The sequence below is a fragment of the Paraclostridium tenue genome (assembly GCF_039521565.1).
In the GTDB taxonomy this organism is placed as follows: domain Bacteria; phylum Bacillota; class Clostridia; order Peptostreptococcales; family Peptostreptococcaceae; genus Paraclostridium; species Paraclostridium tenue.
Window position 1 is genome coordinate 1 of the sequence record NZ_BAAACP010000001.1, and the last position, 230,686, is coordinate 230,686.

General features: G+C 27.3%; 232 protein-coding genes, 1 pseudogene, 1 riboswitch and 3 other annotated features (1 of these 237 cut by a window edge). Of the genes and pseudogenes, 221 read left to right on the plus strand and 12 right to left on the minus strand.

Translation table 11 applies throughout. The features are described from left to right. Positions 1–538: 538 nt before the first annotated feature. The gene (locus ABFX13_RS00005) at positions 539–730 is read right to left on the minus strand and encodes an oxidoreductase (RefSeq protein ID WP_346040860.1); all 192 of its coding nucleotides are present in this window, start codon (positions 728–730) and stop codon (positions 539–541) included. A 242-nt stretch (positions 731–972) separates the two neighbouring features. Between ABFX13_RS00005 and uppS the strand changes: the two genes are divergently transcribed. From uppS to ABFX13_RS00060, 11 genes and pseudogenes are all read left to right on the plus strand, one after another. Beyond that, positions 973–1,617, plus strand: coding sequence for a polyprenyl diphosphate synthase (gene uppS, locus ABFX13_RS00010; protein ID WP_346040862.1), 645 nt, complete (start codon positions 973–975; stop codon positions 1,615–1,617). Between the two features lie 72 nt (positions 1,618–1,689). Then, positions 1,690–2,469, plus strand: a complete 780-nt coding sequence (locus tag ABFX13_RS00015) for an N-acetylmuramoyl-L-alanine amidase family protein (protein WP_346040864.1) — start codon at positions 1,690–1,692, stop codon at positions 2,467–2,469. A 100-nt stretch (positions 2,470–2,569) separates the two neighbouring features. Beyond that, positions 2,570–3,478 (plus strand): patatin-like phospholipase family protein, encoded by a 909-nt coding sequence (locus tag ABFX13_RS00020; RefSeq protein WP_346040866.1) that lies wholly within the window; start codon positions 2,570–2,572, stop codon positions 3,476–3,478. 72 nt (positions 3,479–3,550) lie between these two features. Beyond that, positions 3,551–5,284, plus strand: coding sequence for an Eco57I restriction-modification methylase domain-containing protein (locus tag ABFX13_RS00025; protein WP_346040868.1), 1,734 nt, complete (start codon positions 3,551–3,553; stop codon positions 5,282–5,284). Positions 5,285–5,334: 50 nt separating this feature from the next. Beyond that, entirely contained in the window at positions 5,335–5,679 is a 345-nt protein-coding gene (locus ABFX13_RS00030; RefSeq protein ID WP_346040870.1) for a hypothetical protein, read from the plus strand. Between the two features lie 209 nt (positions 5,680–5,888). Then, a complete protein-coding gene (locus tag ABFX13_RS00035) occupies positions 5,889–7,100 on the plus strand; it encodes a patatin-like phospholipase family protein (protein WP_346040872.1) in 1,212 nt (403 codons plus the stop codon). A 51-nt stretch (positions 7,101–7,151) separates the two neighbouring features. Then, a complete protein-coding gene (locus tag ABFX13_RS00040; RefSeq protein WP_346040874.1) occupies positions 7,152–7,412 on the plus strand; it encodes an HPr family phosphocarrier protein in 261 nt (86 codons plus the stop codon). An 83-nt stretch (positions 7,413–7,495) separates the two neighbouring features. Beyond that, positions 7,496–9,208: pseudogene (gene ptsP / locus ABFX13_RS00045) on the plus strand (phosphoenolpyruvate--protein phosphotransferase). 337 nt (positions 9,209–9,545) lie between these two features. Next, positions 9,546–9,807, plus strand: a binding site (T-box leader). A gap of 142 nt (positions 9,808–9,949) precedes the next feature. Then, positions 9,950–10,954 (plus strand): aspartate--ammonia ligase, encoded by a 1,005-nt coding sequence (asnA, locus tag ABFX13_RS00050; RefSeq protein ID WP_346040876.1) that lies wholly within the window; start codon positions 9,950–9,952, stop codon positions 10,952–10,954. 71 nt (positions 10,955–11,025) lie between these two features. Beyond that, the gene (locus tag ABFX13_RS00055) at positions 11,026–11,412 is read left to right on the plus strand and encodes a YkvA family protein (RefSeq protein ID WP_346040878.1); all 387 of its coding nucleotides are present in this window, start codon (positions 11,026–11,028) and stop codon (positions 11,410–11,412) included. 88 nt (positions 11,413–11,500) lie between these two features. Next, the gene (locus ABFX13_RS00060; protein ID WP_346040880.1) at positions 11,501–13,273 is read left to right on the plus strand and encodes an S-layer homology domain-containing protein; all 1,773 of its coding nucleotides are present in this window, start codon (positions 11,501–11,503) and stop codon (positions 13,271–13,273) included. 52 nt (positions 13,274–13,325) lie between these two features. Here ABFX13_RS00060 and ABFX13_RS00065 read toward each other — a convergent pair whose 3' ends face one another. Then, positions 13,326–14,399, minus strand: coding sequence for a pyridoxal phosphate-dependent aminotransferase (locus ABFX13_RS00065; RefSeq protein ID WP_346040882.1), 1,074 nt, complete (start codon positions 14,397–14,399; stop codon positions 13,326–13,328). Positions 14,400–14,620: 221 nt separating this feature from the next. On the opposite strand from ABFX13_RS00065, the gene hpt reads away from it, so the two are divergent. The 10 genes from hpt (at position 14,621) to ABFX13_RS00115 (ending at position 21,735) form a co-directional block, all read left to right on the plus strand. Then, entirely contained in the window at positions 14,621–15,142 is a 522-nt protein-coding gene (hpt, locus tag ABFX13_RS00070) for a hypoxanthine phosphoribosyltransferase (RefSeq protein ID WP_346040884.1), read from the plus strand. A 99-nt stretch (positions 15,143–15,241) separates the two neighbouring features. Then, positions 15,242–16,180, plus strand: a complete 939-nt coding sequence (locus tag ABFX13_RS00075) for an ROK family protein (RefSeq protein WP_346040886.1) — start codon at positions 15,242–15,244, stop codon at positions 16,178–16,180. Positions 16,181–16,347: 167 nt separating this feature from the next. Then, a complete protein-coding gene (agaB, locus tag ABFX13_RS00080; RefSeq protein ID WP_147543108.1) occupies positions 16,348–16,824 on the plus strand; it encodes a PTS galactosamine transporter subunit IIB in 477 nt (158 codons plus the stop codon). 14 nt (positions 16,825–16,838) lie between these two features. Further along, positions 16,839–17,606 carry a PTS mannose/fructose/sorbose/N-acetylgalactosamine transporter subunit IIC gene (locus ABFX13_RS00085; protein ID WP_346040889.1) on the plus strand — a complete coding sequence of 256 codons (768 nt, stop codon included), beginning with the start codon at positions 16,839–16,841 and terminating at the stop codon, positions 17,604–17,606. Then, entirely contained in the window at positions 17,596–18,435 is an 840-nt protein-coding gene (locus ABFX13_RS00090) for a PTS system mannose/fructose/sorbose family transporter subunit IID (RefSeq protein WP_346040891.1), read from the plus strand. Before ABFX13_RS00085 ends, ABFX13_RS00090 begins: the two co-directional genes overlap by 11 nt. A gap of 13 nt (positions 18,436–18,448) precedes the next feature. Beyond that, positions 18,449–18,850 carry a PTS sugar transporter subunit IIA gene (locus ABFX13_RS00095; RefSeq protein WP_187527058.1) on the plus strand — a complete coding sequence of 134 codons (402 nt, stop codon included), beginning with the start codon at positions 18,449–18,451 and terminating at the stop codon, positions 18,848–18,850. Between the two features lie 121 nt (positions 18,851–18,971). After that, complete coding sequence (locus ABFX13_RS00100; RefSeq protein WP_346040894.1) at positions 18,972–19,817, plus strand: phosphatase PAP2 family protein; 846 nt, start codon at positions 18,972–18,974, stop codon at positions 19,815–19,817. 5 nt (positions 19,818–19,822) lie between these two features. Beyond that, a complete protein-coding gene (locus ABFX13_RS00105) occupies positions 19,823–21,046 on the plus strand; it encodes a BaiN/RdsA family NAD(P)/FAD-dependent oxidoreductase (RefSeq protein WP_346040896.1) in 1,224 nt (407 codons plus the stop codon). Between the two features lie 194 nt (positions 21,047–21,240). Continuing rightward, the gene (locus tag ABFX13_RS00110; protein ID WP_021123091.1) at positions 21,241–21,459 is read left to right on the plus strand and encodes an alpha/beta-type small acid-soluble spore protein; all 219 of its coding nucleotides are present in this window, start codon (positions 21,241–21,243) and stop codon (positions 21,457–21,459) included. Between the two features lie 108 nt (positions 21,460–21,567). Continuing rightward, entirely contained in the window at positions 21,568–21,735 is a 168-nt protein-coding gene (locus tag ABFX13_RS00115; RefSeq protein ID WP_147543113.1) for a hypothetical protein, read from the plus strand. 28 nt (positions 21,736–21,763) lie between these two features. Here ABFX13_RS00115 and ABFX13_RS00120 read toward each other — a convergent pair whose 3' ends face one another. Beyond that, entirely contained in the window at positions 21,764–22,222 is a 459-nt protein-coding gene (locus ABFX13_RS00120; RefSeq protein WP_346040898.1) for a hypothetical protein, read from the minus strand. Positions 22,223–22,327: 105 nt separating this feature from the next. On the opposite strand from ABFX13_RS00120, the gene ABFX13_RS00125 reads away from it, so the two are divergent. The 7 genes from ABFX13_RS00125 to pduL all read left to right on the plus strand — a co-directional run bounded on the left by ABFX13_RS00125 (position 22,328) and on the right by pduL (position 29,368). Then, positions 22,328–22,816: a hypothetical protein gene (locus tag ABFX13_RS00125; RefSeq protein WP_346040900.1), complete on the plus strand. Its 489-nt coding sequence runs from the start codon at positions 22,328–22,330 to the stop codon at positions 22,814–22,816. 33 nt (positions 22,817–22,849) lie between these two features. Beyond that, a complete protein-coding gene (locus ABFX13_RS00130; protein WP_346040902.1) occupies positions 22,850–24,613 on the plus strand; it encodes a SpoIIE family protein phosphatase in 1,764 nt (587 codons plus the stop codon). Positions 24,614–24,623: 10 nt separating this feature from the next. Next, positions 24,624–25,226 carry a flavodoxin family protein gene (locus tag ABFX13_RS00135; RefSeq protein ID WP_346040904.1) on the plus strand — a complete coding sequence of 201 codons (603 nt, stop codon included), beginning with the start codon at positions 24,624–24,626 and terminating at the stop codon, positions 25,224–25,226. Between the two features lie 49 nt (positions 25,227–25,275). Beyond that, positions 25,276–26,448: a chorismate synthase gene (aroC, locus tag ABFX13_RS00140; protein WP_346040906.1), complete on the plus strand. Its 1,173-nt coding sequence runs from the start codon at positions 25,276–25,278 to the stop codon at positions 26,446–26,448. Next, the gene (gene aroB, locus ABFX13_RS00145) at positions 26,433–27,461 is read left to right on the plus strand and encodes a 3-dehydroquinate synthase (protein WP_346040908.1); all 1,029 of its coding nucleotides are present in this window, start codon (positions 26,433–26,435) and stop codon (positions 27,459–27,461) included. The genes aroC and aroB overlap by 16 nt, the downstream gene beginning before the upstream one ends. Next, positions 27,454–28,716, plus strand: coding sequence for a 3-phosphoshikimate 1-carboxyvinyltransferase (gene aroA / locus ABFX13_RS00150; protein WP_346040910.1), 1,263 nt, complete (start codon positions 27,454–27,456; stop codon positions 28,714–28,716). The genes aroB and aroA overlap by 8 nt, the downstream gene beginning before the upstream one ends. An 82-nt stretch (positions 28,717–28,798) precedes the next feature. After that, positions 28,799–29,368 carry a phosphate propanoyltransferase gene (gene pduL / locus ABFX13_RS00155; protein WP_346040912.1) on the plus strand — a complete coding sequence of 190 codons (570 nt, stop codon included), beginning with the start codon at positions 28,799–28,801 and terminating at the stop codon, positions 29,366–29,368. Positions 29,369–29,448: 80 nt separating this feature from the next. On the opposite strand, the gene ABFX13_RS00160 is transcribed toward pduL, so the two are convergent. Continuing rightward, on the minus strand, positions 29,449–29,829 hold the full coding sequence (locus ABFX13_RS00160; protein WP_428833813.1) for a winged helix-turn-helix transcriptional regulator: 381 nt from the start codon (positions 29,827–29,829) through the stop codon (positions 29,449–29,451). 249 nt (positions 29,830–30,078) lie between these two features. Between ABFX13_RS00160 and deoC the strand changes: the two genes are divergently transcribed. The 3 genes from deoC (at position 30,079) to ABFX13_RS00175 (ending at position 36,132) form a co-directional block, all read left to right on the plus strand. Next, positions 30,079–30,750 (plus strand): deoxyribose-phosphate aldolase, encoded by a 672-nt coding sequence (deoC, locus tag ABFX13_RS00165; RefSeq protein ID WP_346040913.1) that lies wholly within the window; start codon positions 30,079–30,081, stop codon positions 30,748–30,750. Positions 30,751–30,986: 236 nt separating this feature from the next. Continuing rightward, the gene (nifJ, locus tag ABFX13_RS00170) at positions 30,987–34,523 is read left to right on the plus strand and encodes a pyruvate:ferredoxin (flavodoxin) oxidoreductase (RefSeq protein ID WP_346040915.1); all 3,537 of its coding nucleotides are present in this window, start codon (positions 30,987–30,989) and stop codon (positions 34,521–34,523) included. A gap of 154 nt (positions 34,524–34,677) precedes the next feature. After that, on the plus strand, positions 34,678–36,132 hold the full coding sequence (locus ABFX13_RS00175; RefSeq protein WP_346040917.1) for a UDP-N-acetylmuramoyl-L-alanyl-D-glutamate--2,6-diaminopimelate ligase: 1,455 nt from the start codon (positions 34,678–34,680) through the stop codon (positions 36,130–36,132). Between the two features lie 48 nt (positions 36,133–36,180). Here ABFX13_RS00175 and ychF read toward each other — a convergent pair whose 3' ends face one another. Beyond that, entirely contained in the window at positions 36,181–37,278 is a 1,098-nt protein-coding gene (gene ychF / locus ABFX13_RS00180; RefSeq protein ID WP_195925044.1) for a redox-regulated ATPase YchF, read from the minus strand. A gap of 113 nt (positions 37,279–37,391) precedes the next feature. Here ychF and ABFX13_RS00185 point away from each other — a divergent pair, with 113 nt between their 5' ends. From ABFX13_RS00185 to ABFX13_RS00445, 53 genes are all read left to right on the plus strand, one after another. Continuing rightward, on the plus strand, positions 37,392–38,498 hold the full coding sequence (locus tag ABFX13_RS00185; RefSeq protein ID WP_346040920.1) for a CbiX/SirB N-terminal domain-containing protein: 1,107 nt from the start codon (positions 37,392–37,394) through the stop codon (positions 38,496–38,498). 9 nt (positions 38,499–38,507) lie between these two features. Next, on the plus strand, positions 38,508–39,770 hold the full coding sequence (gene yfmF / locus ABFX13_RS00190) for an EF-P 5-aminopentanol modification-associated protein YfmF (RefSeq protein WP_346040922.1): 1,263 nt from the start codon (positions 38,508–38,510) through the stop codon (positions 39,768–39,770). Positions 39,771–39,779: 9 nt separating this feature from the next. Then, the gene (yfmH, locus tag ABFX13_RS00195) at positions 39,780–41,066 is read left to right on the plus strand and encodes an EF-P 5-aminopentanol modification-associated protein YfmH (RefSeq protein WP_346040924.1); all 1,287 of its coding nucleotides are present in this window, start codon (positions 39,780–39,782) and stop codon (positions 41,064–41,066) included. A 110-nt stretch (positions 41,067–41,176) separates the two neighbouring features. Next, positions 41,177–41,956, plus strand: a complete 780-nt coding sequence (locus ABFX13_RS00200; RefSeq protein ID WP_346040926.1) for a tyrosine-protein phosphatase — start codon at positions 41,177–41,179, stop codon at positions 41,954–41,956. 9 nt (positions 41,957–41,965) lie between these two features. Then, positions 41,966–42,700, plus strand: a complete 735-nt coding sequence (gene lgt / locus ABFX13_RS00205) for a prolipoprotein diacylglyceryl transferase (RefSeq protein ID WP_346040928.1) — start codon at positions 41,966–41,968, stop codon at positions 42,698–42,700. A gap of 23 nt (positions 42,701–42,723) precedes the next feature. After that, positions 42,724–43,659 carry a 16S rRNA (cytosine(1402)-N(4))-methyltransferase RsmH gene (gene rsmH / locus ABFX13_RS00210; protein WP_346040930.1) on the plus strand — a complete coding sequence of 312 codons (936 nt, stop codon included), beginning with the start codon at positions 42,724–42,726 and terminating at the stop codon, positions 43,657–43,659. A gap of 136 nt (positions 43,660–43,795) precedes the next feature. After that, positions 43,796–44,152 (plus strand): septum formation initiator family protein, encoded by a 357-nt coding sequence (locus tag ABFX13_RS00215; protein WP_346040932.1) that lies wholly within the window; start codon positions 43,796–43,798, stop codon positions 44,150–44,152. Between the two features lie 12 nt (positions 44,153–44,164). Further along, positions 44,165–46,144, plus strand: a complete 1,980-nt coding sequence (locus ABFX13_RS00220) for a stage V sporulation protein D (RefSeq protein WP_346040934.1) — start codon at positions 44,165–44,167, stop codon at positions 46,142–46,144. A gap of 252 nt (positions 46,145–46,396) precedes the next feature. After that, positions 46,397–47,770, plus strand: coding sequence for a UDP-N-acetylmuramoyl-tripeptide--D-alanyl-D-alanine ligase (locus ABFX13_RS00225; RefSeq protein WP_346040936.1), 1,374 nt, complete (start codon positions 46,397–46,399; stop codon positions 47,768–47,770). 42 nt (positions 47,771–47,812) lie between these two features. Continuing rightward, positions 47,813–48,778 (plus strand): phospho-N-acetylmuramoyl-pentapeptide-transferase, encoded by a 966-nt coding sequence (gene mraY / locus ABFX13_RS00230; protein WP_346041463.1) that lies wholly within the window; start codon positions 47,813–47,815, stop codon positions 48,776–48,778. 18 nt (positions 48,779–48,796) lie between these two features. After that, on the plus strand, positions 48,797–50,155 hold the full coding sequence (gene murD / locus ABFX13_RS00235) for a UDP-N-acetylmuramoyl-L-alanine--D-glutamate ligase (RefSeq protein ID WP_346040938.1): 1,359 nt from the start codon (positions 48,797–48,799) through the stop codon (positions 50,153–50,155). 31 nt (positions 50,156–50,186) lie between these two features. Next, positions 50,187–51,314 carry a stage V sporulation protein E gene (gene spoVE, locus ABFX13_RS00240; protein ID WP_187006236.1) on the plus strand — a complete coding sequence of 376 codons (1,128 nt, stop codon included), beginning with the start codon at positions 50,187–50,189 and terminating at the stop codon, positions 51,312–51,314. 15 nt (positions 51,315–51,329) lie between these two features. Further along, positions 51,330–52,538 carry an undecaprenyldiphospho-muramoylpentapeptide beta-N-acetylglucosaminyltransferase gene (gene murG / locus ABFX13_RS00245; RefSeq protein ID WP_346040941.1) on the plus strand — a complete coding sequence of 403 codons (1,209 nt, stop codon included), beginning with the start codon at positions 51,330–51,332 and terminating at the stop codon, positions 52,536–52,538. An 83-nt stretch (positions 52,539–52,621) separates the two neighbouring features. Then, on the plus strand, positions 52,622–53,875 hold the full coding sequence (murA, locus tag ABFX13_RS00250) for a UDP-N-acetylglucosamine 1-carboxyvinyltransferase (RefSeq protein WP_346040943.1): 1,254 nt from the start codon (positions 52,622–52,624) through the stop codon (positions 53,873–53,875). A 165-nt stretch (positions 53,876–54,040) separates the two neighbouring features. Beyond that, positions 54,041–54,775, plus strand: a complete 735-nt coding sequence (locus tag ABFX13_RS00255; RefSeq protein WP_346040945.1) for a cell division protein FtsQ/DivIB — start codon at positions 54,041–54,043, stop codon at positions 54,773–54,775. Between the two features lie 612 nt (positions 54,776–55,387). Further along, positions 55,388–56,560, plus strand: coding sequence for a cell division protein FtsZ (gene ftsZ, locus ABFX13_RS00260; protein WP_346040947.1), 1,173 nt, complete (start codon positions 55,388–55,390; stop codon positions 56,558–56,560). Positions 56,561–56,693: 133 nt separating this feature from the next. Further along, positions 56,694–57,530, plus strand: a complete 837-nt coding sequence (locus tag ABFX13_RS00265; protein ID WP_346040949.1) for a sigma-E processing peptidase SpoIIGA — start codon at positions 56,694–56,696, stop codon at positions 57,528–57,530. 32 nt (positions 57,531–57,562) lie between these two features. Continuing rightward, positions 57,563–58,282 carry an RNA polymerase sporulation sigma factor SigE gene (gene sigE, locus ABFX13_RS00270; RefSeq protein WP_428833830.1) on the plus strand — a complete coding sequence of 240 codons (720 nt, stop codon included), beginning with the start codon at positions 57,563–57,565 and terminating at the stop codon, positions 58,280–58,282. 90 nt (positions 58,283–58,372) lie between these two features. Continuing rightward, the gene (sigG, locus tag ABFX13_RS00275; protein WP_346040953.1) at positions 58,373–59,146 is read left to right on the plus strand and encodes an RNA polymerase sporulation sigma factor SigG; all 774 of its coding nucleotides are present in this window, start codon (positions 58,373–58,375) and stop codon (positions 59,144–59,146) included. Between the two features lie 128 nt (positions 59,147–59,274). Further along, positions 59,275–59,736, plus strand: a complete 462-nt coding sequence (locus ABFX13_RS00280) for a hypothetical protein (protein ID WP_346040955.1) — start codon at positions 59,275–59,277, stop codon at positions 59,734–59,736. Between the two features lie 28 nt (positions 59,737–59,764). Continuing rightward, positions 59,765–60,406, plus strand: a complete 642-nt coding sequence (locus ABFX13_RS00285) for an accessory gene regulator ArgB-like protein (protein ID WP_346040957.1) — start codon at positions 59,765–59,767, stop codon at positions 60,404–60,406. Positions 60,407–60,429: 23 nt separating this feature from the next. Beyond that, the gene (locus ABFX13_RS00290; RefSeq protein WP_346040959.1) at positions 60,430–60,549 is read left to right on the plus strand and encodes a cyclic lactone autoinducer peptide; all 120 of its coding nucleotides are present in this window, start codon (positions 60,430–60,432) and stop codon (positions 60,547–60,549) included. Between the two features lie 67 nt (positions 60,550–60,616). Then, on the plus strand, positions 60,617–62,302 hold the full coding sequence (locus ABFX13_RS00295) for a bifunctional diguanylate cyclase/phosphohydrolase (protein ID WP_346040961.1): 1,686 nt from the start codon (positions 60,617–60,619) through the stop codon (positions 62,300–62,302). 70 nt (positions 62,303–62,372) lie between these two features. Next, a complete protein-coding gene (locus ABFX13_RS00300) occupies positions 62,373–62,636 on the plus strand; it encodes a YlmC/YmxH family sporulation protein (protein ID WP_346040963.1) in 264 nt (87 codons plus the stop codon). A 26-nt stretch (positions 62,637–62,662) separates the two neighbouring features. Continuing rightward, a complete protein-coding gene (gene nrdR, locus ABFX13_RS00305; protein ID WP_147543150.1) occupies positions 62,663–63,118 on the plus strand; it encodes a transcriptional regulator NrdR in 456 nt (151 codons plus the stop codon). A gap of 4 nt (positions 63,119–63,122) precedes the next feature. Further along, on the plus strand, positions 63,123–63,833 hold the full coding sequence (pgeF, locus tag ABFX13_RS00310; RefSeq protein WP_346040965.1) for a peptidoglycan editing factor PgeF: 711 nt from the start codon (positions 63,123–63,125) through the stop codon (positions 63,831–63,833). A gap of 17 nt (positions 63,834–63,850) precedes the next feature. Next, positions 63,851–64,543: a winged helix-turn-helix domain-containing protein gene (locus ABFX13_RS00315; protein ID WP_346040967.1), complete on the plus strand. Its 693-nt coding sequence runs from the start codon at positions 63,851–63,853 to the stop codon at positions 64,541–64,543. Between the two features lie 12 nt (positions 64,544–64,555). Beyond that, positions 64,556–65,842: a HAMP domain-containing sensor histidine kinase gene (locus ABFX13_RS00320; RefSeq protein ID WP_346040969.1), complete on the plus strand. Its 1,287-nt coding sequence runs from the start codon at positions 64,556–64,558 to the stop codon at positions 65,840–65,842. A 60-nt stretch (positions 65,843–65,902) separates the two neighbouring features. After that, positions 65,903–66,835, plus strand: coding sequence for a YIEGIA domain-containing protein (locus ABFX13_RS00325; protein ID WP_346040971.1), 933 nt, complete (start codon positions 65,903–65,905; stop codon positions 66,833–66,835). Positions 66,836–66,847: 12 nt separating this feature from the next. Further along, positions 66,848–67,762 (plus strand): YIEGIA domain-containing protein, encoded by a 915-nt coding sequence (locus ABFX13_RS00330; protein WP_346040973.1) that lies wholly within the window; start codon positions 66,848–66,850, stop codon positions 67,760–67,762. Between the two features lie 15 nt (positions 67,763–67,777). Next, positions 67,778–67,969, plus strand: a complete 192-nt coding sequence (locus tag ABFX13_RS00335; RefSeq protein ID WP_147543156.1) for a capping complex subunit for YIEGIA — start codon at positions 67,778–67,780, stop codon at positions 67,967–67,969. A 91-nt stretch (positions 67,970–68,060) separates the two neighbouring features. Then, on the plus strand, positions 68,061–69,389 hold the full coding sequence (locus tag ABFX13_RS00340) for a DUF512 domain-containing protein (RefSeq protein WP_346040976.1): 1,329 nt from the start codon (positions 68,061–68,063) through the stop codon (positions 69,387–69,389). 14 nt (positions 69,390–69,403) lie between these two features. Beyond that, positions 69,404–70,726: a ribosome biogenesis GTPase Der gene (gene der / locus ABFX13_RS00345; RefSeq protein WP_346040978.1), complete on the plus strand. Its 1,323-nt coding sequence runs from the start codon at positions 69,404–69,406 to the stop codon at positions 70,724–70,726. An 11-nt stretch (positions 70,727–70,737) separates the two neighbouring features. Then, positions 70,738–71,349: a glycerol-3-phosphate 1-O-acyltransferase PlsY gene (gene plsY / locus ABFX13_RS00350; RefSeq protein WP_346040980.1), complete on the plus strand. Its 612-nt coding sequence runs from the start codon at positions 70,738–70,740 to the stop codon at positions 71,347–71,349. A 29-nt stretch (positions 71,350–71,378) separates the two neighbouring features. Continuing rightward, entirely contained in the window at positions 71,379–72,401 is a 1,023-nt protein-coding gene (locus ABFX13_RS00355; protein WP_346040982.1) for an NAD(P)H-dependent glycerol-3-phosphate dehydrogenase, read from the plus strand. Between the two features lie 83 nt (positions 72,402–72,484). Beyond that, positions 72,485–73,957 carry a stage IV sporulation protein A gene (gene spoIVA, locus ABFX13_RS00360; RefSeq protein ID WP_346040984.1) on the plus strand — a complete coding sequence of 491 codons (1,473 nt, stop codon included), beginning with the start codon at positions 72,485–72,487 and terminating at the stop codon, positions 73,955–73,957. A 122-nt stretch (positions 73,958–74,079) separates the two neighbouring features. After that, positions 74,080–75,297: a biotin/lipoyl attachment domain-containing protein gene (locus tag ABFX13_RS00365; RefSeq protein WP_346040986.1), complete on the plus strand. Its 1,218-nt coding sequence runs from the start codon at positions 74,080–74,082 to the stop codon at positions 75,295–75,297. Between the two features lie 8 nt (positions 75,298–75,305). Further along, complete coding sequence (locus ABFX13_RS00370) at positions 75,306–76,010, plus strand: YggS family pyridoxal phosphate-dependent enzyme (protein WP_346040988.1); 705 nt, start codon at positions 75,306–75,308, stop codon at positions 76,008–76,010. A gap of 28 nt (positions 76,011–76,038) precedes the next feature. Continuing rightward, the gene (locus ABFX13_RS00375; protein ID WP_346040990.1) at positions 76,039–76,509 is read left to right on the plus strand and encodes a cell division protein SepF; all 471 of its coding nucleotides are present in this window, start codon (positions 76,039–76,041) and stop codon (positions 76,507–76,509) included. A gap of 23 nt (positions 76,510–76,532) precedes the next feature. After that, entirely contained in the window at positions 76,533–76,784 is a 252-nt protein-coding gene (locus tag ABFX13_RS00380; RefSeq protein ID WP_346040992.1) for a YggT family protein, read from the plus strand. 21 nt (positions 76,785–76,805) lie between these two features. Next, complete coding sequence (locus ABFX13_RS00385) at positions 76,806–77,591, plus strand: YlmH family RNA-binding protein (protein WP_346040994.1); 786 nt, start codon at positions 76,806–76,808, stop codon at positions 77,589–77,591. Positions 77,592–77,603: 12 nt separating this feature from the next. Next, a complete protein-coding gene (locus ABFX13_RS00390; RefSeq protein ID WP_187006213.1) occupies positions 77,604–78,113 on the plus strand; it encodes a DivIVA domain-containing protein in 510 nt (169 codons plus the stop codon). Between the two features lie 65 nt (positions 78,114–78,178). Then, positions 78,179–78,411: a binding site (T-box leader), on the plus strand. Between the two features lie 56 nt (positions 78,412–78,467). After that, positions 78,468–81,575, plus strand: a complete 3,108-nt coding sequence (gene ileS, locus ABFX13_RS00395) for an isoleucine--tRNA ligase (RefSeq protein WP_346040996.1) — start codon at positions 78,468–78,470, stop codon at positions 81,573–81,575. A 280-nt stretch (positions 81,576–81,855) separates the two neighbouring features. Next, complete coding sequence (locus ABFX13_RS00400; protein WP_346040999.1) at positions 81,856–83,544, plus strand: AbgT family transporter; 1,689 nt, start codon at positions 81,856–81,858, stop codon at positions 83,542–83,544. Between the two features lie 118 nt (positions 83,545–83,662). Next, positions 83,663–83,904, plus strand: a binding site (T-box leader). 48 nt (positions 83,905–83,952) lie between these two features. After that, positions 83,953–84,651 carry a 5'-methylthioadenosine/adenosylhomocysteine nucleosidase gene (locus tag ABFX13_RS00405; RefSeq protein WP_346041001.1) on the plus strand — a complete coding sequence of 233 codons (699 nt, stop codon included), beginning with the start codon at positions 83,953–83,955 and terminating at the stop codon, positions 84,649–84,651. Positions 84,652–84,663: 12 nt separating this feature from the next. Further along, the gene (trpS, locus tag ABFX13_RS00410; RefSeq protein WP_346041003.1) at positions 84,664–85,668 is read left to right on the plus strand and encodes a tryptophan--tRNA ligase; all 1,005 of its coding nucleotides are present in this window, start codon (positions 84,664–84,666) and stop codon (positions 85,666–85,668) included. 109 nt (positions 85,669–85,777) lie between these two features. Then, positions 85,778–86,155 (plus strand): DUF5665 domain-containing protein, encoded by a 378-nt coding sequence (locus ABFX13_RS00415; RefSeq protein WP_346041005.1) that lies wholly within the window; start codon positions 85,778–85,780, stop codon positions 86,153–86,155. 11 nt (positions 86,156–86,166) lie between these two features. Next, positions 86,167–86,658, plus strand: a complete 492-nt coding sequence (locus ABFX13_RS00420) for a TraR/DksA C4-type zinc finger protein (RefSeq protein ID WP_346041007.1) — start codon at positions 86,167–86,169, stop codon at positions 86,656–86,658. A gap of 15 nt (positions 86,659–86,673) precedes the next feature. Further along, complete coding sequence (locus tag ABFX13_RS00425) at positions 86,674–87,408, plus strand: polysaccharide deacetylase family protein (RefSeq protein ID WP_346041009.1); 735 nt, start codon at positions 86,674–86,676, stop codon at positions 87,406–87,408. A gap of 121 nt (positions 87,409–87,529) precedes the next feature. Continuing rightward, positions 87,530–87,973: a signal peptidase II gene (gene lspA / locus ABFX13_RS00430; RefSeq protein ID WP_346041011.1), complete on the plus strand. Its 444-nt coding sequence runs from the start codon at positions 87,530–87,532 to the stop codon at positions 87,971–87,973. An 8-nt stretch (positions 87,974–87,981) separates the two neighbouring features. Then, positions 87,982–88,902 carry an RluA family pseudouridine synthase gene (locus ABFX13_RS00435; protein ID WP_346041013.1) on the plus strand — a complete coding sequence of 307 codons (921 nt, stop codon included), beginning with the start codon at positions 87,982–87,984 and terminating at the stop codon, positions 88,900–88,902. A 182-nt stretch (positions 88,903–89,084) separates the two neighbouring features. Next, entirely contained in the window at positions 89,085–89,618 is a 534-nt protein-coding gene (pyrR, locus tag ABFX13_RS00440; RefSeq protein WP_346041015.1) for a bifunctional pyr operon transcriptional regulator/uracil phosphoribosyltransferase PyrR, read from the plus strand. A gap of 101 nt (positions 89,619–89,719) precedes the next feature. Continuing rightward, entirely contained in the window at positions 89,720–90,967 is a 1,248-nt protein-coding gene (locus tag ABFX13_RS00445; RefSeq protein ID WP_346041016.1) for a uracil-xanthine permease family protein, read from the plus strand. A gap of 11 nt (positions 90,968–90,978) precedes the next feature. Here ABFX13_RS00445 and ABFX13_RS00450 read toward each other — a convergent pair whose 3' ends face one another. After that, entirely contained in the window at positions 90,979–92,748 is a 1,770-nt protein-coding gene (locus ABFX13_RS00450) for an Rqc2 family fibronectin-binding protein (protein ID WP_346041018.1), read from the minus strand. 179 nt (positions 92,749–92,927) lie between these two features. Between ABFX13_RS00450 and dapF the strand changes: the two genes are divergently transcribed. The 19 genes from dapF to ABFX13_RS00545 all read left to right on the plus strand — a co-directional run bounded on the left by dapF (position 92,928) and on the right by ABFX13_RS00545 (position 110,133). Continuing rightward, the gene (gene dapF, locus ABFX13_RS00455) at positions 92,928–93,758 is read left to right on the plus strand and encodes a diaminopimelate epimerase (RefSeq protein WP_346041020.1); all 831 of its coding nucleotides are present in this window, start codon (positions 92,928–92,930) and stop codon (positions 93,756–93,758) included. Positions 93,759–93,761: 3 nt separating this feature from the next. Further along, positions 93,762–94,643, plus strand: a complete 882-nt coding sequence (locus tag ABFX13_RS00460) for a YicC/YloC family endoribonuclease (RefSeq protein ID WP_346041022.1) — start codon at positions 93,762–93,764, stop codon at positions 94,641–94,643. 11 nt (positions 94,644–94,654) lie between these two features. Further along, entirely contained in the window at positions 94,655–94,918 is a 264-nt protein-coding gene (gene remA / locus ABFX13_RS00465) for an extracellular matrix/biofilm regulator RemA (RefSeq protein ID WP_187527104.1), read from the plus strand. Positions 94,919–94,932: 14 nt separating this feature from the next. Then, the gene (gene gmk, locus ABFX13_RS00470; RefSeq protein WP_346041025.1) at positions 94,933–95,547 is read left to right on the plus strand and encodes a guanylate kinase; all 615 of its coding nucleotides are present in this window, start codon (positions 94,933–94,935) and stop codon (positions 95,545–95,547) included. Position 95,548: 1 nt separating this feature from the next. Beyond that, positions 95,549–95,818, plus strand: coding sequence for a DNA-directed RNA polymerase subunit omega (rpoZ, locus tag ABFX13_RS00475; RefSeq protein ID WP_147543184.1), 270 nt, complete (start codon positions 95,549–95,551; stop codon positions 95,816–95,818). Positions 95,819–95,822: 4 nt separating this feature from the next. Beyond that, on the plus strand, positions 95,823–97,022 hold the full coding sequence (gene coaBC / locus ABFX13_RS00480) for a bifunctional phosphopantothenoylcysteine decarboxylase/phosphopantothenate--cysteine ligase CoaBC (RefSeq protein ID WP_346041027.1): 1,200 nt from the start codon (positions 95,823–95,825) through the stop codon (positions 97,020–97,022). A gap of 131 nt (positions 97,023–97,153) precedes the next feature. Then, positions 97,154–99,610 carry a primosomal protein N' gene (gene priA, locus ABFX13_RS00485; RefSeq protein ID WP_346041029.1) on the plus strand — a complete coding sequence of 819 codons (2,457 nt, stop codon included), beginning with the start codon at positions 97,154–97,156 and terminating at the stop codon, positions 99,608–99,610. Positions 99,611–99,629: 19 nt separating this feature from the next. Next, positions 99,630–100,070: a peptide deformylase gene (gene def / locus ABFX13_RS00490; protein WP_346041031.1), complete on the plus strand. Its 441-nt coding sequence runs from the start codon at positions 99,630–99,632 to the stop codon at positions 100,068–100,070. Between the two features lie 15 nt (positions 100,071–100,085). After that, the gene (gene fmt, locus ABFX13_RS00495; protein ID WP_346041033.1) at positions 100,086–101,018 is read left to right on the plus strand and encodes a methionyl-tRNA formyltransferase; all 933 of its coding nucleotides are present in this window, start codon (positions 100,086–100,088) and stop codon (positions 101,016–101,018) included. A 1-nt stretch (position 101,019) separates the two neighbouring features. After that, positions 101,020–101,757 carry a DUF116 domain-containing protein gene (locus ABFX13_RS00500; protein ID WP_346041035.1) on the plus strand — a complete coding sequence of 246 codons (738 nt, stop codon included), beginning with the start codon at positions 101,020–101,022 and terminating at the stop codon, positions 101,755–101,757. Between the two features lie 2 nt (positions 101,758–101,759). Next, on the plus strand, positions 101,760–102,464 hold the full coding sequence (locus ABFX13_RS00505) for a zinc metallopeptidase (protein ID WP_270646517.1): 705 nt from the start codon (positions 101,760–101,762) through the stop codon (positions 102,462–102,464). A 56-nt stretch (positions 102,465–102,520) separates the two neighbouring features. Continuing rightward, positions 102,521–103,846 (plus strand): 16S rRNA (cytosine(967)-C(5))-methyltransferase RsmB, encoded by a 1,326-nt coding sequence (gene rsmB / locus ABFX13_RS00510; RefSeq protein WP_346041038.1) that lies wholly within the window; start codon positions 102,521–102,523, stop codon positions 103,844–103,846. An 8-nt stretch (positions 103,847–103,854) separates the two neighbouring features. After that, the gene (rlmN, locus tag ABFX13_RS00515) at positions 103,855–104,889 is read left to right on the plus strand and encodes a dual-specificity RNA methyltransferase RlmN (RefSeq protein WP_346041040.1); all 1,035 of its coding nucleotides are present in this window, start codon (positions 103,855–103,857) and stop codon (positions 104,887–104,889) included. Positions 104,890–104,907: 18 nt separating this feature from the next. Then, on the plus strand, positions 104,908–105,657 hold the full coding sequence (locus tag ABFX13_RS00520) for a Stp1/IreP family PP2C-type Ser/Thr phosphatase (RefSeq protein WP_346041042.1): 750 nt from the start codon (positions 104,908–104,910) through the stop codon (positions 105,655–105,657). 12 nt (positions 105,658–105,669) lie between these two features. Next, positions 105,670–107,505, plus strand: coding sequence for a Stk1 family PASTA domain-containing Ser/Thr kinase (pknB, locus tag ABFX13_RS00525; protein WP_346041044.1), 1,836 nt, complete (start codon positions 105,670–105,672; stop codon positions 107,503–107,505). A gap of 146 nt (positions 107,506–107,651) precedes the next feature. Beyond that, positions 107,652–108,536, plus strand: coding sequence for a ribosome small subunit-dependent GTPase A (gene rsgA / locus ABFX13_RS00530; protein ID WP_346041046.1), 885 nt, complete (start codon positions 107,652–107,654; stop codon positions 108,534–108,536). A gap of 2 nt (positions 108,537–108,538) precedes the next feature. Then, complete coding sequence (gene rpe / locus ABFX13_RS00535) at positions 108,539–109,195, plus strand: ribulose-phosphate 3-epimerase (protein WP_346041048.1); 657 nt, start codon at positions 108,539–108,541, stop codon at positions 109,193–109,195. Positions 109,196–109,204: 9 nt separating this feature from the next. Further along, the gene (locus ABFX13_RS00540; protein ID WP_346041050.1) at positions 109,205–109,855 is read left to right on the plus strand and encodes a thiamine diphosphokinase; all 651 of its coding nucleotides are present in this window, start codon (positions 109,205–109,207) and stop codon (positions 109,853–109,855) included. Between the two features lie 131 nt (positions 109,856–109,986). After that, entirely contained in the window at positions 109,987–110,133 is a 147-nt protein-coding gene (locus ABFX13_RS00545) for a 2-oxoglutarate translocator (RefSeq protein ID WP_346041052.1), read from the plus strand. Between the two features lie 137 nt (positions 110,134–110,270). On the opposite strand, the gene rpmB is transcribed toward ABFX13_RS00545, so the two are convergent. Further along, positions 110,271–110,459 carry a 50S ribosomal protein L28 gene (rpmB, locus tag ABFX13_RS00550; RefSeq protein WP_021122933.1) on the minus strand — a complete coding sequence of 63 codons (189 nt, stop codon included), beginning with the start codon at positions 110,457–110,459 and terminating at the stop codon, positions 110,271–110,273. A gap of 208 nt (positions 110,460–110,667) precedes the next feature. Between rpmB and ABFX13_RS00555 the strand changes: the two genes are divergently transcribed. The 6 genes from ABFX13_RS00555 to ABFX13_RS00580 all read left to right on the plus strand — a co-directional run bounded on the left by ABFX13_RS00555 (position 110,668) and on the right by ABFX13_RS00580 (position 116,408). After that, entirely contained in the window at positions 110,668–111,018 is a 351-nt protein-coding gene (locus ABFX13_RS00555) for an Asp23/Gls24 family envelope stress response protein (protein WP_346041055.1), read from the plus strand. Positions 111,019–111,033: 15 nt separating this feature from the next. Next, positions 111,034–112,656: a DAK2 domain-containing protein gene (locus ABFX13_RS00560; protein ID WP_346041057.1), complete on the plus strand. Its 1,623-nt coding sequence runs from the start codon at positions 111,034–111,036 to the stop codon at positions 112,654–112,656. Between the two features lie 76 nt (positions 112,657–112,732). Next, entirely contained in the window at positions 112,733–114,793 is a 2,061-nt protein-coding gene (gene recG, locus ABFX13_RS00565; RefSeq protein WP_346041059.1) for an ATP-dependent DNA helicase RecG, read from the plus strand. A 40-nt stretch (positions 114,794–114,833) separates the two neighbouring features. Then, entirely contained in the window at positions 114,834–115,388 is a 555-nt protein-coding gene (gene rsmD, locus ABFX13_RS00570) for a 16S rRNA (guanine(966)-N(2))-methyltransferase RsmD (RefSeq protein ID WP_346041061.1), read from the plus strand. Between the two features lie 2 nt (positions 115,389–115,390). Continuing rightward, complete coding sequence (gene coaD, locus ABFX13_RS00575) at positions 115,391–115,888, plus strand: pantetheine-phosphate adenylyltransferase (protein WP_147543203.1); 498 nt, start codon at positions 115,391–115,393, stop codon at positions 115,886–115,888. Position 115,889: 1 nt separating this feature from the next. Continuing rightward, the gene (locus ABFX13_RS00580) at positions 115,890–116,408 is read left to right on the plus strand and encodes a hypothetical protein (protein WP_346041064.1); all 519 of its coding nucleotides are present in this window, start codon (positions 115,890–115,892) and stop codon (positions 116,406–116,408) included. Between the two features lie 37 nt (positions 116,409–116,445). Here the strand turns inward: ABFX13_RS00580 and ylbJ are convergent, their stop codons facing one another. Further along, complete coding sequence (ylbJ, locus tag ABFX13_RS00585; RefSeq protein ID WP_346041066.1) at positions 116,446–117,642, minus strand: sporulation integral membrane protein YlbJ; 1,197 nt, start codon at positions 117,640–117,642, stop codon at positions 116,446–116,448. Between the two features lie 90 nt (positions 117,643–117,732). Next, the gene (locus ABFX13_RS00590) at positions 117,733–118,998 is read right to left on the minus strand and encodes a nucleotidyltransferase (protein ID WP_346041068.1); all 1,266 of its coding nucleotides are present in this window, start codon (positions 118,996–118,998) and stop codon (positions 117,733–117,735) included. 322 nt (positions 118,999–119,320) lie between these two features. Here ABFX13_RS00590 and ABFX13_RS00595 point away from each other — a divergent pair, with 322 nt between their 5' ends. From ABFX13_RS00595 to buk, 86 genes are all read left to right on the plus strand, one after another. After that, positions 119,321–120,517, plus strand: a complete 1,197-nt coding sequence (locus tag ABFX13_RS00595) for an acetate/propionate family kinase (protein WP_147543207.1) — start codon at positions 119,321–119,323, stop codon at positions 120,515–120,517. Between the two features lie 144 nt (positions 120,518–120,661). Further along, positions 120,662–121,189 (plus strand): YceD family protein, encoded by a 528-nt coding sequence (locus ABFX13_RS00600; RefSeq protein ID WP_346041070.1) that lies wholly within the window; start codon positions 120,662–120,664, stop codon positions 121,187–121,189. Between the two features lie 13 nt (positions 121,190–121,202). Then, positions 121,203–121,379: a 50S ribosomal protein L32 gene (rpmF, locus tag ABFX13_RS00605; protein ID WP_021430121.1), complete on the plus strand. Its 177-nt coding sequence runs from the start codon at positions 121,203–121,205 to the stop codon at positions 121,377–121,379. Positions 121,380–121,568: 189 nt separating this feature from the next. Next, positions 121,569–122,126 carry a transcription factor FapR gene (gene fapR, locus ABFX13_RS00610; protein ID WP_346041071.1) on the plus strand — a complete coding sequence of 186 codons (558 nt, stop codon included), beginning with the start codon at positions 121,569–121,571 and terminating at the stop codon, positions 122,124–122,126. Positions 122,127–122,138: 12 nt separating this feature from the next. Further along, on the plus strand, positions 122,139–123,143 hold the full coding sequence (plsX, locus tag ABFX13_RS00615) for a phosphate acyltransferase PlsX (protein WP_187006184.1): 1,005 nt from the start codon (positions 122,139–122,141) through the stop codon (positions 123,141–123,143). 35 nt (positions 123,144–123,178) lie between these two features. Then, positions 123,179–124,165 carry a beta-ketoacyl-ACP synthase III gene (locus tag ABFX13_RS00620; protein ID WP_346041073.1) on the plus strand — a complete coding sequence of 329 codons (987 nt, stop codon included), beginning with the start codon at positions 123,179–123,181 and terminating at the stop codon, positions 124,163–124,165. Positions 124,166–124,175: 10 nt separating this feature from the next. Further along, positions 124,176–125,126, plus strand: coding sequence for an enoyl-[acyl-carrier-protein] reductase FabK (fabK, locus tag ABFX13_RS00625; protein ID WP_346041075.1), 951 nt, complete (start codon positions 124,176–124,178; stop codon positions 125,124–125,126). Beyond that, positions 125,119–126,069, plus strand: coding sequence for an ACP S-malonyltransferase (gene fabD, locus ABFX13_RS00630; protein WP_346041078.1), 951 nt, complete (start codon positions 125,119–125,121; stop codon positions 126,067–126,069). Before fabK ends, fabD begins: the two co-directional genes overlap by 8 nt. Continuing rightward, the gene (gene fabG / locus ABFX13_RS00635) at positions 126,069–126,818 is read left to right on the plus strand and encodes a 3-oxoacyl-[acyl-carrier-protein] reductase (protein ID WP_346041080.1); all 750 of its coding nucleotides are present in this window, start codon (positions 126,069–126,071) and stop codon (positions 126,816–126,818) included. The genes fabD and fabG overlap by 1 nt, the downstream gene beginning before the upstream one ends. A 45-nt stretch (positions 126,819–126,863) precedes the next feature. After that, positions 126,864–127,088, plus strand: coding sequence for an acyl carrier protein (gene acpP / locus ABFX13_RS00640; RefSeq protein ID WP_346041082.1), 225 nt, complete (start codon positions 126,864–126,866; stop codon positions 127,086–127,088). Between the two features lie 13 nt (positions 127,089–127,101). Further along, a complete protein-coding gene (gene fabF / locus ABFX13_RS00645; RefSeq protein WP_346041084.1) occupies positions 127,102–128,340 on the plus strand; it encodes a beta-ketoacyl-ACP synthase II in 1,239 nt (412 codons plus the stop codon). A gap of 151 nt (positions 128,341–128,491) precedes the next feature. Further along, complete coding sequence (gene spoIIIAA, locus ABFX13_RS00650; RefSeq protein ID WP_346041086.1) at positions 128,492–129,460, plus strand: stage III sporulation protein AA; 969 nt, start codon at positions 128,492–128,494, stop codon at positions 129,458–129,460. Beyond that, complete coding sequence (locus ABFX13_RS00655) at positions 129,450–129,971, plus strand: stage III sporulation protein AB (protein ID WP_270646497.1); 522 nt, start codon at positions 129,450–129,452, stop codon at positions 129,969–129,971. Before spoIIIAA ends, ABFX13_RS00655 begins: the two co-directional genes overlap by 11 nt. Before the next feature lie 10 nt (positions 129,972–129,981). Beyond that, positions 129,982–130,179, plus strand: coding sequence for a stage III sporulation protein AC (spoIIIAC, locus tag ABFX13_RS00660; protein ID WP_021122904.1), 198 nt, complete (start codon positions 129,982–129,984; stop codon positions 130,177–130,179). Between the two features lie 21 nt (positions 130,180–130,200). After that, positions 130,201–130,578, plus strand: coding sequence for a stage III sporulation protein AD (gene spoIIIAD, locus ABFX13_RS00665; protein WP_243207825.1), 378 nt, complete (start codon positions 130,201–130,203; stop codon positions 130,576–130,578). 14 nt (positions 130,579–130,592) lie between these two features. Then, positions 130,593–131,756: a stage III sporulation protein AE gene (spoIIIAE, locus tag ABFX13_RS00670; protein WP_346041089.1), complete on the plus strand. Its 1,164-nt coding sequence runs from the start codon at positions 130,593–130,595 to the stop codon at positions 131,754–131,756. Between the two features lie 12 nt (positions 131,757–131,768). After that, complete coding sequence (locus ABFX13_RS00675) at positions 131,769–132,332, plus strand: stage III sporulation protein AF (protein ID WP_346041091.1); 564 nt, start codon at positions 131,769–131,771, stop codon at positions 132,330–132,332. 16 nt (positions 132,333–132,348) lie between these two features. Then, complete coding sequence (locus tag ABFX13_RS00680; RefSeq protein WP_346041093.1) at positions 132,349–132,897, plus strand: stage III sporulation protein AG; 549 nt, start codon at positions 132,349–132,351, stop codon at positions 132,895–132,897. Between the two features lie 75 nt (positions 132,898–132,972). Continuing rightward, positions 132,973–133,608, plus strand: a complete 636-nt coding sequence (locus tag ABFX13_RS00685) for a SpoIIIAH-like family protein (protein WP_346041095.1) — start codon at positions 132,973–132,975, stop codon at positions 133,606–133,608. Positions 133,609–133,710: 102 nt separating this feature from the next. Beyond that, the gene (locus ABFX13_RS00690; protein ID WP_147545894.1) at positions 133,711–134,058 is read left to right on the plus strand and encodes an Asp23/Gls24 family envelope stress response protein; all 348 of its coding nucleotides are present in this window, start codon (positions 133,711–133,713) and stop codon (positions 134,056–134,058) included. A 93-nt stretch (positions 134,059–134,151) separates the two neighbouring features. Next, complete coding sequence (gene nusB / locus ABFX13_RS00695; RefSeq protein WP_346041097.1) at positions 134,152–134,658, plus strand: transcription antitermination factor NusB; 507 nt, start codon at positions 134,152–134,154, stop codon at positions 134,656–134,658. Then, positions 134,639–135,604: an O-sialoglycoprotein endopeptidase gene (locus tag ABFX13_RS00700; protein WP_346041099.1), complete on the plus strand. Its 966-nt coding sequence runs from the start codon at positions 134,639–134,641 to the stop codon at positions 135,602–135,604. The genes nusB and ABFX13_RS00700 overlap by 20 nt, the downstream gene beginning before the upstream one ends. 2 nt (positions 135,605–135,606) lie before the next feature. After that, on the plus strand, positions 135,607–136,812 hold the full coding sequence (xseA, locus tag ABFX13_RS00705) for an exodeoxyribonuclease VII large subunit (protein ID WP_346041101.1): 1,206 nt from the start codon (positions 135,607–135,609) through the stop codon (positions 136,810–136,812). 2 nt (positions 136,813–136,814) lie between these two features. Next, complete coding sequence (xseB, locus tag ABFX13_RS00710) at positions 136,815–137,030, plus strand: exodeoxyribonuclease VII small subunit (RefSeq protein ID WP_346041103.1); 216 nt, start codon at positions 136,815–136,817, stop codon at positions 137,028–137,030. 2 nt (positions 137,031–137,032) lie between these two features. Further along, positions 137,033–137,920, plus strand: a complete 888-nt coding sequence (locus ABFX13_RS00715; protein ID WP_346041105.1) for a polyprenyl synthetase family protein — start codon at positions 137,033–137,035, stop codon at positions 137,918–137,920. 9 nt (positions 137,921–137,929) lie between these two features. Beyond that, positions 137,930–138,367 (plus strand): divergent PAP2 family protein, encoded by a 438-nt coding sequence (locus ABFX13_RS00720; protein WP_346041107.1) that lies wholly within the window; start codon positions 137,930–137,932, stop codon positions 138,365–138,367. A gap of 42 nt (positions 138,368–138,409) precedes the next feature. Beyond that, a complete protein-coding gene (dxs, locus tag ABFX13_RS00725; RefSeq protein ID WP_346041109.1) occupies positions 138,410–140,272 on the plus strand; it encodes a 1-deoxy-D-xylulose-5-phosphate synthase in 1,863 nt (620 codons plus the stop codon). A 13-nt stretch (positions 140,273–140,285) separates the two neighbouring features. Continuing rightward, a complete protein-coding gene (locus tag ABFX13_RS00730; protein WP_346041111.1) occupies positions 140,286–141,095 on the plus strand; it encodes a TlyA family RNA methyltransferase in 810 nt (269 codons plus the stop codon). Positions 141,096–141,113: 18 nt separating this feature from the next. Continuing rightward, a complete protein-coding gene (gene recN / locus ABFX13_RS00735) occupies positions 141,114–142,799 on the plus strand; it encodes a DNA repair protein RecN (protein ID WP_346041113.1) in 1,686 nt (561 codons plus the stop codon). Positions 142,800–142,892: 93 nt separating this feature from the next. Continuing rightward, complete coding sequence (locus tag ABFX13_RS00740; RefSeq protein ID WP_346041115.1) at positions 142,893–143,861, plus strand: SpoIVB peptidase S55 domain-containing protein; 969 nt, start codon at positions 142,893–142,895, stop codon at positions 143,859–143,861. A 120-nt stretch (positions 143,862–143,981) separates the two neighbouring features. Beyond that, positions 143,982–144,794 carry a sporulation transcription factor Spo0A gene (spo0A, locus tag ABFX13_RS00745; RefSeq protein WP_346041117.1) on the plus strand — a complete coding sequence of 271 codons (813 nt, stop codon included), beginning with the start codon at positions 143,982–143,984 and terminating at the stop codon, positions 144,792–144,794. Positions 144,795–144,886: 92 nt separating this feature from the next. Beyond that, positions 144,887–146,089, plus strand: coding sequence for a CCA tRNA nucleotidyltransferase (locus ABFX13_RS00750; protein WP_346041119.1), 1,203 nt, complete (start codon positions 144,887–144,889; stop codon positions 146,087–146,089). A gap of 90 nt (positions 146,090–146,179) precedes the next feature. Then, positions 146,180–147,301 carry a putative cytokinetic ring protein SteA gene (steA, locus tag ABFX13_RS00755; protein ID WP_346041121.1) on the plus strand — a complete coding sequence of 374 codons (1,122 nt, stop codon included), beginning with the start codon at positions 146,180–146,182 and terminating at the stop codon, positions 147,299–147,301. Positions 147,302–147,320: 19 nt separating this feature from the next. Next, positions 147,321–148,190 carry a copper transporter gene (locus ABFX13_RS00760; protein WP_346041123.1) on the plus strand — a complete coding sequence of 290 codons (870 nt, stop codon included), beginning with the start codon at positions 147,321–147,323 and terminating at the stop codon, positions 148,188–148,190. A gap of 19 nt (positions 148,191–148,209) precedes the next feature. Next, positions 148,210–148,902 carry a glycosyltransferase family 2 protein gene (locus ABFX13_RS00765; RefSeq protein WP_346041125.1) on the plus strand — a complete coding sequence of 231 codons (693 nt, stop codon included), beginning with the start codon at positions 148,210–148,212 and terminating at the stop codon, positions 148,900–148,902. Between the two features lie 5 nt (positions 148,903–148,907). Further along, the gene (locus ABFX13_RS00770) at positions 148,908–149,732 is read left to right on the plus strand and encodes a glycosyl transferase (protein ID WP_346041127.1); all 825 of its coding nucleotides are present in this window, start codon (positions 148,908–148,910) and stop codon (positions 149,730–149,732) included. A 4-nt stretch (positions 149,733–149,736) separates the two neighbouring features. Beyond that, positions 149,737–150,834, plus strand: a complete 1,098-nt coding sequence (locus ABFX13_RS00775) for a DUF3866 family protein (protein ID WP_346041129.1) — start codon at positions 149,737–149,739, stop codon at positions 150,832–150,834. Further along, positions 150,806–151,336, plus strand: a complete 531-nt coding sequence (locus ABFX13_RS00780; RefSeq protein WP_346041131.1) for an NUDIX hydrolase — start codon at positions 150,806–150,808, stop codon at positions 151,334–151,336. Before ABFX13_RS00775 ends, ABFX13_RS00780 begins: the two co-directional genes overlap by 29 nt. Positions 151,337–151,401: 65 nt before the next feature. Further along, positions 151,402–152,001, plus strand: coding sequence for a hypothetical protein (locus ABFX13_RS00785; RefSeq protein WP_346041133.1), 600 nt, complete (start codon positions 151,402–151,404; stop codon positions 151,999–152,001). A 17-nt stretch (positions 152,002–152,018) separates the two neighbouring features. Then, positions 152,019–152,900 carry a tyrosine-type recombinase/integrase gene (locus ABFX13_RS00790; protein WP_346041135.1) on the plus strand — a complete coding sequence of 294 codons (882 nt, stop codon included), beginning with the start codon at positions 152,019–152,021 and terminating at the stop codon, positions 152,898–152,900. A gap of 21 nt (positions 152,901–152,921) precedes the next feature. Further along, positions 152,922–154,091 (plus strand): phosphopentomutase, encoded by a 1,170-nt coding sequence (locus ABFX13_RS00795; protein ID WP_346041137.1) that lies wholly within the window; start codon positions 152,922–152,924, stop codon positions 154,089–154,091. 23 nt (positions 154,092–154,114) lie between these two features. Continuing rightward, positions 154,115–154,936 (plus strand): purine-nucleoside phosphorylase, encoded by an 822-nt coding sequence (locus tag ABFX13_RS00800; protein WP_346041139.1) that lies wholly within the window; start codon positions 154,115–154,117, stop codon positions 154,934–154,936. A gap of 40 nt (positions 154,937–154,976) precedes the next feature. Then, complete coding sequence (locus ABFX13_RS00805; protein WP_346041140.1) at positions 154,977–156,302, plus strand: pyrimidine-nucleoside phosphorylase; 1,326 nt, start codon at positions 154,977–154,979, stop codon at positions 156,300–156,302. A gap of 137 nt (positions 156,303–156,439) precedes the next feature. Next, positions 156,440–157,495: an endolytic transglycosylase MltG gene (gene mltG / locus ABFX13_RS00810; RefSeq protein WP_346041142.1), complete on the plus strand. Its 1,056-nt coding sequence runs from the start codon at positions 156,440–156,442 to the stop codon at positions 157,493–157,495. A 108-nt stretch (positions 157,496–157,603) separates the two neighbouring features. Next, positions 157,604–158,272 (plus strand): O-methyltransferase, encoded by a 669-nt coding sequence (locus ABFX13_RS00815; protein WP_346041144.1) that lies wholly within the window; start codon positions 157,604–157,606, stop codon positions 158,270–158,272. Next, entirely contained in the window at positions 158,265–159,200 is a 936-nt protein-coding gene (locus tag ABFX13_RS00820; RefSeq protein WP_346041146.1) for a peptidase U32 family protein, read from the plus strand. Before ABFX13_RS00815 ends, ABFX13_RS00820 begins: the two co-directional genes overlap by 8 nt. 58 nt (positions 159,201–159,258) lie before the next feature. Beyond that, entirely contained in the window at positions 159,259–159,888 is a 630-nt protein-coding gene (gene udk / locus ABFX13_RS00825) for a uridine kinase (RefSeq protein WP_346041148.1), read from the plus strand. Between the two features lie 58 nt (positions 159,889–159,946). Further along, positions 159,947–161,638: a peptidoglycan D,D-transpeptidase FtsI family protein gene (locus tag ABFX13_RS00830; RefSeq protein ID WP_346041150.1), complete on the plus strand. Its 1,692-nt coding sequence runs from the start codon at positions 159,947–159,949 to the stop codon at positions 161,636–161,638. Between the two features lie 84 nt (positions 161,639–161,722). Beyond that, the gene (sigK, locus tag ABFX13_RS00835) at positions 161,723–162,367 is read left to right on the plus strand and encodes an RNA polymerase sporulation sigma factor SigK (RefSeq protein WP_346041466.1); all 645 of its coding nucleotides are present in this window, start codon (positions 161,723–161,725) and stop codon (positions 162,365–162,367) included. Positions 162,368–162,474: 107 nt separating this feature from the next. Next, positions 162,475–164,850, plus strand: a complete 2,376-nt coding sequence (locus ABFX13_RS00840) for a PAS domain-containing sensor histidine kinase (RefSeq protein ID WP_346041152.1) — start codon at positions 162,475–162,477, stop codon at positions 164,848–164,850. Positions 164,851–164,885: 35 nt separating this feature from the next. Then, the gene (locus tag ABFX13_RS00845) at positions 164,886–167,165 is read left to right on the plus strand and encodes a sensor histidine kinase (protein ID WP_346041154.1); all 2,280 of its coding nucleotides are present in this window, start codon (positions 164,886–164,888) and stop codon (positions 167,163–167,165) included. Positions 167,166–167,324: 159 nt separating this feature from the next. Continuing rightward, complete coding sequence (gene aroE / locus ABFX13_RS00850) at positions 167,325–168,173, plus strand: shikimate dehydrogenase (RefSeq protein ID WP_346041156.1); 849 nt, start codon at positions 167,325–167,327, stop codon at positions 168,171–168,173. A gap of 112 nt (positions 168,174–168,285) precedes the next feature. Next, positions 168,286–168,528: a hypothetical protein gene (locus ABFX13_RS00855; protein WP_346041158.1), complete on the plus strand. Its 243-nt coding sequence runs from the start codon at positions 168,286–168,288 to the stop codon at positions 168,526–168,528. Further along, the gene (locus ABFX13_RS00860; RefSeq protein WP_346041160.1) at positions 168,525–169,022 is read left to right on the plus strand and encodes a hypothetical protein; all 498 of its coding nucleotides are present in this window, start codon (positions 168,525–168,527) and stop codon (positions 169,020–169,022) included. The genes ABFX13_RS00855 and ABFX13_RS00860 overlap by 4 nt, the downstream gene beginning before the upstream one ends. A gap of 20 nt (positions 169,023–169,042) precedes the next feature. Further along, complete coding sequence (locus ABFX13_RS00865; protein ID WP_346041162.1) at positions 169,043–169,465, plus strand: hypothetical protein; 423 nt, start codon at positions 169,043–169,045, stop codon at positions 169,463–169,465. After that, the gene (locus tag ABFX13_RS00870; protein ID WP_346041163.1) at positions 169,455–169,988 is read left to right on the plus strand and encodes a hypothetical protein; all 534 of its coding nucleotides are present in this window, start codon (positions 169,455–169,457) and stop codon (positions 169,986–169,988) included. The genes ABFX13_RS00865 and ABFX13_RS00870 overlap by 11 nt, the downstream gene beginning before the upstream one ends. After that, on the plus strand, positions 169,985–170,491 hold the full coding sequence (locus tag ABFX13_RS00875) for a shikimate kinase (protein ID WP_346041165.1): 507 nt from the start codon (positions 169,985–169,987) through the stop codon (positions 170,489–170,491). Before ABFX13_RS00870 ends, ABFX13_RS00875 begins: the two co-directional genes overlap by 4 nt. A gap of 49 nt (positions 170,492–170,540) precedes the next feature. Next, positions 170,541–170,981, plus strand: a complete 441-nt coding sequence (gene aroQ, locus ABFX13_RS00880) for a type II 3-dehydroquinate dehydratase (RefSeq protein ID WP_346041167.1) — start codon at positions 170,541–170,543, stop codon at positions 170,979–170,981. Beyond that, a complete protein-coding gene (locus ABFX13_RS00885; RefSeq protein ID WP_346041168.1) occupies positions 170,982–172,049 on the plus strand; it encodes a M24 family metallopeptidase in 1,068 nt (355 codons plus the stop codon). Positions 172,050–172,076: 27 nt separating this feature from the next. Then, on the plus strand, positions 172,077–172,634 hold the full coding sequence (efp, locus tag ABFX13_RS00890; RefSeq protein ID WP_147543261.1) for an elongation factor P: 558 nt from the start codon (positions 172,077–172,079) through the stop codon (positions 172,632–172,634). A gap of 92 nt (positions 172,635–172,726) precedes the next feature. Beyond that, positions 172,727–173,131: a CD1247 N-terminal domain-containing protein gene (locus ABFX13_RS00895; protein ID WP_346041171.1), complete on the plus strand. Its 405-nt coding sequence runs from the start codon at positions 172,727–172,729 to the stop codon at positions 173,129–173,131. 134 nt (positions 173,132–173,265) lie between these two features. After that, positions 173,266–173,967, plus strand: a complete 702-nt coding sequence (gene rnc / locus ABFX13_RS00900) for a ribonuclease III (RefSeq protein WP_346041173.1) — start codon at positions 173,266–173,268, stop codon at positions 173,965–173,967. Between the two features lies 1 nt (position 173,968). Next, positions 173,969–175,039 (plus strand): elongator complex protein 3, encoded by a 1,071-nt coding sequence (locus ABFX13_RS00905; RefSeq protein WP_346041175.1) that lies wholly within the window; start codon positions 173,969–173,971, stop codon positions 175,037–175,039. A 27-nt stretch (positions 175,040–175,066) separates the two neighbouring features. Beyond that, the gene (smc, locus tag ABFX13_RS00910; RefSeq protein ID WP_346041177.1) at positions 175,067–178,624 is read left to right on the plus strand and encodes a chromosome segregation protein SMC; all 3,558 of its coding nucleotides are present in this window, start codon (positions 175,067–175,069) and stop codon (positions 178,622–178,624) included. An 11-nt stretch (positions 178,625–178,635) separates the two neighbouring features. Then, the gene (gene ftsY / locus ABFX13_RS00915; protein ID WP_346041179.1) at positions 178,636–179,877 is read left to right on the plus strand and encodes a signal recognition particle-docking protein FtsY; all 1,242 of its coding nucleotides are present in this window, start codon (positions 178,636–178,638) and stop codon (positions 179,875–179,877) included. Between the two features lie 101 nt (positions 179,878–179,978). Then, on the plus strand, positions 179,979–180,347 hold the full coding sequence (gene ylxM / locus ABFX13_RS00920; protein ID WP_147543267.1) for a YlxM family DNA-binding protein: 369 nt from the start codon (positions 179,979–179,981) through the stop codon (positions 180,345–180,347). After that, entirely contained in the window at positions 180,344–181,696 is a 1,353-nt protein-coding gene (gene ffh / locus ABFX13_RS00925) for a signal recognition particle protein (protein WP_346041182.1), read from the plus strand. The genes ylxM and ffh overlap by 4 nt, the downstream gene beginning before the upstream one ends. Positions 181,697–181,734: 38 nt before the next feature. Beyond that, positions 181,735–182,007, plus strand: a complete 273-nt coding sequence (gene rpsP, locus ABFX13_RS00930; RefSeq protein ID WP_147543269.1) for a 30S ribosomal protein S16 — start codon at positions 181,735–181,737, stop codon at positions 182,005–182,007. A gap of 21 nt (positions 182,008–182,028) precedes the next feature. Beyond that, positions 182,029–182,256 carry a KH domain-containing protein gene (locus tag ABFX13_RS00935; RefSeq protein ID WP_346041184.1) on the plus strand — a complete coding sequence of 76 codons (228 nt, stop codon included), beginning with the start codon at positions 182,029–182,031 and terminating at the stop codon, positions 182,254–182,256. 88 nt (positions 182,257–182,344) lie between these two features. Further along, on the plus strand, positions 182,345–182,860 hold the full coding sequence (gene rimM / locus ABFX13_RS00940; protein ID WP_346041186.1) for a ribosome maturation factor RimM: 516 nt from the start codon (positions 182,345–182,347) through the stop codon (positions 182,858–182,860). 15 nt (positions 182,861–182,875) lie between these two features. Next, on the plus strand, positions 182,876–183,568 hold the full coding sequence (trmD, locus tag ABFX13_RS00945) for a tRNA (guanosine(37)-N1)-methyltransferase TrmD (protein ID WP_346041188.1): 693 nt from the start codon (positions 182,876–182,878) through the stop codon (positions 183,566–183,568). Positions 183,569–183,674: 106 nt separating this feature from the next. Next, positions 183,675–184,019 carry a 50S ribosomal protein L19 gene (gene rplS / locus ABFX13_RS00950; RefSeq protein WP_147543272.1) on the plus strand — a complete coding sequence of 115 codons (345 nt, stop codon included), beginning with the start codon at positions 183,675–183,677 and terminating at the stop codon, positions 184,017–184,019. 167 nt (positions 184,020–184,186) lie between these two features. After that, positions 184,187–185,092: a ribosome biogenesis GTPase YlqF gene (gene ylqF / locus ABFX13_RS00955; protein ID WP_346041190.1), complete on the plus strand. Its 906-nt coding sequence runs from the start codon at positions 184,187–184,189 to the stop codon at positions 185,090–185,092. A 308-nt stretch (positions 185,093–185,400) separates the two neighbouring features. After that, a complete protein-coding gene (gene brnQ, locus ABFX13_RS00960) occupies positions 185,401–186,729 on the plus strand; it encodes a branched-chain amino acid transport system II carrier protein (RefSeq protein ID WP_346041192.1) in 1,329 nt (442 codons plus the stop codon). Positions 186,730–186,896: 167 nt separating this feature from the next. Next, the gene (locus ABFX13_RS00965; protein ID WP_346041194.1) at positions 186,897–189,017 is read left to right on the plus strand and encodes an adenosylcobalamin-dependent ribonucleoside-diphosphate reductase; all 2,121 of its coding nucleotides are present in this window, start codon (positions 186,897–186,899) and stop codon (positions 189,015–189,017) included. Positions 189,018–189,109: 92 nt separating this feature from the next. Next, on the plus strand, positions 189,110–189,877 hold the full coding sequence (locus tag ABFX13_RS00970; RefSeq protein ID WP_346041196.1) for a ribonuclease HII: 768 nt from the start codon (positions 189,110–189,112) through the stop codon (positions 189,875–189,877). A 56-nt stretch (positions 189,878–189,933) separates the two neighbouring features. After that, positions 189,934–190,956, plus strand: a complete 1,023-nt coding sequence (locus tag ABFX13_RS00975; RefSeq protein ID WP_346041198.1) for an alpha-hydroxy-acid oxidizing protein — start codon at positions 189,934–189,936, stop codon at positions 190,954–190,956. Between the two features lie 168 nt (positions 190,957–191,124). Further along, positions 191,125–191,469 carry a YraN family protein gene (locus ABFX13_RS00980; RefSeq protein ID WP_346041200.1) on the plus strand — a complete coding sequence of 115 codons (345 nt, stop codon included), beginning with the start codon at positions 191,125–191,127 and terminating at the stop codon, positions 191,467–191,469. Between the two features lie 26 nt (positions 191,470–191,495). Continuing rightward, positions 191,496–193,022: a YifB family Mg chelatase-like AAA ATPase gene (locus tag ABFX13_RS00985; protein ID WP_346041202.1), complete on the plus strand. Its 1,527-nt coding sequence runs from the start codon at positions 191,496–191,498 to the stop codon at positions 193,020–193,022. A 25-nt stretch (positions 193,023–193,047) separates the two neighbouring features. Continuing rightward, positions 193,048–194,136: a DNA-processing protein DprA gene (dprA, locus tag ABFX13_RS00990; RefSeq protein ID WP_346041204.1), complete on the plus strand. Its 1,089-nt coding sequence runs from the start codon at positions 193,048–193,050 to the stop codon at positions 194,134–194,136. A 28-nt stretch (positions 194,137–194,164) separates the two neighbouring features. Beyond that, positions 194,165–196,267 carry a type I DNA topoisomerase gene (topA, locus tag ABFX13_RS00995; RefSeq protein ID WP_346041206.1) on the plus strand — a complete coding sequence of 701 codons (2,103 nt, stop codon included), beginning with the start codon at positions 194,165–194,167 and terminating at the stop codon, positions 196,265–196,267. Between the two features lie 140 nt (positions 196,268–196,407). Then, a complete protein-coding gene (codY, locus tag ABFX13_RS01000) occupies positions 196,408–197,190 on the plus strand; it encodes a GTP-sensing pleiotropic transcriptional regulator CodY (protein ID WP_346041208.1) in 783 nt (260 codons plus the stop codon). 103 nt (positions 197,191–197,293) lie between these two features. Beyond that, positions 197,294–198,550 (plus strand): aminotransferase class I/II-fold pyridoxal phosphate-dependent enzyme, encoded by a 1,257-nt coding sequence (locus ABFX13_RS01005; protein WP_346041210.1) that lies wholly within the window; start codon positions 197,294–197,296, stop codon positions 198,548–198,550. Between the two features lie 63 nt (positions 198,551–198,613). After that, positions 198,614–200,398, plus strand: coding sequence for an indolepyruvate ferredoxin oxidoreductase subunit alpha (iorA, locus tag ABFX13_RS01010; RefSeq protein ID WP_346041212.1), 1,785 nt, complete (start codon positions 198,614–198,616; stop codon positions 200,396–200,398). 1 nt (position 200,399) lies between these two features. After that, entirely contained in the window at positions 200,400–200,978 is a 579-nt protein-coding gene (locus ABFX13_RS01015) for an indolepyruvate oxidoreductase subunit beta (RefSeq protein ID WP_346041214.1), read from the plus strand. 3 nt (positions 200,979–200,981) lie between these two features. Beyond that, complete coding sequence (gene buk / locus ABFX13_RS01020; RefSeq protein WP_346041216.1) at positions 200,982–202,079, plus strand: butyrate kinase; 1,098 nt, start codon at positions 200,982–200,984, stop codon at positions 202,077–202,079. 92 nt (positions 202,080–202,171) lie between these two features. On the opposite strand, the gene ABFX13_RS01025 is transcribed toward buk, so the two are convergent. Together ABFX13_RS01025 and ABFX13_RS01030 are read right to left on the minus strand one after the other, a co-directional pair. Then, complete coding sequence (locus ABFX13_RS01025; RefSeq protein ID WP_346041218.1) at positions 202,172–202,477, minus strand: DUF1540 domain-containing protein; 306 nt, start codon at positions 202,475–202,477, stop codon at positions 202,172–202,174. Between the two features lie 93 nt (positions 202,478–202,570). Next, positions 202,571–202,999: a hypothetical protein gene (locus tag ABFX13_RS01030; protein ID WP_346041220.1), complete on the minus strand. Its 429-nt coding sequence runs from the start codon at positions 202,997–202,999 to the stop codon at positions 202,571–202,573. Between the two features lie 178 nt (positions 203,000–203,177). On the opposite strand from ABFX13_RS01030, the gene ABFX13_RS01035 reads away from it, so the two are divergent. Further along, positions 203,178–204,179, plus strand: coding sequence for an ion channel (locus ABFX13_RS01035; protein ID WP_346041223.1), 1,002 nt, complete (start codon positions 203,178–203,180; stop codon positions 204,177–204,179). Positions 204,180–204,612: 433 nt separating this feature from the next. Then, positions 204,613–205,155, plus strand: a complete 543-nt coding sequence (locus ABFX13_RS01040) for a VanZ family protein (protein WP_346041225.1) — start codon at positions 204,613–204,615, stop codon at positions 205,153–205,155. Positions 205,156–205,195: 40 nt separating this feature from the next. On the opposite strand, the gene yidA is transcribed toward ABFX13_RS01040, so the two are convergent. After that, positions 205,196–206,005 (minus strand): sugar-phosphatase, encoded by an 810-nt coding sequence (gene yidA, locus ABFX13_RS01045; protein ID WP_346041227.1) that lies wholly within the window; start codon positions 206,003–206,005, stop codon positions 205,196–205,198. 258 nt (positions 206,006–206,263) lie between these two features. Between yidA and ABFX13_RS01050 the strand changes: the two genes are divergently transcribed. From ABFX13_RS01050 to ABFX13_RS01165, 24 genes are all read left to right on the plus strand, one after another. Beyond that, complete coding sequence (locus ABFX13_RS01050) at positions 206,264–207,958, plus strand: M3 family oligoendopeptidase (RefSeq protein ID WP_346041229.1); 1,695 nt, start codon at positions 206,264–206,266, stop codon at positions 207,956–207,958. Between the two features lie 341 nt (positions 207,959–208,299). Next, a riboswitch (glycine riboswitch) is annotated at positions 208,300–208,420 on the plus strand. Between the two features lie 95 nt (positions 208,421–208,515). Further along, positions 208,516–208,887, plus strand: a complete 372-nt coding sequence (locus tag ABFX13_RS01055; protein WP_346041231.1) for a GrdX family protein — start codon at positions 208,516–208,518, stop codon at positions 208,885–208,887. 43 nt (positions 208,888–208,930) lie between these two features. Beyond that, entirely contained in the window at positions 208,931–209,893 is a 963-nt protein-coding gene (gene trxB, locus ABFX13_RS01060) for a thioredoxin-disulfide reductase (RefSeq protein ID WP_346041233.1), read from the plus strand. Between the two features lie 145 nt (positions 209,894–210,038). Continuing rightward, positions 210,039–210,356: a thioredoxin TrxA gene (gene trxA, locus ABFX13_RS01065; protein ID WP_147543297.1), complete on the plus strand. Its 318-nt coding sequence runs from the start codon at positions 210,039–210,041 to the stop codon at positions 210,354–210,356. Between the two features lie 66 nt (positions 210,357–210,422). Further along, positions 210,423–211,709 carry a glycine/sarcosine/betaine reductase component B subunit gene (locus tag ABFX13_RS01070; protein WP_346041236.1) on the plus strand — a complete coding sequence of 429 codons (1,287 nt, stop codon included), beginning with the start codon at positions 210,423–210,425 and terminating at the stop codon, positions 211,707–211,709. Positions 211,710–211,775: 66 nt separating this feature from the next. Beyond that, positions 211,776–212,255, plus strand: a complete 480-nt coding sequence (gene grdA, locus ABFX13_RS01075) for a glycine/sarcosine/betaine reductase complex selenoprotein A (RefSeq protein ID WP_346041238.1) — start codon at positions 211,776–211,778, stop codon at positions 212,253–212,255. A gap of 25 nt (positions 212,256–212,280) precedes the next feature. Continuing rightward, on the plus strand, positions 212,281–213,624 hold the full coding sequence (gene grdB, locus ABFX13_RS01080; RefSeq protein ID WP_346041241.1) for a glycine reductase complex selenoprotein B: 1,344 nt from the start codon (positions 212,281–212,283) through the stop codon (positions 213,622–213,624). A gap of 180 nt (positions 213,625–213,804) precedes the next feature. Beyond that, entirely contained in the window at positions 213,805–215,340 is a 1,536-nt protein-coding gene (gene grdC, locus ABFX13_RS01085; protein WP_346041243.1) for a glycine/sarcosine/betaine reductase complex component C subunit beta, read from the plus strand. Positions 215,341–215,576: 236 nt separating this feature from the next. Next, complete coding sequence (grdD, locus tag ABFX13_RS01090; protein ID WP_346041245.1) at positions 215,577–216,725, plus strand: glycine/sarcosine/betaine reductase complex component C subunit alpha; 1,149 nt, start codon at positions 215,577–215,579, stop codon at positions 216,723–216,725. A 218-nt stretch (positions 216,726–216,943) separates the two neighbouring features. Beyond that, a complete protein-coding gene (locus ABFX13_RS01095; protein ID WP_346041247.1) occupies positions 216,944–217,858 on the plus strand; it encodes an LCP family protein in 915 nt (304 codons plus the stop codon). A gap of 366 nt (positions 217,859–218,224) precedes the next feature. Continuing rightward, positions 218,225–218,917: a YveK family protein gene (locus ABFX13_RS01100; RefSeq protein WP_346041249.1), complete on the plus strand. Its 693-nt coding sequence runs from the start codon at positions 218,225–218,227 to the stop codon at positions 218,915–218,917. Between the two features lie 2 nt (positions 218,918–218,919). Further along, on the plus strand, positions 218,920–219,639 hold the full coding sequence (locus tag ABFX13_RS01105; RefSeq protein ID WP_346041251.1) for a CpsD/CapB family tyrosine-protein kinase: 720 nt from the start codon (positions 218,920–218,922) through the stop codon (positions 219,637–219,639). An 81-nt stretch (positions 219,640–219,720) separates the two neighbouring features. After that, a complete protein-coding gene (locus ABFX13_RS01110) occupies positions 219,721–220,407 on the plus strand; it encodes a sugar transferase (protein WP_346041253.1) in 687 nt (228 codons plus the stop codon). A gap of 23 nt (positions 220,408–220,430) precedes the next feature. After that, the gene (gene pssD / locus ABFX13_RS01115) at positions 220,431–220,889 is read left to right on the plus strand and encodes a PssD/Cps14F family polysaccharide biosynthesis glycosyltransferase (protein WP_346041255.1); all 459 of its coding nucleotides are present in this window, start codon (positions 220,431–220,433) and stop codon (positions 220,887–220,889) included. Further along, positions 220,886–221,362 carry a PssE/Cps14G family polysaccharide biosynthesis glycosyltransferase gene (pssE, locus tag ABFX13_RS01120; protein WP_346041257.1) on the plus strand — a complete coding sequence of 159 codons (477 nt, stop codon included), beginning with the start codon at positions 220,886–220,888 and terminating at the stop codon, positions 221,360–221,362. Before pssD ends, pssE begins: the two co-directional genes overlap by 4 nt. Before the next feature lie 15 nt (positions 221,363–221,377). Continuing rightward, positions 221,378–222,220 carry an ATP-grasp fold amidoligase family protein gene (locus ABFX13_RS01125; RefSeq protein ID WP_346041259.1) on the plus strand — a complete coding sequence of 281 codons (843 nt, stop codon included), beginning with the start codon at positions 221,378–221,380 and terminating at the stop codon, positions 222,218–222,220. 17 nt (positions 222,221–222,237) lie between these two features. Further along, positions 222,238–223,296 carry a glycosyltransferase family 4 protein gene (locus ABFX13_RS01130; RefSeq protein ID WP_346041261.1) on the plus strand — a complete coding sequence of 353 codons (1,059 nt, stop codon included), beginning with the start codon at positions 222,238–222,240 and terminating at the stop codon, positions 223,294–223,296. Between the two features lie 2 nt (positions 223,297–223,298). After that, positions 223,299–224,507, plus strand: coding sequence for a hypothetical protein (locus tag ABFX13_RS01135; protein ID WP_346041263.1), 1,209 nt, complete (start codon positions 223,299–223,301; stop codon positions 224,505–224,507). Positions 224,508–224,521: 14 nt separating this feature from the next. Further along, entirely contained in the window at positions 224,522–224,962 is a 441-nt protein-coding gene (locus tag ABFX13_RS01140; RefSeq protein ID WP_346041265.1) for a hypothetical protein, read from the plus strand. Positions 224,963–225,243: 281 nt separating this feature from the next. Further along, on the plus strand, positions 225,244–226,410 hold the full coding sequence (locus tag ABFX13_RS01145; RefSeq protein WP_346041267.1) for a nucleotide sugar dehydrogenase: 1,167 nt from the start codon (positions 225,244–225,246) through the stop codon (positions 226,408–226,410). 25 nt (positions 226,411–226,435) lie between these two features. Continuing rightward, on the plus strand, positions 226,436–227,356 hold the full coding sequence (galU, locus tag ABFX13_RS01150) for a UTP--glucose-1-phosphate uridylyltransferase GalU (protein ID WP_346041269.1): 921 nt from the start codon (positions 226,436–226,438) through the stop codon (positions 227,354–227,356). A gap of 357 nt (positions 227,357–227,713) precedes the next feature. Continuing rightward, on the plus strand, positions 227,714–228,412 hold the full coding sequence (locus ABFX13_RS01155) for a YveK family protein (RefSeq protein ID WP_346041270.1): 699 nt from the start codon (positions 227,714–227,716) through the stop codon (positions 228,410–228,412). After that, complete coding sequence (locus ABFX13_RS01160) at positions 228,409–229,137, plus strand: CpsD/CapB family tyrosine-protein kinase (RefSeq protein WP_346041272.1); 729 nt, start codon at positions 228,409–228,411, stop codon at positions 229,135–229,137. The genes ABFX13_RS01155 and ABFX13_RS01160 overlap by 4 nt, the downstream gene beginning before the upstream one ends. A 22-nt stretch (positions 229,138–229,159) precedes the next feature. Beyond that, positions 229,160–230,686 carry the 5' portion of a polysaccharide biosynthesis protein gene (locus ABFX13_RS01165; RefSeq protein WP_346041274.1) on the plus strand. The gene runs 381 nt beyond the window's last position, so the window shows 1,527 of its 1,908 coding nt (coding positions 1–1,527); its start codon is at positions 229,160–229,162; its stop codon lies off the right edge, out of view.

Consider the following 230,686-nt stretch of genomic DNA (forward strand, 5'->3'; position numbering starts at 1 on the left):
GTCATATTTTAATCACTCCTCAGTTAATATTTTATAAAAAAAGATCCTACATAGATAGACACGCTTTTTCTCGTGTCCACTATATAGGATCCATTTTATATTAGACTCATCTTTTTAAATAAAATTTTAAATATAATGTTTCATGTATATCTATGGTTTATTTTAATTTACTATTTATGTAAAACACCATCTTATTATTTCTCATATATTTTAATTGCTTATATATTGAGAAATATTTAATATTAGTAGTATTTAGAATTTTAGTCATCGAATCTACTGTTCTATTTCCATCAACTAATATAATAGGACATTTAACAGAAGAAGTTAACTGACTGGAGTAATATTTAAAATATGATTTTCCTTTAAAATCTTTGAAATCTCCACCACATACTTCAACAGAATCTTTTCAAGTTTAGATAGTTCTTTTACAATATACTTACAATCATTAAATGTAGCTACATTTTCTCTTGTAGAATTATAGATTTCAAAAATTATTTTATATCTATTATCAATACATCCGTCATATTTAGCATTTTTTCTATTTATGATATGGATCTAAAAATTGACCAAGTAGGTAACCATGAGCCCCATGAATTTTAATATCATAAAATACCACTAAGTTACATTTATAAGCAACTTCAGAAAAAGAATTAATTATATATTCAATATCATATTTAGTCAGAACTTTTGGAGTTATATCTGATTTAATTGAGGAATAGAATATGGTCATAATATAACCTTATTTTGTATTATTAAGATGTTTCACCTCCACTATAAACTATTTGCATAATTATTTGACTTAAATAAAAATAAATGATTTCAATAAAATTAGAATATATTTATAGTTTACTATGCTCTTTATAGTAAAACGTAAATATTTTGCAAAAAAGATAAAGAAATTACTAATAACATGCTAAATATTGTGTAAAAACTTATCTAATGGAAATAATCATATGGGAAGAGGTGATTTTAATGAGAATACCAAAACATGTAGGAATAATTCCAGATGGTAATAGAAGATGGGCTCAATCTAAAGGTCTTACAAAAGACAAGGGTTATGATAGTGGGTTAGACCCAGGTCTTGAAGCTTATAGAGTTTGCAGAGACATAGGGGTGGAAGAAGTTACATTTTATGGATTCACTACAGACAATACTAAAAGACCATCATATCAAACTAAAGCATTTACTGATGCATGTGTAAATGCTGCTAAAATGTTATTAGATGAAGGGGCAGCATTGTTAGTAATAGGAAACACAAATTCGCCTATGTTTCCAGATGAATTAAGGCCATATACACAAAGAATAAAACCTAAAGAAGGGCAAATAAAAGCAAATCTATTAGTAAATTATGGATGGCACTGGGATTTGAATACTTTATCAAATGCTAAGGGTAATAATAAAAATAATATACATGAATACATACAATCTTTTGACATTTCAAGACTGGATCTAATAATAAGATGGGGTGGAAGAAGGAGATTAAGTGGATTTTTACCTGTGCAGTCTATATATGCAGATTTTTATGTTTTAGATGATTATTGGCCAGATTTTAAAAATAATCATATTCATGAGGCTATAAATTGGTACAATAAACAAGATATAACTTTAGGGGGATAACAATACAAATATTGAAAATATAGTAAAAAAATGCTAGAATTAAGCTGAATTATGATTTAGAAGGGTGAATCTATGTCTAAGAAAAGAAAAGTTATAAGAAAAAAGAGAATAAAAAAATCTAGATTATTTATTTTAGCACTTTTAGTATTAATATGTATATTTTCAATATCATTTATAGCTAAGAAGGTATTTAGCAATGCAAAAGACAACAAGGTTGATGATAATAATGTGAAAGAGAATACTCAAGCAAAGGTCGAAATTGAACACTTGAGTCTCGAAAATGAAAAATCAAATAAAAAAATTAAAATACTAATAGATCCAGGTCATGGAGGAAATGATACTGGTTCAAAAGGTTTTAGTGGAAGCTTAGAAAAAGATATCTCGTTAGAAATAGCTAAAAAAGTAGCAGGAAAGTTATCTCAATATAAAGATTTAGAAGTTATTTTAACTAGAAGTGAGGATACGAATGTATCACTAGAAGAAAGAACTAGCATGGCAAATTCACAGAATATAGATTTATTAGTTTCTATACATCAAAATGCACAAAGTGGTTCAAGTTCAGCTCATGGAACCGAAACTTATTATCCTCAAAGTGGTATTAATGATTCTGATAAATTAGCAAAATCAATACAAGATACAATATGTTTATATTTAAATACAAAAAATAGAGGTATATATCCTTCAAATGTTGGAATTTTAAAAGGTACAGATATGCCGTCTGCATTAGTTGAAGTTGGATTTTTAACTAATGAAAAAGATGAGAAAAATTTAAAAAGTCAAAGCTATCAAAATAAAATGGCGGAAGGTATAGCTCAAGGAATTTTAAGTTATATAGACTCTAAAAATAAATAGTAAAAAAGGAAGTATGTAAATTTTATATACTTCCTTTTTGTATTTTTACATATAAATTATATGAATAGATTTAGTATATAGTGATACTTGGAGGGAATTTATGTTTGAAGGAATTAATAGTTTTAATATAATGACTTTTGATGGAGGAGGAGTAAGGGGGGCATTAAGTATAAAATTGTTAAGCAGATTAAAAGATCATTATCCTATGATAATCGAAAAAACTAGTTTAATAGGAGGTACATCTACAGGAAGTTTTATTGCAATAGGCCTTGCATATGGATTATCTCCTATGGAAATAATGAATATATACACAGGAGAGGGGTTAGAGTATATATTTTCAAAATCTTATCCTGAAATTATAATGAGTAAGTACAATAATAAAAATTTAAAAGAGATATTATTAAATATATTTCCTGAAGACTTAACTTTAAAAGACTTATCTAAATTTGTTGTTATACCCACATTTTATTTAGGTGATAAAAAAAATACTTGGGAACCTATATTTTATAGTAATATACCTGGATCAAGTACAGAAAATAGTAGAGTAATTGATGTCATGTTATCTAGTAGTGCAGCACCTATATACTTTCCTATTTATAAAAATCATATAGATGGGTGTATTATTGCAAATGACCCAAGCTTAGCATGTTTAGTACACGCATTAGATGATGGATTAGCAAGGGAGTTAAAAAATATAAAATTATTATCTATAGGTACAGGGTATACCTATAACTACTTAGAGGTAGATAATCCAAATTGGGGAGCTATTAATTGGATATTAAACAAAGACCCATCACACCCAATAGTAGCATTAGCATTAGAAGGTAATTCTAAATTTAGTCAATCATGTACTAGTAAGCTATTAAATGAAAATTACATAAGGCTTAATCCTAAAATAGATATAAAAATAGGGTTAGATGATTACAAATTAGTAGATAAATTAGTAAATATAGGCGAAAATTGTGATATAGAGAGTATATTAAGTTGGATTGGCGAAAAATGGAGATAATATGGATTATATTACGTAATATTTGATATAATTAAACTTATGAAAAGGTATTCATTAGGGGGATTAATTGGTATGGAGATTTCAAGTAATAATTATTATTTATCTAGTTTGTATGAAAACAGCTTGACAGAAGAAAATAAAAAATCTTTAGGTATTTATTACACACCAAAAAATATTATAGATTATATAGTTAAAAAAACTTTATACAATCATGATTTTATAAAAAATCCATATCCTAAAATTTTAGATTTATCATGTGGATGTGGTAACTTTTTACTAGAAGTATATGACACTTTATATGAAATCTTTGAAAATTATAAATATGAATTGAATATTGAAAATATACATAATCATATAATTAGCAATTGTATATACGGAATAGATATAGATTCAAATGCAATAAAATTGTTAAAACATTCATTAATTAATAAAAGCTTAGATAAAAATATAGACAAATTAAATATATATTGCTTTGATAGTTTAAATAGTGAAGGAATAGATGCAAATATAAAAAAGTTATTTTGGGATAATAAATTTGATTATATAATAGGAAATCCTCCTTATATAGGACATAAAAATCTTAATACAAATTATAAAAAGTGGTTATTAAAAGAGTATTCACAAGTATATAGAGATAAATCCGATATCTATTTTTGTTTTTATAAAAGAATAATTGATTTGTTAAAAGAAGATGGTGTTGCAAGTATAATAACACCTAGATATTTTATAGAAAGTCAAAGTGGAAGATTACTGAGAAAATATATTTTAAAAAATGTAAGTATAGATGAAATAATAGATTTTAATGGAGTGAATGTATTTAAAAATGCAAGTATAGCAAGTTGTATATTTACTATGAAAAAAGAAATAAATGAAAATAATATAGTAGATATTTATAAATTAAATAACTACAGTATAGATTTTGATTTTATAGAAGATATTAATGTTAAACTCAAAGATGAAAATGAATTTACAAAAATAAATTTAAATCAAATAGATATGAAAGAAGATTGGATTATAGATAAAAAAGAAAATATTTATTTGTACAATAAAATAGAAGATTACGGTGAATTTAAATTAAAAGATATATGCGTAAGCTTTCAAGGAATTATAACTGGATGTGATAAAGCTTTCGTTATAGATAATGAATATGAACACAAATTATGCATAGAAAAAAATATTTTGAAAAATTGGATTAAGAGTAAAAATATCCAAAAATATTTTATAGAAAAGAATTCTTTAAAACTTATATATAGTGATGATATAGATAGTTGTCATAAATATTCAAACTCTATAAATTATATAAAAAATTATAAGCAAAAATTAGAAAACAGAAGAGAATGTAAAAAAAATATTAGAATGTGGTATCAATTGCAATGGGGAAGAAATAAGAATATGTTTGAAAGAAAAAAGATAATGTATCCCTATAAATCAAAAGAAAATAGATTTGCTATTGATAATAAAAATAGATTTTGTAGTGCAGATGTATATTCTTTTTATATAAAAGATGAATATATAAGAGAGTTTTCATATGAATATATAGTTGGACTATTAAACTCAAGTATATATGATACTTATTTTAAAACTTTTGCTAAAAAGATGGGTAAAGATTTATATGACTACTATCCTAATAAGGTAATGCAAATAAGTATTTTTAAAGATCATAACTATAAATCAATAGAAAATTTATCAAAAAAAATTATAAATATATTAGAAAGTGATAATAAAGCAAATAAAGAAGTAATTATTTTACAAGAGGAAATAAATGAGTTGATTAAAAATTCTTTAAATATAAATTCACTATTATAGAAAGATATTCATATATTCATATTAAAATAAGTTTAATAGGGGGATATGTTATGATAGATTTTCAAGTTGTAAATAGTGATAATAGTATTTATATAAATGTAAGTGGGTACTTAAACAGTAAAGATTTAAAAGTATTTGTAGATGATTATAAACAAAAAATAAAGGGAATAAAAACATCTAAGTATAATTTAATTATAGAAACAGATAGATTTGAATGTGAAAAATTTTCTGAAATAAAAAATATTTGTATGATGTTTTATAAAACTGGTTATAAAAATATATATTTAATAGATCCTAAAAATTATATAATGTCAAATATGAGATTAAGTTCTTTAGAAAAAAAGATATTTTTAAAGGCCGTAAAGATTATTAATTCTAAGTCAGAGATAAAATAATTTTAAACGAAAACATAAATTGAAAATATAAAAACTTTTAATATTTTATTTGAAATACTAAGTGTTAATAGTATATGTAGAATAAAGTATAAAATTAAAATTTAATAAATATTATAAAAAAATATAATTTTTACTTGAAATACCGTGAAACTTGTAATATATTTGTTTTGAGGAATGTATATCTTTATAACTTAATTAAGGTGATATTTATGAAAGGATTAGTACTTGAAGGTGGAGGTACAAAAGGTGCCTACCAGATAGGAGCATATAAAGCTTTAAGGGAATTAGGCATAGAATTTAAAGGCATAGCAGGAACATCTATAGGAGCTTTGAATGGGGCTTATATAGCTCAAGATAATATAGAAGTTTTAGAGGATATATGGACTAATTATGATTATACTCATTTTATGGATGTTGATGAAGAAACATATCATCGTATAAAAAATATTGATTTTACGCCTAAAAATATAAATATGGTAATCTCTTTGATAAATAAAGCTAGAAAAAATCAAGGTATAGATATAAGTCCATTTAGGAATCTTTTAGAAAAAACTATAGATGAAGACTTAATAAGAAGTTCAAATAAAGATTTTGGATTAGTTACAGTTATGTGGGATGGAAAGATAGTTCCAAATCCTATGTTTATAGAAAATATACCAAATGGAAAATTATTAGATTATCTTATAGCGAGTGCTAGTTTACCTATATTTAAACTAGATAAATTAGATGATAAGTTATTTCTAGATGGAGTATTTTATAACAATATACCTGTAAGTTTATTAAGGGAAAAAGGATATGAAGATATAGTTGTAGTAAGATTAATTGACGACTTATTTGGAAAAGTAAATTTAAATCATCATAAAGATATGAATATGAAAGTTATAGTCCCATCTGAGTATTTAGGTGGATGTTTAAATTTAGACCCAGATAATGTTCATAAAAACATTAAATTGGGATATATGGATACCATGAAAACCTTTAACAGATATGAAGGCATAAGATATTATTTCAATTTAGATTATAAATATGATGATGATTATTGTTTTAATAAACTTAGTAATTTGAGTAAAGAGTCTATAGAAGGTTTATGCAAATTACTAAATATAAAAAGAGATATAAATAAAAGAACTCTTTTAGAAGCTATAATACCAAAATTAGGAGATAGTTTAAATTTATCAAAAGAGTTTTCATATAAAGACCTATTTTATTGTATATATGAGAAAAAGCTTGAAGAAAATAATATAAATAGATTAAATTTGTATGATTTTAACAAGGTAGTAGAAGTAGTAAACACTAATATAAATTCTAATATGAATTGGGAGTCTAATTTTGAAGTTAGACCTATAATTTCTATTCATAGGAATAGGTTTACTAAACTTTTAACAAATATAATAATAAATGATATAAAAACACAAACTTAATAAGTGATAGTTATATTATTTATAACAAATGAAATTTATGGAGGTATTACAATGGAAAAAACAGTAACTATTAAAAATGCAAGTGGATTACATGCTAGACCAGCAGGAATGTTTGTAAAAAAAGCATCTGAATTTAAAGCTACAGTAGAAATAAAAGCAAAAGATAAAGTTGTTAATGCTAAATCTATAATGGGAATAATGAGTTTAGGATTAGCTCAAGGAGACGAAGTTGTTATATGTGCTAATGGAGAAGACCAAGAAGCAGCAGTAAATGCATTAGTTGAATTAATAGAAAGTGGATTTGGAGAATAATAAAAATTAAGAAACCTCGGTGAAAGCCGAGGTTTATTGAATATATATATATTGTATACATAAGACATTAGGAGGAAACATATATGTACAAAGGAACAGGGGCATCGCCTGGAATAGCTTTAGGAAAAGCTTTGGTTATAGAACACAGCGAACTTAATATAGAAAAAAAGAGCATAGAAAATACCGATTTTGAAGTAGAAAAATTACAAAAAGCAGTAGAAAAATCAAGAGTTGAGTTAGAACAAGTAAAAGAGAGAGTTAAAAAAGAATTAGGGGAACACGAAGCCGAAATATTTGAGGCACATTTACTAGTATTAGCAGATCCAGAATTAATAGATCAGACTATATCTAAAATAAAAGATGAAAAAGTAAATGCTGATTTTGCTTTAAATGAAGTTAAAGATATGTTTGTTAGCATATTTGAATCTATGGATAATGAGTATATGAGAGAAAGAGCAGCTGATATAAAAGATGTTACAAATAGAGTATTAAGACATATATTAGGTATAAAAGTTGTAGATTTATCAGCTTTATCTGAAGAAGTTATATTAATTGCTCATGACTTAACTCCATCAGATACAGCTACAATGAATAAGAATATGGTTTTAGGTTTTTTAACTGATATAGGTGGAAGAACATCTCATACAGCTATAATGGCTAGAACTTTAGAGATAGCTGCAGTAGTAGGTCTTAATGATGCTACAGAGAAAATTAAAGATGGAGATTTTGTAGTATTTAATGGAGAAACTGGAGAAGTTATAGTTAATCCAGATAAAGAAACTATAAATAAATATAGTCAACTAAAAGCTAAGTTCGATGAAGAAAAAGAGGCATTAAAGCAATTAATAGGAAAAGCTTCTACAACCCTTGATGAAAGACATGTAGAGCTTGCAGGGAATATATGAAGTCCTAATGACCTTGAAGGATTATTAAAAAATGATGCAGAAGGTGTAGGACTTTATAGAACTGAGTTTTTATATATGAATAAAGAAGATGACTTTCCAACTGAAGAAGAACAGTATGAAGCTTATAAAGCTGTCCTTGAAGGTATGAATGGAAAACCTATAGTTATAAGAACATTAGATATAGGTGGAGATAAAGAATTAAAGTACTTCAAAATGGATGAAGAAATGAATCCATTTTTAGGATATAGAGCAATAAGATTATGCCTAGATAGAACGGATATATTTAAAACTCAATTAAGAGCTTTATATAGAGCTAGTGTACATGGTAAATTAAGAATAATGTTTCCTATGATATCTTCTTTAGAAGAACTATTAAAAGCTAAAGAAATTATAAAAGAAGTATTATCTGAAATGGATGTAGAAGGGATTGAATACGCAAAAGATGTAGAAGTTGGTATGATGATAGAGATACCATCAGCAGCTGTTATATCAGATATATTAGCTAAGCATGTAGATTTCTTCTCTATAGGAACTAATGATTTAATACAATATACTTGTGCGGTTGACAGAATGAATCAAAAGATAAGTTATTTATACAATCAATTTAATCCAGCAGTACTTAGACTTATAAAGATGGTAATAGACAATGCACATAAAGAAGGAAAATGGGTAGGAATGTGCGGAGAAGCCGCAGGAGATCAAAGAATGATACCTATACTTTTAGGTATGGGTCTAGATGAATTTTCAATGTCCCCTATATCAATACTTCCAGCTAGAAAGTTCATAACTTCTGTTAAGTATGATGATATGAAAAACTTTGCTAATGAAGTATTAACTATGGGAACTGCAGAAGAAATAAAAGCATATGTAGATAAAACTTTTAATATGTAATAAAAAAGATCGCTAACTTTAGCGATCTTTTTTATTACATAGTTATTGTATTCAATTTAATATATCAGAACTTTTAGATGTATAAATTCTAATATAACTTTTTATTTATTAAGATGTTTATATATAAATCAGAAAAATTAAAACTTTTAAAAAATATAATTTAAATCATAAATCACTTTAATAAATAAAGCTATATATCTATAAATATAGATAAAATTTAAAAAAATATATATTGTTGATATAAAAAATAATTTTTAAAATAATTATTGTTTAAAAATTTTTATTGACATAATTCATATATTAAACTAAAATTACGTTAAATAATTTAAAAAATAGTTAAAAGACCTTGAAAGGAAGAGTAGGTATAGGAAGTAGTTATGAGCGAGTTGGTTATGGTGAGAGTCCAACACGAAGCCTATATTGAAGAACATCCTGGAGTTGCTAACCGAAATTGTAAAAAGAGTAGGCTTAGACGGAACCAAACCGTTATCAAGTTGGAACGCACTAAGATTAGTCTTGCTGCGTTATTGAGAGAACTTGATATTTTGGTCTAGTTAACCAGGGTGGTACCGCGGAAATTATAAACTTTCGTCCCTATATTTTATATAGAGATGAAAGTTTTTTTTATTGAAAAAAAGTATAATTGTGGCCACATATACTAAAATTAAAAAATGTATGACGTCATACTCTTTAATAAATCATTAAAATAAAATATCAAAATAAGAAGAGGAGAGTATAATTATGAGCTTAACAATACCAAAAGATTATAAACCGAGTTTAGGAGTTATAGAAACACAACAAGCTATAAAAGATTTAAAGGATTTCTTTGAAAATAGATTAGGAGAAATGTTAAACCTTACTAGAGTATCATCACCATTATTTGTTTTACCGGAAACTGGAACTAACGATAACTTAAATGGAACAGAAAAAGCAGTAAGTTTTGAAGTTACTGATATGAAAAAGAAAGCAGAGATAGTTCATTCACTAGCTAAGTGGAAAAGAATGGCGCTTAAAAAATATGGTTTCTCAGTAGGTAAAGGACTATATACTGATATGAATGCTATAAGAAAAGATGAAGAGCTAGATAATATTCATTCAATATATGTAGACCAATGGGATTGGGAACTTATAATAGAAAAAAATGATAGAAATATAGAGACTTTAAAAGCTAAAGTTAAAGAGATATATACCGTATTTAAAGAAACAGAAGAACATGTACACAAAATATATCCACAAATAAAAAAAGTTTTACCTGAAGAGATAACTTTTATAACTTCACAAGAATTATTAGATATGTATCCAGAATTAACTCCAAAAGAAAGAGAAAATAAAATAGTAAAAGATAAAGGTGCAGTATTTTTAATGCAAATAGGAAAAGTTCTTTCTTGTGGAGAAAAGCATGATGGAAGAAGTCCAGATTATGATGATTGGGAATTAAATGGAGATATACTATTTTATAACCCAGTTTTAGATAATGCTATTGAATTATCTTCTATGGGAATTAGGGTAGATGAAGAAAGTTTAAGAAAACAATTAAAGTTATCTGGTTGTGAGGATAGAAAAGAATTAGATTATCACAAAGCTTTATTAAATGGAGAGTTGCCATATACTATCGGCGGAGGAATTGGACAATCAAGAATATGTATGTACTTTTTAAATAAAGCTCACATAGGAGAAGTACAAGCAGGTATATGGCCAGAAGATATGATTAAAGAATGTGATAAGTCTGGTATACATTTATTATAAATTTAATATATTCATCTAAATACTCATATAAGTTATAATAATCTTAAGTTATAGCTTTAGGGGTGATATATATGAAAATTATATTAAGATTAATAGATATATTTTTAGATACTTTTAAGAAAACTTTGGTTAGATTTAAAAATAGCAAATTTGGAATTTTATTTATTGTCAATTTATTTAAACTTCCAGATTTCTATAAAGATAAAAGTGTAAATATAATAAGTAAATATAAAGTAACTTTTGCAATTTTAATAACCTTTGTATATCTATTATTAGGAATAGATTTTATACCAGAAGTGATAACAGGTATATTTGGATTTATAGATGATTTGTTTGTACTTTTTTGGAGTTTTGGAATAATTAATGAAGAACTTGAAATGTACAAAAAAATTAGAAAAGATACAATAAATCCTAATATCATAGAAGGTGTAACTTTTTCAATAAAGGATGAAGAGTAAAAATTACTCTTCATTTTTTATTGAAAATATTGGATATCTATTACTGTGTATAAGTGCTTAAATAAAAATATACAGAAAGGACAGTAAAATGAAGGATAGTAAAAAGTCATTAAGTAAAATATTATTAATAATTACAATGATAGTATGTATAGGATTACCAAATGGTATTTTTGCAGATAATAGATATACGCATGAAAATGACCCTTACGCCAAAGAATCGAAAAAATATAATTATAATTATGGTGATTCTTTAGAAATTAATAAAAGTAGTGATATATATAATTCTATATATCAATCACTTATAAATATGGAGGATTCAGTAGATCTTTCAAAATATGGAACACCTAAAAGTTCTGAAGTATTTGATATTAGGAAGAAAGTATTAGATGATCACCCTGAAATATTTTATTTTACACATGAAAATTCTTCTTATTGGAGTAATGGGAAATTAGAATTTAAATATATAGATTCTAAAGAATCAATAAAAAAAATGATAGGGGAATTAGATAAAAAAGTAAATCACGTTTTAAGTACATGTATATCAAATTCTATGTCTGAAATAGAAAAAGTTATAGCTATACATGACTATTTAGTTTTAAATACTGAATATAAAATATCAAATGACCATGATTTTGATGTATATGGTGTACTTGTAAAAGGTAGAGGTGTTTGTCAAGGTTATACGACAAGTATGAAATTACTTTTAAATAAAGTTGGCATCGATAGTACTTATGTAGCTAGTCCAGCTATGAATCATATTTGGAATATAGTTAACATAGATGGAGAGAACTATCAGCTAGATGTTACATGGGACGACCCTGTTCCAAATAGAGAAGGTGTAGTTAGATACTCTTATCTTGCATTAAGTGATGCAGAAATGGGTAAAGATCACACATGGGATAAAAGTAGTGTACCTAAATGTGATAGTGATAAGTATAAGTATATGAGAGAAATGGATTATGTTGTAAGTGATAAGGAATATAGATACTATACTAATGTTTCTAATGGATATAAAATATATAAGATAAAAAAAGATGGAAGTTGTAAAGAAAAAATTCTTAATTCTCCGGGGCATCCATTGTATATAAAAGATAGATATCTTTATTATAAGGATTTATATAATGGAAGTATTAAACGTATACTTATAAAGAATTCTGATGTAATTGAAAACAAAGATAATACTAAAAAACAAGATGTAATTGAAAATAAAGATAATACTAAAAAACAAGATGTAATTGAAAACAAAGATAATACTAAAAAACAAGATGTAATTGAAAACAAAGATAATACTAAAAAGCAAGATGTAATTGAAAACAAAGACAATGCTAAAAAACAAGATACAATTATTTTTAATGATGTATATAAGCACTGGGCTAAAAATGATATAGATTTATTTGTTAGAGAGGGATATATAAATGGTTACGGAGATAATACATTTAGACCAGATAACTCAATAACTAGAGCTGAATTTGTTAAAATTTTAAATAAATACTTTGGATTAAAAAAAGGTAGTGGAAAAGTATTTAATGATACAAAAAAACATTGGGCTAAAGATGAAATCGATATAGCTGTTACAAATGGTGTTTGTCAAGGTGTATCAAAAGAAGAATTTATGCCAGATGAACCAATTACAAGAGAACAAGCTAGTGTAATGATATCTAATTTTAGAAAAATATCAGATAATAATAATGATAAAATGAAAAAGTTTTCTGATTATAAAGATATATCTGTATGGGCAGTTAGTGGTGTTGAAGGTGTATTAGAAAATGGATATATGAATGGATACCCAGATAACACTTTTAAACCTAAATCTAATATGACTAGAGCAGAAGCTTTAGTTACATTAAGTAGGATTAAGTAATATAAAAAAGTGTAGATAAATAAGATTTAAAATTATTTATCTACACTTTTTATTAAAAGATAGATTTTAGAGATTCTATTAAAAACTTATTTTCTTTATGACTTAAAGTACAAACTCTAAAGAAATATTCATCTAGACCCTCAAATGATTTGCAATCTCGAATTATTATATGTTTTTCAATTAAAAGGTCTCTTAGCTCTGAGGCTTTTATTTTTTTTGATTTTATTTCACTTAATATAAAATTACCATCACTATGATAAACCATAAAATCATCAAAAGAAGAGAGTTCATTTAAAAGATATTCTCTTTCTTTAGTTAGAGTTTGCGAAGAATTTTTTATGAAATCTTCATCTTTAAACATTACTTCACCCATTATAGATGCTAATGTGTTTATATTCCATAAATCCAACTTATTATTCATTGATTCTTTTATTATATTATCAGATGTAAGTCCATATCCTAATCTTATTCCTGGAGTACCAAAAAATTTAGAAGTACCTCTAATAACAAAAAGTTTATTAAAATCATCAACTAATCTAGTTGAAGAATATTTACTTGTATTAGTAAATTCAATATACGTTTCATCAATCATAATAGAAGTATTAGTATTTTCAAGTATTTTTCTTATTTCTTCATTTGTAAATGCAAATCCAGTAGGATTATTAGGATTACAAATAACAACTATATCATGATTATCACTGTTTATATAATTTATGAAATCATTTACATCAACCTTAAACAGATTTTCTTTTTTTGAAAAATACTTATTAATATGACAGTTTACTTTTATTAACTCTTTCTCATACTCTGAATAAGATGGAGACAATAAAACTGCTTTTTTAGGATTAACTATATCTATAAATGAAGATATAAGTTCAGTTGCGCCACTTCCTAAAAGAATATTATCATTAGAACAATTACAATAATTTGAAATTGAAGTCTTTAAATTAAGATATGAAGGATCTGGATATATAGAGACCATATCTATATTATCTATAATAGCTTGTTTAGCTAATTTAGAAGAGCCTAAAGGATTTATATTAGAGCTAAAGTCCATTAACTCATTTTTATTTAAACCTAACTTACTAGATAAATCATATAAGTTAGCACCATGATTTGTACTCATTGGAATTTACCTCCTAAAAAAATTTTTATAATAATAATTATATATAAAAATTTGTATATAATATATAACTAATATGTAAAAATTAAAAATATATATAAATTATATTTTAAATAAAACATAAACACGAATTATAAATTAAAAAATTAAAAAAATATTCAAAAAAACAAAAAAGATATGTTATAATGGAATATATTAATATACGGCAAATTGGAGGTACAACTATGTACAAAGTTACAGGTGTAATGATAAGTGAAGAAGAAATAGCAAAAAAGGTTAAAGAAATAGCTAGCAAGATAGAAAAAGATTTTGAAGGCCAAGAACTTTTAGTAGTAGGTATACTTAAAGGTGCAAGTGTATTTGTTGCAGATTTAATAAGAAATATAAATTTAGATGTTAATATAGATTTTATGAGTGTTTCAAGTTATGGTAACTCAACTGAGTCATCAGGAACAGTTAAGATATTAAAAGATTTAGATGTAGATATAGAAGGGAAAAATGTTTTAATAGTTGAGGATATAATAGATAGTGGATTAACATTAAGTAATTTAGTAGCAGCATTAAAAACTAGAAATCCAAAGTCTTTAAAATTATGTACATTATTAGATAAACCTGAAAGAAGAAAAGTTGATATAAAAGTTGATTATAAAGGTTTTGTTATAGAAGATAAATTTATTGTTGGATATGGAATAGATTATGCAGAAAAATATAGAAATTTACCATATATAGGAGTAGTAGGAGAGTAATCTTCTACTATTATTTTTTTAAAATATATTTTAGATAATTAAGTTTGAATGTATAATAAAATTATAACTAAAACTTAATTAGTAATAGGGGGAACAAATATGTACTATATAGGTATAGATATAGGTGGTACAGGTATACAAGCAGGTATAGTAGATAAAGATGGAAAAATACTTTATAGAAAAGAATGTGCAACAGATGTAGAAAATGGATTTGATAAGGTAATGGAAGATATAAACATCTTAGTTAGAAGTCTTTTAGATGAAAATAATATACAGATGAAAGATGTAAAATCTATAGGTTGTGGAGTGCCTGGGTTTATAAATAAAAAAGGACAGGTTACATGCGTAAATTTAGGATGGAAATCACAAGATTTTATAAATACTTTGCAATCTAAGTTTGCAGATGTTAAGGTCTATGCTGAAAATGATGCTACTGTTGCAGCTTTAGCAGAAGCTAAAGTTGGAAGCATGAAAGGTTGCGATGTTGGAGTTATGTACACTTTAGGAACAGGTGTAGGTGGAGGAATAATAATAAATGGGAAAGTTTTTAGTGGAGCACATAATATGGGATCTGAGTTAGGACATGTAATTGTAGATTCAAACTATTATGATTGCAGTTGTGGAAACAATGGATGTCTAGAAACTTTCTGTTCTGCTACAGCTATAATAAAGTATGCTAGAAAACTAATCCAAGAAGGAAAAGATAGCAAAATTTTATCATTAGTTAATAATAGATTAGATGATATAACTGCTAAACATGTATTTGATGCATATAGAGAAAATGATGAGGTTGCAATTGAAACTATAAATAGATTTAAAGATTATTTAGCCAAGTCTATAGCGGCAATTATAAATACAATAGATCCAGAAGTTATATCTATAGGTGGAGGAGTCTCTAGATCAGGAGATATAATATTAGATGGATTAAATGATATAATTAAAAAATATATAGTTTTTAAGGATGAAGAATTTGCAGATATAGTTATAGCTACATTAAGTGCTGATGCAGGAATTGTTGGTGCTGCATTTTTAAGCTAAAGTAAGTTTAAAAAAAGAGAGGTTTAATAGACCTCTCTTTTTTTATGTTTCTAATTTGCAAAAAAGATGATAAAAACATCATAAGTTTAAATTTAAAAACATAAAATTAAGCATAAGCTATTAAAAATTATAAGGATATATAAAAAATATTAGTGGGGGGCGGTATTATGCCAAATATAGTATTAACAAGAATTGATAATAGACTAATACATGGTCAAGTAGCAACTATGTGGTCATCTAGTGTAGGAGCTAATTTATTATTGGTAGCAAATGATGAAGTAGCAACAAATGAATTTAGACAGGGCCTTATGGATATGGCTGCACCAAGCTTTGCACAAACTAGATATTTTACAATAGAGAAAACAATAAATATAATACACAAGGCTAGTGAATCTCAGCATATAGCTATAATTTGTGAAAATCCTCAAGATGTTTTAAAACTTGTGGAAGGTGGTGTTCCTATAAAGAAGGTTAATATAGGAAATATGCATATGGCACAAGGTAAAAGACAAGTTTCAAAAGCAGTTTGTGTAGATGATGATGATGTAGCTGCATTTAAAAAGCTTAAGGAGTTAGGTGTAGAGCTAGAAATCAGGAGAGTTCCAAGTGAATCTGCTGAAAGTATAGATGAATTATTTAAATAGAAAGGGGTAGCTTTATGGAAATAGGGTTTGTTCAAATTGCTCTAATTTTAATTGTTACATTTATAGCAGCTATTGATCAGTTTAACTTTTTAGAATCATTGTATAGACCTATAATAATGGGTCCTATAGTTGGGGCTATAATGGGAGATTTAAACACAGGACTTATAGTTGGTGGATCTTATGAACTTATGATGATAGGTGCAATGCCTGTAGGTGGAGCTCAACCTCCAAATGCTGTTATAGGAGGTATAATGGCAACTATATTTGCTATAACATCAGGTTTAGATACAAGTGCAGCACTACCACTTGCAATACCATTTGCATTATTAGGTCAATATGCAGTAACTGCATTATTTACAGTAATGTCTCCTTTAATGAGACTATGTGATAAAGCAGCGGAAGAATCTAATCCTAAGGGAATAGATAAAGTAAATTATATGGCTATGGGAATATTAGGAGTAGCTTTTGCATTAATAGTTTTAGCAGGTTTACTATCAGGGCAAGCGATAGGAGATACTTTAACTAAAGTATTACCTGAACAAGTTTGGACTGGATTAACTGCAGCAGGAAAGATGATGCCAGCTTTAGGATTTGCTATGTTACTTAAGGTTATGTTAAGTAAAGAGTATGCGATATTTATGGTATTAGGTTTTGTATTAGTTGCATACTTAAATTTACCACTTTTAGCTTTAGCTATGATAGGGTTAGTTGTAGCTATATACGATTTTAATGTGAGCATAAAAACTAAAAATGTTGGAGGAGGTATGAGTGATGGCATCTAATATAGAACAAAAAGCAATGATTCATACTGAATATATAGATAAAACAGAGGGTGAAACTCTAGATAAGAAAACTTTAAATAAAATGGCATGGAGATCTATGTTTTTACAAGCTTCATTTAACTATGAAAGAATGCAAGCTGGAGGTTGGTTGTATTCTATACTTCCAGGACTTAAAAAAATACACAAAAACAAACAAGACTTATCTACTTCTATGAAACATAACTTAGAGTTTTTTAATTGCCATCCATTTTTAATTACATTTGTTATGGGAATTGTTTTATCTTTAGAACAAAAGAAAGCAGATGTACAAACTATACGTTCATTAAGGGTTGCAGCGATGGGGCCATTAGGAGGTATAGGAGATGCAATATTTTGGTTTACTTTACTTCCAATAGCTGCTGGAGTTGGAGCTAACTTAGCGCTTGAAGGAAGTATAGCAGGACCTATAATATTTTTACTAATGTTTAATATAGTTCATTTAGGATTAAGATTTTGGTTAATGCATTGGTCATATAAGACTGGTATTGAAGGTATAACTAAAATAACAAAAAATGCAAAGGAATTTACTAGATCAGCTACTATATTAGGTATGATAGTTGTGGGGGCTTTAATAGCTTCATATGTAAGTATAGATATTGTTACTGAAATACCTATAGGAGAAACATCTTTAAAAGTTCAAGAAATACTAGATGGTATAATGCCAAAATTATTACCTCTTGGACTAACATTTGGTATGTATGGGCTAGTTAAGAAAAATGTAAGTCCTATGATAAATATATTAATAATGGTGTTAATAGGTATAGCAGGAGCATATATAGGATTATTCTAGGGGGAATTTACTAATGATTATAATAACAGGCCATGGAAACTTTGCTTCAGGATTAAAAAGTAGTTTAGATTTAATAGTTGGGAACTATGATTTTATAAAAGTGGTTGATTTTACAGAAAATAAAAATCCTGAAGAGTTAAAAAATGATATAAAATCTATAATAGACAAATGTAGTAATAATGAATTATATATATTTACAGATTTAGCAGGAGGTACTCCTTTTAAAGTTAGTAGTGAGTTAGCACTTAACAATAACATAAAAGTATTTTGCGGTACGAATTTGCCTATGCTTATTGAAGCAGGTATGATGGTATCTTTAGGGTGTGATATTGATGTTAACTTTATAAAAGAGACTGGTATAAATGCAATAAATCCACAAAAGAAAGTTGTAGAATTTAAAGATGAAGGAATATAATAAAGAGTAGCTTATGCTACTCTTTTTTTATATAATCATAAATAATAGAAATTTAATATTATATATTTAAAGAATTAAGTATTGAAAGTAGTTTTATTTGACGGGAGGTTTAAGTTAGTATATGAACATGCAAGTTGAAATACTAAAATTTATACAATCATTTAAAAATCCTATACTAAACATACTATTTTTGACTATAACTATTAGCACAGAAGTTCCAGTTGTACTAATAGTAGCATCTATTTTATATTGGTGTGTCAATAAAAAGTATGGGGAAAGATTATTATTTGCATTAATAGGAAATGTGGCTTTAAATACAGGCGTTAAAGAATTTTTTAAGGTTCAAAGACCTATTGGAGTAGATGGTATAGAGTCTATGAGGGTTTCAACAGCTACAGGATACTCATTTCCTAGTGGACATACTCAAATAGGAACTACATTTTGGGTTAGTATGATGAGTATTTTTAAAAATAAATATTTATACATATTTGGACCAATTATATTTTTAGTTATAGGTATATCTCGATTATATTTAGGTGTTCACTGGCCTATAGATGTTTTATTCGGATGGATATTTGGTATAATATTTACTCTTATTTGTAATTATATAATGTCAAAAGTTGAAAAAAATAAAAAGTATAGATATTTTAATCTTATAATAATACCTATGATATTATGGATGTTTATTGTAAACAGTACTAAATATGTTAAAATGTTAGGGTTATTAAGTGGATATATAATCGGATATATAATAGAAAAAGAATATATTAATTTTAATGTCAATGTAAATTTAAAATTAAAAATATTTAGATATATATTTGGATTAATAAGTTTAGGTGCAATTTATTTAATATTAAAATTAGTTATGCCATTAAATTGTATAGGTGGATTTTTAAGATATTTTTTATTGATGATATATGCAATGGATATAGCACCACTAATATTTGAGAAGATTTGGAAGGAATGATAAATTTGAAAAAAGTAGTTGTAATAGGTGGAGGAGCGGCTGGTATGGTTGCAGCATCAACTGCATCTAGTATGGGACATGATGTTACATTATTAGAAAAAAATGAAAGACTAGGTAGAAAATTACTTATAACAGGAAAAGGAAGATGTAATATAACTAATAATTGTGATATAGAGGAACTTATAGAAAATACTCCTACTAATGGGAAGTTTTTATATAGTGCATTTTATACTTTCACTAACGAACAGGTTATAGACATGTTTAATTCACTAGGAGTTAAAACAAAAACAGAAAGAGGAAAAAGAGTATTTCCAGAAAGCGATAAAGCTAAAGATGTTGTTGTAGCACTTGAAAAGCAAATGAAGCAAAATAAAGTAAATGTGGTGTTAAATGCTAATGTAAAAAAAATAGAACAAAAAAACGGTAAAATAGAAAGTGTTGTTCTAAGTAATAATAAAGTAATAAAGTGTGACAGTGTTATAATAGCAACTGGTGGAGTTAGTTATCCAAGGACTGGATCAACTGGTGATGGTTATAAGTTTGCTAAAAGCTTAGGACATACAATTATTAAGCCAAAGCCATCACTAATAGGGCTTGAAACTTTTGAAGATGTATATAGCTTAAACAAATTGTCACTTAGAAATATAGCCATAAAGGTGATAGACAAAAAAGGTAAAAGTATATATGAAGACTTTGGAGAAATGGAATTTAGTGACATTGGTATAGAGGGGCCTGTAATAAGGTCAGCAAGTTGTAGAATGAAATCTTTTGAAAATGAAACTTATAAAGTGCTAGTAGATTTAAAGCCAGCTTTAGATGAAGAAATGTTAGATAAAAGAATACAAAAAGATTTTAAAAAGTATACAAATAAAAAGTTTGAAAATAGTTTAGATGATTTATTACCTAAAAAATTAATACCTTATATAATAGATTTAAGTGGAATTGATAAAGATTTAGTAGTGCATCAAATTTCAAGAAAGCAAAGAAAGGATTTAGTAAATTTACTTAAAAATTTAGAATTTAATATAAGAAATTATAAGCCGATAGATGAAGCAATAATAACATCTGGTGGAATAAAAACTAGTGAGATAAATTCATCCACAATGGAGTCGAAATTAATAGAAGGATTGTTTTTTGCAGGAGAAGTAATAGATGTAGATGCATATACTGGAGGATTTAATCTTCAGATAGCATTTTCAACTGGATATTTAGCAGGTATAAGTTGTTAATTAGTCTTATAAAGTTTAGAGTTTTAAATTTTAAATCTTTTTATAAAATTTTTATAAATTTAAGTATATAAAAAGTACAATTTGGCATAATAAGAACATGAACAACAGCAAAGGAAAAATGGAGTAAAAGTTGTTCAAGGTAAATTTAAGACTCCATAAACCACTACAAAAACTAATAAAGTGAGGTAATCAACATGACAAACAATAACAACCAAAATTCAATATCAGTACCAGAAGCTAAAGCAGCATTAAAACAAATGAAATTAGAAATAGCTAATGAGTTAGGAATGTCAAACTATGACACTGCTGATAAAGGAAATATGACAGCAAGACAAAATGGATATGTTGGTGGATACATGACTAAAAAATTAGTTGAAATGGCTGAAAAACAAATGAGTGGTCAACAACAATAGTTGGTAGAAAAGGAAGGTTTTAAACCTTCCTTTTTTATTATTATTGAGTAAAAAAAATTAAGATGGACAAAATATAAGAGATAATACATATATAGGAGGTAAATTAAAATGGCTGTAAACTTTGAAGAAATAAAAACTAAATTTATAAATGCAGATTTAGATGGGAAAATAAATATATACACTACAACTGAAGGTCTTACTGTTGAGCAGTTTAAAGAATTACTTAAGTATTATCCTATACAACATTTATCAAAATTAGAAAAAGCATTAGGTTAATAAAAAGCACTAAGGTATATATTTAACCTTAGTGCTTTTTATTTTTTTTTATATAATTATAAATTCTTTCATTTCCTAAATCAATTTCTCCAGTAGATATATATTTTAATAAATTAGTGACATCACTAGAACTTAAATACTGAGGAGGTATAGTAAGTTCATGACCTGTTTCAATTAATAATTTTTTTAATTGAATTTGTTGAGTTATAGAAGATTTTACATTATTTTTTTTAAAATTGCTTATGTTTTCATTTTGGTTTTTTATTAATGTTTCTATATATTTTATGTATGAATTTTTAAAATCTAATTCGTCTATTATATTTTTATCAAGTATACTATTTATATCTTCATTTGATAATATATTTTCAGCAAATTTATCTGCGGTTATCTTACCAGTAACAATTCCTTTCTGATATTTTCTCAACACTTTTTTAGTGTATCCATAAATTTTACTTCTGGTTTCTAAATCTAATTGCTCTATAAGCATTTAATCACTCCTTGGTTTATGGTTATATATATAAGATTATTAACAAGTATAAAAAATATTATAATTGTAAACATTACAAATATATTTAAAATGGAGGTAATTTAAGTGATAAATGGAATAATTAAGCTTTTTTATTCAGAAGTAGTTAAGTCAAAGATGAAAAATATGCCTAGTAAGGATTATTGCTTTAGAAAAGAATTTGAAGACATAAGCAACATTGCAATGAAGATAGATAATTTTTTTATTATAGCGTTTAAAGTTATAATAATGACATCAATAATTTTAATATCATTAAGTATTAACTTAATGTTTGGATTGGGAAGTATATTAATTTTGATAGTTTATAGTATATATAAAATTTATATAGAAAAACAGATAAAAGATCAAGTTAAAGAAGGGTTTGGATATATAAAAAATAATATAGAACAAGGAAGTCAAAATTTAGTTACAGATAATATAAAACAAAAAATTAATGTATTAATAACATTACTGTTAATAGGTATATTTTCAAATTTTAACTATATAATAATAGGTTGCTTTATATTAGTTTTTATGTTTACTATAAAAGATATATATAGTAATATTAATAAATAGACTTAATATAAAGAGGGGAGATGAAATACCTATATGAGATACTATAATGAAAATGAAAGACTTAAATGCGTTGTAGAAATATCTACTTTAGTAACTGAGTCTAACAACTTCTTTGAGATAAAAGACAAAATTATAGAAAAAATGTTAGATGTAGTTCATCCAGCAAAAGCATGTGTAAACTTATTTTATAAAAATAATTATGAGCATGCTTATTTAGTATGTTCACAAACTTTAGATCATATATCAAAAGTTTTTCCTATTGATAAGCCTATAGGGGTAAAAATAGACTTTAATGAATATCCAAAATATATACACGAAGCAGTAAGGGAACAAAAGGTTGTATATATAGAAAATGTATTTACTGATGAAAGGGCTCTTGATGAAAGAGATTTAGCAATAAAAGAAGGTTATATAGGAAGAATAGTGTTTCCCCTTATAGTAAATGAAAAAGTAACAGGATTTATGACTTGCTTTTTAACAGAAAAAGACAAGATAAGTGATGATGATATGAATTTTATTTCATCAGTAGCATCGCTTATAAGTTTATCTATTGAAGTAACTAGTAAAAATAATGATATCCAAACGCTAATAAATAAATTAAGAGGCGCTATATCATCTATAAATGAAGCTACTAAAAAGCTTTATTTAAACAAAGATATAAATAGTTTCTTAAATCATTTAAGCAAGCAAGCTTGTAATATAACTAACAGTAGAGAATCTATTATTATTACAAATAACAATAAAAAGAAAAATAAGGTATTTAGTTTTTATAGTTTAGATGAAGATGAAGCTATAGATGTATACTCAATTTTAAATAAAGTAATAGATGATAAAACGATAGGTGCATATTCTAATGAAGTAAAAAGTGATGAATATTCAGGAATGGTAAATTCATATATATATCATAAATTAATGAATAAAAATAAGGTTATTGGATATATAGCTTGTACTAATAGTAAAAACTATACAAAAGATGATTTAAATATATTAAGTATACTTGCCAAGCAAGTATCAGTAGCAATGCAGTTATATGAATATAGTAAAAGTGAAGTAAAACATCATGTTCTAGAAAATGAACTTAAAGTTTTAAATCAACAACAAAAACTTATAATGAATAAAGGAAATAAGGAATTAGGAAATAATAGAGAGTTATTTTATTTTCACAAACCTGCTAAAGTTGTAGGAGGAGATTTCTATCATACTATAAAAAAAGATGAAAATACAATTGTAGCAATTTTAGCAGATGTAATGGGACATGGTATAGTATCAAACTATATGGTAGCTATGATAAAAGGTGCATTTAAAGTTTTAGCTAAACAATATGATAAACCAAGTGAAATAATGGAAAATTTAAACCAATTTTTATTTGATGAATTTGATAAAATGGGAGTTTTTGCAACTTGTATAATCGGAATTATAAAAAATGATGAACATAAAATGCTTTTATCTAATGCAGGTCATTATTATCCAATTGCAGTTGATAAAGATAATAATGCGAGTTTTATAAAATGTAATAAAGGAATACCTATTGGTATATTAGATGAAGTATCTTATTTAGATAAAGAAATAGATATATCTAAATATAAATCAATTTCTTTATATACTGATGGTGTATTAGAAATAAAAGATAGTAATAAAGAAGAGTTTGGAGTAGAAAGACTTAAAGAATTTTTAGAAGAGAATAGTCAATTAGATAAAACAAATATGATTACTAATTTAAAATCTAAGTTATGGCATTTCTCTAAGAAAAGTAATTTTGAAGATGATATATTAATTATAACTCTTAGGGAAAAATAAGGAGATTAATATGAATAAAATTAATCCTGAAATCTTAATAATAAATGGAAGTCCAAGGAAAAATAAAAACTGTGTTAGTATAATAAACAATATAATTGATAAATTAAAGAACAACGATATAACTTATAAAGTTTTTGACATATATAATATGAACATAGAGTACTGTACCGCTTGTGGTTTTTGTGAAAAAACAGGATATTGTAAATTTAAAGATGATATGAGTCCAATGTATGACCTATTTGATAAAGCCATTGGAACTATAGTTGTAAGTCCAGTTCATTTTGATTGCATTTCAGCAAAGGTTAAAACTGTTGTTGATAGAACTCAAGCGATATATGCAAGTAAATATATACTTAAAAAACCTTCTATAGATAGAAATAAAAAGCGTGTAGGTATGTATATTGCAGTTGGAGGAAGTGAACCGTATAAGTCACAATTTAAAGGTGGACAAATAGTAATGGACTTTTTCTTTAAAAGCATAAACACTAAGCTATTATATAATTGTTATATAGATAGTAGTGACAAGTTATGCTTTAATAAAAATGATTGTGCAAAAAATAAGATAAATAAATATATAAATCTTTACGTAGAAAGTATAAAAGAGCTTGGGTAAAAACAAGCTCTTTTTGTAACATAAAATATACTGGAAAGGAGTATAAATTATGCTTAGATATATAACTAGCGGAGAATCTCATGGTAAGTGCTTAACTTCTATATTAGAAGGAATTCCATCTAATGTATTAATAGATATAGATGAAATAAATCTAGAAATGAAAAAGCGTCAATCAGGATACGGACGTGGTGGACGTATGAAAATAGAAAGTGATAAAGTAGAAATACTAAGTGGAATAAGGGGAAAAGTTACTATAGGAAGTCCAATAGCGATACAAATAATGAATAAGGATTATGAAAATTGGACTAAGTATATGAATCCAGTTGATGATATAGATAGAGAAACTAAAAAAGTTAATAATGTAAGACCTGGACATGCTGATTTAGTAGGTACATTAAAATATGATTTTGATGATGCACGAAATGTTTTGGAAAGGTCTAGTGCGAGGGAAACAGCAAGTAGAGTAGCAGTTGGAGCATTGTGCAAACAAGTACTTAAACAATTTAATATAGAATTTGCATCACATATAGTAAAAATAGGTAATGCCAAAATAGACAAGATATATGACTTTAATTACATAAAAGATAATGTTGATTTAAGTGAAGTAAGATGTGTAGACAAGAATATAGAAAAGCTTATGATTAAAGAAATAGATTTTGCAAAAGAAAATAAAGATACTTTAGGTGGAATTATAGAAATTAGAGTTAAAAATGTTCCTCCTGGACTTGGATCATACATTCATTATGACAAAAAGATTGATGCACATATAGCTATGAATATTATGAGTATACAAGCTGTAAAAGGTGTAGAGATAGGCATTGGGTTTGAAGTTGCAAGTAATAAAGGCTCTGATGTTATGGATGAAATATTTTACAATAAAGAAAAAGGAATATATAGAGAAACTAATAGATTAGGGGGTATAGAAGGTGGAATGACCACTGGAGATGAAATATTAATAAGATGTGCCATGAAACCTATACCAACATTATATAAACCACTAAATTCAATAAATATAAATACACTTGAAAATTATAAAGCAACAGTTGAAAGGTCAGATACTTGTGCTGTGCCAGCATGTAGCATTGTATGTGAAAATGTAGTAGCATTTGTAATATTACAATTTTTCCTAGAAAAATTCGGTAAAGATAATATAGAAGATATAAAGAAAAGTTATACTTCATATATGAATAGGTTAGGTGATAGAGGATGGAGAAGTCTATAATAATTGATTACAATTACAATAATTTTAAATTAGAGAATAAATACGATAAAGTATTAATAATAACTGATAAAAATGTACATGAATATCAATTTTCTAATTTTATAAAAAATATAAATCACAGTTTTATAGAAGTATTTATAGTGGAAAGCGGAGAAGAATCTAAGTCATTATCTGTATATGAAAAAATAATGAAATTTTGTATAAAAACAAATATAACAAGAAAATCATTGGTAATTGCATTAGGTGGTGGAGTTATAGGAGATTTAGCTGGATTTGTTGCGTCTACATACATGAGAGGAATAGATTTAGTTCAAGTACCAACAACGCTACTAGCTCAAGTTGACTCGTCAGTAGGTGGTAAAACTGGTATAAACATAGGAAATATAAAAAATATAATAGGAACCTTTTATCAACCTAAATTTACATATATAAATGTAAATTCTCTTAAATCTCTAAATGATAAAGAATATTTAGGTGGATTAGGAGAGGTTTTAAAATATGCATTTATATATGATTATGACTTTCTTAAATATATAAAAAATAATTCGGAAAGTATTTTAAATAAAGATGAGGAAGTTTTATTTAATATTATAAAAAAATGTACGGACATAAAATGGGAAGTAGTAAGTAAAGATGAAAAAGAAAGTGGACTTAGAAAAATTTTAAATTTAGGACATACATTTGGGCATGGAATAGAAAAGTTATGTAATTTAAGTCATGGATTTGCTGTTAATATAGGAACTAATATGGCTTTTAATATAGCTTTAGATAAAGGATTTATAGAAAATGATTATTATGAAGAGTTTGTTAGTACTTCAAAATTATTAAATTTACCTACTAAACTTGATAGTGCTGATATTTATGAAATATTAGAAATAATGAAAAGTGATAAAAAAAATAGCTTTGGAAACATCAATTTAGTTATTCCTGTAGGAAGAGGAAAAGTTAAGGTATTTGATGATATAAAAGATGATGAAATATTAGATGTAATAAAGAGGTGCATGAATGCTTAAAGGAAGTTTTGAATTAATAGGAGATAAATCTATATCACATAGGGCTATAATGTTTTCTTCAATAGCAAAGGGAACTACAAGAATAAGTAATTTCCTTATGGGACAAGATTGTTTAAGTACAGTTGATTGTTTTAGAAAAATGGGAGTAGATATATCTGTAGATAGTAAAGAGGTTTTAGTAAAGGGAGTTGGACTTAGAGGTCTTAAAAAACCTATAGACATTTTAGATGTAGGTAACTCAGGAACAACAATAAGGCTTATGATGGGTATACTTGCAGGAAATGATTTTAATTCTACTATAATAGGTGATGAATCAATAGGAAAAAGACCTATGAAGAGGGTTACAGATCCATTAAGATTAATGGGATGTAGTATAGAGGGTAAAGATGATGCAAATTATATACCTATAAAAATACATGGTGGTAATTTAAATGGAATTAATTATAATATGCCAGTCGCATCTGCTCAAGTAAAATCATCTATAATATTAGCATCTTTATATGCAAATGAAGCTAGTACTATAATTGAAAAGTCAAAAAGTAGAAATCATACTGAGATAATGCTAAATTCTTTTGGAGCAAATATAAAAACTGATGGACTAAAAATAGATGTAAGTCCTATTGATGAGCTTTATTCAGTAGGAAAGATAAATGTAGCAGGAGATATTTCTTCAGCTGCATTTATTATAGTTGCTGCAAGTATAGTTAAAGGTTCAGAAGTTATAATTAAAAATGTAGGATTAAATGAAACAAGAACTGGTATATTAGATGTATTAAAATCAATGAATGGAAACTTTGAAATTGTAGATAAGAGATTAGTTGGAGGCGAAATAGTAGGGGATTTAATAATTAGGTATAGTGATAATTTAACAGCAACTACTATAGATTCAGATTTAATACCAAGATTGATAGATGAAATACCTGTAATAGCAGTTTTAGCAACTCAAGCAGAAGGAACAACTATAATAAAAGATGCAAAAGAATTAAAAGTCAAAGAAAGTAATAGAATAAAAGTTGTTGTAGATAATCTTAAAAATATGGGAGTTGATATTGAAGAGTTAGAAGATGGTATGGTAATAAATGGAAAAAGTGAATTGAAAGGAGCCGAAATAAAAACATTTAATGACCATAGAATAGCTATGGCATTTTCTGTCGCATCATTGATATCTAAAGGAAAAACATATATAGATAATACAACTTGTATCGACATATCTTTTCCTGGTTATTTTAATTTATTAAGTACATTATTAAAGTAAATTAGAATAAAATTTGATTTTATTAGGAATATTATGTATAATTGTATTGCAATATTTTAAAAAATTTAGGAGGACTTTGAAAATGAAATTACCAATAGCACTATCAAATAGACACGTTCATTTAAGTCAAGCTGACATAGATGTATTATTTGGAGCAGGTCATCAATTAGTAGAATTAAAGCCATTAAGTCAACCAGGACAATATGCTTGTGAAGAGAAAGTTGATTTAGTAGGACCTAAAGGAACTATAAAAGGAGTTAGAGTTTTAGGACCAGCTAGACCTAGTACACAAGTTGAAATATCTTTATCAGATGGATTTGCTTTAGGAGTAAAAGCTCCAATAAAGGAATCTGGAGATATAGAAGGAACTCCAGGAGTAAAATTAGTTGGACCAGCAGGAGAAGTTGAATTAACAGAAGGTGTTATAGTTGCTTCAAGACATATACACATGAGCCTTGATGATGCAGCTAAATTTGGAGTACAAGATAAGCAAATGGTAAAAGTTAGAACTTTTGGACCAAGAGCTGTAGTATTTGAAAATGTATTAGTAAGAGCTAATGCTAACTTTGCATTAGAAATGCACGTAGACGTTGAAGAAGGAAACGCAGCAGCTGTTAAAAACGGAGAAATGGTAGAATTAATAGCTGAATAATATAAATAAAAAAGTATGTGATTTTTCACATACTTTTTTTATTTATAAAATTAGTTATTTATTAGCTTTATAATAAGTATTTAAAAATCTAAATTGTTGTTTTTAAGATAATCAATCCCAAAGCTATACATAGATTCTAATATAGGTATTAGCTTTTCACCAGTTTTGGTTAAACCATATTCTACTTTTGGAGGTACAACAGGATATACCTTTCTATATACAATATTATGAGTCTCAAGGTTTCTTAATTGCTGTGTTAACATTTTCTGTGTAACATCAGGAAGCTTTCTTCTTAAATCACTAAATCTAAGTGGATTAGCAGATAAATACCAAAGAATCAATATCTTCCATTTCCCTGAAATTATTTTATGTACTAAATTTATAGGACATGTTTCATACTTACTACAACGCTCATTCATATGGCACTGAGAATGATCTTGAACTTCTAGTTGAATTTTCATTATAACCACCTTAAATCTATAATAGTATACTTTTAGATACTATAAAACGAAAAAGTACCTACTTGTTATAAATTTTTATAACTGATACTATTATACCATTAAATGAATGAGCTATCTATTAAATAGACCCTTTAAAAAGTTAAATAAAAATATATTTATTTATAAATTATTATTATAATAATGTATATACAAAAACGTATTCACATTTGATATAATTAAATAGCATTATAAAAAAAAGGAGAAAGATTTATGAATAATATAGCAAAAATGATTGATCACACAATTTTAAAAGCTTTTGCAACTAAAGAAGATGTAAAAGTACTATGTAAGGAAGCAAAAGAGTATAACTTCTTTTCAGTATGCATAAACCCAGCAAATATAGAACTTGCAAAAAAAGAATTAGAAGGTTCAGATGTTAAGGTATGTACTGTTATAGGATTCCCTTTAGGGGCTAATACATCAGAAGTTAAGGCTTTTGAAACAAAAGATGCTATAAAAAAGGGTGCAGATGAAGTAGATATGGTTATAAACATAGGAGCTCTAAAAGATAAAGATTATGACTATGTTTTAAATGATATCAAAGCAGTTGTAGATGCAGCTGATAAGAAAGCGTTAGTAAAGGTAATAATAGAAACTTGTTACTTAACTGATGAAGAAAAGAAAATAGCTTGTGAATTATCAGTTAAAGCTGGAGCTGACTTTGTAAAAACATCAACAGGATTTGGAACAGGTGGATCAACTCCTGAAGATATAAAACTTATGAGAGAAGTTGTAGGACCTAATATAGGAGTAAAAGCTTCAGGAGGAGTTAGAAATCAAGAAGATGCTAAAGCTGTTATAAAAGCTGGATGCTCAAGAATTGGAGCTAGTGCTTCTGTTGCAATTGCTAAAGGTGAAGACTCTCAAACAAGTGGATATTAAAAAATTTGTTAAAAAATGTTTTAAGTATACAAAAGTGGGTATACATATAAAGTAAGTATACGATGATATTGAATTTTTAGGTATACAAAAAACAAAAATATAAATAAAGTATAGAAGGATTTTAAAAGTTAAGCTTGAAGGTATTAACTTAGAAATCTTTACTATTCAAAATATTTACTCAATATAGTAGTTTTGTAAAGCTATTTTGGGAGGAATATACAAGGAGGATACATACTATGGCAAAGTTTATGAAAACAGTAGATGGTAACACTGCTGCTGCTCATGTTGCATATGCATTTACAGATGTAGCTGCAATATATCCTATAACTCCATCATCTACGATGGCAGAAGTTGTGGACGAATGGGCTGCACAAGGAAGAAAAAATATATTTGGACAAAAGGTTAGTGTTGTAGAAATGCAATCAGAAGCAGGTGCTGCTGGAGCATTCCACGGTTCATTACAAGCTGGAGCATTAACAACTACATTCACTGCATCTCAAGGTCTATTATTAATGATACCAAATATGTATAAAGTAGCTGGAGAATTATTACCTGGAGTATTCCACGTAAGTGCTCGTGCATTAGCATCACAAGCATTATCAATATTTGGTGACCACCAAGACGTTATGTCTGCAAGACAAACAGGATGTGTATTATTAGCTTCTGGATCAGTTCAAGAAGTTGCTGATATAGCACCAGTTGCACACTTAGCTGCAATAGAAGGTAGATTACCATTTATACATTTCTTTGATGGATTTAGAACATCTCACGAAATACAAAAAGTTGAATTATTAGAAAATGAAGATTATGCTAAATTATTAAATATGGAAGCTGTTCAAGAGTTCAGAAACAGAGCTTTATCTCCAAATCACCCTGTTACTCGTGGTACAGCACAAAACCCTGATATATACTTCCAAACAAGAGAAGCTTCAAATAAATATTATAATGATATAGTAGGAATAGTTGAAAAATACATGAATCAAATGTCTGAGTTAACTGGAAGAAAACATGGACTATTTGATTACTATGGAGCACAAGATGCTAAGTATGTAATAGTAGCTATGGGATCTGTAACAGAAGCTATAGAAGAAACTATAGATGCATTAAATTCTCAAGGTGAAAAATATGGTTTAGTTAAAGTTCACTTATACAGACCTTTCTCAATGAAGCATTTTGTAGATGCAATGCCTTCAACAGTTGAAAGAATATGTGTATTAGATAGAACTAAAGAACCAGGAGCAACTGGAGAGCCATTATACTTAGATGTTAAATCAGTATACTATGGAAATGAAAATGCTCCTATGATAATAGGTGGAAGATACGGATTAGGATCAAAAGATACTACTCCTACACATATAAAAACAGTTTATGAAAACTTAAAATCAGAAAATCCTAAAGATCAATTTACATTAGGTATAGTTGATGATGTTACTAATACTTCTTTAGATTTAGCAGATGAGTTAAAAATAGCCCAAAAAGGAACTGTAAGATGTAAGTTCTGGGGATTAGGTTCTGATGGTACAGTTGGAGCAAATAAACAAGCTATAAAAATAATAGGGGATAACACTGAGAAGTATGCTCAAGCTTACTTTGCATATGACTCTAAAAAATCTGGTGGTATAACAATGTCTCACTTAAGATTTGGAGATGCTCCTATAAGATCAACTTATTTAATAGATGAAGCAGATTACATTGCTTGTCATAACCAATCATATGTATATCAATATGATTTATTAAAAGGATTAAAAAAAGGTGGAGTATTCGTACTTAACACTATATGGAATGAAGCTGAGTTAAATGAACATTTACCAGCAGCTATGAAAAACTATATAGCTAAAAATGATATCCAATTCTATACAGTAAACGGTACTAAGTTAGGACAAGAAATAGGACTTGGAAACAGAATAAACATGATAATGCAATCTGCATTCTTCAAGTTAGCTCAAATAATACCAGAAGCTGATGCTGTAGAATACTTAAAAGATTCTATAAAGAAAGCTTACGGTAAAAAAGGTGAGAAAGTAGTTAACATGAACTACAAAGCTGTTGAAGCAGGTATGAATTCTTTAGTTAAAGTTAATGTACCAGCAGAATGGGCTGATGCTAAAGAAGAAAGCAAAACAGAAATAAACGAACCAGATTTCGTAAAAAATATAGTAAGACCTATGAATGCACAAGAAGGTGACAATTTACCAGTAAGTACATTCAATGGAGTAGAAGATGGTACATTCCCATGTGGATTAGCTGCATACGAAAAAAGAGGAGTAGCAGTAAATGTTCCAGAATGGATAGTTGATAACTGTATACAATGTAACCAATGTGCTTATATCTGTCCTCATGCATGTATAAGACCAGTATTAGTTAATGAAGAAGAAATGAAAAATGCTCCTGAAAAATTCGAAACTAAAAAAGCTATAGGTAAAGGATTTGAAGGATTACAATACAGAATGCAAGTAAGTCCAATGGACTGTACAGGGTGTGGAAACTGTGCTGACATATGTCCAGCTAAAGAAAAAGCTTTAGTTATGAAGCCTCTTGATACTCAAGAAGCAGAAGTTGAAAACTGGGCATTTGCAGTTGATACTAAGAAAGTTTCTGTAAAAGGAGATATAATGGCTCCAACTACAGTTAAAGGAAGTCAATTTAGACAACCACTTATGGAATTCTCAGGAGCTTGTGCTGGATGTGGAGAAACTCCATACATCAAGTTAGTAACTCAATTATTCGGAGATAGAATGATGATAGCAAATGCTACTGGATGTTCTTCTATATGGGGAGGATCAGCTCCATCAACTCCATACACTGTTAATCATGAAGGTAAAGGTCCATCTTGGGCAAACTCATTATTTGAGGATAATGCAGAATATGGATACGGAATGTTCTTAGGTGTTAAACAAATGAGAGCTAAATTAGCTGAAACTATGGAAACATTAGTATCTATGGATATATGTGATGCAGCTAGAGAAGCATTTACTAACTGGTTAGAAAATAGAGAAGATAGTGAAGCATCTGTTAAAGCAAGTGAAAAAGTACTTGAAGTATTAGCAAATGCTCATAATATAGAAAATGCTGAAATAAAAGCATTAGTTGCTGAAATAGAAGCTAGAAAAGATTACTTAATCAAGAGATCTCAATGGATACTTGGAGGAGACGGATGGGCTTATGACATCGGTTATGGTGGATTAGATCACGTTCTTGCTTCTGGTGAAAATGTAAATGTATTAGTATTCGATACTGAGATATATTCTAATACAGGTGGTCAAGCATCTAAATCTACTCCAATTGCAGCAATGGCTAAGTTCGCAGCAGCAGGTAAGAGATCTAGAAAGAAAGATTTAGGTATGATGGCTATGTCTTACGGAAATGTATACGTAGCACAAGTTGGTATGGGTGCTGATAAGAACCAATTAATTAAGGCTATAGTAGAAGCTGAAAAATATGATGGACCATCATTAATAATAGCTTATTCACCATGTATATCTCATGGATTAAAAGAAGGTATGGGAAGAGCTCAAGCTAACATAGAGCAAGCTGTTAAGTGTGGATACTGGCATTTATACAGATTCAACCCAACTTTAAAAGCTGAAGGTAAGAATCCATTTACATTAGATTCTAAAGAGCCAACTGAAAGCTTCAGAGACTTCTTAATGAAACAAGTAAGATATGCTGCTATAGCTAAACAATTCCCAGATGTAGCTGAGGAATTATTCGAAGCAGCAGAACAAAGTTCAAAAGATAGATACGAAAGCTATAAGAGATTAGCTCAATATTAATCTGATTAATAGAAATAGAGAGGATTATTCCTCTCTATTTTTTATTTTGCATTTTTTGCAATAAAAAATAGCACACAAGACAATTTATATTTTATTATTATTATTATATAATAGTATGAGTATAAATTTTTTTATTGAAAGAAGGTAAAATTTTATGTTACTAAGAGAAGTAATAGATGGCTTAGAAATATTAGATACTAAAGGTAGTTTAGATATACAAATAGATAACATTCAATATGATTCGAGAAAAGTAACAAATAATGGATTATTTATATGCGTTAAAGGTTTTACTGTTGATGGACATAAATTTATAGACAAGGCTATTGAAAATGGAGCTAAAGCATTCTTAGTAGAAGAAGATATAAATAGAGATGACGCAACTTTTATAAAAGTTAAAAATACAAGAGAAGACATGGCTAAAATAGCAGATAATTTTTACAATCATCCAAGTCAAAGATTTGATGTTATAGGGGCTACTGGAACAAACGGAAAAACTAGTATAACAACATTTTTAAATGAAATACTAACATCTGCTAAAAATAAAGTAGGATTAATAGGAACAATTAAAATTTTTGATGGAGATAATGAAGTAGAGTCAAACTCTACAACTCCAGAAAGCGTTGATTTACAAAATTACTTTAATCAAATGATAGATAATGGATGTAAATATTGTGCAATGGAAGTTTCATCTCATGCACTAGCATTAAATAGAGTTGCACAAACTAAATATAAAGTAGGAGTGTTTACTAACTTAACACCAGATCACTTAGATTTTCATAAAGATTTAGAGGACTATAGAAAAGCTAAAGAAAAATTATTCCATATGACAACAAATGCTAATATAATAAATATTGATGATAAAGGTGGACAAGATATTTATAAAAATATAAAAGATTTAGATGTAAAATGTTATTCATATGGAATAGAAAATAAAGCTGATTTTATGGCAAAAGATATAAAAATAGAAGCTAGAGGAGTTTCATATAAACTAATAACTCCAACATATGAAGAAGATGTGTTTGTACCTGTACCAGGTAAATTTACAGTTTACAATACATTAGCAGTTATAGCAACTTGCTATGCATTAGGAATAGATAAAGATGTTGTTATAAATGGATTAAAAAACACAGGTGGTGTAGCTGGTAGATTTGAAGCTATATCAAATGATACAGGTATAAGTGTAATAGTTGATTATGCTCATACTCCAGATGCGTTAGAAAATGTAATAAAAACAGCAAGAGAGTTTGCTAAAAATAGAATAATAACAGTATTTGGATGTGGTGGAGATAGAGATACTACAAAAAGACCTTTAATGGGAGATATAGTTCAAAAGTATTCAGATATATGTATAGTAACATCTGATAATCCTAGAACAGAAGACCCTAAACTTATAATAGATGATATATTAAAAGGTTTAGATAAATCAAAAGAAAATTATAAAGTTGTAGAAGATAGAAAAGAAGCCATAAAAACTGCTATAGAAATTGCAAAAAAGGATGATGTAATATTAATAGCTGGTAAGGGTCATGAAAATTATCAAATAATAGGTAAAGTTAAACATCATTTTGATGATAAAGAAATAGCAAATGAATTTTTAAATATGAAATAAAAAAAAATCAGTAAGGTGAATTTTCACTTTACTGATTTTTTATTTATATTAAACGTTAAATCTGAATAATATAACATCTCCATCTTTAACTATATATTCTTTACCTTCAAGTCTAACTAAACCTTTATCTTTAGCAGCAGTCATAGTTCCAACGTTAACTAAATCATCAAATGCTATAGTTTCCGCTCTTATGAATCCTCTTTCTATATCAGAGTGTATTTTACCACCAGCTTGAGGAGCTTTAGTACCAACTTTTATAGTCCAAGCTCTAACTTCTTGAGGACCAGCAGTTAAATATGATATAAGTCCAAGAAGTGCATAAGAAGATTTTATAAGCTTATCAAGTCCTGATTGTTCAAGTCCTAATGTCTCTAAAAATTCTTTCTTTTCTTCATCAGTGTCAAGTTCAGCTATTTCAGCTTCTATTTGAGCACATACAACAACAACTTCAGCATTTTCAGTTGCAGCGAACTCTCTAACTTTATTAACATATTCATTATTTTCAGCTTCATCAGCTAAATCATCTTCACTAACATTAGTAGCATAAATTACTGGTTTAGAAGTAAGTAAATTTAATGAATTAACAAATGTTTGTTGTTCTTCAGTAAATTCCATAGTTCTAACACATTTGCTATCTTCTAAAGTAGCCATTATTTCTTTTAAGAATTCAAGTTCAGAAGCTAAACTTTTATCAGCTTTAGCTGCTTTTTGAGTTTTTTGTATTCTTCTTTCTAATATTTCTATATCAGAGAAAATTAATTCTAAGTTTATAGTTTCTATATCTCTTAAAGGATCTACAGAACCATCAACATGTACAACGTTAGGATCTTCAAAACATCTAACAACGTGTACTATTGCATCAACCTCTCTTATGTGAGATAAGAATTTATTTCCAAGACCCTCACCTTTAGAAGCACCTCTAACTAAACCTGCTATATCACAAAATTCTATAGCAGTAGGTACAATCTTTTTAGAGTCATATAATTGTCTTAATTGCTCTAATCTTTCATCTGGAACAGCTACAACACCTACGTTAGGTTCTATTGTACAGAAAGGGTAGTTAGCAGACTCCGCACCTGCTTGAGTTATCGCATTAAATAGTGTACTTTTACCTACATTCGGTAAACCAACTATACCTAATTTCATATTATATCTTCCTCTCTTTTTAAGTCTCGTATTTATTTTAATTTAGACATACATTCTAATTATACATCATATATATTGGTGATGCAAACTATACTTTTGATGGAGATGATTTAATGGGAATCCCAATGTGTTTTGGTATATTATTAGGATTGAGTATTATATTTGATGGGTATATGGAAAATATATTTATTATAGCTGCGACAATTGTAATTTACACCTATTTTGTATATTACAAAAATAATTATAAAAAATTTTTATTTGGGATTTTGATATCTTTTTTTGCTGTTAATATATCTGTGATATTTTTTGTAAAAGATGATATAGATCCTAATATTACAGATATAGGAGATGCTCAAGAAGAAACTTTAGTCTTACTTTTATATGATGGAGAAGAAAGAAATTATAATTTAAGCGAAAGGACTAATGAGATTTATTTTGAGCAAAAGTATAAATCATATATAAATGTTTTATATAATTTATATAAATATAAAGGTTATTATGAAAGTTTGGGATCAAGCGACTTTAAAGATACAGCAAATGAAATATCAGTAGGATTAAGAGAAAAGTTAGGAAATAAATATAAAGTAGTTAACTCTTATATGTATACTAAACCATATTTTGAAAATATTTTAAAAGAAGTTATATCATTAGGCTATAAAGATATAGTATTGTGTCCGATGTTTATAACTGAAGGCAAGGACTTTGAAGTGTTTAAAAGCAGGTTGCAAGAGATGGAACTTAGTAAATATGGAATAAATGTAGAGTTAACAGATGTATTTTATAAATCAAATAATTTAGCAAAATCGTATAAAAATGAAATCTTAGGAAATATAGAAAATAAAGACTTAGATGCAGGTGTGTTACTAATAGGACTAGAAGATGAGAACAATTTAGAACAAGATATTATTTTTAGGGAAAAAATAAAATATTACATAGAAAAAGAAAAAAATACAAAAATTCAAATAAAATTACCTCTTTTAGAAAATAATAAAAACGATATAATAAAATCTGGAGAGCAACTTCTAGAATTTGGAATAGATGTATTACATGTAGTAATTCCTACCTGCACAATTGACAATATGTATAATAAAAACTTAGTTGAAAGTATACTACAAGAATTAGATACTTCTGAAGTTAGATTTCATTATATAGACCCAAAAGATAAAGTCAAAATATTGGTTGAAGAAATATATACTCAAATATCATTAATAAAAAAATAGGAGGACAATATGGATAGTATAAAGAAAATAAATTTGCATGATAATATAAATTTAACTTTAATACAGTCTAAAAAATTTAAAACAAATTTAGTTAGTGTTTACATACAAAGAATACTAGACAAAAATGAAGTTACAAAAAATGCATTGATACCAAATATGATAACAAATTCAAGTGAAAAATATCAAACATTAAGAGATATATCTAATAAGTTAGAAGATTTATATGGATCATCTATATTTGCAGATACAAGCAAAAGAGGAGAGCGACAAGTTCTTAATATAAAATTAGTAACAACTAATGAACAATACTTAGATGAACCTATATTTACAGATGCTGTAGAATTTTTAAATGAAATAATAAATAATCCATTAATAGAAGATGGTGGATTTAGTGAGAGATATCTTAAGTTAGAAAAGCAAAATTTAGCTGAAAGAATTAAAGCAAAAATAAATGATAAAGGAAGATTTGCCCTTGAGAGATGCTTTGAGGAAATGTGTAAAAATGAAAGATTTAGTATAAGTGAACAAGGATATATAGAAGATATAGAATCTATAACTGGAAAAGATTTATACAATCATTACAAACATATTTTAAAAACATCACCTATAGATATAGTTGTAGAAGGGGAATTTGACGAAAAAAAGGTTATAGACATTATTAAAGATAAATTCAAATTTGAAAGAGATACTATATTAACTATACCTAGAGAAGAGTATAAAAAACAAGTTGAATCAGTAAAGACTATAGTTGATAAGATGGATATAACTCAAGGCAAACTAGTTATGGGTTATAGAACAAATATAGATTTTGCAGATTATAAAAATTACTACTCATTAATAGTAGGGTGTAACATATTAGGTGGAGGGCCTCATTCTAAAATGTTTATGAACATAAGAGAAAAAGAAAGCCTATGTTACTATATATATTCATCTATAGAAAAATATAAGGGTATACTTTATATATCGTCAGGAATAGAGACTCAAAACTATGAAAAAACAACAGATTTAATAAGAAAACAGATAGAAAGCATAATAGAAGGAAATATAAGTGATGAAGAACTTGAAAATAGTAAAATATCACTTATAAGTTCTATGAGATCTTTAACAGATAGTATAGGCGGGTTATCTGATTTTAAATTTGCTCAAGATATAAGTAAAACAAATTTAAGTATAGAAGATATTATAAATTATATAGACAAAGTAACTAAAGAAGAAATAGTTAATAGTTTTAAAAATTTACAACTAGATACTATTTATTTCTTAAGAAACTAGGAGGACTATATGGAAAAGATAGTTAATGATATATTAAAGGAAGAAGTTTATTATGAAAAATTGCAAAATGGGCTTGATGTATACTTCATGCCTAAAAAAGGATTTACAAAAAAGTTTGCAGTATTAGCTACTAATTATGGATCTAATGATTTGGAATTTATTCCTATAAATGAAAAAGATAAGCTTAGAGTAAATGAAGGAATAGCTCATTTTTTAGAGCATAAAATGTTTGAACAACCAGGTGGAGGTAATGCATTTGACAAGTTTTCTAAATTAGGAGCTAGTGCAAATGCATACACAAATTTCACTATGACTGCTTATTTATTTTCATGTACTGACAATTTTTATGAAAGTTTAAATCATTTAATAGACTATGTACAGACTCCATACTTTACTGAAGAAAATGTTGAAAAAGAAAAAGGAATAATTGAACAAGAAATAAAGATGTATAATGATGATCCAGATTGGAATGTATATTTTAATTGTTTGAAAGCTATGTATGTAAATTACCCAGTTAGAGTTGATATAGCAGGAACTGTGGAAAGTATATATAAAATTACAAAAGATGAACTATATACATGTTATAATACTTTTTATAACCCGGGAAATATGACTTTATTTGTTGTAGGAGATGTTGAAGCAGATAAAGTTATGGAAATAGCAAGAAAAAGTAATAATTATGACGTAGAAAAACTTAAAACAGATATAAAAAGATTTTATCCTGAAGAACCAAGTACTATTAATCAAAAAGAAATAGTTGCAAAATTTCCAATATCTATGCCTATGTTTAATATAGGATTTAAAGATAGTAATGTAGGAATAAAAGGTAAAGAATTGTTAAGAAAAGAAGTTGTCACAGAAATATTATTAGATATGATATTAAAAAGAGGTAGTGAAGCCTTTGAAGATTTATATATGAAAGGTCTAATCAACGATAACTTTGGATGTGGATTTACATCTCAAATTGATTATGGATATACCATTATAGGAGGAGAATCTAATAATCCAAGAGAGGTAAAGGATATAATAATAAAATATATAAATAAATATCAAAAAGAAGGATTATCAAAATTAGATTTTAATAGAGTTAAAAAGAAAAAAATAGGACAGTTTTTAAAGTGCTTTGATTCAGTAAACTTTATTGCAAATAACTTCATAGCATATAAATTTAAAGATATAAATTTACTAGATTACTTAGAAGTTATAAAAGAAATTGAATTTAAAGAAGTTGAAGAAAGATTAAAAAATCATTTAAAAGAAGAAAGCTGTGTAATATCTATCGTAGAGCCTAAATAGATAAAAAGTGCTAAAAATTTAGCACTTTTTTTATATAAAAAATAAAGTAAATTGATGGTTAATGGGTAATATGGTATTATTTAGTTTATAATAAAGGAGGTAATAGCTAAATGATAGATATACATTGCCATATATTGCCGAATGTTGATGATGGCTCTAAAAGTTTAGAGGAATCAATAGAAATGGCTAAAATAGCAGAAAGTGAAGGAATAAAAAAGATAGTTAACACATCTCACTATCATCCTGATTTTAAATTTAAAAAGGGTAAAGAATTAATTGAAATTCTTAATAATTTTAATGAAACATTAAAAAGTCAAGGTATAGATGTGGAAGTTGTATTAGGGAATGAATTGTATTATACATATGATTTAATTGAAGATTTTGGGCAATTAGATTTTTATAGTTTAAACAATAGTAAATATATACTTATTGAGTTTTCACCAAATAATTTTCCAAATAATTTAGTTGATATAGTATATGAGATAAAATTAAGAAAATACATACCTATATTAGCTCATGTAGAAAGATATCCTAAAATACAAAATGATCCTAATATAATTTATGACTGTATAAGTGAAGGGGCTTTAATACAAATTAATTCATCTAGTGTAATAGGTAAAAATGGAGTTGAAGCTAAAAAAACTAGCAAAATACTTTTAGATAATGATATGGTTCATTTTATAGCTACAGATGCACATAGTAGTACAAAGAGAAGACCTTTAATAAAAGAAACTTATGATTACATAAAAAAATCATATGGAGAAGATATTTCTCAAAATCTGTTTTTTAAAAACCAAGAATATATTTTAGAAAATAAGGATTTAGATTTTATAAATCCTAAGAAGTATGTAGAGAAAAAGAGTTTATTTAAAAGATTATTTAAAAGGTAGGAATTAAATATGGATAGAGTTGCATTTACTATATTTGGAATAGATGTGATGTGGTATGGAATACTTATGGCCACAGGTATGATTTTAGGAACTCTAATAGCTATAAAAGAAGCTAAAAGAGTAGGTATAAAAGAAGATTATATATTAGATTTAGCTATAATTGCCATACCAGCTGGATTGATATGTGCGAGATTGTATTATGTTTTATTTAATTGGGGATATTATTCTAATAACCCATCACAGATATTAAACTTCAGAGGTGGAGGAATGGCTATACATGGAGCTTTAATAGGTGGAATACTAGCTGGATATATATTCTCAAGATATAAGAAGTTGGACTTTTTTAAGTTAGCAGATACTGTAATGCTAGGTATGCCTTTAGCTCAATCAATAGGAAGATGGGGAAACTTTATAAATCAAGAAGCTCATGGAGGGCCTACTAATTTACCTTGGGGAATAATGGTAAATGGAGTAAAAGTCCATCCAACTTTTTTATATGAATCTATATGGGATTTTGGTATATTTATATTTTTATGGATATTTAGAAAAAAGAAATCTTATGAAGGTCAGATTATAGTTTTATATGCTATACTATACTCTCTAGGTCGCTTTTTTATAGAAGGGCTTAGAACTGATAGCCTTATGATAGGACCACTTAGAATGGCTCAAGTTATAAGTTTAGTAGGAATAATAGGTGGTATAGTAGTTCATATGTATTTATCAAATAAAAATAAAAAGAAATAAGTGACACTAAGGAGCGATAAAATATGGAATTTCATCACGTATCAGTACTCTTAAACGAGTGTATTGATAATTTAAACATAAAACCAGATGGTGTATATGTAGATTGTACGATGGGTGGAGCTGGACACTCTAAGGAGATAGTAAAAAGATTATCTAAAGATGGATTATTTATTGGATTTGACCAAGATATAAATGCAATAAATACAGCTAAAGAAAGATTAAGTGAATATAGTGATAGAGTAAAATTTGTTCATAGTAATTTTCAAAACTTAAAAGAAGAGTTAGAAAAATTAGGTATATACAAAATAGATGGAGTACTTGCTGATTTAGGAGTTTCGTCACATCAATTAGATGAAGCAGATAGAGGATTTTCTTATATGCAAGATGCTCCATTAGATATGAGAATGGATATAAGATGTAATTTTTCAGCTTATGATGTAGTAAATACATATAGTGAAGAAGAATTATCTAAAATAATAAAAGATTATGGTGAAGATAACTGGGCAAAGCGTATAGCTAAATTTATAGTAGATGAAAGAAAAGAAAAGCCTATAGAAACTACAGGTGAATTAGTTGATATAATAAAAAAAGCTATACCAAAAAAAGCGAGAATAGATGGACCTCATCCAGCTAAAAGAACTTTCCAAGCTATAAGAATTGAAGTGAATAATGAATTAGGCGTTATAACTGATATGATAGAGGATGCAGCATCAATAATGAATGAGGGTGGTAGAATATGCATAATAACATTCCATTCATTAGAAGACAGAATTGTAAAAAATGAATTTAGAGATTTAGCTACAGATTGTATATGCCCATCTCATTTACCTATATGCCAATGTGATAAAGAAGCTTTAGTAAAAGTTATAACTAGAAAACCTATATTACCTACAGATAAAGAAATAGAAGAAAACCCAAGATCGAGAAGTGCAAAATTGAGGGTTGCTGAAAGAATATAAAAGTCTAAGCCAGAGCTTAGGCTTTTTTGTTTTTTATTGAATTAATTTTGTATTAATCCTTAAAAGGAAGCAGTATTTAAAAGTTAAATATAAATATTATATAACTATTTTTATAAAATTTTTAAGGAGATATATTATGAAAAGAAAAAAGAAAAAAAAAGATAAAAATGAATATAGAAAAAACAAAAAGAATAATTATAAGAGGATAGTATTGAAAAAGTTACTAAAGTGTACTTTCAAAATAAGTTGTATATCATTTATTTTTATTACAATTTTAGGGTGTATGTATGGTTACAGTGAAGTATCTAAACTTAAGTATGAAATAGGGGAATTAGAATCTAAATTACATAAAAAAACTATAGAAAGAGATAACATACAAGTTGAAGTAGATTTACTTACTAGAAGCAAAGATATAGAAAAAAAAGCCAATGAAGAATTGGGAATGGATTATCCAAAAGAAAATCAAATTAAGTATATAGAAGTGTCTAAGTAGGGGGGGAGTTAATTGAGTAATATAAAAAAACTAAGTAAAAAAAGATTAGTAGTTGTTTTAATTTTAGCATGTATAGTATTTTTTGTTTTAGTATTTAGAACGGGATATCTACAAATAGTAAAAGGAGATTGGTTAACAGAAAAAGCCCTAGATCAACAAACAAGAGATATACCTATAGAACCAAAAAGAGGAACTATATATGATAGAAATATGAAAGAATTAGCTGTAAGTGTTACAAAGTATACAGTTTGGGCAAAACCAGTAGAAGTAAAAGAAAAAGAAAAATCTGCTAAAGTAATTTCTGAGTTAATAAAAGAAGAATATGAAGATACATTAAAATTATTAAAAAGAAAAGATATGGCATTAGTTAAAATTAAAAGATGGATAGATGATGAAACAGCAGCTAAAATAAGAGATGCTAAATTACCTGGTATATGGGTTGCTGAAGATAATCAAAGGTATTATCCTTATGGAAATTTTGCTCCTTATGTATTAGGGCATACTTCAGATGATTCAACAGGAATAGCTGGTATAGAAATGGAATATGATAAGCATTTAAAAGGACAGCCAGGAAGACTTATTGTTAGTACTGATGCATCTGGAAGAGAAATCCCTCATGGTATGGAAAAGTATTATGAACCAGTTCAAGGAAATGGCTTGGTATTAACTATAGATGAAGTAATACAACATTATACAGAAAAAGCAGTTCAAAAGGCATATGAACTAAATAATGCAAAAAGAGTTACAGCTATAGCTATAGAGCCGAAAACTGGAGATATATTATCTATGGCATCTAAGCCAGACTATGATCCTAATCAGTCTAGAACTCCTATATATCCATACTACGAAGAAGAACTTGAAAAATATAAAGATAAAGATAAGATAAAAGGTTATTTCTCAATGTGGAGAAATCCAGCAGTAAGTGATACATATGAGCCTGGGTCTACTTTTAAACTTATAACATCGGCTACAGCTTTAGAAGAAGGGGTAATAAAAGAAGGTGAAAAATTTGTATGTACAGGAAGTGTTACAATAGGAGGTCAAAAAATAAAATGTTGGAGGCATTATAGACCGCATGGAGAGCAAGAATTTAAGCAAGGTGTTCAAAACTCTTGTAACCCAGTATTTGTTGAATTAGGTAAACGTTTGGGAGTTTCGAAGCTTTATGACTACATAGAATCCTTTGGGTTCATGGAAACTACTAAGTTAGATTTACCAGGGGAAGCTAAAGGTATATTATATAATGAGAAAAATGTTGGTCCTGTAGAATTAGCGACTATATCGTTTGGTCAATCTATATCTGTTACACCTATGCAATTAATAACAGCTATAGGAGCTATTGCAAATGACGGTAAACTTATGCAACCGAGAATTGTTAAAGAATTAGTTGATAATCAGGGTAATATAACTGAAACTATAAAACCTAAGGTTGTTAGACAGGTGATTTCAGAAGAAACTTCTAAAAAGATGATGGAAATCGCAGAATCTGTTGTTAGTGAAGGATCAGGTAATAAAGCATATATACCTGGATATAGAATAGGTGGTAAAACTGGAACAGCACAAAAGGTAATAGATGGAAAATATGCACAAGGTAAATATATATGTTCATTTGTCGGTATAGCACCAACAGATAATCCTCAAATTATAGTTTTAGCTATAGTAGATGAGCCTACAGGAGTTATGGCATTTGGTAGTAGTACAGCAGGACCTATAGTAAAAGAAATAATGAATGATTCGTTAAAATATTTAGGGGTTGAACCTAAATATACTGAAGAAGAAAAGAAAGAATTTGAAAAAGAAAAAGTTAAAGTCCCTAATATAATAGATTTAAGCATAGAAGATGCATTAAAAGTATTGGAAGAAAATAAATTAAAGCCTATACAAGATGTAGATACTGAATTAAAAGGAAGTGCCAAGGTTATAGATATATTTCCAAAACCTGGAGCAGATGTTCCTATAGATTCTGGAATAGTCTTATATACTGAGAATTAAAAGATGTTATTGTCAATAAAAATCTTCAAAAAAATTAATATATAGTATATAATTAATGAGTTAATAGTTTAAAAGAGCAATGTATATAATTTTATATACATTGCTCTTTATTAGGATTTTAAAAGGTTTACAAAAATGTAAAATATTTAATATTCTATAAAACTACATACTTAAATATTATAAATATAGATGAATAACTGACTAAAAAGATTTATAATGTTTTAGTAGACTTATTTAGAAGGAGGTTTGAGTATGGAATCTTTATCCATAAAAGAACTAGTAGAGGCATCTAATGGGACATTGGTGCAAGGAAATGAATTAGATACAATTAAAAACATAGTTATAGATAGTAGAAAAGCTACTGATGTAGATGCTTTTATAGCTATAATAGGTGAAAATTTAGATGGGCATAACTTTATGCAATCTGCACTTGAAAATGGATGTAAAACTTTTATAAAAAATAAAAGTAATGGCATAAAAATTATAAGTTCGGATATAAATTTAATAGAAGTAGAAGATACTACAAAAGCACTTGGAGATATAGCTAAGTATTATAAAGAAAAGTTTAAAATACCATATATAGGTGTTACAGGAAGTGTAGGAAAGACTACAACTAAAGACATGATATATGCAGCAATTTCAACTGAATTTAATACTCTTAAAAATGAAGGGAATTTCAATAATCATATAGGAGTTCCACTTACATTATTTAACTTAAATTCTGAACATGAATGTGCAATAATAGAGATGGGTATGTCTAATTTTAATGAAATAGAGTATCTAGCAAATATAGTAAATCCAAAAATTGGTGTTATATCAAATATAGGATTATCTCATATTGAAAATTTAGGATCTCAAGATGGGATTTTAAAAGCCAAATTAGAAATTACTTCAAATTTTGATAAATCAAATACATTAATTGTAAATGGAGATGATAAATATTTAAGTAAAATATGCAAAGATGAGCTTGAATATGACTTAAAAACATTTGGATTTGACAAAAACAATGATATATACTGTACTGAGTATAGTATAAGTGAAGATAGTTTAAACTTTAAGTGTGCAATAGATGGTAAAGAAGAAGAAATATTTATACCTACAGTTGGTAAACACAATATTTATAATGCTATGGCATCAATACTTGTAGGACTTAGTTTAGGCATGAATTTAGAAGATATAAAAACTGGATTAAGAAACTTTAAAGCAAGTAAAATGAGATTAGATATAATAAAAAAAGATAACATAACTATAATCAATGATGCATATAATGCAAGTCCTGATTCAATGAAAGCAGCTTTAGATATTTTAGGAAGATATAAAAATAGAAGAGTTGCTATACTTGGAGATATGTTTGAAATGGGAAAACATTCTGAGTATGGTCATAGACTTGTAGGAGAGTATACAATTAATAATGCAGATATTTTGATTACAATAGGAAAAGATTCTAAATATATAAGTGATGAATCTATAAATTTAGGTTTAAATAAAGGTAATGTATACCATTTTGATGATAAAGAAACAGCAATTGATCAATTAAGTGATATAATAAACGATGGTGATGTAGTTTTAGTAAAAGCTTCTAGAGGTATGCAACTAGAAAATATAGTACAATATTTAAACAATTAGATAAAAACATCTAAGAAACAGCCAACAAGGGAGAGGAGTTATATTATGTTAGGAATAACAGAACTTACGTACACGGCAATGATTTCATTTCTTATAGTAATTATACTAGGTCCGATATTTATACCAATGTTAACTAAATTTAAATTCGGGCAAACTGTAAGAGATGATGGGCCACAAACACATTTACAAAAAAACGGAACACCTACTATGGGTGGAATAATGATGATAGTAGCTATATTAGTTACAGTTTTGACTAGAACAAAAATAAGTTCAGACATGACTATGGGTATTTTATGTATAACAGGATTTGGACTTGTAGGATTTATAGATGATTTTTTAAAGATAAAATTTAAAAGATCATTAGGATTAAAAGCATATCAAAAATTATTATTACAAGTTGCATTAGCTACATTATTAGCATATTACCAATATACTAATTCACCAAGTGCTACTCAATTTATAATACCTTTTACAAATATTACATTTAACTTAGGACCATTATATGTTCCAGTAATGGTATTTATAATACTTGGTACAGTAAATGCAGTTAACTTAACTGATGGACTTGATGGTTTAGCATCAGGAATAACTGTTATAGTATCTATGTTTTTTATGTTAGTTGCAGTTAGTTTTGGATACACAGATATAGCTATATTAGCAGCAGCAACAATAGGAGCTTGTATAGGATTCTTAGGATTTAACTCTTATCCGGCAAGAGTATTTATGGGAGATACAGGTTCTATGGCCTTAGGAGGTGCTGTTATATCATTTGCAGTGCTGACAAATAATGTTCTTATAATACCTATAGTTGGAGGAATTTACTTTGCAGAGGCAATTTCAGTTATACTTCAAGTAGGATCTTATAAATTAAGAAAGAAAAGAATTTTTAAAATGGCACCAATACATCATCATTTTGAACAATGTGGTTGGCCTGAAACTAAAGTTATATTTGTATTTTGGATAACATCTATAGTATTAGCTTGGATAGGTATAATAGCAGTATTCTAATTTACGGGGGTAACAACGATGGACTTAAAAAATAAAAATGTCTTACTTGTAGGACTAGCAAAAACAGGAGTATCTACTATAAAGAAATTAGATAAATTAGGTGCAAATATTATAGTAAATGATATTAAGTCAGAGGATAAATTAAAAGATATTATCAAAGAATTAGAAAATTTAGATAGTGTAGAGTATATTTTAGGAAAACATCTTGAAGATATAAATAATATAGATTTAACTATAGTATCTCCAGGAGTTCCTCTTGATTTACCTTTTATAGAGAAACTAAAAGATGCTAATATCAAAATAATTGGAGAAGTAGAGTTAGCATATAAATTATCTAAAAATCCTACATTTATAGGGATAACAGGAACTAATGGAAAGACTACAACAACTAGTTTAGTTGGAGAGATATTTAAAAAGGCAAATAAAGATACATACATAGTTGGAAATATAGGAAACCCAGTTATAGATACTGTTGATTTTGCAGATAAAAATTCTTTTCTTGTAACAGAGTTAAGTAGTTTTCAATTAGAAAGTATAGAAGACTTTAAACCTAAAGTAAGTACTATTATAAACATAACAGAGGATCATTTAAATAGACATCATACTATGGAAAACTATATAAATGCAAAAGCAAGAATATTAGAAAATCAAGATAATAATGATTTTTGTGTTTTAAATTATGATGATTCTATCGTTAGAGAATTAGCTAAAAAGACAAATGCTAAAGTTTTATATTTCTCTCAAAATGAAAAAGTAGAACAAGGTGCATATTTAGACGATAAAAATAATATAGTTATAGAGGTTGATGGTGAAAAATTAGTTCTTTTAAATAAAAATGAATTAAGTTTACCTGGAAATCATAACTTAGAAAATGCTATGGCGGCTATTTTAATGTCATATGTATCAAATATAGATTTAGATATTATAAAAGATACATTAAAGACTTTTAAAGGCGTAGAGCACAGACTAGAATTTGTAACAAACAAAAATGGAATAATGTTTGTAAATGATTCTAAAGGAACTAATCCAGATTCTACTATAAAAGCTATAACTTCATATGAAAGACCTATAGTTTTAATAGCTGGAGGAATGGATAAACAAAGTGATTTTACAGAAATGATGAAATGCGCAACTAAAAATGTTAAATCATTAGTATTACTAGGAGAGACTGCAGATAAAATAGAATTAAGTGCAAAAGAACAAGGCATTACTAATATAGTGAAGGTTAGTGATATGAAAGAAGCTGTTAACAAAGCTTATGCACTAGCTGAATCAGGAGATGTAGTTTTATTATCACCAGCTTGTGCAAGTTGGGATATGTATCCAAACTTCGAGGCAAGAGGATTAGACTTCAAAGAAAATATATATAAATTATAGATATATAAGGGAATGGAGGTAGGTCTAATTAATGCCTAAAGAGATAAAAAAACGTGTTAGTAGGGGGATAAAAACAGATTTTGATAATGTTGTGTTTTATACAACTATGTTATTAGTATTTATAGGAATCATAATGGTGTTTAGTGCTAGTTTTATACAATCTACATTTAAACTAGATGATTCCTATTATTTTTTAAAAAGAAATTTAATTTATGCAACACTAGGATTTATTGCAATGATTTTTACATCTAAAATAGAATATAGGTTTTGGTATAAAAACGCTAAAAAGTTAGGGATAATTGTTATTATATTATTAATTTTAGTGCTTTCTCCATTAGGAACATCTTTAAACGGAGCTCAAAGATGGTTAGGATTTGGAGGATTAACTATTCAACCAGCGGAATTAGCTAAGTTTGCTACTATAATAATAACAGCTAAATTAATAGAATTAAAATATGATAAAATTAAGTCATTGACAAAAGGAGTTATACCACTTCTTATAATACCTGGGATTTTCTTTACGCTAATAATACTTCAACCAAATCTATCTACTGCTGGAACAGTAGTTTTAGTTGCATTTGTAATGATATTTGTAGCTGGAATGGATATGAAGATTGTATATAGCATGTTTGGAGCGGGAGTTGCACTATTTATTGTAATGGTTTTAGCGGCACCATATAGACTTGCTCGTGTTACATCTTTTTTAGACCCATTCAAAGATCCATTAGGAGCAGGATATCAAGTTATACAAGGATTATACGCATTAGGATCAGGTGGATTGTTTGGACTTGGGCTTGGAAAGAGTAGGCAGAAATATTTTTACATACCAGAACCACAAAATGACTTTATATTTGCAATAATAGGTGAAGAACTAGGGCTTATAGGATGTGCTATAGTTATAATGTTATTTGTATTTTTAGTTTATAGATGTATAAGAATTGCAATTAAATGTCCTGATGTATTTTCATGTATGCTAGTTGTGGGTATAGGAGGGCAAATTGGTATTCAAGCAGCACTAAATATTGCTGTTGCTACATCATCAATGCCTGTTACGGGAGTTGCATTACCTTTTATAAGTTATGGAGGTACCTCTCTTATAATATTCATGGCAGCAGTAGGGATAGTACTTAATGTCTCTAAGCATGTAAAAATGAATTAGACAGGAGATGAAATAATGAAAGTTTTATTATCTGGCGGAGGAACAGGAGGTCATGTTTATCCTGCAATAGCCATAGCAAATAGAATAAAAGAAGAAAATCCAGATGCTGAAATAGTTTTTGTTGGAACTGAAAAAGGAATAGAATCTGAAATAGTTCCTAAGTATGGGTATGAATTAAAGACAGTTACAGTACAAGGATTTAAAAGAAAAATAGATTTTGATAATGTAAAAAGAGTTTTTAAGTTATTTAAAGGATTAGAACAATCAAGAAAAATTGTTAAAACATTTAAACCAGATATAGTTATAGGAACAGGTGGATATGTTAGTGGTCCTGTATTATTTAATTCATCAATGAAAAAAGTTCCGACAATAATTCATGAGCAAAACTCTTTCCCTGGAGTAACTAATAAAATTTTGGCAAAGATGGTAACTAAAGTATTAACAAGTTTTGAAGATTCTCATGGTAGATTTCCTGAAGAAACTAGAAATAAGTTAGTGCTTACAGGTAATCCAGTTAGAAAAGAAATATTGATATCTAAAAAAGGTAATTCAAGAAGAAAATTGGGAATACAAGAAGATAAAAAAATGGTTTTATGTTATGGTGGAAGTGGAGGATCAAGAAAAATAAATGATTCGATGAAGCTAGTAATAAGAAACCTTGTTAATGAAGATGCTGCGTTTATATATGCAACAGGTAAAAATTTCTATGAAGGATTTATGAAAGATATAAGTGATTTAGATTTAAAACCATATCAAAAAGTTGTACCTTATCTTGAAGATATGGCAAGTGCATTAGCAGCATGTGATTTAGTTATAGGAAGTGCAGGAGCTATATCTTTAGCGGAAATAACAGCATTAGGAAAGCCTTCTATAATAATACCAAAGGCATATACAGCAGAAAATCACCAAGAATATAATGCTAAGAGTATAGAAGGTAAAGGCGCTGGAATTGCTATATTAGAAAAAAATCTTACTCCTGAATCGTTAAATGAAACAGTGTTTAAACTATTAGGAGATAGAGATTTATTAATAGACATGTCTAATGCAAGTAGAGAAATAGGAAAACCAGAGGCTATAGATTTAATATATAAAGAAGTTATGGAAGTTTATAACAGAAGTAACAAGAATAATAAAAAAGAAGAAAAATTACAAGAAAATAATGATAATAAAAAAGAAGATGAACCTAAAGAAGTTAAAACTATAGGAATAAAAAATAAAAAGTAACATATTTCCCCCCTAGGACATAGTATTAAAAATATAAGAAGTTATATTTTGCCTTAAATACTTGCTGCTAGGGGGGAATAATTTTGTCAAAGTATATAATTAATGGGGGCAATAAAGTAGAAGGTAGATTATCTATAAGAGGAGCTAAAAATTCTGTATTGCCTATAATGGCTGCCTCTATATTAAATGAATCTAAGAGTATAATAAATAACATTCCAAATATATCAGATGTTCATGTAATGATAGATATTTTAAAAAGTATAGGATGTGAAGCGAAGTATGAAGATTCAACTTTATACTTAGATAGCTCCAATATAAATATTAATAGTGTTAAAGAAGATTATATGAAGATGTTAAGGTCATCTATAATAGTTATGGGAGCTATGATTGGGAGATTTAATGATATAAGTATAAGTTATCCAGGAGGATGTTCTATAGGTGCTAGACCAATAGATTTACATTTAGAGGCATTAAAAAAATTAGGAGTAAAGATTACAGAAGAAGATGGATATATATATTGTCACAGAGATAATTTAATTGGAAATATTATAAACTTAAAGTTTCCTAGTGTTGGAGCAACAGAAAATGCAATACTTGCAGCTGTTAAAGCAAAAGGGACAACTATAATAAATAATGCTGCTAAAGAGCCTGAAATCGAGGACTTACAAGAATTTTTAAATTGTATGGGAGCTAAAGTTAATGGTGCTGGCACTAGTTGTATTCAAATTGAAGGAGTAGATAAGCTTCATTCAGTAAATCATACAATAATTCCTGATAGAATTGCTATAGGAACTTATATGGTAGCTAGTGCTATAACAGGTGGAAAATTAGAGGTAGATAAAGTTGTAAGAAGTCATATGGAACCTATAGTTAAAAAGTTAGAAGAAGCAGGTTGTATTATTAATTATAAAGATAAAGGTTTAATAATGAATCCACCTAAAAAGATACTACCAGTAGATATTGTAAAAACATCTCCGCATCCTGGATTTCCTACAGATATGCAATCTCAACTTATGACATTACTTTGTTTAGCAAAAGGGACTAGTATATTTCATGAAACTCTTTTTGAAAATAGGTTTATGCACTGTAGCGAGCTTATAAAAATGGGAGCTAATATAATTAATATAACTGAGAATATTTGTATGGTAAAAGGGGTTGATGTTTTTACTGGAGAAAAAGTAAAAGCAATGGATTTAAGAGGAGGAGCAGCTTTAGTGCTTGCAGGATTAGTAGCAGAAGGGACAACAGAAGTTTCTAGTATAAATTATATAGAAAGAGGATATGAAGATTTTGAATTTATATTAAGAAATCTAGGAGCAGATATTGAAAAAATATAGGTATATTAATAAAGAAGTCGAAGTAGTTAATACTATTACGATTTCTTTTTTTGCAAATTTTGCATTATATAAGATAAATTGAAAGGGAAAATTCGAATTTAGTAGTATGTTATATATTAAGAATTCAATATATAACAATTAAATTGTATAAAAGGTGGGGGACATATGAAAAAATGTAAATATAGAATAAATAAAAGAGGTAAGATAACTATATATAGTTTTATATTATTGATTATATTGTTAATATATATTTGTATAAGCAGCAGTATATTTAATTTAAGTAAGGTAACTTTAAAGGGGAATGATAAGATAGTTAAAAATGATATAATAAAGATGGCATCAATAGAATTGGGCAATAACTTATTTCAATATAATATAAATGAAATCGAAAAAAATATACTTAAAAACCCGTATATTAATTATGTAAAAGTAAGCAGAAAGATCCCAAATAAATTAATAATAGAAATAAAGGAAAATACGGAAGATGCTATAATAAAGACTGGTAAAAAATATATTTATATACAAGAAGGTGGATTAATTTTATCTGAAAAAAATGATATAACAAACAAAAACATACCTATAATAAAGGGAGTTAGTTTGAAGGAAAAAGATATAAATAGCTTTATAAAAATAAATGATGATAATCAGGATTTATTAATAAGAACTTTAAAGTCTTTAAAAGATAATAAGATGCTAAGAGAAATTAATATTATAGATATTAAAAAAAATTATATAAGTATCGAAAATATAGATAGTATAAAAATAACTATGAAGTTAGATGAAAATATATCATACAATGTAAAACGATTAAATGAGATATTAATAGATTTAAAATCAAATAATATTAAAAAAGGAACTATTAATTTGATTAGTAAAGAACAAGCTGTATATTCTCCTTGATATATGAACTTATATATAATATAAATTAAACATTAAAATATGCTAGTTTATATACTGATTTTTTTAGGATATCTTGTAGAATTTATATAAATATTGAAGAAAAAGATATGATATTTATAAATTATTATAAAAACATACATAAAAAACTTGAATAATGTAGGTATTTCAAAGTAAAATATAAAAGGTGAATATTTATGATATGGATAATTGGAAGCATTGCATAATTTAATAGTTACATACTAAATTCCAATTGAAATATTAGTTAAAGTATACTATTCTGTTGAAAATATAAAATCAAGTTTTAAGAGTAAGTATAACAATATTATTTTTATAATTGGATTATTGGAAATATATTACTTGCAATGTTTTATCTTATATAGGATAGAGATTAGAAAAATTTATGTATTATATAGTCGTATTAGTATTTTTAACAAGATTATTTGACAATTTATTAATTATAATTATATATATTATATCTAATTTATCAAATAAAAAAAGAGGAAAATAAACTTTTTTGTGGAATAAGTTAGTTAAATATTAACAAAATGCTAATATAAAATGATATAATTAATACATAGATTTACTTTGAATATTAAATAAGGAGGTTTATAGATGCTAAACTTTGACGTAGAAATGGATAACTTTGCAAAAATCAAAGTAATAGGCGTAGGTGGCGGTGGAAACAACGCTGTCAATAGAATGGTTGAAGCACAACTTAAAGGTGTTGAATTTATAGCTGTTAATACAGATAAACAAGCTTTATATACATCTAAAGCTGAGTACAAGATCCAAGTTGGTGAAAAACTTACAAGAGGTCTAGGAGCAGGAGCTAACCCAGAGGTTGGGAAGAAGTCTGCAGAAGAAAGTAAAGATGAAATAATAAAAGTCCTTGAAGGTGCGGATATGGTATTTGTAACTGCAGGAATGGGCGGAGGAACAGGAACAGGAGCTGCCCCAGTAGTTGCTCAATTAGCTAAAGAAATGGGTATACTTACTGTAGGAGTTGTAACTAAACCTTTTGCATTTGAAGGTAAAGTAAGAATGAAAAATGCAGAACAAGGTATAAAAGATTTAAAAACAAAAGTTGATACTTTAATAACTATACCTAATGATAGATTATTACAAATAGTTCAAAAAAATACATCTATGTTAGAAGCTTTCTCTATAGCAGATGATGTTTTAAAACAAGGTATAGAGTCAATATCAGATCTTATAGCTGCTCCTGGTTTAATAAACTTAGACTTTGCAGATGTTCAGTCTATAATGAAAGAAAAAGGGCTAGCTCACATGGGAATGGGAAAAGCACAAGGTGAAAATAGAGCTATAGAAGCAGCAACTCAAGCTATACAATCACCATTATTAGAAACATCTATAAAAGGAGCTAAAGGTGTTTTACTTAATATAACAGGTGGAGCTAATTTAGGATTATTTGAAATAAATGAAGCTTCAACTTTAGTTCAAGAGTCTTGTGATTCTGAAGCTAATATAATATTTGGAGCTACAATAAAAGAAGACTTAAAGGATGATCTTGTTATAACAGTAATAGCTACTGGATTTGAAGATGGACAAGATATGGAATTAGATTTTAATAGAAATAGTGGGATAAACCAAAATCAAGGTTTTCAACAACCTAATATAAACAATAATATAGCAAGAGAAGTTCAAAGACCAGTAATGCAAGAGCCAGAAAGGGAAGAAGAGCCTGTTGCTAAACAAAACACAAGTCCATCATACATAGAAAATGATGATATGGAAATACCAACATTCCTAAGAAGAAGAAGATAATACTATCTTCTTTTTTTTTGCGATTTTTTGTTTTTTTTAATAATAAATTAATTATAATTCGACTATCAATTATGACATAAAACTCATTTAACCTAAACTATAATATAGATAAATGCTTTAAGGGGGGATGATAGTGTATGTAGAATATTATGCAATTGAAAACTTATTAATAAATTACATTATAATAAGTTGTACATCAATATTAACTAAAAATTATAATTCTAATAAAAAAAAATGGACAGGGGCAATAGTTGGAATGATATACGCTATTGCTTATTTACTTCCAAATTTAGATTTGATTTTTACACTACCCATAAAAATTCTATTGATATTAACTGTTACAAAGATAAGTTTTGAGTATAAAGATTTAAAAAACTATATAAGAATTTTGATTGTATTTTATTTTGTTAATATATTTATAGCAGGAAGTTCATTTTTTATAATATATTTTACAGGAATTAGTCATATGAATATATCCTTAATAATTTTGATATCGTATATAAGTGGAATTATTCTTAAATATATTTATAAAGATATAAAGGAATTAAAATATTTAAATAGTATGAAAAAAGATATAAAAGTATGTATAGACAAAACCGAATTAGAACTTAAGGCTTTAATAGATACAGGAAACTTATTAAAAGACCCCATAACAAAGGATGAAGTAGTAATTATAAGTGCTAATAAATTATATGAAATTTTACCTAAAGGATTACAAAAAATAGATTTAAAAAATATAAGTATTAATACTGTCAATACTGTTATAGATGAGATTGATGAAGATTTATATTATAGAATTAGAATTATACCTGTGAGACAAATAAATGATGAGAATTTAGTAATAGGAATAAAATCAGATTACATAGAAGTAGATGGAAAAAAGATACCTAATGTTATTTTAGGGTTATCAAATTTTAAAGAGGATGGATATAGTGCTATTTTAAATCCACAACTATTAATGGGTATATAATTTTTAAGGGGGAGATCTTATTGAAAAAACTAATAAAATTAAAGACAAAATGTATAAGCTATTTTTTTAAAATTTTATCCAAAATTGGTTTATTAAAACCAAAAGGACTTTATTACTTAGGAGGTGCAAATATATTACCACCGCCTCTTTCAAGCAAAGAAGAAGCTGAATTGCTTAAAAACCTAGAAAGTGATGAGAGTATAAAAACTATTTTAATTGAAAGAAATCTTAGGTTGGTAGTTTATATATCTAGAAAATTTGAAAATACAGGAATTGATGTGGAGGATTTGATATCTATAGGGACTATTGGTTTAATAAAAGCTGTAAATACATTTAAACTAAATAAAAATATAAAATTAGCTACATATGCTTCTAGATGTATAGAAAATGAGATACTTATGTATTTAAGAAAAAATAACAAAAAAAAGTCAGAGGTATCATTTGATGAACCTTTAAACATAGATTTAGATGGAAATGAGCTATTATTATCTGATATATTAGGTACTGAAAATGATGAAATATATAAGTTAATAGAAGAAGAAATAGATAAAGATTTATTAGTTATGGCATTAGATAGACTGTCAGATAGAGAAAAACAAATTATGGAGTTAAGGTTTGGATTAGCTAGTAAGGGAGAAGAAAGAACTCAAAAAGAAGTAGCTACAATGTTAGGTATTTCTCAATCTTATATATCTAGATTAGAGAAAAAAATAATATCTAGATTGAAAAAAGAGATGAAAAAGTTTGTTTAGTATATAAATAATTCTACTTAAAAAGTATAAAAATATATGATATGTAAATAATTGTATAAGAAATACTTTTTAAGAGAGGACTGAGATAAAATGCAAATAAATAAAGTTGAAATCTGTGGAGTAAATACCTCTGAGTTGCCAGTTCTTAAAAATAATCAAATGAAAGAACTTCTTATTAAGATAAAAGATGGAGATGAAGTTGCAAGACAAGAATTTGTAAGAGGAAATTTGAGATTAGTTTTGAGTGTTATACAAAAATTTAATAACAGAGGGGAAAATATTGATGATTTATTTCAAATAGGTTGTATAGGACTTATAAAAGCAATTGATAACTTTGACTTAAGTCAAAATGTAAGATTTTCAACTTATGCAGTCCCTATGATTATAGGTGAAATAAGAAGGTACCTAAGAGATAATAATCCTATAAGAGTAAGTAGATCTTTAAAAGACATTGCATATAAGGCTCTTCAAGTAAGAGAAAAATTAGTAAGATCTAACTCTAAGGAACCAACTGTTTCAGAAATAGCAAAAGAGTTAGAGCTAGATGTAGAAGATGTAGTTATGGCTCTAGATGCTATACAAGATCCTATATCATTATTTGATCCTGTGTATCAAGATAATGGAGATGCAATATTTGTTATGGATCAAGTTCAAGATAAAAAAGATACAGATGAAAATTGGCTACAAGAAATAGCTCTTAAAGAAGCTATAAAAAAACTAAATGGTAGAGAAAGACTAGTATTAGACCTAAGATTTTACAAAGGTAGAACTCAGATTGAAGTAGCTGATGAAATAGGTATTTCTCAAGCACAAGTTTCAAGGATAGAAAAAAATGCATTAAAAAATATGAGAAAATATATATAAATTTTTATGCAAAGGCAAATTAGCTTTTGCATATTTTTTTTATCTATAGAAGACAGCATATCAATTGTAAAAAATTGTAAAACATGCTATACTTTATTGTGTATTATCTTAGAAAAAAGGAGAATTTAATGCTAAGTTCGTCATTATCATATATTTTGATTAGAAGTTTTCCAGAAAGTATACTTTTAATATTAGCTGGGTATATTTTATTTAATTTAGAAATTAATATAATAGATGTTTTAAAAGATTCTATATTGTATTTAACCATTCTAACATTTATTAGGATTATGCCTATAAGTTTTGGTATACATACAGTTTTAAGTATGTTTGTAATAGGTATAATTTTCTATAAATTAAAAAAACAGCCAATTATAACGACTATATTAAATATAGCTAACATTTATATATGTTTAGCAATTAGCGAGGGGATATATATTATTATGGCTAATTGTATTTTTAAAATACCAACAAAAGTTTTAACTGCTAATACAAGTGTACATAGTGCATTATTGGCACTTCCTTCTTTGTTGATATTTATTTTATTAATTACTTTAATGAAATTAATTACTAAAAAGTTAAATAGGGGTTAGGATTATATAATTAATTGGGAGAAAATATATGAGTATCATAGAAAACGTTTCAAATAGTATGGCTACAAAAATTGGACAAAAGACGAATAAGTCAAAAGATGAAATAGAAGTTATGAATTATGGATTGTTCATATGCTTACATACTATTGTTTCTTTTATTATTACTATAATTATAGGAATATTAATAGGAAGATTAAAAGAAATACTTATAATTACTTTAGTTTCATCGAGTTTAAAAAGATGTTCAGGAGGTGTACATGCAACTTCACCTAACAGATGTCTTATAATAGGATTAATATTTAGTGTAATTTTAACTTATATTTGTGGGATATTTAATATATATGGGGATAACCTTATTATGTATTTATCTAGCTTAACAATTATTGCTTTTTGCTATTATATATTTTATAAAAAAGCACCAGTTGGGACTAAAAATAAGCCTCTTAAAAAAGAATCTACTAGAAAAAAACTCAGAAAAAAATTATTTAAATTACTTAATTTATATATAGTTATTATAATTTTATGTATTTTAGTTATGCAAATTAAATTAATAAAATATAACTTAACTAGTTTTATATATTGCATAGAGTTAGGAATTTTATTACAAACAATATCATTAACTAAGCTAGGAGAAACAACTATATTAAAAATAGATTGTTTTCTTAAATAAAAAAATTTTAAGGGGGAGTAAAAATGGACTATTTAATGAATTTATTATCAGATTTTGCAAAATCTTTAGGTAATGGTGCATCTACAATGTGTACTATGGTTTTCTTTGAACCAGAAATGCCAAAATCACTAAGAGAAGAATAATTAATATAAACCATAAGGTATAATCCTTATGGTTTATTAATTAATAAAAGACATTTAGGAGAATATTATGGATGAATTTAATAATATAAGAGACCAGAAAGTATTTGAAATTTTAGCTATAATAAAAGTGATATACATGCTTTTAGGAATGGTAGCTATGATAAGTTCATATACCAATAAAGAAAACTTAAAATATACATTATTTCTTATGTACATAGTAGCAATAATACTTTTATTAATTGTATATTTTATATGGGTATCTAAAAAACAGTATAAAATTATAAATTGTATACCTAAAATAAGGGATAATATAGAGATTCTATTACTTATGTTAATTTCTACCATAATTATAATTTCAACAGGAAAAGAGCAAAGTCCTTATAAATTTTTATATATTTTTATAATAATAATTTCAGCTATACAATTTGGAAAAAATTATGCAATATGTGTTTCTATAATATGTTCTATATTGGTATGTGGAGTAGATATATTATCTATTAAACTTGGAAACTCATTAAATGCACCTGCACAAGAATTACTTATCAAGTACTTTCAAATTGATATAGTTATAGTTAGTGCTTTTTTAGTTACATCATGGATACTTGGGGTGTATGTAAATATAGAAAAAGAATACAGTAAGGAGTTACAAAAACTAGTAAACTTAGATGAATTAACAGGGCTTTATAATCATAGATATTTCCAAGAATCTTTAGAAAATAAAATGAAAATGGCTGATGAAGAAAATACATCTATATCATTATTATTTATGGATATAGATTATTTTAAAAATTATAATGATATAAATGGCCATCAAGCTGGAGATTTAGTTTTGAAAGAAGTGGGTTATATACTTAAAGCAAATATAAAAGAACCTGATGTTGTAGCTAGGTATGGTGGAGAAGAATTTGCAGTTATACTTCCAAATACAACTGAAGAGGAAGCAATAAAGGTAGGAGAAAAAATAAGAGCTAGTATAGAAGAAACTTATTTTTATGGTCAGGAAAATCAACCAAACAAAAATATAACAATGTCAATAGGAGTATCATCATACCCATTAAGGGCTAGCAATAAACATCAATTTATAAATACTGCAGATGATGCATTATACAGAGCTAAATCTTTAAATAAAAATAGAGTAGAAGTATATTACAGTGTTTTAGAAGAAATAGCTGATCATATATATATAGATGAAGAAACAACTAAATCTTTAAAAAGATTTATAAATATGATAAATAAAAAAGATAGATATACATATGGACACACTGAAAGAGTTGTAATATATCTAGGGTGGTTTGCAAGCTATTTAGGATTAAATGAAAAAGATAAATTAAACTTAAAACTAGCTGCGTATCTACATGATATGGGTAAGATTGAAATTCCAGAAGAAGTTTTAAATAAAAAGGAAAAACTTACTGATGCAGAATATGAGTTGTTAAAACAGCACCCAGTTTTAGGTGTGAATTTAATAAGTCATATAAAAGCTTTTGAAGAATTATTACCACTTATAAAGCATCATCATGAAAGGTATGATGGTAGAGGTTATCCAGATAAATTAAAAGGAGAAGAAATACCATACTTGTCAAGAGTTATAGCTATAGCTGATAGTTTTGATGCTATGACATCTCACAGACCTTACAATTTTAGAAAAGGACATGATGAGGCTATAAAAGAACTTAGAAGGTGTTCAGGATCTCAGTTTGATCCAGAGTTAGTAGAACAATTTATAAAAATGATAGAATTAAAAAATAATTAAAAAATGACCAACGAGGTCATTTTTTTTTATCCTTGTACATATTTATTTTTAAGAGGAGGTAGATTATAATATGATTAGAATTTCTGATATAATGGATAAAGAAGTAATAAATGTAAAAAATGGAAAAAGGATGGGATTCATAACAGATATAGATATGGATATAAATGAAGGAAAAATATTATCATTTACTATAATAGGTGATGGAAGTATGAACTTTTTTTCAAGGGCTTCAGAAGGCCAAGTTGTTTTTTGGAATGATATAATAAAAATAGGGTGTGATACTATAATAGTTAATCAAGGTCAAGATCATAGTTTAGATGAATTTAATATATAAAGACACGATGAAGAGGAGGGATAGGCTTGTTATGTCCTTACTGTAACTACAAAGAATCAAAAGTAATAGATTCAAGACATACAGATAGTCAATCAATTAGAAGACGAAGAGAGTGTGAATCTTGTAAAAAAAGATTTACTACATATGAAAAAATAGAGTTAACACCTATAATGGTTATAAAAAAAGATAATAGTAGAGAATATTTTGATAGAAATAAAATAAAAAATGGTATATTAAAATCATCAGAAAAAAGGCCTGTGTCTATAGAACAAATAGAAGATATAATACAATACATAGAAAATGATATAAATAAATGCTATATATCTGAAATTGACAGTAAAAAAATTGGCGAGATGGTTATGGATAAGTTAAAAGATGTAGATGAAGTTGCATATGTCAGATTTGCATCTGTATATAGACAATTTAAAGATATAAATACTTTTGTAAAAGAATTAAAAAACATAATAATGGAGAAAAGGTGATACTATGGAGAACTATATAAGATTTGAAGATGCAACTAAAAAGAGTGATTTTGCAAATTTAGCATTTACAACTATAAATGTAGATATGGCATCTAAAGAAGACAGAAAAAATATTTGTAAAGAACTAAATATGAATTATGATAATTTAACTAACAACAAACAAATACATTCAGATATAGTAAATGTAATAAAAGAAGAAGATATAGGTAAAGTAAAAGAAGGGGATGCTTTAATTACAAACTTAAAAGATACTCCATTATTGATATTTGTTGCTGATTGTGTTCCAATAGCAATTATGGATTCAAATAATAAAGTAGCTGCATTATGTCATGCTGGATGGAGAGGTACTTATTCTAAAATAACTGAAAATACTATAAAAAAAATGAAGAATTTATACAATACAAATCCAAAAGATTTAGTTTGTGTACTAGGTCCATCTATAGGACCATGTTGTTATGAAGTATCAAAAGATTTAATTGAAAAATTTAACACAATCATTACAAATAAAAATGAAAAATTCTATATAATTAAAGAAGACAAGTATTATCTAGATTTATGGAAAGTGAATGAATTAATATTAAAAAATTGTGGAGTTAAAGAAGAAAACATAATTAATTTAAATATATGTACTAGTTGTAATAGTGATAAGTTCCATTCCTATAGAAAACATAATCAAACAACTAAGAGATTAGGGATGATACTTGAAATAAATTAGAGAGGAGCTAACTTAAGATGAATACTAAAGTGCTCGTTATAGATGATGAAAAACATATTGTAGAACTTCTTAAATTCAATTTAGAAACCATGGATTATGATGTATATTCATCATACGATGGATTTGATGGATTTATTAAAGCTAAAGAAATAAATCCTGACTTAATTTTATTAGATTGGATGCTACCAAATATAAGTGGGATAGAACTTTTAAAGAAAATAAGAAGTGATAAGGATTTAAAAAATATACCTGTAATAATGTTAACAGCTAAAAATGTTGAAAGTGATAAAATAGATGGACTAAATGCAGGTGCAGATGATTATATAACTAAGCCTTTTAGTATAAAAGAATTATTAGCTAGAAGTAACTCGGTTTTAAGAAGATATAATGTAAATAATAACCTTCCTAAAGAAACTATATTAAGTGTTGGGAATCTAAAGTTAGATTTACAAAAACATGAAGTAATTAAGGGAAATGAAAAAGTTGATTTAACGTTTAAAGAATTCGAACTATTAAGATTGTTATTAGAAAATAAAGGGAAAGTTTTATCTCGAAATTATTTATTAGACAAAATATGGGGATATGAATATTATGGAGAAACTAGAACAGTAGATGTACATATACGATATTTAAGAAAGAAAATAGAAGGAAATAGTGAAGATGAAAAGTATATAGAAACTATTAGAGGAATTGGTTATAAAATAGATTAAGGAGCATTTATTATGGAAAATAGTAATATATATTTCTTTATTTTTTTAATATCAATAATAATTTCTATAATATCGATAAGATATGCTATGAATCTTAGAAATTACTTAAAGGAATTTCTAGCTGTTTCTAAAAAAATAAGTAACAAGGAATTTCATACAAAAATAAATATCTCTGCAAAAGGAGAATTAGGACAATTAATTGACAATTTTAATTATATGATAGATACTATAGATACAACAATTCAAGAAGTTCAATATAAAAACTTACAATTAAAATCTATAGTAAAAAGTATATCACATGGTATTTTAGCTATAGATATAAATGGAAATGTATTATTAATAAATAAAGAAGCTAAAAATATAATAAAAAGTTCAAATGATCAAGTTATAGAAGGCAAGAATATAAATCATGTAATAAAAGATAATAAAATATTATCTGAAATATCTAAATTCATAGGTTCTAAGAAAACAAAAATGAAGCAAATTACTAATGATGAAGATATAGTATACAATATAAAACTAGATCCAATTTATTTACAAAGTAGCAAAAATGTTATAATAGGTTCTATAATAAATATAGAAAACATTACTGAGAGAGTAAGATTAGAAAATATGAGAAGTGACTTTGTAGCAAACGTGACTCATGAATTAAAAACTCCTTTAACATCTATAAGTGGTTTTGTAGAGACTCTTAGAATAAATGAAAATATTGATAAAAACACTAGAGATAGATTTTTAGGAATAATTGAAACTGAATCTGATAGATTAAAGAGACTTATAGATGATATTTTACTTCTTTCATCTATTGAAAATAAAGATACTATATGCGCTGAAAAAGTAAATGTGCTGAGTGTGTTTAAAGAAGTATATGATTTAACTATTATTTTTGCAAAGTCAAAAAATATAGATTTAAAATATAAATTTGAAGATGAAGATATTATAATTAATTGTAATAAAGATTATATAAAACAAGTATTTTTAAATTTAATAGATAATGCTATAAAATACACTCCAAATGGAGGGTTTGTTGAAACAATTATTTGTAATAATGAAAAAGATATATGTATAAAAGTTAAAGATAATGGAATTGGAATATCAAAAGATGATAAGTGTAGAATTTTTGAAAGATTTTATAGAGTAGATAAAGCTAGGAGTAGGGCAGTTGGAGGAACTGGACTTGGACTAGCTATAGTGAAACATATAGTAAAATCTTTAAATGGTTCTATTGATATTAAAAGTGAATTAAACATAGGAACTGAATTTATAGTTACTATACCTAAAAAAAATTTCCTTAATTAAGGAAATTTTTTTTTGTTTTTGTACAAAATAAATGTAATGAAAACAAAAGGAGGAAATAATATGGATGATGCTACATTATTTAGGCGTGCATTTGGGGTGGCTTTAATATTAGGTGTTTTATCTAGGCTTATAGTGTTAAGACTGGTAAATAAACAACAACCTACACAACCTCAAGATTATATTGAACAATTAATTTTATCATTTATTGCATCAGCACTTGGGGCAGTAGCTTTTCCTGCACTATTAGATAAAGAATTTTCAGCTTTAACTTTTTTAGCTATAGGTATACAACAATTTCAAGAAGTAGCTAATGAAGAAGAAATTACACTATCAAATTTAGAAAATACAGAATTGATATCAAAAGGAACAACTTATATACATGAGATATCAAAAGAATATGAAGTAAGAAATTTTTTAAGTATTTTTTCATCATTAGCAGCATCTATTACATTTATTTTATGCAATAATAAGTTGAATTTTAATTTCATTATGTGTGTGATATCATCGGCTATAGCAACTATAATAGTAGGTTATATATTTAAAAAAATATTATCTAATAAAAGTTTAGAAGACATTGTTGATGTTGAGGTCGTACCTATAGAATTTAAAGGACCTTTAATGTTAGTAAATGGAGTAGGTATAACGAATATAGGTCTTGAAGATTCAAGAAAAAAATACCTAAAAAAAGGTATTGGATTTAAAGTTATACCTAAAGATATGGTATCTGCAGGTATAATTGGAGACCCTGCTCAACAACAAGCTATGATACATAATGTATATTTGCATATGGGAATAGACAGAGATGTAGATGAGCCTGAATTTATACCTATAGCAAGAACAAATCCAGAAGATGGATCCGTAAATTTTGGATTTATACCACTTGTTAAAGATATAGATTTAACTGTTGAAGCTATAAAAAGTACACCTATACTAGATAGTGCAAAAGGAAATAACAATGCATATAGTAAGAACAATAAAAATAAAAAATCCTAAGAGGTGGAATATATGAAAGGAATTTTTTTAATAGGTATATTAATAGGAATTATTTCAAGGATAATAACACTTAAAACAGATAGAAAGCAGTATCCAACAGAACCTAATATGTTAGTTTCACAAATTGTGTTAGCGGTAATAGGATCTGCATTAGGAGCTATGGTAGTTCCTGCATTAATGCAAAAATCATATACATCTGTAACTTTTTTATCTTTAGCAGCAAGTCAATTTAGACAAGTTAGACATACTAAGAGAAGTTCACTAATGGATATGGAAAAATCTCTTTTAGTAAAGCGTGGAGAAGGATATATAGAAGAGATAGCTTTAACTTATGAGGTTAGAAGTTATACTTGTATATTAACAGCACTTACTACATCTGCGGTTTATCATCTTGCAAAAACAGAATTATATTTAGATGAATTTCCAAGTATTATACTAGGTTCTATTGCAGGTATAGCATTGGCACTTATATTTAAAAAGCTATTTGTAAGAGAAAGTATAGGATCTATAGCAGAGGTGGTTCCAGCTAAAATATCTTTTGATGGACCATTATTAAAAGTTAATGATGTTGTTATTTCAAATATAGGATTAGAGTCATCGAGACAAAGATATTTAGATTATGGTCTAGCCGTAGAAATAATACCTAAAAAAGGAAGTTATATAAGCTCTGGTATAATATTAAACCCTGGACAAAGACAAACTTTAGCTAATATAGCATACTCAAGATTAGGGATAATGAGAACACCTGATGAGCCAGATTTTATACCGCTTTTAAGAAGAAACCCTAAAAATGAAAGCTTAGTAATGCCTTATATACCACTTGAAAAGGATATTGATAAATTAATAGCAGCAGTTAAGAGTACTCCTATAATAGAAAATGCAAGAGGAAACAACTGGGCTTTAAAAAGATTTACTATAAAACAATAAAAAGGAGTGTTATTAATGAATGTAGGTATAACTGATACAACGCTAGCTATTGTTACTATTGATAAAGATATGAAATCTTCAATTTTTCCTGTGTTTTATGCAGAAAATGAAAAAGAATTACAAGATAGAGCTTTAATAATATCTAAAACTATGGGTGGAATGGTACATGATGTACTCAAGGGAACTCTAATAATAGTAAGACATTAAAGGTACCGGTAATGGTACCTTTTTATTGACTATTTCAAATAAAACATGTTAATATAATGTGATGTACTTAAAAGGAAAAGTGGTGAAATTTATGGAAGTAAACGTAAAAAATGTAAATAATATAATAAGTAAAGTATATAAAGACAGTATTGCATACGAGTTAGGCATAGAAGTTGGAGATTTACTAATTTCTATAAATGATCAACCTATACATGACATAATAGAATATAAATTTTTATTAAGTGATGAGTACTTAGAAGTTGAAATAAAAAAGAAAAATAATGAAATATATATATATGAAATAGAAAAAGACTATGATGATGATTTAGGTATAGAATTTACAAATCCTATAATAGATAAAGCAAAAAGTTGTAGAAATAAATGTGTATTTTGTTTCATAGACCAGTTACCAAAAGGAATGAGAGAAACCCTTTATTTTAAAGATGATGATTCAAGATTATCATTTTTACAAGGTAATTTCGTAACTCTTACAAATATGAGTGAAGAAGATATAAATAATATAATTAAATATAGAATAAGTCCTATAAATATATCTGTTCATACTACAAATCCAGAACTAAGACAAACTATGATAAAAAATAAGTTTGCAGGTAGATTATATGAAATTATGAAAAGATTAGCTGATGCACAAATACAAATGAATTGCCAGATTGTTTTATGCCCAGGGTATAATGATAAAGAAGAGTTAGAAAGAACTATATCAGATTTAACAAAATTATATCCATATGTAAATAGTGCAGCTGCTGTTCCTGTAGGTATAACTAAACACAGAGAACATCTTCCTCATTTAGAAATATATAATGAGAAAACAGCAGGTGAAACAATTGAATTAGTTCATAAGTTACAAGAAAAGTATCTTAAAGAACTAGGAACTAGGTTTATATTCTTATCTGATGAGTTTTACATGATAGCTAATAAAAAACTTTTAGAATATGATGAGTATGAAGGGTTCATACAATTTGAAAATGGGGTTGGTATGATAAGGAAATTAGAAAGAGAAATAAAAGATTACTTAGAAACTATACCTCAAGAAAAAATGAATATAACTAAGAAAGTATCTATAGCTACAGGACATTCAGCATATGAGTTTATAAAAGACATGGCAAATTGTATAATGCAAAAGTGTAAAGGTGTAGAAATAAAGGTATATAAAATAATAAATAATTTCTTTGGTGATACAATAACTGTAGCAGGATTAATAACAGCAACAGATATAATAGATCAATTAAAAGAAAAAGATTTAGGACAAACTTTATATATACCAAGAAGTATGCTTAAGGCAGATGAAGAAATATTTTTAGATAATATAACTTTAGAAGAATTAAAAAACACAATGAATATTGAGATAGTTCCTTGTTTAAATGAAGGAAAAGATTTCGTTGATAAGATATTAAAATAAGAAGGGAGATTATTATGAGTGATAATAGACCAGTAGTTGCAGTAGTAGGAAGACCTAATGTTGGTAAATCAACATTATTTAACAAATTAGCAGGAAAAAGAATATCGATAGTAGAAGATACTCCAGGAGTAACAAGAGATAGAATATTTACAGAGGTTGAATGGTTAAATAAATACTTTACACTTGTTGATACTGGAGGTATAGAACCAGACAGTAATGATATAATATTATCTCAAATGAGAAATCAAGCAATGCTTGCTATGGATATGGCACATGTTATATTATTTGTCGTTGATGGAAAAGCTGGGCTTACAGCAGCAGATAAAGAAGTAGCTCAAATGTTAAGAAAAACTAATACACCAGTTATATTGGTTGTAAATAAAATTGATAGTCAAAGACAATTTGATAATGTATATGATTTTTATGAATTAGGATTAGGAGTTCCATTTGCGATATCTAGTGCAAATAGTATGGGACTTGGAGATTTACTTGATGAAGTTGTAGCTAACTTCCCAGAAGGATTAAATACAGAGTATGACGAAGATATAATAAGAGTAGCTATAACAGGTAAACCTAATGCTGGTAAATCATCTATATTAAACAATATATTAGGAGAAGAAAGAGTTATAGTAAGTCCTATAGCAGGAACAACTAGAGATGCAATTGATACTTATTTAGAAAAAGGAGATCATAAGTTCCTTTTAATAGATACTGCAGGACTTAGAAGAAAAAGCAAAATATACGAAAATGTAGAAAAATATAGTGTAATAAGATCTATGAGTGCTGTAGATAGAGCTGATGTAGTACTTATAGTTATAGATGCAGAACAAGGAGTAACAGAACAAGATACTAAAGTAGCAGGTATTGCTCACGATGAAGGTAAAGCTTGTTTATTTGTAATAAATAAATGGGATCTAATAGAGAAAAATGACAAAACTATGAGTCTATATACTAAAGAAATAAGAGAAAAATTCCCATTCATGGCGTATGCTCCAATAGTTTTTGTATCTGCAAAAACTAATCAAAGAATGAATAAAATTTTAGAAACAGTAGTATATATAGCTGAAGAACATGCTAAGAGAGTTCCAACATCAACTTTAAATGATGTAATAGGAGAAGCTGTACTTCTTAATCAACCACCTTCAGATAAAGGTAAGAGATTAAAGATTTACTATGGGTCTCAAACAGGAACACAACCACCTAAGTTTACTTTATTTATAAATGATAAGGAGCTTACTCACTTCTCATATCAAAGATATCTTGAAAATAAAATAAGAGAAAACTTTGGATTTGAAGGTACACCTGTTAGATTTGATTATAAAGAAAAGAGAAGATAAGAATTAGAGGGATGATTATGATAAATTACCTAATTATAATTATTATTTCATATTGTATAGGAAGTATATCTACTTCCTATATAATAGCTAAGAGAATGATGGGCGTTGATATAAGAACACAAGGCTCAGGAAATGCTGGGTCAACAAATGTTTTAAGAACTTTAGGAAAAAAAGCTGGAATAATGACTTTCGCAGGTGATTTACTAAAAGGTGTAATTGCTGTATTTATAGCTAAATTTATAGCATACCTTGCTCATATGGATGCAAGTAATGCAGCTTATATAGCAGTTGTAGCTGTTGTAATAGGACATAATTGGCCAGTTTTCTTAGGATTTAGAGGTGGAAAAGGAGTTGCTACGTCTTTAGGTGCTATGATAGCTGTAAATCCAATAATAGCTTTAAGTTGTTTTGCATTTTTTATACTTATAGTATATATAACTAAGTATGTTTCTTTAGGGTCTGTAGTTAGTATATGTACATCTCCTATAATAATGCTTTTTATAGGAAATTATAAAGGCTTAGCTGTTACACTATTTTTATCTATATCAGTAATATTTAAGCATAGAGAAAATATAAAAAGATTGTTAAATGGAACAGAAAGAAAAATAGGAGATAAAAAATAATACTTTGTTTGTACCTAGGGGGTGTTTCTATGGAAAAAATATGCGTATTAGGAGCTGGAAGCTGGGGAACTGCATTAGCTCTTGTAGTAGCTAAAAAAGGTTATAATGTTTCAATGTGGACTCTAAGCGAAGATCAGTGTCAAAAAGTAAATAATACTAGGGAAAATACAGATTATCTTCCTGGAGTTAATATACCACAAAATATACATATTACTACTGATTTAGAAGAAGCTATAAATGATAGCTCTGTAATAGTATTAGCAGTACCTTCACAAGCAATAAGAGATATATGTAAGAAAATAAAACCATATGTGAACAAAAACCAAATATTAGTTGATGTTGCTAAAGGTTTAGAAAAAGGAACTGGATTAAGACTTTCACAAGTGTGTGAAACAGAATTGCCTGAATGTAAATATGTTGTTCTTTCAGGTCCATCTCATGCAGAAGAAGTATCTAGAGATATACCTACTACTGTAGTTGTAGCATCGAAAGATTTAACTACTGTAGAAAAAATACAGGACATATTTATGAGTCCTAAGTTTAGAGTTTATACTAATCCAGATGTAGTTGGAGTTGAGCTTGGTGGAGCTTTAAAAAATATAATAGCATTTGGAGCAGGTATATGTGATGGATTAGGATATGGAGATAATGCTAAAGCAGCTCTTATGACTAGAGGTATAAGAGAGATAAGTAGACTTGGAGTAGCAATGGGAGCCAAAACATCTACTTTCTCAGGATTATCAGGTATAGGAGATTTAATAGTAACTTGTACTAGTATGCACAGTAGAAATAGAAGAGCCGGAATACTTATAGGACAAGGTAAAAGCTTGGATGAAACGCTAAAAGAAGTAAAAATGGTTGTAGAAGGAATTACAGCTACAGAAGTTGCTTATGAAGTTGCTAAAAATTTAAATATAGAAATGCCTATAACTAATGCTATTTATTCTGTGTTACATAAGGGTGCTAATCCAGATGAAGTAGTTGATGAGTTAATGATGAGAAATAGAACTCATGAAGTTGAAGAGGTAGTTGAAGAGAAACTAGACATTTAAGTCTAGTTTTTTTTTGTTTTTGTAATATTATTTTAAATACGAAAATATACTTTATTAAGAATTTGTATGCAGGAGGGTTATAGATGAATAATATATATGAGGACATAGCAAAAAGAACTCAGGGGGATATCTATATAGGTGTAGTTGGACCTGTTAGAACAGGAAAATCTACATTTATAAGAAAGTTCATGGAGTTATTAGTTTTACCTAATATAGAAAATGAATTTAAAAGAGAAAGAACAAAAGATGAAATACCTCAAAGTGGATCAGGAAAAACTATAATGACAGTTGAACCTAAATTTGTTCCAGCGGATGGAGTAGAAATAAAAATAAAAGAAAATGTGTCTATGAAAGTTAGAATGGTAGATTGCGTTGGGTACATAGTTGATGGAGTTTTAGGACATGAGGAAGATGGTAAGCAAAGATTAGTATCTACACCATGGTCTAATGAAGCTATGACTTTTGAAAAAGCTGCAGAAATAGGAACAAAAAAAGTTATAAGAGATCATTCTACTATAGGGATAGTGATGACTACAGATGGAACTGTTACAGGAATAGATAGAAAAGGATATGCTGAGCCAGAAGAAAGAGTTATAAAGGAGTTAAATGAACTTAAAAAACCATTTGTTATAGTTTTAAATACTTTAAACCCATATGCTGAGGAAACTTTAGAATTAAAAAGAGAATTAGAGGAGAAGTATGATAAACCAGTAATACCGTTAAATGTTTTAGCTATGGATGAAGATGATATAGAAGTAGTTATGGAAAATGTATTATATGATTTTCCAGTTAATGAAATAAATATAAACTTCCCTAAATGGATAGAAGGTTTAGAAAAAAATCATTGGATAAAAAATAATATAATATTTGCAATAAAGCAAAGTATAGATGATGTTGGAGTTATAAGAGATGTAAATAACATTATAAAAGGATTTGAAGAATTGGACTTTTTAGAAGAAACTCAAGTTGACAATGTTGAATTAGGAGAAGGTATAATAAGTATAAACTTAGGAACTAAGAAAGATTTATTCTATAACGTGTTAGAGGAAAAAAGTGGATTTAAGATAGATGGAGAATATGAGTTATTAAACTTAGTAACTAGGTTATCTAAAGTTAATACAGAATATGAAAAGGTAGAACAGGCATTAATGGATGTAAGAGAAAAAGGATACGGATTAGTTGCACCTACATTAGATGAACTTACACTAGATGTACCTGAAATAGTTAAACAAGGAAAACAATATGGTGTTAGATTAAGAGCTAAAGCTGGATCTATTCATATGATTAAAGCTGATATCTCAACTGAAATATCACCTGGTGTAGGTACTGAACAACAAGGAAAAGAAATGTTAGAAAGTCTTCTTAAAGGATTTGAAGAAAATCCAAATGAAATATGGGAATATAATATGTTTGGTAAGTCATTGCATGATTTGGTAAAAGATCAATTACAAAGTAAATTATATATGATGCCAGATGATGTGAGAGTAAAAATACAAAAGACTTTACAAAAAATAATTAATGATGGTTGCTCAAATATAATAACTATTATTTTATAAATTATAAAGGCACATACGAATTTCGTATGTGCCTTTATAATTGTTAATTTTAATATAAGAAGGAGTTGTATTTTAATTGAAGAAATAGATAATATACATTTTTTTGTATTGGGGGAGATATATTGAGGAAATTAAAACTAACTAAGATTATATTAGTTTTTATATTAATTTATATAGGTTCAAATATAATTAGTATAGCAATAAAAAAGAATATGGATACTTTGACTTTAAAGAATGAAACTATACAAGAGAGTTTTAAAAAAAGGGGGTTAATTATACGAGATGAGTATCTATTAAATTCAAGCATGTCTGGAAATATAAAATACTGTATTAAAGAAGGTGAAAGAGTAAAGCAAAATGATAATATAGCTTATATTTATAATGAAAATGTTAATAAAGAAGTTTTAAATAAATTAAGTGAATTACAAAAAGATATATCAAATATAAAAAAAGGAAATACAAATATAGTTAAATCAGATGTGAAAAATTTAAATAATCATATAAATAAAGCTTGTAATAGTATACAGAAAAAATTATTAAATGGTAATATAGATGTAAGAAAAGACATAGAAAATTTAAGTAAATTAATTGAAGATAAAAATTATATAATTGGAAGTGATTTAAATAGTAAATCATTAGAAAATAAAAAACTTGAAGAAAAAGAAGTCAATAGTATAATAAGTAAAAATTCAGAGTTATTTAAAGCTAAAAATTCAGGCATTGTATCCTATAAATTTGATGGCAATGAAGATAAATTTACAATTGATAAAATAAGTGAAATAAAAAAAGAGGATATAGAAAATACGCAAAGTAAGTATGAAAATATACAACAAAAAAATAAAGTTAAAAAGGATGAAACATTGGCAAGAGTTATAAAAAATTTAAAGCAGTATGTTGCTATAAGTTGTAGCGAAGAAGAAGTTAAAAAATTAGATGTAGGTCAGAAAATTATATTGTCTAGTGAGATTGAAAAAATAAATAGTAACGTATATGATATATATAAGGATGGAAAAGATTATATTGCAATATTTGAGATAAGTGAACAAAATGTGGAAATTTACGATACAAGAGTTAAAGAATTTGATATAATATATAAGTCAATGGAGGGGTTAAAGGTTCCTAAGAAGTCAATAATAAGTGTTGATGGTAAAAAAGGCGTATATGCTATATCAGAAACTGGGGACGCAAAATTTGTAGAGATAAAAGGAAATTTATATGATAGTGAAGAATATATAATCATTGACCATTATAAAAATGATATAAATGGAATAAATACTATAAGTATTTATGATGAAATAATATTAAATCCTAAATTAAAAAAATTTTTTGGGATAAAGTAGGTGATTAAATGGAGTGTATAAAATCTAATATAGAAAATATAAAAACGAAAATTAATAATTCTTGTAAAATATCAAATAGAGATAAAGAAGATGTTAAATTAATAGCAGTAACCAAAACAGTAGATATAGATGCTATTAATGAAGCAATTGAATGTGGGGCAACAGATGTTGGTGAAAATAAACCACAAGAATTATCTAGAAAATTTGAAGTTATAGGGGATAAAGTTAGATGGCACCTTATAGGAAGTTTACAAACCAACAAGGTAAAATATATAATTGATAAAGTATATATGATACATTCAATAGATAGATTATCTTTATGTGAAGAAATTCAAAAAAGAGCAGAAAAAATTGATAGAACAATAAACTGTTTAGTTCAAGTAAATATATCAAAAGAAGATAGTAAACATGGTATTTATGAGGAAGATGCTGTAAGTTTTATAAAAACTATAGCAAGTAATTATCCTAATATAAAAATTAAGGGTCTTATGACTATGGCTCCAAATACAGATGATAAAGAACTAATAAGATCTGTATTTAAAAAGTTAAAAAAATTATCTATTACTATAGATAATGAAAATATAGAAGGTGTATCTATGGACGAGCTATCTATGGGTATGAGTAACGATTTTGAAATAGCCGTTGAAGAAGGAGCTACTTTTGTTAGAGTAGGGACTTCGATATTTGGAAAAAGAAATTATAATAAAAAATAATTAATATATGTAATGGAGGATGTTAATAATGGGAAATGGTTTCATAAGTAAAATAAAAGATTGGATGACTGATGAAGTAGAAGAAGACTTTATGGATGATGAGATAGAAGAAATAGAAGAAGAAATAGAAATATCAGAAGATTTAAGTAGTGGAGTTGGAGCTATAACACAACCTAAAAGTAACAAAATAGTAAATATACATACAGCAGGACAAATGAAGGTTGTTATAGTAGAACCTAAAAAATACGAAGAAGTTACATCTATAGCAGATCAATTAAAGCAAAGAAGAGCTGTAATAGTTAATTTAGAGAATTTAGATGATGCGGTTACTCGTAAATCTATATTTGATTTTATGAATGGAGCTGTATATGTATTAGATGGAAGTATACAAAAAGTATCTAAAGCTATATTTATATTAGCACCTAATAATGTAGATATAGATGCAAATATGAAAAAAGAATTAGAAAGTAAAGCTTTTTTCCCATGGCAAAATAAATAATAAAAAAAGGAGTAAGGTATAATATGATAAAATACTCTTTGTTTGTTTTAACTGATATTATTCAATTTGCAATAGTAATAAGAGCACTTATGACGTGGATTCCAGGTGCTATAGAATCAAAAGCTTATAATATAATAGGAATGTTAACAGAGCCTATAGAAGGACCTATAAGAAATGTTATGAATAGATATTTTGAAGGGCCTATAGATTTCTCTCCTATAGTAGCTTTATTTGCATTACAACTTATAAATGCGTTAATAGGATATATATTGTAAATTAAAATTTAGGAATTATTTATGGATAAGATAACACTTACAAATCATATCAAAGATATTGATTTAAAAAATAAAATGTTTAAGGTCATAGATAAAGCATATTCCTGTATGAAAAATTATGATGTAAAATATACTGATTTTTTAAATCCTTATGAAATTAAAAATGCTATATCTATATTAAATAACTTCAATGACATTAAATATACTGTTGATGGTGGATTTAATGAAGCTGAAAGGATGTTAATATGTATATATCCATATTATATGGATTATGAAGATATAGAAGAATCAATTAAAGTATTGCAAATAGAAGGAAATTTTAAATTTAAAGAAGTAAAACATAAAGATTATTTAGGAGCTTTACTTAATTTAGGTATAAAAAGAGAGAAAGTTGGAGATATAAATATACATGACAACTTTTGTCAAGTAATAGTAAGTAAAGATATAGCTGATTTTATAATAATAAATTTAAATAAAGTTTCAAGAAATAATGTAACTATAAAGGAAATAAGTAAAAAAGATATAGTTTACATAAAACCTAAATTTAAAGAAATATCTTTTACAGTAACCTCTCAGAGGTTAGATTGTTTAATCAGTGGTATATATAATATTTCAAGACAAGAAAGTTTAAAACTTATAAATGCAGAAAAGGTATTTGTAGATTATGAAAAAATAACTTCTGCATCGAAAATATTAGAGCGGGAAAATCTTATATCTGTAAGAGGTAAAGGTAGAGCTATAATAGAAGATATAGGAGATATTACTAAAAAAGGCAAAATAAAGGTAAAAGTAAAACTAATAGTATAGGGAGGGGAACATATGCTGACTCCAGTAGAAATAGAAAATAAGGAATTTAAAAAAGGTATACGTGGATATAGAGAAGATGAAGTAGATGAATTTTTAGATATAGTAAAAGAAGATTTTGAGAATATATATAGAGAAAATTTGGACTTAAAAGAAAAAATTAGAATGTATAATGATCAAATAAACAAGTATGAAAATATAGAAGAAACATTAAAAGCTACACTTATAACTGCACAAACAGCAGCAGAGGATACATGTAGTGCAGCTAATAAAAAAGCTAAAATAATAGTAGAAGAAGCTGAGCTTAGATCAAGACAAATAATTGAACAAGCTAACAATAGAGTAATTGAAATTAGAAAAGAATATGACTCTCTTGTTAAAGAATTTAAGATATTTAGAAATAAGTTCAAATCACTACTAGAAGATGAAATAAGAAGTGTAGATGACATTTTCTCAGATATAGATGAAAGCAGTGTAGAAAAAATAGATGAACTTCAAAAAGAATTATCAGATGCATTAGAGTAAAAAGATATTGACTATTTGAAAAATTTATTATAAAATTTCATACATATACAATATTATATTTATAGATAAAAGCTATGATGGAGAGAGTAGTCTTTAGATAATTTTACAGAGAGTTGGAAAAAGCTGAGAACCAATAAATTTATAAAGGTGAAAATCACTCCTAAGCTGCAGGCTGAACGGTAAAACTATTAAGCTGTGCCGGTTAAAAACCGTTATATTGAAAGAGTGTTACATATGTGATATTTAATTTATATATGTAAAATTAGGGTGGTAACGCGAGTAATAACTCGTCCCTTTATTGGGGCGGGTTTTTTTATGTAAAATTTTAAAATAAAAAAAGGAAGGTGGATTAGAATGGCTAAATTTAAGTCACTAGTGGATTCTTCTGTAAAAGAAGCTGAAGCTAAAGTATCAAAGTACTGGAATGACATAAATATGCTAGAGAAAACTCTAGAAAAAGGTAAAGATGATCCAAGTTTTGTATTCTACGAAGGACCTCCTACAGCAAATGGAAATCCTGGAATACATCACGTTATAGCTAGAACACTTAAAGACTCTGTTTGTAGATATAAAACTATGAATGGATATCAAGTAAAAAGAAAAGCTGGATGGGATACACACGGATTACCAGTTGAAATACAAGTTGAAAAAGAATTAGGTTTATCAGATAAGCAACAAATAGAAGCTTATGGAATAGATAAATTTAATAAAAAATGTAGAGAGTCAGTTTTCACATTTGAAAAGCAATGGAGAGAAATGACTGAAAGAATGGCTTATGAAATAGACTTAGATAATCCATATATAACTCTAGATAACAATTATATAGAGTCTGTATGGTGGATATTAAATAAGTTTAATAAAGAAGGATTTGTATATGAAGGTCATAAGATACTTCCATATTGCCCAAGGTGTGGAACAGGTCTTGCATCTCATGAGGTTGCACAAGGATATAAGGAAATAAAAAATAATACAGTAATAGCTAAGTTCAAGAGAAAAGATGCTGATGAGTATTTCTTAGCATGGACAACAACACCTTGGACATTACCATCAAACGTAGCATTAACTGTAGGTCCTGAAATAGACTATATAAAAGTTAAACAAAATGATGAAGTTTACTATGTAGCTAAAGCTTTAGCTAATAAGGTTTTAGGAGAAGACTACGAAGTTATAGAAGAATTAAAAGGTAAAGATTTAGAGTACGTTGAGTACGAACAATTAATGCCATTTGTTGAAGCTGATAAAAAAGCATTCTTCGTAACATGTGGTGATTATGTAACAACTGAAGATGGTACAGGAATAGTTCACACAGCACCTGCATTTGGTGAAGATGACTACAACTTAGGTAGAAAGTATGATTTACCAGTATTACAACCAGTTTCAGAAGCAGGTAAATTTACAACTACTCCATGGGAAGGTAAATTCGTAATGGAAGATGGAGTAGACGTTGAGATAATAAAATGGTTACACGGAGAAAATAAATTATTCGGTAAAGAGAAGGTAGCTCATAACTATCCACACTGCTGGAGATGTCAAACTCCACTTTTATACTATGCTAAGCCAAGCTGGTATATAGAAATGACAAAGCTAAAAGATCAATTAATAGCTAATAACAAAACTGTTGAGTGGTATCCAAACTTTGTTGGAGAAGGAAGATTTGGTAACTGGTTAGAAAACTTAAATGACTGGGCGATATCTAGAAGTAGATATTGGGGAACTCCACTTAATATATGGAAGTGTGAATGTGGACATAAAGAATCTGTTGGATCAAGAAAAGAATTAGCAGAAAAAGCTATAGAAAATATAGATCCAGAAACTATAGAATTACACAGACCATACGTTGATGATATACACTTTAAGTGTGAAAAGTGTGGTGGTACTATGACGAGAGTAACAGACGTTATAGACTGTTGGTTCGATAGTGGATCAATGCCATTTGCACAACATCATTATCCATTTGAAAATAAGGAAAACTTTGATGAGTTATTCCCAGCAGATTTTATTTGTGAAGGAATAGACCAAACTAGAGGATGGTTCTACTCATTACTTGCTATATCTACTTTCGTTACAGGCAAGGCTCCATATAAGAGAGTTTTAGTTAACGATCTAGTATTAGATAAAGAAGGTAAAAAGATGAGTAAATCAAGAGGAAACACTGTAAATCCTTTTGAATTATTTGATAAATATGGAGCAGATGCATTAAGATGGTACTTATTATACGTATCTCCACCATGGACTCCAACAAGATTTGATGAAGATGGATTAAAAGAAGTTCAAAGTAAGTTCTTAGGAACTATGAAAAACGTATATAACTTCTTTACATTATATGCAAATACTGATGAAATCAATCCTTCTGAATTCTTTGTTGAATATAAAGATAGACCAGAACTTGACAGATGGATATTATCTAAGTTTAACAACTTAAAGAAAGAAGTTGAAGAAAACTTAGCAATATTTGAATTAAATAAAACTGTAAGAATGATACAAGAGTTTATAAATGAAGATTTATCTAACTGGTATATAAGACGTTCAAGAAGAAGATTCTGGGCTACAGAATTAACTGAGGATAAAAAATCAGTTTATAATACAACTTATGAAATATTAACAGAACTTTGCAAGTTAATAGCTCCATTTACACCATTTATAGCGGAAGAAATATATAGAAACTTAACTAATGAAGAATCAGTTCATTTATCTACTTATCCAAAAGCTAATATGGATTTAATAGATAATAGCTTAGAAGAAAAAATGGACTTAGTTAAAAACTTAGTTACATTAGGAAGAGCTTCAAGAGAAGCTACAAGAATAAAAGTTCGTCAACCAATACAAAAAGTATTAGTAGATGGAAAATATGAAGATACTATAAATGATGTTGTAGATTTAATAAAAGAAGAATTAAATGTTAAAGAAGTTGTATTTGCTAAAGATTTAGGAGAATACATGAACTTTACATTAAAGCCAAACTTTAAAGTATTAGGACCTGTACTTGGTGCTAAAATGAAATTCTTTGCAGGTGCATTAAATAAACTTGATGCAAGTGAAGTTGTAGCTAAATTAGAAGCTGGAGAATCTATAACTGTAGATATAGATGGTGAAGAATTTAACTTCAACAAAGAGCATGTTTTAATAAACATATCAGCAAAAGAAGGATTTAATGTTACTATGGAGAATAATTTATTCGTAATATTAGATACAACTTTAAATGAAGCTTTAATAAATGAAGGGTATGCAAGAGAATTCATATCTAAAGTACAACAATTAAGAAAATCTAATGATTTTGATGTTTTAGATAATATAGAAATAGATTATTGCTCAGATGATGAAATAGCTAATGCTATAAATGAATATTCTGAGTATATAAAATCAGAAACTTTAGCTATAGATATAAATAGAGTTGAAGATGAATCTATAGAAAAACATAACTTAAATGACCATATGACTGGTATAAAGGTTATAAAAAAATAATTTAAAATTCAAAAAGTCCCTAGAGAATTTATCTAGGGACTTTTTTATTTGCAAGAATCACAAAAAAATATGCAGGAAATGTAAAAAATATTGTATACAATTTAAAAATAATAAGTAATATTAAAACAAATCTAAATAAATTAATGCAAAAAATGACGAAAAATATAGAAAAAAATAAAAAATAAGAAATTTTCTAAAATTTATGAAAATGCTTGCCTGATATGATAAAATATAACAGTATTAAAAATTATATTTTAAAAGACAACAGGGAGGAAGTTTAATGAGTACAGCAAGTAAGAAAAAAACTAAAGTACAAGCTTTTATGGACTCTATAGAAAAGCTTGGTAACAAATTACCTCATCCAGTACTTATGTTTATGTACATAGCTGCATTTGTATTGGTATTATCGGCAGTGCTGGGATCGTTTGGGGTAGTGGCTCATACACCACTTGGAGATTTTCCAATAAATAACTTATTAGGGCAAGATCCAATTGAAGTATTAAAAGTAGGTGCAAATGGTACTACAGTAGCAGAAAGATATTCAAATGGATTATCTTATGTAATAGGTACTGCTATAGCCAACTTTATGAATATGTATGCAATAGGGACTATACTTATAATAATGTTAGCAATAGGACTTATGGACCAAAGTGGATATTTATCAATTGCAATGAAGAGTATAGTTGCAGCAACACCTTCTAAATTAGTAACACCAGTTGTTATATTCTTAGGGGTTATGTCTAATATGGCATCTGATGCAGGATATGTTGTATTAATACCTCTTGCAGCACTGATGTATTATACTTTAGGAAGACATCCATTAGTTGGACTTGCAGCAGGTTTTGCTGGGGTTTCAGGTGGATTTAGTGCAAACCTTTTTGTAAGTTCTACTGATGCATTATTATTACCATTTACTCAAGCGGCAGCAGAAACTGGAGATGCTATGGTAGGAACGAGTTTAGCAGGTGGACTTTCAGTAACAAGTAACTGGTTTTTCATGATGGGATCAACTCTTGTAATTATAATATTAGGAACATTAGTAATTGATAAATTCGTAGAACCAAGATTAGGGACTTATAACAAAAAAGAAGCTGATGTTGAAGAAGATCATGAAATAACTCAAAAAGAAAGAGAAGCTTATAAATTTACAAATAAAATATTATTATTAGTTATAGGACTTATAGTTTTAGCTGCATTACCAATAGATACAGGTAATAAAATACCATTAGTTGGAGACTTATCAACTAATGTTAAATTATGGGTAGTTAATTCAGATGGAACAGCAACTCTTAATACTGTAGATAGTTTCTTAGATTCTATATTCTTCAAAGGCGATATGGTAATCATGTTAATGTTTGTTATATTTGCTATAAGTGGACTAGTATATGGATTTAAATCTGGTAAATTTAAAAAGAGTTCAGATATAGTTCCAGCTATGTGTAAAGCAATGGCTGATATGGCTCCAATAATAGTTATATTATTCTTTGTTGCACAATTTATAAACTATTTTAATGATTCTCACCTAGGAGTATTAGTTGCGTCATTAGGGGCTAAGTTAGTTTCACTTATACCAGAAGGTAATATGTTTATGTCTATTGTATTAATGGTGGCATTTATATTCTTAACTGCATTTGTAAACTTATTTATGGGTGGAGCATCGTCAAAATGGGGGCTTTTAGCACCAATATTTGTTCCAATGTTAATGGTTGCAGGGTTTTCTCCAGCAGGTGTACAATTAATGTATCGTATAGGAGATTCATCTACTAACATAATATCACCATTAATGAACTATCTTGGGGTTATAGTAGTGTTTGGACAAAAGTATAAAAAAGATTTTGGGGTTGGAAACCTAATGAGTATGATGATGCCAATATCAATGGCATTTTTAATAGGATGGACTTTGTTTGCTATAATTTGGGCATTAACAGGAATACCAATAGGACCAGGAACTCAATTCTTTATAAATTAATTATATAAGAGCAAAGAATATATTCTTTGCTCTTTTTTTATTTTAAAAATTAAACAGTTGACTTTTTAACCATTAAAACATATTATATAAAATAAACAATAAAACTAAAATAAAATATATATATCCTATGAAAAGGATTAGTAATTAGGTAAATATTTAATACAGAGAGTTGAGGATGCTGAGAGCTCAATATAAATAAATCTAGTGAATGGACCTTGGAGGAATTAAGTGAAATTTAAAAATATTAAAGAGTAGCTGATATCGTGACTGCACGTTATAGCAGAGTATATAAAGAGATATACATATTATAATTATGTATATAATTTAGGTGGTACCGCGGAAACTATATCCGTCCTATTAATTTAGGACGGATTTTTTTATTTAAAAATACATAGGAGGAAAATAAAAATGAACAAAATAGGAATAATAGGTGCAATGGATGAAGAAGTAGATATATTAAAAGATATAATGGATATCCAAGAAACTGTGGAAAAAGCAAGTTTAAAATTTTTTGTAGGAAAATTAGAAGGAAAAGATGTTGTTTTAGTTAGATGTGGTATAGGAAAAGTTAATGCAGCATTATGTGCTCAAATATTAATAAGTGAATTTAAAGTTGATGCAGTAGTTAATACAGGAGTTGCAGGAGCATTAAATGAAGAATTAGATGTATATGATATAGTTATTTCAACAGATGCTATTCAACATGACTTTGACACAACAGTATTTGGAGATAAAAAAGGTATGATTCCTAGAATGGAAAATTCTATATTTGTGGCTGATGAAAAGTTAATAAATGCTGCATATGAATCATCAAAAGAAGAAGTAAAAACTCACAAGGTTTTAAAAGGAAGAGTTTTAAGTGGAGATATATTTATAAGCAGCAAAGAATTAAAAGATGAGTTAGTAAGAGAATTTAATGGATACTGTGGAGAAATGGAAGGAGCAGCTATAGCACATGTATGTCATGTAAACAATACTCCATTTGTAGTAATAAGAGCTATGTCTGATAAAGCAGATGGAAGTGCTGATGTAACTTATGAAGAATTTGTAAAACAAGCTGCTTATAATTCTAAGGATATAGTACTTAGAATGTTAAAAAATATATAGGAGGAGTTAAATATGAGTGAAAAGAAAATAATATTTAGTGGAGCTCAGCCATCAGGAAAATTAACATTAGGTAATTATTTAGGCGCTATAAAAAACTGGACTGAATTACAAGAAGAATATAACTGTTATTATAGTGTTGTTGATTTACATGCAATAACAGTACCTCAAGAAGCTAAAAACTTAAGAGCAAACACTATGCAATTATTAGCTCAATATTTAGCTAGTGGATTAGATCCAGAAAAAAATACTATATTTATTCAATCACATGTTAGTGCACATACAGAACTTATGTGGATATTAAATACAATGACTTACATGGGTGAATTAAGTAGAATGACACAATTTAAAGATAAATCTCAAAAAAATGAGGCAAATTTAAATGCAGGTTTATTTACTTATCCAGTATTAATGGCAGCTGATATATTATTATATCAAACTGATTTAGTTCCAGTTGGAGAAGATCAAAAACAACATTTAGAATTAGCAAGAGATTTAGCTAATAGATTTAATAATAGATATAGCCCTACATTTAAAGTACCAGAACCATATATACCAAAAGCTGGAGCTAGAGTAATGAGCTTACAAGAGCCTACTAAAAAGATGAGTAAATCAGATGAAAATGAAAATGGATATATATTATTAGTTGATGAACCAGATTCAATAAGAAGAAAAATAAAAAGAAGTGTTACAGATTCAATAGGTATAGTTCAATATAATGATGAACAACCAGGTATAAAAAATCTCTTAGATATATATTCAAAACTTAGTAATAAATCTATAGAAGAACTAGTAACTATGTATGAAGGTAAAGGATATGGAGATTTTAAAAATGATGTTTCTGAGGTTATTGTAGAAACTTTAAGACCTTTAAGAGAACAATATGAGTATTTATTATCTAATAAAGATTATTTAGAAGATGTATATGCTAAAGGAGCTCAAAAAGCAGAATATCAAGCAAGAAAAACACTTAGAAAAGTTTATAAGAAAGTTGGATTAATAGAAAAGAAGTTTCTATAATCTAAAAATTTAAAGTCCTATTTATTAGGACTTTTTTTGCATTTTAAACATAAAAATTGACATAATAAAAGTGTAGACAGTTTTTTATATAAAGAGGGCGTGTTAAAATTTGAAAAAGTATAGAACTGGTAATAAATTTTATAGTGATATAAGAAATATGAAAGAAATAGATATAAGAATTAATGGAAATGAAGATGATGGATACTATTTTAAGATGCTTCAAGTTGTTAATAACAAACTAGATAATCTAATGCATATAATTGAAAGAAGTAGAATAAGGGAGTTTATGATTTTAACAGATAGCAAAAGAAGATTATTTACAATTAATTTTATATCTGGAGTAGGAAAAGGATTTGGTCAAGCTATAGGATTTAGTGTACTAACAGCTATAGTTTTATACTTAATTTCTAAGTGGGTAAACCTACCTATAGTAGGAGCATATATAGCCAAGTTTTTAGATATTATAGACCAATTTAGGAAAAATTAGAGGAGGACATTATGGATAATAAAAAATATCAAAAAGCTTTATTAAAAGAAAAAAATAATTTAACTAAATTAGTTTCTCAAATGAAAGATAATACAGTTTTTGGAGATACAACAAATCATACTAGTGAAAAATATACATCAGGCGAATTGTCAAGCTATGATAATCATTTAGGAGATATAGGAACTGAAGTATATATGCAAGAAATGCAAGATAGTTTAACTAGACATGAAAAACTTAAATTAAATGAAATAAATGATGCTTTATATAAAATAGAAAATGGAATTTATGGTATATGTGAAAAGTGTAATAAGAGTATAGAAGAAGATAGATTAGAATTTATTCCTGAGGCAAGATTGTGTGCAAACTGTGCTAAAAAAGAAGATAGTCATCTTAACAATGTAGAAAGTGTAAGCATAAAAGATAATTTTAGTGGACCAAACTTATATAGAAGCCCTGTTGAAGACTTAGTAAATATGAATAGAGATATGAGAGGTAGACGTTAGAAAAGAGGGTAAAACATGAAAAGGTTAATAATATCAATTGGATTTGTATTTTTATTAGGTATTGCAATTTATAAAATTAATATTTTAGAAAATCAATCAGCAATGATTAATAATAAAAATATATTTAATCAGTACCAAGATATAGTAATAAAAAAAGGAAGTGAATCTAAAAAAACAATTGCATTAACTTTTGATGATGGTCCAGATGAGGATTTTTCACCTCAGATATTAGATATACTAAAAAAATATAATGTAAAAGCAACATTTTTTATGGTGGGTCAAAAGGTTTGTGGGAATCCTGAAATAGCTAAAAGAGCATTTGATGAAGGACATGATATAGGGAATCATACTTATTCACATATAAATATATGTAAAAGTACAGATGAACAAATAAACAATGAAATAAATAAAACACAAAAAATAATAAAAGAAGTAACAGGTAAGGAACCAATTTTATTTAGACCTCCATACAGAGCTATAAATGAGAATTTGTTTAATATAATAAAATCAAAAGATATGAAAGTTGTTTTATGGTCTGATTTAGATACAAAAGATTGGAGCAATCCAGGAGTTTATAATATTATAAAAACAATAGAAGACAATACAAAAAATGGAACTATAATTTTGCTTCATGATTATAATAAAGTTAGAAATAATAAATCTCAAACTATACAAGCATTAGAAAAGGTAATACCTAAGATGCAAAGTTTAGGATATGAATTTGTGACAATTTCTGATATGATAAAGTAAATTATAAATCAAAAGGAAGGTACTAATGTGTACTTTCCTTTTGATTTATAATCCATATTGCTCCTTGTAATATTAATATATATAATAATATGTATATCAATATTGCAAGGAGGAAAATTTATTGACATACATATTAATAATATTAGGATTAATTGGGTTAGATCAAATATCAAAATATATTGCTATAAAATATTTAGCAGGTATAGGAAGTATACCAATAATAAAAAACATATTTCATTTGACATATGTTGAAAATAGAGGTGCAGCATTTGGTATGTTTCAAAATAACCAAATAGTATTTGTAGTAGTAGCATCGATTGCATGTATATTTGGTTTATATTATTTATATAAAAAAGATCTCAACATATTAGGTAAAACAGCTATTATTTTTATAATATCTGGCGCTATAGGAAATCTTATAGATAGAATAAGATTGGGATTTGTTGTAGATTACTTCGATTTTAAAATAATTTGGGATTATGTATTTAATATAGCAGATGTTTTTGTAGTAGTAGGAACTATATTATTATGCATTTATATAATATTTTTTGAAAATAACAAGTAGGTGAAGATATGGAAGAGATAAGACAGTTTTTAGTTATAGATGAAGAAGAGGGCTCTAGATTAGATGTCTATTTGTCAGAACAATTAGGAGAGATGTCTAGAAGTTATATACAAAAACTAATAAAAGAAAAAAAGGTTAAGGTTAATGAAAAAATAGAGAAAGCTAAATATTTGGTAAAAGAAAATGATAATATATCTATAGAGATACCAAAACCGAAAACTCTTGAAATTATAGCTCAAGATATACCTATAGATATAGTATATGAAGATGATGATTTATTAATAGTAAACAAACCTCAAGATATGGTTGTACATCCAGCTCCAGGAAACTATGAAAATACATTAGTAAATGCAATATTATATCATTGTGAAGGTAATTTATCATCTATAAATGGAGTAATAAGACCAGGTATAGTACATAGAATAGATAAAGATACATCAGGACTTTTAATGATTGCTAAAAATAATAATTCCCATAATTATTTATCAGAGCAGTTAAAAGATCATTCAATAACTAGGGAGTACGAGTTTATATGCCATGGAGTTATAAAAGAAGATAAAATAACTGTAAATAAACCTATAGGAAGAAATCCTAAAGACAGGTTAAAAATGGCAGTAGTTAAAGATGGAAAACATGCAGTTACTCATTTTGAAGTTATTAATAGATATGAAAATTTTACACATGTAAAAGCTACTCTTGAAACAGGAAGAACCCATCAAATAAGAGTTCATGCATTATCTTTAAATCATCCTTTATTAGGAGATCCAATATATGGACCTAAAAATAATAAATTTGGAGTTAAAGGTCAAGTTTTACATGCTAAAAAACTTGGATTTATACATCCAACAACTAAAGAATATGTAGAATTTGATTCAGAATTACCAGAGCATTTTAAAAGTATAATTAAAAAATTAAATAAAAATAGTTGAGAAAATATAACTAGTATTATATAATTATAAAAAATGAAGATTACCTTTAAGTGATACAGAGATATCATAAGGCAAGATTAAAAGTACAAATATAATTATATTTGTATTGTTTATAGGATAATTATAGCTTCTTGCCAAAAGGTAAGAAGCTTTTTTATTTACCTAGCAAAAGGAGGATTTTAATGAAAGAAAAAGCTCAATTAATGGATGATAAGGCTATAACGAGAGCTATAACAAGAATTAGTCATGAGATTATAGAAAAAAATAAAGGTATAGAAAATGTAGTTTTAGTTGGAATAAAAACTAGAGGAGTACCTATTGCAAATAGAATTTCAAAAAAGATTGAAAGCATAGAAGGTGAATTAGTCAATACAGGAGAAGTTGATATAACTTTATACAGAGATGATTTAAAAGAAATTGATGTAGATCCGGTTATAAATGGTTCTAATATAGATTTTGATATAAATGATAAGGTAGTAATATTAGTTGATGATGTATTATATACTGGAAGAACAGTAAGAGCTGCATTAGATGCTATAATGGATATAGGAAGACCTAAGTCTATACAACTAGCAGTATTAGTAGATAGAGGACACAGAGAATTACCAGTAAGAGCAGACTATGTAGGTAAAAATGTTCCTACATCAAGACATGAAATAATATCAGTTATGTTAAGTGAAATTGACGAACAAGATTCAGTAACTATAAAAGAATAAAAACATAAAATTATATAAGGTTAATACCTTTTAATTCAGTACAGAGATGCTGAAAAAGGGAGAATTATTTCTCCCACATTAAAAAATAGGGAGGTTTTTTTATGAAAAAAACAATATTGTCATTACAACATCTACTAGCTATGTTTGGAGCTACAGTTTTAGTTCCAATATTAACAGGATTTGACCCAGCCGTAGCAATATTTTGTGCAGGAATAGGAACTTTAATATTTCACACATGTACAAAAGGCGTAGTACCAGCATTTTTAGGATCAAGTTTTGCTTTTATACCAGTAATATTAGCAGCTAAGGAAGCTCACAATGGAGATTTAGCTTATGCACAAGGAGGTATAATTGTAGCAGGGCTTATATATTTAGTAATGTCAGCTATAATAAAAAAAATCGGAGTAGATAAAATAAAAAAATACTTCCCAGCTCAAGTAGTTGGAGCTATGATAGCTGTTATAGGACTTAATTTAATACCTACAGCTTTGGATATGGCATCACATAATTTTATTATAGCAGTTGTAACATTAGGATCAGCAGTAGCTATAAATGTATTTTGTAAAGATTTTGTAAAGCAATTAAATATAATAATTGCTGTTGCTATAGGATATATAATATCTTTAATGTTAGGAAATGTAGATACATCTTTTATGAGCAGTAGTGCATCTTTTTTACAAATACCAGCATTTAGATTACCTAAATTTAGTTTAGAAGCAATAGTATTAATTGCACCTGTAGTTTTAGCGGTATTCATGGAACATATAGGAGATATGACTACTAATGGAACTGTAGTTGGAAAAAATTTCATAGAAGAACCAGGACTTCATAGAACATTAATGGGAGATGCATTAGCTACAATAGCAGCTGGTTTTTTAGGAGGACCAGCAAATACTACTTATGGAGAAAATACAGCGGTACTTGCAATAACTAAAAATTATGATCCATCAATATTAAGAAGAACAGCTATATGTGCAATATTACTTGCGTGTGTAAGTAAATTTGGTGGATTTTTACAAAGTATACCTACAGAAGTTATGGGAGGTATAAGTATAATGTTATTTTCTATGATTTCATATGTAGGATTAAAAACTATAAACGATAGCAAATGTATAAGTAATAAAAAGAATATAATAATAGTATTAACTATAATGATAATTGGATTAGGAACTACTTATTTAGGAAACAAAGGAATAGTTATAGGAATACCTATTACAAAAACAGTTACTATAACAGGACTTAGTTTAGCAGCTATAGTAGGAATAATCTTAAATAGAGTTTTAAATAGAAATGAATTCAAAGTTGAAAAGAAAGAAGAACAATCAGTTCTTAACTCTCAACTTGTATAAAAAAACAGGGATTAACCCTGTTTTTTTAATTTAACAACTAATTCTTCTGATGGTGTTACATAAATCGTACTATTAGTTTCGTATATAACCATACCAGGCTTAGAACCATTTGGTTTTTTTACATTTTTCTTTAAAGTGTAATCTACAGGAACTTGTGAAGACATTTTAGATTTACTGAAAAATGCAGCTAACATTGCACCTTCAAAAATTGTAGATTCTGGAATTTCTTTTCCCTCGGTTTTAATTATTACATGAGATCCAGGTATATTTTTAGTATGCATCCATAAGTCATCATTATTAGCAATTTTTAATGTTAAAAAGTCATTTTGTTTATTATTTTTACCAACTAATATTGTAAATCCATCTGAAGATAAAAACTCATTTGGTTTAGTTGTTAGATTGTTTTTATCTTTTTTTGATTTTACCTTACCACGCATATAACCAAGTTTTTGTAATTCTTCTTTTATATCGTCAAGTTCTGCTAAGTTATCACAGTTATCTATACTAAGTATTATATTTTCAAGATAATTTATTTCTTCTAAACTTAATTCTACTTGAGCTGTTATTTCTTTTTTAGCATGTTTTAGTTTATTATATCTTTTAAAATACTTTTGAGCATTTTCTGATGGAGTAAGGTTTTTATTAAGATCTATTTTAATTAAAGGACAGTCTTCTTCATAGAAATTTTGAACTTCTACAAAATCCATACCTTTTTCAATCATATATATATAGGCCGTTATAAGTTCACCTTTTATTTTATAGATATTAGCATTATCAGATTCTTTAAGTTCAATTTTTTGTTTTTTCAATTTGTTGTATAATCTATCTAGTTTAATTGATATACTCTTTTTAAAATCAGAAGCTCTTTGGTTTATTCTTTCTTTAGCATCTTTATTAGCATAAAAACTTTCTATTATAGATGAGATACTTTCATCATGGACAACTTTTAAGTTATCAAATAATGTTAAATCTATAGAACTAAAATCTATAAGTTTATCTATAGAAGAATCTATTGCTAAGCAAGGGTTATAATTGCTATCTTTAATATTTAAAATTACATTACTAAATTCTTTATATAAATTATCAAAATCTATACCATCAATACTTGAAGCTTGTTTAGAAATATCTAAATTTGATCTAAAACATATCTCTTTAGATACAATAGGACTTATACCTAAGAATTTAGAGTATATACATTTTGATATACTTCCATCAAAATCAGATATTGTTTCTTTAAATTTATCCCTAGATATTTTATCAAGAGGGTTTAACTTATCTTGAGCAGGTGGTAATACATAAGTCATACCAGGTAGTAGTTGTCTAACTCTACTTACACTAGGAGGAATTCTCTTTATAGAATCAACTATTTTATTTTCTTCGTGAGTAAGTATTATATTACTATGTCTTCCCATTATTTCTATTATTATATCTTTAGTAGTTTTAGCTTTTAGCTCATCAAGAGATTCAACAGTTATTTTTATAATTCTTTCAAATCCAACTTGAGACACACTAACTATATTTCCGCTTTGTATATATTTTCTAAGTAACATACAAAACATAGGGGCATTTATAGGGTTTTCTTTTTTATAATTTGTAGAAAGATAAACCCTAGGGTTAGATGCACTTGCACTAAGTACAAGTTTAAAATTTTCTTTATTATTTCTTATATGTAAAACTATTTCGTCATTTTCTGGTTGATATACTTTATCTATTTTACCGCCAACTAATTTAGATGATAGTTCATCTGAAATAGCGTGGACAACTAAACCATCAAAGGCCATAATATCATTCCTTTCAAAATTTATTGATAAGTAGATTATTACACAGATGTATAATAATGTGAATATAATATTTAGAATATAGTTTAAAATAATATATAGGTTATAATCAATATAATTTCCTTTTATGAACAAAATATTGTATAATAAGCTAAGAATTCAAATTTATAGGGGGGATATAAATGAACTTCTGGAAATTACATGGAGTCGGAAATGATTTTATAGCAATAGATGGTAGATTTGATAATATAGATCCTAATAATTACTCAGATTTGGCTAAAAAAGTTTGTCATAGACACTTTGGTATAGGTGCAGATGGATTATTAGTTGTCAAAAATTCAAATATATGTGATGCTGAAATGGTATATTACAATTCAGATGGATCTAGAGCTAATATGTGTGGAAATGGTCTAAGATGTTTTTGTAAATTTGTATATGACAATAATATAGTAAAAGAAAATGAATTTAGTGTATATACACTTGACGGTATAAAAAAAATATCTTTAAATATAAACAAAGAAAAAATTGATACTATAAAAGTAAATATGGGAAAACCAAACTTCAATCCTAATATAATTCCAGTAAAAACAAATAAAGAAGTCTTTATAAATGAAAAGTTAGTAATAGATAATAAAGAAATAGAAGTTAGTTCGATTCTTATGGGAGTTCCTCATACAATTGTGTTTGTAGATGAAATAATAAAAGAAGAAATATATAAGTATGGAGAATTAATAGAAAAAAATGAAATATTCCCACAAAATACTAATGTTAACTTTGTAAAGATAGATGATAAAAATAATATTCAGGTTTATACATGGGAAAGAGGTTGTGGTTATACATTAGGATGTGGAACAGGAATGACTGCATCTGTTATAGTAGCTAATTACTTAAATAAAGTTAATAAAAAAGTAAATGTTAAATCAGAAGGTGGAAGTGTAAAAATAGAAATACTAGATGATGTATACATGATAGGAAATGCAGTTAAAATATGTGAAGGAACTTTGGAGGTATAGTAAATGGCTATTAGTATGACAGGCTTTGGAAGAGGCGAATATAAAAATGATAACTATCATTTTACAGTAGAATGTAGAACTATTAATCATAAATATGTAGATATAAATATACGTCTTCCAAGAAAAATATCTTTTCTAGAGGATAAAATAAGAAATGTAGTTAAAGAATATGTAAAAAGAGGTAGAGTTGATTTATATATAAAACTTGACTTAATAGGTAGTGAAGATGTAAACTTAAAATTTGATGAGAAGTTAGCTAGTGAATATGTAAATATATTAAATAATATAAAATCAACATTTAACTTACAAGATGATATAACAGTTATGAATATAGCTAAATTTCCAGATATAATAAAAAGTGAAGAAAAAGAAGAAGATGAAGACTTATTATGGTCAATGCTAAAGGTAGCTTTAGACGATTGCCTTGCTAAGTTAAAAGATATGAGAAAAGAAGAAGGTATAAAACTTTCTAATGACATAGATATGAGATGTGATTTATTAAAAGATTATATTGAACAAATAGAAAACTATTCATATAATGTTGTTAATGAATACAAAGAAAAATTAAATAATAGAATAGCTGAAATACTAGACAATCCAAGTCTTGTTGATGAAAATAGACTAGCTCAAGAAGTTGCAATATATGCAGATAAGTGTAGTATAACAGAAGAAATAGTAAGATTTAAAAGTCATATCTTACAACTTAAAAAGACAATACATAAAGATGAATCTATAGGTAGAAAAATAGATTTCTTAATACAAGAAATGAATAGAGAAACAAACACTATAGGGTCAAAATCATCAGATCTTAATATAACTAACTTAGTAGTTGAAATAAAAAGCGAATTAGAAAAAATAAGAGAACAAATACAAAATGTAGAATAGGAGAGATTATTATGAGCATGAACCTTATAAATATAGGATATGGTAATGTAGTTATGGCGAATAAGGTAGTTGCTATAGTAAGTCCAGAGTCAGCTCCTATAAGAAGATTAATACAAGAAGGTAAAGAAAGTGGAAGATTAATTGATGCTACTTATGGTAGAAAAACTAGGGCAGTTATAATAACTGATAGTCAGTATATAATATTATCATCAGTTCAACCAGAAACTGTAGCACACAGATTCACAGATAAAGACGATCAGCAGATAGAGAATTAGAAAGGAAGATATAAATGAAAAGGAAAGGTTTATTACTAGTTGTTTCTGGACCATCTGGAGCAGGTAAAGGAACTATATGTAAAGAATTTTTACAAAATAATAAGGATGTTAAATTATCAATTTCTGCAACTACTAGAAATCCAAGAGAAGGAGAAGTAGATGGAGTTAACTATTTCTTTGTAACTAAAGAAAAGTTTAAAGACATGATAAATAACAATGAATTATTAGAACATGCTCAAATATATGATAATTTCTATGGGACACCAAAAGCTGCTATACTAGAAAACCTAGAAAATGGAAATGATGTTGTTTTAGAAATAGAAATGCAAGGTGCTAGACAAATAAAAGATGTGTATCCAGAAGGTGTATTTATATTTATACTTCCTCCATCTCTTAATGAGTTAAAAAATAGAATTGTTGGAAGAGGCACAGAAACAGAAGAACAAATAAATAAAAGATTTGGTTCAGCCGTTGATGAAATATGCCAAATAGAATACTATGATTATTTTATAGTAAATAATGATGTAAAAACTTCAGCTCAAGAATTAGAACACATAATATCAGCTGAAAAAAATAAAGTTTATAGATATAAAGAAAATATAATAAAAAAATTCAAGGAGGAATTATAAGATGATAAAGCCATCAATAAATGAAGTATTAAACCAAATCGATAACAGATATTATTTAGTAGTAACAGTAGCTAAAAGATCTAGAGAATTAATAGATGGAGCAACACCATATGTTCCTACAACTAAGCACCAACAAATAAAACCTGTTACATTAGCTACACAAGAAGTTGCAGATAGAAAAATAACTTTTAGAAAATTAACAGAAGAAGAAATAGAAATAGAAGAAGCTAAGCAACATTTAGCTCAAGTTCAAAACATAATAGAGGAGTAATAATATGTTAAAGGACAAAACAGTAGTTTTAGGTGTTTCTGGAGGAATTGCTGTATACAAAGCTTGTGATTTAGTGAGTAAGCTAAAAAAAGTTGGAGTAAATGTTCATGTAATAATGACTAAATCAGCAACTGAATTTGTAGCTCCACTTACGTTTCAAACATTAAGTCAAAATTATGTTGTAGAAGATATGTTTGAATCTCCAAAAACTTGGGATGTAGAGCATATTTCATTAGCAAAGAAAGCTGATTTATTTGCATTAGTTCCTGCTACTGCAAATCTAATTGGTAAAGTAGCAAATGGAATTGCAGATGACATGCTAACAACTACAGTTATGGCTACAAAAGCTAAAGTACTTATAGCACCTGCGATGAACACTAATATGTATGAAAACCCCGTAGTTCAAAGAAATATACAAACATTAAAAGATTTAAATTATGAGTTTGTAGAACCTGAAAGTGGAAGATTAGCTTGCGGAGATATTGGGTCAGGTAAATTGGCATCTGTAGATGTTATATTTGAAAGTATAATAAATCTTTTACAAGTAAAAAAAGATTTAAAAGGTACAAGTATAATAGTAACAGCAGGACCTACAGTTGAAAATATTGATCCTGTAAGATATATAACAAATAGATCAACAGGAAAAATGGGATACTCTATAGCTAAAAAAGCTATAGAAAGAGGAGCAGATGTAACTTTAATATCAGGACCTACTAACATAATACCGCCTCAAAATCTTAAAAAATTTATAAAAACTGAATCAGCAGAAGATATGTATAATGCTGTTTTAGAAAATATAGATGAAAACCAAGTAATAATAAAAAGTGCTGCAGTTGCAGATTATAAACCTAAAAACTATTCTGGTAAAAAAATTAAAAAATCAGATGATGATTTAAGCATTAAGCTAGATAGAACAAAAGATATAGCATTAGAAATAGGTAAAATAAAAAAAGATAAAATCTTAGTTGGATTTGCTGCAGAAACTAATGATTTATTAGAAAATGCTAAACGTAAAATAGATAAAAAGAACTTAGATTTTATAGTAGCAAATGATTTAACTCAAGAGGGTGCCGGATTTGGAGTGGACACTAATATAGTTAAAGTTATAGATAAAGATGGAATCATAAATGAGTACCCTAAAATGAAAAAAGAAGATGTAGCTGACGTTATCTTAGATAAGATAAAAACTCTATTAAATATATAAGCATCTATATTAAATATAGATGCTTAATTTTCATTTATAGATAAATAGTATATTATTAGGGTACTTATAAATAATATGTTTACTGTAAATGATAAGAATAAGTATATAAAAATATAAATAGAGGTTAAAATATGAAGCAATATGCAAAAGTTATAGTAAGAAATAATTCTATACATACTGACAATTTATTTACGTATGAGATACCACATTTTTTTAGTGAAAAAATATATATAGGACATAGGATATTAGTTCCTTTTGGAATGTATAATAAACCCGTCGAAGCATTTGTATTTGATATAGTTGATTTTATTGATGAAAATATAAAAACTAAAAAGATACTAGATTTATTAGATGAAGAACCTATTTTTAATAAAGATGATATAAATTTAATAATATGGATGAAAAATAAATATTTATGCACATATATTGATTGTATAAATTTATTGTATCCAAAAGGATATAAATTAAATAATTTTAAAGTAATTACGCTTAAAGATGAAAATTATAAAAGTGAATATAAAAATGAAAATATAATTTTAAAAATAGTAAAAAGTAATAAAGGTAAAATAAAATTTGACAAAATAAAGAAAATACCAAACGCAAATAATTTGCTGTATAAAATGCAAAAAAATAATATAGTAGAGTTAAAATGGGAATATAAAGACCATAAAAATGAAAAGAAAGTTTATTCAATATCATTAATTGAAGATATAGTAGATATTGATGATTATATAAATATAAATAAAATAAAATTAGGAAATAAGCAAAAAGAAATTATAGAATTTTTAAAAGAAAAAAAAGAAGTTGATTTAAATGAAGTACTAGAAAATTTAAAAATAACAAGACAAAGTATAAATAAGCTAAAAGAAAAAAATCTTATTAGAATAGAAGAAGTTGATTTTTATAGAAATCCAGAACAAATATACTCTATAGAACATAAAGAAATAAGTTTAAATGAGGAACAAAGTAAAGCAGTAAGTATAATAAATAGTGAAATGTTTGATGAAAATAAAAAACCATATATGATTCACGGAGTAACAGGAAGTGGTAAAACAGAAGTATATATGGCAATAATTGAAAATGCATTAAGTCAAGGATTAGATGGGTTAGTTTTAGTTCCTGAAATTTCTTTGACCCCTCAAACTATATCAAGATTTAAAAACGAATTTGGAGACATTGTAGGAGTTTTTCACAGTCAACTATCAGAAGGTGAAAAACATGATGTGTATAAACAAGTAAAAGAGGGGAAAATAAGAATATTAATTGGTGCTAGATCAGCTTTATTTACACCATTTACAAGTTTGGGTGTTATAATTATCGATGAATTTCATGAAAGTGCATATAAGTCAGATAAAAATCCTAAATTTAGTGCTATAGAAGTAGCTAAGTTTATAGCGAAAAAAAGAGATATTTCTTTAGTTTTAGGATCTGCAACACCATCTATAGAAGAATATTATAAAGCTGTTAATGGTGAATATAAGTTACTTGAAATAAATAAAAGAGCAAATAAAAAGCCTATGCCTAAAATTGAAGTTGTTGATATGAAAGAAGAACTTATGATAGGTAATAAAAGCATATTTAGTAATAAATTAAAATCGGAAATAGAACTTGCGATAAAAAATAATAGTCAAGTGATGCTATTTTTAAATCGAAGAGGGTATTCAAATTTTGTATCTTGCAGAAAATGTGGTTATGTATTTACTTGTGAGAATTGTGATATATCACTTACATATCACAAAAAAAGTAATACAGGAAAATGCCACTATTGTGGATATGAAAAAGAAATTCCTAGCGAGTGCCCAGAATGTAAAAGCAAATACATAAAACCATTTGGAATAGGGACTCAAAAAATCGAAGAAGAAATAAAAAATATATTACCTGATTTAAAGGTTTTAAGATTAGATAGGGATACAACATCTAAGAAAGGTTCATTTGATAGAATTTTAAATAGTTTTAAAAATAAAGAAGCTGATATTCTTATAGGAACACAAATGCTTAGTAAAGGCTTAGATTTTGATAATGTTACATTAGTAGGAATACTATCAGCAGATATGATACTTAAATTTCCAGATTTTAGGAGTTCAGAAATGGCTTTTCAACTAATTACTCAAGTTGCGGGCAGAGCTGGTAGAGCTGATAAAGATGGAAAAGTAATTTTACAAACTTATGATACTGATCACTATGCAATTAAACATGCTATAAATTATGACTTTAAAGGGTTTTATGAAGATGAAATAAAAATAAGAAAATTATTTGATTATGCTCCATTTAATAATATGGTCAGCGTTGTATTAAGTGGAAAAGATAATAAATTAGTAGAAAGTAACTCTAAAAAAATGTATGATTCATTAGCATATCTTTTAAAAGAGCGTGGTATAAATGATTTATCTTTTATATTAGGACCTAATCAATGTTCTATAGGAAAAATAAATCAAAATTATAGATGGCAAATATTATTTAAAGATGAGGATATTGAAATAAATCTATTAAAGGGTATAATAAAATATATATGTATAACTAAGCGCGAAATAGTTTTTGATAAGGATATAAATATATCTATAGATATAAATCCTTATAGTGTATTATAAAAATTAGGAGGAATATAAAATGGCGTTAAGACAAATAGTTCAAATAGGAGAACCTGTATTAAGAAAAAAGTGTAAAGTTGTAGAAAAAATAGATGAAAAAATAATACAATTATTAGAGGATATGGCTGATACTATGTATGAAGCTGATGGTGTAGGGCTTGCAGCTCCACAAGTTGGAATATTAAAAAGAATAGCAGTAATAGATGTTGGAGATGGAATAATAGAACTTATAAATCCAGAGATAATAGAAACTTCAGGAGAACAAACTGATGATGAAGGATGCTTAAGTGTTATAAATGAATCAGGACCAGTTACAAGACCGTATTATGTTAAAGTAAGAGCTATGAATAGAAAAGGACAAATGTTTGAAATGGAAGGAGAAGAACTTTTAGCTAGAGCATTTTGTCATGAAATAGACCACTTAGATGGAATATTATTTGTAGATAAAATTGAAAAGTAGTAGGAGTTGATATATATGAAAATAGTATTTATGGGTACGCCAGAATTTGCAGTTCCATGTTTACAAAAAATAATAGATGAAGGACATGAAGTACTAGCAGTTGTTACTCAACCAGATAAACCAAAAGGTAGAGGTAAAAAACTAGCTATGCCTCCAGTTAAAGAATTGGCTTTAAAATATAATATTGATGTATATCAACCAGTTAAGGCTAGAGAAGAGGCTTTTGTAGAAAAATTAAAAGAAATTAATCCAGAATTAATTGTAGTTGTGGCATTTGGTCAAATATTACCAAAGAGTATATTAGATATACCTAAGTTTGGATGTGTTAATGTACATGCATCATTATTACCAAAATACAGAGGAGCAGCACCTTTAAATTGGGTTATAATAAATGGTGAAGAAAAAACAGGTGTAACTACAATGTATATGGATGTTGGGTTAGATACAGGAGATATGATTTTAAAGAGTGAAATACCTTTAGATGACGAAATAACAGCAGGTGAACTTCATGATAAAATGATGATAGATGGAGCAAATGTATTAAAAGAAACAATAGACCTTATTGCCCAAGGAAAAGCTCCAAGAGAAAAACAAAATGACGATGAAACTTGTTATTCGCCTATAATGGATAAAACATTAGGAAATATAGATTGGAATAAATCTGCTAAAGATATACATAATCTTGTAAGAGGTGTAAATCCATGGCCTAGTGCATATACGACTTATGAGAATCAAACTATGAAAATATGGAAAACTAAAGTTGTAGATAAAAATAGTGATAAAGCTCCAGGAACTATATTAAAAGTTGATAAAGATGGTATAGAAGTTAATACAGGTAATGGGGTTATTCAAATAAGTGAAATCCAAATGTCTGGAAAGAAAAGAATGGTAGTATCTGAATATATAAAAGGAAATACTATAAGTACTGATATTATATTAGGAATATAAAATGATAAACTTTAAAAAATATATGACAACAATAGGTTTTTTCATATTAATATTAATTGTATTATTTTTAGGTATGAATATTTTTATGAAAAGCCTAGAAAATCTGTTTTCTATATTAGTAAATACATTAATAATAATATTATTAATTATAACTATATTTTCAAGTGTAGTTACTTATAGTGTCTTAAAAGGCAAAAAAGTAAATAAGAATATAATGAGAATTAACTTTAAAGTAATTAGTTTATTATATCCAATACTTATAGCATTAGGCAATACTTTAAATATACCTAAAGATGAAATAAGAAAAGTTTATGTTAAATTAAACAATGATTATATATATAGCAATAGGTATAAAATAAAACCAGAAGACATACTTATTCTTATACCACATTGTATTCAAAAAAGTAAGTGTAAACTAAAAATTACAACAGACGTAAGAAATTGTAAAAGTTGTGGTCTTTGTAATGTAGCTGACTTATTAAAATTACAAAATAAGTATGGTGTTAATGTATTTATAGCAACAGGTGGTACATTAGCAAGAAAAAAAATAAAAGAATTTAGGCCTAAAGCTGTAGTGGCTGTAGCTTGTGAAAGAGATTTAACAGCTGGAGTTCAAGATATAAATCAAATTCCAGTATTAGGCGTATTTAACAAAAGACCTAATGGTCCTTGTGTAGATACTGAAATTGATGCCAAAGAAGTTGAAAATGCAATAAAATTCTTTATAGGAGAGTGTTAGATATGATGCCATTTTATGGTGGGTATGGATATCATTTAGATCCTACGTTAATTATTTTAATACCAGCTATACTTTTTACTATGTATGCTCAATTTAAAGTTAATAACACAACTAGTAGATATTTTAAAGTTAGTAGTAGGTTGGGTTATACAGGAGAACAAACAGCGAGAAGAATATTAGATGCAAATGGACTTTATAATGTTAGAATAGAAATGGTCCCAGGAAGATTAAGTGATCATTATGATCCAAGAAGTAATGTAGTTAGATTATCTCAGGATATATATTATGGAACATCTATTACAGCTACTTCTGTTGCAGCACATGAGTGTGGTCATGCTATTCAACATGCTAAAGGGTATGCTCCACTTCAGATAAGAAGTAGTTTAGTTCCTGTAGTAAACTTTGCATCGAATATTTCATGGTTTTTAATATTTGCAGGACTTTTTATGTCAGGTCCTTTACTAAAAATAGGTATACTATTATTTTCAGCATCTGTATTATTCCAAATAATAACATTACCAGTAGAATTTAATGCATCTAGTAGAGCTTTAGTTCAACTTGGTAATGAGGGTATATTAGAAGGGAAAGAGATAAAGCAAGGAAGAGAAGTATTAACTGCAGCAGCATTAACGTATGTAGCAGCAGCATTAACATCAGTACTTCAATTACTAAGATTAATTGCAATAGCACAAAGACATGATGATTAATAGAGATTGTCCTAGGGGTTTCTAGGACTTTTTCTATTTAGAGATGGAGGTATTTAATGAACGCAAGAAGATTGGCATTTAAAACGCTATATGATATTGAAAGAAATAAAAATTATTCAAATATATCTATAAATAAGAATTTTAAAGATATAGATATTAGTGATCAAGAAAAAGGTCTTGCTACTGAACTTATTTACGGAGTTATAGAAAATAAATATTATTTAAACTATATAATAGACAAGCTATCTAAGATAAAATCGAAAAAAATGTCTACCTATGTTAAAATATCATTATGGTTAGGAATTTATCAAATACTATTTTTAGATAGTATAAAAGATCACGCAGCAGTAAATGAAAGTGTAGCACTTATAAAAAAATATGATAAAAAGTCATCAGGGTTTGTAAATGCCATATTAAGAAATGTAATAAGAAAAAAAGAAAATATAATGGAAATTGATAAAAAAGATATAGTTGAACATTTATCTATAAAATATTCATATAATCAATGGTTAATTAGAAAGTGGATAGAAGAATTTGGACAAGAATTTACAGAAGATTTATTAGAGGCAAACTCAGAAAAACCAAATTTATATATAAGAGTAAACACACTTAAAATAAATAGAGATGAGCTTATAAATAAATTAAGAGAACAAGGAATAGACTGTAATAAAGTAAACGGAATAGATGAAGCTATAATGGTTAAGAATCTAAAAAACATAGAAAATAATAAGTTGTTTAAAGAAGGATATTTTACGGTTCAAGACATAAGTTCTATGCTTGTTGGAAAAGTTGCAAATCCGAAAGAAGAGAAATTAGTTTTAGATGTATGTAGCGCACCTGGAGGTAAAACTACTCATTTAGGAACTATCATGAAAAATACTGGTCAAGTAATTTCAAGAGATATATTTGATCATAAATTAAAACTTATTAATAATACTGTAAAAAGACTAGGTCTTAAAAATATAAAAGTTGAAAATTTTGATGCTCTTAATATAGATGAAAATAGTATAGATAAATTTGACTACGTTATTTGTGATGTGCCATGTTCTGGTATGGGAATAATAAAAAGAAAACCAGAAATAAAGTTTAAAAAAGAAGAAGAAATAAAAGACTTACCTACAATACAAAAAAAGATTTTAAATAATGCTTCAAAATATGTTAAACTAGGTGGGAATTTAATATATAGTACTTGTACTATACATGATGAAGAAAATATAAATATAGTTAAAGAATTTTTAAATATTAATGATAACTTTGAGCTAGTACCGATTGATGAAGTTAATGTAGATTTAGATAATCAAGACAAAGGATATATAAAAATATATCCTAATATACACGGAATGGATGGATTTTTCATAGCTAAACTAAAAAGAGTAAGGTAGGAATTAATATGAACAATGACAATAAAGTGTGTTTAAAAAATTTAACTGAAGAAGAATTAAAAGAATTTATAAAAAGTATAGGAGAAAAAGCTTTTAGAGGAACTCAAATTTATGGGTGGATTTATAAAGGTGCTAAGACTTTCGATGATATGAATAATATACCAAAGTCTTTAAGAGAAAAGTTAGAAAAAGTTTCATATATTGGAAATTTAGATACAGAACTTAAATTAGAATCTAAGATAGATGGAACAAGAAAATATTTATTTTTATTAAATGATGGAAATATAATTGAAAGTGTAATGATGGAATATGAACATGGTGTAACAGTATGTATATCTAATCAAGTTGGATGTAGAATGGGGTGTAAATTCTGCGCATCTACTATTGATGGATTATTAAGAAATTTAGAGCCATGGGAAATATTAGATCAAATAATAAAAATACAAGAGGATATAGGTAAAAGAGTGTCAAATATTGTATTAATGGGAAGTGGAGAGCCTCTTGACAATTTTGACAATACTAAGAAGTTCTTACAATTAGTAAATGAAAAAAATGGACTTAATATAGGGTATAGACATATAACTTTATCTACTTGTGGAGTAGTTCCTAAAATGTATGAATTAGCAGATTTAAAAATACCTATAAACTTAGCATTATCGCTACATTCGCCTTATGATGAATCAAGAAAAGAAATAATGCCTATAGCTAATGCTTATTCAATAAAAGAAGTTATAGATGCATGTAAGAATTATATAAAAACTACCAATAGAAGAGTTACATTTGAATATTCGCTAATAAAAGGAGTTAATGACTCTAAAGAGGATGCAAAGGAATTATCAAGGATTTTAAAAGGGTTATTATGTCATGTAAATTTAATACCTATAAATAAAGTAGAAGAAAGAGATTATGAAAAACCAGATAAAACGTATGTATATAAGTTTAGAGATATGTTATTAAAAGAAAATATACCTGCTACTATAAGAAGAGAAATGGGAGCGGATATAAATGGTGCTTGTGGTCAATTAAGAAGAAAACATAAATAAAATAGAGGGGGAAAAATTATGATATATAACTGTGTTTCCCATATTGGAAAAGTTAGAAAAAATAATGAAGACTGTTGTAAGGGAGAGATCATCCCGACAAAATCTGGTGATATAGGTATATTTGCTATAGCTGATGGAATGGGTGGCCATAATAAAGGTGAAGTAGCAAGTGAACTAGCAGTAGATAATATAGTACGTTTTTTAAAAAATAACCTAATACAAAATGAACACGTTAAAATAAATTATATAGATGATATTCTTAAGCAAGCTTATAATGACGTAAACTCTATAATATATAAAAAATCTAAAATAGATAAAGAATGTAGTGGTATGGGAACTACATTAACTACAGTAATAATATATAAAGATAAGGCATATATTGCAAATGTAGGTGACAGTAGATGTTATATATTAAGATATAATGAATTAATAAAAATTACACGAGATCACTCTTTGGTAGAAGAACTTATTGCTCAAAATGCGATAACTGAAGAAGAAGCAAAAACTCATCCAAGAAGAAATGTTATAACTAGAGCATTAGGGACGGAGCAGATGATAATAGTTGATATTTATAAAGAAGATATAAATAAAGATGATAAAATATTATTAGCTACAGATGGGTTAACTGGTTTTGTCGATCAAAGAGATATATACGATATTATATGTAAAGATGAGAATCTAGATAATATAACTGACAGTTTAATAAATAGAGCTAACGAAGTTTCAGGTAAAGATAATGTATCAGTTATATTAATTAAATATAACTAGGATGGTGATAAAGTGGGAGAGACAGTTTTAGGAAATAGATATGAAATAATTAAAAAAATTGGCGATGGAGGAATGGCTTTTGTCTATGAAGCTAGAGATAGACTGTTAAATAGAACTGTAGCTATAAAGGTTTTAAGACCTGAGTTTGTAGATGATCAAGAATTTTTAACGAAGTTCAAAAGGGAAGCTGAAGCAGTTGCAAGTCTTTCACATCCTAATATAGTAAATGTATATGATGTTGGTGAAGATGGAAAAGTACATTATATAGTTATGGAACTTATAGAAGGACAAAACTTAAAAGATATAATAAAAAATGAAGGAACTTTAGATGAATATACAGCTTTAGATATAACTAAGCAAATAGCAAGAGCCTTAGGAGCTGCTCATAAAAAGGGGATTATACATAGGGATATAAAACCTCATAATATACTTATATCTAATGAAGGTAGAATTGTAAAAGTAGCTGATTTTGGTATAGCCAAAGCTGTTTCAAGTTCTACTATTACAAGCACTGGAAGTGTAATAGGTTCTGTTCATTATTTTTCACCAGAACAAGCTAAAGGCAAATTTGTAGGTAATACTACGGATTTATATTCCTTAGGTATAGTTTTATATGAAATGATAATAGGTAGAGTACCGTTTAGAGGAGACAGCCCTATATCTATAGCACTTCAGCATATAAATGATGAAATAGAATTTACTCAAGAAGAAAAAGTAGCTATACCTCAAAGTGTTAGAAATATAATAAAAAAGTTAACTTCTAAATCTAGTGCAGATAGATATCAAGGAGCAGATGAACTTATAGAAGATATTGAGTATATAGAAAAAAATATCGATTTAGATTTTATAAAAGAATATGATAACTATGCTACACAAAAGATAGATGAAAATGAATTAAATAAAGCGATAAAGATGGGAAATACTAATCCAAAAATTGATTATAATGAAGAAGACTTAGAAGAAGAGGATGAAAAAACACCTCCGAAAAAGAATTCTAATAGGAAAAAGAATAAGAAAGAAGACAATCCGAAAAGTAAAAAAAGATGGAAAATAGCAGCTGTAGTTTTATCTATAATACTTATAATCCAAGTACTAGTTGTGGGCAAAATAGCATCATCAATGTTTGGTAAAAATAAAACAGAAGAAGGAAAAGCACCAGACTTTATTAATATGGAATTAAGTGAAGCTCAAAAGGTTGCAGGTGACATGGGAATCAATATAAGTGTTAGAATAGAAGAATACAGTAGCAAAGTTAGTAAAAATCATATAATTGACCAAGCACCAAAGGCAGGTACACAAATAAATCCTGGAGATACTATAAGTGTAGTCGTAAGTAAAGGTGAAAAACAAACTTCAATACCAAACTTAGTAGGACTTACTATTGGAGAAGCTCAAAGTATAATAAGTGAAAATAAATTGACTTTAGGAACTGTAAATTATGAATACAATGATTCGCATGAAAAAGATGTGGTATTACATCAATCTCCTAGTTCAGGAAGCATACAAGCAGGAGATAAAATAAATTTAGTAGTTAGTAGAGGGCCTAAAGTTGTAGAACAAGAAAAACCAGTAGTACCTGAAACACCAAAAGAACCTAATACAGATAATAGTGATAAAAATCAATCACAAACAAATCCTTCAAATAGCAACAATGGAGATAATTCGAGTCATCAAAATAATAATAATGATGGATCTCATCAAAATCCAGGAACTTCAGGTAGTACTGAAGGAGGACAAATAGGAGCTCCAAGTGGTGATGGAGGACAATCAGAAAACCCAAACAATGGAGATACAAGTCAATCAGGACAAGGTACTGGAGAAAAACCAGAGACACAAGCACATCAATAATACTTATTATTTAAATATATAATTATTTATAAATTAAAATATTAAAGTCCAATGATTAATAATTATTGGACTTTTTTGTAATATTTATGTAAAGTTATATAAATAATAGTATTTAGTAATTTTATTAATCTATAAGGAGGATTTAAATGATAGAAGGAATTATTACAAAAGGTATTGGTGGGTTTTATTACATAGATACAAACCAAGGAATATATGAATGTAGAGCTAGAGGTATATTTAGAAAAAATAAGATAACTCCTTTAGTTGGAGATAACGTAAAAATAAGTATAGTTGATGAAGAAAATAAAAAAGGCGTATTAGAAGAAATAAAAGAAAGAGAAACAGAATTAGTAAGACCACCGATATCTAATGTAGATAAAGCTATAATTGTATTTGCAATAAAAAATCCTAATCCTAATTTATCTTTATTAGATAGATTTATTGTTTTAGCAGAAAGAGAATGTTTAGATATAGTTATAGTTTTAACTAAGGCTGATTTGGCTACAGATGAAGAACTAGAAAATTTAAAAAGAATATATGAAATGAGCGGATATAAAGTAATACCAGTTAGCAATAATGAAAACTTAAACATAGATAAAGTAAAAGAAGAATTAAAAGGGAATATAGTTGTTTTTGCAGGACCATCTGGAGTAGGGAAATCTACATTATTAAATCATATAGATAGTAAATTTCAACTGCAAACTGGTGAAGTTAGTGATAAAATAAAAAGAGGAAAGCATACAACAAGACATGCAGAACTTTTAAAGTTAGAATGTGGGGGTATGGTAGCTGATACACCTGGATTTAGTTCATTGACTTTAGATGATATAGAAGAAACTGAACTTAAAGATTACTTTATAGAATTTGATGAGTTTTCAGATGAGTGTAAGTTCGGTGGAAGATGTATGCATGAAAATGAACCATCATGTGGTATAAAAGAAGCAGTAAAGGATAATAAGATATCAAAAGAAAGATATGAAAGTTACCTACAATTATTAAATGAAAAGAGACAAGGGAAGAGGAGGTACTAAGTATGATAAAAATAGCACCATCAATTTTATCAGCAGATTTCGCAAGACTATTAGAAGATGTTAAGAAAGTAGAGAATGCAGGATGTGAATATTTACACATTGATGTTATGGATGGCCATTTTGTTCCTAATATAACATTAGGTCCAAATGTTGTTAAATCGTTAAGAAAAGATGTAAATATGGTATTTGATGCACATTTAATGATAGAAAATCCAGATAATTACATAAATGATTTTGTAGATGCGGGTTGTGATATAATAGTTGTCCATGAAGAAGCATGTACTCATTTACATAGAACTATACAAAATATAAAATCACATAATGTAAAAGCTGGGGTGGCATTAAATCCAGCAACTCCAATAGAAAATATAAAATATGTACTAAAGGATTTAGATATGGTTCTTATAATGACTGTAAATCCAGGTTTTGGAGGGCAGTCATTTATAGATGGTATGGTAGATAAAATAAAAGAATTAAAATCTTTAATAGATGAACAAGGTCTAAATGTAGATATACAAGTTGATGGAGGTATAAAACCTTCAAATGTAGATAAAGTAGTAAAAGCAGGAGCTAATGTAATCGTAGCAGGATCAGCGATATTTAACAGCGATGATATAGATGCTACAGTTAAAGAATTTAGACTAAATGCATCTAAATAAGGGGTAATTATGAAAGCTTGTATTTTATTAAATGGAGAAGTTAATAATATTGATTACATAAAAGATGTTATTGAAAATAATGATTACAGATACATAATATGTGCAGATGGAGGAGCGAAACATTTATATAAATTAAATATAGTACCTAATTATATAATAGGAGATTTAGACTCATTAGAAGAGTCGATAATTAATTATTATAAAAATAAATATGTTAATTTTAAAAAGTTTCCTCAAAGAAAAGATGAGACCGATGCTCAGCTATGTATACACTTAGCAAAAGATTTAAAAATATCAGAAATTCACCTTATAGGGGCTTTAGGAGGTCGTATTGATCATACTATTGCAAATATAAATCTTATGTATTATATAAAAGAGTTAGGGATAAATCCTATAATTAAGAGTAAATATGAAGATTTATATATGATTGAAAATGAAGGTATTAATGTAAAAGGTAAAAAGGGTGATATTATATCTATAATTCCGGCAAAAGGTGATGTAAGTGGAGTTACACTTGAAAATTTAGAGTATCCTCTTGAGAATGCGATTATAAAATATGGTAATCCAATAGGTATATCTAATGTAATGAAAAGTAATCAATGTAGTATAAAAGTTAAAAATGGATGTTTAATAATAGTTAAGAATAAAATACCAAAGTAGCATATGCTATTTTGGTATTTTTATTTTTATAAAAATAATCATAATAGCTTGGTCTATTTTTGTTAAATTGTATTAAAGGGATATAAATATGAATATTATATTTTATGAAGGTATTTATAGGAGGGAATAATTTGAAAAATCAATATAGAAATTTACTTGGAGTTTTATGTTTAGCTACAGGTATAACTGTTATTTTGGGATTGATACTTCCTAATTGGTTATGGATGATGCTATTATCTATAGTACTTATAGGGTGTGGGGTAATGTTATTTATGTAAAATATATATTAGAAATTTAAGGGGGATAAATTTATGAAAATAATAACTATTAAATGTCCTAAATTTTTATCTAAGATAATAATGTTTTTTATTAGAAAAAAATAAAAGCCTACAGGTTGTAGGCTTTTTTATTAAAACTAAGCTCTTTCAACTTTTCCAGAACGTAAACATCTAGTACAAACTTTTATTCTCTTTGGAGTACCATCTATTATCGCTCTAACGTTTCTTAAGTTAGCAGACCAAGTTCTTCTGCTATGTTTATTTGAGTGGCTCACTTGGTTTCCTGAAACTTTACCTTTACCACATACGTTACATACCTTTGCCATTTTTCGTACACCTCCTTAAATGATAACTATAACACTGAAAACACAGTTTATGTTAACATAAATCTCTAAAAAATGCAATAGAAATATATATTTGTCTTACATATATTGAAGAAATTCTTGTTATCATATAAAATTATATATATAATTCTATATAAAGTAAATATTAAAGTTAAAAATAAAACTAAAAATAATTTTAGGGGGTCAAACCATGAGCGCTAAAATAAACAATGAATTTGGAACTATAGAAATAGACAAGCAAGTAATAGCACAAATAGCATATAAATCTGCTATGGAAAGTTATGGACTAGTTGGTTTAGCACATAAAAGTAAAGGTATTGTTGAATTACTAAAAGGTGAAAATGCAACTAAAGGTGTTAGTGTACAAGAATTAGAAGATGGAACAATAGCTATAGAGCTTTACGTTATAATGCAATATGGAACAAATATATCAACTGTTGCAAATAACATAATAGATAAAGTAAAATATACACTTGAGAAAATGACAGCAATAAAAGTAAGTAGAATAGATGTTAATGTTCAAGGAATAAGAGTTAAGTAATTTAGGAGGAAAAATATGATTCAATATATTGATGGGAAAAATCTAAGAGATATGATGATCTCTGGAGCTAATAATCTCCAAAATAATAAAGATTTAGTAGATAAGCTAAATGTATTCCCAGTTCCAGATGGAGATACAGGTACGAATATGTCCCTTACTATATCTTATGCTATGAAGGAGTTATCAAAAGTTAATGATGATGATATAACTAATATAGGTAAGTCTTTAGCTAAGGGATCTTTAATGGGAGCAAGAGGTAACTCTGGAGTTATATTATCCCAAATTATAAGAGGATTTACAAAGTCTATAGAAGGAAAAGATAAATTAAGTTCTATGGATTTAGCTAATGCATTAAAAAGCGGATCAGATACAGCATACAAAGCTGTTATAAAGCCAATAGAAGGAACTATATTAACTGTAGTTAGAGAAAGTGGAGAATATGCTGTAAAAGCTGCAAAGAAAGAACAAGATATATTAAAGTTTCTAGAGTTAGTTATAAAAGAAGCTAATGCATCTTTAGATAGAACTCCAGATTTACTTAAAAATTTAAAAGATGCTGGAGTTGTAGATTCTGGAGGTAAGGGATTAGTACTTATATATGAAGGAATGTATGAAGCCCTAAAAGGAAATATAATAAAAGCGGACGGAAATAGTAAAATTAACACATCTTCATCAGAATCAGCTCAAAGTGAAATAAATACTGAAGATATAAAATTTGCTTACTGTACAGAGTTTATATTAGAAAGTGATAAAATAACTTATGACAAGATAAGAGATATAATGCTAGGTTATGGAGATAGCTTAGCTGTAGTAGGAGATGAAGGAGTAATAAAAGTTCATGTACATACAAATGAACCTGGTTCAGTGCTTCAAGAAGCTTTAAAATATGGACAATTAATAACTATAAAAATAGAAAATATGAAAGTACAACATGAAAATATATTAATTGAAAATCAAACAGCTGTATCACAAGAACCAATGAAGGAATATGGATTTATAGCAACATCAATGGGAAGTGGATTAGCTGATATATTTAAGGATTTTGGAGTTGACTATATTATAGAAGGTGGTCAAACAATGAATCCTAGTACTGAAGACTTTATGAAAGCAATAGATTCAATAAATGCAGAAAATATTATCATATTACCAAACAATAGCAATATAATAATGGCAGCAAATCAAGCTAAAGCTTTAAGTGATAAAAATATAATAGTTATACCAAGTAAAACTGTTCCTCAAGGATTTACATCTCTTGTAAGCTTTAATGCAGATGCATCAGTTGAAGAAAATGAAGCTACTATGTTAGAAGCTTTATCAATAGTTAAATCAGGACAAGTAACTTATGCAGTTAGAGATACAATTATGAATGATATAGAAGTAAAAGAAGGAAACTTCATAGGTATAGGTGAAGGTAAATTATTATCAGCTGGAGAAAGTAAGGACGATATAACTTTAGGACTAATAGAAAAGCTTGTTGATGAAGATAGTGCTATAATAACTTTATTTTATGGTGAAGATGTAAGTGAACATGAAGCTAATAATTTTAAAAACATGCTAGAAGAAAAGTATGAAGATATAGATGTAGAACTTTACTACGGAGGACAACCAATTTATTATTATTTAATATCTGTTGAATAATATTTTTAAAATCCTGTATAATCTTACTATTAGGTAAGTTAAATTATACGGGATTTTTTATTTTAAGGTGATAAATATGAGTGATTTAAATAAAGAGATTAAATATGTAAAAGGTATAGGACCAAAGAGGGCTAATAAACTAAACAAATTAGGAATATTTACTGTATCCGATTTAATATATTATTTTCCTAGACAATACGAAGATAGAAATAATTTAAAGAAAATATTTGAACTAGAAGATGAAGAAAAAGTAACTATAAGAGTGATTGTAAATAGTATAGAAACTTCTAATATTAGAAAAGGGTTAGTTATAACTAAAATAGGAGTAAGAGATGAAACTGGATTTGCAAGATTAGTATTTTTTAATCAAGAATATATAAGTAGTACTCTAAAAAAAGGAGATACTATATTAGTTTTTGGTAAGGTTAAAAAAAATTCTCATGGAATAGAATTAAACTCATGTGAAATAGAACAAATGACTAATAATCCTAAAAGTACATGTGGTATAATGCCCATATATTCATTAACTTATGGATTAACCAATAAAGAACTCATAAATATAATAAAGACAGTATTTAACAATGAACAAATTAAAATAAAAGAATATTTACCAAAACGAATTATAGAAAAATACAAATTATGTGGTATTGACTATGCGGTTAAAAATTTACATGCACCTTCAAGTAAAGAAAGTTTAAAAATAGCACTTTATAGAATGGTGTTTGAAGAATTTTTAATGCTTCAATTAGGTTTATTTTTATTTAAAAATGGAGTAACTGAAAAATCAGGAATATTTTTTGAAAAAAATCAAAATTTAAAACAAGTATTAAATTCTCTACCATTTAATTTAACTAATGCTCAAAATAGAGCATTAAATGAGATATTAAACGATATGAACTCTAATAAAGTTATGAATAGGCTAGTTCAAGGGGATGTAGGTAGTGGTAAAACAGTAGTTGCACTTTTATCATTAGCAAATTGCGTTTTAAATGGATATCAAGGAGCTTTAATGGCTCCAACTGAAATATTAGCCGAACAACATTACTTATCTCTAAATGAAACGCTATCACAGTTTGGTATAAAAATAGGTTTATTAGTTGGAAGCCTAACAAAAAAACAAAAGGAAGTTACATTAGCAAAAGTTAAGAATAATGATATAGATATATTAATAGGAACGCATGCATTAATAGAAGATAAGGTACAGTTTAATAACCTAGGTATTGTAATAACAGATGAACAACATAGATTTGGGGTTAGACAAAGAAATAAGTTATCAGAAAAAGGATATAATCCAGATATATTAGTAATGACAGCAACTCCTATACCTAGGACATTAGCATTGATTTTATATGGAGATTTAGATATATCAATAATTGATGAATTACCACCAGGAAGACAACCAATAGAGACTTTAGCTGTATATAAAGATAAAAGAGATAGAGCTTATAATAGTTTAGTTCGCTCTGAAGTTGAAAAAGGTAGACAAGTATATATCGTATGTCCTTTAGTTGAAGAAAGTGAATCTATAGAAGCAAAAGCTGCTGTAGACTTAGTAGAAGAATTAAAAAGTGAATATTTTGCCGACTTGAGATTAGGGCTTTTGCATGGTAAAATGAAACCTAGTGAAAAAGACGGTATAATGAAAAAGTTTAAAAATAGAGAATTGGATATATTAGTTTCAACTACTGTTATAGAAGTTGGAGTTAATGTTCCAAATGCAACACTTATGATAATTGAAAATGCAGAAAGATTTGGATTAGCTCAACTTCATCAGTTAAGAGGAAGGGTTGGAAGAGGAAGTCATAAATCTTATTGTATATTGATTTACTCATCAAAATCAGAAGTTTGTTCTCAGAGAATGGGAATAATGGAAGAAACTACAGATGGGTTTAAAATTTCTGAAAAGGATCTTGAGATAAGAGGACCGGGTGAGTTTTTTGGAACAAGACAACATGGTCTACCAGAACTTAAAGTAGCAAATATATTTAAACATATGAAAATATTAAAAATAGCTCAGCAAGAAGCTAGATATATAGTAGGGGAAGACCCAAAATTAGTAAATTATGAGAATAAAGATTTAAAAAAAGAAGTGTTAAAAAAGTTTGAAAATAGATTGAAAGAAATATCATTAAATTAAATGTAATTTATGGTAAAATAAAGTGGAAGGAGCAGTTATATTGAGAGTAATTTCAGGAAAAGCTAGAGGACTAAAATTAAATACGCCTAAAAATGAAGATGTGAGACCTACTACCGATAGGGTTAAGGAATCACTATTTAATATAATAAATGGATACATAATAGATGGAGATGTTCTAGACTTATTTGCAGGAACAGGTTCATTAGGTATAGAGTGTTTATCTAGAGGAGCTAATAAATGTGTATTTGTAGATGTAAATAAAACTAGCATAGATATAGTAAAAAGTAATATAAAAAAGGCTAGAGTAGAAGATAATGCTGAAATTTTAAATATAGATTATAAATCTGCAATAGACAAAGTTAAGAACAAAACTTATAAATTTGACATAATATTTATGGACCCTCCATATTATGAAAATATGTTTATAGATGCATTAAAAAAAATAGATGGATCTGATATATTAAAAGCTGATGGAATTATAGTTGTGGAACATGATACAAAGCAGGAATTCCCTGAAAGTATAGGGAAGCTAATAAAAGATAGAAGCAAAAAGTACGGGAATACTACGCTTACATTCTATTGTATGGAGGATTAATAATGGAAAGTACAGTTAGAAAAGCTATATTTGCAGGAAGTTTTGATCCTATAACTAATGGACATCTGGATATAATAGAAAGAGCTGCAAAATTATTTGATGAATTACAAATAGGAGTATTATATAATCCTAACAAAAAAGGACTTTTTACATTTGAAGAAAGAATAGATTTAATAAAAGTATGTACAAGCCATATTAAAAATATAAAAATAGTTAGTTTTGATGGATTATTAGTTAATTATTGCGAGAAACATGGTATTCAAACTTTAGTAAGAGGGATAAGAAGCGGAGCTGACGTAGAGTATGAACTTCAGATGGCTCATATGAATAAAGAATTAAACCCGAATATAGAAACTGTAATACTACCTACAACTACAAAGTATTCATATATAAGTTCATCGCTTATAAAAGAAGTATTACATTTTGATGTTAATATAGAGAATTTAGTTCCTAAGGTAATAATAGATGAATTAAAAAGAAAAACTAATAGGGGGAGATAATATGAATATAGACTTAGAAATAATGGAATTATTAGAGGAGTTAGAAAGCACTATAAATAATGCTAGTTCAATTCCTTTTTCTCATAAATCAGGGATAGATAAAGAAGAAGTATTAAATATAATAGCTGATATAAAAGCAATACTTCCTGAAGAAGTAAAACAAGCAGTTTGGATAAATAAAGAAAGACAAAAAATATTAAATAATGCTAATCAAGATGCAGAAATTTTAATAGAACAAGCTACTAAAGAAGCTGAGCAAATTATAGAAAAAGCTGTGAAAGAAACTGAAGATATGAAGAAAAATTCAGAAGATATAATAAAATCATATATTGATTCAGATGGGTTAGTAGTAGAAGCTGAAGAAAAAGCCAAAGCTATAATAGAAAAAGCTGATTATACAGCAAGAGAAATAAAGTTAGGTTCTATAAGATATGCAGATGATGTATTAGAAGGATTACAATATAATCTTCAAAACATAATGGATGAAATTTCAACAAATAGAAGAGAATTAAGTGAATAATAAAAATAGCTATCTATAAATTTATAGATAGCTATTTTTATTTAGTATGAGTATTTAATCGTTTTAATAAAAAGAAGGTAAATATTACATATATAAGTATTAACAAAGGTAAAATAAAATAGTAATTATCTATATAGTAGTTCCAAATAAAATTATTATATAATATATTAGATATACTTGTTAACTTTTCGAATAATGGATTTAGATTTATTAATGGATAAAATATGAATGTAAATATAAATGCAAATATACCATGTAAAAATTTAGAAAATATGTATGTGCTTATACTTATATCAGTTTGGGCTAAAAAGCTAGAACATTGAGCTAAAATAGATAAACCACTAAAAGCTATTATAAAACTGCATAAAGAAATTCTAAGAATTTCAGGAATATTTGAAATACTAGAAATGTGATTACAACCTATAGTTATTTCAAATAACCCGCTTATAAAAGCAGAGCATAACTCTTTAGAAAATCCAAAAAAAGATAAAGGCAAGTAAATAACAGCAGATACTAAGTCTATAAGATTAAATATTGATAATACTTTAAACACAACTGAGAATATTATTACAAATCCTCCTACCATAAGAATTGTGTTTATACCATTAAATACTGCATCTCCAAACAAAACAAAAAAACCTTTATTTTCTTTTTTTCTATTAGCTACAATAAGATTAACTTCTGATTTAAAGTCTATATTTTCACGTTTAATAGATTCTTTACCATAATTTTTAAATAGTAATCCTACTGTCAAAGAAGCTAAATAATGACATATAAGAATTAGGTATCCTAAAGAAGTATTATTAAACATTCCAATTGCGACAGCTCCAACTATAAATAATGGACCAGAAGTAGAGCAAAATGATACTAATCTTTGGGCTTCATATCTAGAAATTTCATTATTTTGTCTAAGCTCAGAAGCTAATTTTGCTCCAACGGGGTATCCAGATACTGTAGATATAGCAAAAACTAAAGAACTTTTCCCCGACACATTAAAAAGTTTTCTAGTTAATGGATTTACTAGCAAACCTAATATATCTACAAATTTTAATTTTACTATTAAGTTAGCTGCTATAATGAATGGAAGTAATGAAGGTATTAAGGTATCTACCCATATTGAAAACCCATTTTTAGCGGCATTTATAGATTCGGTTGGAAATAATATTATACCTATAATTATTATCATTACGATTAAAGATGGAATTAAAAATTTTATAAATTTACTTTTTTTCACTTCACCACCTACTTTTAATATAATCTACAATAATTATATTAAATTAAATTACAAACTATGATAAAAAACCTACCATGTAAATGGTAGGTTTTACTTTATGTATATAGGGGAAAGATAAAAATCCATAGGCCCTTTAAGCAAATTCATGTTGTTTTTATAGTATGGAATATTATACATATTTGTAGCTTTTATATCATATTTAATTAAAGTTTCAAAGACTCTATCATCTTCAAAGTTAACATTAGAAAATTTATTAATGATTTTTATTTCTGAGTTTAATTTTATCTGCTTTATAATTTCTCTACCCTTATCATTAAAAGCTAATATGCGTACATAAGGTAATTTCATTATATTTTTTACAGTGTTCATATCATCTTTAGTTATGCCTAAAAGTATATTATTTAGTATTCTTTTTACCTTTGTTAACGTATATCTTTTTGATTTTATTGATTGTTGAAGTTCAAATATATTTTTACACGAAAATACTGATTTATATATTTTATTCTCAATTCCTTCATTTATATCAAAATAAGAATCTAATATACTTAAATCCCTAATAACTAATTCCCTTATTGTATCGAAATAATATTCATCAAACATAGGATTAAAGTTATTATCTATACACTTAGATATTAATTCAAATGTCTTAATAGGAACAACATTAGATACACTATCTAAATTATTATATTCTTTAAGAGTTTTTCGTATTGCTGTGGCCGAACAAATATTACTTTCTATAGTTTCAGAATTATAATCTGCTTGAATTCTAGTTATTGAATATGGTTTTATAGTACTTTTATGCTTTAATAAACTTTTAATATATTCAATACCCAATATATTATTAGGGGTACTTAATATATCATTTAATTTATTTTCATCTATATTTAGATTTGTATCATTTAACATATACTCTGAAAGTGCTTTACTTCTTGCTAAAGCAAATAAAATACCTTCATCTAAATTTCTTTTTAAAAGAGTTTTAAATTTATTAGGTTCATTAATTAATATTTTTGAAATTTCAACTAATAAATCTATATCTCCATGCTCACTACCAAAGCAAAGTGAATCTATGCAGTTTAATGAGTTTAGTAAAGTTATAGCACCATGAGCAAATATCTCAGCACTTTGACAAGCATAAAGTGTTGGAAGTTCTACAACCAAATCAACTCCATTTGAAACTGCCATTTCAGCTCTTTTATATTTATCAAATAAAGCAGGTTCTCCTCTTTGTAAAAAGTTTCCGCTCATTACTGCTATACTATGAGTGGAATTAGTTATCTCTAAAGATTTTTTTAAGTGATATAAATGACCATTGTGGAATGGATTATATTCAACTATTAATCCTAATATTTTCATGAAAATCTCCTTTACGCTAAATTTCTTTAAAATATATCAAAATAACAGAAGGTCTGTTATTATATAAGTAGAATTAAAATATTATAAAAAATAAATTATATTTATTATAATATTAAACAAAAATGAGAACAATAATTCTTGAATTAAATGTACATATAACTTAAAAAATTAAAAAATCTTATAAAGTATGTACTTTTATCAAAAAAAATGATATAGTAATAATGAATAAATTTGTTTAATGTATACAAGTAATATTGTTCAATTTTTAATTGTAGATAAAATTATTACATAATTATTGGTAAAGATTTAAGGAGGTATACTAATGAAAGTATTAGTATTAAACTGTGGTAGTTCTTCATTAAAATATCAATTAATAGATATGTCAAATGAAGAAGTTTTATGTATAGGATTAGTTGAAAGAATAGGAATAGAAGGTTCTATATTAAAGCAAGAGAAAGATGGAGTAGAAGGTAAGCTTGTAGTTGAGCAACCAATGGAAAATCACCAAGATGCTATAAAATTAGTATTAGAAGGTGTTGTTCACCCAGAATTCGGTGGAGTTAAAGATATAAGTGAAGTTGAAGCTGTTGGACACAGAGTAGTTCACGGTGGAGAGAAATTCGCTAGCTCAGTTAAAATAAACGAAGAAGTTATGGCTGCAATAGAAGAATGTGTTGAATTAGCACCACTTCATAACCCAGCTAACATAATGGGAATAAAAGCTTGTGAAGCTATACTTCCAGGAGTACCAATGGTTGCTGTATTTGATACTGCATTCCATCAAACTATGCCTAAGAAGTCTTATTTATATGGATTACCTCATGAATTATATACTAAATATGGCGTAAGAAGATACGGATTCCACGGAACTTCTCACAAGTATGTATCTCAAAGAGCTGCAGATATGTTAGGAAAGAACATAGAAGATGTAAAAATAATAACTTGTCACTTAGGAAACGGAGCTTCTATAGCTGCTGTTGATGGTGGTAAATGTGTAGATACTTCTATGGGATTCACTCCATTAGAAGGTTTAATAATGGGAACTAGATGTGGAGATATAGATGCTGCTATATTACCATTCTTAATGGAAAAAGAAGGATTAAATGCTGCTGGTTTATCTGATTTAATGAACAAGCAATCTGGAGTATACGGAATGACTGGTATATCAAGTGACTTCAGAGATATAGAAGGAGCTGCTGCAAAAGGAGATGAAAAAGCTCAAGTTGCATTAGATGCTTATGTTCAAAGAGTTCAAAAATATATAGGAGCTTACGCTGCAGAAATGAACGGAGTAGATGCTGTAGTATTTACTGCTGGTGTTGGTGAAAATGGTATAGATATAAGAGAAACTATAGCTTCTAACATGGAATTCTTAGGAATGAAATTAGACAAAGAAGCTAACAAAGTTAGAGGTAAAGAAAGAGTAATATCTACAGAAGATTCTAAAACTAAGATATTATTAATACCAACTAACGAAGAATTAATGATAGCAAAAGATACTGTTGCATTAGTAAAATAATTGTAACTGGATATAATACTATTAAGGTAGGTTAAAACCTACCTTAATTTTTGCCAATAAAGGAATTAACTATCAAGTAAAAATACTTGACAAACATAGTTTATATTTGTATAATAAATTTGGCAATAAATTGAGGTGAACTTAATGAAAATTAGTTTAGATAAAATTATAAGAAGAGAAACTGATAATTTACACTTGAATTTTTGCGAAAAAATTGATAGTATTAATTATTGTGATAATACTTATAAATTAACTTCTCCTATAATTTTAAACGGGAAAATAAGTAAAACCAATAAAGGTTTATTTCTAGATTGCAATGTTGAATTTACTTTAATTGATAATTGCGCTAGATGTTTAGATGAAGTAGAAGTAAAATTAACTTATCCTATACAAGGATTTTTAATTAAAGAAGAAGTTGACGAAAATGAAGTAGAAGAATTTGATGTTTATACTTATATAAATGATGAAGTAGACTTTATTGATTTAATAGAACAAACATTGGATTTCAATTTACCTCAAAGAGTTCTTTGTAGTGAAGATTGCAAAGGTCTTTGTTCAACTTGTGGGACAAACTTAAATAAAAAAGTTTGTTCTTGTGATGAAGTCGCGAACGACGAGGATGTAATAGATCCCCGTTTTGCTAAATTAAAAGAAATGTTTAAAAATGACTAAGGAGGTGGCGTAAATGGCAGTACCAAAGCGTAAAACATCTAAATCAAATACAAAAATGAGAAGAGCAGCTAACTCAAAAATGGTAGCAACTGGATTCGTAAGTTGCCCACAATGTCATGAGCCAAAGTTACCACATAGAGTATGTCCAGACTGTGGATATTATAAAGGTAAAGAAGTTGTATCTAAGTAATACTTCTAAAAAACATGTAGAATACTCTACATGTTTTTTTTTGCTTAATTACGGCAAAACTTATGATAAAATTTAAATATATCTAAAATTATAAATAAAAGATAAATAATGGTTGATTATTTATAATTAATATTATATACTACTATTAGTAGTTGGTACTAATTCCAACTATAAAAACTTGGAGGTAATATGAAAAAGAAAAGCAAAGCAGAAAGACAACATGAACTTGTCGAGATGCTAAAGGATGATCCTTTTTATACAGATGAAGAATTGGCAAATGTATTTGATGTAAGTATACAAACTATAAGACTTGATAGACTTTCATTAAATATTCCAGAGCTTAGAGAAAGAGTTAAGCAGATAGCTGAAACTGAAACATCTAAAGTTAAGACTTTAGGTATAAAAGAGATAACAGGAGAGATAATTGACCTATCTGTTGGTCAATTAGGCATATCTATGTTAGATATTACCGAAGATATGATTTACTCCAAAACTGGAACTCTTAAAGATGAATATATATTTTCACTAGCAAATTCTTTAGCTATGGCTATAATAGATGCACCTCAAGTAATAATGAGATTTGCGAACATAAAAACGCTTAAGCATATACAACAAAAAGATAGACTTATAGCAAAAGCGGAAATATATAAAAATGTTGATAAAAAACATTATGTAAAAGTTGTAGTTAATAATAAAGCGCAAGAACAGATATTTAGAGGAAAATTTATATTTGAAGAGTTAGTTTAGGAGGAGAAATTTATGAAAATTGTAATTGATGGAATGGGCGGAGATAACGCACCAAAGTCTAATGTAGAAGGTGTAGTTAGCGCTATAAAAGAGTACGGTATAGATGTAATAATTACTGGAGATAAAAATATTTTAGAAGATGAATTTTCAAAATACGAATTTGATAGAGATAAGTTAGAAATAGTGCATACTACTGAAATTATAGAAAACGAAGATAAACCAGTAAAAGCAATAAGATCTAAAAAAGATTCATCTATGGTTGTTGCTTTGAAAATGGTCAAAGAAAATAAAGCTGATGCAATAGTGTCTGCAGGTAATACAGGAGCATTATTAGCAGGAGGGCTATTTGTAGTAGGAAGAATAAAAGGAATAGACAGACCTTGTTTATGTCCAGCAATACCAAATGTAAAAGGAGGAATGACTCTTATTGCAGATGGAGGAGCAAATGCAGACTGTAAGCCAATTAATTTAGTTGAATTTGCAGGTATGAGTAATATATATGCTAAAAAGGTACTGGGTCTTCAAAATCCAAGAGTTGCCCTTGCTAATGTTGGGACTGAAGAGGGTAAAGGAAATGATTTAGTAAAAAAATCATATGAAGAACTTAAGAAGTTAGATTTAAACTTTATCGGAAATATAGAAGCTAGAGAACTTATAAATTCATATACAGATATAGTTGTGTGTGATGGATTTACTGGAAATATATTACTAAAATCAGCAGAAGGAATTGCAATGTCTATACTAGGACTCCTAAAAGAAACATTTTTAGCAAGTACTAAAGGTAAATTAGGAGCCCTTCTTTTAAAAGATGACTTGAGAAAATTAAAAACTATGATGGACTACTCAGAATATGGAGGAGCACCTCTTTTAGGAGTTAATGGAGGAGTTATAAAGGCACATGGAAGTTCTGATGCAAAAGCTATAAAAAATGCTATAAATCAAGCTATTAAGTTTTCTAAAGGAAATGTAGTTGAAGATATAAAAGAATTTATAAAGACTATTGAAGAAGAAGATTAAGATAAATAGAAATAATCCAACTTGGAGGTTAATTTATGAATACAAAGGCTGGTATATTAGGAGTTGGAAGTTATTTACCTGAAAAAATAATTTCAAACTTTGACCTTGAAAAGATAATGGATACATCAGATGAATGGATAAGAACTAGAACAGGTATAAAAGAAAGAAGAGTTGCAGATGAAAATGAGGCAACTTCAGACCTTGCAACAAAAGCAGCTTTAAATGCTATAAAAGATGCAAATTTAACTCCAGAAGATATAGACTTAATAATTGTAGCTACAATAACTCCAGATATGATATTTCCCTCTACAGCATGTTTAGTTCAAGCTAATATAAAAGCAACAAAAGCAGCATGCTTTGATTTAGAAGCAGCATGTTCAGGATTTATATATGGTATGACAGTAGCTAAACAATTTATAGAAACTAATACATATAAATATGTCTTAGTCATAGGAGCAGAAGCTTTATCTAGAATATTAGATTATGAAGATAGATCTACAGCAATACTTTTTGGAGACGGAGCAGGTGCTGTGGTTATGGGATCTGTAAATGAAGGTGGAGTATTATCTACTAATTTAGGTTCTGATGGAAATGGAAAAGATTATCTTAATATACCAGCTGGAGGTTCAAAAAATCCAGCCAGTGAAGAAACTTTAAAAAATAGGTTGCACTATGTCAAGATGGCAGGAAATGATGTGTTTAAGTTTGCGGTTAGAATAATGCAAGATGCATCAATTAAGTGTGTTGAAAGTGCAAACCTTGATATACAAGATATAGATTACCTTATACCACACCAAGCTAATATAAGAATAATAGAAGCTTCAGCAAAAAGACTTAAATTAAATATGGATAAAGTTTATGTTAATTTAGATAGATATGGAAATATGTCGGCAGCATCAATTCCAGTAGCATTAGATGAAGCTTATAGAGAAGGTAAAATAAAAAAAGGCGATAATATAGTGTTAGTAGGATTTGGAGGCGGTTTAACTTGGGGAGCTTCTGTAATTAGATGGAGTATATAAGGAGGAAACAATGAATAAATTATGTGAGATTTTAAATATAAAGTATCCAATAATTCAAGGTGGAATGGCTTGGGTAGCAACTGCAGAGTTGGCAGCTGGAGTTTCAAATGCAGGTGGATTAGGAATTATAGCTGCAGGAAATGCTCCAAAGGATATTGTAAAAAAACAAATAATAAAATGTAGAGAGCTAACAGATAAGCCATTTGGAGTTAACGTAATGTTACTTTCTCCGTTTGTAGATGAAATAATTGATTTAGTAATAGAAGAGAAAATAGAAGTTATAACAACAGGAGCTGGAAATCCAGCAAAATACATGGATAGATTGAAAGAAGTAAATATTAAAGTTATACCTGTAGTACCAACAATAGCATTAGCAAAGAGAATGGAAAAGTATGGAGCAGATGCGATTATAGTTGAAGGTACAGAAGCAGGAGGTCACATAGGAGAATTAACAACTATGGTCTTAACTCCTCAAGTTGCAGATAACGTTAACATACCTGTTATTGCAGCTGGAGGAATAGCTAATGGTAAAGGACTAGCAGCAGCATTGTGTTTAGGAGCTAGTGGAGTTCAGGTAGGAACTAGATTTATATGTAGTGATGAATGTATAGTTCATGAAAATTATAAAAAATTTATTTTAAAATCTAAGGATAGGGATGCAATAGTAACTGGGAGAAGTACTGGTCATCCAGTAAGAACATTAAAAAATAAGTTAGCTAAAGATATATTAAATATGGAAAAAGAAGGGACTAATATTTTAGAAATAGATAAAAAAGGAATAGGGTCATTAAGAGCTGCAGCTATAGATGGTGATTTAGATTATGGGTCTTTTATGGCAGGTCAGATAGCATCATATATAAATGATATAAAACCTTGTAAACAAATAATTGAAGATATGATAAAAGATGCTAAATCTGTAATATCTAATATAAATATAGACTTGGAGGTATCACATGGGTAAAATTGCATTAGTTTTTCCAGGGCAAGGTGCTCAATATGTAGGAATGGCAAATGACATATACAATAGTGATGATATAGCGAGAAAAGTAATTGATGAGGCACAAGACTCAATAGGTATACAATTAAAGAAAATAATGTTTGAAGGTAGTGATGAAGAGTTATCTAAAACAGAAAATACTCAGCCTGCTATAGTAACACATAGTATAGCATTATTTGAAAGTCTAAAGAATAAAATCGACTTAAGATATGATGCATGCTTAGGACTTTCTTTAGGTGAATATAGTGCATTAGTAGCTGCAGATGCAATGGATTTTAAAGATGCTGTGTCCATAGTAAAAAAAAGGGGAAAGTATATGCAAGAAAGTGTGCCTATAGGAAAAGGAAGCATGGCAGCTATATTAGGGTTAGATAGGGATAAAGTAAATAAGGTTATAAATGAAATAAATAACGGAGTAATAGAAGTTGCAAATTACAACTCACCAGGTCAAATTGTCATATCTGGAGAAATTGATACAGTTAAAGATAGTATTAATTTATTTAAAGAAAATGGAGCTAAAAAAGCAATTTTATTAAATGTAAGTGCACCATTTCACTCATCTATGTTAAAGCTAGCAGGATATAAACTTAAAAAAGAGTTAGATAATATTAATTTAAGGAAATGTAAGGTTTCTGTAGTTTCAAATGTAAATGCAGACTACTATACAGAAAATTATAAAGAGTTATTGGTTAATCAGGTTAGTTCATCTGTTTTATGGGAAGATTCAATAGAAAAACTAATAGATGAAGGATTTGATACATTCATAGAGATAGGACCGGGGAAAACGTTAAAGGGATTTATAAAGAAAATATCTAGTAAGAAAAAAATTAATGTAAATGTTTACAATATAGAAGATTCAGAATCTATGAATATATTTATAGATTCTTACAAAAGAGGTGAAGTGTAATGGTTAACTTAGACGGTAAAGTTTGTTTGATAACTGGAGGTTCAAGGGGTATAGGTAAAGCTATAGCTAAAAAACTAGCATTACATAAGGCAAATATAATAATTAATTATACATCAAATGAAAATGATGCCCTAAAGGTTAAAGAAGAAATAAAAGAATATGGTGTTAAATGTGTACTTATTAAATGTGATGTATCTAAAAATAGTGATGTTGAAAATATGATTGAAACTGCAATTAATGAGTTTGGTAAAATTGATATATTAGTGAACAATGCAGGTGTAACTAAAGATGGGCTTTTAATCAGAATGAAAGAGGAAGACTTTGATAAAGTTATAGATATAAATTTAAAAGGAGTTTTCAATTGTACTAAATTAGTATGTAAGTATATGATGAAAAAAAGATATGGAAAGATAATAAATATATCATCTGTAGTAGGGATTACTGGAAATATAGGTCAAGTTAATTATTGTGCATCTAAAGCTGGGGTTATTGGGCTTACAAAATCAAGTGCAAGAGAACTTGCTTCGAGAAATATAAATGTAAATGCAATAGCTCCAGGCTTTATAGATACAGATATGACTAGTATTTTAAATGAAAATCTAAAAGAACAAATGCTAAAAAATATTCCGCAAAATAGATTTGGAGAAGCTGAAGATGTAGCTAATTTAGTTTTATTTTTAGCTAGTGATATGGCAAGTTATATAACAGGTCAGGTTATAAATGTAGATGGTGGAATGGTAATGCAGTAAACATTTTAAAATATAATAAAATAAAAAATTTAGGAGGATTTAATTATGTTTGAAAAAGTTGTAGAAATAATAAAGGATCAATTAGGGATAGATGATAAAGAGATAAATATGGAGACTTCATTAATGAAAGATTTAGAAGCAGACTCATTAGATGCAGTTGAAATAATGATGGCACTTGAAGATGAATTTTCAATAGAAATCCCAGATACAGAAGCAGAAAAATTTGTATGTATAGGAGATATAGTAAGATACATAGAAGCTAACAAATAGTGGAGGTTACGTTATGAGAAAGAGAGTTGTTATAACAGGCTTAGGATGTGTGACTCCAGTTGGTACAGGTAAAGATGAATTTTGGACCAACATAAAAAATGGTATTTGTGGCATAGATAAAATAACAAGATTTGATTCATCTTCATTTCAAACTCAAATAGCAGGAGAAGTTAAAGATTTTAATCCAGAAGATTATATGAATAAAAAAGAATCAAAGAGAATGGATAGATTTACTCATTTTGCTATAGCATCTGCATCTTTGGCAGTGAAAGATGCAAATCTTGATTTTGACTTGTTAGATAGAGAAAAAGTAGGTGTTATAATAGGATCTGGTATAGGTGGAGTTGAGACTATAGAAGAACAACACAAAATACTATTAGAAAAAGGGAATAAAAGGGTTAGTCCATTTTTTGTTCCTATGATGATATCTAATATGGCTACAGGTCAAGTATCTATTATGTTAGGAGCAAAAGGTCCAAATACTAATGTATCAACAGCTTGCGCATCTGGCTCGCACGCTATAGGAGATGCATTTAAAATAGTGCAAAGAGGAGATGCAACTATTATGGTTGCAGGAGGTAGTGAAGCTGGAATTACTCCACTTTCATTTGCGGGGTTTTGTAATATGAAAGCCATGTCTACTAGAAATGATAGTCCTGAAACTGCATCTAGACCATTTGACAAAGACAGAGATGGATTTGTAATGGGAGAAGGAGCAGGAATAGTTATATTAGAAGAATTAGAACATGCTTTAAAAAGAGGGGCTAAAATCTATGCTGAAGTAGTTGGATATGGCTTAACAGCAGATGCACACCATATGACAACTCCAGCAGAAAATGGTGAAGGTGCATCTAGAGCAATAAATATGGCAATAAAGGATGGAAATATACCTCTTAGTGAAGTGGATTATATAAATGCACATGGAACATCTACTTATTATAATGACAAGTTTGAGACTATGGCTATAAAAGATGTATTTAAAGCACACGCATATGACTTATGTGTATCATCTACAAAATCTATGACAGGGCACTTACTAGGAGCTGCAGGAGCGATAGAAGCTATTGTATGTGCAATGTCTATATATGATGGATATGCTCCACCTACTATAAATGTAGAAAATGTAGATGAAGAATTAGATTTAGATTATGTTATAAATAAAGGTAGAGAAAAAAATGTTAGGTATGCTTTATCAAATTCATTAGGATTTGGAGGACATAATGCAACGCTAGCATTTAAAAAATACGATTAATAAAAAACCTTAGCTAATGAAAGTTAGCTAAGGTTTTTTTAGTTTTAATAAATAAATTAAGATAAATATTTTTATAAATAAATTTTAAACATTTTGGCATATATAGCTTTGCGTGAAAATATAATTATATAAACAAAGGAGGACAAGGATTATGAAAAAACTTTCAGATGAAATTTTAAATTCAGTATCACCTAGTTTAAGAGAAAAGATAATTAATATACAAGATAATGATATAAATATAGAAGAAATAAGGCTTAGAGTACAAAAGCCACTAATAGTAAATTCCAATAGTAAAGATTATTTTTACAATAAATCAATTAAAAATTTAGATACTAGAAATTTAAATCCATACATAGTTACAAAGGAAGATATAGAACAGACTTTTCAACTTATGTGTAAATATTCAATACATTCTTTTATTGATGATATAAAAAAAGGGTTTATAACCTTAAAGGGAGGTCATAGAGTTGGAATAGTAGGAAAAGTAATTATAGAAGATGGTAATGTAAAAAATATTAAGCATATATCATCTTTAAATATAAGGGTTTCTAGAGAAGTAAAAAATTGTTCTGAGAAAATTTTAGGGCATATAATAAAAAATTTTAAGGAAGTAAACAATACCTTGATAATATCACCACCACAATGTGGTAAAACAACTTTACTTAGAGATATAGTTAGAAATTTAAGTAATGGGAATAAAGATAGAGGATTTGAAGGAATAAAAGTAGCATTAATAGATGAAAGAAATGAGATATCGGGATCTTATTTAGGAGTTCCTCAAATGGATGTAGGAATAAGAACTGATGTTATTGAAACTTGTCCTAAAGATATAGGGATTACGATGCTTCTAAGAGCAATGTCGCCAAACGTAATAGTTACAGATGAGATAGGTAGCGAAAAAGAGATAAAAGCTCTTTATACAGCATTAAATGGAGGGGTTAGTTTAATAACAACTGTACATGGTGATTCTATAGAGGATATAAAAGAAAGAAATGAATTGAGTAAGTTGTTGGATAAAGAATTATTTAAAAAAGTAATAATTTTATCCGCAAGAAATGGACCTGGCACTGTAGAAAAAGTATATGACCTAGAAGAGAAGAGGTGGTATTTTGCAAATTAAAATAGTTATGATTGGGATATTAGTAGCTTGTAGCTATTTGATAGGCGAATACATATATAAAGCATATGTAAAAAGACATAAGCAGATAAGTGAACTTATAAGGATTTTAGAAGTAATGAGAATGGACTTATCATTTGGATTATACACCTTGGAAGAAATATTTTTTAGAGTAGGAGAAAATAAAGAATTTACAACTAGTAAATTTTTTAAAAATATGAGCGAAGATTTAAAGTATGAAAATAATATCACACTAGAAAAGATACTAGAAAATAATTTTTGTTATATGGAAAAAGAAACGTATCTTCAAGAAAAGGAACTAGATGAATTAAAAAAATTAATATTGTCACTTGGAAGAGGAGATATATATTCTCAAGAAAGGATGATTGATTTATCTATTGAAAACCTTAAAAAGTTAACGTCAGAATGTAAAGAAGATATAAATAAAAAAGGAGTAGTATATAAAAAATTATCAACTATAATTGGGCTAGTTATAGGAATTTTTCTAATTTAGGAGGAGTAATATGGATATAACTTTGATATTTAAAGTAGCAGGTATTGGGTTGTTAATATCTGTACTTAATATGGTGCTTGAAAAAACAGATAGAAAAGATTGGACTACTTTAACTACACTTGCAGGGGTAATAATAGTCCTTACAATGGTTATAACAGAGATTAATGATTTATTTAATGCAGTAAGAACTATGTTTCAATTGTATTAAGGAGGAGATTTTTTGGATGTAATGAAATTAGTAGGTCTTGCCCTTATATCTACTATACTTTGTTTGATTATAAAAAAAGACAGGCCAGAAATGGCAATGTTTATAGGTATATTAACAGGAATAATGATTTTGTTGTCAGTAACATATAAGTTCAATTTTATAATTGAAAGTATAAATGAATTAGCTGATAAGGCAAATATACCTACTATGTATATATCTTTAATAATAAAGCTTATTGGAATAGCATATTTAATGGAATTTGCTATTCAAATATGCAAAGATTGTGGGGAAGGAAATATTGCAACCAAGCTTGAATTTGGAGGGAAAATTATAGTTATGACGATGTCATTCCCTATTTTGATATCTATTATAGATATGATTTTAAATATAATTCCATAGGAGAATGATTACTTATGAAAAAAATTTTGGCTAGTATAATAATTTGTATACTAATTGGAGTTACATTTGCCAATATATCATTTGCAAATGAAAAAGAAGCTAAAGAAAGTGTAGAATCATATATAAATGATCAGATAAGTAAAATAAATTTAGAAGATATACAAAAGCATATTAAAGAAGAAAGTTTAATAGAAGATGTAGATATAAAGACTTTTATAAAAGACTTAATATCGGGTAAAAAGACAATGTTAGATTTAATTGATAAAGAAGGAATCAAGTTAGTTTTATTTGATGAACTTCAATCAAGTTTAAAAGTAGCTTCAATAATATTTGTTTTAGCACTTTTATCATCTATATTAAAAAGTTTAGATAATTCATTTTCATCAGGATCAATAAGTCAGATCACAACATATATAGTGTTTATTGTCATGGTAACTTTAATGCTAATAGGATTTAAAGATGTTTTAAATATATGTAGCACAACTATTAATAGCATGATAAATTTAATGCAGATTGTAATGCCGATACTAATTACATTTTTAGTAGTTATGGGATTTCCAATGACATCTACAGTTATGACTCCTATATTTATGGGAGGTGTAACTTTTATAAATATTATATTTAAAAATTTTCTTTTTATATCTATAACTATAGGATTCTCAATATTAGTTATAAATAATATATCAAAAAGTATAAAATTAAAAAAATTATCATCTTTTATAAAGCAAATAAATTTAATAACTATAGGTGCGGTATTTACTATATATCTTGCTCTTGTTTCTATGCAAGGCATGTATGTAAAAAGTTTGGATGGATTTGCAGTAAAAAGTACTAAATTTGCGATAGGAAACTTTATACCTGTTGTGGGTGGATTTGTATCAGATTCATTTGATATAATTTTATCTTCATCTCAATTGATAAAAAATTTATTTGGAGGCGTAGGGTTAATTATATTAGTAGGAATATGCCTAATACCTATAATAAAGATAGTTTCTATAATTTTAGTTTATAAAACATCGGCTATGGTTGTAGAGCCAGTTGGAGAAGAGAGTATATCAAATTTTTTAAATGAAGTTTCTAATCTTATGGGGATAATGTTAGCATGTATAATCGCTATAACAATAATGTTTTTCGTTACAATTGCAATAGTAATATCTATTAGTGTTGTAGCTCAGTAAAAGGAGGGAAAAATGTTAGAAAGTGTTAAAACTTGGATAGTAAGTATTTTAATAGCTGCATTTATAGTAAATATAGTTAATATGGTTTTGCCTTCTTCAAAAATTAAATCATATATAAATTTAGTTTTAAATTTTATATTCATATTTATAGTTATAAGTCCTGTAATAGACTTTTTTTCAGAAAATATAAGTCTTGAAGAGAGACTATTAAAAACATATACAAAATATAATCAAGATTATATAGAGAGTATGAACAATTTATCAAAAAATATAGGTAATACAAGTATAAAATCAGGATATGAAGATGGATTAAAGAGCGTATTAAAGCTTAAACTAGAGGGATCTGGATATGAATTAGAAGATATACAATTTGATGGATCGGATATAAGTAAAATAAAAGTAAAAGATAATAGTAATAAAAATGAAAATAAAGACATAGAATTTAACAGAAGTGAAAAGGACAAGCAAGTATTTAAAGAAAATTCAGATTATAATTCAGATAGTAAAGATGAAAAAATAAAAAAAGATTTAGTAGATATACTTGATATATCAATTGAAAGCATAGAAATTGATTAATGGGAGTTGAGTAGATATGTTTAAAAATTTTAAAGAAGAAGATAAGAAAAAGATATATAGTTTAGCTGCTTTATCATTTGTATGTATTATGGGTTTAGTTATTTTTTCTAAGGGTTTTGAAGTAGAAAACAATAAAGGTAAGTTAATTGAAAGTGAAAATACAAAAATTAAGGAAACTCAAACTAAGGAAGATGATGATTTAGAAAGTAAGCTAGAAAATATATTATCTCAAATAGAAGGAGCAGGAGAAGTTAAAGCAATGATAACATTTAAATCAGGTGAACAAATAGAACCAGCATTTAACTCAAATTCTACAAAAGAAGAAACGACAGAAAAAGATTCTCAAGGTGGAGAAAGGACTGTTACAACATCAAGTGAAAATAAAACTATGATAACATCAAGTGAAAATAAACCAGTAGTATTAAAAACGTCAGAACCAGAGATAAAGGGAGTTTTAGTAGTTTCAAGTGGAGCAAATGATCCAGTTGTAAAAGAAAAATTATACTCTGCAGTACAAACAGCACTTCAAATTTCAGGTCATCAAGTACAAATTTACTCAAAATAAAAAAAATAATCATAATAGTAAAGCTCGTACATATAAATATTACAAGAAAATAAATTTTAATTAGGGGGAATACAAATGAAGTTTAATAAGAATGTATTTAGAAGCAGAGGGTTTGTTGTAATGACGTTAACATTAATGTTAGTAGTAGTTGGAACAGTAAACTATAATTTAAGTAAGAAGTCGGTTTTACAGGCATCTAAAGAAATGGAAATGTATGAAAACCAACAACTTGCAAAAAATAATGATAAAAAAGAAGCTAAAGTAGTAGATAGTAAAGAAACTGTAGTTAATGAAAAAGCAAAAGAAACTAGTAATAAAATAAAAACTCAAATAACTTCTGAGAAAAATATGAAAAAGGCATCATATGCAGTTGATATGAAAATGAATAGAGAAAAACAAAGAAATGAATTAACAGAAGATTTAAATGAAATAATAAATAATCCTTCTACAGCAGAAGAAACAAGAAAACAAGCATCAAATATGAAATTACAACTTGTTAAAGACCAAGAGATGGAACTTAAGATAGAAGATTTATTAGGGGCTAAAGGATTTTCAAATTCATTAGTTTACATAAGTAATGATACTGTTAATGTAGTTGTTAATGAAGAGAAATTAAATAAGCAAGATGCGACTAAAATATTTGATTTAGTAGTGAATGAATCAAACGTAAAGCATGAAAATATTAAACTTATGAATAATAAATTAAAATAAGTATAAAAGCCTCAGCTATACTGGGGCGTTTTTTGTTGCAAAGTAAATTACTATTTGGTATTATTATATAATAAAATAGTTAATATAGGGATGTGATATATGATGGAAAATAATAACTTTGGTCAAGTTAAGATATCAAATGATGTCATCGCGACTATAGCAGGACTTGCAGCTATAGAAGTAGAAGGAGTAGAAACTACATCGACTTTCACAGATAAATTACTAAAGAACAATGGAGTTAAGATACAAATAGAGGAAGATGAAGTTATCTTAGATGTAATGATAATAATTGATTATGGAATATCTATACCTGATATAGCTTTTAAAGTACAAGAAAATGTAAAAAACACAGTTGAAACAATGACTGGATTAAAAGTTTCTCAAGTTAATATACATGTTCAAGGAATCAACTTTAAAAAAGAAAAAGTTGAAAAGACAGAAACAAAGTAAGCATCTACTATAAGTTAATATGACCCTCTGAAAATCAGAGGGTTTTTTTATGACTAAATATGTATATAATAAATTCAAAGGAGGAAGCAGCAAATGAAAAAAGCAAAGATGATAACAACGAGAGAGTATATGATGAAATTTATATACCAAATAGACATAAATAAAGAGGATTTAGAAGATATAAACTCTAAATTAGATGATTTTTTAAATAATAACTTTGAATATATAAAGAACAGATATGAGGAATTAAAATTACAATTTTCAGATGAAGCTAATGTTGAATTAAGTGAAACTAAGTTAGATGAAATAATAGATATAAATTATGCCAATGAAGTAGCTCAAAATATAAAAGAACATAAAGAACATATAGATGAATTAATAAACAAATATGCTAAAAATTGGACTATAAATAGAATGGCTAAAGCAGATTTAGCTATACTTAGACTTGCAGTATGTGAAATACTATATGTTTCAAATGTACCTACTAAAGTTTCTATAAACGAAGCAATAGAGATATCTAAACTTTACTGTGATGATAAATCTCCTAAATTTATAAATGGTATATTAGGAAGTATAGCAAGTGAATCTTCACAAAAATAAAAATATAATAATAGGAATAGATACTAGCTGCTATACGACTTCTATAGCAGCTATATCTTTAGATAAGAATATAGTATTTAATAAAAAGATAATGCTAAAGGTAGGTAAAGAATGTAAGGGTCTTAGACAAAGTGAAATGGTATTTCAACATGTGAATAATTTAGGTAGTTTAAGTGAGAAAATAGAAAAATTAATGACTGAATATAATGTAGTTGCTATATGTGCATCAGAAAAACCACGACCAGTTAAAGAATCATATATGCCTGCATTTACAGTGGGATATAACTTTGCAAAGCTATTTAGTAGTATGAACAATATAAGTCTATACAAAACAACACATCAAGAAAATCATATATATGCTAGTTTACATACTAATGAGTTAAAGAATAATAAATTTATATCTGTTCATATGTCAGGAGGAACAACCGAAATACTATTAGTTGAAAATGTTAAAAATGATTTAAAAATAGAAATAGTAGGAGGTAGTAAAGATATAAGTTTTGGCCAGCTTATTGATAGACTTGGTGTTAAGTTAGGATATGATTTTCCATGTGGAAAAAATATAGATGAAAATGCTTTAGATTGTAAAGAAAATATAAAAGTAGGTCTTAAAACATCTGTAAAAGATGGATATATGAATTTATCTGGAATTGAAAATCAGGTAAATAAATATACAAAAGAGTATGATGAAATATATTTATCAAAGTTATTAATGGACTCAATAGTTAGAAATTTATATAAATCACTTAAATATGTATGTTATAAATATAATATAAATGAAGTAGTATTTGCAGGTGGTGTAGCATCTAGTAAATATATAAAAAAGAATCTAAATGAAAAGTTATATAAAGATAAAATAAAATGTTATTTTACAGAAAGTGAGTATAGTACTGATAATGCAGTTGGATGTGCTAAGATAGGATTAAATAAATTTATAGGAGAATAGAGATGAAATTAAGAGCTTTAGATGTCAGTGAAGTTAATTCATATATAAAAAGAATCTTAAGTAATGATGCTATTTTATTTAACCTAAAAGTAAAAGGTGAAATTTCAAACTTTAAAATTCATAGTAGTAAGAATGTATATTTAACGTTAAAAGATAGTTCATCTAAAATAAATTGTGTAATATTTAAAAATAATTACGATGAAAGTCTAGGATTAGAAGATGGAATTAAAGTAATTGCTAATGGATATATATCTGTTTATGAAAAAGATGGTTCATATCAATTATATATAGACTCCATAGAAATTGATGGATTAGGAAATTTATATTTAGAGTTTAATAAGTTAAAAGAAAAATTAAGCAAAGGAGGTTTATTTGATATTAAATATAAAAAGCCTATACCAAGCATTCCTAAAAATATAGGAGTAGTTACATCTGATACTGGAGCTGTAATTAAGGACATAATAAATGTAATAAAACGCAGATATCCTAAAGTTAATATAAAATTGTATCCTGTTGCTGTTCAAGGAAAAAAATCATCAATAGAGATATGTGAAGGAATTAAATTTTTTAATAATGCTAATAATGTAGATACAATAATAATTGGAAGAGGCGGAGGTTCTATAGAAGAATTGTGGTCTTTTAATGAAGAAATAGTAGCTAGGGAAATTTTCAACTCTAAGATACCTATAATTTCAGCAGTTGGACATGAAACTGACTTTACAATAGCTGATTTTGTTGCAGACATGAGAGCTCCAACACCATCTGCAGCAGCAGAAATAGCAACTCCAAAGTTAGATGAATTGCTATTTAAATTAGAAAATATAAAACATAGAATGGATAATTCGATTGTAAATCAATCAAAATTAGATAAAAATAAATTAAATAGTACTTTTGATAAGATAAATACAATTGTTGGTTCTTATATAATAAGAGATAAAATTATACAAATAGATATAATATATGATAAAATAACTAATAAGATTAAAGATACAATAAATTTAAGAAAAAAAGATTTAAATACTAATGCTACGGTACTTAATAGTTTAAGTCCATTATCAACTTTAGATAGAGGATATAGTATTTTACAAAAAAATGAAAGATTGATAAAGAGTGTAGGGGAATTAGACAAAAGAGATTTAATAGAAATAACTTTAAGAGACGGAAAAGTAGATTGTATTGTAGAAAAAATAAAATTTAAAGAGGTATAAAAATGAATTTATCTTATGAAGAGGCATATAAAAGTTTAGAAGATATTTTACTTAAGTTAGAATCAGGAAATACTAGTTTGGATGAATCACTTAGTTTATATGAAGAGGGAATAAAGCTTTATAGACATTGTAATAAATTGCTAGATGAGGCTACTCTAAAAATAAATAAATTCAATAAAGATGGTAAGGAGATACCCTTTAGCATAGAGGAGGAATAGCTATGAATTTTAAGGATGAGTTAAAAAATAGAGTTAACAATATAGAAATATTATTAAATGAGTATATGCCAAAAGAAGAAGGATATCAAAAAACTATATTTGAAGCTATGAATTATAGCTTAAGTGCAGGTGGAAAAAGATTAAGACCAATTCTTACATTAGAAGCTTGTAAATTAGTTGGGGGAAATGAAAAAGATGCTATTCCATTTGCGGCAGCGATAGAAATGATACATACATATTCGCTTATACATGATGATTTACCAGCGCTTGATAATGATGATTTAAGAAGAGGTAGAAAAACAAATCATAAAGTATATGGAGAAGCAATGGCTATACTTGCAGGAGATGGACTTTTAAATTATGCTTATGAAATAATGCTTAAGGAATCTATCGGAAAAGATGATTCAAATAAATATTTAAAAGCTATAAATGAAATTGCTAAAGCATCGGGTATATATGGAATGATAGGTGGACAAGTTGTTGATATTGAAAGTGAAGGAAAGTCAATAGATAAGGATAAGTTAGATTTTATACATATGAATAAGACAGCAGCTATAATAATTGGATGTATGAGAGCTGGAGCTATAATAGGTGGTGCTAGTGAAAATCAATTAGAGAATATAACTAAATATGCAAAAAATATAGGATTATCATTCCAAATAGTAGATGATATATTAGATGTAGTTGGAGATGAAGCTAAACTTGGTAAAAAAGTAGGTAGTGATATAGACAATGAAAAATCTACGTATCCATCACTAATAGGACTTGATAAATCAAAAGAAATTGCAAAAAATTTAATAGAAGAAGCTAAGTTAAGTATTAGTAATATTGATAAAGATAGGGAATTTTTAAATTCATTAGCAGATTATATAGTGGATAGAGAGTATTAAGGAGGAAAAATGAGCTTTATTTCAGAAATTTTTAGCAACAAAGTATTGGGGATAAGTATGTTTGCTTGTTTTTTAGCACAATTTTTCAAAGTGTTTACTGGAGATGAAAAAAGAATACAAATATCTAGAATTTTTACTTCAGGAGGCATGCCAAGTTCTCATAGTTCTTTTGTAACTTCACTATCTACATTAGTTGGTATAGATTTTGGATTTGATTCAATTGAATTTGCAGTAGTTGCTGTATTTTCTATGATAATAATGTATGATGCATCTGGAGTTAGACGTGCAGTTGGAAAACAAGCAGTTATATTAAATAAAATAGTAGATGACTTACATCATAAAAAACATATAGAACATAAAAGGTTAAAGGAATTAGTAGGTCATACTCCCATAGAAGTTTTCATTGGAGCTATTTTAGGAATTATTATAGCCTTAATATTTAATTAATATTTATTAAGGTAAAAACTAATTAGATAAAGGTGAGAAACGATGTATAATTATTTAGATAATATAAATTCTCCTAAAGATATAAAAAATTTGAACACTAAAGAGCTAGATTTATTAGCTAAAGATATAAGAAAGTTTTTAGTTAGATCAGTCTCAAATACAGGAGGACATTTAGCATCAAACTTAGGTGTTGTAGAACTTACACTAGCTTTACACAAAGTATTTGATAGTCCTAAAGATAAGTTTATATGGGATGTAGGACATCAAGCTTATGTTCATAAAATACTAACTGGAAGAAAAGATCAATTTAATACATTAAGACAATTTAATGGGTTAAGCGGATTTCCAAAAGAAAGTGAAAGTGAACATGATACATTTGATACAGGACATAGTAGTACATCAATTTCTGTGGGAACTGGGATTGCTTGTGCTAGGGATATAAAAGGTGAAGATTTCTCTGTTGTATCTATAATTGGAGATGGATCAATAACAGGAGGTATGGCTTTAGAAGCTCTTAATCACTTAGGATATATAAAGACTAATATGATAATTATTCTTAATGATAATGAAATGTCTATAGATGAAAATGTTGGAGGGATGTCTAAACATTTATCCTCTATAATTAAAAATTCTACTGTAAATAAAGTTAAAGATGAGGTAGAAAAAATATTAAATGTGACACCTGGAGGAAACATAATATCTAAAACAGCAAACAAAGTAAAAGATAGTATAAAAGGTAAATTCTCTTTACAAGAATGTGCTTTTTTTGATTCCTTGGGAATAAATTATTTAGGACCAATTGATGGGCATAATATAGATGAAATAATAAAAGCTTTAGAAAAAGCTAAAAATCAAAATGGGCCTATATTACTACATGTTATAACTAAAAAAGGTAAAGGTTATAAGTTTGCAGAGGATAAACCACATAAATATCATGGGGTTTCTAAGTTTGATATAAAAACAGGACTAAAACCATCAACAACAAAAAGCATATCAGCTGTTGTAGGTGATAAACTAGTTGATTTAGCAACTAAAGATGATAAAGTAGTAGCTATAACTGCTGCAATGCCATCAGGAACAGGACTTAATAAATTTAGTGAAGTATATCCTAATAGATATTATGATGTTGGTATAGCAGAACAGCATGCTGTAACTTTTAGTTGTGGTTTAGCTAAAGCTGGAATGAAACCATATTTTGCTGTATATTCGTCATTTTTACAAAGGGCTTATGATCAAATAATTCACGACATGGCTATAACCAAAAAAGATGTTAAGCTACTTATAGATAGAGCAGGACTTGTTGGAAATGATGGAGAAACTCATCATGGAATATTTGATTTAAGTTATTTAAATAGTATTCCTAACATGGTTGTTATGGCACCTAAAGATACTAAAGAACTTGAATTAATGATGGATTTATCTTTAGATATAAAAGGACCTATGGCAATTAGATATCCAAGAGGTAATAGTTATTTTGTTGATAAAGGAAGTTATAAGCCTATAAAGCTTGGAGAATATGAGATACTAAATCAAGGAAAGGATGTACTTATATTAGCGATAGGAAATATGGTTAAACAAGCCATAGAGGCTATAGATATATTAAATGAGAAAAATATAAATCCAACACTTGTAAATGCAAGATTTTTAAAACCAATAGATGAAAAATTAATAAGTGAATTATTAAAAGAGCATAAACATGTTTTAACCATAGAAGATAATGTTATTACAGGTGGATTTGGAAGTAGAATAAATAAATTTTTAATAGATAATAAATTTAACAATAATATTGTTAATATGGGTATAGATGATGAATTTATTCATCATGGAGATGTTAATACTTTATATAAACAATGTAAAATCTCATCTGAGTGTATTTCTGAAAAAGTTGAGAGTTTGTTAAGATAGAAAGGTAACTTATATGAAAAAAAGAATAGACATATTACTTGTAGAGCAAGGTTTTTTTGAAAGTAGAGAAAGAGCTAAAAAAGCTATTATGGCTGGATTAGTTTTTGTAGATAACCAAAGATGTGATAAGGCTGGATCTGAATTTAAGGAAGAGTGTAATATAGAGGTTAAAGGTAATCCTATACCTTATGTTAGTAGAGGTGGATTAAAGCTAGAAAAAGCTATGAAAAACTTTGATATAACTTTAGAAAATAAAGTGTGCTTAGATATAGGAGCATCAACAGGAGGATTTACTGATTGTATGCTTCAAAACGGAGCGAAAAAAGTATTTTCAATAGATGTTGGATATGGTCAATTAGCATGGAAACTTAGACAAGATGAAAGAGTTGTCTGCATGGAAAGAACTAATATAAGACACGTAACTATAGAAGATACTAAAGAATTTGGGCAATTTGCATCTATAGATGTATCTTTTATATCTTTAAAACTAGTTTTACCAAAAGCAAAGGAACTATTAGAGCTTAATGGACAAATTGTAGCTTTAATAAAGCCTCAATTTGAAGCAGGAAGAGAAAAAGTAGGAAAAAAAGGTGTTGTTAGAGAAAAGTCTACGCATATAGAAGTTATAGAAAAAATATCTAATTTTGCAGTAGAATCAGGATTTGAAATATTAGGATTAGATTACTCACCTATAAAAGGTCCAGAAGGTAATATTGAATATCTAATACATTTAAAAAATTCCAATGAAGGATATGAATACAACAAAGAAGAATTTAAGCTGACTATAGATAAGGTTGTGGACAATTCTCATAATTTAATGTAATAAAGAGGGGGATTTAGATTGATCCTTGAATTATATATGAAAAATTGTGCCTTAGTTGATGAATTAAGGTTACACATAGATAAAAATTTAAACATACTAACAGGAGAAACAGGTTCAGGAAAATCTATAATTATAGGTGCCCTGGGCCTATGTTTAGGTGGAAAATATGATAGATCTTTTTTAAGAAAAGGAACAGAAAAAGGATTAGTAGAAGCAATATTTGATATAAATAATAAGAAATTAAAAGAAAAGTTATTAGAAAATGGAATAGATATAGAAGAAGATAATCAAATAATAATAAGTAGAGAAATATTTGATGATGGAAAGAGTGTATCTAGAATAAATGGAAGAAGTGTAAAAGTATCTTTTTTAAGAGAGATATCTACATATTTAATAGATATACATGGACAACATCAAAATCAAGTTTTATTTGATAAAGATACACATATAGATTTTTTAGATTTATTTGGAGAAGAAAATTTATTTGAATGTAAAAATGAATATGAAAGCATATTTAATGAATATAATGAGCTTAAAAAAGCTTTAAATCTATTAACAGAAAATAAAGATGATATGCAAATTCAAAGAGAAATAGATTTGATTAAATTTCAAATAAATGAAATTGAATCAGCTAACTTAAATAGTAATGAATATGAAGATTTATTAAAACAAAGAGAAGTATATAGAAATAGTGAGAAAATATATACAAACTTAAATAATGCATATTCGAATTTATATGATGGAAGTATAAATTCTGTAGATCTTATATCTAAATCACTAGGAGATTTAAGTTCTATAGCTAAGTATGATGATAGATTAAATGAATATAATGAAACAATAGAAAGAATAATGTATGAACTTCAAGATATATCTAGAGATATTAGAAGTTATAAAGACAGTATAGATTTTTCTCCATATGAATTAGATCAAATAGAACAAAGAGTAGATGAAATAAACACATTAAGAAGAAAGTATGGAGATACTATAGATGAAATTTTAATGTACAAAAACAAGATTTCTACTAGATTAGATGAAATACTTAACAGAGATGAAAAGGTTGAAAAATTAAAATCAAAACTTCAGGATATCGAGGTAGTATTAAAATCTAAGGCAGACAAACTAACTGAAAAAAGAAAAGATGTAGCTAAAGACCTCCAAGAAAAATTACTATATGAACTTAAAAGTTTAAATATGAAAAATATCGTATTTGAAGTTGCTTTTAATAAAAGTAATTTTAATTTAAAAGGTCAAGATGATATAGAATTTATGATTTCTTTTAACTTAGGAGAAGACATTAAGCCTATATACAAAGTAGCTTCTGGAGGAGAAATGTCAAGATTTATGTTAGCTTTTAAAACTATACTAGCTGATATAGATGAGATAGACACTTTGGTATTTGATGAAATAGATACAGGTATAAGTGGAATAGCAGCACAAATTGTAGGAGAAAAATTATCTGTTATAGCGAAGAAGAAGCAAATACTTTGTATAACTCATCTTCCTCAAATTGCTGCCAATGCAGATACTCATTATTGTATAGAGAAAAAGACCTCTACAGATAGAACATTTACTTTAATAAGTAGATTAAATGATGAAGAACGAAAAAATGAAATAGCTAGACTTATAGCTGGAAGTAATATAACTGAAAAAACAATGGAACATGCTAGTGAAATAATAGAACTTGCTAAAAAGGTACCTAATTAGGTACCTTTTTTATTTTATGTTTATGATGGATAAAAAATAGAAAAATTGGAACTATATGTATATGAATATATGAGAAGGGACATGGAATAGAAAATGAAAAAAATTTATTTATTGTTAATTATATCTATGTTTATATTAGGGATAGCGAGAGTAAATAGTAGTGAAAAAAAAGAAGTTAAGCACTTAATTCCATTAGGTAATATTGTAGGTATAAGAGCTAACACAGATGGAATATTAGTTTTAGAAAATGAGGAAGATTATATAGATGGAATAAAATCAGGTGATAACATTGTTAGTATAGAAGGAAAACGGGTGTACAATAGCAAGGATGTGAAAAAAATTATAAATCACTGTAATAAAGATTTCGTAGATGTTTTAGTAGATAGAGATGGTGAGCACATACAAAAAGAAGTTAAGTTGAAGAAAAATGGCAATGGATATAAATTAGGATTATGGATTAGAGATAAAATTTCTGGAATAGGTACTATGACATTTTACAATCCTGAAGATAATACATTTTCAGCTATAGGACATGCGATAAAAGATATAGATACTAAAGAGCTGATAAAAGTTAAAAAAGGAAACATATATAATGCTAAAGATATAGAAATTATAAAGGGAGATGATGGATGTGTTGGGCAAATAAAGGCTAATTTTAATGTTGATAAATCTATAGGTAATTTTAATGATAATGATGATTTTGGTATAAATGGAAAATTAACGACATATGATAATGGTGGAAAACATAAAATATTAGAAGTAAGTGATAAGAAGGATGTGAGAGCTGGTCCAGCTAGTATATTATTTCAAAATAAAGATGGAATAATAGAAGAATATAAGGTAGTAATAAAAAAAATAAATAATAAAGACAGAAAATATGGTAAGGATATGATAGTTGAGGTAGTAGACGATAGACTAATAGATTATACTGGAGGAATAATCCAGGGTATGAGTGGAGCACCTATAATACAAAATAATAAAATAATCGGTGCACTAACACATGTTTTTCTAGATAACTCTAAAATAGGATATGGAATTTTTATAGATAAGATGATAATATAATTATATGTATAAAAATAAAATAAGTAGAAGGATTATAAATATTAAATGTCGAATAAGTTAATTAGTGAAAAATAAAGATAATATTTTTAATAAATTATAAATTCTATGGGGGGAAAAATAATGAACGAAAAAATAAAGATAGTTTTAGCTGATGATAATAGGGACTTTTGTCAAGTATTAAAAGAGTATTTATCTAATGAAGATGATATAGAAATATTAGGGATTGCAAAAGATGGGATTGAAGCATTAGATTTAGTTTCTAGAACACAACCAGATGTATTAGTTTTAGATGTTATAATGCCACATCTTGATGGATTAGGGGTAATAGAAAAATTAAATTCTATGAACTTAGACAAAATGCCTAAGATCATAGTTTTATCTGCAGTAGGTCAAGATAAAATAACTCAAAGTGCAATTAATTTAGGAGCAGATTATTATATAGTTAAACCTTTTGATTTTGTAATATTTATAAATAGAATAAGAGGTTTAGTTTCAAATAAAAATACAGTTGTAGAGTCTAAATCTAGAGGAAATATGGATATAAAAATGACTAAGGCTGATTTTGTAAAAAATGTAGGTAATATAGAAACTGAAATTACTAATATAATACATGAAATAGGGGTTCCAGCGCATATAAAGGGTTACTTATATTTAAGAGAAGCTATAAAGATGGTTATAGATAATGTAGAATTATTAGGAGCTGTTACAAAAGAGTTATACCCAAGTATTGCTAAAAAGTTTAATACTACTCCAAGTAGAGTTGAAAGAGCTATAAGACATGCTATAGAAGTTGCTTGGAGCAGAGGTAAGGTTGATACTATAAATCAATTATTTGGATATACAGTACACAATACTAAAGGAAAGCCAACTAATTCAGAGTTTATAGCTATGATAGCTGACAAATTAAGATTAGAACACAGTATGGTTAAGTAATAGATAAAATAAAGTCTTCAATAAAATGAAGGCTTTATTTTTTTATCTAAATGTATAAAATATATAATAGTTAATTTAGTAGAGGTGAGAATATGAAATTACAAATACCAAAAGATGTAGAATACATAATTAATAAAATATATGATAATGGATATGAGGCTTTTATTGTTGGAGGGTGTGTAAGAGATTCTATAATAGGATTAAAACCTAATGATTACGATATAACTACTAGTGCAAAGCCAAACGAAATTATGAGTATATTTAAAAATGAAAAAATAATTGAAACTGGAATTAAACATGGAACTATTACTTTAATAAAAAATGGTATTGAGTATGAAATTACAACGTACAGGATAGATGGAGAATATAATGATAATAGAAGACCAGATTTTGTAGAATTTACAAATGACATAAATAAAGATTTACAAAGAAGAGATTTCACAATAAATTCTATAGCATATAACCATAGAATTGGTATATTTGATACCTTTGATGGAATAGGTGATATTCGTAAAAAGTTAATAAAAACAGTTGGAAAAGCTGATGAGAGGTTTAATGAAGATGGATTAAGAATAATAAGAGCTGTTAGATTTAGTTGCAAATTAGGATTTGATATAGAAAAAGACACATTAAAAAGTATTTATAAAAATATAAAGTTGATAAAAAATGTAAGTATTGAAAGAATACAAAATGAATTTAATAAAATACTACTTAGTGATAGTCCTGAAAATTTAGATATACTTTACCAAGCAGGAATGTTTGAAATTTTAGGAATTAATAATGTGAAAATAAATAAAAATGAATTAAAATATATAAAAAAATCAAAAAAAGATTTAATTATAAGATTAGCTATATTCATGTACACAATAGGAGATGTTGAAGAAAGTAAAAATATACTTAATATATTTAGATATTCAAATAAAATTAAGAAACAATGTAGTATTTTAATAGATAATTTAGACAACAAAATAATAGCTGATAAAGTATGCATAAAATTATATTTAAATAAAATTGGTAAGGAAAATTTAAGTTATTTATTATATATTAAAAAAATTCTTAAAAAAGAATTTATTAATGAAGACTATGACAAGATTTATGAAATTATAAATGAAATAGAACAAAATAAAGAGTGTTACTCTCTAGATAAATTGGCTATAGATGGCAATGATTTAAGAGCTTTAGGGTATGGTGGAAAAGACATAGGGCAAAAACTTGACTACTTACTAAAAAATGTTATAGAAAATCCAAAAATTAACAACAAGATGGATTTAATTAGTATTGTTAGGGACGTATAAGTCTATTGACCAATTTTAATTATTTAAATTGTTATAAAATAATGCTATAATGTAATGTGATTTCAAAAACGAAAAGTGGAGGTTTTAAGTATGAGAGTCGAAGCCCCTATTAAGGTAGACAGAAAAACTAAAAGGCTTGCAAAGCGACTTACTGGCGGAGAAATAGCAGTTATAAATCATAAAGATATAGATGAAGTTGCTGCGAATTCATTAGTAGAAGGAAAGATAAAACTTGTTATAAATGCAGCCCAGTCTATAAGTGGAAGATATCCAAATAAAGGACCTGGTATACTTGTAGATAAAAATATACTTATTGTAGATAACGTAGGAGAAGAAGTATTCAACAATCTACAAGAAGGCCAAGTAATAGAGGTTATAGATGGAAAAATCTATAGAGATGGTGAATTATTAGGTCAAGGAGAAGTATTAGATAAAAATGAAGTTGATAACAAGATAAAATTAGCATATGAAAATTTATCTGTAGAATTAGATAGATTTATAGATAATACTATAGATTATGCTAAAAAAGAAAAAGGATTTATACTTGGTGAAGTTGAAATACCAAAAGTAAATACAAACTATAAGAATAGACATGTATTAATTGTTGTAAGAGGACAGGACTATAAGCAAGATTTAAGCACAATAATATCTTACATAGAAGAAATGAAGCCTATATTAGTAGGTGTAGATGGTGGTGCTGATGCTCTTTTAGAATTCGGCTACACTCCAGATGTAATAGTAGGAGATATGGATAGTGTAAGTGATGAAGCTTTAAAAAAGACAAAAGAAATAGTTGTGCATGCATATACAGATGGTAGGGCACCAGGACTTAAAAGAGTTCAAGATTTAGGATTAGACGCTATAGTTTTTCCTGCACCAGGAACTAGTGAAGATATAGCTATGCTTACAGCTTATGAATATAAAGCTGAACTAATAGTAGCTGTAGGGACTCATTCTAATATGATAGATTTCTTAGAAAAAGGAAGACCTGGTATGGCCAGTACATTTTTAGTTAGACTTAAGATAGGTTCTAAACTTATAGATGCAAAAGGTGTAAATTTATTATATAGAAGCAAATTAAAATTAAAGTATATATGGGCATTAATAGCTACAGCATTATTCCCAGTAATAATACTTGCTTCAATTTTACCAAGCGTTCAGCAGTTTATGCATTTGATGGAATTAAAAATTAAATTATTATTACAGATGTAATTAGTTGAGGAGGATTAATATGCACATAAATATGAAGTATTACATAGTTACAATAGGTGCTATATTTATTGCATTAGGCATAGGAATTTTAGTAGGTTTTAACTTAAATTATGACCAAGCACTTAGCAAGCAACAAACTTCGATAATAGGTGATTTAGATAACAAATTTGAGGAAATAAAAACAACAAACAAGGATTTAGAGAAAAAATTATCAAAAAATAAAAATGAATATAATAAGTTAGTTGAATATGTAAATGACAATTATGCCAAATTAATAAAAGATGAACTTCAAGACAAACATATAGGAATAATTTCAACTACAGAAAATTATGATTATACTGAAGATGTAGCTAATACAATAACAGATGCAAGTGGACAAGTATCATTTAATATAATATTAAAAGATGGTATAAATAATAAAGATAAGATAAAAGAACTTTCTAGTTCTCAAAACTTAGAATTAAAATCTAGTAAAGATGTAATAAACTATTTAGTTGACTCTTTAAAAGAATCAAATGCAATTGAGAAATTACAAGAACTTGAAAAATTAGATATGATAAAAATTAATTCTATAGCTGATAATTATGTAGATTATTCACAAGTAGTTATAGCTTCAGGAAATAATAGTGAAGATTCTAAAAAGTTTGTAGACATTGATAAAAACTTAATAAGCAAATTAAAATCAGAAGATAAGTACATAGTAGCTACTCAAAAAAGTGATGTAGGATTTTCATATATAGATATGTATAAAAAATCAAAAATACCTACTATAAATAATTCAGAAGAAGGATTAGGAAAATTATCTTTAGTTTATACACTTAAAAACTCTACAGAACAAGGTAATTTTGGTAGAGGAGAAAGTGCAGATTCTATAATACCATTTAAGTAAAAATAAAGGAGATTTAATTATGAATCCTTATGTTAGTATAATAGTACCAGCATATAATGAAGAACAAAAAATAAAAGATACACTTTTAGGAATAGTAAATATAGACGAAATAAATGAAATAATAGTTGTAGATGATGGATCAAGTGATAACACAGAAAAGATGGCTAAATCAGTAAATAATGATAAAGTAAAAGTTTTTAAATTAGATAAAAATAAAGGTAAAGGTTACGCATTAAACTATGGACTTGATATAGCCATGAAAAATGCAAATATAATAGGGTTTTTAGATGGTGATTTAGGTAGTTCATCTAGTGAAACTATAAAACTTATAAAACCTGTTATAAATAATGAAGTGGATGTAACGATAGCCAAATTCCCACCTGCTAAGAAAAAAGGAGGGATGGGTTTTGTAAAAAGATTAGCTAAAGAATCTGTTTTAGAAATGACAGGTGTTGAATTAGATGCTACAATATCAGGTCAGAGAATATTTAAAAGAGAAGTTTTAGAAAAATTTAAAGAGATACCTTATGGATATGGTGTTGAAGTAGGAATGACTATAGATATATTAAAATATGGATACTCTATAAAAGAAGTTCTAGTTAACATGACTCATAGTGAAACTGGAAGAGACCTAAAAGGATTTATACATAGAGGTAAGCAATTTTATCATATAAAAAAAATAGTTAATAAGAAAAAGAAAGAATGGAGGTAGTGTTATTGAATACTTCTATATTATATATAATAATGCTACTAGCAGGTATATTAGTAACATATATCGTTATACCATTTTTTAAAAATATGTTAATTTCAAGTGATGTAATAAGACCTAATTACAAAAAAGATATGATACCAGTAAGTATGGGATTAGTATTTTTACCTACAATAGTTATAAATGGAATTATATTAGCATATTTTACTAAAAATTATGAAAATATAGCTTATATATTTATGTATATGTTTGGATTAATGGCAATGTGTTTAGCAGGTATATTAGATGATATTGTTGGAAATAGAGATGTAAGTGGATTAAAGGGCCATTTTAAAAGTTTATTAAAAGGAAATCTAACAACTGGTGGATTTAAAGCATTATTTGGAGGATTTGTAGGACTTATTATATCTATTGCGATTTCTAAAGATTTAACTGATATAATTATAAATACATTAATAATAGCTTTATCTACAAATTTAATGAATTTATTAGATTTAAGGCCAGGAAGGGCTATAAAGGTATATTTACTTATAGCTATAATTTTATTTTTAACATTGGTAGGATATCCTAAAGGATTACTACTTATATTATTACCAAGTGTATGTGTATACTTTATAGATGATTTAAAAGCTAAAGCTATGATGGGTGATACTGGATCAAATGTTTTAGGAATATCTATAGGTATACTTATATCAATGGGGTATGATATGCCTATAAGAATATCATGGTTAGTATTTTTAATATTTATACATATACTAACTGAAAAATATTCTTTAACTAAAATAATAGAAAATAATAAAGTTTTAAACTTTATTGATAAACTAGGAAGGTAATCTTATGATAAGTAAAAAGATTGGGTTGGTAGAATCTATAATAAGTAAATCAGAAACTTTAGAAGAAATAACTGTAAATGTTAATGGAAATATAGCAAAAGCATATAATTATCCGAAAATGACAGGAAATGTAGATATAGGAAATGAAGTAGTATTAAATACTACTGCAGTTGAATTAAGTCTTGGAACAGGTGGATACCACTTTGTTATAGCAAACCTAAATAAACTAGAGTCTAATATGACTCCTGGTGGACATATAATGAAGTTAAGATATACACCTATGCAAGTGAAAGTAGATTCAGTTGAAGAACAAGATAGTAAATTACATGATAAAATAAATGAATTTAAAAGCTTAGAGAACCTTCCTGTAGTAGTAGGAACTCTACATAGTATGCTGACTCCATTTGTTGCTTCATATAAAAGACATAATCCAAATAAAAAGCTTGTGTATATAATGACAGATGGAGCTTCTTTACCTATATACCTAAGTAAAAATGTAGAGAATTTAAAAAATAAAAAATTAATAGATAATACTATAACAATAGGTAATGCATTTGGTGGAGACTATGAGTGTATAAATATTTACTCAGCGTTAATAACAGCTAAAGAAATTTTAAATGCTGATGTTGTATTTGTAAGTATGGGACCAGGAATAGCAGGTACAGGAACTAAATATGGATTTACAGGAATAGAACAAGGACCTATATTAGATGCAGTTAAGAAGTTAGGTGGAAATCCAATTGCTATACCTAGAATTAGCTTTGCTGACAAAAGAGATAGACATGTAGGAATTAGTCACCATAGTATTACTGTATTAAGTGAAATTGTAAATGTAAATGTTAATATACCAATAGGGATTGAAGATAAAGATAAACTTGAATATATAAACAAACAGATTGAAAAAAATAATTTACAGGAAAAACATAATATAGTATATATCAAACCAGGTAATACTTTTGATGATTTAAATTACTATGGATTAAAAGTTAAAAGCATGGGCAGAAATTACGAACAAGATAGTGAATTTTTTGATGCAGCAAGCAATGCGGCATATTACTTAATGGAGGTTTGTTATGATAATAGAGGAACAGACAGTAAGTAGTGATAGGATATATACTGGAAAAGTTATAAGTTTGAAGGTAGATACAGTAGAAGTTCCTAGAAAGGGATATCAAAAAAGGGAAATAATTGAACATCCTGGAGCAGTAGGTATAGTAGCTATAACTAATGAAAATAAAGTTGTATTAGTTAAACAATATAGAAAAGCTATAGAAAAAGCAATATGGGAAATACCTGCAGGAAAATTAGAGCAAGGTGAAAATCCAAGAGATTGTGCTATTAGAGAATTGAAAGAAGAAACAGGATATACTGCTAATAATATAAAGCTAATACATAAGTTTTATACTTCAGCTGGTTTTTCGAATCAAAAAATATATATTTATTTAGCTACAGATTTAGAAGCAGGAGAAGCTAGCTTAGAAGAAGATGAATTTTTAGATGTTCAAGAAGTAGATTTAAAAGAAATTTTTGAAATGATCAAAAAAAATGATATAGAAGATGCTAAGACATCTATAGGACTTTTGCTTGCAAAAGAACTTTTATAAATTGGAATAACCTCCTCTTATCTTGCATAAAAATTATGTAAGTACAAAAGAGGGGGTTGTAATTTTTGAGAAGATTAAACAAAAGAAATATGTTAGACAAAATTAATAAGGAGATAATACTTATATCTGGTTTATTTATGGTATTTGTAATTATAGGATCACTATTAAATAAATTTTTTCCTCAATATATTGATGACGTAAGCGAGAAAGTATCATATACTGCAAATTACTATAACTCAGATATAAACTTAAAAGAAATATTAATATCAAATCTTAAAATGGATTTAAGTTTTTTATTAATTATGACAATAGGTACAATATCTATAATACTATCTCCAATTGCTATTATAGTTTTTGCAATAAAAGGGCTATCTATAGGATATACTATAAATAGTTTTATAATAGCTATGAAATTAAGTTCATTTAAAATAGTACTGATAACACTTATTAAATTTGTTGTAGTATTACCAGGTATGTTGATTTTAGCATTGATATCCTTTAAATATTTACTTGAAGCAATACACGAAATTAAAAAGAAAAATAAAACAAATTGTGTATATTTAATGAAAAGATATTTAATAAATTCAACTTTGATAATAACGGGAACAATATTTGTACAAACTATTTTAAATGCTTTGTCTATATTAACTTTACAAATATTTTGAAAGTAAAGGGTTAAAAAATGCAACTATTAAACGAATATATAGAATATATAAAATCTATAAGAAATTTGAGTGACAATACTATTAACTCTTATTTTATAGATATAAAAAAGTACTTAAAATATATAAAAAATAAAAATATTGACTTATTTGATTCGACAGAAAATGATATAATAAGCTATATAATAGAATTAGAAAAGTTAGATTTATCTATATCCACTGTATCTAGAAGTATATCATCTATAAAGTCATTTTATGAATATTTATTTTTAAATAGATATATCAAAATTAATGTATCTAAAAATATAAAAAAACCCAAAATAGAAAAAAAGGAAATAAATATTTTAACAAAAGAAGAAATTGAGTCATTACTTAACTTTCAAAATCTAGATAATATAAAAGATATAAGAGATAAAGCTATATTTGAAGTATTATATGGAACAGGTATGAAAGTAACTGAATTAATAGAATTAGACTTAGATGATGTAAACATAGAGTTTGACTATATTTGCTGTAAGTCAGGCAAAAACCCGAGGGTGATACCTTTATCACAAATTACAAGCAAATATCTTAATAAATATTTAAATGAATCAAGAAATGAGATTTTAAAATTCAACTATGAGGAAAAGGCTTTATTTATAAGTTCTAATGGAACTAGGTTTACAAGACAAGGTCTTTGGAAACTTATAAAAAAACATGCAAAAAGAGCTAATATAAATAAAAGTATAAATCCAACTATATTAAGAAATTCATTTGCTATACATTTGATTAATGAAGGTGCAAATATAGCTGTAGTCAGCAAAATATTAGGTAATTCTAATTTATCTAGTTTACAATATTATTTAAATTGTATAGATAAAAATGTAAGAAAAGAATTAAAAGAAAAACATCCTAGAAAATAATACATTATAGGAGGAAATTTTATGAGCAGAGTTATATGGATGGTAATTGATAGTGTTGGAATAGGAGCCCTTCCTGATTCTGAAAAATTTGGAGATGTAAATGTAAATACTTTAGGAAACATAGTTAAAACATATAAGGATATAAAAATACCTAATATGATAAACTTAGGATTAAGTAATATAGAAGGTGTTGAAAGTTTAGAAAGTATAAGTAATCCTAAAGGCTCATTTGGACGAGCTAAGGAAGTGTCTAAAGGTAAAGATACAACAACAGGGCACTGGGAAATGACTGGAGTTTTAGTTGAAACACCTTTTAAAACTTACGAAAATGGATTCCCAAGAGAAATCATAGAGGAATTTGAAAGAAAAACAAATAGAAAAGTGATAGGTAATAAACCTGCATCAGGAACAGCTATATTAGATGAATTAGGTGAACAACAAATGAAAACTGGAGAAGTTATAGTTTATACTTCTGCAGATAGTGTATTCCAAATTGCAGCACATGAGGAAGTAATACCTTTAGATGAATTGTATAAAATGTGTGAAATTGCTAGAGAAATAATGATGGGTGAAAATGCTGTAGCTAGAATAATAGCTAGACCATTTATAGGAACTCCAGGAGCATTTGAAAGAACTTCAAATAGAAGAGATTATTCTTTAAGCCCATTTGAAGATACTGTATTAGATAATATAAAAAATTCTAACTTAGATGTTATAGGAGTTGGAAAAATAGAAGATATATTCAATAAGCAAGGAATCACTGAGGCTATACATACCAAGGATAACATGGATGGAGTAGACCAAACTATAAATTATATGAAAAAAGATAATAAAGGTCTTATATTTACTAACTTAGTAGATTTTGATTCTAAATATGGACATAGAAGAGATGTAGAGGGATATAAAAATGCATTAGAAGAATTTGATGCTAGAATACCTGAGATTTTAGAAAATATGAAAGATGATGATATATTAATCATAAACTCAGACCATGGTAATGACCCAACATACAAAGGGACAGACCATACAAGAGAATATATACCTATACTAGTTTATGGTAAAAATGTAGTTAATGGATACAATTTAGGAACTAGAAATAGTTTTGCAGATATAGGTGCAACTGTAGCAGATATATTAAATGTGGATGGTCCTAAAAATGGTAAGAGTTTTAAAAATGAAATTATTAAATAACTTAGTGTATAAAGGGGATTAGCATGAACAGTTTATATAATAAAATACAAGAGAGTAAAAACTATATACTATCTAAGATAGACAAATCTCCAGAAATAGGGCTTATATTAGGTTCAGGGTTAGGAGTTTTAGGTGATGAAATTGAAAATCCAGTAAAAATAAAATATGATGAGATCCCTAATTTTCCAGTTTCAACAGTAGAAGGGCATAATGGTCAATTAGTTATAGGTCAATTGCAAGGAAAGAGTGTAATTGCTATGCAAGGGCGTTTTCATTTTTATGAAGGATACTCAATGGAGTCAGTAACATTTCCAGTTAGAGTTATGAAAGAATTAGGTGTAAAAACAGTTATAGTTACTAATGCAGCCGGAGGAGCTAATAAAGATTTCAATCCAGGAGATTTAATGATAATAAAAGATCATATAAACTTTAGTGGACATCATCCATTAATAGGACCTAATGATAGTAGATTAGGAGTAAGATTTCCTGATATGTCAACGGCATATACTCCAAGATATATAGAATTAGCTAAAGAATGTGCTAAAGATTTAGGGATAGATGTAAAAGAAGGGGTATATACTTTCTTTAGTGGTCCAACATATGAAACACCAGCAGAAGTAAGATTAGCTCAAATCTTAGGGTCAGATGCAGTGGGCATGTCAACTGTGCCAGAGGTTATAGTGGCTAGACATTCGAACTTAGATGTTATAGGCATATCTTGTATAACAAATATGGCAGCAGGAATATTAAATCAGCCTTTAAATCATGAAGAAGTTATAGAAACAACACAAAAAGTAAAATCAGAGTTTTTAAGTTTAGTAAAATCAATAATAAATAAATTATAAATATTGTTAAAGTATATAACTAATAATAAGGAGATTAGCTATGAGAATTTATGACATTATAAAGAAAAAAAGAGATAATGAAGTTTTAAGCAAAGAAGAAATTAATTTTTTTGTAGAGAAATATTCTAAAGGAGAAATTCCAGATTATCAAGCATCAGCTCTTTTAATGGCTATATATTTAAATAAAATGAACAAAGAAGAAACTGCTTATTTAACAGAAGCCATGATGAATTCTGGAGAAGTTATAGATTTATCTGCTATAAATGGAATAAAAGTGGACAAGCATAGTACAGGTGGAGTAGGTGATAAAACAACTATAGCATTGGCACCTTTAGTAGCATCTTGTAATGCTCCAGTACCTAAAATGTCAGGAAGAGGGCTTGGTCATACAGGGGGAACATTAGATAAGTTAGAATCTATACCTGGTTTTTCAATTGAAATGGAACCAAGCAAATTTATAGATTCAGTAAATAAACACAAAATAGCAGTATGTGGACAAACAGCATCAATAGCAGTTGCAGATAAAAAAATGTATGCATTAAGAGATGTTACAGCTACAGTTGATAATATATCATTAATTGCAAGTAGTATAATGTGTAAAAAACTTGCTTCAGGTGCAGACGCTATAGTTTTAGATGTTAAAACTGGAGATGGAGCATTTATGAAGACTATAGATGATTCATTTGCACTTGCAAAAGAAATGGTTGATATTGGAGATAATATGAATAGAGAAACTATAGCTCTTATAACTGATATGGATGAACCTTTAGGATTTGCAGTAGGGAATTCTTTAGAAGTTATAGAAGCAATAGAAACTCTAAAAGGGAGAGGTCCGAAAGACTTTGTAATGTTATGTGAAACTTTAGGTGCATATATGTTGTTGTTAGCTAAAGTAGTTGAAAGTTTTGAAGAAGGTAAAGAAAAAATACAAGAAGCTATATCTAGTGGAAGAGCACTTGATAAATTAAGAGAATTTATAGATAATCAAGGTGGAAACAGCAAAGTAGTAGATGATTATTCATTACTTCCTCAAGCAAAAGAAATACTAGAAATAAAATCTCCTAAAAAAGGATATATAAAGAAAATAGAAGCTGAAGAAGTAGGAGTTTCAGCTATGATTTTAGGAGCAGGTAGAGAAACTAAAGAAGATGAACTAGATTTATCAGCTGGTATAGTTTTAACTAAAAAAGTTTCAGACTTTGTTGAAGAAGGAGAGACTATAGCTTATATGCATTATAATAAACTAGACAAAATAGAAGTAGCTAAAGAAAGATTTTTAAATGCATATACAATATCTGATGAAAAAGTAGATGAAGGTAAATTAGTTTATGGGGTTGTAACTAAAGATAAAATTTTAAAATTCTAAAGATATGATTAAAAAAAGCCTAACGTGTAAAAAATAACGTTAGGCTTTTTATTTTGTTTCGACAATTTTATTGAAAATTTTTATACTAAGATTTATAATATAAAGGATATAAATATGCATAAGGAGTAGATAAACCTATGAATTTTAGGAAGATAAACTTAAAAGTTATAAGTATTATAACGATAATTATACTAGGTTTAATAGCTGGATATATATATATTCAAATAGGTCCATATGATAAAAATAGCAAAAAAGAAATAATAGTAAAAATACCTAATGGATCAACTTTAACAGACGTATCAAATATTTTAAAAGAAAATAAAGTTATAAAAAATAAAGTTTTATTTAAAGCAGTTAGTAAATTTAAACCAAATGAACATGGTGTTAAAGCTGGCAAGTATTTATTACGTCAAAGCTATTCAAATTCTAAGGTACTAGATATACTTTTTAGTGGTAAAACTTATAATGATGGAATAAAGGTAACAATACCAGAGGGTTCGACTTATAAAGAAGTAATAAAATACTTAACATCTAAAGGAATCGGAAATAAGGAAGTTTATGAAAAATTAATAAATAATCCTAAAGAATTCTATAGTGAATTTAAATTCTTAGATGAAAAAGATATTATAAGTTTAGAAGGTTTTTTATATCCTGATACTTATCATTTTGATAAAAATGTTACTGAAAAAGAAGTTTTATCTACTATGTTAAAAAGATTTGAAAAAATGTATACAGATAAGTTTAAAAGAGAGCAAAAAGAAAGAGGTTTAACTCTTCAACAAGTAGTTAATTTAGCATCTATAATTGAAAAAGAAGCTGTTTTAGATGAAGATAGACCTATGATTGCGAGCGTGTTCTACAATAGATTGGATGTTGATATGCCTCTGCAATCAGATGCTACTATACAATATATATTTGATGAAAGAAAAGACAGAGTTATGTATAAAGATTTAAAGATAAAATCTCCGTATAACTCCTACATTAATAAAGGATTACCGCCTACACCTATATCTAATCCAGGTGTTAAATCTATACAAGCTGTATTGAATCCAGCAAATAGTGATTATTTATATTTTGTGGCAACTATAGATGGTAAAAATAATTATAGTAAAACTTATGAAGAACATTTAAAACATGTTGAAAGTTATAAAAAAGATAGAGATAAATTAAATCAAGAAAAATCAGAAAAGTAAATAAAATATTTGTCCACAAAGGCAAAGGATTATCGCTAAAAATTTAAATTAGTATTTTATTTAAAGCGAAACTTTTGCCTTTTTTAGGGCAATCAAGGAGCTGAAAATATGAGTAATATAGTTGATGATTTAGTAGAAGATTATATAAGAAACACATTAAAAGATAAAGAAGGATTATTAAAGGAATTAGAAGATTATGCAAATGAGTATAATGTACCGATAATACATAAAGAAGTGTCAGACTTTTTAAAAGTTTTATTAAAAATGCAAAAGCCAAAGAGAATCTTAGAAGTTGGATGTGCAATAGGATACTCATCTATTTTCTTTGCAACAGTACTAAATAAAAATGTTGAAATAATAACTGTTGAAAGAAATGAAAAAATGATAGAAAAAGCTAAAGAAAATATAAAAAGAGCAGGTATGGAAGATAATATAACTATATTAGAAGGTGATGCTGAAGAACTTTTAAAAGAAGTTGAAGGAGAATTTGATATGATTTTCATAGATGCAGCTAAAGGCCAGTATAAGTTATTTTATGATATGGTAATAGATAAGTTAAAAGTAGATGGATTACTTGTATCAGATAACATTCTTTATAAAGGTATGGTAGCTCACGATAGTTATGTTATAAGAAGAAAAAAAACTATAGTAAAGAGAATGAGAAATTACTTAGATTATATATGTAATTGTGACTACTTAGATACATCAATAATTCCTATAGGAGATGGAGTTACACTTAGTTATAAAAAGAAAGTAAGAGGTGATTTAGATGCATAAAATCGAACTTTTATCATATGCTAAAGATTTGAATAATTTAAAAATAGCGTTAGAAAGTGGTGCAGATGCTGTATATATAGGTGGAGATTCTTTTGGAATTGATGCAATTAATAAAAACTTTTCAAAAGAAGATTTAGAAAGTGGAATAAATTTTGCTCATGAAAAAGGAAAAAAAGTTTATATAGCTGTAAATGTTATGCCACATAATGAAGATTTTGATAAATTACAAGAATACTTATTAAATCTTGAAAAAATAAAAGTAGACGCTATAATAGTTTCAGACCCAGGTGTACTTGCTGTAGTAAAGGAAACTATACCTAAAGTTAAAGTTCATATGGGACAGCAAGCTAATGTCACTAATTACAATAGTGCAAACTTTTGGTATGACCAAGGTATAAAAAGAATAATCATAACTAGTGAATTATCTTTTGATGAGATAAATAAAATTAGAGCCAAGACTCCGCTAGATTTAGAAATAGAAGCTTTTGTACATGGTCCTATATGTATATCTTACTCAGGAAGACGCCTTATAAGTAGTTATTTAAATGGGAAAGATAATGCTAACTATGAAAAAGATAATAAAAGGTATAATTTATTAGAAGAAAAAAGACAAGGTGAGTATTACCCAGTATATGAAGATGAAAAAGGAACATTTTTCTTTAACTCAAAAGATTTATGTATGCTAAAATATCTACCAGAATTTATAAAAGCAGGTGTAACTAGTTTAAAAATTGATGGAAGGTTACAAAGCGATGAATATTTAGAAACAGTTATAAAAGTTTATAGAGAAGCTCTAGATAAGTTTTATAAAAATCCAAACGAATATGAGTTTAATCCTAAATGGTTAGAAAATATACAATCTAAAAGTCATAGACCATTGACAAATGGATTTTATACAGGCGATTCTATGCCAGATGATTATGAATAATCTATAACTAATTATAAAAACAAATCATATAAATAAAAACTTTTAAGGAGAGAGACATATGAAAAAAGAAAAAAAGACACTTATAATAGGTATAACAGGTGGAACAGGATCAGGAAAAAGTACAGTATGTAAATCTATTAAAGAAAGTATACCAGAAGAAAATATCGCTATAATAGAACAAGATGCATATTACAAAGATCAATCTCACTTATCATTTGAAGAAAGATTAAAAACAAACTATGACCATCCTCTAGCTTTTGATAATAAATTATTAATAAAGCACTTAGATATGTTATGCAATGGAGAAACTATAGAAAAACCAATATATGATTATGAACTTCATACTAGAAATCTAGAAGAAACTATAACTACAGAAGCAAAAGATATAATTATAGTAGAAGGTATAATGATACTAGAAGATGAAGAATTAAGAAATAAATTAGATATAAAGATATATGTAGATACAGAAGACGATTTAAGAATATTAAGAAGGATACAAAGAGATATAAAAGAAAGAGGAAGAACAGTTGATTCTGTTATAGATCAATATTTAACAACTGTAAAGCCTGCACATGATCAATTTATAGAGCCATATAAAAAATATGCAGATATAATTATACCAGAAGGTGGGCAAAATGAAGTTGCTATAGATATGGTAATAGCAAGAATAAAAACACAATTACATTAATAAATAGTATTAACCCCTTAGAAATTGTCAAGAATTACAATTACTAAGGGGTGATTTTATGTCTAGAAAAAAAAGTGTAATAAAGTATACTAGTAAAAATAGGATATATTTTATATTTATAATGTGTATATTAATTTATGTTTTTTTAATATATAGATTAGTAGATATACAAATAATAAAATCTAATTATTATGAGCAATGTGCAAAAAAGCAAAGTAATTCAACTTTAAATTTAAGTTCTGGAAGAGGAATTATATATGATAGAAACAATAAAAAATTAACTGATATAAAAACAGAAAATATAATAATAATTCAAAAAGATCAAATTAGCATAAATGATAGATATATGGAACTTATACAAATGGTTACTGGGTTAAGCAGCATGGAGATATATGAAAAAATTCAAGAAAATCCACTATCTCCTATTGTTGAACTTAAAATAAAGAATATAGATGAAAATTTAAAATCTAAGTTAAAAGAAGAAAATATATTAGTAGATAAAAAAACTTATCGATATTCAGAAGAAAGTATTTTAGCTCACACTATAGGGTATATAGATAGTGATAATCAAGCTATAAGTGGAATAGAAAAAAGTCAGGATAGTATTTTAAAAGATAAAAATTTAGAATATGTAGAAGTGTTTAAGGCTGGAAGTTCTGGAAACTCTGGTAAGTCTAAAAAAATTGGAGTTTTAAATGGAAGTGTTAAAAGCAATAAAAATAAAGATGATAGACATTTAAAGCTTACAGTTGATTATGATATACAAAAAAAATTAGAGGCTCTAGTTGATAAAGAAGAAAATCCAAGTGCAGTAGTTATATCAGATATAAAAACTGGAGAAATTTTAGCTATTTCATCAAGACCTAATTATAATCAAAATTCAATTGAAGATTTTTTAAATGCATCTAATGGAGAATTACAAAATAGAGCTATTAGATATATGTATGCTCCAGGATCTGTATTTAAGATTGTAGTTTTATATGCAGCATTAGAAAATAATATAATTGATGAAAACTATACTTATACATGTACAGGATCAAAAGAAGTAAATGGTAGAAAATTAAATTGTAACAATTTAGATGGACATGGCCATTTAACACTTAAACAAGCTTTTGCTAATTCTTGTAATCCTGCTTTTTTAGATATAGCTCTAAAAGTAGGCAAAGAAAATATATTAAAAGCAGCTAAGAAGCTACATTTGGATCAAGAAGTAGGAATTGATATATATGGAGAGAAAAGCGGAAGTATACAAGATGACATAGATATAGTGAATTTATCTATAGGACAAGGAAAAATGATGTTTACACCTCTTCAAGTTAATCAAATGACTCAAGTAATTGCTAATGGTGGACTATATAAGCAATTACATATTTATGATAGCATTATTGATAATAATAAAAATATACTAAAAACTTTTAAAACTACAAAGGAAGAAGAAGTAATATCTCCTTATATTATGACTAAGATAAAAGATATGATGAATTCAGTTTCTGAAGAAGGAACAGCTAAGGAATTATCTATTTTAGAAAAAAGAAGTGGAGTTAAAACAGGAACAACTCAGGCTAAAATTAATGTAAAGAATGCAGATAAAACAATCAAAAAACAAAATATTTCTCATGGGTGGATAACAGGGTTTTACCCCCAAGAAAGTGCTAAGTATGCAATAACAGTTATAATTGAAGGAACTAAAGATTCAAGTAAATCAGCAATACCTTTATTTAAAGACATATGTGAGAACATATTAAAATAATTTTTTTATACAAGCAATTTTATCAGGCCACTTTCATATAATTTAAAATGACATGGAAGGAAGAAAGGGGTGGCCTGATTGACTATGTTAAAATCTTTTGAAAAGCCCTTAACTCCTGAAGAAGAATATAATTATCTAACTAAATTTAAATTTGAAAAAGATGAATCAGCTAAGGAAGTTTTAATTGAAAGAAACATGAGATTAGTGGCACATATAGCGAAAAAGTATAATAATTCAAATGAAGATCAAGATGATCTTATATCTATAGGAACTATAGGTCTTATAAAAGCTATAGAGACTTACAATGTAGAAAAAGGTACAAGATTAGCAACTTATGCATCTAAATGTATAGAAAATGAAATACTAATGAATATAAGAACCAATAAAAAGAACAAAGTTCAAGTTTCCTTACAAGATCCAATTGGAACTGATAAGGAAGGAAATGAGATAAGTCTAATTGATATATTAGGTACTGACATAGATCATATTTTAGATCAAGTGGAACTTAAAGTACAGATAAGTAAGCTATATGAAAAATTAGAAAATATATTAACTCCTAGAGAACGTGAGATAGTCCAGTTAAGATATGGTTTAACTACCCTTGGATATAAAACTCAAAGAGAAATAGCACAAAAATTAGATATATCTAGGTCATATGTATCTAGGATAGAAAAAAGAGCATTAAAAAAATTGAGAAAAGAATTAAAATCAGAAAAAAGCCTTAATTAAGGCTTTTTTTTATTTTTTTTAACTTAATCAAGAAATGACAAAATATTTGAAAAGCATGTGCTAATATTATTGTAAATAGTAAATAAGTAGATAAAAGGTGGGAATATATGATTAATTATACAAGTAATTTAGAAAAAATCTTGGACATAAATTTAATCATTATAGTAGCTTTACTCATAAACGGTATATATATAGGGTTTATTGAAAAATTTAAGAATATCAAATACTTAAATGTTATGTACTTTGTAGAAACTTTAATATATGTAGTGTTAATTTACAATAATAAATATATATACATATATAAATTTATATTAATTTTATACACTTTGGGCAAAATTATATTTTTATATTTATCAAAAAGAAAATTAAAATTTAGAAATCTACAGTTAGCTTTAATATTTATGTTAACTATATTAAGTTTAGTTTGTATAAGATTAAATATAAGCATATATTTTTTAATCAATATAATTATTAATTTATTTATATGCAAATTTATTATATTAAATAAATTAAAGGCTAGTTATAATAGATTAGAATATAAGAAAAAGAAAGTAACTAAATTTAATGAAAATATAAATATTATAAACAATAAAATAGAAAAAGAGAAAATAATTCAAAGTGAATATAAAGAAGAGATATTAAATATAGAAGAAGATATAAACAAAGCTATAGAAGAATCTGACATGCCTATAGTTATATTAAATGAAGAAAATAATATAATTTATTGTAATAAACATTCTTGGAATACAAAAAGTATAAATTTAAATAAAGTAAATATTTTGAAATATTTAAGTGAAAGTTTTAAAAATGGAGAAGAATGTTTAAATATGATAAGTAGTTTACAATGTAATAAATATGATTCTATAAATTTATATAGCTATGAAGATAAAGTATATAGATTTATATGTACTAAAGAAAAAAGAGAAGATAAAGAATTAAAAATATGTATCTTTAATGATATAACTCAAAGTACTTTAATCCAAAAACAAATAAAAGAAAGTGAAGAAAAATATAGAAAACTTATGGATTTATTAATAGATGGTGTCATAATTCATGATATTGAAAACATAAGTTATATTAATGACTCTGCAATTAATATATTTAATATTGATAAAAAAAGTAAAAATATAAGCTTTCAAAATATAAAAGACAAAATAGATAAATCTAGTATTAGAAAATTAAATGAAAGTTTAAATATTGTAAATAAAGGTAGCATTAAAAAATCAGTTAATAAATTTAAAACTATAGATGGAATGCATATAGAGTTTATAACTACAAAAATTGAAGTAAAAGATTCTGATGCATTATTAAGTATAGTTGTAGATATAACTGATATGGAAACTGCATTAAAGCAATTAGAAGGAAGTAAAAAAACATATCAAGCATTGGCTCAAAATTTACCAGATGGAATAATTGTTATAGATAAAGAAAGCAAAGAATATGTATATCAAAATAAATCTATGATAAAAATTCTAAAAAAAGTTAAGATGGATTCTATAAATAAATTTATAAATGATTATATCTCTAATGAATATTATGGACAAACTAAAAGATATGATATTAATAAAAATAATAGTTATCCAATAGGTATGACTATAAAAGAGATTAAAGAAGAAAATCAATTAATGGTCATAATAAGACCTTTAGAATATGAAGATAGAATTTTAGAAGCTATTAAGGAACTAGACTTGGTAAATGTCCAACATCATGTGAAAAATGAATTTTTAATCAATACATCTAAATGTCTAAAAGATCCTATAGAAAATATAATAAATATAAATAAAACATTAGAAGCGAATAAATCTAGATATAAATCTAATCATGTGGATAATTATAATAATCTTGTTAAGCGAAATTGTTATAGATTAAAAAGGTTGATAAATAATATGAATGAAGTTGTAGAAGTTGAAAATGGTTCATGTTTAACTAATTTTGTATACTGTGACATAATTAAATTTACACAAAATTTAATTAGACATACAAATGATTATTTATTTGATAAAGGTATTAGTATAAATTTCGAAACAGATATAGATTCAACTATTTTAAAAGTTGACATAGATAAGATGGAGCGTATAATACTAAATTTAATATCTAATGCTATAAAATTTAGCAATTTTAAAAATTCTATAGATGTAGAAATAACAAAGGATAAAGATTATATAAATATAAGTATAAAAGATTATGGAGTAGGTATACCAAAAGATCGATTGAGTTTTATATTTACAAAGTTTGGACAAGTAGATAAAACTTTATCTAGAAATACCGAAGGTAGTGGGATTGGATTATCTTTAGTTAAGGCTTTTGTAAATCTACATGGAGGTAATATTAATGTGGAAAGTGAAGAAGGAAAAGGAAGTAAGTTTACGATATCTTTAAAAGAAATCTTAAATATAAATGACGAAAACTTAATAGAAGTAAATAACTACAATTTGCCGATATGGGAAAAAATGCATATAGAGTTTGCTGATATATACTTTTAAAAAGTATAATCATAAATTTATAGGGGGAAGAAGTTATGGCTGATAAGTTAATATATATAATAAATTTATCGCTTTTAATATCTAGTATATTTTGTATAACTGATAATAAAAATAAAAAAAATATAAGAATTAATTTAATTATAGTTTTAATATTTTTTCTAAACTTTTTTAATTTTAAAATGTTAAGTTATATATATATACTATCTTCATTTTTTAGTTTAAATTATATTTTGATTATAAGTGATTATGATTTAAAAAAAGATAAATATAAAAATGTAAAGTTAATTAATTTGGTATTAATTATTTCAAGTATTATTATATTAAAATATAAATTCAAGTATTTAAGTTTGATTAATATATTATTAAACTCATATATATTATTAAAAATATTTTATAAAAGAATATATGAAACTACTGAAAAAGATAAACATGTGTATAAGGATTTACAAATTTTAAAAGATAAAGCCAGTAGTGATATTAAGGTTTTAAAAGATAATGAAGATGTAACTAAAGAAATATACAATACATTAAATAATAAAAAAGAAATGCTAAATATTATATTAGAACAGAATAATAAATGTGTAATAGTTATAGATAAGTATGGGTATATATCCAATGAAGATAATAGCTTTTCAAATACATGGAAAGAATATGAATTCTGTAATTATAAAATTAAGTTTTCACACTTTTTAAGTAAAAGTGTAGAAAATAGCACTGAAGTTTTATTGGATGTTCAAAAAGTATATGATATAGGAATAGAGATAAATAGAGAAGTAATTAGTAAGGATAACAGATATTTTGATTGTAAGTACACACCTTTAAAAGTTAATAATGAAACTATTGGAGTAATATGCATAATGACAGATATAACTTATAAAAAGTACTCTCAAAAGATGTTAGATTTTAACAAGATTAAATACAAAAAAACTATAGAAACTATTCCTCATACTATTGTTGTAACAAAAGGTGAAGAGATTATTTATAATAACAATAAAAATTTAGACATAGATGTATATAACGAAGATTTAAAAGATTTTATAATAAATACAAAAGTTAAAGGAAACTTTGAAGGTAATGAAAAAAACATAGGTAAAAAGTATTTAAATATAAGTAAGACAAATTTTAAAGAAAATAATATAACTAAAGAAATAGCTATAGTAAGAGATGTAACACAATATAAAACATTATTAGATAATATAGAAAATAGTTCGAAAAAATATATATCATTAGTAGATTCAATACCACAAGGTATATATATATATGATTTTGAATCTAAAAAAACTATTTATGCAAATAATGTACTTCTTAATATGTCTGGATTTGAAAATGTAGAAGAATTCAACAAAAGCAATATAATAAAAGATATATCTTGGATTTTAAATAAGTTTGGACAAGATGTCAAATTTATAAGGCATAAGATACAAAATAGAGATGGAGAAAGTATAGATGTAGAATTAGGGGGAATTACCCTGGAAATAAATAATAAAATGAAATGTATTGGAATTATGAATGATATAACTGAAAAAATTAAGGCAGAAAATATAGAAAGAGAAATTACTAAGAAAAGATTAGAATATAAACAAAAAAATCATTTTTTTATAAATATGTCTCATGAATTGAAAACACCACTTAATTTAATAATGTCATCTAATCAATTGATGGAATCTATATTTAAAGATGAAATATTTAAAAATCCTAAAGGAGAAATAGCCAAGGCTACTAAAATAGTTAAGAAGCAAAGTTATATATCTTTAAGACTTATTGAAAATATAATAACTTTAGCTAAATTAGAATCAGATTTTTATAAACCAAAATTAGATTATTATGATATTGTAAATATAGTTGAAGATATAATAATTGAAGTTAATAAGTATTCTAAAGATGATGGGATAGAGTTTATATTTGATACAGATATAGAAGAAAAAATAATAAAAATAGATCCTTATGATATAGAAAGAGTAATCTTACTATTATTTAGTAAAATAGTAAAGCAATCTAAATCTAAGAGTATTATATATGTAGAGTTTTCGAATAAAAACAATAATGTAAATATATCTATAAAAAATAAAGGTGGATATAATAAATATTCATATTTAAATAATCAATCTAAAGAAAATATAAATATGAATATTGAAGTTGCTAAATCTATAATGAAAATTTATGAAGGTTGCATAGATATTTTTGAATATGAAAAAGACATAGAAATAGTTATAAATTTAAGATCAGGAAACAAAATAAATTATGAAAATAAAAAGGAATCAATCTTAAATAAGGAAGCCATTTATGCTGAATATTCTATGATGAATGCATTATAAACTAAAGGCTATATTAAAACTTAGTATAGTAGTGATTTAAAAATTGTTATTATACTTAATTATGTTTTAATATAGCTTATTTTGTATCTAATGAAAATTAAACTATAAAATTGTATAATAAATAAAGTAAATGGCAATAAAAGTTATTAGGAGGAAAATATGGATATAAATGCAAAAACTAAATTAATATGTTTAATAGGTCATCCAATTGAACATAGTTTATCACCAGATATACACAATTATCTTTTAAATAAATACAAATTAAATATGAATTATGTATGTTTTGATGTAGAAAGAGAAAATTTAAAAGAAGCTGTAAAAGGTTTAAAAGTATTAGGGATAAAAGGATGTAATGTTACAATTCCTCATAAAGTAGATATTATGAAATATTTAGATGAAGTAGATAATAATGCTAAATTAATAGGAGCTGTAAATACAGTAAAAAACGAAAATGGGAAACTTATAGGATATAATACAGATGGAGTAGGATTTGTTAAATCCATAATAGATAAAGGATATGAGTTGAAGGATAAAAAAATTTTAATTATAGGATCAGGTGGTGCTTGTAGAAGTATTGCTATAGAATTGGCATCTAATGGTGTAAAAGAAATACAAATAAGAAATAGAAGTATAGAAAATGCAGATATTATATGTAACATAATAAACAAACATTTTAACACTAAGAGTAAATGCTCAGTAAAACCTATAAATAAACATGATTTAGAAGACATAGATATAATTATAAATACTACACCTATTGGAATGGATAAAGATAAAGACAATTGTCCTATAGATGAAGATTTAGTTATAGATAAAAAAATGCTTTTATGTGATATAGTTTATAATCCTCATGAAACTAAATTTATAGCTTGGGGTAAGAAAAATAATTTTGATATTGTATATGGCATAGATATGCTTATAAATCAGGCTATACATGGATTTTACATATGGACTAACATAAAGGCTGATGAAGCAAAAAATTTAAAATATAAATTGAAAGGTATTTAAATTGAAAGTCAAACGAAATGGATTTCTTATTTTAGAAAATGTTATAGCTTTAAGCTTAATAGGACTAATGTCATCGCTAGTTGTATGTGTTTTTTCAACTAGCATTTTTTGTATGAATAAGTCTTATAAAAGTACGGAAATGCTAAATATAGCAAAAAAGGAGATGTGTGATATAGAATATTTTATAGATAATACAGATGTAGAAGAAGAATATGTTACAAAAACAATAAAAGATTATGGAATAGATTATAAAATAAAAAAGAGTGATAAATATTATAATTGCTATAAAGTTGATGTTACTGTAAGGCATAAAGATAAAGAAATAAATTTAAATAGTTATGTGGTGAAAAATTGAGGAAAAGATTAGGTTCTGTAATGATTACAACACTTTTTTGCTTTTCTATACTAAGTGTTATATGTTTAAGTTGTTTAGATATAATACGTTCCAATAATGATATAGTAAGTGTTTATGAAGATTCATTAAGCTTACAATATGAAGTAAAAGGAGGAGTTAATTTAGCATATAGTAAAATCTTAGAAGAGGTTAATAAAGCGATAGAAATAGTAAAAGAAGATGAATATCCTAAAGATAAATATAAGGATTATTTTCTAGGAAGTAATAAAATAAATTTTATAAAATCTATAGAGACTTTAGATTCTGAAAATATAAATTTAGATGTAATTAATAATAAAATTTACATAGAAGGTGACTACATAAGATTAGATATAAGTTGTTCTAAAAGTAATAAAGAAATAAAAAAAAGTGCTAAGTGTTCATTTAAAATAAATATGAATATAGAAGATACCAATAAAAATCAGGTATATAAATACAACTATAAGGAGATATAGAATATGAAAAGAGAAGGAATGTGACTTTAATAGAGTTAGTTATAGGTATAGGAATAGCATTAATAGCTATATGTATAAGTTTCCCAAAAGACAAAGCATATAAATATCAAATAGATTCTTTTGCAAGACAGCTTGTTTCAGATATAAGGTATGTAAGAAGCATGAATATAAATGGAAATATGGATTTATATTTAGAAAATATAAAGACTTTTGATAATCCAAGATATATAATAAAAGACAATTCTAGTATAATAAAAACTGTAAACCTTCCAAAGAATTCAAGCCTATTAGCTCCAACGTCTATAATTAAATTTAAATCAGATGGAACTTTAAATTCAAAGGGAGAAACTATAATTATTAATTCAGAAAATAGAAAAATCGAGATAACAATAGTACCTTTTAGTGGAAGAGTTTTATTGAAAGAGGATAAGTATGAAAACTAAAAATGGATATTTAATTATAGAAGCTTCACTATCTATATGTATATCACTAGTGATAACTATTGGACTATATGGTTTATTATTTTCAAGTTTAAAAATTTATAAAAAAATTCATAGTAGTATAGAGATACAACAACAAGGTATTGAAATACAAAAACATATAGAAAAAGAATTGAATGAGGGTATAGAAGTAGTAAGTATTAAAACTCAAAATAATCAAGTATTAACATCGAAAAATTTTGATTTTAAAAACGTAATATCAATTAAATATAAACCTATAGATAGATTATCTAGTATGGGATTAGATGAATTATTTTTAAATAAAAAAACACAAAAAATATTTATAAAAAGACGAAATTCTATGTCAGGGTATGAAATTGGGGATTATTTAGATAATATGTATATATCGAAAGAAAAAGATGGAGAATTAATAAGTATAAAGTTAGAATTATCAAAAAATAAACAGTTAAATATTATTGAATTTAAACTATATAATAAGTATATAAATATGGGAGAGAGTATATGAAAAATGTAATTTTAATTGGATTTATGGGTAGTGGAAAAACTACTATAGGAAAAATTATAGCAGATAAAAAAAATATGAAATTTATAGATATGGACTTAGAAATTGAGAAAATAGAAAATAAAAATATTAATCAGATTTTTAGTGAAAATGGAGAAAAATATTTTAGAGAGAAAGAATCAAATTTATTAAAAGAATTATGCTTAATGGAAAATACTGTTATATCCACAGGCGGTGGCATAATAGAAAGTGAATTTAATATAGAAATTTTAAAAAAACAACTATGTGTTATATGGCTTAATGCAAATGAAAATACAATAGAAAATAACGTTAAAAATGAAATAGATAAAAGACCAAAATTAAAAGAAGATGACAATTTAAAATTATCTATAAAAAATCTTTTAAATAAACGATATGATAAATATAAAGAAACTGCGAATATAAGAGTAAATGTTAATAATAAAAATGTAGACCAAGTGGTAAGTGAGATACTTGTTTATATTTAACAAAATATGTTATTATATTAATGTAAATAAGTTTTATGAAAAAGGTTAGGTGAATGTTATAAAGATATTAATAATAAATGGACCAAACCTAAATATGTTAGGAAAAAGAGAACCTAATGTATATGGAAAAAATACTCTAGAGGATTTAGAATGTAGTATAAGAAAAACATTTAAAGACAATATTGAATTTGAATTTTTTCAAAGTAATCATGAAGGTTTTATAATAGACAAATTACATGAAGCTAATTGCAAATTTGATGGAATTGTTTTAAATCCTGGAGCATTTACTCACTATAGCTATGCTATAGCAGATGCTATAAGATCTATAAGCACAAAGGTTGTAGAGGTGCATATTTCTAATATTCATAATAGAGAAGAATTTAGGACAAAAAGTGTTACTGCAAGTGCATGTATAGGTCAAATTTCAGGTTTTGGATTTTATAGTTATATTTTAGGTATAAATTCAATAATTAATTATGAGGTGGAGTAAGTGGAAAGAAGAGTTTTAAAATTAAGAGAAGAAATGGTTAGATTAAACTTAGATGCAGTTTTGATTGAAGATTCTAAAAATAAAAGATATATATCTAATTTTACAGGTACGGCTGGGTCTATAATAATAACTAAAGAAAAAAATATATTATTTACTGATTTTAGATATACGCAACAAGCTAAAAATCAAACTATTAATTTTGATATAGTTGAGATATCTAGAACTAATCCTATAACTAATTTCTTAAAGAAAATGAATATAAAAAGATTAGGGTTTGAAGATGATAAGATGAGTTTTGCTACATATTCAAATTATAATAAAAATTTATCTGATACAGAAATGGTTCCATTAAATGGATTAATGTTGGATTTAAGAGCTGTTAAGGATGAAAAAGAACTAGAAATCATAAGACAATCTTCTAAAATTGCAGATGATGGATTTATGCATATAATGAACTTTATAAAACCGGGAATGAAGGAAAGTGAAGTAGCTTTAGAACTAGAATTTTTTATGAGAAAAAAAGGTGCTACAGGAGTGTCATTTGATTTTATAGTAGCTTCTGGTAAAAGATCATCTATGCCTCATGGAGTTGCTAGTGATAAAGTAATTGAAATAGGAGATTTTGTTACAATAGATTTTGGATGCGTATATAATGGATATTGTTCAGATATGACTAGAACTATAGTTGTAGGAAAAGCAACTGATAAGCAAAAAGAAATATACAATATAGTACTAGAGGCACAACTTAAAGTCATAGAGCATGCTAAAGCTAATATGAGTGGAATAGAACTTGACAATATCGCAAGACAATATATAATTGAAAAAGGATATGGTGATAAATTTGGTCATGGCTTAGGACACGGAATAGGCCTTGATGTACATGAACTTCCAAATGTTAATACATTAGGAGAAAAGATATTAAAGCCTAATATGGTAATAAGTGATGAGCCAGGTATATACATAGAAGATTTTGGTGGTGTAAGAATTGAAGATTTACTTATAATAACAGAAGATGGATGTGAAGTAATCAATTCATCACCAAAGGAATTAATAGAATTAGAATTTTAAAAATCGTAAAATTATGGAGGGACAAATATGGTAACAGCAGGTGATTTTAGAAAAGGTGTAACATTTGAAAAGGATGGACAACCATGTTTAATAGTTGACTTCCAACATGTTAAGCCAGGTAAAGGTGCAGCATTTGTTAGAACTAAGTACAAAAACTTAAAAACAGGAGCTATAAGAGAAGAAGCTTTCAACCCAAGTGATAAGTTTCCTAAAGCTCATATAGATACTAGACAAATGCAATACTTATACAATGATGGAGAATTATACTACTTCATGGATAACGAAACATTTGAACAAATACCACTAGATTATGAAAAGGTTGAGGATGCAATCAAATTCTTAAAAGAAAATGAAACTGCAACAATAAGATTCTACCAAGGACAACCATTCCAAGTTGAAGCTCCAAACTTTGCAGAACTTGAAATAGTTGAAACAGAACCAGGAATAAAAGGAGATACTGCAAGTAACGTTACTAAATCAGCTACAGTTGAAACTGGTGCAGTAGTTCAAGTACCTTTATTCATAAATATAGGAGATAGAATAAAGATAGATACAAGAACTGGAGAATATTTATCAAGAGTTTAATAATAACATGTATATAAAAGCTTATATATCTAATAATAGATATATGGGCTTTTAAATTTATATAAACAAAATTATGAAAGTGAGGGGTACAAATGAAACATTTATATGAAGAAGTTGCATACTTAAAAGGTCTTGCTGAAGGTCTAGAGATAAGTGAAGATACAAAAGAAGGCAAAATAATACATAAAATAGTAGATGTTTTAGAAAGTTTTGCAGATGCTATAGTAGAATTAGAAGAAGAACAAATAGAACTTATTGATTATGTTGAATCTATAGATGAAGATTTAGCAGATATAGAAGATGACATATATGAAGACGATGAAGATGATGAATTCAATTATATAGAAATGGAATGCCCAAGTTGCAATGATTTTGTAGAAATAGATGAAGATTTATTATATGATGAAGATGTTGATATTGTATGTCCTAATTGTCAATCAATAATTTTATCAGCTGATGAATTAGATTCTGATTGTGATTGTTATGACGAAAAGTAAAATTTTATAGTGTAATAAAATATAAAGCCTATGAATTCATATAAGTTTCATAGGCCTTTATATTTTATCTTTTGCAATAATTTTAGAAAAATAGTACACTATAGTCTAGAGAGATTTAAGCTGGAGGTAGTTAAATGAAAATAAAATCAAGTATATTAAGCAATATATCTAATTTCGAAGATATAATAAAATATAAATTCAAAAATAAAGAATATATATTAGAAGCTTTAACACATAGTTCATACTCTAATGAAAATAAAGCATACTCGTTTAATGAGAGATTAGAATTTTTAGGTGATTCTGTATTAGGAATAGTAATAAGTGATTACTTATTTAAAAATGAGACAAAACTCCCAGAAGGTGAGTTAACAAAATTAAGAGCCAATATAGTTTGTGAAGAGTCTTTAAGTGATGTAGCTAAGGAGATAAAACTTGGTAGACATATTCTTTTAGGTAGAGGAGAAGAAGCCACAGGGGGAAGAGAACGTTCATCTATATTAGCAGATGCTTTTGAAGCTGTTATAGCAGCTATATACTTAGATGGTGGAATAGAAGAAGCTAAAGTATTTGTTTTGGACCATATGAAAGAAATAATACAAGACTCTATAAAAGGAAGAATCTTCAGAGACTATAAGACTCATTTACAAGAAGTTGTACAAAGCCAGGGAGAAAGCAATATAACTTATAATTTAGTTGAAGAAATTGGACCAGACCATAATAAAAGATTTGTAATGCAAGTTAAGTTAAATGATGAAGTATTAGGACGTGGAGAAGGAAAGAGTAAGAAAGAAGCAGAACAATCAGCTGCAAAACAAGCATTAAGAAGGATGATGTAATATGAAAAAAAGAATAATACCTATATTTGTTCCACATAGAGGTTGTCCACATGATTGTATATTTTGTAATCAAAAAAAGATAACTGGAGTAAGTACAGATATTACTAGCGATGATGTTAGAAGAATAATTGAAGAATATTTAACTACTATAGACAAAGATGCAAGTATTGAAATAGCATTTTTTGGAGGTAGTTTTACAGCTATAGATATGGATATACAAAGAAATTTACTTTCTGTAGCGAAAGAATATGTAGACAAAAATATAGTAAGTGATATAAGAATGTCTACAAGACCAGATTGTATAAATGATGAAATATTAACTATGTTAAAAGAATATAAAGTTAGTATAATAGAACTTGGAGTACAATCATTAGATGATAGAGTTTTAATTGATAGTGTAAGAGGTCATAGTGATAAAGATGTATTTGAAAGTGCTAATCTTATAAAAAAATATGGAATAAAACTAGGGCTTCAAATGATGATAGGACTTCCATCTGATACTGAAGAAAAATGTATATATACAGCTAAAGAATTTATAAAATTAAATCCAGATTGTGTAAGGGTGTACCCTACATTAGTAGTTAAAGAGACAGGACTTGAAAAATTATTAGAAGAAAATAAATATATACCATTTACATTAAATGAAAGTATAGAAATTGTCAAAAAAGTATTAGTACTGTTTTATACAAATAACATAAATGTTATAAGAGTTGGATTACAAGCTACAGAAGATATAGCTATAGGTAAAGAAGTATTGGCTGGTCCATACCATCCAGCATATAGAGAGTTAGTTGAAAGTAAAATGTATGGAGATTATATTGAATATTTAATAAATAAATATGAGGCTAAAGAAAATATTAAAGTGTTAGTTAATAAGAAAAATGTATCTAGAATATTAGGCAATAAAAAATCTAATGTTAAAGAATTAAAAGAAAAATACGGAATTTTATTAAAAACTAAGGAAGATGATTTGGATATAGATAAATTAGGTTTTATTATAGATGATAAAAAACTCATAGAGATTAATATTAATGAGATATATAGTGTTTTAAAACAAATATATAACCTTTAGTTTTATTATTGAAGGGAGAGACAGATATTGTATTTAAAAAGATTAGAACTTAAAGGATTTAAATCTTTTCCGGCTAAAACGGATGTACTTTTTAATGAAGGTATAACTGCTATAGTTGGACCAAATGGAAGTGGTAAAAGTAATATATCAGATGCTGTAAGATGGGTATTAGGAGAACAAAGTATAAAAAGTTTAAGAGGGGATAAATTAGAAGATGTAGTTTTTGCAGGAACAGATACTAAAAAAGCTATGAATTATTGTGAAGTTGCATTAACTATAGATAACAGTGATAAAAAGTTAGACTTAGAATATAGTGAAATAACTATAAAAAGAAGAGCTTATAGAAGTGGAGAAAGTGAATTTTTCTTAAATAATAAATCATGTAGATTAAAAGATATAAAAGAACTTTTACTTGATACAGGAATAGGTAAAGATGGATATTCTATAATAGAACAAGGTAAAGTAGATGAAATACTTAGCAATAATCCTGTAAATAGAAGAAAAGTGTTCGATGAAGCTTGTGGAATTTCTAAATATAGATATAAAAAACAAGAAGCAGAGAGAAATTTGAAAAATACAAAAGAAAACCTAAATAGAATTGAAGATATATATATTGAAATAGAAAATCAACTAAAACCTTTAGAGGTTCAGCAAAAAAAAGCTATTAAATATTTAGAAATAAAAGAAAAATTAAAAACTCTTGAAGTTAATAGTTATATAAAGGAAATAGAAGATGTAGACAATCAAGTTAATGAGTCGATAAATCATAATAATTTATTATTAAACCAAATTAAAGATGTTAAAATTAAAAAAGATAAATTAGAAAACTCATTAACTAAATCTAATGAAGAAATTGTAGATATAGATGATAAGATAAATAAGACTGTTGAATATATAAACACAATAAATGGAGTAATAAATAAAAAATATTCAGAATTAAGTGTTCTTAATGAAAAGATAAAAAATTGTAATAATGATATATTAAGAAATGATAATGAAATAACTACTATAAATGAGAAATTAAATAACAATAAGATAGAATTAAGTAATTTAAATCAAAATAAAGACGATGTTTTTAATAATTTAAATGATATAAAAAATCAAATAAATGATATAGAATTACAAAATAAAAATAAAAAAGATAATATAAGCAGTTTAATTCAAGAAGTTGAAAACTTAAAAGATGAAATAATAAGTTTATTAGATTCTAAACAAAACAGTGCAAATAAATTATCTACTTTAAATGCAAATATAGAAAATATTGAAAAAAGAACTGAGACTATAAATACAGAAATAAATTACATAGAAAAAAATATATGTAGTAAAAATGAAGAAATATTAAATTATAATAAAGTTAAAGAAGAGTTTTTAAACTTAATAGAAAAATTAAGACAAGATTGTAGTGAAGTTGATAAAAATATAAGCTCTTTAAAAGAAGGGTATAAGAAAGTTGAAAGAGATATTCAACACTCTAAGTTAAAGTTAAATGAATATAATTCTAAGTTAAATATATATATAGATATGGAAAAGCACTATGAAGGATTTAATAAAGGTGTAAAAGAAATTTTAAAAAATAAAAATTTAGATGGTATATATGGAGCACTAGGACAAGTTATATCATCTTCTAAAGAATATGAAAAAGCATTAGAAGCATCACTAGGTAGTTATATGCAAAATATAATAACTAAAGATGAGAACAGCGCAAAATTAGCTATAAATTATTTAAAGAAAAATAACTTAGGAAGAGTTACATTTTTACCTTTAAATATAATTAAATCTAATAAGATAGATAAAAACTCAATAAAAAGTACTACAAAATACATAGGAATAGCTAGTGAGTTAGTCAATTTTGATAATAAATATAAAAATATAATAGAAAATATATTAGGTCGAACTATAGTTATAAGTAATATGGATGAAGCTATAAAATTTGCTAGGGAAACTAATCACAGATATAAAGTTGTGACATTAGATGGAGAAATACTAAATCCAGGAGGAGCTTTAACTGGAGGAACAATAAGGACTAATGGGAATATACTTTCAAGAAAAAGACTTATTGAAGAATTTAAAGAAAAAATCGTAACAGAGAAAAAATCTTTAGATTTATTCGATGAAAATAAATTAAAACTAAGTAATGATATTAATTTAGAGTCAGAAAAAATAGAAAACATAAAGTTAGAGTTAAGCGAAAATGATAAAAAACTAGTATTTATAAATACTAGTATAAAAAATTCAAATGATGAATTAAAAAACTTAGAAGATAATTTATCAAAATTACAAAATGAAAAGAAAGGTCTATCAGAGAATTTAGAGTATATTTTAACAAAAACAAATTCTTTAAAAGATGAGATAAGTGATATAGATAAAAAGCATATATTTAATAAAGGTGAGATTGATAAATTAAATTTAAAACTTAAAGAATTTAATGATATATATGAAGTTGATAAAAATAAATTTGATGGTTTAAATATAGAATATACTAAATTAAATCAAATTTATGAAAGTATACTAAAAGATATAGAAAGAATTGATAAAGAAAACAAATATCAATTAAGTGTATTGGAATCAGCAAAGATACAACTTAAAAACAATAAAGAGAGTAAGATTAAGTTACAAGAACAAATAAAGATAGAAACATCTGAAAAAGAAAATTTAGAAAATCAAATTATAGATGAAAATAAAAAGTTAAATTTACAAAAAGAGCAAAAAGAATCTATAAAGAAAAATAGAGACAACTTATCTATAGAATTGAAAAATATAGATAGACAGTTTATGAAAATCCAAGAAAGCTTATTTAAAGTAGAAAATAAGATAGAAAGATTAAAAACATCTCAAGAAAATTATATAGAGAAGTTAATAGAAGAATATGAGATAACTCTTGAGGAAGCAATTAAATTAAAGGATGAATCTATAGTTATAGATAAAAAAGAATTAGAATCTTTAAAAAGAGATATGAAAAATCTAGGAAATGTAAATCTTGATTCTATAAAAGAGTATGAAGAAATAAAAGAAAGATATGACTTTTATAGTGAGCAAAAGAAAGATCTAGAAGAATCTATAGATGTAATATATAAACTTATAAGAGAACTTGAAGATAATATGAAAAAAGAATTTAAGGAAAAATTCACATTAATAAATGAGAATTTTAAGTTTGTATATAAAAAGTTATTTGGTGGAGGTAATGGTGAACTTAAAATAGTAGATAAAGAAAGTATACTAGAAAGTGATATAGAAATAGTTGCACAACCACCAGGAAAGAAAATGAAAAATCTAAATCTTTTATCAGGAGGAGAAAAAGCACTTACAGCAATAAGTATATTATTTGCAATACTTTTAGCTAAACCAACTCCATTTTGTATACTAGATGAGATAGAAGCTCCATTAGATGATGCTAATATATATCGATTTGGAGAATTTTTAAAAGAATTATCTAAGGACACACAATTTATATCAATAACACATAGAAGAGGAACTATGGAGGTTGCAGATTATATATATGGAGTTACAATGCAAGAAAAAGCAATATCCAAAGTTATAAGTCTTCAATTAAAAGAAGCTAAAGAATTAACAAAAGATATAGTATAAGGAGGAAAGCTATGTTTAAAAAGCTATTTAAATTTAACAAGAAAAAAGAGGAAGAAAACATAGTTGAAGAAAATAAAAAATCTGAAGAAGTAGTAGAACTTGAAGATGATAATAAAGAAAATATAAGTGAAGTTGTAGAAAATGAAGTAGCACCTGAAGAAGAAAAAATTAGTGAAGCTTCAGAATTTAATGTAGAATCTGTAGAAATTAAGGAAGAAACTATAGAAGTTGAAAAAAATGTTGATGAGATAGAAAATAAAGAAAATAATTCTTTAGAAGAAGAAGAAGAAGAAGAAGAAGAAGAAGAAGAAGAAGAAGAAGAAGAAGAAGAAGAAGAAAGTGGTGGATTGTTTGCTAGATTAAAACAAGGTTTAACAAAGGCAAAACAAGGAATAACTGACAAAATTGATGCTGTTTTAAATTCATATACAACTATAGATGAAGATCTTTTAGAAGAACTTGAAGAAATACTAATTACAGCAGACGTTGGTGTAAACACAACTATGGAAATGATAGATAGATTAAGAGATGCTATAAAATCTAAAGGTATAACAGATCCACTAGCTGTTAGAGATGAATTAAAAACTATAATTTCTGATATGTTAGGTGAGGAAGATTCAAAGTTAGATATGGAAAAAGGGCCAAATATAATCTTAATGGTAGGAGTAAATGGAGTTGGAAAAACTACTACTATAGGTAAATTAGCTAATAGATATACTAAACAAGGTAAAAAAGTAGTATTAGCAGCAGGAGATACATTTAGAGCAGCAGCTATAGAGCAATTAGAAGTATGGGCTAATAGAAGTAATGTTGATATAATAAAACATCAAGAGGGAGCTGACCCTGGAGCTGTAATATTTGATGCTGTCAAAGCAGCTAAAGCTAGAAAAGCAGATATATTAATATGTGATACAGCTGGAAGACTTCATAATAAAACTAACTTAATGAATGAACTAGGAAAAGTATTTAAAATAGTAGACAGAGAATATCCAGAAGCTAAAAAGGAAGTTTTATTAGTTGTGGACGCTACTACTGGACAAAATGCAGTTTCTCAAGCTAAAACATTTAAAGAAGTTGCAGATATTACTGGTATAGTTTTAACTAAGTTAGATGGTACTGCAAAAGGTGGAGTAGTTTTAGCTGTTAAATCAGAAGTTGATGTTCCTGTAAAACTTATAGGTGTTGGAGAACAAGTACAAGACTTACAAGATTTTGATTCAAAAGCATTTATAGATGCATTATTTGGGAACTAATTAGCTTTTTAAAATAACTGTTGACAACTTTATTAGTATGATATAAAATACAATGTGTAAAGGAAATCACCTTTACAGTATAGTAAGTGGGAAGTGTAATAATGAATCTAGAAAAATTAGTAGAGATTGGGTTATTGTTTGAACAATACAAAATGCTTCTAACTGATAAACAAAGAGAAATTGTATCCCTTTATTATAATGAAGATTATTCTCTTGGAGAAATCAGTGAAAATTTAAGTGTATCTAGACAAGGAGTTTATGATACATTAAAGCGTTCAGAAAAAATATTAAAAGATTATGAAGCCAAATTAGGTTTAGTAAAAAAGTCAAAAGAGCGTGAAAAGTTTACACAAGACATATATAATAAAGTTGTTGACATTAAACAAGATTTATTGCAAAATAGAGATTGTGCTAATTTAATCCCTAAGTTAGAAAATTTAGAAGATGTATGTAGGGAGATGTTAAAATGATATTTGAAGGATTAGCAGATAAACTACAGGGAGCTTTAGATAAATTAAAGTCTAAAGGAAAGCTTACTGAAAAAGATGTTAAAGATGCTATGAGAGAAGTTAAATTAGCTTTATTAGAAGCTGATGTTAACTTTAAGGTAGTTAAAGATTTTGTAAAGAAAGTTCAAGAAAGAGCTGTAGGTCAAGAGGTAATGGAAAGCTTGACACCAGCACAACATGTTATAAAAATAGTTAATGAAGAACTTACAAGTTTAATGGGTGATGTTCAAAGTAAAATAATGATATCACCAAAACCACCAACAGTTATAATGATGGTAGGATTACAAGGTGCAGGTAAAACAACTACATCTGGTAAACTTGGAGGATACTTTAAAAAGCAAGGTAAAAAGCCTTTATTAGTGGCTTGTGATATATATAGACCTGCAGCAATAAAGCAATTACAAGTTGTAGGAGAAAAATTAGATATACCAGTATTTAGTATGGGTGATAAAGAAAGCCCGGTAAATATTGCTAAAGCTGGATATAATCATGCATTAAAAAATAATCACGATTTAGTTATAATAGATACAGCTGGTAGACTTCATATAGATGAAACATTAATGGATGAATTAAAAAATATTAAGTCAGAAATTAAACCTCATGAGATACTATTAGTTGTTGACTCTATGACAGGGCAAGATGCAGTAAATGTTGCTGAGAGTTTTAATGATGCACTTGGAGTAGATGGTGTTATTTTAACTAAACTTGATGGTGACACTAGAGGTGGAGCAGCACTTTCAATAAGAGCTGTAACACAAAAACCTATAAAATTCATAGGTATGGGAGAAAAGCTAGATGACTTAGAGCCTTTCCATCCAGATAGAATGGCGTCTAGAATATTAGGTATGGGTGATATACTAAGCTTAATAGAAAAGGCTCAAGAAAATATAGATTTAGAAAAAGCTAAGGAATTAGAAAATAAAATCAAAAAGCAAGAACTTGATTTTGAAGATTTCTTAGAACAAATGGAACAAATTCAAAAGATGGGTCCTCTTAATAAGGTTTTAGAAATGATACCAGGAATGGGACAAGTAAAAGACCAACTTGGGGACATAGATATGAATAATAAAGAAATTGTTAGGACTAAGGCAATAGTACAGTCTATGACAATAGAAGAAAGAAGAAATCCTAGTATATTAAATGCTTCTAGAAAGAAAAGAATAGCAAGAGGTAGTGGTACTAGTGTTCAAGATGTAAACAGACTTATAAAGCAATTTGGTGAAATGAAAAAGATGATGAAGATGTTTACAGGAACTCAAAAAAGCATGAAGAAAAGGGGAGGCTTTGCCGGTTTACCTTTCTTTAAATAATAGAAAACAAAAAGATAAATTTTTTCGGAGGTGTCGATATGGCAGTTAAAATAAGATTAAAAAGAATGGGATCTAACAAAAAACCTTTCTACAGAATAGTAGTAGCAGATTCAAGATCTCCAAGAGATGGAAAGTTCATAGAAGAAATAGGATTCTACAACCCAGTTTCTCAACCAAAGCAAGTTAAAATAAACGATGAGAAAGCTGTTAAATGGTTAGGATGTGGAGCTCAACCAACTGATACAGTTAAAACTTTATTAGTTAACAACGGAGTAATGGAAAAGTTCGAAGCTTCTAAGCAAGCTAAGTAATTTTTATAGGAGCGAATTGATATGAAAGAGCTAGTACTAGATATAGCAAAAGCTCTTGTCGATAATCCAGAGGCAGTTGAAGTAGAGGAAACTTTTAATGGAGATGAAACAATTCTAAAATTAAAAGTTGCTCAAGATGACATGGGTAAGGTTATCGGTAAGCAGGGTAGAATAGCTAAAGCTATAAGAACTGTTATAAAATCTGCTTCAAATAGAGGCCATAAAAAGGTTACTCTTGAAATAATATAAAGGATTAGGTATTAACCTAATCCTTTTTGTATATACTTTGTATATATTACACAAAGATAAAGCATAATTTTTTGAAGAAGGTGAGATTATGGAAAATAAATTAACTCATTTTAAAATAGGACAAATCGTAAAGACACAAGGATTAAAAGGTGAAGTAAGAGTTTACTCTACGACTGATGATATATATAGATTTGATGACTTAAATACTTTTTATATAGGAAAAGACTTTAATACTGAATATAAAGTTGAAAGGGTTAGATATAAAGGTAATCTAGTTATAATGAAAATAAAAGGTATTGATACAGTTGAAATGGCTGAAAAATTAAGAGGTAAAAACGTATACGTATCAAGAGAAGAATCTAGAGATCTTGAAGAAGATGAATTCTTTATAGCTGATATGATAGGAATTAAAGTATATACAGTAAATGATGAATATGTAGGTACACTAGATGATGTATTACAATACTCAGCAAATGATGTATATGTTATAAAAGGTGAAGATGATAAAGAATATCTTATACCAGCAGTCATGAAATTTGTACCTGAAATAGATATAGAAGAAGGAAAAATGATAATAGACCCAATAAAGGGAATGTTAGAATAAATTTAAGGTGATATTATGAGATTTCATATAATGACTTTATTCCCAGAAATATTCAATTCATATATGAGTGAAAGTATAATGAAAAGAGCAGTAGAAAAAGGAATTATAGAAGTAAATATTTACAATATAAGAGACTTTTCAACTAACAAGCACAAAAAGGTAGATGATTATCCTTTTGGTGGAGGAGCAGGTATGGTTATGACTCCTCAACCTATATATGATACATATAAGCATATAGTCGATAAATTCAATATAAAAGAACCAAGGGTTATATACTTAACGCCTAAGGGCAAAGTACACAGTCAAAATATAGCTAGTGAAATGTCAACATTTAAAGATGTTATATTGTTATGTGGGCACTATGAAGGTATAGATCAAAGAATAATAGATTCTATAGTAACAGATGAAATATCTATAGGGGATTATGTATTAACAGGAGGAGAACTTCCTGCACTTATACTTATTGACTCTATATCAAGACTTATACCTGGAGTTTTAAATCAAAATGAATCTTTTGAAGAAGAATCATTTAAAGATAATTTATTAGAATACCCTCATTATACTAGACCTAGAGAATTTATGGGAATAGAAGTTCCAGAAGTTTTACTATCTGGAAATCATAAGAAGATAGATGAATGGAGACATGAGAAATCTATTGAAATAACTAAAGAAAGACGTCCTGATTTATACAAAAAAGCTTGTAAATAAATAGGACATATAGTATAATAAAATCTGTTGAAAAAATAAAACGGGCGTTCCTCTGTTTACAAATGGTCAAGTAATTAAGAGCGTCTATGATACCAGGAGGATTAAAATGAACGAAATATTAAGATCATTAGAGCAAGAACAATTAAAAAATGATGTTCCTAACTTTGGACCTGGGGACACAGTAAAAGTACACGTTAGAATAGTTGAAGGAAAAAGAGAAAGAATACAAGTATTCGAAGGTGTTGTATTAAAGAGACAAGGTGGAGGGGCTAGAGAAACTTTCACTGTAAGAAAAATATCTTTCAACGTTGGAGTAGAAAGAACATTCCCTGTTCATTCTCCAAAGATAGAGAAGATAGAAGTAACTAGAAAAGGTAAAGTAAGAAGAGCTAAGTTAACTTACTTAAGAGGTAGAGTAGGAAAAGCTGCTAAGATAAAAGAAGCTAGATAATTAAACTTTACTATACAGGGGACTGAAATTTCAGTCTCCTTTTTTAAATATAAGAATTTTATTGTGAATATAAACTTTAATTAATTTTAAAATATAAATAAATATAAATTATAAATTTAATATAAAAAATAATTTGTGTTTTTAATATTATAAAAAGGAGAAAAAATATGAAAATACAAAGAATGACAGATGAATATTTAAGGGATGAAAGTTTACACATAAACTGGTATCCGGGGCATATGAAAAAAACTAAAGAATTAGTTAAAAATAACTTAAAATTAGTTGATGTTGTCGTAGAGCTTTTAGATGCTAGAATTCCGTTTAGTAGTAGAAATCCAGATATTGATAGATTTGTTGGTGATAAGCCAAGAGTTGTGGTATTAAACAAGAGTGATATATCTGATCCAAATAAGTTAAATCAATGGGTTGACTATTATAAAAAAAGAGGAATTAAGGCTATACCTGTAGATACTTTAAAAGGTAAAGGTATTAATAAAATAATAGAAGAATGTAAGAATGAAACAAAAGAAAAGATGGAAGCCTTAGTTAAAAAAGGAAGAATAGAAAGACCTATAAGAATTATGATAGTAGGTATACCAAATGTAGGGAAATCTTCTCTTATAAATAAGCTTACAGGAAGAAAAAGTACTCAAACTGGAGATAAGCCAGGAGTAACTAAAGGAAAACAGTGGGTTAAGCTGAAAGGAAACTTAGAGTTATTAGATACACCAGGTATATTATGGCCTAAGTTTGAAGATGAAGAAGTTGCATTAAAATTAGCTTTTTGTAGAGCAATAAAAGATGAAGTTTTAGATGTTGATACATTAGGACTTAGATTAATTGAAAAGTTGATGGAAATAGAACCAGAAAAATTAAAAGAAAGATATAAATTAAATGAATTAGGACAAAAACCTTTAGAAACTATGGAAATGATAGGAGTAAAAAGAGGTCTTATATTAAGAAGAAATGAATTAGATTATACTAGAATAGCTACTACTGTATTAAATGAATTTAGAGATGGAAAGATAGGAAGAATAACTTTAGAAATACCTAAAGATATGATTACTGAATAAAAATATATGCAATATACAAAAGAGATTGAAAAATTAAATTGATTTAGTGATTTTGTATAAAAATTATTTTTGAAATTTAATTTATTTAATCTCTTATTTTTTTAGAAAAAAACACAAAAAATTATAAAATTAAAAATTATGTTTTTAATCAGAATAAGTTTAAAAAAAGTTAAATAATTCGATTTAGATAATAATCTGAAATTTTCAAAACATTGCATATATTTATAATATTATTGACAGTTAGGAATATATATCGTATAATATTTTCAGAATATTTAATTAAAAGAAACTTTAGAGGGGGATTTAATATGAAGGATACGAACAAAGATATAATAGTAGTAGGCTTTGCACTATTTGCTATGTTTTTTGGAGCAGGAAATCTTATATTCCCACCATTTTTAGGACTTATATCAGGTGAGAGTTGGATAACAGGGTTCTCAGGTTTTATATTAGCAGATGTAGGGTTAGCTTTAATTGCTATAGCAGCAGCAGCTAAGTGTGGAGGAGAAGTAAATAAGATATTATGTAGATCAGGAAAAACATTAGCATTAATAATAGGCGTGGCTATAATGGTATGTTTAGGACCTTTACTAGCAATACCTAGAACAGCAGCTACTACATTTGAGATGGGAATACAACCAATAATAGGAAATTCAGTATCTCCAATAATATTCTCTATAATATTCTTTGTTGTAGTATTATTACTTACAATCAGACCATCTAAGGTTGTGGATATAATAGGAAAAATATTAACGCCAGCGCTTCTTGTAGCACTAGCAGTTTTAATAATAAAAGGTATAGTTACTCCGTTAGGAGAAATAAATCCAGAAACTATGGTTCAGAATGTATTTTCAAATGGAGTTTCACAAGGATATCAAACTATGGATGCATTAGGAGCAGTTGCACTTTCAACTATAGTAATTGCATCTCTTCATAATAAAGGATATGAATCAAATTCAGAAAAAGTTAGCTTAACATTAAAAGCTGGTATAGTAGCTGGAATAGCTTTATGTTTTGTATATGGTGGACTTACATTCTTAGGTGCTACAATATCTAAAGGTTATGTGGGTCAAGATATAAGTACTATATCTCAAACATCATTAATAGTTGGAATAACAGAACAATTACTTGGATATCCTGGAAAAGTTATATTAGGTATCATAGTAGCATTAGCATGTTTAACAACTGCTATAGGATTAACTTCAGCAACAGGACAATATTTTACTAAGCTTACTAAGAATAAGTTAAAGTATGAAGTAGTAGTTACAGTAGTTTGTGTATTTAGTGCAATTGTATCAAACTTTGGAGTTGGAACTATAATAAAAGTATCAGCACCTATATTAGATATAGTTTATCCTGTAACTATATTATTAGTAGTTATGACTTTATTCTCAGATAAAATAAAAAATGATAATATATTTAAAGGTGCAGCTTATGTGACTTTAATAGTTAGTATTTTAGGAGTAGTAAACTCATTAGCTAAAACATATGGTTTACCTATAAATATACCATATTTATCTTCACTTCCATTTGCGCCTATAGGATTTAATTGGATAGTACCTGCAATAGTAGGAGGAATTTTAGGAAGTTTTATAAAGCCAAGTGAATGTGTAAGTATAGATGCAAATTGCGAATAAAGTAAGTTAATATAAGGAAATATAAAGTCGTTGATATAAATATCAGCGACTTTTTTTATTTATATTGAATGATTAATTAAACTTTAAAAATTTATTGTGTTTAACATCATACTCAAAAAGTGTATCTATATAAATAGTGTAAAAAGGGTATAACTTGGAGGTTTAATATGAAAAAAATTATAAAACGAGATGGAAGTATTGAAAAATTTAGTAAAACTAAAATAGCAGATGCCATTTACAAATCTACTATAAATAGTGAAAAAGGGATAGATGAAAAATTAGGAATAGATATATCTAATAAAGTAGAAGAAATTTTTAAAAATAGACGTAAATCATTTACTGTAGAAGAAATACAAGACTTAGTAGAAGTATTGCTTATGGAATCAAATAGAAAAGATGTAGCTAAACATTATATTCTTTATAGGGAAAAAAGAGCTAATATAAGAAAGAAACCTTGGGATATGGATGAACTTCAAAAATCTATATGGAAAAATAAATATAGATATAACGATGAAAAGTTTGATGATTGGATAAATAGAATATCTGCTAAAAATACTAGAATTGCAAAATTGATAAGACAGAAGAAATTTTTATTTGCAGGTAGGATTTTAGCAAATAGGGGTTTATATAAAGATAATTTAAAAGTTACATATTCAAATTGCTATGTACTAGAGCCACCAAAAGATAACTTAGAAGATATATTTGATACAGCAAAAAAACTTGCTAGAACTTTTAGTTATGGAGGTGGAGTAGGAATTGATATTTCAAAGTTAAGACCTAAAGGAGCTAAAGTTAATAATTCTGCTAAACATACAACTGGGTCAGTTTCTTTTATGGAGTTGTATAGTATGACTACAGGATTAATAGGCCAAAGGGGTAGAAGAGGTGCACTTATGATATCTATGGAAGTTAAGCATCCTGACATAGAAGATTTTATAGATATAAAAACTGATTTAAATAAAATAACTAAAGCAAATATATCTGTAAGAATAAATGATGAATTTATGAAAGCTGTTGAAAATAATGAAAAATACAAATGTGAATTTGCAGTTGATACAAATAAGGAACGTATAATAAAAGAAGTAGATGCAAGAAAGTTATTTATGAAGTTATGTAAAAATAATTGGGACTACGCAGAGCCTGGCATATTATTTTGGGACAATATAAAAAAATATCATCTTATGAGTGAAGATAATACTTTTTCTTTTGCTGGAGTTAATCCATGTGCAGAAGAACCACTTCCAAGTGGAGGGAGTTGTTTACTTGGCTCTATAAACTTATCAGAGTTTGTTATACAACCTTTTTATGAAGGTGCTACTTTTGATATTAATAAGTTTAAAGCATGTGTTAGAGAAGCTGTTATAGCTTTAAATGAAGTGTTAGATGAAGGTTTAAACTTACATCCTTTAGATGAGCAAAAAATAAGTGTTTCTAAATACAGACAAATAGGATTAGGGGTTATGGGTATAGGAGATATGCTTATTAAGATGAATATAAGATATGGATCAGAAAAATCTATAAACTTATGTAGTTTAATTGCAAAAACAATGTTAAATGAAGCAGTTAAACAATCGGCACTTCTTGCAAAAGAACATGGTCCATTTAAAGAATATAAAGAAGAATGTATATTTAAATCAGAATTTTTTAGAAGAAATATAGATGAAGATATAAAAGAATTAGTTAAGTTATATGGACTTAGAAATTCTCAATTACTTACAATACCACCTACGGGCTCTATATCTACAATGTTGGGAATAAGTGGAGGTATTGAGCCTATATTTAATTTATCTTATATAAGAAAAACTGAAAGTTTACATGATGAAGATGTATATTACAAAATTTATACTCCAATAGTAAAAGAATATATGGATTTAAAAAATGTAACAGATGAAAAAGATTTACCAGATATATTTGTAACAGCAATGAATTTGAATTTTAATGATAGAATAAAAATGCAACAAGCTTGGCAGCAATATATAGATGCATCAATTTCTTCTACAATTAATTTACAACATGAAGCTACTGTTGAAGATGTATATGAGATTTATATGAGTGCATGGAAAGCTAAACTTAAAGGTATAACAATATTTAGAGATGGTTGTAAAAGAAGTGGTGTACTTATAAATGAAAAACCTAAAAAAGAGAAAGAGGATACTCCTAAAAATGAGTTGTCAATAACAAAAGAAGAAAATGAAAAATTTATATGTCCAGAATGTGGAAATGAACAAATGGCAAATACAGGAGGATGCAGTATTTGCTTAAAATGTGGATATAGTGGATGTAATTAGATTGATTTTAATTAAAGTGCTTAAATTTATGTTAAGCACTTTAATTTTTTGATAAAATATAAGGATAACATAAAATTAAAGGAGATATTAAAATGAAAGATAAAAGTGTTAAGGAAATAAATGCAATTATAGAATCTATTAAACCAGATGAATATTTAAAATACATAGATATTTTAAAAAATGATGAAAGAAAATCAGTTAAAAATATAGCTATTAAGTTAGCTAAAAAACTTGATAAAATCAGAGCTGAAAATGAAAGATTAGAAATGATAAACGCCTTTGAAAATGAAGGTTATCAAAAAGGGTATACATATATAGGAGGTATAGATGAAGCTGGAAGAGGACCCTTAGCTGGACCTGTAGTTGCGGCTGTAGTAGTTTTTAAACCCGGAACTAAAATTGAAGGCATAAATGATTCTAAAAAGTTAAGTGAAGCTAAAAGAGATGAGCTATTTGACATAATAAAAGAACAAGCCCTAGATTATGGTATAGGAATTGTTCAAAAGGATGAAATAGATGAATATAATATATTAAATGCAACTTATATGGCTATGAAAAAAGCTATTAATTGCTTAAAGAAAACACCAGATTATTTATTAGTTGATGCAGCACATGTGCCTGATGTTAATATAGATCAAAAATCTATAATAAAAGGAGACTCAAAGTCTATATCTATAGCAGCAGCTAGTATATTAGCAAAAGTTACGAGAGATAGTTTAATGTATGAATATGATAAAATGTATCCTGAGTATGGATTTGCTTCTCATAAAGGATATGGAACAGATCAACATTACAAAGCTATTAGAGAACATGGGATAACTCCTATACATAGAAAGAGTTTTTTAAAGAACATATTATAAAAATAAATTGAAGTGGTATAATTAGGTTGTTAATTAAATTGAAGGGAGAGATTTAGATGCAATACAATGATATGTTAAAACATGCAAGGGAAAATTTAAATGGAAGTTGTAGAGTATGTAAAATTTGTAATGGAGTAGTTTGTGCAGGTGAAGTTCCTGGAATGGGTGGTAAAGGAAGTGGAAGTGCATTTATAGAAAACTATAAAAGTTTAGATGCAGTTAAACTAAATATGAGAGTAATACATAATGTAAAAAATCCTGATACAACTTTAGAGATGTTTGGAAAGAAAATGAAAGCTCCTATATTTGCAGCTCCTATAACTGGAACTACTTTAAATATGGGTGGAAAATTGACTGAAAGAGAGTATATAAAAAGTGTTGTAGATGGATGTGTAAAAAATGAAATATATCCTATGGTAGGAGATACTGCAGTAGATGAATTTTTAATAGAAAATTTAAGAGTTTTAAAAGAATTCGATGGTAATGGGATTGTATTTATAAAACCATGGGAAAACGCAGATATAAAAAGAAAAATAAAATTAGCTGAAGAAGCTGGAGCATTTGCTGTAGGTGTAGATATAGATGCTTGTGGATTGGTAACATTATCTATGCATGGAAAGACAGTTGAACCTAAATCAATTGATGATATAAAGGATTTAAAGGCATCTACAAACTTGCCTTTCATATTAAAAGGTATAATGACTAAAGAAGATGCTTTAATGGCAGTAGAAGCTGGAGTAGATGCTATAGTAGTATCAAATCATGGAGGGAGAGTATTAGATCACACTCCAGGAGTTTGTGATGTATTAGAAGATATAGCAAGTGCTGTTAAAGGAAAAGTTATAATACTTTCAGATGGTGGCGTTAGAACAGGAGTAGATGTGGTTAAAATGCTAGGCCTTGGAGCGGATGGGGTTTTAATAGGGAGACCATTTGTAACAGCTTCATTTGGAGGATTTAGTGAAGGTGTAGATATGTATGTTAAAAAGCTTATAAACGAATTAGAATCTACTATGATTTTAACAGGATGTCAAAGTGTAAAAGATATAGATAAGAAAGTTATATTTAAAAGACCATAAAAAGATATTATAAAGTAAGAAATAACAAAGGATAATGTGAAAATTCACATTATCCTTTGTTATTTCTTATTTAATTTTGCTAGATTTAAAAAAATTACATTTAAAAACTTGTATACAAATAAAAACTAATGCCAATACTTAAGAAAAAATTATAATGAGGAAAGTTTTATGAATAATATACAAAAAGGAGATTTAGGTGAAAGTTTAGCAACTAGATACTTACAATCTAAAGGTGCTTACATAATAGAAAATAAATTTAAAATAAAATCTGGAGAAATAGATATAATAGCAAAACTAAATGATGAAATATTATTTGTAGAAGTGAAGTCTAGAAGTAATATAAAGTATGGATATCCATCAGAATCTGTAAATTATAAAAAGAAAACAAAGATAATAAATGTAGCAAAATACTATATATTAAAACATAAATTAGAAGAAATGCCAGTAAGATTTGATGTTATAGAAGTTTATTTAAAAGATAATAAAATAAACCATATCGAAAATGCTTTTTAGAAATAATTAAAAAAAGAGGTAAATAAATGTTAAGTATCATAAAGTCTAGTACATTATTAGGTATTGAAGGAATAATAGTAAAAGTAGAGGTTGATATAACAAATGGGATACCCAGTTTTAATATAGTTGGGTTAGCAGGTACATCAATAAAGGAATCCAGAGAAAGAGTTAAATCTGCTATATTAAATAGTGGATATAAGTTTCCAAACTCACGAATAGTAGTAAATTTATCGCCAGCTGATATGAAAAAAGAAGGTGCATATTTTGATTTACCTATATCCATAGGAATACTGAGAAGTCTTATAAAAGAAGATGATAAATATATGGATGAAAGTGTATTTATAGGTGAACTATCACTAGATGGTAAACTAAGAAAAGTAAAAGGCGTTTTATCTTTAGTTATAAATGCCAAAAATAAGGGTATAAAAAGAATATTTTTGCCTAAAGAAAATGAAAGAGAAGCTTTATTTATAAAAGGTATAGATATAATACCTATAAATAACCTAAGTGAATGTATAAGCTTTATAAATAAGGAAATAGACATACTTTCAAGTAAAAGAGAAATTATTCACAATAAAGAAGAATATGATGAGGATTTTTCAGATATAAAAGGCAATTACTTTGTAAAAAGAGGTGCAGAGATAGCAGCAGCAGGAAATCACAATTTTTTAATGATAGGTCCTCCAGGTTCAGGAAAAACCATGATAGCAAAGAGAATAAGAACTATATTGCCTGAAATTAATGAAGAAGAAATTTTAGAAGTGAGCAAAATATATAGCGCTGCAGGACTTATAAAAGACAATGAAGGAATAGTAAAATCCCGACCTTTTAGATCTCCACATCATACTGCAACTAAGCAATCTATAATTGGTGGTGGAATTGATGCAAAACCTGGAGAAGTTGTACTTGCACATAAAGGTATATTGTTTTTAGATGAGATAGCAGAATTTGATAAAAAGATATTAGAAACATTAAGACAACCTATAGAAGATAAGTATATAAATGTATCTAGAGTAAAGATGAACTTAAGATATCCATGTAATACTATGTTTATAGGAGCGATGAATCCATGTCCTTGTGGGTTTTATATGTCAGATAAAGAATGTAAGTGTAGATCTTATGAGGTCAATAGATATTTAAATAAAATGTCAGGACCTTTATTAGATCGGTTTGATATGTTTATAGAAGTAAATTCAATACCTTATGATGAGTTTAATAGTAATAAAATTGAAGAAAAATCAATAGATATAAAAAAGAGAGTAGATAAAGCGAGAAATATACAAAAGCATAGATTTAAATATGAAAATATAGAATTTAATAATGAAATAAAATCTTCTAAAATTGATTTATATTGTGTATTGACTAATGAGGCAAGTGATATTTTAAAAACTATATTTAATAAATATAATTTAGGAAATAGAAGTTACATAAAATTAATTAAAATGGCTAGAACTATAGCTGATCTAGACGAAAAGGAATTTATAGAACAAAGTCATATACTAGAAGCTTTTTCTTTTAGAAAAGCTTACTACAACTATTTCATGGCAGAATAAAATAGTTTTAATTTAGAGGTGAATAATGGATAAAAAAGACATATATTTATGGTTGTTATCTATAGGTGGAATAGGAAATAAAACTATAGAAAAGATAGAAGAAAGTGTATCAAATATTGAAGAACTTATAGATTTTTCAGATAAAGATATATTAAAATTAGAAAATATAAATTTAAATATTAAGCAGAATATAGTAAAATATAAAAGTCGTACTTATATAGATTCTATAAAAGAGAAATTACAAAAGTACAATGTAAACTATATGAGTAAAAATGAAAGTATATATCCTTCTAAATTAAAGCATATTTATAATTGTCCAAGTATACTTTTTTACAAAGGAGATGTAAGTCAATTAAATAATTTATCCTTAGCTATGGTCGGATCAAGAAAACCTACACCATATGGAATATGGTGTGCTCAAAATATGAGTGAAAAACTATCTAATTATGGTATAAATATAATTAGTGGTATGGCTATAGGAATAGATGAACATTCACATAAAGGGTGTATAAAAGGAAAATCAAAAACTATAGCAGTATTAGGTTCGGGAGTTGAAAATCCTCTTCCTAAAAGCAATATAAATTTATCTGAAAAAATCCTAGAAGATGGAGGACTTTTAATATCAGAATATAATGTAGAACATCCTGTATCTGTAGGAAATTATCCTGCTAGAAATAGAATAATAAGTGGGATAAGTGAAGGAGTTATAGTAGTTGAGGCTGCTAAAAAGAGTGGAGCATTAATAACTGTTGACTTTGCACTTGAGCAAGGTAAAAACGTTTTTGCTATACCAGGTAATATTAATTCAGATATGAGCAAGGGTTGCCATAAAATAATAAAAGAAGGAGCAAAACTTGTTGATGATATAGAAGATATAATAAATGAATATAATTTAAATAATTTTAATAAAATACCCAATAACAGTGATAATAAGCCATTAAAGGGTGTTCAAAAAAGCATTTTTGATATTATAAAAATGAAAGGAAGCTTGCATATAGATAGAATTTGTGATTATACTAATATGAATATACAAGATATAAATTGCATTTTAAATATTCTTGAAATAGAAGGAATGGTTGTAGAAATGCGAAATAAGATATATAGTGTAAAATAGAATTAAAAAATTGTGGGGGTGTGGTTATATGGCAAAAAGCTTAGTCATCGTTGAGTCGCCTGCAAAAGCTAAAACCATAGAAAAATTTTTAGGAAAGAGTCATTATACAGTAAAAGCATCAGTAGGTCATGTAAGGGATTTACCTAAAAGCAAATTAGGAGTAGATATAGATAATAATTTCGAACCTCAATATATAAACATAAGAGGTAAAGGGGATGTAATAAAGGAATTAAAAAAAGAGGCAAAAAAATCAAAGAAAGTCTTTTTAGCAACCGACCCCGATAGAGAAGGTGAAGCTATATCTTGGCATCTAGCTCATATATTAGATCTAGATGATACAGAAAATTGTAGAATAGAATTTCATGAAATAACTAAAGATGCTATAAAAAAAGCGATAAAAGATCCTAGAAATATTGACTTAGATTTAGTAGATGCACAACAGGCAAGACGTGTTTTAGATAGATTATTAGGATACCAAATAAGTCCTATACTTTGGCAAAAGGTAAGAAAAGGTCTTAGTGCAGGTAGAGTACAATCTGTTACTACAAAACTAATATGCGATAGAGAAAAAGAAATAGAAGAGTTTATACCTAAGGAATATTGGACTATAGAATTAGAAGCTAAAACAAAAGAAGGAGAAAGTTTAAGCTTAAAATTCTATGGTGAAGATGATAAAAAAGTAGAACTTGAAAATAAGGAACAAGTAAACAATATATTAGAGAGAATAAAAGATAAAGATTTAATTGTAAAAAATATTGAATCTAAATCAAGAAGAAAATCAGCTCCAAAACCATTTACAACAAGTATGCTTCAACAAGAAGCGGCAAATAAACTTGGGTTTACAACTAAAAAAACTATGATGATTGCACAAGAGTTATATGAAGGTATAGATATCGAAGGTGAAGGAACTGTTGGTTTAATTTCATATATAAGAACAGATTCAAAAAGAATTTCAGAAGAAGCTAAGGAAAAAGCAAAAGAATTTATAATTGAAGAATTTAGTGATAAATACTATAAATTTGAAGATAAGAAAAAAGTAAAAGCTGAATCTAAAAAAGTTCAAGATGCACATGAGGCTATAAGACCAACATCTGTAGATAGAACTCCAAACAAAATAAGATCATCTTTAAGTAGAGATCAATATAAACTATATGATTTAATTTGGAGAAGGTTTGTAGCAAGTCAAATGGAAGATTCAGTATTTGACACTTTAAATTTAACTTGTAAAGTTGATAATATTGTATTTAAAGCAACAGGGTCAAAATTAAAATTTGATGGATATACTAAGGTATATAATTTTACAGATAGAGAAGATAAATTACTTCCTTTAGTATGTGAAGAAGATAAATTAATTACTGAAAATGTAGTACCTAATCAACACTTCACTCAACCGCCAGCAAGATATACAGAAGCTAGTTTAGTAAAAACTCTAGAAGAATTGGGAATAGGAAGACCATCTACATATGCTCCGACTATAGCTACTATACTTAATAGAGAATATGTTGAAAAAAATGGAGCAAGCTTGTGTCCAACTGAATTAGGAAAAATAGTTACTAATATATTAGAAGAAAATTTCCAAAAGTTTGTTGATGTAGACTTTACTGCAGATATGGAAAACATGCTAGATGATGTTGAAGAAGGAAATATATATTGGAAAGAAGTTGTAGCCGATGTATATGCACCTTTAAAAGAAGCAATAGAAGTAGCAATTAAAAATATTGAAAAAATAAATATGGATGAAGAAACTGATGAAATCTGTGAAACTTGTGGATCCAATATGGTTATAAAATATGGTAGATTTGGTAAATTTATAGCTTGTAAAAACTACCCTGAGTGCAAAACAACTAAACCACTTGTTAATAAAGTTGGAGTAAAGTGTCCAAAATGCAATAAAGGAGATATAATACTTAGAAAATCTAAAAAAGGTAAGGCTTTTTATGGATGTTCTAATTATCCTGAATGTGATTTTATATCATGGAACAAACCAACTGGGGAGCTATGCAGTGAATGTAATTCATATTTAATAGAGAAAGTAACTAAATCAGAGACAAAAGTAATTTGTTCTAATAAAGAATGCAAAAAAGTTAAAAATTTAGAAAATAATGATAAAAGCAGTGAAAATAGCAAATAATGTGCTGAAAAGCAATTAATGGTATTGAAAAAGATTTTAAATTATGATAAGATGACAATTGCTAAAGCAAGAACGTTATGCAATATAAATGTATTAAGGGTTATAAAAGTAGCCAAACTTCATGAGGAGATGATTAATAGATGGCGAGTCAAATGCTAGAGAAAACAAGAAAAATAAATAAAACATTACAAACTAGTGGTGGTAGTAGTGTATCTTTTAGTTTATTAGCTGAAGCATTAGGTGAAGTTTTAAACTCTAATGCGTATGTAGTAAGTACTAAAGGGAAAATATTAGGAGTATATCTTAATGTTGAAAAAGACAGCTCAGTTATAGAAGATCAAGAAACACATAAGAAAATGTTTCCAGAACCATATACAAAGAGCTTATTAAAAGTAGCTGAAACAAAAGAAAACTTAACTGGGGATGAAATGATTGAACTATTCCCTTATGAATCAGAAAGAAAGGATAAATACCTAACTATAGTTCCTATATTATCTAGTGGACAAAGATTAGGGACATTAATACTTTCTAGATATGATGAAAAGTTTACAGATGATGACTTAGTAATAGGGGAATACAGTGCTACAGTTATAGGTCTTGAAATATTAAGATCTATGGGAGAACAATTAGAAGAAGAAATGAGAAAAACAGCTGTAGTTAAAATGGCCATAGGGACATTATCTTACTCTGAATTAGAAGCTGTAGAACATATATTTGAAGAACTAAATGGAAAAGAAGGCTTACTTGTTGCTAGTAAAATAGCTGACAGAGTAGGTATAACAAGATCTGTAATAGTAAATGCATTAAGAAAATTCGAAAGTGCTGGAGTTATAGAATCAAGATCATTAGGTATGAAAGGTACGCATATAAAAGTACTTAATGATAAATTAATAGAAGAATTAGATAAAGTAAAATCTAATTAATGATAAAAAATAAGGTATCCATAATTATGGATACCTTATTTTTTATCATTAATTCCTAAAAATATTAATATGTATAAGTATACACATATTTAGGAGGGATTAAATGAATAAGTCAATGGTAGCCAAACATGCTATTTGGACTAAAGAAGAAGATATAATATTTAATTTATCAGAAAGAGCACAAGTTGATGAAAATATATTTGGAAAAGAAAATGTAATAAATTCTACTATAGGAGTACTTATAGATGATGAAGGAAAACTTGTAGCATTAGAATCTGTATATGATGAATATAAAAATTTAGATAATACTTTAATTGCATCATATGCACAGATAGCTGGACAAAAGGATTATATTGAAGCTGTAAAAAAAGCATGTTTTAAAAATCATATGCCCAAAGGACATATAAAAGTAGTAGCTTCTCCAGGTGGAACAGGTTCAATAAAATTGGCAATATTTAATTATACAAATGAAAATGAAAAAATATTAGTACCTAATTGGCATTGGGGACCATATAAGATTATTTCAGAAGAAATAAATAGAGAGCTTATAAATTATGATTTATTCAATGAAAAAGGAAATTTTAATTTTGATTCATTTAAAGATCAATTCTTAAACATATCATATAATCAAGAAAGAGTTTTTACTATATTTAATACACCAGCACATAATCCTACAGGATATACAATAGATGATGAAGAATGGGACAAAATATTAGACCTTTGCAAAAAAGTAGCATTAGAAGATAAAAAGAAAATAATACTATTTATAGATATAGCGTATATAGATTTTTCAGGAGAAGATGGTAAAGATACAAGGAAGTTTTTTGAAAAATTCTCAGATTTACCAGAAAATATATTAATAATTATAGGGTTTAGCATGTCAAAAGGTTATACTGCTTATGGTATGAGAAGTGGAGCTTGTATTTGTGTGTCATCAGATGAAGAAATAGCTGATGAATTTTATTATTCTTGTTCGCATTCAGCAAGAGCAAATTGGTCAAATTGCAATCGAGGGGCTATGGAACTTTTAACATCTATAATAAATGATAAAGAAAAGTTAAAAAAATATGAAGATGAAAAAAATAAATATAAAAATTTATTAAAAGAAAGAGCTAAAGTATTTGTAGACAAAGCTAAAGAGATAAATCTTGATATACTTCCATACAGGGATGGATTTTTTATAAGTATACCATGTGAAAATTCCATGAAAGTATGTGAAAAAGCTATAGAAAGTAAACTTTATACTATTCCGCTTAAAATGGGAATAAGATTTGCAATATGTGCTGTAAGTAAAGAGAAATGTGAAAAAGCACCTAAAATAATAAAAGAAGCAATAGATTTTGTAAGTAAAAAGAATTAATTTATATAAAACTTAAATTAAAAATTTAAATAGATTTAATAAATTACATATAGGGGGATGAATATGAAATTATTAATGACTGGGAATGAGGCTATAGCTAGAGGAGCTTATGAAGCAGGAGTTAAATATGCATCTGCATATCCAGGAACTCCAAGTACTGAAATATTAGAAAATATAGCTATGTATAAAGATAGTATACTAGCTGAATGGGCTCCTAACGAAAAGGTAGCACTAGAAGCTAGCATAGGTGGTTCTATAGCAGGAGCTAGAACACTTGCTTGCATGAAGCATGTTGGAGTAAATGTAGCAGCAGATCCATTATTTACATTTGCATATACAGGGGTTAATGGAGGTATGATACTAATTTCAGCAGATGAACCAGGAATGCACTCATCTCAGAATGAACAAGATAATAGAAATTATGCTAAATTTGCTAAAATAGGATTATTTGAGCCATCAACTAGTCAAGAAGCTAAGGATATGATAAAAGAGGCTTATAATGTTAGTGAAAAGTATGACACACCGATATTATATAGAGTAACCACTAGGTTATGTCATTCTAAAGGGATAGTTAATTGTGTTGATAGGGAAGAAGTAAAAATTAAAGATTATGTGAAAGATGTGAAAAAAAGAGTTACAGTTCCTGCACATGCAAGAAATTTAAGAATAGAAGTAGAAAAAAGATTAGATAAATTAAAAGAATATTCAAATACTACAGAACTTAATTTTATGGAAATAAATAATAATGAAATTGGTATAATATCAAGCGGTGTCTGTTATACATATGCAAAAGAAGTATTTAAAGATAATGCATCTTATTTGAAACTTGGATTTACAAATCCTATGCCAGATAAAAAAATAAAAGAATTTGCTAATAAGGTAAAAAAGATTTATGTCATAGAAGAAAATGATAAATTCATAGAAGATCAAGTAAAAGCAATGGGAATAGATGTAATAGGAAAAGATATATTTCCATATACAGGAGAAATTACTCCAGGTTTAATAAGAAAAGCTATTTTAAATGAAAATAAAGAAATTATAAAATACAATGAAGATTTAGTTGTAGGAAGACCACCAACACTATGTTCAGGATGTCCTCATAGAGGATTTTTCTATGAGATAGGTAAAAGAAAAAATGTAATGATATCAGGGGATATAGGGTGTTATTCATTAGGGTTTGCACCTCCTTATAATGCGTTAGATTCTATAGTATGTATGGGAGCTAGCTTAAGCGTAGGACATGGAGCACAACAAGTATTTAACATGAAGGAAAATAATAATATGAGAGTTGTTGGAGTTTTGGGAGATTCAACATTTTTTCATACAGGTATAAATTCACTTATAGACATAGCTTATAATAAGAGTAATACTATATCTGTAATATTAGATAATAGAATAACTGGAATGACAGGACATCAACAAAATCCAGGAACAGGATATACTTTACAGGGCAAAGAAGTTGAAGAAATTGATATAGAAAAATTAGTTTTAGCTTGTGGAATAAAAAATGTTAAAACTATAGATCCAAATAATTTAGAACAAGTTAATAAAACTTTAGATTGGGCATTAAAACTTAATGAACCTTCAGTTATTATAACTAGATGGCCTTGTGTACTTAAAAAATTATCTACAAAAGATAAAAAAGAATTTGAAGGAGTGTTCAAAGAAAAATGTGACGTAGATAAAAAGTTATGTATAGGATGTAAGTTGTGCATAAAATCGGGATGTCCATCTATATCTTTTGATAAAGAAATTAAAAAAGCTGTTATAGATAAAACTAGTTGTGTAGGTTGTGAAGTTTGTTCACAAATATGTCCCAAGCAAGCTATATATAAGGGGGATAAATAAAATGACAAATAGTATACTTTTAGTTGGAGTTGGAGGGCAAGGAACTATACTTGCTAGCAAGCTTTTAACAATAGGACTTATGGAAGCTGGATATGATGTTAAAATGAGTGAAATACATGGTATGAGTCAAAGAGGTGGTTCAGTATCTTCACAAGTTAGATATGGAGATAAAGTTTACTCTCCTGTTATAGAAATTGGAGGAGCTGATATATTAGTTTCGTTTGAAAAAATGGAAGCTTTAAGATGGTTAAAGTATCTTAAACCAGGTGGAAAAGTAATAGTTAACGATTATAAAATAAATTCTATGCCAATAATTACAGGAAAAGCTAATTATTTGGAAGATGAAATAAATGAAGAATTAAAAAGAGTTGGTGCAAGATTAGTAGATGCATCAAATGATGCAATAAAGCTAGGCAATCCTAAAACTATGAATATAATATTGCTTGGAAGTTTAGTTAAGTCTATGAATCTTGAAAATATTGACTGGAACAAAATTATAAGTGATAATGTAAAAAAGGAGTTTATAGACATAAATATAAAAGCATTTGAGGTGGGAATGAATTTAGTAAAAGGGGAGTAGTTTATGGGGTATAAAATATTAGCAATAAATCCAGGCTCAACATCTACTAAAATTGCAGTATATGAAGATGAGGGATTAGTTTTTTCAAAAAGTATAAATCATAGTGCAAATGAATTAGAAAGTTATAAAAATATAACCGATCAATTTGAAATGAGAAAAGAAAAAGTTTTAAATGTTCTCTGGGAAAATGATTTCAATATATGCGATTTAGATGCCATAGTAGGTAGAGGGGGAATATTGCCTCCAGTTAAATCAGGGGCTTATTTAATTAATGAAGTTATGGTAGATAGATTAAAAAATAGAGCTATTGTTGAACATGCATCTAACTTAGGAGCACTTATAGCTTATGAAATTTCAAAAGAATTAAATATAAATGCATATATATATGATAGTGTTTCAGTTGATGAATTAACTGATGTCGCTAGAGTATTAGGATTTCCAGAGATAGAAAGAACATGTTTAAGTCATGCACTTAATTCACGAGCTATGGCTATTAAATTTGCAAAAAATAATAAAAAAGATTACAAAGATATGAATTTAATAGTTGCACATTTAGGTGGAGGAATAACAATTGCTGCACATGAAAAAGGTAAAATGGTAGATGTAGTTTCTGATGATGAAGGGCCATTTTCTCCTGAAAGAAGTGGTAAAATACCTGTAAAAAAAGTTGTTGATATGTGTTATAGCGAAAAATATACACATAAAGAAATGCTAAGAAAAATTAGGGGAAAAGGTGGTATAGTAGGCCACTTAAATACTGTAGATATTAGAAAAGTAGAAAATATGATTGAAAATAATGATGAAAAAGCAAAATTAATATATAGTGCGCTTATTTATCAAATTGCTAAAGGAATAGGAGAATTAGCTACAGTTTTAGAAGGAAATGTAGATGCTATAATTTTGACAGGTGGAATAGCTTATTCTAAAAAGTTGACTAAAGAGTTATCTAATAAAATTAAATTTATAGCTCCTGTAAATATACTTGCAGGAGAAAATGAGTTAGAGGCACTTGCTTATGGAGCTCTTAGAATATTAAGAGGGGAAGAAAATTACAGACAATATGAAGAAAAAGAATTATTAGAAAGTTATAGTGTAAATTAATTTTAAAAAGGTATCTTAAATATATTAACAGATAGGAAAATAATATCTGATAGTATGATTTTAAGATACCTTTTTTGTAGATGTATAAGTTTCTATTTGCTTACAAAAGTTTCACAAGAAGCATCATTCATGTTTATATGAATAGCTTCAGCTTTACAAGCACCACTATGATTATGTTTACAATTAGTAGCTGCACATGATATAGAACTTGTTTGTGCAATACTAGATGATTGTTCACTATTAGTAAATGAACTAGATTCTCTATCTTGGTAAGTTGCACAAATTGTTTCACTAGTAGTATCAGCCTTACTTCCATCAACTTTTATTCCAGATGCATAACATCCTCCACTATTGTTATAAGTACAAGTTGTAGCTGAACAAGTTATAGGATTTGACATATTAAATACCTCCAAAATAATAAATTCATAGTCATTAATGACTATGAATTTATTATTTGATTATTTTAAAAAAATATTAGCAATATATAAAAATTAATTATTTAAACAATTTTCACAAAGTATATTAACATCATTATATGTTTCTCTTCCAAGATATTTATTTATATGATAAACATTTAAATTTTCACTACATCCACATTTTGAACACTGATTATTATGATATACTAAAGCTTTTTCTTTGAAAATTTGCCAATGTAAAGATTTTAAGTAAGAATCATAATCAGCTCTAAGATTAGACTCTAAAAATTTAATATAAATAGCATCTAAATCTGAAGTATTAAGATTTGTATTTTCAGGATCAAAATTTTCACACAAGTCTGCGTTTAAAGGTGTATCATTTGAAATTATACATTTTATATTATATGTGAAATCTTTATTAGGACCTTCTAGAGAAAGATGCTTGCAATATGAACAACATTTTTTCGGTAGTTTTTCTTCTAAATTTTTTATCTTAGTATTCATAAATATATCCTCCAATATTAATATGGTTATTTGTACAAGTATATTAATAAAATTAGGAGATTATGATAAAAACTTATTTGAATTAATTTATTTCAAAGGAATATTTAATATTAAAACTGAATAATTAATACATTAGCAAAATAAAATTAATTAAAAAAATATTTATTTGGAGAAGATTATGAAATCTATTGATTTTAACAAATTAAGAAAAAATATTAATGTTCATATTGATAAACAATTAGTAAATAAATCTAGAAGAGAAGAAAATAGTTTAAAAGCAATTAAAAGTTACATATCTTTTGACGTAGATAAGAATTTAAATGTAGTAAAAGATTTAAATCTTAATAATATAAAATTTAAAAATATTAACTTTGAAAGTATTGAATTTAAAAATTGCAGTTTTGAAAATAATATCTTTATAAATTGTAAATTTAATAAATTAAGTTTTATTAATTGCAATATGCAACATGCAATATTTAAAGATTTAAATATTGTAAAATTAACTACAGACTATAGTATTTTAAAAAAAAGTATAATATCAAAGTGCAATATAAATAAAATGATGGTTAAAGACTGTGATCTTAAATCTTTTAAATTTATTGAATCTAATATTAATTATTTTGAATTTGATGATAGTTTAGTAAGTCGATTTAATGAAGAAACTTTTTTTGATAAGTCAGGTTTCAAAAATCAAGAAAATAGTTATAAATTTTTTAGAGATATAGCTTACAAATTTCAGCAAAATAACTTATTAAATCATTATGGAGAGTATTTTTATATATACAAAAATATAGAACGAAATACTTTAAAAGGGCTAAGTAAATTTAAATCTATTGCTTTTTGGTTAATATGTGGTTATGGAGAAAGACCTACTTATGCTCTTATAACTTCATTAGAATTAATATTTATATTTACTATTTTATACTTGGCATTTGGGCTTAGTTTGGAAAATGAAATTATATCATATACACAAATATATTTAGAAAATAAGCCACTTACTTTAGCGATAAATGATTTTATAAGAGCATTTCATTTTAGTATAGTAACTTTTACTACAGTAGGGTATGGAGATGTAACGCCAATAGGACATAGTATATTATTATCTGGAGTAGAAATGTTTTTGGGGGTTACTATGGTTGGAATTTGGACAGCCACTTTAGCTAGAAAAATAAATAGGTAATAAATTTGCTGGATTTATAGATACATGACCTACATGGGATGCTAATAAAAAATAAGTGAGAAGCTAAGTTATATCAAGTATAAAAAGATTTTTCTTATATGAAAAATATAAAATTATAACAAAAGAAACTTTAATTATAAATAAAAGAAAAAATACAATAGACCGTCAGATGGAGTATCATAAGTTTTATAATATCAAGTCTACTACAAAATCTAATAAGTTCTCAAAAATTTCAATACAATAATTTTTATAGAGAGAAAGGTCCATGAAAAACATAATTATAAAAACAGTAATTAAATAAAATATTATATATATGAAAAAGTGGGTAATTATTGAAATATTACATTAAGTACCATTTTTATTACAATAAATTAACTACTACTATAGAAATATATAGTGTATACTTAGTCTAATAAAGAAAGGTGATGATAGAATGAAAAAGCTATTATGTTTAATGCTAGTAGTTTTAACTATGGGAACTATGTATTATTTTTCTAGCCAAAAAGGTGATGTATCTACGGTTCAATCAGATACAGCAGTTAGCGTCATAGATCAGATAAGAAATGAAGTTACACTAAAAGATCATAGATTAATAAGTATTAAAGAAAAAGTATTTAATGTACTTAAACAATATGGTAGTAAGGGGTACATAGTAAGAAAGTTAGCACATTTTAGTATATATGCTTGTATAGGAGCTTCTATAAGTTTATTTATATATGTTCTTAGTAAAAGAATATATATATCTAGTGTAGTGGCTATGATAGCAAGTATTTCATATGCATATTATGATGAGATGCGACAATTATCTGTAGCAGGAAGATCTGGAAACATGAAAGATGTCTTAATTGATTCTACTGGAGCTTTAACTGGAGTTTTGATATTACTTATTATAATAGTTGTTTTTAAAGGAATAAGAGGATTTTTAAATTTTTTATTTAAAAAGAACAAAGATGAGGAATATAAAGAAAATGTATAAAAAAGGACCTTTAAAGGGTCCTTTTTAATTACTTTTATCTTTATAATATAAAGTCAGTTATAACTTTGGCAACACCATGATTATTATTAGTCTCAGTAACATGATTTGCAATTTCTTTTATACTATCTCTAGCATTACCCATTGCAACACCGAGTCCTGCAAAATCTATCATATGTCTATCATTTTCTTCATCTCCAACAGCTATAACTTCTGATGGATTAATACCTAATTTATCGCATAAAGCTTTAAGACCTGAACCTTTATTAACTTTCTTATTTAAAAATTCTAAGAAAAATGGAGCAGAACGAACTATTGTATACTTATCATGAAACTCTTTTGGAATTTTTGGTATTATATCTTCTATAATCTCTGGCTCGTCAACAAGCATAATTTTACAGAAAGTTATATCAGAGTTTATTTCAGATTCATCCATAGAGATTACTGGTATATTATTAAGTTTAGATTCATGAACACTATACTTAGGGACTTCAGCATAAGGAATAACTAAAGAATCTGGAGTGTTTATATGAATTTTTATATCGTGTTTTTTAGCTAATTCATTATATATATAATCGAAATCTTCATGGCTCATTTCTATATTAGAAATAACATCTTGAGAAGTAATTTCTTGAACAAGACCTCCATTAAAAGTAACCACATAATTTTCTTCATCATTTAATTTTAATTCTTTTAATAAAGATTGAACTCCAGGAAGAGGTCTTCCTGTAGATAAAACAACCTTAACACCTTTTTCTTTAGCTTTTTGTATTGCATTAAATACTTCATCAGTAACTTTTTTCTCACTATTAAGCAAAGTACCGTCTATGTCTAAAGCGATTAGTTTATACATTAAATTCCTCCCAATATACTATTTTGATTTGCTAAATACAGTTTATATTATATAGAAAATTATATCAATAGTTATAAATGGAGATATTCATAAATTAAGGTTTATAGCTCAATTGACTTTGAATTACTACTATAGTAAAGTAGGGATTGAAAGATATATAGAAAAAATTTACAATAATGAAGCTATTATTTTATTAGAAATTACATAAGATAATAATTATTAATATATGTAATTAATTTTAAAGATAGGAGTGATAAAATGAAGTTCAGTGAATTTAAATATGAAAGACCTGATTATAGCAGGATAAGAATACAATTTGAAGATTTAGTAAAAGCCATGGAAAATAGTAAAAGCTATGAAGAATTAAAGAAAAATATTGATGAAATAAATAAATTAAGAAACCATATAGAGAGTATGGCTACTTTAGTATCTATAAGATACAGTATAAATACAGCAGATGAATTTTATGAAAAAGAAAAAGAATATTGGGATGAAAACGGACCTCACTATGAAGAATTAAATTCTTTATTTTATAAGCAGATAGTAAACTCTAAGTTTAAAGAGGAACTTACTAAAGATTTAGGGAAGCAATTTATGTCAATAGCAGATTATTCTCTACAAGCATTTTCAAAAGAAATAATAAGTGAGTTACAAGAAGAAAACAAGCTTGCATCTGAATATACTAAACTTTTAGCATCAGCTAAGATTCCTTTTGATGGAGAAGAAAGAAACCTTTCAGGACTTGGACCATATATGACATCTCAATTTAGAGATGAAAGAGAAAAAGCATCTAAAGCATATTATGGATATTTTGAAGAAAATGAAGAAAGATTTGATGAAATATTTGATAAATTAGTTAAGCTAAGACATAAGATGGCTAAAAAATTAGGTTTTGATAATTTTGTGCAATTAGGCTATATAAGAATGTTAAGAACTGATTACAATTCAGAAATGGTAGCTAAGTTTAGAAAACAAGTAAGTGATTACATAGTACCTGTTGCATCTAAGCTATATGATAGACAAAAACAAAGATTAGGACTTCAACAGCTTAGATACTTTGATGAAAACTTTGAGTTTAATAGTGGAAATGCAAAACCTAAGGGAGATTCTCAGTTTATAATGAATAATGGTAGATTAATGTATTCTGAGTTATCAAAAGAAACTGATGAGTTCTTTAAGTATATGCTTGAACATGAATTAATGGATTTAGAAACTAAAAAAGGTAAAGGTGCTGGAGGATATTGTACTTATATACCAGATTATAAAGCTCCATTTATATTTTCAAATTTCAACTCAACAGCAGATGATATAGATGTATTAACTCATGAAGCTGGACATGCTTTCCAAGTTTATATGTCTAGATGGATAGAAATACCTGATATAAATTTCCCAACATATGAAAGTTGTGAAATACATTCTATGAGTATGGAATTTATAACTTGGCCTTGGATGGAACTATTCTTTAAAGAAGATACTGATAAATACAAATTCACTCATTTAGGTAGTGCTATTAAGTTTATACCTTATGGAGTTTTAGTAGATGAATTCCAACATATAATATATGAAAATCCTAATATGACCAAAGAAGAAAGAAAGCTTGTATGGAGAGATTTAGAAAATAAATATCAACCACACAAAAACTATGAAGGTAATGATCTTCTTGAAAGAGGTGGATGGTGGTTTAAGCAAGGACATATATTTAAAAACCCATTCTATTATATAGATTATACTCTTGCTCAAATATGTGCTTTACAATTCTGGAAAAAGATGAGAGAAGATAGAAAGTCAGGTTGGCAAGATTATTTAAATATATGTAAAATTGGTGGAACTAAATCTTTCTTAGATATAGTAAAAGAAGCTAATTTAATATCTCCATTTGAAGAAGGCTGTGTAAGTAGTGTTATAGGAACTATAAATGAATATCTTGAATCTATAGATGATAAAAACTTATAAAAATATTCAAGAATTAAAAGACCTATATTTAGAACTTATGATATGGTATAAGAAAACAAATTTTAAATTAAAAATAAAAATTAGAAAAGTAGGAATATTTATAAAAATATAGAATAAATATAAGTCGTAAGGATGAATTAAATTGTATACAAAAAAACATGGATAATAGCTATTTCAAAGAATTGAGCAATATCAATACTTTGACAAAAAAAGGACAATTAAAACAAAAAAACTTAAAAAAATATTTAAAAAACTGTTGTATATATTTACCAACGTAGATATAATGTAATTAAGAAATACAAAGCAACAAAGGGGTTAGACAAAACTGAAAATCAAACCGTTTGAAGGTTAAGGGAGACAACTTCTAATATGGGGATATTAGAGGTGACCGAAGGGACAAACTTAAATTTATCCCAAAAAAATTTAAGTGAAATTCTCAGGTAAAAGGACTTTAACTGGACGGATCTCTGAAAAGTAATTTGACAGGGAACTAAGTGGGGACTTAGTTTCCTGTTTTTTAGTTTAACAAAAGAAACTTTGAAAGTGAGTGTAGACCTATGTTAATAATCACTAATAATCCTATGGTTGAGGAAAACGTTAAAGATGAAGAGGTTTTAATGTTAGATAAAGACTATATAGGAACACTAAAACATTGCAGAGATTTAGTTCATGAGGGGTATGAGCTATTATCACATCCGCTTTATGGGAGCGTAAAACCCAATGAGACACCATATCGTACAGTCATAATGAAAAAGGGGAAATCTTTAGACACAAATTCATTAACTTTAATTGAAGATGCAATAGAAACAGCACAAAAATTTAAAAACAACAAAGCTACTCCTTTATGGACTGAAAGAGTTTTAGACGATTTCAGAGTAATAGATTTTGATATAATGAGAAATACAATTCAAAGAATGCAATATGCATAAACTTTGATGTATATATATTAATAAAAACAGGGGGTCGTAGGTTATGGAAAATTTATATGACATAGTCATAATAGGTTGTGGACCTGCAGGTCTTGCAGCTGGCCTTTACGGTGCAAGAGCTAAAATGAAGACTTTAATACTTGAAAAAGGTAAAACAGGTGGTCAAATAGTTATAACTCATGAAGTTGCTAACTACCCAGGTTCTATAGAAAATGCTACTGGACCAAGTTTAATAGCAAGAATGGTAGAACAATGCAAAGAGTTTGGAGCTGAAATAGTTAGAGATGCTATAGTTGATACTGAATTAGATGGTGATATAAAAGTATTAAAAGGTGAAAAAGGTGAGTACAGAGCTAAGGCTGTTATAATAGCTACTGGAGCTACTCCTAAGAAATTAGGATGCCCTGGAGAAAAAGAGTTAACAGGTAAAGGAGTTTCTTACTGTGCTACATGTGATGCTGACTTCTTCGAAGACTTTGAAGTATTCGTAGTTGGTGGAGGAGACAGTGCAATAGAAGAAGCACTATACTTAACTAAATTTGCTAGAAAAGTTACTATAGTACATAGAAGACAAGGATTTAGATGTGCTAAATCTATAGAAGAAAAAGCTAGAGCTAATGATAAGATAGAATTCTTATTAGATACAGTAATAGAAGAAATAAAAGGTGATGGATTAGTTGAATCTGTAGTATTTAAAAATACTCAAACTGGTGAAACTAATGAATACTTCGCTGATGAAGAAGATGGAACAATGGGAATATTCATATTTGTAGGATTTGATTCTCAAACTGAACTATTCAAAGGTAAAGTAGACATGGATGAGCGTGGATACATAAAAACTGATGATAATATGCTTACAAATATACCAGGTGTATTTGCAGCAGGGGATTGTAGAGTAAAATCTTTAAGACAAGTTGTTACAGCTACTGCTGATGGGGCTATAGCTGCTGTTACAGCTGAAAAATATATAGAAGCAAATTTTGAAGAAGAAGTTACTAATTGCTAAGGTACTTTTACTAAGGTTATCGGGGGATGATGTTTAGGTAAAGCTTAGACATTACTTAGGACGGTACTTTAAAAAATTATAATAGCTAATAATATATTTAAAAAATATATTAAAATATATAAAATCCAATAAGGGGGATTTAGAAATGATAGCATTAGAAAAAAACACATTCGATCCAGAAGTTTTAGAAGCTGAAGGGTTAGTTTTAGTTGATTTCTGGAGTCAAGGTTGTGAACCTTGTAAAGCATTACTTCCTGATATAGAAAGATTTGCAGAAATGTATGGGGAAAATATAAAATTCTGTAAATTTGATACTACTAAAGCAAGAAGAGTTGCTATAAGAGAGAAGGTTTTAGGTCTTCCAACTATAGCTATATACAAAGATGGGGCTAAAATAGACGAAGTAACTAAGGATGATGCAACAGTTGCTAATATAGAAGCTATGATAAAGAAGTACTTATAAGAAATTAATGGGGGATATATTTCCCCGTTAAAATAAATTAAGTTCAAAAAATTAGGGGGTGCCAATATGCGTCTTGAGTTAGGGAAAATCTTTATAAAAGATGTACAATTTGGAGCAGTAACAGAAGTTAAAGATTCAGTATTATACATCAACAAAGAAGAGATGTTAAATGTAATTGGTGGAGATGAGCATATAAAATCAATAGATTTAGATATAGTTCGTCCAGGAGAAAGTGTTAGAATAATACCAGTTAAAGACGTTATAGAACCGAGAGTCAAAGTTGAAGGTAAGGGTGGAATATTCCCAGGTGTTATATCTAAAGTAGACACTGTTGGAGAAGGTAGAACTCACGCACTTAAAAATGTTGGAGTTGTTACAACTGGTAAAATAGTTGGTTTCCAAGAAGGTATAATAGATATGACTGGTCCTGGAGCTGAATATACTCCATTTTCTAAGTTAAACAACGTAGTTGTTATAGCTGAACCAGTAGATGGATTAAAGCAACATGAACATGAAAAGGCTGTTAGAATGATAGGATTTAAAGCTGCTACTTACTTAGGACAAGTTGCTAAAGATTTAACTCCAGATGAAGTAGTAACTTATGAAACTAAGCCACTACTTGAGTCAATAGCTGAGTATCCAGAACTTCCAAAAGTAGGATATGTATATATGCTTCAAACTCAAGGATTATTACATGATACATATGTATATGGAGTTGACGCTAAGCAAATAGTACCAACTTTATTATATCCAACTGAATTAATGGATGGAGCAATAGTAAGTGGTAACTGTGTTTCTGCTTGTGACAAAAACCCAAGTTATGTACACATGAATAACTCAGTAGTTGAAGACTTATATGCTCAACATGGAAAAGAAATAAACTTTGTAGGTGTTATTATAACTAATGAAAACGTATACTTAGCAGATAAAGAGAGATCTTCTAACTGGACTGCTAAATTATGTAAGCAATTAGGACTAGATGCTGTTATAGTATCTCAAGAAGGTTTCGGTAACCCAGATACTGACCTTATAATGAACTGCAAGAAAATTGAAGGTCAAGGTGTAAAAACTGTTATAGTTACTGATGAGTATGCTGGTAGAGATGGAGCTTCTCAATCATTAGCAGATGCAGATGCTAAAGCAGATGCTGTTGTAACAGGAGGAAACGCTAATCAAGTTGTTGTATTACCTAAGATGGATAGAGTAATAGGACATGTTGAGGTTGCTGATGTAATAGCTGGTGGATCTGCTGGATCTTTAAAAGAAGATGGATCTATAGTAGCTGAGATACAAGTTATAACTGGAGCTACTAATGAAACAGGATTTGGATTCTTAACTGCTAAAGGATATTAATTTAGGAATAACTTTAAAATTAAAGTTGAATATAAAATAAAAATATAAAGGAAAAGGAGAATTATTATGAGCGTATTAACTAATAAGAAAATCATAATAATAGGTGACCGTGATGGTATTCCGGGACCTGCTATAGAAGAGTGTGTAAACACTGTAGAAAATACTGAGATAGTTTTTGCTTCAACAGAATGTTTTGTCTGAACTGCTGCTGGGGCTATGGACTTAGAAAACCAAAACAGAGTTAAAGAAGCTACTGATAAATTCGGTGCTGAAAATGTTGTGGTTTTACTAGGTGCTGCTGAAGCCGAAGCTGCAGGTCTTGCAGCTGAAACAGTAACTGCTGGAGATCCAACTTTCGCTGGACCACTTGCTGGTGTTGAGTTAGGATTAGCTGTTTATCATGTTGTTGAACCAGAAGTAAAAGAATTATTTGATGAGTCAGTTTATGAAGATCAAATAAGTATGATGGAAATGGTTCTTGAAGTTGATGAAATAGTAGAAGAAATGAACAGTATAAGAGGTCAATTCTGTAAATATAATGCCTAATCAAATCAAAAGGGGTTGAGATAAGATGGAAAAGATAAGAGTAGTTCATTATGTAAACCAATTCTTTGCAGGAATTGGTGGAGAAGAAAAAGCTGATACAAAACCACATATAGCTGAAAAATTACCTCCAATAAGTGCACAATTAAACAAGTTATTAGGGGATGAAATCGAGATAGTTGGAACAGTAGTTTGTGGGGACAGCTACTTTGGAGAAAATATGGAGTCTGCTAGCCAAGAAGTTTTAGAAATGGTTAAAAGCTTCAATCCACAATTATTTATAGCTGGTCCAGCGTTCAATGCAGGTAGATACGGGGTTGCTGCAGGAACAATAACAAAGTTTGTAAAAGACGAGTTAAATATACCAGCTTTAACAGGAATGTATGTTGAAAACCCAGGAGCAGATATGTTCAAAAAAGAACTTTATATAATAGAGACTGCTGACTCTGCTGCTGGTATGAGAAAGGCTCTTCCAAAAATAGCAGCATTAGCTAAGAAGTTAGCTAAAGGTGAAGAAATAGGATCTCCAGCTGAAGAAGGTTATATACAAAGAGGAATAAGAGTTAACTACTTCGCTAAAGAAAGAGGTTCTAAGAGAGCTGTAGATATGTTATTAAAGAAAATAAAAGGTGAAGAGTTTGTAACTGAATATCCAATGCCTAACTTTGATAGAGTAGATCCAAACCCAGCTGTAAAAGATTTAGCTAATGCAAAGATAGCTTTAGTTACTTCTGGAGGTATAGTTCCTAAAGGAAACCCAGATAGAATAGAGTCATCTTCTGCTTCTAAGTACGGTGAGTACAGTATAGCAGGTGTTATGGACTTAACTGAAGACACTTATGAAACTGCTCATGGTGGATTCGACCCAGTTTATTGTAACCTAGATGCGGATAGAGTTTTACCAGTAGATGTTTTAAGAGACTTAGAAGCTGAAGGAGCTATAGGATCTTTACATGAGTTATTCTACTCAACTACAGGTAACGGAACTGCTGTTGCAAGTTCTAAGAAGTATGCTGCTGAGTTTGCTCAAAAATTAAAAGATGCAGGCGTAGATGCAGTAATATTAACTTCTACTTGAGGTACTTGTACTCGTTGCGGTGCAACGATGGTAAAAGAGATAGAAAGAGCAGGACTTCCTGTTGTTCATATCTGTACAGTAGTACCTATATCTTTAACAGTTGGAGCTAACAGAATAGTTCCTGCTATAGCTATACCTCATCCTCTTGGAAATCCTAAGTTAGATCCAGCTGAGGAAAAAGCTTTAAGAAGAAAATTAGTTGAAAAAGCTTTAGTTGCTTTAACTACTGAAGTTGACGGTCAAACAGTATTTGAAGAAGATATAACTTTAAAAGATATATCTGCAAAAGCTTAATTTAAACTTTTTATATAAGTAAATAAAAAATTAAATAGATGGGTATTTTTACCCATCTATTTTTTAGATATTATAAGTAAAATTAATAATGTAATGAATCTAATATTGTAGGTTTTAGCAACGAGGCTATTATTTAGTCCGTTGAAAAAATAATACATATATACATTGGGGGTAAATAATATGACATTTCCAGTTTTAAAAGGGGCAAGCTACATCTTAGTTCACACACCAGATATGATAGTTCAAAATGGTACTACTTGTGCTGTTGAAAGAGAAACACATCCAGATTCAGAATTTTTAAAAGAAGTAAAAAACCATATAAGAGGATATGAAGAAGTTGTAAACTATATACCAAACCAAGTTTACATAGGAAACAATAGACCAGAAGAATTAAGAGAAATAGCTCTTCCTTGGTGCGAACACAAAATGGAAGGTACTAGACAAGGAAAACTTGGGGAAATAATGCCTCAAGACGAATTTTTATTAATGATGCAAATATGTGATGCTTTTGACTTAGTTAAATTAAAAGAAGATTTTGTTAATAATATAAAACCTAATTTCGAAAATAATTACCCAGAACTAGCTCCATTCTTTGGAAAGGTTAAGGGAGATAATATAGATGATGCAAAAGAATTAATAGCTGATCACCATGCTGAAGGATTATACCATGATGGTGAATTAGTTGGATATGTAAAAAGAGCTCATGATGTTGATGTTAACTTAAATGCTCATACAATGTTTGAAAACTTAGTTGTTAAATCTTCAGGAGTTGTTGCAGCTATACAATTAATTAGAAAGAATAATATAAACCCATTAGATATAGATTATGTTATAGAATGTTCAGAAGAGGCTTGTGGAGATATGAACCAAAGAGGTGGAGGTAACTTTGCTAAGTCTATAGCTGAAATGGCTGGGCTTCAAAATGCTTCTGGTTCTGATACAAGAGGATTCTGTGCTGGACCTACTCATGCTTTAATAAATGCTGCTGCACTTGTTAAATCAGGAGTTTATAAAAATGTTATGGTAGTTGCAGGTGGAGCTAGTGCTAAACTTGGAATGAATGCTAAAGACCATGTTAAAAAAGGTCTTCCAGTTTTAGAAGACGTTGTTGGAGGATTCGCTATATTAGTTTCTGAAAACGATGGTATAAACCCAATAATAAGAACTGACTTAACAGGAAAACACAGTGTTGGAACAGGATCTTCTCCACAAGCTGTTATGACTGCTTTAATAACTACAGGTCTTGATAGAGCTAATTTAAAAATAACTGATGTTGATGTTTACTCAGTTGAAATGCAAAATCCAGATATAACTAAGCCAGCTGGAGCAGGAGATGTTCCAGAAGCTAACTACAAAATGATAGGTGCTCTTGCTGTTAAGCGTGGAGACTTAGAGAAAAAAGAATTAAAGAACTTCGTAAGTGAAAGAGGAATACCAGGATGGGCTCCAACTCAAGGTCATATACCATCAGGAGTTCCATATATAGGATTCTGTATAGATGATTTAACTAATGGTGATAAAAATAGAGCTATGATAGTAGGTAAAGGAAGTTTATTCTTAGGTAGAATGACTAACTTATTCGATGGTGTTTCTTTCATAGTAGAAAGAAACCAAGGTGTAGAAGAAGAAGCTGCTGCTATTTCTAAAGAGGAAATAAAGAAAATAATAGCAGAATCAATGAGAAAATTAGCTCAAGATATGTTAATAGAAGAATAATAAATTTGACTGAGTATAGATAAAAAGTAGAGCGTATCGCTTGCAAGGTGTGGGGTTGGTAATATAGACTTGAAATTTAAAGTACTGCAGGCTTTAAAAAAGTTAATATGACCAAAGCCAATCCTTACAAGCGATAAGGCCTTACGGTAAAAAATTATTTATGCTATCAGTTAATAATACTTCTTCTTTATTAAATTAGATTTATTTAAAAAATTCACTTTGAGAGGGGAATTGTTATGCCTAAGAAGATTATTGCTGATACTTTTCTTGATATAGCTAATGCTATTGAAAGCGGCGAATTCGGTAAAAAAGTAAGAGTTGGTTTGACTACTTTAGGTAGTGAACATGGAACTGAAAACTTAGTAAAAGGTGCTCATTTAGCTAAGTCAAATTTATTTGATATAGTGTTAATAGGGCCTAAGGTTGATACTGACTTAGATGTTGTTGAAGTTAATGATGAAAGTGAAATGCATTCTAAAATGGAAGAGTTATTAGACTCTGGTTACATTGATGCTTGTGTTACTATGCATTATAACTTCCCTATAGGAGTATCTACTGTTGGTAGAGTTTTAACTCCAGGTAGAGGTAAAGAAATGATTCTTGCTACTACTACTGGTACTAGTGCTACTCACAGAATAGAAGCTATGGTTAGAAATGCAGTTTATGGAATATCTACTGCTAAATCTATAGGAATAAAAAATCCTACTGTAGGTATATTAAATGTTGACGGTGCTAGACAAGTTGAAAAGGCACTAAAAGATTTACAAGCTAATGGATACGATATAAGTTTTGCTGAATCAGTTAGAGCTGACGGTGGTTGTGTAATGAGAGGTAATGATTTATTATGTGGGGCTCCGGATGTTATGGTTACTGATACTTTAAGCGGAAATATATTTATGAAAGTATTCTCTTCATTTACTACTGGTGGAGACTATGAAGCTAATGGATTTGGATATGGTCCTGGTGTAGGTGAAGATTACGATAGAAAGATATTAATATTATCAAGAGCATCTGGTTCTCCAGTTGTTGCTAATGCACTTAGATATGCTTATGATGTTGTTAAAGGTGACGTTACTAAAGTATCTAAGGAAGAATTTAAATCAGTTAAAAATGCAAAATACGATGATATAATAGCTGCGTTAACTAAGAAAGAAGTTAAAAAAGATGATGAGGAAGAAGTAAAAATACCAGAAAAAGAGGTAGTTACTCATCAAATATCTGGTATAGATATAATGGACTTAGAAGACGCTGTTAAAGTTTTATGGAAAAACGGTATATATGCAGAAAGTGGTATGGGATGTACGGGTCCTATAGTACTTGTTGCTGACGGAAAAGGTGAAGCGTGTGTTAAGATGCTTTTAGATGCAGGTTATACTGCAAAATAAGTAGAAATGAATCCTTGCCATGGAAAAAATAAAAGACTGGGTTGATGATGCTTTTGGTAATGGTAATATGTATATTTTAATTAATACGTATTATCATCACTTTCGGCTATCAATAACTCAGTCTTTTTTTAGGGATAATATTAAACTAAAATAAGTATCTAGCTATATTTATATGTGTTAAAATATAGTTAGTAAAAAATAAAAAATGGAGGGAATATATGAGTGCTTTAAAAAAGGTAGTTATTGGGTTAATAGTTTTTATAGTAGTAGTACCGCTTGTAGTTTTTGGATATTTCTATTTTAAACTTAACTCAATGTATGATAAAGATACTGCCAAAGACATAAAACAAAAAATCCAAAAAGTAGAAGAAAAGAATGGAATAACTAATATTTTATTAGCTGGAGTAGATGGTAACAACCTTGAAAAAGGAAATAGATCAGATTCTATGATGATACTTACTATAGATGATAAAAATAATGATATAAGAATTACATCATTAGCTAGAGATACATATGTAGATATTCCAGGTTATGGAGAGCAAAAATTAACTCATGCTTATGCTTATGGAGGACCTGCACTTTTACTTCAAACTATAGATAAAAATTTCAAAATAAAAATTGATAAATATGCAGCTGTTAGTTTTGATTCTTTTGAAAAAATAATAGATACTATAGGTGGTGTAGAAATAGATGTGCTACCGAAAGAAGTAAGCCACATACCAGGAATTGATGGACCAGGTAAACAAAATTTAAACGGAGCAGAAGCTCTAGCTTATAGCAGAATAAGATATGCAGATGATGCTTATCATAGAGATAATAGACAAAGAACTGTACTTCAAGCAGCTTATAATAAATTAGCAAAAACATCTAGTGGAGATTTAATTGAATTAGGAAACAATATAATTGGTTACACTAAAACAAATATGCCTCCAATGGAAATATTTAAGCTAGCAACTAAGGTATTAAAAATGAATAGTACTAATTTTGCTCAACTTGAATTCCCACTTGATGGCCATAGAGATGGAAAAACTATTAGTAAAGAAAAAGGTTGGGTGATTATTTGGGATAAAGAATATAATAACGAACAATTACATAAATTTATCTATGATTATAAGAGTTTTGAAAATAAATAGAAAATTCAAAAATTACCCATTTTGGGTAATTTTTTGTTTATAAAAATATAAAAATATCATTAACAGTATACAAAGACAGATTGATGATATATAGAGTATTATAGGATTTAGTTTAGTTAGAAGATTTGGAGATAATAAAAAACTATATAATTATTATAAAAATAATAATTATACGCAAAAATAGTAAAGAATACAAAGAAAATGTCGATAATGGAAATTGATATCTAAAAATATAATTATACAACACTACAAAATATTTTCTATGAGAATATCGTGGAGATTATAAGGAAAATTATGTGAATCTATAGTGAGAAGATAATAATTTACCTAAAAATAAAAAATGTAAAGAAAAAAATGGAGGATAAAATGGAAGAAAGTATTGATTTAAGAGAGTATTTTCAAATTATCAAAAAAAGGTCTTGGATAATTGTAGTAATAACTATAGTGGCAATGATATTAAGTGGAGCAATAAGTTTTTTTATATTAAGTCCAGTATATGAATCAAATACAACATTAATAGTTAATACAGAGCAAAATAAAAAGGCAGAATTTATAACAGGAGATCAACTTACAGTTACTCAAAAATTAACACTAACTTATGGAGAAATAATAAAATCTAGAGCAGTATTAGACTCTGTTATAGATAAGTTAGATTTAAATTTAGATTATGAAAATCTAAGCAAAATGATATCTGTATCTCCAGTTAAGGACACACAAATTATATCAATAACAGTTCAAGATAAAGATGCTGAACAAGCAATGGATATAGCTAATGCTATACCAAGGGTATTCACAAAAGAAGTAAAAAGAATAACTAAAGCAAATAGTGTTGAAGTGATAGATAAGGCTGTTGAACCAGAAAAACCAATAAAGCCTAGAAAAGCTTTAAACATAGTGATAGCAGCATTTTTAGGATTTATAATAGGGTTATTTGCAGCATTCATACTTGATTATATGGATAACAAAGTAAAAACTCCACAAGATATAGAAAAATATACAGGATTGCCAATACTTGGAGTTATACCTAATGAAAAGATGGAAAAGAAAGGTGGTAGATAATTATGTTAAGCAGACTAATAACAAAGAGAAATCCGAAATCACCTATCTCAGAAGCATATAGAACTGTAAGAACTAATATAGAGTTTTCAAATTTAGATAAAGAAATAAAGACAATTGTTGTAACAAGTTCTCAGCAAAACGAAGGTAAAAGTACAGTAATAGCAAACTTAGCTGTTAGTTTTGCAGGAATGGAAGATAAAAAGGTGTTAGTGGTAGAAGGAGACTTAAGAAATCCTACAGTACACAGAATGTTTAACGTAAGTAACTCTCATGGTATTGCAGAAATATTAACAGGTCAAAAAAGTTTTGATGAATGTGTAAATCAAACAGAAGTCTCAGGACTTAGTGTTATTACATGTGGTAAAATACCTCCAAATCCATCAGAGATGTTAGCTTCAAGAAAAATGAAATCATTTATAGAATCACTAAGAGATTACTATGATTATATATTTATAGATGCACCGCCAATAGGAATTATAACAGATGCAGGAATAATATCTACTTATGCAGATGGGACTATGTTAGTAGTTGCGTCAAATGAAGTAGACATTGAAATGTTAAAAATAGCAAAAGAAAGATTAGACAAAGTAAATGCAAATATATTAGGTGTTGTACTTAATAAATTTGAAGATTCCAATGGTTCACATGGATACTACAATTACTATTATGAAGGTGAATCATCTCAATGTAGATCGAAAAAAAAATCAAAAAGAAATAAATAACAAGACAAAATAAATAAACGTATATGTGCTAAGTATATTCACTTAGCACACATTATAAAACAGGTCAAAGGAGGTAATTTTATGCAAGATAGTAGCACTGATCTTAATTTTTGCGAGACTCTCGTTAGAGAAGAATTGATGGGACTAAGCAATAATGTGAGAAAAAGTTATTTAGTTGTCAAAAGAATTATAGACATTATAGGATCATCAATAGGAATAATACTTTTACTACCTGTATTTATAATAGTATCAATACTTATAAAATTAGAAGATCCAAAAGGTAAAATATTCTTTGGACAAGAAAGATGTGGTCAATATAGTAAAACATTTAAAATGCTAAAATTCAGATCTATGGTATACAATGCAGAAGAACTATTAAATGAACTTCAGCACTTAAACGAACAAACTGGACCGGTTTTTAAAATTAAAGATGATCCAAGGATAACAAAAATTGGGAAATTCATACGTAAAACAAGTATAGATGAGTTGCCACAATTATTTAATATACTTAAAGGAGAAATGAGTTTAGTTGGACCTAGACCACCTATTCCAAGAGAAGTAGCACAGTATAATGATTATCAATTACGAAGATTAGCTGTTAAACCTGGACTAACTTGTTATTGGCAAGTAGGAGGAAGAAATAGTATAGACTTTGATGAATGGGTAGAACTAGATTTAAAATATATACAAGAAAGAAGTACTTGGGTTGATATAAAGTTAATACTCAAGACATTTTTTGTATTATTTGGAGATGATAATGCATCATAAAAAATAAGAATTAAGGTGATTATATGAAAAAAGTATGCTTTATAGCATCAAGTGGAGGTCATTTTGAACAAATAATGATGCTAAAACCACTAATGCAAAAACATGATAGCTTTGTTGTGACAGAGAAAACTAATTACTCAGTATCAAACGAAGATATACCATTTTATTATTTAAAACAAGTCAATAGACACGAAATAAAATTTATATATTATATGATTATAAACAGTATAAAGACACTAAAGATATTTTTAAAAGAAAAACCAGATATAGTTATATCTACAGGAGCTTTAGCTACAATACCTATGTGCTTACTTGCAAAAATTTTTAAAAAGAAACTTATATTTATAGAATCTTTTGCAAAGATAACATCTCCAACACTTACTGGGAAACTAATATATAAATTTGCAGATCAATTTTATATTCAATGGGAAGAATTGAGAAAAATATACCCAGAAGCAATATATAAGGGGGGAATATATTGATATTTGTAACAGTAGGATCACAAAAGTTTCAATTTAACAGGTTATTAGAAGAACTAGACAACTTAGTTGAAAAAAAGATTATAACAAAAGAAGTATTTGCTCAAACAGGATATAGTGACTATAAACCTAAAAATTATAAATATAAAAATTTCTTAGATAGAGAAGAGTTTAGCAATATTATGGAAAGTTGTGATACAGTTATAACTCATGGTGGAACAGGAGCTATAATAGGAGCAGTAAAAAAAGGTAAAAAAACAATAGCAATACCTAGATTAAAAGAATTTCAAGAACATGTAGATGATCATCAGATACAAATAGTAGAACAATTTAATGATTTGAAATTTGTACAAGGTATATATGATATAAAAGAATTAAACGATGCAATAAAAAATGTTCAAAAAATAGAAGTAAAACAATATATTTCAAATACACAAACAATAATAGATAGTATTGAAGAGTTTTTACAAAAATAATTGAGAGGAAATCTTATGAAAAGTTTAAGAAAGTTAGGTATGTTTTTACCTACAAAAACAGTTTTATATATAGATTATGGTAGAAGTTATAAAAAAATATTAAATTTAAAAAATCCTAAGTATTTTGGTGAAAAAATCCAATGGGCAAAATTAAATGGAAATCTAGAAAGATTTGGGAAGTATGTTGACAAATATGAAGTAAGAAAATTTGTAGAAAAAATATTAGGACCTGGATATTTGCCTACATTACATGGAGTTTATGATAGTCCAAATGAAATAGATTTTAATAAGTTGCCACAACAATTTGTTTTAAAAATGACAAATGGAACAGGCGGAAATATAATATGCAAAGATAAAAACAAGTTGGATATAGAAAATACAATTAAAAAATTAACAGCTTGGCAAAAAGAAAAATTTTATAAGTATACAAAAGAAAATCAATATAAAAATATAAAATCAAGAATTATATGTGAAGAGTATTTAGAGGATGAAACTGGAAGTTTAAGAGATTATAAGTTTCATTGTTCAAAACAAAAAGTGCATATGATTGAAGTACATACAGATAGATTTACAAACCATAAAGAAAATTACTATGATCCAGATTGGAATGACCTAGATGTAATTTGTAAATTAGGAAGAGTAGACAATATAGATAAGCCAATAAACTTAGAAGAAATGAAAGAAGCTGCAATAAAATTATCTACAGGATTACCATATGTGAGAGTTGACTTTTATTCTGTTAACAACCAAATATACTTTGGAGAATTAACATTTACACCTGCAAATGGAACAGACCCTATGTACCCTCTAGAAGAAGATATTAAAATGGCAAAAATAATAGATCTTTCAGAATATTAAACAAAGGAGGCAATGCAATGAATATACTTATGGTTGGACCTCACAAAGACAAAGTTAATGGTGGGATGTCAACAGTTATAAAAGAGTATACAAATTCAAATTACTTAAAAGAATTTGACATAAAAAATATACATACTGTAGTGCCTGGATCAAAAGTAAAAAAAATATTATACGGATTAAACTCAATGGTTGTTATGAGTTATTATCTAGCTTTTAAAAAGATAGACTTAGTTCACATACATACAGCATCAGGGAAGAGTTTTTTTAGAAAAAGTATTTTTATAAAAATAGCTAATAAATTTAATAAAAAAATTATACTTCATATACATGGAGGAGCTTTTGAAGATGTATATTTAAGTGCTGATGATAGTACAAAATATAAAATAACTCAAAATCTGAATAAATGTGAAAAAATAGTTGTTTTAAGTAAAGCTTGGAAAAATAAAATAGAAAAAATGACTGACTCAGAAATAGTTGTTATAAACAACTCAGTAAATGTAAATGAAGACAATAGTTATAATGTAAATTCTAAAAAAATACTTTTTATCGGAAGAATAGAAAAAGATAAAGGTATTTTTGACTTTATAGAAATGGCAAGAGAGTTAGTACAAAATGATGATAGTATAAAATTTACTATTTGTGGAGATGGAGAATTAGAACAAACTAAACAATTAATAGAAAAATATAATCTTCAAGATAAATTTGAATTATTAGGTTGGGTAAGTAAGCAAGAAGTAGAAAGGGAATTAAAAGATACTATGATATTTATACTTCCATCATACAAAGAAGCTATGCCAATGGCTATACTTGAATCTATGAGTTGCGGAGTTCCTACAATAGCTACAAATGTAGGAAGCATACCAGAGGTTATAAAGGATATGGAAAATGGTAGAACTTTTGTACCAGGAGATATAAAAAATCTTGTTAACATAACGAAAGAAATGATTGAAAATCAAAAGCTAAGAGAAAATTACAGCAATAAAAGTTTTAAAGATATAAAAGAAAATTACAGCAATGAAGTTAATCACAAGAAGCTAAAAGACTTGTATCTTTTAACTGGTGGAAATAGGAGTTAAAAATGATACCTATATTTCAGATGATTTTGATAGCGATGATTTTTCAGGATTTATTACAAGTAAATATACATTTTTTCAGTTATGTGGATGAAGGACTAGCTATAGTTACAACATTATATGCATTGTTTTTATTAATGAACAAAAAAAAGCCTATAAAAATAACTAAGTATGAATTCACAGCATTTATAATTTTTATACTATACTTATTTATAGGATTTATATCAAATGCTACAAACAACATTATAGGTATTAAATTTGGATTCCTTAGTATGATTATGACGGCAAAAGGATACATACTTTACTTTGCTTGTAGAGTAATATTTCAATATTATGATGTTAAAGCAGATATATTAAAAAACATAAGCAAAGTATTAGAAATATCACTATATTTCTTAACTTTAATAGGCATAGTTAATATTCCTCTAAATTTTTTAGAAAATGAGGATGTAAGATTTGGACTGCATACAGTATCTATAGGGTTTTCACATCCTACAGAACTTGCTTTTTTTGCAATAATTTCAATGACTATAATACTTTTATATTACAACTACACAAATAAAACTAAAGGTGAACTTCCAATAATTATTGCAAGTAGTTTACTAGTATTACTTACAGGGAGAAGCAAGGCTATAGCATTTATGTGTGTTTATATAATATTATTCTATTTTATGAAATTAATTAAAAAGTTCAAATTAAAATACTTTATATTTTTAATCCCAATAATGGTATATATTTCACTACCAAGAATAATATCAGAGTTCTTTAATGGAGCAAGGGGGTACTTATACACAGCTGGATATCAAATAGCAAAAGATTTCTTTCCCTTAGGAACAGGATTTGGAACATTTGGATCATTTATATCTAGAGAATTTTACTCTCCTTTATATTATGAATATGGACTAAGCAATATATGGGGATTATCGCCAAGTACTCCGTATTATATAGCTGATACATATTGGGCGATGATAATGGGAGAAACCGGATTTTTAGGAGTTATACTATTAATCTTGGTTTTATATTTTATATTTATACAATTTTTAAAAGGATATCAAGACTATAAAAGTAAACTTATTGTTTTTGGATTAATTTGTTACACTGTAGTAACGAGTATAGCAGAACCTATATATTCAAGCAACAAGTGCGCTGCATTATTTATGATTTTAGCATTGTTTATGACAATTAGAAAAAGCTATTGTAAGAAAAATAACTAGGCAGAGAGGGATCAATGGAAAAATTATTAAAAATAATTTTAAAGTACAGAAAAAAAAATTCTAAAAGCAGAGTTGTGAGATTTTTATTACAACTTTTATATAAAATAGATTTACCTAGAGAAGTAATAATAGGAGATAATCTTATTTTAGCACATAATGCACCAGGGTTAGTGGTTCATCCACAAACTGAAATAGGTAACAATGTTAAGCTATATCAAGGAGTTACATTGGGAAGAGCAGATATACATAAAGAAGCTCATGAAAGTGAATTTGAAAAAATTAAAGTAGAAGATTGTGCAATAATATGTGCAGGAGCTAAAATACTTTGTAAAAAAGGAGAACTTAAGATCGCTAAAGGAAGTTTGGTAGGAGCAAATTCAGTTCTTACGTGTTCGACAGGAGAAAATGAAGTTTGGGCAGGAATTCCAGCTAAAAAAATTGGATATATCAAATAAAAAGCTTAGTATAACACTAAAATAAGAATAAAATACAGTGAAAACATACTAATAAACAAGTTATAGAGTTAGCAAATATAAAGAGAATATAAGACAAATAAAACAAAACAAAGAGTCAACATAGACGAAGTTATTATAATAAGTTTTGGATTTTTAGGTAGTTTAAAAGAAAGTGAATATAAAATATCATTAACGGTATAGACATATATATAATTAAAAAGAAAGATATGTTATTTTTGAAAAAGGATTTAACTATAAAACTTACAAAAGGAGAGATGACAATGAAAATTGCAATAGCAGGAACTGGATATGTAGGTTTATCTAATGCTATATTACTAGCACAAAACAATGAAGTAATAGCAGTAGATATAATTCAAGAAAAAGTAGATATGATAAACAACAAGAAATCTCCAATTGTAGATGAAGAAATTGAAGAATACTTAACTACTAAAAACTTAAATCTAGTAGCAACAACAGATGCCTATAAAGCATATAAAGATGCAGAATTTATAATAATATCAACACCAACAGATTATGACCCAGAAAAAAATTACTTTAATACAAGAACGGTAGAAGCTGTTATAGCAAATGTATTATCCATAAATCCACAAGCTACAATGGTAATAAAATCAACAGTACCAGTTGGATATACTGAAAGAATAAAAGCTATGTTTGATACAGATAATATAATATTTTCACCTGAATTTTTAAGAGAAGGAAAAGCATTATATGATAATTTACATCCTTCTAGAATAATAGTAGGAGAAAAATCAGAAAGAGCAAAGAAATTTGCAAACTTATTGTTAGAAGGTGCAGTGAAAAAGGATGTTCCAGTATTATTTACAAATTCAACAGAAGCCGAAGCAGTAAAATTATTTTCAAATACATATTTAGCACTTAGGGTAGCTTATTTTAATGAATTAGATACATATGCAGAACTTAGAGGATTAGATACAAAACAAATAATTGAAGGCGTAGGTTTAGACCCAAGAATAGGAAGTCATTATAATAACCCTTCATTTGGATACGGAGGATATTGTCTTCCAAAAGATACAAAACAATTAAAAGCAAATTATAAAGATGTACCTAATAACATAATAGGAGCAATAGTTGATTCAAACAGAACAAGAAAAGATCATATAGCAGATCAAATAATAAAAAGAAATCCTAAAAAAGTAGGAATTTATAGATTAACAATGAAAACTAACTCAGATAATTTCAGAGCATCTTCGGTTCAAGGAATAATGAAGAGAATAAAAGCAAAAGGAATAGAAGTTGTTGTATATGAGCCAGTATTAAAAGAAGATAGCTTTTTCAATTCTAAAGTTATAAGAGATCTAGATGAATTTAAGTCAATGTGTGATATTATAATATCGAATCGATTATCAAAAGAACTTTTTGACGTAGAAGAAAAAGTTTATACTAGAGATTTATTTAATAGAGATTAAAATTGAATTTGGAGATGAAAATCAAATGAAAAAGAAAGTGAGAAAGGCAATAATACCTGCAGCTGGATTAGGGACAAGATTTTTACCTGCGACTAAGTCTCAGCCAAAAGAGATGCTTCCTATAGTTGACAAGCCAACACTACAATATATAATCGAAGAAGCAGTAAACTCAGGAATAGAAGAAATATTAATAGTTACAGGGAGAAGTAAAAAATCTATAGAAGACCATTTTGACCGCAGTATAGAACTAGAACTTGAATTGGAGCAAAAAGGTAAAAATGAAATGTTAGAACTGGTAAGAAGTATATCTAACATGGTAGATATATACTTTATACGTCAAAAAGAACCAAAAGGACTTGGACATGCAATACACTGTGCTAAAAGTTTTGTAGGAGATGAACCATTTGCAGTACTTTTAGGAGATGACATAGTAGATAACGGTGAACCTTGCTTAAAACAATTACTAAATGCATACAATGAATACAACACATCTATATTAGGGGTACAAGAAGTAGCAAAAGAAGATACTAACAAATACGGAATATTAGATGTTAAATATATAGAAGATAGAGTATACAAAGTAAATGACATGGTTGAAAAACCAAAAGTTGAAGAAGCTCCATCAAATATGGCTATACTAGGAAGATATATAATAACTCCAGCTATATTTGATATACTTGAAAATCAAAAACCTGGAAAAGGTGGAGAAATACAATTAACTGATGCACTAAAAACATTAGGTGAACATGAAGCAATATATGCATATAACTTTGAAGGAAGAAGATACGATGTAGGTGATAAACTAGGATTTTTAGAAGCTACAGTAGACTTTGCACTAAAAAGACCAGAATTAAGAGAAGAATTTATGAAATTCTTAGAAGTAAAAGTTAATAATAGCAATAAATCTATTGAACCACCAGAAGAAGAAATAGACATAGAACAATAAAAAAATTCGTAGGATAAAACCTACGAATTTTTTTATTTAAAATTTAATTACTATTATCAAAAAGTAAAAAATTAGTTAGAAAAGATAAAAAATATTTAGAAAATTTTCGACAAATTTAATGATATTCGACAGGTTAATTTGTCGAAAAATAACACAAAATATAAAAAAAAGAAAAAGAATGCAAAAAAACACAGAACGAATTATTTTGAAGATGTAAAAATTTTTTACTATAATAAGAAAGAATAAAACAGAAAACTACAAATAAACAAAGTAAAATATAGTAAAATAGTAGGAATTAGATGAAAAATAGCTATAAAATGCTAAAAAAATATAAAATTGAAGTAAATGGAGGTAAAAATGGAAGAAACTATTGATTTAAAAGAATATTTTCAAATCATCAAAAAAAGAGCTTGGCTAATAGTTTTAATAACAACTATTGCAATGATTGTAAGTGGAATCATAAGTTTTTTTGTATTAAGTCCAGTTTATGAAACTAAAACAACATTAATAGTAAACAGTGATAAAGCACCAGGTACAGATGTAATAACAGGAGATCAGATAAATGTATCTCAAAAACTAACAGTAACTTATGGAGAAATAATAAAATCAAAAGTAGTACTTGATGAAGTAGCAAAACAGTTAAAAATTAAAGATGGATATTCAGAAATTGAAAAAAAATTAACTGTATCACCAGTGACAGATACACAAATATTAGAAATTTCTGTAGAAGATTATAATCCTAAAAGAGCAGCAGATATAGCAAATGCAATACCAAAAGTATTTACAAAAGAAGTAAAAAGAATAACAAAGGCTAGCAATGTAGAAGTAATAGATAAAGCTATGGTTCCTAAAATTCCAGTAAAGCCTAATAAAATTATGAATATAGCAATAGCAGGGGTTTTAGGAGTTATGATTTCATTATTTGTAATATTTTTACTTGAGTATATGGACAACAAAATAAAGTCACCACAAGATATACAAAAACATTTAGGGCTGCCTTTATTAGGAGTAGTTCCACATGAGAGCAAAGGTAAGAGAGGTGAAAATAAAAAATGATAAGCTTAATAACATTCAAAGAACCAAAATCACCAGTATCAGAAGCTTACAGAAGTATAAGAACTAATATACAATTTTCTAGCATAGACAAAAAAATAAAAACAATATTAGTTACTAGCAGTAAACAAGATGAAGGAAAATCAACAGTTATTTCAAACATGGCAGTAAGTTTTGCAGCGTTAGAAGAAAAAAAAGTTCTAATAATAGATGCAGATCTTAGAAACCCTAGTGTACACAGAAAGTTTAGCCTTACAAATACATATGGGTTAACAGAAATATTAATTGGAGAAAAGAATTTTAAACAAGTAGTACAAAATACAAAAATTAATAACTTACAGATACTAGCAGCTGGGAAGATGCCACCTAATCCATCAGAAATGCTAATATCTAAAAAAATGAAAGAATTTATAAAAACACTAGAAGAAATTTATGACTATATATTTATAGATACACCACCTATAGGAATTATAACTGATGCAGGAGCTATAGCTAATTACTCAGATGCGACAATATTAGTTGTAGGATCTAGAGAAACAGATATAGAAATGGCAAAAATGACAAAAGAAAAATTAGAAAAAGTAAAAGCAAATATTATAGGGGTTGTTTTAAACAAATATATAGAAGAAGACAATTTTTATGGATACTATAGCTACTGCTATGAACAAAATGATGGGAGTAGAAAAGCTAGGCACAAAAAGAAAACTAAAAAATTAGCACATTTTTAATTTAAAGGGGTGAAAAATTTAAGTGGATGCTCAAATCAGATCTCCAAGACAAGAAAATGTATTAGATAAAGCTTTAAGCAAATATAAAACAAGGCAACTAATATTAAAATTAGCAGATATAGTATGTATATTAATATCATTTGTAGTATCAGTATGGTTAGTTCATGAAATTAAACCATTAGAACATGAAATGATATTACTATCAGTAATATATATAGTAACAAATATATCCTTACTTACTATATTTAAGTGTTATCACAGTTTATGGAGATACGCAGGAGAAGAAGAATTACTATCTATAGTATTAGCTTGTTCAACAGCAGTACTGCCATCATATTTAATACATAAGCTTGTAGGGGGACAACTTTCAATAATTTTTTATTTATTAAATTTAATATTAACAATATCACTAACGGGTGGAATTAGATTAATATACAGAACAGCAAGAAGAATAGGTATTAGAGCTAACTTAAAAGATAAAGCTAGCAAAGTACTAATAGTAGGAGCTGGAAGTGCGGGAGATATGGTAATTCAAGAATTAAAAAACAACCCGCAACTTTTAAAAAAGCCAGTAGGAATTATAGATGATGACATAAATAAAATGGGAAGAAGAATTCATAATATACCAATATTAGGAACAACCAACCACATAAAAAATGTAGTTGAAAGAAATGATATAGACGAAATTATAATTGCAATAGCTAATATAACTAAACAAGAGAAAAAAGAAATTATAGAAGTTTGTAAAGATACAAAATGTAAACTTAGAACTATACCAGGTATATTTGAAATAATAGATGGAAAAGTTGATATAAAAAAAATTAGGGATGTTGAGATAGAAGACTTATTAGGTAGAGAACCTATAAAAGTTAATTTAGAAGAGATGAGTGAGTATTTGCAAAATAAGGTTGTACTTGTTACAGGCGGGGGAGGAAGTATCGGAAGTGAGTTATGCAGACAGGTTGCAAGTTTTAATCCAAAACAACTTGTAATACTTGATAACTATGAAAACAATGCATATACAATTCAGCAAGAATTAATAAGAAAATATGGAAATAAATTAAACTTGAAAACAGTTATAGCATCTATAAGAGAGGGAAAACGATTGGATGGAATATTTAATACATATAAACCAGATGTAGTTTTTCATGCTGCTGCACACAAACATGTTCCCCTTATGGAAAATAGCCCAAGTGAAGCTATAAAAAATAATATATTTGGGACGAGAAATGTAGCTACACTTGCAGATAAATATAAAGTTAAAAGATTTGTGCTTATATCTACCGACAAGGCAGTTAATCCAACTAATATAATGGGAGCTACTAAAAGAGCTGCTGAGATGATAATTCAGGTTATGAACAAAAGTAGTGAAACAGAGTTTGTAGCTGTTAGGTTTGGAAATGTACTTGGAAGTAATGGTAGCGTTATACCACTTTTTAAGAAACAAATTGAAGAAGGTGGGCCAGTAACTATAACTCACCCAGATATTATTAGGTATTTTATGACTATACCTGAAGCTGTACAACTTGTTATTCAAGCAGGTGCTATG

Bases quoted from the DNA above. Each gene is read 5' to 3' on its own strand.
- ABFX13_RS00870 (WP_346041163.1), top strand. From the start codon at position 169,455: ATGAAAACTAAAAATGGATATTTAATTATAGAAGCTTCACTATCTATA.
- ABFX13_RS01155 (WP_346041270.1), top strand. From the start codon at position 227,714: ATGGAAGAAACTATTGATTTAAAAGAATATTTTCAAATCATCAAAAAA.
- ABFX13_RS00750 (WP_346041119.1), top strand. From the start codon at position 144,887: ATGAAATTACAAATACCAAAAGATGTAGAATACATAATTAATAAAATA.
- ABFX13_RS00895 (WP_346041171.1), top strand. From the start codon at position 172,727: ATGAAACATTTATATGAAGAAGTTGCATACTTAAAAGGTCTTGCTGAA.
- ffh (WP_346041182.1), top strand. From the start codon at position 180,344: ATGATATTTGAAGGATTAGCAGATAAACTACAGGGAGCTTTAGATAAA.
- xseB (WP_346041103.1), top strand. From the start codon at position 136,815: ATGAATTTATCTTATGAAGAGGCATATAAAAGTTTAGAAGATATTTTA.
- fabD (WP_346041078.1), top strand. From the start codon at position 125,119: ATGGGTAAAATTGCATTAGTTTTTCCAGGGCAAGGTGCTCAATATGTA.
- mltG (WP_346041142.1), top strand. From the start codon at position 156,440: ATGAATTTTAGGAAGATAAACTTAAAAGTTATAAGTATTATAACGATA.
- der (WP_346040978.1), top strand. From the start codon at position 69,404: ATGAGTGATAATAGACCAGTAGTTGCAGTAGTAGGAAGACCTAATGTT.
- ABFX13_RS00425 (WP_346041009.1), top strand. From the start codon at position 86,674: ATGAAAAGGTTAATAATATCAATTGGATTTGTATTTTTATTAGGTATT.
- ABFX13_RS00285 (WP_346040957.1), top strand. From the start codon at position 59,765: ATGAGTATCATAGAAAACGTTTCAAATAGTATGGCTACAAAAATTGGA.
- ABFX13_RS01160 (WP_346041272.1), top strand. From the start codon at position 228,409: ATGATAAGCTTAATAACATTCAAAGAACCAAAATCACCAGTATCAGAA.
- fmt (WP_346041033.1), top strand. From the start codon at position 100,086: ATGAAAATAGTATTTATGGGTACGCCAGAATTTGCAGTTCCATGTTTA.
- galU (WP_346041269.1), top strand. From the start codon at position 226,436: ATGAAAAAGAAAGTGAGAAAGGCAATAATACCTGCAGCTGGATTAGGG.
- ABFX13_RS00595 (WP_147543207.1), top strand. From the start codon at position 119,321: ATGAAAGTATTAGTATTAAACTGTGGTAGTTCTTCATTAAAATATCAA.
- ABFX13_RS00560 (WP_346041057.1), top strand. From the start codon at position 111,034: ATGATTCAATATATTGATGGGAAAAATCTAAGAGATATGATGATCTCT.
- ABFX13_RS00020 (WP_346040866.1), top strand. From the start codon at position 2,570: ATGTTTGAAGGAATTAATAGTTTTAATATAATGACTTTTGATGGAGGA.
- ABFX13_RS00775 (WP_346041129.1), top strand. From the start codon at position 149,737: ATGATAAGTAAAAAGATTGGGTTGGTAGAATCTATAATAAGTAAATCA.
- ABFX13_RS00790 (WP_346041135.1), top strand. From the start codon at position 152,019: ATGCAACTATTAAACGAATATATAGAATATATAAAATCTATAAGAAAT.
- ABFX13_RS00445 (WP_346041016.1), top strand. From the start codon at position 89,720: ATGAAAAAAACAATATTGTCATTACAACATCTACTAGCTATGTTTGGA.
- topA (WP_346041206.1), top strand. From the start codon at position 194,165: ATGGCAAAAAGCTTAGTCATCGTTGAGTCGCCTGCAAAAGCTAAAACC.
- ABFX13_RS00095 (WP_187527058.1), top strand. From the start codon at position 18,449: ATGATTATAATAACAGGCCATGGAAACTTTGCTTCAGGATTAAAAAGT.
- ileS (WP_346040996.1), top strand. From the start codon at position 78,468: ATGGCTAAATTTAAGTCACTAGTGGATTCTTCTGTAAAAGAAGCTGAA.
- nifJ (WP_346040915.1), top strand. From the start codon at position 30,987: ATGGCAAAGTTTATGAAAACAGTAGATGGTAACACTGCTGCTGCTCAT.
- ABFX13_RS00935 (WP_346041184.1), top strand. From the start codon at position 182,029: ATGAAAGAGCTAGTACTAGATATAGCAAAAGCTCTTGTCGATAATCCA.
- ABFX13_RS00175 (WP_346040917.1), top strand. From the start codon at position 34,678: ATGTTACTAAGAGAAGTAATAGATGGCTTAGAAATATTAGATACTAAA.
- nusB (WP_346041097.1), top strand. From the start codon at position 134,152: ATGAAAAAAGCAAAGATGATAACAACGAGAGAGTATATGATGAAATTT.
- ABFX13_RS00505 (WP_270646517.1), top strand. From the start codon at position 101,760: ATGATGCCATTTTATGGTGGGTATGGATATCATTTAGATCCTACGTTA.
- ABFX13_RS00975 (WP_346041198.1), top strand. From the start codon at position 189,934: ATGCAATACAATGATATGTTAAAACATGCAAGGGAAAATTTAAATGGA.
- ABFX13_RS00970 (WP_346041196.1), top strand. From the start codon at position 189,110: ATGAAAGATAAAAGTGTTAAGGAAATAAATGCAATTATAGAATCTATT.
- asnA (WP_346040876.1), top strand. From the start codon at position 9,950: ATGAGCTTAACAATACCAAAAGATTATAAACCGAGTTTAGGAGTTATA.
- ABFX13_RS00540 (WP_346041050.1), top strand. From the start codon at position 109,205: ATGAAAGCTTGTATTTTATTAAATGGAGAAGTTAATAATATTGATTAC.
- rpmF (WP_021430121.1), top strand. From the start codon at position 121,203: ATGGCAGTACCAAAGCGTAAAACATCTAAATCAAATACAAAAATGAGA.
- ABFX13_RS01095 (WP_346041247.1), top strand. From the start codon at position 216,944: ATGAGTGCTTTAAAAAAGGTAGTTATTGGGTTAATAGTTTTTATAGTA.
- ABFX13_RS00035 (WP_346040872.1), top strand. From the start codon at position 5,889: ATGAAAGGATTAGTACTTGAAGGTGGAGGTACAAAAGGTGCCTACCAG.
- ABFX13_RS00450 (WP_346041018.1), bottom strand. From the start codon at position 92,748: ATGGCCTTTGATGGTTTAGTTGTCCACGCTATTTCAGATGAACTATCA.
- ABFX13_RS00060 (WP_346040880.1), top strand. From the start codon at position 11,501: ATGAAGGATAGTAAAAAGTCATTAAGTAAAATATTATTAATAATTACA.
- priA (WP_346041029.1), top strand. From the start codon at position 97,154: ATGAAGCAATATGCAAAAGTTATAGTAAGAAATAATTCTATACATACT.
- ABFX13_RS00015 (WP_346040864.1), top strand. From the start codon at position 1,690: ATGTCTAAGAAAAGAAAAGTTATAAGAAAAAAGAGAATAAAAAAATCT.
- fapR (WP_346041071.1), top strand. From the start codon at position 121,569: ATGAAAAAGAAAAGCAAAGCAGAAAGACAACATGAACTTGTCGAGATG.
- ABFX13_RS00355 (WP_346040982.1), top strand. From the start codon at position 71,379: ATGGAAAAAATATGCGTATTAGGAGCTGGAAGCTGGGGAACTGCATTA.
- acpP (WP_346041082.1), top strand. From the start codon at position 126,864: ATGTTTGAAAAAGTTGTAGAAATAATAAAGGATCAATTAGGGATAGAT.
- ABFX13_RS01070 (WP_346041236.1), top strand. From the start codon at position 210,423: ATGCGTCTTGAGTTAGGGAAAATCTTTATAAAAGATGTACAATTTGGA.
- plsY (WP_346040980.1), top strand. From the start codon at position 70,738: ATGATTATGATAAATTACCTAATTATAATTATTATTTCATATTGTATA.
- def (WP_346041031.1), top strand. From the start codon at position 99,630: ATGGCGTTAAGACAAATAGTTCAAATAGGAGAACCTGTATTAAGAAAA.
- trxB (WP_346041233.1), top strand. From the start codon at position 208,931: ATGGAAAATTTATATGACATAGTCATAATAGGTTGTGGACCTGCAGGT.
- ABFX13_RS01005 (WP_346041210.1), top strand. From the start codon at position 197,294: ATGAATAAGTCAATGGTAGCCAAACATGCTATTTGGACTAAAGAAGAA.
- coaBC (WP_346041027.1), top strand. From the start codon at position 95,823: ATGTTAAAGGACAAAACAGTAGTTTTAGGTGTTTCTGGAGGAATTGCT.
- ABFX13_RS00330 (WP_346040973.1), top strand. From the start codon at position 66,848: ATGAAAGGAATTTTTTTAATAGGTATATTAATAGGAATTATTTCAAGG.
- rsmB (WP_346041038.1), top strand. From the start codon at position 102,521: ATGAACGCAAGAAGATTGGCATTTAAAACGCTATATGATATTGAAAGA.
- spoIVA (WP_346040984.1), top strand. From the start codon at position 72,485: ATGAATAATATATATGAGGACATAGCAAAAAGAACTCAGGGGGATATC.
- yfmH (WP_346040924.1), top strand. From the start codon at position 39,780: ATGGAAAAGATAGTTAATGATATATTAAAGGAAGAAGTTTATTATGAA.
- ABFX13_RS00830 (WP_346041150.1), top strand. From the start codon at position 159,947: ATGTCTAGAAAAAAAAGTGTAATAAAGTATACTAGTAAAAATAGGATA.
- ABFX13_RS00980 (WP_346041200.1), top strand. From the start codon at position 191,125: ATGAATAATATACAAAAAGGAGATTTAGGTGAAAGTTTAGCAACTAGA.
- ABFX13_RS00855 (WP_346041158.1), top strand. From the start codon at position 168,286: ATGAATAAGTCTTATAAAAGTACGGAAATGCTAAATATAGCAAAAAAG.
- ABFX13_RS00460 (WP_346041022.1), top strand. From the start codon at position 93,762: ATGGCTATTAGTATGACAGGCTTTGGAAGAGGCGAATATAAAAATGAT.
- plsX (WP_187006184.1), top strand. From the start codon at position 122,139: ATGAAAATTGTAATTGATGGAATGGGCGGAGATAACGCACCAAAGTCT.
- ABFX13_RS00005 (WP_346040860.1), bottom strand. From the start codon at position 730: ATGACCATATTCTATTCCTCAATTAAATCAGATATAACTCCAAAAGTT.
- ABFX13_RS00685 (WP_346041095.1), top strand. From the start codon at position 132,973: ATGAAGTTTAATAAGAATGTATTTAGAAGCAGAGGGTTTGTTGTAATG.
- ABFX13_RS01135 (WP_346041263.1), top strand. From the start codon at position 223,299: ATGATACCTATATTTCAGATGATTTTGATAGCGATGATTTTTCAGGAT.
- ABFX13_RS00600 (WP_346041070.1), top strand. From the start codon at position 120,662: ATGAAAATTAGTTTAGATAAAATTATAAGAAGAGAAACTGATAATTTA.
- ychF (WP_195925044.1), bottom strand. From the start codon at position 37,278: ATGAAATTAGGTATAGTTGGTTTACCGAATGTAGGTAAAAGTACACTA.
- spoIIIAA (WP_346041086.1), top strand. From the start codon at position 128,492: ATGAAAAAACTTTCAGATGAAATTTTAAATTCAGTATCACCTAGTTTA.
- steA (WP_346041121.1), top strand. From the start codon at position 146,180: ATGAGAGTCGAAGCCCCTATTAAGGTAGACAGAAAAACTAAAAGGCTT.
- ABFX13_RS00100 (WP_346040894.1), top strand. From the start codon at position 18,972: ATGAACATGCAAGTTGAAATACTAAAATTTATACAATCATTTAAAAAT.
- ftsY (WP_346041179.1), top strand. From the start codon at position 178,636: ATGTTTAAAAAGCTATTTAAATTTAACAAGAAAAAAGAGGAAGAAAAC.
- rsgA (WP_346041046.1), top strand. From the start codon at position 107,652: ATGATAGAAGGAATTATTACAAAAGGTATTGGTGGGTTTTATTACATA.
- ABFX13_RS00590 (WP_346041068.1), bottom strand. From the start codon at position 118,998: ATGAAAATATTAGGATTAATAGTTGAATATAATCCATTCCACAATGGT.
- ABFX13_RS00580 (WP_346041064.1), top strand. From the start codon at position 115,890: ATGAATATAGACTTAGAAATAATGGAATTATTAGAGGAGTTAGAAAGC.
- ABFX13_RS00315 (WP_346040967.1), top strand. From the start codon at position 63,851: ATGAATACTAAAGTGCTCGTTATAGATGATGAAAAACATATTGTAGAA.
- ABFX13_RS00215 (WP_346040932.1), top strand. From the start codon at position 43,796: ATGAAAAGAAAAAAGAAAAAAAAAGATAAAAATGAATATAGAAAAAAC.
- grdD (WP_346041245.1), top strand. From the start codon at position 215,577: ATGCCTAAGAAGATTATTGCTGATACTTTTCTTGATATAGCTAATGCT.
- ABFX13_RS00135 (WP_346040904.1), top strand. From the start codon at position 24,624: ATGAATAAAATTAATCCTGAAATCTTAATAATAAATGGAAGTCCAAGG.
- ABFX13_RS00765 (WP_346041125.1), top strand. From the start codon at position 148,210: ATGAATCCTTATGTTAGTATAATAGTACCAGCATATAATGAAGAACAA.
- ABFX13_RS00875 (WP_346041165.1), top strand. From the start codon at position 169,985: ATGAAAAATGTAATTTTAATTGGATTTATGGGTAGTGGAAAAACTACT.
- ylqF (WP_346041190.1), top strand. From the start codon at position 184,187: ATGAAAATACAAAGAATGACAGATGAATATTTAAGGGATGAAAGTTTA.
- remA (WP_187527104.1), top strand. From the start codon at position 94,655: ATGAGCATGAACCTTATAAATATAGGATATGGTAATGTAGTTATGGCG.
- dprA (WP_346041204.1), top strand. From the start codon at position 193,048: ATGGATAAAAAAGACATATATTTATGGTTGTTATCTATAGGTGGAATA.
- ABFX13_RS00055 (WP_346040878.1), top strand. From the start codon at position 11,026: ATGAAAATTATATTAAGATTAATAGATATATTTTTAGATACTTTTAAG.
- ABFX13_RS00420 (WP_346041007.1), top strand. From the start codon at position 86,167: ATGGATAATAAAAAATATCAAAAAGCTTTATTAAAAGAAAAAAATAAT.
- ABFX13_RS00200 (WP_346040926.1), top strand. From the start codon at position 41,177: ATGATAGATATACATTGCCATATATTGCCGAATGTTGATGATGGCTCT.
- ABFX13_RS01110 (WP_346041253.1), top strand. From the start codon at position 219,721: ATGCAAGATAGTAGCACTGATCTTAATTTTTGCGAGACTCTCGTTAGA.
- rpsP (WP_147543269.1), top strand. From the start codon at position 181,735: ATGGCAGTTAAAATAAGATTAAAAAGAATGGGATCTAACAAAAAACCT.
- ABFX13_RS00025 (WP_346040868.1), top strand. From the start codon at position 3,551: ATGGAGATTTCAAGTAATAATTATTATTTATCTAGTTTGTATGAAAAC.
- lgt (WP_346040928.1), top strand. From the start codon at position 41,966: ATGGATAGAGTTGCATTTACTATATTTGGAATAGATGTGATGTGGTAT.
- trmD (WP_346041188.1), top strand. From the start codon at position 182,876: ATGAGATTTCATATAATGACTTTATTCCCAGAAATATTCAATTCATAT.
- ABFX13_RS00740 (WP_346041115.1), top strand. From the start codon at position 142,893: ATGAAAAAAATTTATTTATTGTTAATTATATCTATGTTTATATTAGGG.
- ABFX13_RS01035 (WP_346041223.1), top strand. From the start codon at position 203,178: ATGAAATCTATTGATTTTAACAAATTAAGAAAAAATATTAATGTTCAT.
- ABFX13_RS00335 (WP_147543156.1), top strand. From the start codon at position 67,778: ATGAATGTAGGTATAACTGATACAACGCTAGCTATTGTTACTATTGAT.
- ABFX13_RS00385 (WP_346040994.1), top strand. From the start codon at position 76,806: ATGGATAAGATAACACTTACAAATCATATCAAAGATATTGATTTAAAA.
- ABFX13_RS00130 (WP_346040902.1), top strand. From the start codon at position 22,850: ATGAGATACTATAATGAAAATGAAAGACTTAAATGCGTTGTAGAAATA.
- ABFX13_RS00555 (WP_346041055.1), top strand. From the start codon at position 110,668: ATGAGCGCTAAAATAAACAATGAATTTGGAACTATAGAAATAGACAAG.
- ftsZ (WP_346040947.1), top strand. From the start codon at position 55,388: ATGCTAAACTTTGACGTAGAAATGGATAACTTTGCAAAAATCAAAGTA.
- trxA (WP_147543297.1), top strand. From the start codon at position 210,039: ATGATAGCATTAGAAAAAAACACATTCGATCCAGAAGTTTTAGAAGCT.
- codY (WP_346041208.1), top strand. From the start codon at position 196,408: ATGGCGAGTCAAATGCTAGAGAAAACAAGAAAAATAAATAAAACATTA.
- ABFX13_RS00715 (WP_346041105.1), top strand. From the start codon at position 137,033: ATGAATTTTAAGGATGAGTTAAAAAATAGAGTTAACAATATAGAAATA.
- rsmH (WP_346040930.1), top strand. From the start codon at position 42,724: ATGGAATTTCATCACGTATCAGTACTCTTAAACGAGTGTATTGATAAT.
- hpt (WP_346040884.1), top strand. From the start codon at position 14,621: ATGTACAAAGTTACAGGTGTAATGATAAGTGAAGAAGAAATAGCAAAA.
- agaB (WP_147543108.1), top strand. From the start codon at position 16,348: ATGCCAAATATAGTATTAACAAGAATTGATAATAGACTAATACATGGT.
- fabG (WP_346041080.1), top strand. From the start codon at position 126,069: ATGGTTAACTTAGACGGTAAAGTTTGTTTGATAACTGGAGGTTCAAGG.
- fabF (WP_346041084.1), top strand. From the start codon at position 127,102: ATGAGAAAGAGAGTTGTTATAACAGGCTTAGGATGTGTGACTCCAGTT.
- spoIIIAD (WP_243207825.1), top strand. From the start codon at position 130,201: ATGAAATTAGTAGGTCTTGCCCTTATATCTACTATACTTTGTTTGATT.
- ABFX13_RS01040 (WP_346041225.1), top strand. From the start codon at position 204,613: ATGAAAAAGCTATTATGTTTAATGCTAGTAGTTTTAACTATGGGAACT.
- sigK (WP_346041466.1), top strand. From the start codon at position 161,723: ATGTTAAAATCTTTTGAAAAGCCCTTAACTCCTGAAGAAGAATATAAT.
- spo0A (WP_346041117.1), top strand. From the start codon at position 143,982: ATGAACGAAAAAATAAAGATAGTTTTAGCTGATGATAATAGGGACTTT.
- ABFX13_RS01030 (WP_346041220.1), bottom strand. From the start codon at position 202,999: ATGAATACTAAGATAAAAAATTTAGAAGAAAAACTACCGAAAAAATGT.
- spoIIIAC (WP_021122904.1), top strand. From the start codon at position 129,982: ATGGATATAACTTTGATATTTAAAGTAGCAGGTATTGGGTTGTTAATA.
- trpS (WP_346041003.1), top strand. From the start codon at position 84,664: ATGAGTGAAAAGAAAATAATATTTAGTGGAGCTCAGCCATCAGGAAAA.
- ABFX13_RS00730 (WP_346041111.1), top strand. From the start codon at position 140,286: ATGAAAAAAAGAATAGACATATTACTTGTAGAGCAAGGTTTTTTTGAA.
- ABFX13_RS00680 (WP_346041093.1), top strand. From the start codon at position 132,349: ATGTTTAAAAATTTTAAAGAAGAAGATAAGAAAAAGATATATAGTTTA.
- ABFX13_RS00690 (WP_147545894.1), top strand. From the start codon at position 133,711: ATGGAAAATAATAACTTTGGTCAAGTTAAGATATCAAATGATGTCATC.
- ABFX13_RS01055 (WP_346041231.1), top strand. From the start codon at position 208,516: ATGTTAATAATCACTAATAATCCTATGGTTGAGGAAAACGTTAAAGAT.
- ABFX13_RS00380 (WP_346040992.1), top strand. From the start codon at position 76,533: ATGATAAAATACTCTTTGTTTGTTTTAACTGATATTATTCAATTTGCA.
- ABFX13_RS00720 (WP_346041107.1), top strand. From the start codon at position 137,930: ATGAGCTTTATTTCAGAAATTTTTAGCAACAAAGTATTGGGGATAAGT.
- ABFX13_RS00320 (WP_346040969.1), top strand. From the start codon at position 64,556: ATGGAAAATAGTAATATATATTTCTTTATTTTTTTAATATCAATAATA.
- ABFX13_RS01015 (WP_346041214.1), top strand. From the start codon at position 200,400: ATGACAAATAGTATACTTTTAGTTGGAGTTGGAGGGCAAGGAACTATA.
- rpmB (WP_021122933.1), bottom strand. From the start codon at position 110,459: ATGGCAAAGGTATGTAACGTATGTGGTAAAGGTAAAGTTTCAGGAAAC.
- ABFX13_RS01050 (WP_346041229.1), top strand. From the start codon at position 206,264: ATGAAGTTCAGTGAATTTAAATATGAAAGACCTGATTATAGCAGGATA.
- ABFX13_RS00255 (WP_346040945.1), top strand. From the start codon at position 54,041: ATGAAAAAATGTAAATATAGAATAAATAAAAGAGGTAAGATAACTATA.
- ABFX13_RS00435 (WP_346041013.1), top strand. From the start codon at position 87,982: ATGGAAGAGATAAGACAGTTTTTAGTTATAGATGAAGAAGAGGGCTCT.
- yidA (WP_346041227.1), bottom strand. From the start codon at position 206,005: ATGTATAAACTAATCGCTTTAGACATAGACGGTACTTTGCTTAATAGT.
- coaD (WP_147543203.1), top strand. From the start codon at position 115,391: ATGGAAAGTACAGTTAGAAAAGCTATATTTGCAGGAAGTTTTGATCCT.
- uppS (WP_346040862.1), top strand. From the start codon at position 973: ATGAGAATACCAAAACATGTAGGAATAATTCCAGATGGTAATAGAAGA.
- udk (WP_346041148.1), top strand. From the start codon at position 159,259: ATGAAAAAAGAAAAAAAGACACTTATAATAGGTATAACAGGTGGAACA.
- deoC (WP_346040913.1), top strand. From the start codon at position 30,079: ATGAATAATATAGCAAAAATGATTGATCACACAATTTTAAAAGCTTTT.
- ABFX13_RS00040 (WP_346040874.1), top strand. From the start codon at position 7,152: ATGGAAAAAACAGTAACTATTAAAAATGCAAGTGGATTACATGCTAGA.
- ABFX13_RS00295 (WP_346040961.1), top strand. From the start codon at position 60,617: ATGGATGAATTTAATAATATAAGAGACCAGAAAGTATTTGAAATTTTA.
- brnQ (WP_346041192.1), top strand. From the start codon at position 185,401: ATGAAGGATACGAACAAAGATATAATAGTAGTAGGCTTTGCACTATTT.
- spoIIIAE (WP_346041089.1), top strand. From the start codon at position 130,593: ATGAAAAAAATTTTGGCTAGTATAATAATTTGTATACTAATTGGAGTT.
- ABFX13_RS01140 (WP_346041265.1), top strand. From the start codon at position 224,522: ATGGAAAAATTATTAAAAATAATTTTAAAGTACAGAAAAAAAAATTCT.
- rnc (WP_346041173.1), top strand. From the start codon at position 173,266: ATGAAAATAAAATCAAGTATATTAAGCAATATATCTAATTTCGAAGAT.
- ABFX13_RS01025 (WP_346041218.1), bottom strand. From the start codon at position 202,477: ATGTCAAATCCTATAACTTGTTCAGCTACAACTTGTACTTATAACAAT.
- ABFX13_RS00160 (WP_428833813.1), bottom strand. From the start codon at position 29,829: ATGAAAATTCAACTAGAAGTTCAAGATCATTCTCAGTGCCATATGAAT.
- murD (WP_346040938.1), top strand. From the start codon at position 48,797: ATGGACTTAAAAAATAAAAATGTCTTACTTGTAGGACTAGCAAAAACA.
- ABFX13_RS01130 (WP_346041261.1), top strand. From the start codon at position 222,238: ATGAATATACTTATGGTTGGACCTCACAAAGACAAAGTTAATGGTGGG.
- ABFX13_RS00115 (WP_147543113.1), top strand. From the start codon at position 21,568: ATGGCTGTAAACTTTGAAGAAATAAAAACTAAATTTATAAATGCAGAT.
- grdC (WP_346041243.1), top strand. From the start codon at position 213,805: ATGACATTTCCAGTTTTAAAAGGGGCAAGCTACATCTTAGTTCACACA.
- xseA (WP_346041101.1), top strand. From the start codon at position 135,607: ATGAAATTAAGAGCTTTAGATGTCAGTGAAGTTAATTCATATATAAAA.
- efp (WP_147543261.1), top strand. From the start codon at position 172,077: ATGGTAACAGCAGGTGATTTTAGAAAAGGTGTAACATTTGAAAAGGAT.
- ABFX13_RS00400 (WP_346040999.1), top strand. From the start codon at position 81,856: ATGAGTACAGCAAGTAAGAAAAAAACTAAAGTACAAGCTTTTATGGAC.
- ABFX13_RS00795 (WP_346041137.1), top strand. From the start codon at position 152,922: ATGAGCAGAGTTATATGGATGGTAATTGATAGTGTTGGAATAGGAGCC.
- rlmN (WP_346041040.1), top strand. From the start codon at position 103,855: ATGAACAATGACAATAAAGTGTGTTTAAAAAATTTAACTGAAGAAGAA.
- ABFX13_RS00110 (WP_021123091.1), top strand. From the start codon at position 21,241: ATGACAAACAATAACAACCAAAATTCAATATCAGTACCAGAAGCTAAA.
- pduL (WP_346040912.1), top strand. From the start codon at position 28,799: ATGAAATTACCAATAGCACTATCAAATAGACACGTTCATTTAAGTCAA.
- ABFX13_RS00390 (WP_187006213.1), top strand. From the start codon at position 77,604: ATGCTGACTCCAGTAGAAATAGAAAATAAGGAATTTAAAAAAGGTATA.
- ABFX13_RS00120 (WP_346040898.1), bottom strand. From the start codon at position 22,222: ATGCTTATAGAGCAATTAGATTTAGAAACCAGAAGTAAAATTTATGGA.
- rimM (WP_346041186.1), top strand. From the start codon at position 182,345: ATGGAAAATAAATTAACTCATTTTAAAATAGGACAAATCGTAAAGACA.
- ABFX13_RS01125 (WP_346041259.1), top strand. From the start codon at position 221,378: ATGAAAAGTTTAAGAAAGTTAGGTATGTTTTTACCTACAAAAACAGTT.
- ABFX13_RS00675 (WP_346041091.1), top strand. From the start codon at position 131,769: ATGTTAGAAAGTGTTAAAACTTGGATAGTAAGTATTTTAATAGCTGCA.
- ABFX13_RS00760 (WP_346041123.1), top strand. From the start codon at position 147,321: ATGCACATAAATATGAAGTATTACATAGTTACAATAGGTGCTATATTT.
- sigG (WP_346040953.1), top strand. From the start codon at position 58,373: ATGCAAATAAATAAAGTTGAAATCTGTGGAGTAAATACCTCTGAGTTG.
- ABFX13_RS00500 (WP_346041035.1), top strand. From the start codon at position 101,020: ATGATAAACTTTAAAAAATATATGACAACAATAGGTTTTTTCATATTA.
- rpoZ (WP_147543184.1), top strand. From the start codon at position 95,549: ATGATAAAGCCATCAATAAATGAAGTATTAAACCAAATCGATAACAGA.
- ylxM (WP_147543267.1), top strand. From the start codon at position 179,979: ATGAATCTAGAAAAATTAGTAGAGATTGGGTTATTGTTTGAACAATAC.
- aroA (WP_346040910.1), top strand. From the start codon at position 27,454: ATGCTTAAAGGAAGTTTTGAATTAATAGGAGATAAATCTATATCACAT.
- ABFX13_RS00965 (WP_346041194.1), top strand. From the start codon at position 186,897: ATGAAAAAAATTATAAAACGAGATGGAAGTATTGAAAAATTTAGTAAA.
- fabK (WP_346041075.1), top strand. From the start codon at position 124,176: ATGAATAAATTATGTGAGATTTTAAATATAAAGTATCCAATAATTCAA.
- ABFX13_RS00325 (WP_346040971.1), top strand. From the start codon at position 65,903: ATGGATGATGCTACATTATTTAGGCGTGCATTTGGGGTGGCTTTAATA.
- aroB (WP_346040908.1), top strand. From the start codon at position 26,433: ATGGAGAAGTCTATAATAATTGATTACAATTACAATAATTTTAAATTA.
- buk (WP_346041216.1), top strand. From the start codon at position 200,982: ATGGGGTATAAAATATTAGCAATAAATCCAGGCTCAACATCTACTAAA.
- ABFX13_RS00085 (WP_346040889.1), top strand. From the start codon at position 16,839: ATGGAAATAGGGTTTGTTCAAATTGCTCTAATTTTAATTGTTACATTT.
- ABFX13_RS00290 (WP_346040959.1), top strand. From the start codon at position 60,430: ATGGACTATTTAATGAATTTATTATCAGATTTTGCAAAATCTTTAGGT.
- iorA (WP_346041212.1), top strand. From the start codon at position 198,614: ATGAAATTATTAATGACTGGGAATGAGGCTATAGCTAGAGGAGCTTAT.
- aroC (WP_346040906.1), top strand. From the start codon at position 25,276: ATGCTTAGATATATAACTAGCGGAGAATCTCATGGTAAGTGCTTAACT.
- ABFX13_RS01145 (WP_346041267.1), top strand. From the start codon at position 225,244: ATGAAAATTGCAATAGCAGGAACTGGATATGTAGGTTTATCTAATGCT.
- ABFX13_RS00840 (WP_346041152.1), top strand. From the start codon at position 162,475: ATGATTAATTATACAAGTAATTTAGAAAAAATCTTGGACATAAATTTA.
- ABFX13_RS00030 (WP_346040870.1), top strand. From the start codon at position 5,335: ATGATAGATTTTCAAGTTGTAAATAGTGATAATAGTATTTATATAAAT.
- ABFX13_RS00370 (WP_346040988.1), top strand. From the start codon at position 75,306: ATGGAGTGTATAAAATCTAATATAGAAAATATAAAAACGAAAATTAAT.
- ABFX13_RS00225 (WP_346040936.1), top strand. From the start codon at position 46,397: ATGGAATCTTTATCCATAAAAGAACTAGTAGAGGCATCTAATGGGACA.
- yfmF (WP_346040922.1), top strand. From the start codon at position 38,508: ATGGATAGTATAAAGAAAATAAATTTGCATGATAATATAAATTTAACT.
- ABFX13_RS00405 (WP_346041001.1), top strand. From the start codon at position 83,953: ATGAACAAAATAGGAATAATAGGTGCAATGGATGAAGAAGTAGATATA.
- ABFX13_RS00620 (WP_346041073.1), top strand. From the start codon at position 123,179: ATGAATACAAAGGCTGGTATATTAGGAGTTGGAAGTTATTTACCTGAA.
- ABFX13_RS00300 (WP_346040963.1), top strand. From the start codon at position 62,373: ATGATTAGAATTTCTGATATAATGGATAAAGAAGTAATAAATGTAAAA.
- ABFX13_RS00985 (WP_346041202.1), top strand. From the start codon at position 191,496: ATGTTAAGTATCATAAAGTCTAGTACATTATTAGGTATTGAAGGAATA.
- spoVE (WP_187006236.1), top strand. From the start codon at position 50,187: ATGCCTAAAGAGATAAAAAAACGTGTTAGTAGGGGGATAAAAACAGAT.
- ABFX13_RS01105 (WP_346041251.1), top strand. From the start codon at position 218,920: ATGTTAAGCAGACTAATAACAAAGAGAAATCCGAAATCACCTATCTCA.
- ABFX13_RS00905 (WP_346041175.1), top strand. From the start codon at position 173,969: ATGAAAAAAAGAATAATACCTATATTTGTTCCACATAGAGGTTGTCCA.
- ABFX13_RS00340 (WP_346040976.1), top strand. From the start codon at position 68,061: ATGGAAGTAAACGTAAAAAATGTAAATAATATAATAAGTAAAGTATAT.
- recG (WP_346041059.1), top strand. From the start codon at position 112,733: ATGAGTGATTTAAATAAAGAGATTAAATATGTAAAAGGTATAGGACCA.
- ABFX13_RS00800 (WP_346041139.1), top strand. From the start codon at position 154,115: ATGAACAGTTTATATAATAAAATACAAGAGAGTAAAAACTATATACTA.
- rpe (WP_346041048.1), top strand. From the start codon at position 108,539: ATGATAAAAATAGCACCATCAATTTTATCAGCAGATTTCGCAAGACTA.
- ABFX13_RS00090 (WP_346040891.1), top strand. From the start codon at position 17,596: ATGGCATCTAATATAGAACAAAAAGCAATGATTCATACTGAATATATA.
- murG (WP_346040941.1), top strand. From the start codon at position 51,330: ATGAAAGTTTTATTATCTGGCGGAGGAACAGGAGGTCATGTTTATCCT.
- rplS (WP_147543272.1), top strand. From the start codon at position 183,675: ATGAACGAAATATTAAGATCATTAGAGCAAGAACAATTAAAAAATGAT.
- ABFX13_RS00075 (WP_346040886.1), top strand. From the start codon at position 15,242: ATGTACTATATAGGTATAGATATAGGTGGTACAGGTATACAAGCAGGT.
- aroE (WP_346041156.1), top strand. From the start codon at position 167,325: ATGGATATAAATGCAAAAACTAAATTAATATGTTTAATAGGTCATCCA.
- pssD (WP_346041255.1), top strand. From the start codon at position 220,431: ATGAAAAAAGTATGCTTTATAGCATCAAGTGGAGGTCATTTTGAACAA.
- ABFX13_RS00375 (WP_346040990.1), top strand. From the start codon at position 76,039: ATGGGAAATGGTTTCATAAGTAAAATAAAAGATTGGATGACTGATGAA.
- pyrR (WP_346041015.1), top strand. From the start codon at position 89,085: ATGAAAGAAAAAGCTCAATTAATGGATGATAAGGCTATAACGAGAGCT.
- ABFX13_RS00185 (WP_346040920.1), top strand. From the start codon at position 37,392: ATGGGAATCCCAATGTGTTTTGGTATATTATTAGGATTGAGTATTATA.
- ABFX13_RS00845 (WP_346041154.1), top strand. From the start codon at position 164,886: ATGGCTGATAAGTTAATATATATAATAAATTTATCGCTTTTAATATCT.
- dxs (WP_346041109.1), top strand. From the start codon at position 138,410: ATGTATAATTATTTAGATAATATAAATTCTCCTAAAGATATAAAAAAT.
- ABFX13_RS00520 (WP_346041042.1), top strand. From the start codon at position 104,908: ATGATATATAACTGTGTTTCCCATATTGGAAAAGTTAGAAAAAATAAT.
- ABFX13_RS01100 (WP_346041249.1), top strand. From the start codon at position 218,225: ATGGAAGAAAGTATTGATTTAAGAGAGTATTTTCAAATTATCAAAAAA.
- gmk (WP_346041025.1), top strand. From the start codon at position 94,933: ATGAAAAGGAAAGGTTTATTACTAGTTGTTTCTGGACCATCTGGAGCA.
- dapF (WP_346041020.1), top strand. From the start codon at position 92,928: ATGAACTTCTGGAAATTACATGGAGTCGGAAATGATTTTATAGCAATA.
- ABFX13_RS00815 (WP_346041144.1), top strand. From the start codon at position 157,604: ATGAGTAATATAGTTGATGATTTAGTAGAAGATTATATAAGAAACACA.
- ABFX13_RS00805 (WP_346041140.1), top strand. From the start codon at position 154,977: ATGAGAATTTATGACATTATAAAGAAAAAAAGAGATAATGAAGTTTTA.
- ABFX13_RS00280 (WP_346040955.1), top strand. From the start codon at position 59,275: ATGCTAAGTTCGTCATTATCATATATTTTGATTAGAAGTTTTCCAGAA.
- ABFX13_RS00820 (WP_346041146.1), top strand. From the start codon at position 158,265: ATGCATAAAATCGAACTTTTATCATATGCTAAAGATTTGAATAATTTA.
- ABFX13_RS00780 (WP_346041131.1), top strand. From the start codon at position 150,806: ATGATAATAGAGGAACAGACAGTAAGTAGTGATAGGATATATACTGGA.
- pgeF (WP_346040965.1), top strand. From the start codon at position 63,123: ATGGAGAACTATATAAGATTTGAAGATGCAACTAAAAAGAGTGATTTT.
- ABFX13_RS00065 (WP_346040882.1), bottom strand. From the start codon at position 14,399: ATGAGTACAAATCATGGTGCTAACTTATATGATTTATCTAGTAAGTTA.